The 230,686-nt window shown below is 62.9% G+C and carries 178 protein-coding genes, 2 tRNA genes and 1 riboswitch (1 of these 181 cut by a window edge); of the genes, 150 read left to right on the top strand and 30 right to left on the bottom strand.

The window, feature by feature from the left end; genetic code table 11:
- Positions 1-500, top strand: partial view of an endonuclease/exonuclease/phosphatase family protein gene (locus ACTQZK_RS02855; protein WP_441898365.1) — the end only. 568 nt of this gene lie to the left of the window's left edge; 500 of the gene's 1,068 nt are visible here — the last part of the coding sequence; its start codon lies beyond the left edge, outside the window; its stop codon occupies positions 498-500.
- Positions 501-861: 361 nt separating this feature from the next.
- Here ACTQZK_RS02855 and ACTQZK_RS02850 read toward each other — a convergent pair whose 3' ends face one another.
- Positions 862-1,944: an alcohol dehydrogenase gene (locus ACTQZK_RS02850; protein WP_441898363.1), complete on the bottom strand. Its 1,083-nt coding sequence runs from the start codon at positions 1,942-1,944 to the stop codon at positions 862-864.
- 38 nt (positions 1,945-1,982) lie between these two features.
- Positions 1,983-2,801 (bottom strand): MBL fold metallo-hydrolase, encoded by an 819-nt coding sequence (locus ACTQZK_RS02845; protein ID WP_441898361.1) that lies wholly within the window; start codon positions 2,799-2,801, stop codon positions 1,983-1,985.
- A gap of 583 nt (positions 2,802-3,384) precedes the next feature.
- On the opposite strand from ACTQZK_RS02845, the gene ACTQZK_RS02840 reads away from it, so the two are divergent.
- The 9 genes from ACTQZK_RS02840 (at position 3,385) to ACTQZK_RS02800 (ending at position 15,080) form a co-directional block, all read left to right on the top strand.
- Positions 3,385-6,291, top strand: a complete 2,907-nt coding sequence (locus ACTQZK_RS02840) for a molybdopterin-dependent oxidoreductase (RefSeq protein WP_428421661.1) — start codon at positions 3,385-3,387, stop codon at positions 6,289-6,291.
- 28 nt (positions 6,292-6,319) lie between these two features.
- Complete coding sequence (locus tag ACTQZK_RS02835; RefSeq protein ID WP_225748744.1) at positions 6,320-6,898, top strand: 4Fe-4S dicluster domain-containing protein; 579 nt, start codon at positions 6,320-6,322, stop codon at positions 6,896-6,898.
- On the top strand, positions 6,898-7,878 hold the full coding sequence (gene nrfD, locus ACTQZK_RS02830) for an NrfD/PsrC family molybdoenzyme membrane anchor subunit (RefSeq protein WP_428421658.1): 981 nt from the start codon (positions 6,898-6,900) through the stop codon (positions 7,876-7,878). The genes ACTQZK_RS02835 and nrfD (ACTQZK_RS02830) overlap by 1 nt, the downstream gene beginning before the upstream one ends.
- A 77-nt stretch (positions 7,879-7,955) precedes the next feature.
- Positions 7,956-8,975, top strand: coding sequence for a heterodisulfide reductase-related iron-sulfur binding cluster (locus tag ACTQZK_RS02825; RefSeq protein WP_428421656.1), 1,020 nt, complete (start codon positions 7,956-7,958; stop codon positions 8,973-8,975).
- Positions 8,972-11,233, top strand: a complete 2,262-nt coding sequence (locus ACTQZK_RS02820; RefSeq protein WP_428421654.1) for a molybdopterin-containing oxidoreductase family protein — start codon at positions 8,972-8,974, stop codon at positions 11,231-11,233. Before ACTQZK_RS02825 ends, ACTQZK_RS02820 begins: the two co-directional genes overlap by 4 nt.
- Before the next feature lie 63 nt (positions 11,234-11,296).
- Complete coding sequence (locus ACTQZK_RS02815; protein ID WP_114567029.1) at positions 11,297-12,160, top strand: TIGR04282 family arsenosugar biosynthesis glycosyltransferase; 864 nt, start codon at positions 11,297-11,299, stop codon at positions 12,158-12,160.
- Positions 12,161-12,169: 9 nt separating this feature from the next.
- Positions 12,170-13,516 (top strand): radical SAM protein, encoded by a 1,347-nt coding sequence (locus ACTQZK_RS02810; RefSeq protein WP_441898357.1) that lies wholly within the window; start codon positions 12,170-12,172, stop codon positions 13,514-13,516.
- A gap of 65 nt (positions 13,517-13,581) precedes the next feature.
- A complete protein-coding gene (locus tag ACTQZK_RS02805; RefSeq protein WP_441898355.1) occupies positions 13,582-14,562 on the top strand; it encodes a DUF169 domain-containing protein in 981 nt (326 codons plus the stop codon).
- Between the two features lie 80 nt (positions 14,563-14,642).
- The gene (locus ACTQZK_RS02800; RefSeq protein WP_441898353.1) at positions 14,643-15,080 is read left to right on the top strand and encodes a GNAT family N-acetyltransferase; all 438 of its coding nucleotides are present in this window, start codon (positions 14,643-14,645) and stop codon (positions 15,078-15,080) included.
- A gap of 33 nt (positions 15,081-15,113) precedes the next feature.
- On the opposite strand, the gene ACTQZK_RS02795 is transcribed toward ACTQZK_RS02800, so the two are convergent.
- A complete protein-coding gene (locus tag ACTQZK_RS02795; RefSeq protein ID WP_114567025.1) occupies positions 15,114-15,545 on the bottom strand; it encodes a PadR family transcriptional regulator in 432 nt (143 codons plus the stop codon).
- Between the two features lie 280 nt (positions 15,546-15,825).
- Between ACTQZK_RS02795 and ACTQZK_RS02790 the strand changes: the two genes are divergently transcribed.
- The 7 genes from ACTQZK_RS02790 (at position 15,826) to ACTQZK_RS02760 (ending at position 23,786) form a co-directional block, all read left to right on the top strand.
- Positions 15,826-16,614: a trimeric intracellular cation channel family protein gene (locus ACTQZK_RS02790; protein ID WP_114567024.1), complete on the top strand. Its 789-nt coding sequence runs from the start codon at positions 15,826-15,828 to the stop codon at positions 16,612-16,614.
- A 611-nt stretch (positions 16,615-17,225) separates the two neighbouring features.
- Positions 17,226-17,975 (top strand): 23S rRNA (guanosine(2251)-2'-O)-methyltransferase RlmB, encoded by a 750-nt coding sequence (gene rlmB, locus ACTQZK_RS02785; protein ID WP_114567023.1) that lies wholly within the window; start codon positions 17,226-17,228, stop codon positions 17,973-17,975.
- A 19-nt stretch (positions 17,976-17,994) separates the two neighbouring features.
- Entirely contained in the window at positions 17,995-18,549 is a 555-nt protein-coding gene (locus tag ACTQZK_RS02780; protein ID WP_225748750.1) for an NYN domain-containing protein, read from the top strand.
- Positions 18,539-18,841, top strand: coding sequence for a hypothetical protein (locus ACTQZK_RS02775; RefSeq protein ID WP_216528962.1), 303 nt, complete (start codon positions 18,539-18,541; stop codon positions 18,839-18,841). Before ACTQZK_RS02780 ends, ACTQZK_RS02775 begins: the two co-directional genes overlap by 11 nt.
- Positions 18,841-19,623, top strand: a complete 783-nt coding sequence (locus tag ACTQZK_RS02770; RefSeq protein ID WP_225748984.1) for a tyrosine-protein phosphatase — start codon at positions 18,841-18,843, stop codon at positions 19,621-19,623. The genes ACTQZK_RS02775 and ACTQZK_RS02770 overlap by 1 nt, the downstream gene beginning before the upstream one ends.
- Positions 19,624-19,731: 108 nt before the next feature.
- Positions 19,732-21,930: an efflux RND transporter permease subunit gene (locus ACTQZK_RS02765; protein ID WP_441898349.1), complete on the top strand. Its 2,199-nt coding sequence runs from the start codon at positions 19,732-19,734 to the stop codon at positions 21,928-21,930.
- A complete protein-coding gene (locus ACTQZK_RS02760) occupies positions 21,927-23,786 on the top strand; it encodes a hypothetical protein (protein WP_428421295.1) in 1,860 nt (619 codons plus the stop codon). Before ACTQZK_RS02765 ends, ACTQZK_RS02760 begins: the two co-directional genes overlap by 4 nt.
- A 362-nt stretch (positions 23,787-24,148) precedes the next feature.
- Here ACTQZK_RS02760 and ACTQZK_RS02755 read toward each other — a convergent pair whose 3' ends face one another.
- On the bottom strand, positions 24,149-25,045 hold the full coding sequence (locus ACTQZK_RS02755) for an arylamine N-acetyltransferase family protein (protein WP_428421297.1): 897 nt from the start codon (positions 25,043-25,045) through the stop codon (positions 24,149-24,151).
- A 563-nt stretch (positions 25,046-25,608) separates the two neighbouring features.
- On the opposite strand from ACTQZK_RS02755, the gene nrfD (ACTQZK_RS02750) reads away from it, so the two are divergent.
- The 7 genes from nrfD (ACTQZK_RS02750) (at position 25,609) to ACTQZK_RS02720 (ending at position 33,660) form a co-directional block, all read left to right on the top strand.
- Positions 25,609-26,583 carry an NrfD/PsrC family molybdoenzyme membrane anchor subunit gene (gene nrfD / locus ACTQZK_RS02750; protein WP_216528959.1) on the top strand — a complete coding sequence of 325 codons (975 nt, stop codon included), beginning with the start codon at positions 25,609-25,611 and terminating at the stop codon, positions 26,581-26,583.
- 21 nt (positions 26,584-26,604) lie between these two features.
- A complete protein-coding gene (locus ACTQZK_RS02745; protein WP_114567008.1) occupies positions 26,605-27,093 on the top strand; it encodes a GntR family transcriptional regulator in 489 nt (162 codons plus the stop codon).
- Positions 27,090-28,130, top strand: a complete 1,041-nt coding sequence (locus ACTQZK_RS02740; RefSeq protein ID WP_418831292.1) for a slipin family protein — start codon at positions 27,090-27,092, stop codon at positions 28,128-28,130. Before ACTQZK_RS02745 ends, ACTQZK_RS02740 begins: the two co-directional genes overlap by 4 nt.
- A gap of 530 nt (positions 28,131-28,660) precedes the next feature.
- Positions 28,661-31,075, top strand: coding sequence for a molybdopterin-dependent oxidoreductase (locus tag ACTQZK_RS02735; protein WP_114567006.1), 2,415 nt, complete (start codon positions 28,661-28,663; stop codon positions 31,073-31,075).
- Between the two features lie 8 nt (positions 31,076-31,083).
- A complete protein-coding gene (locus tag ACTQZK_RS02730; RefSeq protein ID WP_114567005.1) occupies positions 31,084-31,701 on the top strand; it encodes a 4Fe-4S dicluster domain-containing protein in 618 nt (205 codons plus the stop codon).
- Between the two features lie 16 nt (positions 31,702-31,717).
- Positions 31,718-32,944 (top strand): NrfD/PsrC family molybdoenzyme membrane anchor subunit, encoded by a 1,227-nt coding sequence (gene nrfD, locus ACTQZK_RS02725; protein WP_114567004.1) that lies wholly within the window; start codon positions 31,718-31,720, stop codon positions 32,942-32,944.
- A 68-nt stretch (positions 32,945-33,012) separates the two neighbouring features.
- A complete protein-coding gene (locus tag ACTQZK_RS02720; RefSeq protein ID WP_114567003.1) occupies positions 33,013-33,660 on the top strand; it encodes a TorD/DmsD family molecular chaperone in 648 nt (215 codons plus the stop codon).
- A 93-nt stretch (positions 33,661-33,753) separates the two neighbouring features.
- On the opposite strand, the gene ACTQZK_RS02715 is transcribed toward ACTQZK_RS02720, so the two are convergent.
- Positions 33,754-35,415 carry a hypothetical protein gene (locus ACTQZK_RS02715; RefSeq protein ID WP_441898345.1) on the bottom strand — a complete coding sequence of 554 codons (1,662 nt, stop codon included), beginning with the start codon at positions 35,413-35,415 and terminating at the stop codon, positions 33,754-33,756.
- An 868-nt stretch (positions 35,416-36,283) separates the two neighbouring features.
- On the opposite strand from ACTQZK_RS02715, the gene rpoB reads away from it, so the two are divergent.
- The 4 genes from rpoB (at position 36,284) to glmM (ending at position 46,312) form a co-directional block, all read left to right on the top strand.
- Positions 36,284-39,820, top strand: coding sequence for a DNA-directed RNA polymerase subunit beta (gene rpoB / locus ACTQZK_RS02710; protein WP_114567895.1), 3,537 nt, complete (start codon positions 36,284-36,286; stop codon positions 39,818-39,820).
- Positions 39,821-44,227, top strand: a complete 4,407-nt coding sequence (locus ACTQZK_RS02705; RefSeq protein ID WP_441898342.1) for a DNA-directed RNA polymerase subunit beta' — start codon at positions 39,821-39,823, stop codon at positions 44,225-44,227.
- 141 nt (positions 44,228-44,368) lie between these two features.
- Positions 44,369-44,869: a phosphoribosyl-ATP pyrophosphatase gene (locus tag ACTQZK_RS02700; RefSeq protein WP_441898341.1), complete on the top strand. Its 501-nt coding sequence runs from the start codon at positions 44,369-44,371 to the stop codon at positions 44,867-44,869.
- 108 nt (positions 44,870-44,977) lie between these two features.
- Positions 44,978-46,312, top strand: coding sequence for a phosphoglucosamine mutase (glmM, locus tag ACTQZK_RS02695; RefSeq protein ID WP_441898339.1), 1,335 nt, complete (start codon positions 44,978-44,980; stop codon positions 46,310-46,312).
- A 119-nt stretch (positions 46,313-46,431) separates the two neighbouring features.
- Here glmM and ppk1 read toward each other — a convergent pair whose 3' ends face one another.
- Positions 46,432-49,056, bottom strand: coding sequence for a polyphosphate kinase 1 (gene ppk1 / locus ACTQZK_RS02690; protein ID WP_441898517.1), 2,625 nt, complete (start codon positions 49,054-49,056; stop codon positions 46,432-46,434).
- 201 nt (positions 49,057-49,257) lie between these two features.
- The gene (locus ACTQZK_RS02685) at positions 49,258-50,181 is read right to left on the bottom strand and encodes a Ppx/GppA phosphatase family protein (RefSeq protein WP_441898337.1); all 924 of its coding nucleotides are present in this window, start codon (positions 50,179-50,181) and stop codon (positions 49,258-49,260) included.
- Positions 50,182-50,409: 228 nt separating this feature from the next.
- Between ACTQZK_RS02685 and ACTQZK_RS02680 the strand changes: the two genes are divergently transcribed.
- The 18 genes from ACTQZK_RS02680 (at position 50,410) to lysS (ending at position 73,266) form a co-directional block, all read left to right on the top strand.
- Positions 50,410-52,152 carry a polyphosphate--AMP phosphotransferase gene (locus ACTQZK_RS02680; protein ID WP_114567901.1) on the top strand — a complete coding sequence of 581 codons (1,743 nt, stop codon included), beginning with the start codon at positions 50,410-50,412 and terminating at the stop codon, positions 52,150-52,152.
- A 357-nt stretch (positions 52,153-52,509) separates the two neighbouring features.
- A complete protein-coding gene (gene srtB / locus ACTQZK_RS02675) occupies positions 52,510-53,760 on the top strand; it encodes a class B sortase (protein ID WP_441898334.1) in 1,251 nt (416 codons plus the stop codon).
- Positions 53,757-55,244 (top strand): amidophosphoribosyltransferase, encoded by a 1,488-nt coding sequence (purF, locus tag ACTQZK_RS02670; RefSeq protein WP_114567903.1) that lies wholly within the window; start codon positions 53,757-53,759, stop codon positions 55,242-55,244. The genes srtB and purF overlap by 4 nt, the downstream gene beginning before the upstream one ends.
- 23 nt (positions 55,245-55,267) lie before the next feature.
- Positions 55,268-56,416: a phosphoribosylformylglycinamidine cyclo-ligase gene (gene purM, locus ACTQZK_RS02665; RefSeq protein ID WP_114567904.1), complete on the top strand. Its 1,149-nt coding sequence runs from the start codon at positions 55,268-55,270 to the stop codon at positions 56,414-56,416.
- 10 nt (positions 56,417-56,426) lie between these two features.
- A complete protein-coding gene (gene purN, locus ACTQZK_RS02660) occupies positions 56,427-57,038 on the top strand; it encodes a phosphoribosylglycinamide formyltransferase (protein WP_441898332.1) in 612 nt (203 codons plus the stop codon).
- Complete coding sequence (locus ACTQZK_RS02655) at positions 57,035-58,024, top strand: XdhC family protein (RefSeq protein WP_225748766.1); 990 nt, start codon at positions 57,035-57,037, stop codon at positions 58,022-58,024. The genes purN and ACTQZK_RS02655 overlap by 4 nt, the downstream gene beginning before the upstream one ends.
- A 107-nt stretch (positions 58,025-58,131) precedes the next feature.
- A complete protein-coding gene (purH, locus tag ACTQZK_RS02650; RefSeq protein WP_216528945.1) occupies positions 58,132-59,700 on the top strand; it encodes a bifunctional phosphoribosylaminoimidazolecarboxamide formyltransferase/IMP cyclohydrolase in 1,569 nt (522 codons plus the stop codon).
- 244 nt (positions 59,701-59,944) lie between these two features.
- A complete protein-coding gene (locus tag ACTQZK_RS02645; protein ID WP_114567916.1) occupies positions 59,945-60,772 on the top strand; it encodes a J domain-containing protein in 828 nt (275 codons plus the stop codon).
- 123 nt (positions 60,773-60,895) lie between these two features.
- On the top strand, positions 60,896-62,044 hold the full coding sequence (locus tag ACTQZK_RS02640) for an ATP-grasp domain-containing protein (protein WP_225748767.1): 1,149 nt from the start codon (positions 60,896-60,898) through the stop codon (positions 62,042-62,044).
- A 29-nt stretch (positions 62,045-62,073) separates the two neighbouring features.
- Positions 62,074-63,276: a lysylphosphatidylglycerol synthase transmembrane domain-containing protein gene (locus ACTQZK_RS02635; RefSeq protein WP_225748768.1), complete on the top strand. Its 1,203-nt coding sequence runs from the start codon at positions 62,074-62,076 to the stop codon at positions 63,274-63,276.
- Positions 63,277-63,417: 141 nt separating this feature from the next.
- On the top strand, positions 63,418-64,896 hold the full coding sequence (locus ACTQZK_RS02630) for an extracellular solute-binding protein (RefSeq protein ID WP_225748769.1): 1,479 nt from the start codon (positions 63,418-63,420) through the stop codon (positions 64,894-64,896).
- Positions 64,897-64,937: 41 nt separating this feature from the next.
- Positions 64,938-68,003 (top strand): EAL domain-containing protein, encoded by a 3,066-nt coding sequence (locus tag ACTQZK_RS02625; RefSeq protein WP_441898328.1) that lies wholly within the window; start codon positions 64,938-64,940, stop codon positions 68,001-68,003.
- A 108-nt stretch (positions 68,004-68,111) separates the two neighbouring features.
- The gene (locus tag ACTQZK_RS02620) at positions 68,112-68,537 is read left to right on the top strand and encodes a PaaI family thioesterase (protein ID WP_114567910.1); all 426 of its coding nucleotides are present in this window, start codon (positions 68,112-68,114) and stop codon (positions 68,535-68,537) included.
- Between the two features lie 208 nt (positions 68,538-68,745).
- Positions 68,746-68,822 (top strand) — tRNA-Pro (locus tag ACTQZK_RS02615).
- 814 nt (positions 68,823-69,636) lie between these two features.
- Positions 69,637-70,479: a CpsD/CapB family tyrosine-protein kinase gene (locus ACTQZK_RS02610; protein ID WP_418830495.1), complete on the top strand. Its 843-nt coding sequence runs from the start codon at positions 69,637-69,639 to the stop codon at positions 70,477-70,479.
- A gap of 365 nt (positions 70,480-70,844) precedes the next feature.
- The gene (tatA, locus tag ACTQZK_RS02605) at positions 70,845-71,108 is read left to right on the top strand and encodes a twin-arginine translocase TatA/TatE family subunit (RefSeq protein WP_114567912.1); all 264 of its coding nucleotides are present in this window, start codon (positions 70,845-70,847) and stop codon (positions 71,106-71,108) included.
- Between the two features lie 174 nt (positions 71,109-71,282).
- Positions 71,283-71,753, top strand: coding sequence for a transcription elongation factor GreA (gene greA / locus ACTQZK_RS02600; protein ID WP_114567913.1), 471 nt, complete (start codon positions 71,283-71,285; stop codon positions 71,751-71,753).
- Between the two features lie 16 nt (positions 71,754-71,769).
- Positions 71,770-73,266 carry a lysine--tRNA ligase gene (gene lysS, locus ACTQZK_RS02595; RefSeq protein ID WP_216528940.1) on the top strand — a complete coding sequence of 499 codons (1,497 nt, stop codon included), beginning with the start codon at positions 71,770-71,772 and terminating at the stop codon, positions 73,264-73,266.
- Between the two features lie 464 nt (positions 73,267-73,730).
- Here lysS and ACTQZK_RS02590 read toward each other — a convergent pair whose 3' ends face one another.
- Positions 73,731-74,444 carry a hypothetical protein gene (locus ACTQZK_RS02590; RefSeq protein WP_231088198.1) on the bottom strand — a complete coding sequence of 238 codons (714 nt, stop codon included), beginning with the start codon at positions 74,442-74,444 and terminating at the stop codon, positions 73,731-73,733.
- A 1,092-nt stretch (positions 74,445-75,536) separates the two neighbouring features.
- Here ACTQZK_RS02590 and ACTQZK_RS02585 point away from each other — a divergent pair.
- The 12 genes from ACTQZK_RS02585 (at position 75,537) to ACTQZK_RS02530 (ending at position 89,059) form a co-directional block, all read left to right on the top strand.
- Complete coding sequence (locus ACTQZK_RS02585) at positions 75,537-78,101, top strand: ATP-dependent Clp protease ATP-binding subunit (RefSeq protein ID WP_441898324.1); 2,565 nt, start codon at positions 75,537-75,539, stop codon at positions 78,099-78,101.
- A gap of 69 nt (positions 78,102-78,170) precedes the next feature.
- Positions 78,171-79,013: a 2-C-methyl-D-erythritol 4-phosphate cytidylyltransferase gene (ispD, locus tag ACTQZK_RS02580; RefSeq protein ID WP_114567809.1), complete on the top strand. Its 843-nt coding sequence runs from the start codon at positions 78,171-78,173 to the stop codon at positions 79,011-79,013.
- A gap of 40 nt (positions 79,014-79,053) precedes the next feature.
- Positions 79,054-79,560 carry a 2-C-methyl-D-erythritol 2,4-cyclodiphosphate synthase gene (ispF, locus tag ACTQZK_RS02575; protein ID WP_225748985.1) on the top strand — a complete coding sequence of 169 codons (507 nt, stop codon included), beginning with the start codon at positions 79,054-79,056 and terminating at the stop codon, positions 79,558-79,560.
- A gap of 72 nt (positions 79,561-79,632) precedes the next feature.
- Positions 79,633-80,304 (top strand): serine O-acetyltransferase, encoded by a 672-nt coding sequence (gene cysE, locus ACTQZK_RS02570; RefSeq protein ID WP_225748773.1) that lies wholly within the window; start codon positions 79,633-79,635, stop codon positions 80,302-80,304.
- Entirely contained in the window at positions 80,301-81,803 is a 1,503-nt protein-coding gene (gene cysS / locus ACTQZK_RS02565) for a cysteine--tRNA ligase (RefSeq protein ID WP_216528937.1), read from the top strand. Before cysE ends, cysS begins: the two co-directional genes overlap by 4 nt.
- 173 nt (positions 81,804-81,976) lie before the next feature.
- Positions 81,977-83,221, top strand: a complete 1,245-nt coding sequence (locus ACTQZK_RS02560; RefSeq protein ID WP_225748774.1) for a peptidase U32 family protein — start codon at positions 81,977-81,979, stop codon at positions 83,219-83,221.
- Positions 83,222-83,339: 118 nt separating this feature from the next.
- Positions 83,340-84,173 (top strand): TspO/MBR family protein, encoded by an 834-nt coding sequence (locus ACTQZK_RS02555; protein WP_441898321.1) that lies wholly within the window; start codon positions 83,340-83,342, stop codon positions 84,171-84,173.
- Positions 84,174-84,276: 103 nt separating this feature from the next.
- Positions 84,277-84,576, top strand: coding sequence for a CDP-alcohol phosphatidyltransferase (locus ACTQZK_RS02550; RefSeq protein ID WP_114567804.1), 300 nt, complete (start codon positions 84,277-84,279; stop codon positions 84,574-84,576).
- Positions 84,577-84,755: 179 nt separating this feature from the next.
- A tRNA-Ala gene (locus ACTQZK_RS02545) sits at positions 84,756-84,831 on the top strand.
- Positions 84,832-85,874: 1,043 nt separating this feature from the next.
- Positions 85,875-86,870: a helix-turn-helix transcriptional regulator gene (locus ACTQZK_RS02540; RefSeq protein WP_441898319.1), complete on the top strand. Its 996-nt coding sequence runs from the start codon at positions 85,875-85,877 to the stop codon at positions 86,868-86,870.
- A gap of 120 nt (positions 86,871-86,990) precedes the next feature.
- Positions 86,991-87,725 (top strand): ABC transporter ATP-binding protein, encoded by a 735-nt coding sequence (locus ACTQZK_RS02535; RefSeq protein WP_441898317.1) that lies wholly within the window; start codon positions 86,991-86,993, stop codon positions 87,723-87,725.
- On the top strand, positions 87,722-89,059 hold the full coding sequence (locus tag ACTQZK_RS02530) for an FtsX-like permease family protein (protein WP_441898315.1): 1,338 nt from the start codon (positions 87,722-87,724) through the stop codon (positions 89,057-89,059). Before ACTQZK_RS02535 ends, ACTQZK_RS02530 begins: the two co-directional genes overlap by 4 nt.
- Before the next feature lie 588 nt (positions 89,060-89,647).
- Here the strand turns inward: ACTQZK_RS02530 and ACTQZK_RS02525 are convergent.
- Complete coding sequence (locus tag ACTQZK_RS02525) at positions 89,648-90,493, bottom strand: Mrp/NBP35 family ATP-binding protein (RefSeq protein ID WP_114567800.1); 846 nt, start codon at positions 90,491-90,493, stop codon at positions 89,648-89,650.
- 142 nt (positions 90,494-90,635) lie between these two features.
- Here ACTQZK_RS02525 and ACTQZK_RS02520 point away from each other — a divergent pair, with 142 nt between their 5' ends.
- The 4 genes from ACTQZK_RS02520 to modD all read left to right on the top strand — a co-directional run bounded on the left by ACTQZK_RS02520 (position 90,636) and on the right by modD (position 95,688).
- Positions 90,636-91,937 carry an amidohydrolase gene (locus tag ACTQZK_RS02520; protein WP_114567799.1) on the top strand — a complete coding sequence of 434 codons (1,302 nt, stop codon included), beginning with the start codon at positions 90,636-90,638 and terminating at the stop codon, positions 91,935-91,937.
- A 252-nt stretch (positions 91,938-92,189) separates the two neighbouring features.
- Positions 92,190-92,801: an RNA polymerase sigma factor gene (locus tag ACTQZK_RS02515; protein WP_114567798.1), complete on the top strand. Its 612-nt coding sequence runs from the start codon at positions 92,190-92,192 to the stop codon at positions 92,799-92,801.
- The gene (locus ACTQZK_RS02510) at positions 92,798-94,414 is read left to right on the top strand and encodes a DUF4179 domain-containing protein (RefSeq protein WP_441898312.1); all 1,617 of its coding nucleotides are present in this window, start codon (positions 92,798-92,800) and stop codon (positions 94,412-94,414) included. Before ACTQZK_RS02515 ends, ACTQZK_RS02510 begins: the two co-directional genes overlap by 4 nt.
- A gap of 431 nt (positions 94,415-94,845) precedes the next feature.
- Positions 94,846-95,688 carry a ModD protein gene (gene modD, locus ACTQZK_RS02505; protein ID WP_225748777.1) on the top strand — a complete coding sequence of 281 codons (843 nt, stop codon included), beginning with the start codon at positions 94,846-94,848 and terminating at the stop codon, positions 95,686-95,688.
- A gap of 43 nt (positions 95,689-95,731) precedes the next feature.
- On the opposite strand, the gene ACTQZK_RS02500 is transcribed toward modD, so the two are convergent.
- Entirely contained in the window at positions 95,732-96,073 is a 342-nt protein-coding gene (locus ACTQZK_RS02500) for a hypothetical protein (RefSeq protein ID WP_225748778.1), read from the bottom strand.
- A 317-nt stretch (positions 96,074-96,390) separates the two neighbouring features.
- Here ACTQZK_RS02500 and ACTQZK_RS02495 point away from each other — a divergent pair, with 317 nt between their 5' ends.
- On the top strand, positions 96,391-98,463 hold the full coding sequence (locus tag ACTQZK_RS02495; protein ID WP_418830522.1) for an elongation factor G: 2,073 nt from the start codon (positions 96,391-96,393) through the stop codon (positions 98,461-98,463).
- 149 nt (positions 98,464-98,612) lie between these two features.
- Here the strand turns inward: ACTQZK_RS02495 and ACTQZK_RS02490 are convergent, their stop codons facing one another.
- A complete protein-coding gene (locus ACTQZK_RS02490; protein WP_428420559.1) occupies positions 98,613-101,567 on the bottom strand; it encodes a SpaA isopeptide-forming pilin-related protein in 2,955 nt (984 codons plus the stop codon).
- Positions 101,568-102,041: 474 nt separating this feature from the next.
- Here ACTQZK_RS02490 and glmS point away from each other — a divergent pair, with 474 nt between their 5' ends.
- The 16 genes from glmS (at position 102,042) to ACTQZK_RS02410 (ending at position 120,865) form a co-directional block, all read left to right on the top strand.
- Complete coding sequence (glmS, locus tag ACTQZK_RS02485; protein WP_216528927.1) at positions 102,042-103,871, top strand: glutamine--fructose-6-phosphate transaminase (isomerizing); 1,830 nt, start codon at positions 102,042-102,044, stop codon at positions 103,869-103,871.
- Positions 103,872-103,884: 13 nt separating this feature from the next.
- Positions 103,885-104,442 carry a holo-ACP synthase gene (acpS, locus tag ACTQZK_RS02480; protein WP_231088199.1) on the top strand — a complete coding sequence of 186 codons (558 nt, stop codon included), beginning with the start codon at positions 103,885-103,887 and terminating at the stop codon, positions 104,440-104,442.
- A gap of 584 nt (positions 104,443-105,026) precedes the next feature.
- Positions 105,027-105,965: an NAD(P)H-hydrate dehydratase gene (locus ACTQZK_RS02475; RefSeq protein WP_225748782.1), complete on the top strand. Its 939-nt coding sequence runs from the start codon at positions 105,027-105,029 to the stop codon at positions 105,963-105,965.
- Between the two features lie 48 nt (positions 105,966-106,013).
- The gene (locus tag ACTQZK_RS02470; RefSeq protein WP_114567792.1) at positions 106,014-106,541 is read left to right on the top strand and encodes an HdeD family acid-resistance protein; all 528 of its coding nucleotides are present in this window, start codon (positions 106,014-106,016) and stop codon (positions 106,539-106,541) included.
- A 115-nt stretch (positions 106,542-106,656) separates the two neighbouring features.
- Positions 106,657-108,816 carry an NAD-dependent DNA ligase LigA gene (gene ligA / locus ACTQZK_RS02465; protein WP_418831435.1) on the top strand — a complete coding sequence of 720 codons (2,160 nt, stop codon included), beginning with the start codon at positions 106,657-106,659 and terminating at the stop codon, positions 108,814-108,816.
- A 179-nt stretch (positions 108,817-108,995) separates the two neighbouring features.
- Entirely contained in the window at positions 108,996-110,645 is a 1,650-nt protein-coding gene (locus ACTQZK_RS02460) for an ABC transporter substrate-binding protein (protein ID WP_441898308.1), read from the top strand.
- 16 nt (positions 110,646-110,661) lie between these two features.
- On the top strand, positions 110,662-111,654 hold the full coding sequence (locus ACTQZK_RS02455; protein WP_114567789.1) for an ABC transporter permease: 993 nt from the start codon (positions 110,662-110,664) through the stop codon (positions 111,652-111,654).
- The gene (locus ACTQZK_RS02450; RefSeq protein ID WP_441898305.1) at positions 111,647-112,531 is read left to right on the top strand and encodes an ABC transporter permease; all 885 of its coding nucleotides are present in this window, start codon (positions 111,647-111,649) and stop codon (positions 112,529-112,531) included. Before ACTQZK_RS02455 ends, ACTQZK_RS02450 begins: the two co-directional genes overlap by 8 nt.
- A 17-nt stretch (positions 112,532-112,548) precedes the next feature.
- Positions 112,549-113,442 (top strand): ATP-binding cassette domain-containing protein, encoded by an 894-nt coding sequence (locus ACTQZK_RS02445; RefSeq protein WP_441898303.1) that lies wholly within the window; start codon positions 112,549-112,551, stop codon positions 113,440-113,442.
- 127 nt (positions 113,443-113,569) lie between these two features.
- A complete protein-coding gene (locus ACTQZK_RS02440) occupies positions 113,570-114,175 on the top strand; it encodes an ABC transporter ATP-binding protein (protein ID WP_441898301.1) in 606 nt (201 codons plus the stop codon).
- Between the two features lie 257 nt (positions 114,176-114,432).
- On the top strand, positions 114,433-115,341 hold the full coding sequence (locus ACTQZK_RS02435; RefSeq protein ID WP_441898299.1) for a molybdate ABC transporter substrate-binding protein: 909 nt from the start codon (positions 114,433-114,435) through the stop codon (positions 115,339-115,341).
- Positions 115,342-115,461: 120 nt separating this feature from the next.
- Positions 115,462-116,838: a molybdate ABC transporter permease subunit gene (modB, locus tag ACTQZK_RS02430; RefSeq protein ID WP_441898297.1), complete on the top strand. Its 1,377-nt coding sequence runs from the start codon at positions 115,462-115,464 to the stop codon at positions 116,836-116,838.
- Positions 116,835-117,947, top strand: coding sequence for a sulfate/molybdate ABC transporter ATP-binding protein (locus tag ACTQZK_RS02425; RefSeq protein ID WP_225748789.1), 1,113 nt, complete (start codon positions 116,835-116,837; stop codon positions 117,945-117,947). The genes modB and ACTQZK_RS02425 overlap by 4 nt, the downstream gene beginning before the upstream one ends.
- Positions 117,948-118,122: 175 nt before the next feature.
- On the top strand, positions 118,123-119,124 hold the full coding sequence (gene moaA / locus ACTQZK_RS02420) for a GTP 3',8-cyclase MoaA (protein ID WP_441898295.1): 1,002 nt from the start codon (positions 118,123-118,125) through the stop codon (positions 119,122-119,124).
- 116 nt (positions 119,125-119,240) lie between these two features.
- Positions 119,241-119,738 (top strand): cyclic pyranopterin monophosphate synthase MoaC, encoded by a 498-nt coding sequence (gene moaC / locus ACTQZK_RS02415; RefSeq protein WP_114567782.1) that lies wholly within the window; start codon positions 119,241-119,243, stop codon positions 119,736-119,738.
- Positions 119,739-119,944: 206 nt separating this feature from the next.
- Positions 119,945-120,865 (top strand): diacylglycerol/lipid kinase family protein, encoded by a 921-nt coding sequence (locus ACTQZK_RS02410; protein ID WP_441898293.1) that lies wholly within the window; start codon positions 119,945-119,947, stop codon positions 120,863-120,865.
- Positions 120,866-120,976: 111 nt separating this feature from the next.
- Here the strand turns inward: ACTQZK_RS02410 and ACTQZK_RS02405 are convergent, their stop codons facing one another.
- Together ACTQZK_RS02405 and bfr are read right to left on the bottom strand one after the other, a co-directional pair.
- Positions 120,977-122,143: a phosphoglycerate dehydrogenase gene (locus ACTQZK_RS02405; RefSeq protein WP_441898291.1), complete on the bottom strand. Its 1,167-nt coding sequence runs from the start codon at positions 122,141-122,143 to the stop codon at positions 120,977-120,979.
- 281 nt (positions 122,144-122,424) lie between these two features.
- Positions 122,425-122,889, bottom strand: a complete 465-nt coding sequence (gene bfr, locus ACTQZK_RS02400; protein WP_114567779.1) for a bacterioferritin — start codon at positions 122,887-122,889, stop codon at positions 122,425-122,427.
- 236 nt (positions 122,890-123,125) lie between these two features.
- Here bfr and ACTQZK_RS02395 point away from each other — a divergent pair, with 236 nt between their 5' ends.
- The 6 genes from ACTQZK_RS02395 to ACTQZK_RS02370 all read left to right on the top strand — a co-directional run bounded on the left by ACTQZK_RS02395 (position 123,126) and on the right by ACTQZK_RS02370 (position 127,504).
- Positions 123,126-123,926: a YebC/PmpR family DNA-binding transcriptional regulator gene (locus ACTQZK_RS02395; RefSeq protein WP_114567778.1), complete on the top strand. Its 801-nt coding sequence runs from the start codon at positions 123,126-123,128 to the stop codon at positions 123,924-123,926.
- 266 nt (positions 123,927-124,192) lie between these two features.
- Positions 124,193-124,816, top strand: coding sequence for a crossover junction endodeoxyribonuclease RuvC (ruvC, locus tag ACTQZK_RS02390; protein WP_441898288.1), 624 nt, complete (start codon positions 124,193-124,195; stop codon positions 124,814-124,816).
- Entirely contained in the window at positions 124,813-125,403 is a 591-nt protein-coding gene (ruvA, locus tag ACTQZK_RS02385) for a Holliday junction branch migration protein RuvA (protein ID WP_216528916.1), read from the top strand. The genes ruvC and ruvA overlap by 4 nt, the downstream gene beginning before the upstream one ends.
- 39 nt (positions 125,404-125,442) lie before the next feature.
- Entirely contained in the window at positions 125,443-126,507 is a 1,065-nt protein-coding gene (ruvB, locus tag ACTQZK_RS02380) for a Holliday junction branch migration DNA helicase RuvB (RefSeq protein WP_216528915.1), read from the top strand.
- Between the two features lie 97 nt (positions 126,508-126,604).
- On the top strand, positions 126,605-127,105 hold the full coding sequence (locus ACTQZK_RS02375) for a hypothetical protein (RefSeq protein WP_441898286.1): 501 nt from the start codon (positions 126,605-126,607) through the stop codon (positions 127,103-127,105).
- A 195-nt stretch (positions 127,106-127,300) separates the two neighbouring features.
- The gene (locus ACTQZK_RS02370; RefSeq protein ID WP_102375198.1) at positions 127,301-127,504 is read left to right on the top strand and encodes a cold-shock protein; all 204 of its coding nucleotides are present in this window, start codon (positions 127,301-127,303) and stop codon (positions 127,502-127,504) included.
- A gap of 164 nt (positions 127,505-127,668) precedes the next feature.
- Here the strand turns inward: ACTQZK_RS02370 and queA are convergent, their stop codons facing one another.
- Both queA and ACTQZK_RS02360 read right to left on the bottom strand, forming a co-directional pair.
- Positions 127,669-128,754: a tRNA preQ1(34) S-adenosylmethionine ribosyltransferase-isomerase QueA gene (queA, locus tag ACTQZK_RS02365; RefSeq protein WP_441898284.1), complete on the bottom strand. Its 1,086-nt coding sequence runs from the start codon at positions 128,752-128,754 to the stop codon at positions 127,669-127,671.
- A 128-nt stretch (positions 128,755-128,882) separates the two neighbouring features.
- Entirely contained in the window at positions 128,883-129,686 is an 804-nt protein-coding gene (locus tag ACTQZK_RS02360; protein ID WP_441898282.1) for an epoxyqueuosine reductase QueH, read from the bottom strand.
- 82 nt (positions 129,687-129,768) lie between these two features.
- Between ACTQZK_RS02360 and ACTQZK_RS02355 the strand changes: the two genes are divergently transcribed.
- From ACTQZK_RS02355 to secD, 3 genes are all read left to right on the top strand, one after another.
- Positions 129,769-130,638, top strand: coding sequence for an HAD family hydrolase (locus tag ACTQZK_RS02355; RefSeq protein WP_441898280.1), 870 nt, complete (start codon positions 129,769-129,771; stop codon positions 130,636-130,638).
- Between the two features lie 2 nt (positions 130,639-130,640).
- Positions 130,641-131,786 (top strand): tRNA guanosine(34) transglycosylase Tgt, encoded by a 1,146-nt coding sequence (gene tgt / locus ACTQZK_RS02350; RefSeq protein ID WP_216528910.1) that lies wholly within the window; start codon positions 130,641-130,643, stop codon positions 131,784-131,786.
- Between the two features lie 647 nt (positions 131,787-132,433).
- Positions 132,434-135,109 carry a protein translocase subunit SecD gene (secD, locus tag ACTQZK_RS02345; protein ID WP_441898278.1) on the top strand — a complete coding sequence of 892 codons (2,676 nt, stop codon included), beginning with the start codon at positions 132,434-132,436 and terminating at the stop codon, positions 135,107-135,109.
- A gap of 41 nt (positions 135,110-135,150) precedes the next feature.
- Here secD and ACTQZK_RS02340 read toward each other — a convergent pair whose 3' ends face one another.
- On the bottom strand, positions 135,151-136,581 hold the full coding sequence (locus tag ACTQZK_RS02340; RefSeq protein ID WP_418830350.1) for a helix-turn-helix domain-containing protein: 1,431 nt from the start codon (positions 136,579-136,581) through the stop codon (positions 135,151-135,153).
- A 241-nt stretch (positions 136,582-136,822) separates the two neighbouring features.
- Here ACTQZK_RS02340 and ACTQZK_RS02335 point away from each other — a divergent pair, with 241 nt between their 5' ends.
- The 3 genes from ACTQZK_RS02335 to ACTQZK_RS02325 all read left to right on the top strand — a co-directional run bounded on the left by ACTQZK_RS02335 (position 136,823) and on the right by ACTQZK_RS02325 (position 139,548).
- On the top strand, positions 136,823-138,577 hold the full coding sequence (locus ACTQZK_RS02335; protein ID WP_418830352.1) for an FAD-dependent oxidoreductase: 1,755 nt from the start codon (positions 136,823-136,825) through the stop codon (positions 138,575-138,577).
- A gap of 18 nt (positions 138,578-138,595) precedes the next feature.
- Complete coding sequence (locus ACTQZK_RS02330; protein ID WP_418830355.1) at positions 138,596-139,021, top strand: cytochrome c3 family protein; 426 nt, start codon at positions 138,596-138,598, stop codon at positions 139,019-139,021.
- A gap of 203 nt (positions 139,022-139,224) precedes the next feature.
- Positions 139,225-139,548 carry a DUF1292 domain-containing protein gene (locus ACTQZK_RS02325; protein WP_114566763.1) on the top strand — a complete coding sequence of 108 codons (324 nt, stop codon included), beginning with the start codon at positions 139,225-139,227 and terminating at the stop codon, positions 139,546-139,548.
- A gap of 38 nt (positions 139,549-139,586) precedes the next feature.
- On the opposite strand, the gene ACTQZK_RS02320 is transcribed toward ACTQZK_RS02325, so the two are convergent.
- The 6 genes from ACTQZK_RS02320 to ACTQZK_RS02295 form a co-directional block, all read right to left on the bottom strand.
- Complete coding sequence (locus ACTQZK_RS02320) at positions 139,587-139,781, bottom strand: hypothetical protein (RefSeq protein WP_114566764.1); 195 nt, start codon at positions 139,779-139,781, stop codon at positions 139,587-139,589.
- A 274-nt stretch (positions 139,782-140,055) separates the two neighbouring features.
- Positions 140,056-140,469 (bottom strand): pyridoxamine 5'-phosphate oxidase family protein, encoded by a 414-nt coding sequence (locus tag ACTQZK_RS02315; protein ID WP_418830357.1) that lies wholly within the window; start codon positions 140,467-140,469, stop codon positions 140,056-140,058.
- 40 nt (positions 140,470-140,509) lie between these two features.
- A complete protein-coding gene (locus tag ACTQZK_RS02310; RefSeq protein ID WP_441898275.1) occupies positions 140,510-141,310 on the bottom strand; it encodes an energy-coupling factor transporter transmembrane component T family protein in 801 nt (266 codons plus the stop codon).
- Positions 141,303-142,268, bottom strand: coding sequence for an energy-coupling factor transporter ATPase (locus tag ACTQZK_RS02305; protein WP_441898274.1), 966 nt, complete (start codon positions 142,266-142,268; stop codon positions 141,303-141,305). The genes ACTQZK_RS02310 and ACTQZK_RS02305 overlap by 8 nt, the downstream gene beginning before the upstream one ends.
- Entirely contained in the window at positions 142,244-143,065 is an 822-nt protein-coding gene (locus ACTQZK_RS02300) for an energy-coupling factor transporter ATPase (protein WP_441898273.1), read from the bottom strand. Before ACTQZK_RS02300 ends, ACTQZK_RS02305 begins: the two co-directional genes overlap by 25 nt.
- A gap of 142 nt (positions 143,066-143,207) precedes the next feature.
- Positions 143,208-143,804 carry an ECF transporter S component gene (locus ACTQZK_RS02295; protein WP_418830365.1) on the bottom strand — a complete coding sequence of 199 codons (597 nt, stop codon included), beginning with the start codon at positions 143,802-143,804 and terminating at the stop codon, positions 143,208-143,210.
- 138 nt (positions 143,805-143,942) lie between these two features.
- A riboswitch (FMN riboswitch) is annotated at positions 143,943-144,108 on the bottom strand.
- Positions 144,109-144,455: 347 nt separating this feature from the next.
- Here ACTQZK_RS02295 and ACTQZK_RS02290 point away from each other — a divergent pair.
- The 3 genes from ACTQZK_RS02290 (at position 144,456) to ACTQZK_RS02280 (ending at position 148,261) form a co-directional block, all read left to right on the top strand.
- Positions 144,456-144,959 (top strand): L-2-amino-thiazoline-4-carboxylic acid hydrolase, encoded by a 504-nt coding sequence (locus ACTQZK_RS02290; RefSeq protein ID WP_428420262.1) that lies wholly within the window; start codon positions 144,456-144,458, stop codon positions 144,957-144,959.
- 164 nt (positions 144,960-145,123) lie between these two features.
- Positions 145,124-146,572, top strand: a complete 1,449-nt coding sequence (locus ACTQZK_RS02285) for an alanine/glycine:cation symporter family protein (RefSeq protein WP_418830369.1) — start codon at positions 145,124-145,126, stop codon at positions 146,570-146,572.
- Positions 146,573-146,845: 273 nt separating this feature from the next.
- Positions 146,846-148,261, top strand: a complete 1,416-nt coding sequence (locus tag ACTQZK_RS02280) for an alanine/glycine:cation symporter family protein (protein WP_216528898.1) — start codon at positions 146,846-146,848, stop codon at positions 148,259-148,261.
- Positions 148,262-148,378: 117 nt separating this feature from the next.
- Here ACTQZK_RS02280 and ACTQZK_RS02275 read toward each other — a convergent pair whose 3' ends face one another.
- A complete protein-coding gene (locus ACTQZK_RS02275; protein ID WP_441898270.1) occupies positions 148,379-151,183 on the bottom strand; it encodes a metallophosphoesterase in 2,805 nt (934 codons plus the stop codon).
- Positions 151,184-152,082: 899 nt separating this feature from the next.
- Here ACTQZK_RS02275 and ACTQZK_RS02270 point away from each other — a divergent pair.
- Both ACTQZK_RS02270 and ACTQZK_RS02265 read left to right on the top strand, forming a co-directional pair.
- A complete protein-coding gene (locus ACTQZK_RS02270; RefSeq protein ID WP_441898268.1) occupies positions 152,083-153,372 on the top strand; it encodes an aminoacetone oxidase family FAD-binding enzyme in 1,290 nt (429 codons plus the stop codon).
- Complete coding sequence (locus ACTQZK_RS02265) at positions 153,365-155,068, top strand: FAD-dependent protein (protein ID WP_441898266.1); 1,704 nt, start codon at positions 153,365-153,367, stop codon at positions 155,066-155,068. Before ACTQZK_RS02270 ends, ACTQZK_RS02265 begins: the two co-directional genes overlap by 8 nt.
- Positions 155,069-155,180: 112 nt before the next feature.
- On the opposite strand, the gene ACTQZK_RS02260 is transcribed toward ACTQZK_RS02265, so the two are convergent.
- Complete coding sequence (locus ACTQZK_RS02260) at positions 155,181-155,579, bottom strand: MGMT family protein (protein WP_441898264.1); 399 nt, start codon at positions 155,577-155,579, stop codon at positions 155,181-155,183.
- Between the two features lie 137 nt (positions 155,580-155,716).
- Between ACTQZK_RS02260 and ACTQZK_RS02255 the strand changes: the two genes are divergently transcribed.
- The 33 genes from ACTQZK_RS02255 to ACTQZK_RS02095 all read left to right on the top strand — a co-directional run bounded on the left by ACTQZK_RS02255 (position 155,717) and on the right by ACTQZK_RS02095 (position 194,151).
- Positions 155,717-157,225 carry an efflux RND transporter periplasmic adaptor subunit gene (locus tag ACTQZK_RS02255; RefSeq protein ID WP_216528894.1) on the top strand — a complete coding sequence of 503 codons (1,509 nt, stop codon included), beginning with the start codon at positions 155,717-155,719 and terminating at the stop codon, positions 157,223-157,225.
- 4 nt (positions 157,226-157,229) lie between these two features.
- A complete protein-coding gene (locus tag ACTQZK_RS02250; RefSeq protein WP_114566777.1) occupies positions 157,230-157,937 on the top strand; it encodes an ABC transporter ATP-binding protein in 708 nt (235 codons plus the stop codon).
- Entirely contained in the window at positions 157,934-159,124 is a 1,191-nt protein-coding gene (locus ACTQZK_RS02245; protein ID WP_114566778.1) for an ABC transporter permease, read from the top strand. The genes ACTQZK_RS02250 and ACTQZK_RS02245 overlap by 4 nt, the downstream gene beginning before the upstream one ends.
- 122 nt (positions 159,125-159,246) lie before the next feature.
- The gene (locus tag ACTQZK_RS02240; protein ID WP_114566779.1) at positions 159,247-160,389 is read left to right on the top strand and encodes an ABC transporter substrate-binding protein; all 1,143 of its coding nucleotides are present in this window, start codon (positions 159,247-159,249) and stop codon (positions 160,387-160,389) included.
- 83 nt (positions 160,390-160,472) lie between these two features.
- Complete coding sequence (locus ACTQZK_RS02235) at positions 160,473-161,483, top strand: FecCD family ABC transporter permease (RefSeq protein ID WP_216528892.1); 1,011 nt, start codon at positions 160,473-160,475, stop codon at positions 161,481-161,483.
- Entirely contained in the window at positions 161,476-162,258 is a 783-nt protein-coding gene (locus ACTQZK_RS02230; RefSeq protein ID WP_181792550.1) for an ABC transporter ATP-binding protein, read from the top strand. The genes ACTQZK_RS02235 and ACTQZK_RS02230 overlap by 8 nt, the downstream gene beginning before the upstream one ends.
- Entirely contained in the window at positions 162,255-163,622 is a 1,368-nt protein-coding gene (locus ACTQZK_RS02225) for a nitrogenase component 1 (protein WP_114566780.1), read from the top strand. Before ACTQZK_RS02230 ends, ACTQZK_RS02225 begins: the two co-directional genes overlap by 4 nt.
- Before the next feature lie 83 nt (positions 163,623-163,705).
- The gene (locus tag ACTQZK_RS02220; protein ID WP_441898259.1) at positions 163,706-164,929 is read left to right on the top strand and encodes a nitrogenase component 1; all 1,224 of its coding nucleotides are present in this window, start codon (positions 163,706-163,708) and stop codon (positions 164,927-164,929) included.
- Positions 164,926-165,675: a nucleotide-binding protein gene (locus tag ACTQZK_RS02215; protein ID WP_114566782.1), complete on the top strand. Its 750-nt coding sequence runs from the start codon at positions 164,926-164,928 to the stop codon at positions 165,673-165,675. Before ACTQZK_RS02220 ends, ACTQZK_RS02215 begins: the two co-directional genes overlap by 4 nt.
- 286 nt (positions 165,676-165,961) lie before the next feature.
- Positions 165,962-171,493 carry a DUF4430 domain-containing protein gene (locus tag ACTQZK_RS02210; protein ID WP_441898257.1) on the top strand — a complete coding sequence of 1,844 codons (5,532 nt, stop codon included), beginning with the start codon at positions 165,962-165,964 and terminating at the stop codon, positions 171,491-171,493.
- Complete coding sequence (locus ACTQZK_RS02205; protein ID WP_114566784.1) at positions 171,486-172,265, top strand: DUF4430 domain-containing protein; 780 nt, start codon at positions 171,486-171,488, stop codon at positions 172,263-172,265. Before ACTQZK_RS02210 ends, ACTQZK_RS02205 begins: the two co-directional genes overlap by 8 nt.
- Positions 172,266-172,491: 226 nt before the next feature.
- On the top strand, positions 172,492-173,388 hold the full coding sequence (locus ACTQZK_RS02200; RefSeq protein WP_441898255.1) for an energy-coupling factor transporter transmembrane component T: 897 nt from the start codon (positions 172,492-172,494) through the stop codon (positions 173,386-173,388).
- Positions 173,376-174,845, top strand: coding sequence for an ABC transporter ATP-binding protein (locus ACTQZK_RS02195; protein ID WP_441898253.1), 1,470 nt, complete (start codon positions 173,376-173,378; stop codon positions 174,843-174,845). The genes ACTQZK_RS02200 and ACTQZK_RS02195 overlap by 13 nt, the downstream gene beginning before the upstream one ends.
- Positions 174,842-175,576: an ECF transporter S component gene (locus ACTQZK_RS02190; protein ID WP_114566787.1), complete on the top strand. Its 735-nt coding sequence runs from the start codon at positions 174,842-174,844 to the stop codon at positions 175,574-175,576. Before ACTQZK_RS02195 ends, ACTQZK_RS02190 begins: the two co-directional genes overlap by 4 nt.
- Positions 175,577-175,633: 57 nt before the next feature.
- Complete coding sequence (locus tag ACTQZK_RS02185; protein WP_114566788.1) at positions 175,634-176,242, top strand: L-threonylcarbamoyladenylate synthase; 609 nt, start codon at positions 175,634-175,636, stop codon at positions 176,240-176,242.
- Positions 176,243-176,371: 129 nt separating this feature from the next.
- Positions 176,372-177,355 carry an alpha/beta hydrolase gene (locus ACTQZK_RS02180; protein ID WP_114566789.1) on the top strand — a complete coding sequence of 328 codons (984 nt, stop codon included), beginning with the start codon at positions 176,372-176,374 and terminating at the stop codon, positions 177,353-177,355.
- A complete protein-coding gene (glpK, locus tag ACTQZK_RS02175) occupies positions 177,334-178,830 on the top strand; it encodes a glycerol kinase GlpK (RefSeq protein WP_114566790.1) in 1,497 nt (498 codons plus the stop codon). The genes ACTQZK_RS02180 and glpK overlap by 22 nt, the downstream gene beginning before the upstream one ends.
- A 16-nt stretch (positions 178,831-178,846) precedes the next feature.
- The gene (gene rpiB / locus ACTQZK_RS02170) at positions 178,847-179,287 is read left to right on the top strand and encodes a ribose 5-phosphate isomerase B (protein ID WP_114566791.1); all 441 of its coding nucleotides are present in this window, start codon (positions 178,847-178,849) and stop codon (positions 179,285-179,287) included.
- Between the two features lie 68 nt (positions 179,288-179,355).
- Entirely contained in the window at positions 179,356-180,612 is a 1,257-nt protein-coding gene (gene glyA, locus ACTQZK_RS02165) for a serine hydroxymethyltransferase (RefSeq protein WP_441898249.1), read from the top strand.
- 12 nt (positions 180,613-180,624) lie between these two features.
- On the top strand, positions 180,625-181,269 hold the full coding sequence (gene upp / locus ACTQZK_RS02160; RefSeq protein ID WP_114566793.1) for a uracil phosphoribosyltransferase: 645 nt from the start codon (positions 180,625-180,627) through the stop codon (positions 181,267-181,269).
- Between the two features lie 178 nt (positions 181,270-181,447).
- The gene (locus ACTQZK_RS02155; RefSeq protein WP_114566794.1) at positions 181,448-181,909 is read left to right on the top strand and encodes a deoxycytidylate deaminase; all 462 of its coding nucleotides are present in this window, start codon (positions 181,448-181,450) and stop codon (positions 181,907-181,909) included.
- Between the two features lie 239 nt (positions 181,910-182,148).
- Positions 182,149-182,430: a hypothetical protein gene (locus tag ACTQZK_RS02150; RefSeq protein ID WP_114566795.1), complete on the top strand. Its 282-nt coding sequence runs from the start codon at positions 182,149-182,151 to the stop codon at positions 182,428-182,430.
- A gap of 18 nt (positions 182,431-182,448) precedes the next feature.
- Positions 182,449-183,219, top strand: a complete 771-nt coding sequence (atpB, locus tag ACTQZK_RS02145; protein WP_114566796.1) for a F0F1 ATP synthase subunit A — start codon at positions 182,449-182,451, stop codon at positions 183,217-183,219.
- Between the two features lie 123 nt (positions 183,220-183,342).
- Positions 183,343-183,561, top strand: coding sequence for an ATP synthase F0 subunit C (gene atpE, locus ACTQZK_RS02140; protein WP_114566797.1), 219 nt, complete (start codon positions 183,343-183,345; stop codon positions 183,559-183,561).
- Positions 183,562-183,677: 116 nt separating this feature from the next.
- Positions 183,678-184,235: a F0F1 ATP synthase subunit B gene (gene atpF / locus ACTQZK_RS02135; protein ID WP_253288144.1), complete on the top strand. Its 558-nt coding sequence runs from the start codon at positions 183,678-183,680 to the stop codon at positions 184,233-184,235.
- Positions 184,225-184,803, top strand: coding sequence for an ATP synthase F1 subunit delta (atpH, locus tag ACTQZK_RS02130; protein WP_114566799.1), 579 nt, complete (start codon positions 184,225-184,227; stop codon positions 184,801-184,803). The genes atpF and atpH overlap by 11 nt, the downstream gene beginning before the upstream one ends.
- The gene (atpA, locus tag ACTQZK_RS02125; RefSeq protein ID WP_181792552.1) at positions 184,797-186,371 is read left to right on the top strand and encodes a F0F1 ATP synthase subunit alpha; all 1,575 of its coding nucleotides are present in this window, start codon (positions 184,797-184,799) and stop codon (positions 186,369-186,371) included. Before atpH ends, atpA begins: the two co-directional genes overlap by 7 nt.
- A 12-nt stretch (positions 186,372-186,383) precedes the next feature.
- Complete coding sequence (gene atpG / locus ACTQZK_RS02120; RefSeq protein ID WP_114566801.1) at positions 186,384-187,289, top strand: ATP synthase F1 subunit gamma; 906 nt, start codon at positions 186,384-186,386, stop codon at positions 187,287-187,289.
- Positions 187,290-188,741, top strand: a complete 1,452-nt coding sequence (atpD, locus tag ACTQZK_RS02115) for a F0F1 ATP synthase subunit beta (protein WP_114566802.1) — start codon at positions 187,290-187,292, stop codon at positions 188,739-188,741. It abuts the gene before it with no gap.
- The gene (gene atpC / locus ACTQZK_RS02110; protein WP_114566803.1) at positions 188,742-189,146 is read left to right on the top strand and encodes an ATP synthase F1 subunit epsilon; all 405 of its coding nucleotides are present in this window, start codon (positions 188,742-188,744) and stop codon (positions 189,144-189,146) included.
- A gap of 269 nt (positions 189,147-189,415) precedes the next feature.
- The gene (gene dnaE / locus ACTQZK_RS02105) at positions 189,416-192,877 is read left to right on the top strand and encodes a DNA polymerase III subunit alpha (protein WP_114566804.1); all 3,462 of its coding nucleotides are present in this window, start codon (positions 189,416-189,418) and stop codon (positions 192,875-192,877) included.
- Positions 192,878-193,123: 246 nt separating this feature from the next.
- Positions 193,124-193,915 carry a tRNA pseudouridine(38-40) synthase TruA gene (truA, locus tag ACTQZK_RS02100; protein WP_441898244.1) on the top strand — a complete coding sequence of 264 codons (792 nt, stop codon included), beginning with the start codon at positions 193,124-193,126 and terminating at the stop codon, positions 193,913-193,915.
- 38 nt (positions 193,916-193,953) lie between these two features.
- A complete protein-coding gene (locus ACTQZK_RS02095; protein WP_216528880.1) occupies positions 193,954-194,151 on the top strand; it encodes a hypothetical protein in 198 nt (65 codons plus the stop codon).
- Positions 194,152-194,202: 51 nt separating this feature from the next.
- Here the strand turns inward: ACTQZK_RS02095 and asnB are convergent, their stop codons facing one another.
- Positions 194,203-196,158 (bottom strand): asparagine synthase (glutamine-hydrolyzing), encoded by a 1,956-nt coding sequence (gene asnB, locus ACTQZK_RS02090; RefSeq protein ID WP_216528879.1) that lies wholly within the window; start codon positions 196,156-196,158, stop codon positions 194,203-194,205.
- Between the two features lie 206 nt (positions 196,159-196,364).
- Between asnB and ACTQZK_RS02085 the strand changes: the two genes are divergently transcribed.
- The 15 genes from ACTQZK_RS02085 (at position 196,365) to ACTQZK_RS02015 (ending at position 218,714) form a co-directional block, all read left to right on the top strand.
- The gene (locus tag ACTQZK_RS02085) at positions 196,365-197,057 is read left to right on the top strand and encodes a TetR/AcrR family transcriptional regulator (protein ID WP_305072021.1); all 693 of its coding nucleotides are present in this window, start codon (positions 196,365-196,367) and stop codon (positions 197,055-197,057) included.
- A 460-nt stretch (positions 197,058-197,517) separates the two neighbouring features.
- Entirely contained in the window at positions 197,518-199,383 is a 1,866-nt protein-coding gene (locus tag ACTQZK_RS02080; RefSeq protein ID WP_114566808.1) for an ABC transporter ATP-binding protein, read from the top strand.
- Positions 199,367-201,139, top strand: coding sequence for an ABC transporter ATP-binding protein (locus tag ACTQZK_RS02075; RefSeq protein WP_216528878.1), 1,773 nt, complete (start codon positions 199,367-199,369; stop codon positions 201,137-201,139). Before ACTQZK_RS02080 ends, ACTQZK_RS02075 begins: the two co-directional genes overlap by 17 nt.
- 23 nt (positions 201,140-201,162) lie before the next feature.
- Positions 201,163-202,152, top strand: a complete 990-nt coding sequence (locus ACTQZK_RS02070) for a helix-turn-helix domain-containing protein (RefSeq protein WP_441898240.1) — start codon at positions 201,163-201,165, stop codon at positions 202,150-202,152.
- A gap of 129 nt (positions 202,153-202,281) precedes the next feature.
- Positions 202,282-202,893: an MptD family putative ECF transporter S component gene (locus ACTQZK_RS02065; RefSeq protein WP_114566811.1), complete on the top strand. Its 612-nt coding sequence runs from the start codon at positions 202,282-202,284 to the stop codon at positions 202,891-202,893.
- 49 nt (positions 202,894-202,942) lie between these two features.
- Positions 202,943-203,677, top strand: a complete 735-nt coding sequence (locus ACTQZK_RS02060) for an energy-coupling factor transporter transmembrane component T (RefSeq protein ID WP_441898238.1) — start codon at positions 202,943-202,945, stop codon at positions 203,675-203,677.
- The gene (locus ACTQZK_RS02055) at positions 203,674-205,263 is read left to right on the top strand and encodes an ABC transporter ATP-binding protein (RefSeq protein ID WP_441898236.1); all 1,590 of its coding nucleotides are present in this window, start codon (positions 203,674-203,676) and stop codon (positions 205,261-205,263) included. The genes ACTQZK_RS02060 and ACTQZK_RS02055 overlap by 4 nt, the downstream gene beginning before the upstream one ends.
- Positions 205,264-205,729: 466 nt before the next feature.
- Positions 205,730-206,389, top strand: a complete 660-nt coding sequence (locus ACTQZK_RS02050; protein WP_114566814.1) for a Crp/Fnr family transcriptional regulator — start codon at positions 205,730-205,732, stop codon at positions 206,387-206,389.
- Positions 206,390-206,775: 386 nt separating this feature from the next.
- A complete protein-coding gene (locus tag ACTQZK_RS02045; RefSeq protein ID WP_441898234.1) occupies positions 206,776-207,408 on the top strand; it encodes a twin-arginine translocation signal domain-containing protein in 633 nt (210 codons plus the stop codon).
- Positions 207,409-207,560: 152 nt separating this feature from the next.
- Complete coding sequence (locus ACTQZK_RS02040; protein WP_428420680.1) at positions 207,561-211,490, top strand: MBG domain-containing protein; 3,930 nt, start codon at positions 207,561-207,563, stop codon at positions 211,488-211,490.
- Positions 211,491-211,585: 95 nt separating this feature from the next.
- Positions 211,586-212,698, top strand: coding sequence for a Tat pathway signal sequence (locus ACTQZK_RS02035; protein WP_441898232.1), 1,113 nt, complete (start codon positions 211,586-211,588; stop codon positions 212,696-212,698).
- 3 nt (positions 212,699-212,701) lie between these two features.
- Positions 212,702-213,949, top strand: coding sequence for an ABC transporter permease (locus tag ACTQZK_RS02030; RefSeq protein WP_441898230.1), 1,248 nt, complete (start codon positions 212,702-212,704; stop codon positions 213,947-213,949).
- Complete coding sequence (locus tag ACTQZK_RS02025; protein WP_216528868.1) at positions 213,937-214,536, top strand: ATP-binding cassette domain-containing protein; 600 nt, start codon at positions 213,937-213,939, stop codon at positions 214,534-214,536. Before ACTQZK_RS02030 ends, ACTQZK_RS02025 begins: the two co-directional genes overlap by 13 nt.
- On the top strand, positions 214,533-214,742 hold the full coding sequence (locus ACTQZK_RS02020; protein WP_114566820.1) for a nitrate ABC transporter ATPase: 210 nt from the start codon (positions 214,533-214,535) through the stop codon (positions 214,740-214,742). Before ACTQZK_RS02025 ends, ACTQZK_RS02020 begins: the two co-directional genes overlap by 4 nt.
- A gap of 9 nt (positions 214,743-214,751) precedes the next feature.
- Positions 214,752-218,714, top strand: coding sequence for an acyl-CoA dehydratase activase (locus tag ACTQZK_RS02015; protein ID WP_428420675.1), 3,963 nt, complete (start codon positions 214,752-214,754; stop codon positions 218,712-218,714).
- An 86-nt stretch (positions 218,715-218,800) separates the two neighbouring features.
- Here ACTQZK_RS02015 and ACTQZK_RS02010 read toward each other — a convergent pair whose 3' ends face one another.
- Both ACTQZK_RS02010 and ACTQZK_RS02005 read right to left on the bottom strand, forming a co-directional pair.
- The gene (locus ACTQZK_RS02010) at positions 218,801-221,236 is read right to left on the bottom strand and encodes an ABC transporter permease (RefSeq protein ID WP_114566822.1); all 2,436 of its coding nucleotides are present in this window, start codon (positions 221,234-221,236) and stop codon (positions 218,801-218,803) included.
- Positions 221,237-221,243: 7 nt separating this feature from the next.
- Positions 221,244-222,053, bottom strand: a complete 810-nt coding sequence (locus tag ACTQZK_RS02005; RefSeq protein ID WP_371298121.1) for an ABC transporter ATP-binding protein — start codon at positions 222,051-222,053, stop codon at positions 221,244-221,246.
- Positions 222,054-222,430: 377 nt separating this feature from the next.
- On the opposite strand from ACTQZK_RS02005, the gene ACTQZK_RS02000 reads away from it, so the two are divergent.
- Positions 222,431-223,219 (top strand): rhomboid family intramembrane serine protease, encoded by a 789-nt coding sequence (locus ACTQZK_RS02000; protein ID WP_225748823.1) that lies wholly within the window; start codon positions 222,431-222,433, stop codon positions 223,217-223,219.
- Between the two features lie 87 nt (positions 223,220-223,306).
- On the opposite strand, the gene ACTQZK_RS01995 is transcribed toward ACTQZK_RS02000, so the two are convergent.
- The 3 genes from ACTQZK_RS01995 to ACTQZK_RS01985 are packed head-to-tail and all read right to left on the bottom strand — an operon-like array spanning position 223,307 to position 226,313.
- Positions 223,307-223,963 carry a DUF6320 domain-containing protein gene (locus ACTQZK_RS01995; protein ID WP_114566824.1) on the bottom strand — a complete coding sequence of 219 codons (657 nt, stop codon included), beginning with the start codon at positions 223,961-223,963 and terminating at the stop codon, positions 223,307-223,309.
- Positions 223,960-225,321, bottom strand: a complete 1,362-nt coding sequence (locus tag ACTQZK_RS01990; protein WP_114566825.1) for a phthiocerol/phthiodiolone dimycocerosyl transferase family protein — start codon at positions 225,319-225,321, stop codon at positions 223,960-223,962. Before ACTQZK_RS01990 ends, ACTQZK_RS01995 begins: the two co-directional genes overlap by 4 nt.
- Positions 225,294-226,313 (bottom strand): alpha/beta hydrolase, encoded by a 1,020-nt coding sequence (locus ACTQZK_RS01985; protein ID WP_114566871.1) that lies wholly within the window; start codon positions 226,311-226,313, stop codon positions 225,294-225,296. The genes ACTQZK_RS01990 and ACTQZK_RS01985 overlap by 28 nt, the downstream gene beginning before the upstream one ends.
- A gap of 419 nt (positions 226,314-226,732) precedes the next feature.
- Between ACTQZK_RS01985 and ACTQZK_RS01980 the strand changes: the two genes are divergently transcribed.
- From ACTQZK_RS01980 to ACTQZK_RS01960, 5 genes are all read left to right on the top strand, one after another.
- Entirely contained in the window at positions 226,733-227,155 is a 423-nt protein-coding gene (locus ACTQZK_RS01980) for a 6-pyruvoyl trahydropterin synthase family protein (protein ID WP_114566826.1), read from the top strand.
- 303 nt (positions 227,156-227,458) lie between these two features.
- Positions 227,459-227,854 carry a metal-dependent transcriptional regulator gene (locus ACTQZK_RS01975; protein ID WP_181792559.1) on the top strand — a complete coding sequence of 132 codons (396 nt, stop codon included), beginning with the start codon at positions 227,459-227,461 and terminating at the stop codon, positions 227,852-227,854.
- Between the two features lie 109 nt (positions 227,855-227,963).
- Positions 227,964-228,509, top strand: coding sequence for an FmdE family protein (locus tag ACTQZK_RS01970; RefSeq protein ID WP_114566828.1), 546 nt, complete (start codon positions 227,964-227,966; stop codon positions 228,507-228,509).
- Complete coding sequence (locus tag ACTQZK_RS01965; RefSeq protein ID WP_231088207.1) at positions 228,506-229,636, top strand: FecCD family ABC transporter permease; 1,131 nt, start codon at positions 228,506-228,508, stop codon at positions 229,634-229,636. The genes ACTQZK_RS01970 and ACTQZK_RS01965 overlap by 4 nt, the downstream gene beginning before the upstream one ends.
- Positions 229,633-230,508: an ABC transporter ATP-binding protein gene (locus tag ACTQZK_RS01960; protein WP_225748826.1), complete on the top strand. Its 876-nt coding sequence runs from the start codon at positions 229,633-229,635 to the stop codon at positions 230,506-230,508. The genes ACTQZK_RS01965 and ACTQZK_RS01960 overlap by 4 nt, the downstream gene beginning before the upstream one ends.
- Positions 230,509-230,686: the final 178 nt, after the last annotated feature.

Raw genomic sequence — 230,686 nt, 5'->3', positions numbered from 1 at the left:
ACGGCGGCGTCAACGTCCTCTACGCGCTTGCTCCTATGAGCGACGCGTCTTCGAGCATTCTGCCCATCACGGGGTCTTCCGTTCCTGCTGCCACGGTAACCGCCGGGTCGCATATGGTGCGCCTGGTCAGCACGCATCCTACGTCGCCCAAGTCGGGCGCGCGGGGCTTCTGGAACGAAAGCCTGCGCAACTTGAGCTCGCTTCGCCAGTACGACGACGAATACCTGATCATGGGCGACTTCAACTCCACATGGGATCATTCGCGCTATCGCAAGATGCTCGGCGACACGCTGGTGGACGCCTCGCAGCAAGCGGGGGAGGGCTTTCACATGACGTACCCGTCCGAGCCGGATTACGCCATGTTCCCGGTGCCTCCCATGATCGAGATCGACCACATCGTCTATTCCAAGAGCAGCGGCATGTCCGTGGGCTCCCTGCAAACCGTCAACGTGAGCGGCACCGATCATCTGGCCTTGCTGGGCACGTGGACCGTGTCGTAGCCAAGCGCGCTCGTCTGTCTTTCGGTCGTGGAAGCCCTCGGCGTACCGGAAGCTGGTTTGCCATGGAGGCCGACCCATCCGCGGTACAAAATCACGGGTCTGCGCTGCTGGATCTGCTCATCGCCTGCATTCGTTTTGCGCGCTTGCATCAACGAGCCAGCTCACCGAGATGCAGCGGATTCGACAGTTGTCGAAAGCCCTTGCCCAAGAGCGCAGACCGGTGATTTTGTACCTAAGCACCGACTTCTCCGTGCTAGACCAGCATTGACACGGCTCGGGTGAAGGCGCAGCGAAAACGCCCCAGTGGCGAACCGCGACGTCGGGCTCGCGGTTGTCGTCATCATGATCGCCAAACCGCTCCCTACTCCTCGTAGGGAGTCAGCACCACCTTCAGGCAACCGTCCTCGTGAGCCTCGAACGCGCGGTACGCCTCAAGCGCCTCGTTCAGCGGGAAGCGCTTCGAGATCAAAAGCCCGGTGTCCAACCGCCCCGCAGCGATCAGGTTCATTACGCGGTCCAAGCAATGCGCGTCCACGCCGCCGGTCTTGAACACCAGGTTCTTGCCGTACATGCGGGGAAGGGGCAGCACCTGGTCCTCCTCGTAAAGCGCCATGACCGACACCACGGCGTTGGGCCTGGCCACGCGCCAAGCAAGCTCGAACGTTCCCGATGCGCCGGCGCACTCGATGACGGCGTCCGCGCCGCGCCCTTCGGTCAACGCGCGCACGGCTTGCTCGGGGTCCGTTGCTGCGTCGGCGGGGTCGATCGCCGCATCCGCCAGCCCGCGCTCCATGGCTAGCGTCCTGCGTTCGGCATCCACTTCCAACGCGATCACCTGCGCGGCGCCGTAAAGCCGCGCGCACATCATGGCGCACAGCCCCACCGGTCCGGCGCCTATGACCGCCACCGTGTCGCCCGGCTCGATCTCGGCTATTTCGGCTCCGAAATAGCCCGTGGCCAAAATGTCTCCCAGAAACAGCGCGTCTTCGTCGGTCACGTTGTCGGGGATGGGCGTGCAGCCGTTGTCCGCGAACGGAACGCGCACGTACTCGGCCTGGCAGCCGTCGATGCGGCATCCCAGCTCCCAGCCGCCCCGTTCGCAATTGTTCACGTAGCCGCGCTTGCAGAAGAAGCACTCTCCGCAAAACGTCTCCACGTTCACGGCCACGCGGTCTCCGGGCTTCACGCGCGCAACGTTCGCGCCCACCGATTCCACTACGCCCACGAATTCGTGCCCCAGCACGGTGCCGGGCACGGCCCGCGGTACCGCATGGTGGAGTATGTGCAGGTCGCTCGTGCAAATGCTCGATCGCGTAACGCGTACCACGGCATCGGTGGCCGCCTCTACACGCGGTCGGGGCCGATCGGCCAGCTGTAGGTTCTCGCCGTCCCAAACGACGGCTTTCATAGTTTTCGCGGGGCGGGGAAGAGGTTGGTTCGTCATACGTGCTCCTTCGGGGCGGCGGTTTGAAAACAGCGGGGTCAGATCGAAAGCGACAGCCCGTCGGCGGCGGGCTTCACGCGACCGTCGTACTGCTCGAGGTAGTTCTCCAGCTCTTCAAGCGTGACGGGCTCGTCGTAGTGCATGGCCAAATGCGTGAGGTACAGCGTCTTGGCGCCAAGCCCCAACCCCTCTTCGATGCACTCCTGCACGCTGTGGTGGTCGTCGGGCGACCAGTTTCGCTTCCAGAACGTTGCGTCCATGGCCATGATGTCCATGCCTCTCACGCGCTCGGCCGTTTCAGGGGGAAGCTTGCCGGTGTCCGACGCGTAGAACAGGCGGGTCTCCTTGGTTTCGATAAGGTATCCGTACGTGCCGGGCGCGTGCGTCACCGGCAGGGCCGTGTAGCGTGCTCCGTCCAGCTCGATGCACTGGTAGGGCTGAATCTCGCGCATGTCCAGGCAGCCCGTCATGTAGTGGAATTCCCGGCCGATGCCTTCGAGCGTCGCGGCGCTGCCGTACGTGGGCAGCGCCGCCTTGCGCACAAGCTGCACAAGGTACTCCAGCTCGCCCAGACCGCCCATGTGGTCGAAGTGCGCGTGCGTGAACAGCAGTTCGTCCACGGTGCGCACGTCCTCTCGGATGAGTTGATGGCGCACGTCGGGCGGCGTGTCGATGAGCACGGTCCTGCCTGGCGAGCCGTCGGCGTTCGCGCCCCGCACCATGACGCCGCAATCGCCGCGCCGCGCGCGCGGGTTCCGACGAGCCTCGTTGCAGGCGGGGCAGTCGCAGAAGAAGGCCGGTATGCCGCACCCGGCGGCGGTGCCCATGAACGTGAACGTATGCGTCCCTTTTTCCATCGCTGCTCCTTGATTGTTCGTCGTGCCCACCGCTTCATGATATCGCTTTTGCGGCGGGCTTTCCTCGGGTCCCGCGACGAGCCGTACCCGATAGGGGCGGACTCATTGCATCGTTATCCTCTTTTTTTGGATCGTCGGGGGCGCAAAAATCCATTATCGGGGTAGCACATGCTTTTATGCATGGTTATAATCAATTAGCAGATCTAATCTACTACTTGTTGGCATCGAGCAACTAAAGAAGACGAGAAGCACGATGCCAATTGGCGGTTGAAGAAGACGAGCTGCTGCTGCGCCGGTTCGATCCAGGGGAACCGTGCCATGTCCCCGGGAGCGCGCGAAATGCCCAGGCGAGCGGTCGGCGCGGAAATCGAGGTCCGATCAACTAATACTAGCGGGCTTACTCGCTGGCGGAATTTAGAGCTTCCGGGGTGATGTGGATGGAACGGGCGTTTTATACACTGGCGTGGATGATCCGCGCGAGCGAGAGCATTCATGCCAAGCGGAGCTCCCGCGCATAATCATGCGAACGGTACGACAGGGTTAAACGGTGAGGAAAACGGACGAGAAGAAGAGGGGAAGGTAGATGACGGAGATTTCCAAGACGTCGAGCGGTCTCAAGGGCCTTGTGTGCCCGGATACCGAATCGACCGAGGTGGACATCCATCAAGAGGGTGTCACCATGGTCAAGTCGCTCTGCTATTTCTGCCATGCCAACTGCGGCGTGCTCGCTTACGTCAAAGACGGCGACGTAATCAAGATCGAAGGCGATCCCGATTACTCGAACCAAGGCGGATTGTGCTGTCGCGGCACCAGTGCGTTGCTGCACGTCAACCACCCCGCCCGCATCAACCATGCGTTGAAGCGCGTGGGCGGCAAGGGCGAGGGCAACTGGGAGAAGATCCCGTACGACCAGGCCATCCAAGAAGTTGCCGATCGGCTGAACCAGATAAAGAAGGAAAGCGGCGCCGAAGCGGTTGCTTCCGCGGGCGGCACCACGCGCACCGACGACTGGGCGCGCCGCCGCTTCCTGAATCAGTTCGGCACGCCGAACGGGTTCCACAACGCGCTGCTGTGCTGGATCCCCACGTTCATGGCCGAAACCTGCGTGGCGGGTTGGTCGCCGTTCGAAACCGACCTCATGGGCGCGAAGTGCCTCATCCTCTGGGGCATGAATCCGGGCGCCTCCACGCTAGGCGGCATGAACGGCTACACGGACCTGCAGAAAGCCGGCTTGAAGATCGTGGTCGTGGATCCTCGGTATTCCGAAACGGCCTCCAAAGCCGACCTGTGGCTGCCGCTGCGTCCCGGTTCCGATGCGGCGCTCGCGCTTGCCATGCTCCACACCATCATCTACGAGGGCCTTGTCGACTACGATTTCGTGGGCGAGTGGTGCGACGGCTTCGACGAGCTTCAAGAGCACGTCGCCGAGTACACGCCGGAATGGGCCGCCCCCATCACCTGGCTCGAGCCTGACAAGATCCGCGAGGCCGCGCGCCTGTACGCCATGAACACGCCGGGCTGCATCCAATGGGGTTGCACGTGGGACCAGATCGGTCGCGCTTCCACCACCGGCAGCCACGCTATCGCCCTTATGCGCGCGATCTGCGGAAACCTGGACGTTCCCGGCGGCGACGGCATGCCCGGCCCCGCTTTGAACTACCTTACCGACGAGGAGATGGAGCTTAACGAGTGCCTGCCCGAAGATCAGAAGGGCAAGCAGATCGGCTCCAACAAGTTCAAGCTCACCTCGTGGCCCGGCTACCAGCTTATCTCCGATAACGCGAAGCGCACGTGGGGCAAGACCCTGCCCACCGAGTGGTTCTGCGAGGCGCACGGCCCCAGCGTTTTCAAGGCCATCATCACGGGCGACCCGTACCAGGTGCGCGCGCTCATCGTGAACGCCAGCAACCCCGTCAACTCGTACGGCGACGCCAAGATGACGCTCGAAGCGCTGAAGAAGTGCGAGTTCCTGGTCACGGTGGACTACTGGATGACCCCCACGGCGCTGCTGTCCGACTACGTGTTCCCGGCGGCGGGCGCGCTTGAGCGGCCCACCATCGTCACCCACTACGGCGCAACCGACTCGATCATGGGCGGGAAGCGCGCGATGCAGCCCAAGTACGACCGCCACACCGACATGACGTTCTGGCGCAAGCTGGGACTTGCGTGCGGCCAGGATCCCGCCAACTGGCCTTGGGAGACCGAGGAAGAAGCCTACTTCCACATTCTCCAGCCTTTGGGCCTGCCCGGCGTGGAATGCTACGACGATTTCGTCGACTACTATCGCATGTACTATCCGCCGCTGCACCAGAACAAGTTCAAGACCAACGGCGGCTTCTGGACGCCTTCGGGCAAGGTCGAGTGCAACTCGTCCATCCTGCGCGAGCTTGGCTACGCGGGCATGCCCACCTACATCGGCTGCATCGAAAACGAGATCGACACCCCGGAGATCGCTGCGGAATACCCCATCGTGCTCACCACGGGCGGCGGCTTCATGCCGTACCACCATTCGGAGCACTTCCAGATGCAGGGCATTCGCTACCTGTATCCCGATCCGTACTTCTCCATCAACCCGGAACTGGCTGCGAAGCTCAACATCGAGTACGGGGAATGGTGCTGGATAGAAACGCGTCGCGGCCGCATCAAGATGCGCGCCAACGTGGAGGCGGAGGTCCATCCGAACGTGGTGTTCGCGCCGCGCGGCTGGTGGTTCCCCGAGCGCGACGGCTCCGCCGACCTGAACAATCCCTTCGGGTGCCTTGAGTCGAACGTCAACGTGCTGACCTCGGTCGATGACGAGCACTGCGATCCGATGGGCGGATCGTGGGCGAACCGCGGCTTGATGTGCAAGGTGTACAAGTGCGGCGATTTCGACAAGGAGTACAAGCCGGAGGATACCCAGTTCTCCATCCCCGGATCTTCGGCTAAGCCGGGCGTCACGGTCATGCCGAGCGACCAGAAGCTTGCACGCGAGCCTATTCCGTTCGAGAAGCCGCAGCCTCCCGAGGACGTTCCCGAGGGATACGAATGGGTGTGGCAGAACAACGCCCTGTACCAGAAGGACACGCATTTCCGTCTTGACGAATCGGGTTGGCTTGTCAACCCCCGCACGAAGGCGTACCACGACGCGTACACCGGCTGGCGCTACGACGCGGCGGGCGAGTGCCTTGTGGACGACGCGACCGGCAAGCTGTACACGATGGATCGCGAGGAGATCGTGGTCGTGGCGGGCGTCCGCTGCTATCCCGGTGCGGCGGCTGCCCCGTTCGAGGTTCCCGAGAACTTGACCTGGAACGCGGAGGCGGGCTGCGCCGTCCTTGGCGACCTTCCGTACGTCTACGATCCGAACAGCGGCTGGTTACTGGATCCTGAAAGCGGCGCGTTCCACGACGCGTACTACGGGTGGCTCTACGACGCGGCCACGGGAAATCTGATCGACGAGGCGACGGGCAAGCGCTACGACATGTCGTATGCCCCCGTCGAAGACTAGTTGCCGAGCGGGAAGAAAGGATAGATACATGACTCGTTACGTTATGGTCATCGACCAACGTCGCTGCATCGGTTGCCATTCCTGCACGGTTGCTTGCCGTACGTGGAACAAGCTTCCGCTTGACATCATTTACAACCCGGTGGTTACCGAGGGCGCGCAGGGCACCTGGCCCAACGTCCATAAGAGCTGGCAGCCGCTGCTGTGCATGCACTGCGAGAACCCCGAGTGCGTTCCCTGCTGCCCGTCGGGCGCAAGCCAGCAAGACGAAGACGGAACCGTGTGGGTCGACCCCAAAAAATGTCTGTCGTGCAAGGTGTGCGTGAACGCCTGCCCCTACGGCATGCGCGACGCCTCGCACCTGGAGGATCGCATGCACCGCTTCGTGCGCAAGTGCACGTTCTGCCGCGACAAGCGCCAGCTCGATCCCTCCGCGCAGCCGTACTGCGTGCTGACCTGCCATCAGAAGGCTCGCATTTTCGGCGATCTCGATGATCCGAACAGCGAAGTTTCCAAGCTTATCGGATCGGTGAAGACCGAGCGTCTCTTCGAAGAGCTGGGCACCGAGCCTCAGATCTACTACATTCCTGATTTGGGAGGTAAGGCATAATGAAGCATCATTACTGGGAGCCCCCCATCGCCCTCTACCTGTTCCTGGGCGGCTTGGCTGGCGGCGTTTTGTTCCTGGCTGCTATCTTCAACAGCTTCGTAGTTCCGGGTCATGCGGAAGTGTTCGCGCTTCCGGTGCTCGTGGCCCTGGGCTGCGTGGCCTTGGGCTGCGTGTTCCTGATCGTCGACCTTGGCCAGCCGGGCGTGTTCTGGAGGGTGTGGACAACGTCGAAGTCCATCATCAAATGGGGCGCGACGTTCCTGGTCATCGCCTCGGTGTTCGCGTTGGTGTTCTTCCTCGCCTTCGTCGGCGACGCGCTGCCCGTGCTTGCCGGCCTGTCCGATCTTCTGAAGCCCGCCGCCGACTTCTCCTTGCTGGTTGCCGGGTTCTTCGGGCTGTGCATCATGATGTACACGGGCATCATGCTGTCCACGCTGAAAGCCCATGCGTTTTGGGCGACCCCGGCGCTTCCCGTGCTGTTCACCATTTCGGCCATCTCGACGGGCTGCGCCGCCATCGTCTTGTCCATCGGCGGTTGGCCTGCGGCTTTTTCGCTGGAGTCGTTCGTCGTGTCCGAAGTTGTGCTGGAAATCCTGCACGTGGCCGACATCGTGCTGGTCATTGCCGAGCTCATCGTGCTGCTGACCATGGTCCTGTCGTTCGCGGGTGCTGGTAACGTGACCGCAAAGGCGGCGGCTCGTCGGTGGGTGCGCGGATCGTATGCGGGCCTGTTCTGGGTTGGCATGGTGGGTCTGGGCCTGGTGGTGCCGCTGCTTATGTACCTGGGCGGCGGCCATTCGCCGGCTGCTCAGGTTGTGGCTCCCATCCTGGTGCTGTGCGGCGGCTGCCTGCTGCGCTTCATGGTGGTCAACACCGATGATCGCGCCGAGATTCCGGGCGAGAACCGCTACTACAATCGCGTTGCCAAAAAGGACGCGGAGTTCATTTCCAAGTGGACGTACGGCGATAACCAATTCTAAATTCGCCCGCGCCGGGCTGCGGGCTTCCAAGGATGCCTGCGGCCCGGATGCGCGGTTTTGACCGGAGGGGATAGACGATGGAGAGGACGGGGGAGGGTTGCATGAGCGAGTACGTGTTCGAAGACGCCCTGGCGCGAAGCATTGTTTCGTGTGGGTTCCCGCAACTTGAGATCGCGGTTGAGCGCGTCCCGGGCGATCCGCGCCCGTGTTCTTCGGTGTTCTTCCCTGGCTGTTCGCTGATCAACTACGGATTGCCGCTGGTCAACGCTGTGTACGACACTCTTTCGGATGCGGGTTGCGTCGACGGCGTCTCGCTTTTGTGCTGCGGAAAGATACTGTCGTACGAACCTGGCGGAGACGCCGTGCGCGCTTCGTTCGAAGAGCAGCTGCGCGCAAGTTTGCGCTCTTCCGAAGTCGAGCGCATCGTGGCTGCGTGTCCCAATTGCGTGCAGGCCCTGCGCGCCGCGCTTGCGGCCGACGAGCGTACGGCCGGCATCCAGGTTGTCGCGCTGCCGGCGGTGCTGGCCAACCTGGGCTACCGTATCGACGAAGGCGTTGCTCGGCGCCTGCTGGCGCAAGAGACGGGAGTCGCGGCTTCCGAGGTGCGCGCGAGCGTGCACGACTCGTGCCCTGATCGGGATACCGGGGAATTCGCCGATGGCGTGCGCGCGCTCATGCCCGCCGACCTTATGGTTGAGCTGGCTCATATTCGCAAGCGCTCGTACTGCTGCGGGTCGTTGCTGCGGGCGGTTGGGAAGTTCGATCGCGCCGACGACGCCGCGCGCCGCCATGGCCAGGAAGCTCGCGCGGCCGGATCGAGCGCGTTCGTGGTGGCGTGCATGAGCTGCGCGCTGCAGTTGGAAATGTTTGCGGCGCCGATCTCGGCGTTTCACTACTTGGAGCTTTTGTACGATTGGCGCATCGATTGGAGTCGAGCCGATTCGTACATGAAACTCCGGTTTCTTTTCGACGACGCTCTTGATGCCGTGGAGGGCGCATCGAGTTCGCGGGCGTTCGCGTCTCTCGAGCCGCCCAAGGCTGCTTGCGCCGCCGGCGTTGGCCAGCGCGTCGAAACGAGTCCGGAGGTGATCTCGTGACCACGGAAATCAAGCCTACGAACTGCCATTACTGCGGATACTGCTGTGCGCTTCTCGCCACGGTCGAGGACGGGCGCGTGGTGAAGATCGACCCCGATCCTGCGCGCTATCCCTACGATGCTCGCGTTCTTGCGGGATGTCGCCGCTGGCGCATGAACCTGGACGCCCTCGACGGCGCCGATCGGGTGAACTACCCGTTGCGGCGCGCAGGGTCGCGCGGCAGCGGGAAGTGGGAGCGCGTGAGCTGGGACGATGCGCTCGACGATATTGCGGCGCGGTTGCAGGAGCTTGCTGCCGAGCACGGCCCGGAAACGCTTGCCAGCGCCATCGGCGGCCCGCACGCTTCGTTTTGGCCGCTGCATCGTTTCATGAACCTGTTCGGAAGCCCGAACAACATGGGCATCGGGCAGATCTGCTGGAACCCGCGCATCTGGATGGACGTTCTGACGTTCGGGTGGACGGTGGAGGCCGACATTGTTCCGGGTGTTACGGAATGCCTGTTTCTTTGGGGCACGAACCCGGCGGAATCCGACAACTCGGCATTCTGGCGCTCCGTGCTGCGGTTCGCGAAGTCCGACGCGCCGCTGGTGGTCGTCGATCCTCGGCGCACGCAAGCCGCGGCCGTCGCCGATCTGTGGCTGCCCGTTCGCCCGGGAACCGATTGCACGCTGGCCTTGGGCTTGCTGCAGGTGATCATTGCCGAGAGCCTGGTCGATCGCGCGTTCGTGGACGCTTGGTGCTTCGGCTACGACGAGTTGGCCGCATGCGTACGGCACTACACGCCCGAATACGTGGCCAGTGTGTGCGATGTGCCGGCTGACGACGTCGTGCGCGCCGCGCGCCTGTTCGCGCAGGCCGGAGCCGCCGCCCTCGTTTCGGGCCGCGGCATCGACCAGGCGGGCGCGAACGTCGCGCCGACGCACCGCGCGATCTGCTGCTTGCGCGCCGTCACGGGCAATGTGGACAAGCCGGGATCTTGCGTTCTGGCCGACGCCCCCGACTTCGTTTCCGAGATGGAGCTCGAGATGACCGACGCTCTGAAGCCGGAGCATCGCGCGCGCTGCTTGAACACGCCGCACACCCCGCTTCAGTGCTTCGACGGCTACGACTTGGTTCGCCCTCTTACGGAGCGGTTGGGACGCACGCTTCCGGAGCGCTACCTGACCTCGGCGCATCCGCATCTGGTGCTGCGCGCCATGGAGGTCGGCGACCCGTACCCGGTGCGCGCGCTTATCGTGAACGCCACGAACCCGCTTCTGACGTACGCCGACACGCATCGCGTCTTCGAGGCGTTCATGGGGCTGGACTTGCTGGTGGTTCTGGACTACTACATGACGCCCACCGCGAGCATCGCCGACTACGTGCTGCCGATCGCCGGCGCCATCGAGCGGCCCGTGCTGCAGGTGCACGGCGGCGTGGCGAACATGGGCTACGGCGGTCCCGCCGCGGTGCCTCCCTACTACGAACGACGGTGCGACTACGACGTGTTTCGGGAGTTGGGCTTGCGCTTGGGGCAAAAGGACGCGTGGCCCGAAGAGACGCTGGCCGACGCCTTCGCGGCGCAGCTTGCGCGCGCGGGCGTGAACTGGGATACGTTCTGCGATCTGGGCACGTACTGGCAGCAGCCCGCGTACGCCAAGCACGAGCTGCTCGGCCCCGATGGTCGTCCTCAGGGCTTCGCAACCACGACGGGCAAGGTGGAGCTGGCGAGCGAGCTGTTGCCGCGGCTGGGCGCCCCCCGCTTGCCCACGCCGGCCAGGCCGATCACCTTGTGCTCGCAGGAACTACTCGACGACGCCCGGGCGAAGGGGGCGGCGCACGTGGCGATGATAACCGGCTCGCGCAAGCAGCCCTACAACGCGTCGATGTACTTCAACAACGCATCGTTCAGGGAGAAGTCGCCGTACCCGGTGGCCGAGATGAGCGCGGCTACGGCCGAGCGCCTGAGGCTGTCTCCGGGCGATTGCGTGGAGGTTGCCACCGACAACGGCTCCGCTTGCTTCGTGCTGGCCGTCGCGCGCATGCGCGACGATCTTGTGAACGTCGACTACGGCTGGTGGCATCCCGAATGGGAGCCGGGCGCTCCTGCGTTCGGGGGCATCTGGGAGTCGAACGTGAACTGCCTCACATCGTGCAAGCCGGAAGAGCCGATGATCGGCACATGGTGCTACAACGCCGTCGACTGCGTAGTGCGAAAGGTCGACAGAGTTCTAAGCTGGGAGCGGCCGACGGGGGAAAGCGTCGGCAAGTCCGATTGATCGGACGGTCGTGAACAGCTGCTTTATAACGAAAAGAAACACGACGAGAAGGAGAATGTCCCCATGGCGGAGAAGAAGCAAGCATTGCTGTTGTTCAGCAAGCCTCCGGTGCCGGGTATGGTAAAGACGCGCTTGACCACCGAGCGAGGCGGGTTTCTCACCCCCGAGCAGGCTGCCGAGTTCTTCAAGCGCAGCCTGTACGACGTGAGCGAGCTTTCGATGCACGCGCTCATCGAGATGCAGCTTGAAAACGACGCTGCCGTCGAGGCCGACCCAAGCGTCGACAAGATCACCTACGACTTCTTCGTGTCCACGACGCCGGCGTCGAACGTGGAGCTTATGAAGGAGACGTACGACGCCATCGGTCCGTGGCCGATGGAGGTGCATTACCTCACGGACAAGGGCGCGACGTTCGACGACCATTTCGACGACGCGTTTCGCCAGCTTTTCGATCTGGGCTACGAGCACGTGGTGTCCGTGGGCGGCGACATTCCCACCTTGCCCAAATCCCACGTGATCCAGTCGTTTCAATGGCTCGACTATTTCCAGGCGCTCGGCAAGCCCGGTTTCGTGCAAGCGCCCTGCCAGGAGTGCGGAACGTCGCTGGTGGGGTACAGCCACAACACGCCCGTGAACCATCAAAGCGTCTATTACAACACCGACGGGGTTCCGGCGCTTGACGGCTACATGGCCAAGCTTCAGGACCGCGACGTGCCCTGCGCCTATTTGTCCCCCGTGTCCGACATCGACGAATCGACCGACCTTGCGCACGCCATCTCGTGCATACGCGCCATCAAGCAGTCGGCCGCGTACCAGCCCGGCTTGTTCGTGCCGCAGCGCGTGCTCGACTGGGTCGACTTCATGGGCATCCGGGTTGCCACGCCTCCGAACGACGAGCACGATCCCCGTCAGTACATCGACGAGTAAGAAGACCTGATGAGCGAGCAAAAAACAAGAGGAAGCGAGCATGTGCCGCTGCACAAGACCACGGCGCTGTGCCCGGACTGTTTGCGCGAGCTACCCGCGGACGTGTACGCCGACGCCGAGGGCGTCGTGTGGATGGAGCGCACCTGTCCCGATCACGGCAGGCTTGCTACGCGCATGTGGCCCGATGCCGCGCACTACGAATGGCTGCGCTCGCTCGCGTTTCCCAGGACGTCGCCGTGCGGTGCCATTCCCCCTTCAGGGCCGTGCCCGCTTGGCTGCGGCACGTGCTCTCGCCATGAGCGTCGCGCAACGCTCATGGAAATCGAGGTCACGCGCAACTGCAACCTGCATTGCCCCGTGTGCTTCATGAGCGCGGAAACGGGCGAGGGCGATCCTACGATGGACGAGATCGAGGCCATGTACGACGTGATCGTGAACGCGGTGGGCGCAGACGGTGCCGTGCAGATCACGGGCGGCGAGCCGACGTGCCGCAAGGATCTGCCCGAGATCATCCGCATGGGTCGCGAAAAGGGCTTCTGGGGCATCGAGGTCAACACCAACGGCCTGGTCATCGCCGCGCGCGACGGCTATTTGGAAGAACTGGTGCAGGCGGGGCTCACCGGGGTGTACCTGTCGTTCGACGGCTTGACGGGCAATGTGTACGAGGGGACGTGCGGCCGGGACATCCTCGACGTCAAGCTGAAGGTCATCGAGCGGTGCCGCCAGGTGGGCGTTCAGGTGGTGCTGTCGGTGGCCGTGGTTGCCGGCCTGAACGATGGGCAATTGGGGGACCTGCTGCGCTTCTGCCTGGACAACGCGGACGTGGTGGCGGGCTTGGCACTTCAACCGGCGTTCACCTCGGGGCGCTTCGACGCGGAGCGCGCCCTGCCCATGAGCTCGGGGGACGTGATATTCAAGCTGGCCGAGCAGTCGGAAGGGCTCATCGGCCCGCGCGACGTATGGCCGCTCGGATGCTCGAACCCGCTGTGCGACACCGGCGTGTTCTTCGTGCACGGCGAGCCTCCCCGGGGCGTGGCGCCGCATCCGTCGGGCTTCTACCCGGCTACCAGGGCGATGACGATGGAAGAGTACCGCAAAGGGTACTCGCCAGACAGCCCGCAGGGCTCGGTGTTCTTGGACATCCTGGCTCAGAAGGGCGTCGAGGTGACAAGTGGGCTTTCGGTGATCGTCATGAACTACATGGACGCGGTGTCCATGGACACGCAGCGGCTGCGCGAATGCTCCATGATGGTCGCGGTTCCCGATGGCCGCGCGATTCCGTTCTGCTCGTATCACTTGACGGACTCGTGCGGGCGAAGGGTGTATCCGCCTTGGTGCAAGGAATCGCTGCGGTAAGGTTGCGCGACGGGCTCGAAGGCCGGTTTTCGGTTTCGCGCGGAGGTTATGGAAGGGACGCTGATATGACGAATAGCAACGAGGTGGCTTACGCTATCCATGTTGACCAAAGGCTGTGCACGCAGTGCGGCTTGTGCAAGGCGTTTTGCCCGGTGAACGTGTTCGAGCTGGTGGAAGGCGTTCCTCAGGCGTTGCGCTTGGACGACTGCTGGGGCTGCGAGACGTGTGCGGGACAGTGCCCGGCGCACGCGATCCGCATCGAAGCCTCGGCCGCTGCGCGTGCGGCCCAGGCCGATCGGGAGATGGCGCCGCCTCTTGACGAGGCCGTGAAAGCCCAGTACAAGGAATGGGCCGATACGATGCGCGAGATCCTAGGATTGCGCTGGCATCCTGTGGCCATCTCCCTTATCAAGGCAGGGGAGCCGCTTCCCGACGTGCCGCTTCCCGAACAGCGTCTGCGCTATTGCCAGTCGCTCATGGCCGCTCGCCGCGGGGCGTCGATCATGATGCCCGCGAACCGCCATGCGTGCCCGGACGGAACGTCCATTCTGGGTCTTACGCCCATGCCGGAGAAGCTTGCGTCGGGGGAGCTGTACATCCTGTTCCATAAGCTGGATTCTGTAGAGGCGGCGAAGCGCATGGTTCACGAGCGCCCCTGCTTGGAGCCTCGCACGGTGGATGCGACGGTGGTGTGCCCCCTCGACGACGCGAAGTGCGCAGCCGACGTGGTGGCCGTGATCGCGAAGCCCGAGCAGATGATGTGGCTGTCTATGGCAACATCGTACTACACGGGACATCGCCATGATTTCCATGCAAGCGGCTATAATGCCCAGTGCGTTGAAACCACGCTGCTGCCTCTGACGTCGGGCGAGATCAACATATCGTTCGGGTGCTACGGGTGCCGCGCTTCGTCTGATGTGGACGATTCCATGATGATGATGGGCATTCCCGTGGACTTGATGCCCGACGTGGTGAAAGGGTTGAAAGAGCTGGGGAAGAAGGCCATTCCTCAGTCGCGGGATAAAATATACTTGCCGCCGTTCTAGGCGGGGCTTTTCCGGCAGGCGGAGCGTGCGGCGCGTTCGTTCGCCCCGCCTGCCGCGTACGTACGAACAAGGGGGTTGTCGTGGTCTGCGATTTGTTCTCTATCCGCGATGCGCGGCAAGAAGACAAGGCGGTGCTCGATTCGTACGCGAACGCCGAGGGGATGGATGCCATTCCCTCCATCGAGGGCGTGCGCGTGGCGGTGAACGAAGACGACGAGGTTGTGGGGTTCATTCGCGTTGTCACGTTCAAGGAGGGCGTGGCGTTCGTGAACCCGGTTGTCACGTACCGAACGTGGCAGGGCTTCGGCGTCGGGCGCGCCCTCATGGACGAAGCGCTTTCCCGACACGGCGAGCTCAGGCTTGTCTCGCGCGGTTCGAGTCGCGCGTTCTACGACGCTCTTGGCTACGAGTCCATCGGGTGGGATCTTATCGAAATGAGCTTGGTCGACGATTGCGACCACTGCACCATGCGCGACGAATGCGGGCCGCAACCTATGCGAAAGAGGCTGCGGCCCTAGCGTGGTTTTGCGGCGCGTTTTCGGAACTTGTTGCTAGTGGGAACAACGAGGGGCGTCGGGCAGGTCGATTCCAAGGGCCGACGCGGCCAGGCCGCGCAGCTCTTCGAGCGTGAGCTCGTAGCAGGCAAGGGCGTCGATCCAGCGGCGCAGGCAGCAGCGACCCTTGTCGGTCAGCGAGAACAGGCGCTTGGCGGATCCCTCTTCGGGTACGTCCCATTCCGACGTGACCAGCTCGGCTTCCTCCATGCGCTTGAGCGCGCGGTAGATGCCGGTGGCGTCGGGCTTCTTTCCGCCGAACATGGGCGAAGATGCTGCCTGTTGCACGATGACGTAGCCGTGCAACGGCTCGTCGGAGCATGCGAGCAGCGTAAGGATGGTGGGCTGCGACAAACGGTTGAGCGACTTGCCGAGCTCCGCGCACTCTCGCATGTCTTCGTCGGACTTAGGATGACAACTGCTCCACATGGGAAACCTCTTTTTCACTACGCGGTTTGCTTTGGGATTCGGCACGCCTTCGCATGTTCTCGGTCGTGCGCGCTTTCGGTAAAATTGCAAATGATATCATCTCATGAATATTTGCACTTAGCCAATAGTTTCTTCTCGTCTTTGCTATTTTGTTTCTTTCGGCCTTTGCGGCGCGCGGACGGGGGCGCGTGCGGGCGTGCATCGTGCTTTTTTGACCTCCTTCCTCTAGCGCGCCGCCGCTCGTTGTGGTTTCATAGGCGCATCGATCGATAAGGGGCTTATGGACACCTCCTTTTTTCAGCAAATGCTCTCCGACTCGCAGGTGCTCACCGTGCCGTGGAGCATCGATTATTTTTCCGTGGTCGTCGGCGTGCTGACGGGCGCGCTGTTCGCATGCGACCGCAAGCTCGACATCATCGGCACCGTTGTGCTGGGCCTGGTCACCGGGTACGGCGGCGGTATCATCCGCGATGTGCTCATGCAGGATCACGGCGTGTACTTCACCTCGCACCCCGACCTTATCGTCATCTGCATTGCCATCTGCGTGTTCGTGTTTTACTTCCGCGGATTGTTCCGGCATTTGGACGCCACGGTGTTCTTCGCGGACGCGCTGTCGGTGGGGCTGTTCGCGCTGGCCGGGGCCAGCAAGGCGTATGCGTGCGAGCAGGGCGTTGTGCTGTCGATCATCCTGGGCGCCATCACGGCGGTGGGTGGCGGCGCGGTGCGCGACATCTGCGTGGGGGAGACGCCCGGCATCTTCAAGCAGAGCAACTTCTACGCGGTGGCGGGCTTGGGCGGCTCGCTTGCGTTCGTCGTGCTGGCGTACGCGGGCGCTCCGTTGCCCATCGCGGGCGTTGCCTGCGTGTTCGCGGTCGTGTTTCTGCGTTACTGGAGCGTGTACTACGATTGGAAAACGCGCAGCGAGGCGGACCTTACGCCCCATGTTGCGCGCGGCGTCGGCAAGGTGAAGCGCGTGGTGTCGGGCGTGTTCCTGCACGGCGGCGACACGACGGCGGCGCAGAAGCGCAGTCTGCGTCGCGTGCTGCGGCGCCGTCGCGACGACGAGTAGCGGGCACGAGGCTGCCGGCGTCGGCTGCGCGGCGGGGGTGCAGGAACGTTTCGCTTGCGAGCGCTTTCGCCTGCGTGCTGTCTGCCAGCGCTACCTGAGGTAGCGTCTTGCGCACGAAAAACGGCTTCCGCTGGCAGGTTCTGACGGTTTGCGGTCGTTTGACGCCCGCTACAAGTCGGCCGTTTTCAACCCGGATTCGCCACGCGCTCCTGAACAGGCACGATGCAAAGCGCTTTCCAGCTGGAAGGGCGGCGAAAGCGAATCGACGACCCCCAACCGTCAAAACCTGCCAGCGGGAGCCGTTTTTCGCGCGCAAGCGGGGTGGGAACCCGTTCGCGCGGCCCGGGCGCTTCGCTCGCACGGCCCGCTGCATGCACCCTGCGCCCCGCCCCACCTCACCCCGCGCCCCGCACGCCCCGCCGCGCCCGCCTCGCCCCGCCGTGCGCCCCGCCTCGCACCTCGCCGCCTACATCCCGCGCCCTCCGCGTTCGCCCTGTGCGCTTTTCGTCCCCTCGTTTCCCGGCGCATGTGCGGCGTGGTACACTTTCGAGCGATCGAATTCTCCAGGATCGGCGCAGATGATCGCGCGATCCTCCACGAAAGGCAACCACATGGCTGACTACATAGAAGGCAAGCGCCCCATCATCGAGGCGCTGCGCACGGGCGTGCCCGTCAAGAGCATCCTCATGGCCGACAACGTCAAGCGCGACGGCCTCATCGAGGATATCTTGCGCAAGGCGAAGCGCGCTGGCGCAACGGTGGAGATGGTTCCGCGCAAGATCCTCGACGACAAGTCGGATCGTGGCAGCCATCAGGGCGTTATGGCCAAGACGAAGCCGTTTCCCTATGCGGGCATCGGTGATATCGTGGGCGCGGCTGAAGCCTCTGCGGCAAACAACGACGGCCGTGCGCTCGTGGTGATCCTCGATCACATCACCGACGCCGGCAACCTGGGCGCCATTTCGCGCAGCGCTGAAGCGGTGGGCGCGTGCGGCCTGATCATCCCCAACAAGCGCAGCGCGCACGTGGAAGCTTCAACGTACAAGAGCTCGGCCGGCGCCATCGCGCACGTGCCCGTGGCGCAGGTGTCGAACCTGGTCCAGGCCATCAACCGCCTCAAGGAAGAGGGCTTTTGGGTGGCTGCTGCCACCGAGCATGCCCAGGACCTTATCTGGGACACCAACCTCAAGGGCAAGATCGCGCTGGTGATGGGCAACGAGCACGAGGGCGTTTCTCGTCTGGTGCTGGAAAACTGCGACCTGTTCGCGAAGCTGCCGCTTGAGGGCGAGGTTGCTTCCCTTAACGTGGCGCAGGCGGCCACGGCGTGCATGTACGAGTGGCTTCGTCAGAACCGCGCTTGATTGCAGGCGATGCACCGCTATGGCACGGCAACGTAAAAAACTCCTGATCGTGGACGGGTACAACGTGTTGCGCTCGGGCAGCCGGTACCGTCAGGTCACCGACCCGGACTACACGGACGACACGTTCAACGTCGCGCGCGAAACGCTCATCAACGACGTGATCAACTACGCGGGGCGCGACTGGCGCGCCATCATCGTGTTCGATGGCGCGCGCAACGCGTTTTCCACCGGCGAGGCGGAAACCATCGGCGGCGTGCGCATCATGTTCAGTCCGGCCGGTCAGTCGGCCGACAAGGTGATCGAGAAGCTGGCGCACGATGCGCGCGAACGTCAGGTGGAAACGCTCGTGGTCACAAGCGATGCCACCATCCAGGACACCGTCTTCGGCTTCGGCGTGGATCGCATGAGCGCCGACGGTTTCAGCCGTGAGGTGGGCATGCATTACGAAGACGCCCGCTTGGACGAAACGCCGAAGGTGGCGCAGAAGAACACCGTTGCATCGCGCATCGATCCTGCCGTCCTGGCGAAGCTCAAGGCCATGCGCGACGGGGAGAGCGAACCTCATGGACGATAGCGCGCATGCCGAGGCCGGCCGTTCCGTCTACCATGTGGGCGATCCCGTCGTGTTCGAGGGCTACGTGGACGACTTCGCCGAAGGGGTGTCTGCGCTTGAGTTCTCGCTCGACAACGGTGAGACCTGGACGGCGTACGCGACGACGGGGGCGGTGGCCGAGCGCGGCGTGAACTGGCGCTTCGTGTACACGCCCGAGCGTCCGGGCTGCTATCTGCTCAAAGCCCGTGCTCGGGACGCGCACGGTCGCTCGTCTTCGTTGGTGTCGGGGTTCGCATTCGAGGTCCTGCCGTGATGGCTGTCGCAAGCCCGAACGGCTTGGGCGCGGATTCCGCGCACGCCGCGCCCGAAGCCTACGGAGCTTCGCGCATTCGGGCGATAGGCGGCGGGCCGCTTGCGGGCGCGCGCCTGTTTCGCTCGTGCGACCTGTCTTCCATCGACGCTCAGGAAGCCGACGTTATCGTTCGGTTACTGGGCGTTCGTTCCATATACGACATTCGCAACCAGAGCGAGGTGGCCGCGCGACCTGAGCCGTACCTGGTGGGCGCGAAAACCGTCGCACTGGCTCCTTCGGCGGAAACCAGGCGCAAGGATGCGGGGAAGCGCCTGGTGGCAGGCGTGATCGATGCATACGGCGCGCCGGGGGAGCGCATGGTGCGCAACTACCGCCGCTACGTGAGCGAGTATCCGCTCATCGGCACGGCGCTGCGATCGATTGCCGCGGAGGGCGTTCCTGCGCTGGTGCACTGCGTGAACGGCAAGGACCGCACCGGTGTGCTCTGCGCCGTGCTGCTGCGCGCATCGGGAGTCCATCCCGACGACGTCATGGCCGACTACCTGGCAACGAACCAGGTGAACGCCGCGTCCATGCGCGCGGAGGCCGCATCGCTCGGCGCGGGCATGACCGACGGGGAGCGGGCGATCCTCCAGTCGTTTCTCGAGGCGCGACCGGCGTACCTGGACGCGTTCTTCGCGGAAGTGGACAACGCGTTCGGCTCGTTCGACCGCTACGTGCGGGAAGGGTTGCGACTTCGTTTTGACCAGGTTGAACGGCTGGCTGCCCTGCTTGTGCGGTAGCTCGTCGGGGCGCGAGCGCATCGTCGCGCGCTTGTTGGTTGTTTCCCCACCTGGTGTTGGGTATTATTCGAAGTACGAAACGGCATCAAGGCGAACGGGATTCCCCTCATGACACGCACGAATTGTACGGACCGCATCATAGACGGCGTCATCGCGCGCCGAAAAGCGGTCGTGGCGGCGTTCGTGACCGTCGCCATCGTGTGTGCGGCCATGATTCCGTTCGTCGGCGTCAACTACGACATGGTCGACTATCTGCCGGACGAAGCCCAATCGACCACCGCCGTGGAAATCATGAGCACGGAATTCGCCCAGGCTGTTCCGAATGCGAACGTGCTGGTGCACGACGTGTCCGTGGCGCAGGCCCTCGAACTTAAGAGCAAGATCGCCGCTGTTGACGGTGTGGAGTCCGTTATGTGGCTCGACGACGTCATGGATGTGGCAACGCCGCTGGAAATGGCCGATCCGTCGCTGGTCGAAACGTACTACCGCAATGGCGCAGCCCTGTTCCAGGTAGCGGTTGCCGAAGGCTTCGAGGGTCGGGCCGTTCCCGCGCTGCGTGCGCTGGTGGACGAGGCGGGGCCGGTAAACGCGGTGTCGGGCGAAGCCTCCGATACGGCGCAGACCACGGCCAGTACGGGCGAGGAAACCGGAAAAGCCGCGCTGGTCCTGGTTCCCATCATCGTGCTGCTGCTGGTTCTTTCCACTCGGTCTTGGATCGAGCCGGTGCTGTTTCTTGCGGCCATCGGCGTGTCCATCATCATCAATATGGGCACGAACATCGTGTTCGGCCAGGTGTCGTTCATCACGTTTTCGGTGAGCCCCATCTTGCAGCTGGCGGTTTCGCTGGACTACGCCATTTTCCTGCTGCACGCTTTCGCGGCCGAGCGGGCTCTTCAGCCTACTCCCGAGCGTGCGATGGCCGTGGCTATGCGCACGTCGCTGTCCACGATCGCCGCAAGCGCCGTCACCACGCTTTTCGGATTTATGGCGCTGTCGTTCATGCAGTTCCAAATCGGCGCCGATCTGGGCATCAACCTGGTCAAGGGCATCGTGTTCAGCTTCTTCACGGTCATGGTGTTCCTGCCGGCCCTCACGCTTTCACTGTACAAGCTTATCGACAAGACGGCGCACCGGCCCTTGCTGCCCTCGTTTCGCAACGTGGGGCGCGTGCTGGCGAAGGTGCGCGTGCCGGCGCTCGTGTTGGTGCTTGCGCTGGTGGTGCCGGCGTATTTGGGCCAGGCCCATACCGTGTTCACCTACCAGAACAGCGAGCCTGATCCGAATTTGCGCGCAGGAGCCGACACGCTCATGATCCAAGACGAGTTCGGTCAGCAGAACGCGGTAGTGGTGCTGGTCCCGCGCGGCGACGTTGCCGCCGAAGCGGCGCTTTCGGCCGATTTGGCGAAGGTCGACAACGTGGCCAGCGTCATCTCGTACGCGGCAACCGTAGGGGCGACCATCCCGCAGGGTTTCGTGGGCGCGAGCGTGCTGGATCAGTTCTACTCGCAGAATTGGGCGCGCATCATCGCTTATACGGACACCGACGTGGAGAGCAGCGAGGCTTTCGCTACGGTTGAGGCCGTTCAGCGTACGGCGGCTGCGCATTACGACACGTACTACACGGCGGGGCAGTCGGCGAACTTGTACGACATGAAGAACATCGTGGCCGTTGACAACGTGGTGGTTGCTGCGGTGGCGTTCACGGCCATCCTGCTGGTGCTGCTGGTGACGTTCCGTTCGCTGCTGCTGCCGCTGGTGCTGCTGTTGGCCATAGAGTCGGGCATCTGGATCAACCTGTCCATCCCGTACTTCACGGGCGATTCGGTGAACTTCATCGGGTACCTGGTCATCAACACGGTGCAGCTGGGAGCGACCATTGACTACGCCATTCTGCTGACCACGCACTACCTGACCCATCGCAAGAATCTTCCTGCGCGCAAAGCGGCGTATCGGGCCTTGGGCGAGACGTTCCCGTCGCTTCTGGTTTCGGCGGGCATTCTGGCCACAGCCGGGTTCGCGCTGGCGTTCTCGTCCACCATGTCGGCGGTTGCCAGCCTGGGCATGCTGCTCGCGCGTGGTGCGTTGCTGTCGTTTGCGCTGGTCACGTGCTTCTTGCCGGCATTGCTCGTGCTGCTTGACGGCCCCATTCGCCGGACCACCTGGCGTGCGAACTTCGCGCCCAAAACGCAAGAGGGCGCGGCGGGCGACGCGTCTGCGGCATCGGAAGCTTGCTGTTCGAATCCCTCGGTCGCGCTTGGAGGCGCTTCCGTTTCCGTGCTCCATACAAGTGAAGGAGACGAATCATGAGGAATCATCCCTGCATGCGCACGGGCCTTGCGGCCCTGCTGACCGTTGCCTTGTCGGTGGCGTGCGTGCCCGGCGCGCTCGCGCTTGCCCAGGACGAATCGGCGAAAGAACCCGGGGCGAGCGGCGCATCGGCGCAGCCGGCTTCCACCGCAACGTATCGAAAGTCCGAAGTGGTGTACGCGAACCTGACGGCAAGCGGGAAGCCGGAAGCGGTGTACGTGGTCAATCGCTTCGACGTAACGGGTGCGGGATCGATCGCGGACTACGGCGATTACACGGCGGTGCAGAACCTGACCAACCAGGCGGATCTGAAGCGCCAGGGCAACGCCACCGTGTTCGAGGCGGGCGAGGGCGCGTTCTTCTACCAGGGCGATGCGGCGCGGACGGCGCTGCCCTGGCGCGTGTCGCTTGAATACAAGCTGGACGGCAAAACCGTGCCGGCCGATCAGCTGGCCGGCGCGTCAGGGGCCTTGTCCATCCGGGTGAGCACTGCGCGAAACGACGCGGTTCCCCCGGCGTTCTACGACAGCTTCATGATGCAGATCACGTTTACGCTGCCGGGGGCTGTGGCATCCGACGTGACGGCCGAGGGGGCCTCGGTGGCAAGCGCGGGCCAAGACACTACGGTAGCGTTCACCGTTCTGCCTGGCCATGATGGTGACTTCGAGTTGAAGGCCCAGGTGAAGGATTTCCGTATGGCGGGTGCGCAAATAGCCGCGCTGCCGTATTCCTCGGTTATTGAGATGCCGGACACGAGCGGCATGGCGGACGGCATGACCAGTTTGTCCGATGCCGTGAGCCAGCTTGCGGCGGGAGCGTCGTCTTTGGCTTCGGGCGCGAGCGCACTGTCGAGCGGCGTTCAAGGGCTTTCGTCGGGCGCGACGTCGTTCGGACAAGGTTTGGCGCAGCTCGACTCGTCTTCGGGTGCGCTTGTGGAAGCCTCGAGCCAGATCAAGACCGCGTTCGATGCCATGCCCGCGGCGTTGTCGAAGATCGATCCCGGCCAGCTTGAGCAGCTCAAGCAGCTTCCGGACGCGATCGACAAGATAGCGGACGGGCTCGAGGTGCTTGCTCGGCAAGCGCATGCGGTGCAGCAGGAGTATTCCCAGGCCATGACGGCGCTCGATGGGGCGATCGGGGGGCTGTTGGCGAATGCTCCGACGCAAGGCCAGATCGATTCGTTGAAGGAATACGTCAAGGGCGATTCCTCCCAAGCTGAAACCGTGCAGAAGCTTCTGTCGGTGTACGAGGCTGCTCAGGCGGTCAAAGCGGCGTACGTCGAAGGGAAGCCGGCGTTCGACGATGCCGACAATGCTCTGTCCGCCTCCGCGGTCGCGCTCGACCAGCAGGTAGCTGCGTTGCGCGCCGCTGCCAAGCTGCTGGATGCGGCCGTAGCCGACGGGCGCGTTGACCAGCTGGTGCAGGTGGTCGAGGGGTTGTCTCAGCTGCCTGCTTCGTACGGCCAGTTCCACGACGGCTTGGTGCAGTACACCTCTGGCGTGTCGGCTCTGGCTGCCAGCTATGGCGATCTCGAGTCCGGAACGTCGTCGCTTGCGGGTGGCGCACGCCAGCTTTCGGGAGGCGCGGGCTCGCTGAGCGGCGGGTTGGGCCAGCTCAATGCGACCACGATCACGCTGCCGGAAACCATGCGCAAGCAGATCGAGGAGATGACCGCGGAATTCGATTTCCCCGAATTCGACCCGGTGTCGTTCGTGTCGCCTGACAACAAGAACGTTGCTGCCGTGCAGTTCGTGATGTCCACGGCGGCCATCGAGAAGCCCGAGGCGCCGCAAGAAGAGGAGTCGAAGGCTGAGCCGACGCTGTGGGATCGCTTCCTGGCGTTGTTTCAGGGGTAGAGGGTTTGCGGACGGGGCAAGGGGCGGCTTGCCGCCCTCTCGGTCGGGTGGCGGCGGCTCTTTTGCCGGCCCGTCCGGCTTCGACCGTCTCGCCTTCCCCTCGCGCGGGCACGAAATCGCGGGTCTGCGCTCCCCGGATAGCTTCGTTGCCGCGCCGCCCGCGACTGCCTGCTCTCTGACCTGGGGTTCTCGTGCATGTGCGCGACACGGCGCGCCCCGCAGGTCGTTTCGTGCAGCGCAGACCCGCGATTTCGTGCCCGCTGGGGGCCGCATCGGGAATTGCGTGACTCCCGATGACGGCGCGGGCGCGCTCTGTTTCCCGAAGGGGCGACTCGATTCGCCGTTGCTCGCGAGGCGCTTTGCTAGCCAGGCAGCACGATGCCGAAGTGCTCTTCTAAAAGCGCCCGGAACATGTCTTCGGAATCGACGGCTTTCGTCTCCTTGCCCTCGGGCGTCACCTGGGTGAACGTGTTTGCGGTGATGGACACGTTCCCGTTTTCGGTCCGACGGTTGATCATCCTTTGCTGCGTGAACATGGAATCGGGATGCGTGGAGCAGTAATGGGAAAGCGGCACGAAATCGGTCAGGGCTATCGGTGCGTCAAGCAGGGCGAACGCAGGCGTTTCCGTTGCGTCGCCGCGCCGCCTTTTCGCTGCGCTCCCGCAGTATACGACGTGCCACCAGCACGAATCGTGCAGTTCGACGCGAAACGCCTGCCCGCACGATTCGACCTCCGCGCCATCGACAAGGGGGATGGCGCATGCCGGCGAAGGCCCGCCGTAGCCGACTTCCGCGATGTATCGCCGTCCTTCTACGCGTGCGATCGTGCCCCGGTGCAGGATGGGGTAGACGTAGCCCCGGTCTTTCAGGCTGCGTCCCAAGCAAGGCGACGTTTCAACGCCCATGTGCTTGAGCAACGCGTTGAACAGGGCGTTCAGTTCGAAGCAGTAGCCGCCGCGCCGTCCGACTACAACCTTGTCGAATATGTCGGGTATGCCCAATGAAACAGGGCGATGGTAGTCGCATGCGTCCAGGTTCTCGAAAGGGATGCGGCTTTGGTGCGCAAGGATCATGCGGTCCAAGTCGCTTTTCGACAGCGGCAGCTCGGGCTGCTCCATCTCCAGCCTTTCCCAGTACTTTTGAACATCGGGGATGTCTTCGTACAGCTCCTCGTACATTGCGGCTCCTATCGTGAGTGCGCCGAGCGCCGCCTGCTGCAGCGGGCAAGCAAGCACGCCTCGGTGCGATGGTTGTTCCATGGTCGCTCTTTCGGTCGTGGTCGCGCATCCCTCCCGAAGGATGAACCGGGCTCATTCGCTTGTGTTCGAAGGCTGATTTCTTTCATTGCTCGTGCGGGTTGGGGTGTCGTGGGGGGTCTTTCTCGTTAGGGTGGCCCCGCATCCTCGTGTGCGGGCATAAAATCGCGGGTCTGCGCTCCCCGGGCGACTCCGCCACCACGCCGCCCGCGACCCCCTGTTCCCTGGCCTGGTGTTTTCGTGCGAGCGCACGAAACGACGCCCTCCGTAGGGCGCTTCACGCAGCGCAGACCCGCCAGTTCGTGCCATCGCCTCCAAGCGCTGCGTCTTTCGTCGTCTCCGCCTCCCGCGGAGGCTTCCTCGATCAATCACCTCTGATGCCGAAGCGCCCTTCAGGAAACGCGCTGCGCTAGAGGTCTCAAGCTGCAACGAGGCGGTGCGGCAGGCCCTTCGTCACGCTCCGCTGCATACCTTCCCGAAATCGCGTACAATGTTCTCGATAATTGTCTTAGGATAATGTGCGGGCGTTTAGGAGCCGGCTTGCGGCCAGGGAGGGGGGCGGCGCGTTGTTCGGATCGCTGATCGTGTGCTACCTGTTCTTGGGCGGCGCGGGAGCCGGTGCTTGCCTGGTTTCGGCTGCGCTGAGCTTGCTGTCTCCTGCTTCTCTGACCGTGCAGCGCATGCCTGGTCGCACGGGTTCGCCTTGCAGGATCGTTCGCCTGCCTGAAGCGTATAGGCGACTGCTTGCTCCGGGGCTTGCCGCGGGATTGACGGCGCTTGGAGCTGGCATGGTCTGCTTGCTGGCGGACGTCGGGCGCATCGATCGCGTGGCGTCGCTGCTTCTGAACCCTTCATTGTCGTACGTTGCGGCGGGCGCCTGGGCTTTGGCCGCGTGCTTCTTGCTGGCGTGCTTCTTGCTGGTTGCATGGGTCGGCTTGGCCCGCCTCTCGGTTGCGGTGGTTCGCGTGGCCGAGGTTTTGCTGGCTTTGGCATCGGTCGTGACCATGGCGTATACGGGCTTACTGCTGCAGAGCATGCCCTCGGTGCCGCTCTGGTCGACGCCTTGGCTTCCGGTGCTGTTCGTCTTTTCGTCGCTTTCGTGCGGATGCGCTATGGTTCTGGCTGTCGGTCAGTTCTCAGGCGCAGCGCGAATGTTCGGGGGCGTGTTTCGGCGGCTGGCGGCTGTCGATGCCGTGGTCGTGGCGTGCGAGATTCTGGTTGCGGCAGCTTACGTAGCTGCGGTTTCGGGGCTGACCGCGCTGGGGGCTCCTGCGTTTTCCGGTTCGAGCGGCACCGGACAGGCGCTGGCCGTCTCGTCGCAGGTTTTGGTTGGCGGCCCGGACGCGTGGCTGTTTTGGGTTGTGTTCGCGGCGGGCGGACTTGCCTTTCCGCTTGCGGCTGATTTGGCGATCGTGCGGGTTGCGAAGCCTTTGCCGATGATGGCTTTAGCTGTGGCTGCGGGTGTTTTAGCCGGTGGGCTCGCTTTGCGGTATTGCCTGGTTGAAGTGGGAATGCAGCCTGTTTTGCAGATGGGATTGTGATAAGGATGGAGAGTGCGACCAATGGATAAGTCCACGTTTCCTTTCGAAGTTGATGCAACTACCGACGTGCCTTTGTGGGTACAGCTGCGCCAGCGGCTTATCTATTTGATCAATTCCGGTTATTTCAAGCCGGGCGATCGGTTGCCGACGGTGCGTGGGCTGGCGTCCGACATTTCCATCAACTACAACACGGTGAACAAGGCGTATCTCAGCCTTGTGTCCGATGGATATCTGGAATCGACGCGTGGGCGTGGCGTGTTCGTGCGCGACTTGGATGCGGAGATGGACGAAGGATTCGCAAAGGAGATCGATAGCCTTATGGACGATTGCATTGCGGCGTGTCGCGACCTGGGCTTGTCTCTTGACGACGTGCAGCGGTGCATGCTCCTTAAGATCAAGCAGGCAAAAATGGCCGAGGGGATTGAGGACGATACTTCAGTGGAGGGATCTGGCCGTATCGTGAAGGTGGACGTGATCGGTGCATCTGGCGGCAAAGTGCGCGGCGCATGATCAACTGGTATAAGAAGAGGGAAGAAACCGACATGAATCTTGAAAACAGCAGGAATGCTCGGCGCAGGCGGACGACTGAAGCCGAGTCGCGTTCGTTCGGAGGGCGTTCCTCGTGGAGGGTGCTTCCCGATGCGAATACGGAAGTGGCGGGCGAGCGCGCTTCGAGCGCGGGCGTGCTGCTGTTTACCGCGACGGTGTTTCTGGTGACGTTTTGCCTGATTATGGGCATCTCGATAGGGGCAACGGGTCGTATGGGGCTGGTTTCTCTTGCGCTTTCGCTGGTTATGGGGCTGCTGGCTGCCATGTCTACGCATATCGCGCAGCAGTGGGAAAAGGTGGTGGTGCTGCGTTTCGGCAAGTTCAATCGAGTCTCCGGGCCGGGGTTGTTCTGGACCATCCCTATTGTCGAGCAGAACACCATGCGCGTGGACAACCGCGTTCGCGTGACCACGTTCGGAGCCGAAGAAACCCTGACGGCCGACCTGGTGCCGCTCGATGTGAACGCGGTCCTGTTCTGGCACGTGTGGGATGCAAAGGCAGCGTGCATGGAGGTGGGGGACTTCACGCGCGCGGTGGAGCTTGCCGCTCAGACGGCTTTGCGCGACGCTATCGGTCGGGGAGGTGCGGCTGAGGTTGCCATTCGCCGCGAACAGCTGGACCGCGAACTCAAACGCGCGCTCGAAGAGAAGGTGGAGCCTTGGGGCATTACCATTCTGTCGGTGGAGATCCGCGACATCTTGCTGCCGAAGGAGTTGCAAGATGTTATGTCGCTTGAGGCTCAGGCCGAGCAGCGCAAGAAGGCTCGCATCATTCTTATGGAGGCTGAGCAGGACATCTGCGAAATGATGGACGATATGGGCGATACATACGCGCGAAACGATGCTGCGCTGCGGTTGCGCTCCATGCATCTTCTGTATGAGAGCGTTCGGGAAACCGGCGGCACGGTTGTGGTGCCAAGCAGTTTCAGCGAGGGCTTTGGGGACGTGCTCGGCGACGCTGCGAAAGACGTTCTTGGCGGGAAAGGCGGGAAAGCGTAAGGTCTTGTTGTCGCGTTTCCAAGTTGCGTGGCTGTTCTGTACACAATTCGTGCGTACGCAATAATTCTCGTCCGATTACCCTTGATTCGTGCCATAGGTCGAGCCGTGCGAGCCGAGCGCAAGGCGCAAGGCTACACGCAAACCGATCTTGCAGAATTGTGCGGCGTAAGCTTGTCGGACTTGATGCTGGTTGAATGCTTGTGCTTGTCGACTGCTCGGATGTGCGGGGTCGACGTTCCTGCTATTGATCTGCTGGATTTGAAGGTTCCCGCGCTTTGCATTGAACGGTACGAGCTGAAGCGACCGCTGACATTGTTTCTAAAATAGAATAATACTGCCGGTAAATTATCCTATGACAATCATTGATTGTCATAGGATAATTTCGTATAGTGCAGGCAAGGGAATTTGGCCAATTCTTGTCAGGAACGTATTGGGGGATATCCGATAGGATTGCGCTTGGGATTCGCGGCAATAGATTCGCGATCCATTTCGCAGGGGGATATCCTGACGAGATCTTTGGAGGAGGAGAAATGTCAGGAACAACCAGCTCGCAGAGCGGGCTCACGCGTAGGAGTTTCCTGAAAACAACCGGCGTTGCGGCTGGGGCGTTGGGCCTTGCGGGCGCCGTTGGCATGACTACGCCCGATGGTTGGCTTGCGCCCTCGGAGGCCCACGCCGAGCCTGAGGAGCGAGTGGGGTATACATTCCACTATCGACATTGTCAATGCAACTGCCACTTGAAGTGCACCGTTCGCGATGGTCGCATGGTTCTTGTCGAGCCGAATACTTGGCCGGATAAGAGAAACGAAACCGTATGCTTGAAGGGTATCTCTGAGATCCAGCATACATACAGCTCTGAGCGGCTGCAGGTTCCCCTAAAGCGCGTTGGCGAGAGGGGGTCGGGAGATTTTATCGAGATAACTTGGGAAGAGGCTCTTGACACCATTGCCGACAAGGTAAAGGAAACCCAAGAAAAGTACGGCGCAGGGGCCATTGCTTTCCAGACGGCAGTGGATTCCCTAACCACGTTCTTGCCAAAGCTTCTCAAAGGACAAGAAAAACCCCACCGCGGCATTGATATCGGTTTAGGGAATGGGTTTTCGCCGGCATTGGCTGAATCTGGTCAACAGGGAGCATCCTCGAATGAAGTTGCTGACTGGAAAAATGCTAAAACCATTCTCAACGTCGGTTGCAATATGCTCGAAACCTGCATGGTGACGGCTCCTTACTTCTTTGAGGCAAAGGAAGCGGGTGCAGAAATTATCACGCTGGATCCCAATTTTTGCACCACTGCTGCAAAAAGCTCTCGCTGGATACCTATGATCGCGGGTACTGATCCGGCATTGTATCTGGGGATGATTACAATCATTCTAGAGAATGAATGGTATAACGAGCCGTATCTTAAGGCTAATACCAGCATGCCTTTCTTGGTCAAGCGTTCCGATGGATCGCTTTTAAGGGAGCGCCCTGCCGTCGACGGCAAGCAAACAGGTGACGATAATCCGTTCATGGTTTGGGATGGGCGCACGGGCTCGCTTGCTGGATACCGCGCAGATGGCGTAGACCCAGTGCTTGATTTCGAAACGTCCATCAATGGCGAAGAGTTCGTCACTGTTTTTCGACTGCTAAAAGAAAGCCAGAAAAAATACCCTGCTTCATGGGCTGCGAGGACAACGGGCGTAGATGAAGATGTTCTTGTCGAAATAACCGACAAGTATGCAAACCACGGACCTTCGATTCTCTCGTTTGGATTCGGCGGTGGTGAGAAGTTCTATAACGCTGATGTTGCCGGGCATGCAGCCGTTTTGCTTGCGACCCTTGTGGGTTCGTTTGGAACTGACATTCCTGGTTGGGGCGCAGGCGCGTACGTCAATGCTTACCAAAAGATATTCGGCGCAGGAAAACTGGCTAGTTGGCCGCTTCCCGATGAATGCAAGACGGCACCGGCTCCCAAAGCGAGCGTTGACTACCGCGATGAAGAGAGCGGCATTCGTTTCATGTGGGTGCAAAACGGAGGCTTTCAGCAAATTGCGGGAAACCAGAATCGAACGAACGAATGGGCGAAAACGCTCGATTTCGTTGTCGTTCAGGACATTTGGCATACTCCTTCGGTTGATTGGGCTGACATTGTCCTTCCTGTTTGCTCTCATTTTGAAGTCGACGAAGAAGTGGGTTTCTTGCGCGCGCTGCGCGGCCATGTTCTTCTCCAGCAGAAAGTGCTCGATCCTTTGTTTGAAAGCAAAACCGATTTTTGGATCGATTGCGAAATGGCGAAGCGCTTGGGGTACGGAGATTTTCTGCCGAAAAGCCAGGAAGAACTCGCCCGCTTTCAGCTTGATTGTGCCACCGACAAAGCGATTGCTGGCATAACGCTTGACGAGGTTATTGCCAGCAACGGTGTGGTGGCGCTTAAGAATCAGCCTGAGATTGCGCGTAGCTATAGTGGCCAAACCTATAAAACCACATCGGGAAAGATAGATCTGTATTACGAGAATCTTGTAAAGCATGATCAAGCCTTGCCTCAATACGAAGCTCCTTGCGAGGCTTACGAAGAGAATCCCTTGCGAGAGAAATACCCTTTGGTTATGACCCAGCGTCGATCGAAGTACTTCATTCACCAGAACCTCATGGACGCTACGTGGATACGTCAGTATTACAAACCGACGCTAGAAATGAACCCGGGCGACGTATCTTCGCGTGGGTTGGCGTCCGGTGATATGGTCGAAGCGTTTAACGATCGCGGTTCCTTCAGTTGCGAATGCGTCGCCACTGAGGCGGTTCGTCCGGGCATGGCTGTTATTGTCGAGGGCATTTGGAGTCAGTACATGGGTTCTGGGGACTTGCAAAATGTCACCAATGATGCCGTCAACCCCAGGGGAAAAGCACTTGCCAAAGGTCGTGTTACTCCTTTCAACGACACGCTCATCGAAGTTAAGAAAGCATAGGTGATCGAATGACTAGGCTGGGAATAGCTATCAATTTGGATCGCTGCACTGGTTGCAATACGTGTGCAATGGCGTGCAAGATGCAGAACAATGTGCCCATGGGCATGACGTGGAACCGAGTGATTAATGAGGGATGCGAATCTGAGTTCGGAGTTCAAGGAACTTACCCTGATGTTACGCGCACGTATCTGCCTATTGCCTGCCAGCATTGCGAGAATCCGGCGTGCTTGCGCGTATGTCCGACGGGGGCTACGTACAAGGATGACAAGGGACGCGTGGAAATTGACTACGAAAAGTGCATCGGTTGCCGTATGTGCATGGCTGCTTGTCCGTACAATGCACGCGTGTTTAATTGGAGTGATCCGGTTCGCGATCCTGATTTCAATTATGGAGACAAAAGCGTACCGGTGCGCGGAAAGGGCGTTGCTGAAAAGTGCACGTTGTGCAAAGAGCGCACCGACCGCGACGAGCAGCCTATGTGCGTGAAATGCTGCCTATCAAAAGCTCGCACATTCGGTGATCTTGATGATCCCGAGAGCGAGATATCGAAGCTCGTCGTTGCTCGCAAGGCCGGCGTCCTCCTTGAGGAACAAGGTACCCGCCCGCAAGTCCATTACTTCAACTAGGGAGGAGGTGCAAACCATGCAAACCTCTACGAAAACTAAAGCTGCCATCGGGGTGCTGGGAATGCTGACGGTGGCGGGTGTTGCCGCTTGGATTTATCAGCTGATGGGTGGTCTTGGCGTGACGGGCATGAATAACGGCACGTCGTGGGGCCTTTACATCACGTGCTTCATGTTCTTTGTGGGCTTGTCGGCCGGCGGCCTCATCGTTGCATCGTCGGCTAGCGTGTTTCATGTGTCCGATTACAAGAAGGTGGCGTTGCCCGCGGTTATTCTATCCACGGTGTGCATCTGCTGCGCAGGAATGTTCGTGCTTATCGATCTTGGCGGCATTCAACGGGTGTGGCGCATTGTTACGGGACCGAACGTGATCTCCCCCTTGTTCTGGGATATTTGCGTTATCACGATGTATCTTGTCATCAACCTGGCGTACCTGTACTTTATGACGTCAAAAAAGCCGGGTGCCCAGGATAAGGTTGCTGTCGTTAGTCGCTTTGCCTTGCCCATCGCTATTCTGGTGCATTCAGTGACCGCGTGGATCTTCGGTCTGCAGATTGCGCGAGAGGGTTGGTATTCCGCCATCATGGCGCCGTTGTTTGTGGCTTCGGCTATGGATTCGGGCTTGGCGTTGCTGCTTCTGGTGTTGAACGGATTGAACAAGTCGGGTGTGTTCAAGACGGACAAGAGACTGTTGGCGAACTTGGCGGGACTTTTGGCTGTATGCGTTGCTGTCGACGCGTTCTTTATCGGCTGCGAGGTTCTGACCATGGCTTATCCAGGTGCTGCCGGAGCCGATACGTTAGCCATCATGACAACCGGAGCGACTGCGCCTTTCTTCTGGTTTGAAATTGTGGTTGGCTTGCTGATTCCGTTTTGCATTCTGGCGTTTGCGAAAAACCGTCAACGGCAAGGTTTGGTTGTTTTCTCCAGCGTGCTGGTGGTGGCTGGCGTGTTCTTCAAGCGCGTGTGGCTGCTGCTTACCTCGTTCTCCCATTTTAATGTGCCGGGTGCTCCGGGTGTGTCGTTGGGAACTGTTAATGCCCAGCAGGGAGGTACCGACATGTGGGCGCTGGCTGGTACCTACGTTCCTACTTGGGTTGAAGTCGTTGTAGTATTGGGCGTTGTGGCATTGGGGGCTTTGGCGTTCGTGGCGCTGACGCGTATGCTGATGCCGACGAATAGGACGAATACCTCTTCGGCAGATGCGCGTCGCGTGGTTGAGCCCGCGTCGGAATCTGTTCAGTAAGAGAAAGAATGCGCCGGACGCTTTTGTCAGGTTCGGCGCGTCGACTGATTTCAAGAAAGGACGACTCTATGGCCGGTATTCCTTGGAAGGCTTTGTCTGAGGCGTACGGATTCCTGGGCAATTCGCTGCTTGCTCCTATGACCATGACGGCGTCGGTTGGTCTTGACGGGCGCTTTTGGGAGGCGTTTCCTACGTTCGGAGATCAAGGTTTGACTGACGCCGTTGCTGCGTGCGTTTGCTGGACTCAGTCTGTTCGCTCACGCGCAGAGGAGAGCGGGGAAGACTCGGTCGAACGCTGCGCCGTGGAATATACCCGCCTGTTTATTGGTCCTCCGTCTCCTTTGGCACCGCCATGGGAAACGATGTATCGAGCTTCGAACGTTACGGTTGGCTTCGGTCAAGCTACTTTCGAAATGCGTCAATTGTTGCGCGAGGCCGGCCTTGAACTTCGAAACGACAATCGCCAGTATGAAGACCATATGGGCATCGAACTGCTATACCTTTCCGATCGATGTCGCTGGCTGTCGGGCGATCCTGTCGAGATCGTGGACGCTCGGCAGAAACTCGCTTCCTTTATCGACGATCACCCACTTGATTGGATTGGGTCCTTTAGAGATTGCGTGGAAGAGCAAAGCCCGGACGGTTATTTCTCCCGCATTCTATTGGTGACTCAGTGCTTGTTGAAGTGGCATCGGGCGGAATTGTCGGCTCTTTGATCGGGCTTAACCGTTCGCCTTCTCGATTTGCGTCCCCAAAAAAGACGAGCCCCGTTTCGGGGCTCGTCTCGACATGTGCGTTGATCTGCGCGGTTAACCTCTTCCCAGAAGCTTCCTCATGGCCAGCGCGGCGCCTGCCACAAGGGCGAGACACGCCGAAGCGAGTGCAACCACAAGGGGCGTGCTCGTGCTCTCGTCACCCGTTTGGGTCAGGTTCGAGGTTTTCGACTCCTTCGCAGCTGCGGGCAAGGGCTTGGCTTCGGTCTTGGATGTTCCGGAGGTTTCTGTCGTCAAGGTTGCACCGGGTTCTTCCAGCTTGCTCCCGGATTCCGAATCGGAGACTTCCTGCTTCGGGCCGTTTTCCGCTCCCTGGTCCTGGGCGTTCGACGAATTCCCCTCGTTCGATCCTCCGTTGCCCGACGCCGACTGGTCCCCGTTGCCCGTCGAGTTGTCGGGCGGGGCGGGTGCGTTCGGCTCTCCCGTGCCAGGTTTGCTTTCCTCTGGCGAGGGGTTCTCGTTGCTTGCCGGGGGAGCAGGCACGACGACATCTTCCGATCCCGGTCGATCGGCATTGCCCGGCGCGCCTTCGCCAGAGCCGCCGTTCTCGGGAGTGGAAGGCGTGGGCGGCTCAATAGGAGCCGTCGGTTCGTTGGGGGATGGGGCGGGTTCGACAGGCGTCGAAGGTTCGTTCGGAGCCGGCGTCTCGCCCGGAGCCGGGTTCGGGGTGGGCGTTGCCTCCGGCGCAGGATCGGGGTCGGGCGCCGGCGCCGGCTTGTTCGCTTCTGCATCTTGCTCGTGCTGGGTGATGAACGCCAGGCAGTCGTTCAGTTCGTTGCGGTAACGGTTTTCCCAGCCCTGGTGGTACTGGGGCTGGCCCTTGTAGAACACGCTCACGTTCTCCACCACGTAGTTGCACAGCTTGGTGACGAACTCGCGGTCGGTCATGTCGTTGGTGAGCCCGGCTCCCGGCCAGTCGTACCTTTCGCTAGGGTAGTGGTACGTGCCGTTCCAGTCGTATCCGTCCGAAACGCCGCCCACGAACTTCTTCCAGCCGGAAGATCCGAACAGGCTGCTCAAACCCCAGCACAAGCCCTTCACGGCATCGGAGCGATTCGAAATGTCGATGCCCCTGCTGGCCAGGTATTCCTGCGCAGGAATGTACGAGTTGTTGTACGCGTAGCTGTCCTGCAGGCCGGAGAACTCGGTCGGGTTGGCAGCGTATGCAAGGTGCCACGAATCTTCGAGCCTCTGGCCGACCTCGGTCAGCTTCCCGGCGCTTTCGTCGTACAAATCGCCCGAGATGTTCGTGGAGGAAACCCACTCGAACATGTGGTACGTTTCAGGATCGTACGCGTAGCATGCCTCCAGAAATCCCTTGAGGGTGTGGCGGTTGTCGAACTGGTAATACCCCATTGCATGGTATCCGTCGCCATAGGAAAGCCCCTGGTTGTAGTTCCTGCCGCTCTCGTATTTTGCGAAGTACTTCATCTCGCTGGAAACTGCAACCGGATCGAGCGACACCGCGTACGGCATTGCGATAGAACGAGCAAGCCTGGTTTTCGGCGAGTTGTCGGAGTAGAAGTCGTCCTTGTCGTAATCCGCGGGCTTCTGCATCGCGTTCGAAGCCGATGCGTCCGTCGAAGCAGCTTCGGAAGGAATGGGCTCGTCGGCAAGGGCTGCTGCTGGCATCATGCTGCATGCAAGGGAAAGCGATACGCCCAAGGCGAGCGCCTTCGGTGCGCTGGGTTGTCCCATGGGGACCTCCGTTCTGCGTGTATGGTGCGTTTCATCTGCGTTTGTGGTAGTGCGCGCCAAGGCGCGCATCCGCTGGGGCCGATCGGAGGAATCAGCACGAAGCGGAATAATAAGTTTCTCACGCGCGCGCGAGAGGAAGCCAGTTCGGCGGCGTCTTCTCCATGGCTTTACGACAAATTAAACAGAATTGCTGGGCAACCAGGTGCATCGGCGGCGCGTCGCGTCGCGTCGGCAGGATTGATCCGGTTGCGTCGTGTTGCCTGGCTCCACCTCGTTCAGCAGCGGAAGCGTCCCCTGTTGTCAAAACGGACGAGTTTTGCGGCGATTTTTGTGGCATCGGGGCGGTTCCGCGTGAGGCAGTTTTGCATCGTGCCAGGTCATAAGCTTGTCGTTCGTTATTATTCTGGCTTGAGGACCAGCAAAACTCGCTCGTTTTGACAGCAGGCGGCAGGCGGCAGGCGGCTGCGGGCAACGGCAGTCAGCGAACGGCGGGCAGCGAGCGGCGGCGAACGGCGGCCCCGCCGCGCGCAAGGCTGGAAGCCGCTTCGGATGCGTGCGCTCCGGCGGCGATCGCTCCAGGCGGGTTCCGGGGGAGGAGTCGCCCGAGCCCCCGCCGCGCGCGCAGCCCCTCGGCCCCCGCCTCCCGCCCCCGCCGCACGCGCAACTCCGCAGCCGCCTCTCGCCGCGCGAAAAATCGTCCTCCGCATCCAAAAATTCCAACGACATCCGCCCAGATGAACAGCCAAATCCACAATAAATTTCCACAGTTCGTAAAAATTTTTCTTGACATGGCTTGACGGGCGCACTATTTTTAGAACTTGCGACTTTTTCGCATTTTTGCGGGTGCACATGAAGGAGGAAAAGCCTCGTGGCTCAAGGAAAAACGACTGATCAGACCAGCCTTTATAGGGATCGGCGAAACTTCGCCAAGATTCCGGACGTCATGGACGTCCCCAACTTGATCGCTATCCAGACGGATAGTTTCGAGTTCTTCAAGGGCGAGGGCCTGGCGCAAGCGTTCCGTGACATCAGCCCCATCGAGAACAACACGAAAGATATGTGCGTGGAGTTCGGCAAGCACGAGTTTGGCGAGCCGAAGTACTCGGTTGACGAGTGCAAGGAGAAGGACGTCTCCTACCAGGCGCCGCTGTTCGTGGAGATCCGCTTCATCAACCGTGAAACGGGCGAAATCAAAGAGCAGGACGTGTTCATGGGCGACTTCCCGCTCATGACCCCGCGCGGTACGTTCATCATCAACGGCACCGAGCGCGTCGTCGTCAGCCAGCTGGTCCGCTCCCCGGGCGTGTACTTCGCCTCCGAGCGCGACAAGGCGTCTGACAAGATGCTCTACAACGCCAAGGTCATTCCCAGCCGCGGTGCGTGGCTCGAATTCGAAACCGACAAGCGCGACATCCTGTCCGTGCGCATCGACCGCAAGCGCAAGCAGCCGGCTACGCTGCTCGTGCGCGCCCTTGGCCTGGCCGAGACGCGCGAGGAGATCATCGAGCTTCTGGGCGCCGACGAAATGGTGCTGCGCACGCTCGACCGCGACCCCGCCACCACGAAGGAAGAGTCGCTCATCGAGCTGTACAAGCGCTTCCGTCCCGGCGAGCCTCCCACCATCGACTCCGCCCGCACGCTGCTCGAGGGCCTGTTCTTCAACCCGCAGCGCTACGACCTGGCGAAAGTCGGTCGCTACAAGATCAACAAGAAGCTGGGCTTCGATCCCGACTACGAGGCTTCCACGCTGACCGACGACGACATCGTGAAGACGATGCAGTACATCGTCGCACTGCATGCCGGCGTCGAAGGCGTGCAGACCGACGACATCGACCACTTCGGCAACCGCCGCATCCGCACCGTGGGCGAGCTGATCCAGAACCAGTTCCGCATCGGCCTGTCCCGCATGGAGCGCGTCGTCCGCGAGCGCATGAGCATGCAGGAGCCCGACGAGATCACGCCGCAGTCGCTCGTGAACATCCGCCCCATCGTGGCGGCCATCAAGGAGTTCTTCGGCTCCTCGCAGCTGTCCCAGTTCATGGACCAGACCAACCCCGCCGCCGGCATCACGCACAAGCGCCGTCTGTCGGCCCTCGGCCCGGGCGGCCTGTCCCGCGAGCGCGCCGGCTTCGAGGTGCGCGACGTGCACACCTCCCACTACGGCCGCATGTGCCCCATCGAGACGCCTGAAGGCCCGAACATCGGCCTCATCGGCTCGCTGGCCACGTACGCTCGCATCAACCCCTACGGCTTCATCGAGACGCCGTATCGCCGCATCGTCGACGGCAAGGTGACCGACGAGATCGACTACCTGACCGCCGACGAGGAGGAGAACTACACCATCGCCCAGGCGAACGAGACGTTCGACCTCGAAACGCGCGAGTTCGTCACGTACGCCGAGGACGGTTCGTTCACGGTCGACAAGAAGGTTCTCTGCCGCACGAAGGACGCCGCCGGCGTCTTCGGCGAGCCCGACGAGGTGCCGCCCGCGCAGATCGACTACATGGACGTGTCCCCGCGCCAGATGACGTCGGTCGCAACGTCGCTCATCCCGTTCCTCGAGCACGATGACGCGAACCGCGCCCTCATGGGCTCGAACATGCAGCGCCAGGCCGTGCCCTTGCTGCGTCCGAGCGCGCCGCTCGTGGGCACCGGCATCGAGCACCGCATCGCGGTCGACTCCGGCGAGATCCTGGTTGCCCAGAACCCGGGCGTCGTGGACTACGTCGACGGCCAGACCATCATCATCCTGAACAACGACGGCGAGTACGACGAGTACCTGGTGCCGAAGTTCCAGCGCTCCAACCAGAGCGGCTGCATCAACCACCGTCCCATCGTGCGCAAGGGCGACGAGGTCCAGGCCGGCGACGTGCTGGCTGACGGCCCGTCCTGCGACGGCGGCGAGCTGGCGCTGGGCCAGAACCTCATGGTGGCCTACATGCCGTGGGAAGGCTACAACTACGAGGACGCTATCATCGTGTCCGAGCGCGTGGTGGCCGAGGACCTGCTCACGTCCATCCACATCTCCGAGTACGAGGTGGATGCCCGCGACACGAAGCTGGGACCCGAGGAGATCACCCGCGAGATCCCGAACATCTCCGACGACATGATCGGCGACCTGGACGCCGACGGCATCATCCGCGTGGGCGCCGAGGTGTTCCCGGGCGACGTGCTGGTGGGCAAGGTCACGCCGAAGGGCGAAACCGAGCTCACGGCTGAGGAGCGCCTGCTGCGTGCCATCTTCGGCGAGAAAGCCCGCGAGGTCCGCGACACGTCGCTCAAGGTGCCTCACGGCTCCGGCGGCCGCGTCATCGGCATGAGCCGCTTCAGCCGCGACGCCGGCGACGAGTTGGCTCCGGGCGTGAACGAGCTCGTTCGCATCTACGTGGCTCAGAAGCGCAAGGTTCAGCAGGGCGACAAGCTGTCCGGCCGCCACGGCAACAAGGGCGTTATCTCCCGCGTGCTGCCGGTCGAGGACATGCCGTACCTCGCCGACGGCACCCCCATCGACGTCATCCTGAACCCCCTGGGCGTTCCGTCCCGAATGAACGTGGGCCAGCTGCTTGAGAACCACCTGGGCTGGGCCGCGAAGTGGGGCTGGTCCGACGAGGAGGAGACCGAGGAGGTCGTGGAGGGCCCGATGCACGTGGCCACGCCCGTCTTCGACGGCGCTACGGAGAAGGAGATCTCCGACGCCATCGAGAAGGCGAACCGCAACCTCATCAACTACAACCATTACAAGTACGGCGAGAAGGCCCGCGACGAGTTCGTGCCGCAGCTTTCCCGCACCGGCAAGACCTGGCTCTACGACGGCCGCACGGGCGAGAAGTTCCGCGAGCCCATCACGGTTGGCCAGAGCTACATCCTGAAGCTGGGCCACATGGTGGACGACAAGATCCACGCGCGTTCGACCGGCCCCTACAGCCTGATCACGCAGCAGCCTCTGGGCGGTAAGGCCCAGTTCGGCGGCCAGCGCTTTGGCGAGATGGAAGTGTGGGCGCTGTACGCGTACGGCGCTTCCAACGTGCTCCAGGAGATCTTGACCGTGAAGTCCGACGACACCGCCGGCCGCGTCAAGTCCTACGAGTCCATCGTCAAGGGCGAGAACATCCCGGCTGCCGAGGTGCCCGAGAGCTTCAAGGTTCTGGTCAAGGAAATGAAGTCGCTCTGCTTGAACGTGGAGCTTGAGGGTCACGACCACCAGACGATCGACGTCACCAAGGACATCGACCGCCAGGATGACGGCGACCGTGCGCTGTACGAGGCCATCGCGGCCGACGCGCGCAAGACGGAAGAGGACGACGCGGCGAACGCTCTCGACAGCATTGCCGCTGAGCTGGGAGAATTGATGGGCGAAAGCAACAACGACACGAACGACCTCATCGGTGAAGGAGAGGAGCGATAAATGACGACGGAATTCGACGTTAACAATTTCGACGCTTTGCGTATCTCTCTGGCCAATGCCGAGGACGTGCGCAGCTGGTCGCGCGGCGAGGTCAAGAAGCCCGAGACGATCAACTACCGCACGCTCAAGCCGGAGAAGGACGGCCTGTTCTGCGAGAAGATCTTCGGCCCCACGAAGGACTGGGAGTGCGCGTGCGGCAAGTACAAGCGCGTCCGCTTCAAGGGCATCGTCTGCGAGCGCTGCGGCGTGGAAGTCACGCGCAGCAAGGTTCGCCGCGAGCGCATGGGCCACATCGAGCTGGCCGCGCCCGTGAGCCATATCTGGTACTTCAAGGGCAGCCCGAGCCGTCTGGGCTACCTGCTGGACATCCCGCCGAAGGAGCTGGAGAAGGTTCTGTACTTCGCCTCCTCCATTATCACGTCGGTTGACAAGGAAGCTCGCGAGGAAGACGCCGACGAGCTGCGCGACGAGCTGGCCGCCGACCTCGAAGAGCTGGACGCCGAGCGCGATCGCCTCGTCGAGGCCACGCGCCGTCTGTCCGTGGACTACGTGCCCGAGGACGACGATTTCGTCGACGACATCGACGAGGACGAGCGCATGACCGCCGAGGAGGTCGACGAGGAGATCGCCGACATCTACGAGGAGTTCAACGAGCGCAAGTCGCTGCGTCAGGACGCCTTCGACGCCTTCATGAAGGTCGAGCCGAAGCAGCTCGTGCCGGACGAGGCCCTGTATCGCGAGATGCGCCTCAACTACCGCGACTACTTCACGGGCGGCATGGGCGCCGAGTCCGTGCGCGACCTGCTGGACGCCATGGACCTTGCGGCCGTGTCCGAAGAGCTGCGCGACACCATCGCCAACGGCAAGGGCCAGAAGCGCGCCAAGGCCATCAAGCGCCTCAAGGTGGTCGACGCGTTCCTCAAGTCCGAGAACAAGCCGTCCGACATGATCCTGGACGTCATCCCGGTCATCCCGCCCGACCTGCGCCCCATGGTGCAGCTCGACGGCGGCCGCTTCGCCACGTCGGACTTGAACGACCTGTACCGTCGCGTCATCAACCGCAACAACCGTCTCAAGCGCCTGTTGGACCTGGGCGCTCCCGAGATCATCGTCAACAACGAGAAGCGCATGCTGCAGGAGGCCGTCGACAGCCTGTTCGACAACGGCCGCCGCGGCCGCCCCGTCACGGGCCCGGGCAACCGCCCGCTGAAGTCGCTGTCCGACATGCTCAAGGGCAAGCAGGGCCGCTTCCGCCAGAACCTGCTGGGCAAGCGCGTCGACTACTCCGGCCGTTCGGTTATCGTCGTCGGCCCGCAGCTCAAGCTGCACCAGTGCGGCCTGCCGTCGCAGATGGCGCTCGAGCTGTTCAAGCCCTTCGTAATGAAGCGTCTGGTGGAGCTTGAGTACGCCGCCAACATCAAGGCTGCGAAGCGCGCTGTCGACCGTGGCGCCAGCTACGTGTGGGACGTGCTGGAAGAAGTCATCACCGAGCATCCGGTGCTGCTGAACCGCGCGCCAACCCTGCACCGTCTGGGCATCCAGGCGTTCGAGCCGGTGCTGGTCGAGGGCAAGGCCATCAAGCTGCACCCGCTGGTCTGCACCGCCTTCAACGCCGACTTCGACGGCGACCAGATGGCCGTGCACGTGCCCTTGGGCGCCGAGGCCCAGGCCGAGGCCCGCGTGCTCATGCTGTCCGCCAACAACATCAAATCCCCGGCTCACGGCCGTCCGCTGACCGTGCCGACGCAGGACATGATCATCGGCCTGTACTACCTCACGGCCGCTCGCGACGGCTTCGAGGGCGAGGGACGCGCGTTCATCGACTTCGCTGACGCGCTGAACGCCTACGACGCTCGCGCCGATCTTGACCTGCAGGCCAAGATCTGGGTGCGCCTGAGCAAGGACACCCAGGTGGCAACGGCTTTCGGCAAGTTCGAAGAGCACAAGGCCGGCGAGCGCATCGAAACCACCATCGGTCGTATCACGTTCAACAACGTACTGCCCGACAGCTACCCCTTCTTGAACTACGAAATGAACAAGAAGGAGATCAGCCGTCTGGTGGAGGACGTCTGCAGCCGCTACGAGCTGTCGAAGGTGCCCGCCATCCTCGACGGCCTGAAAGACGCAGGCTTCCACTATGCCACGCGCGCTGGCGTTACCGTTTCGGTGTACGACGCCACCGTGCCGCCGCAGAAGGGCGAGATCCTGGCTGCTGCCGACGCGAAGGTCGCGGCTATCGACGAGGACTACGAGATGGGTCTCATGAGCCCCGACGAGCGCCACAAGCAGGTCGTCGACATCTGGAACGAAGCCAACGAGGCGGTCGGCGACGCGATGGCCGAGAACTTCGACAAGTTCAACCCCATCTACATGATGGCGTTCTCCGGTGCACGAGGCAACATCAAGCAGATCCGCCAGCTGGCCGGTATGCGTGGCCTCATGTCCGACCCGAAGGGCGAGATCATCGACCGACCCATTAAGGCGAACTTCCGCGAGGGCCTGTCGGTGTTGGAGTACTTCATCTCGACGCACGGTGCTCGTAAGGGTCTGGCCGACACGGCTCTGCGTACCGCCGACTCGGGTTACCTGACCCGTCGTCTGGTGGACGTGGCGCAAGACGTCATCATCCGCGAGATCGACTGCGGCACCACCGACGGCGTGCCCTATCCGCTGCACAACGACAAGGGCGAGGTGGACGAGAACCTGATCGGCCGCTGCCTGCTCGAAGACGTGAAGGGCGCCGACGGCACCGTTATCCTTGCTGCGGGCGAGTACATGACCAGCATGGACCAGCTGCGCGCCATGGACGCTGCGGGTGTCGAGGAACTGATCATCCGCACGGTCATGACCTGCCATGCCGACCAGGGCGTATGCCAGAAGTGCTACGGTTGGGACCTTGCTACGGCGCGTCCGGTGAACATCGGCACGGCGGTGGGCATCATCGCCGCCCAGTCCATTGGCGAGCCGGGCACCCAGCTTACCATGCGTACGTTCCACACCGGCGGCGTCGCAGGCGAGGACATCACGCACGGTCTGCCTCGTGTTCAGGAGCTTTTCGAGGCGCGCAAGCCGAAGGGTCTTGCCGTGCTGGCCGAGATCTCCGGTACGTTGCAGATCTCGGGCGACAAGCAGTTCAAGACGCTGACCATTCATGACCAGCAGGGCAACTTCCGCGAGTACGTGGTAAGCGCCCGCGCCCAGATGCTTCCGGGCGTGAGCGACGGCTGCCAGGTCAAGGTGGGCCAGCAGCTGACGAAGGGTTCCGTGAACCCGCACGACCTGCTGCGCCTGACCGACCCGAACACCACGCTGCGCTACATCGTGAGCCAGGTCCAGGGCGTGTACGTGTCCCAGGGCGTTGACATCAACGACAAGCACATCGAGGTCATCGCGCGCCAGATGCTGCGCAAGGTGGCCGTGCTCGACGCGGGCGATTCCGAGCTTTTGCCGGGTCGCCAGGTCAACCGCTTCGAGTTCGAAGGCGTTGCCAACGCGCTTATCGCCGAAGGCAAGGAGCCGCCCGTGGGCCAGCCGCTGCTGCTGGGCATCACGAAGGCTTCGCTGGCCACGGATTCGTTCCTGTCCGCCGCATCGTTCCAGGAGACCACGAAGGTTCTCACGGACGCTGCCATCGAGGGCAAGATCGACCATTTGGCCGGCCTGAAGGAGAACGTCATCATCGGCAAGCCGATCCCGGCGGGCACGGGCCTGACGCGCTACCGCGAAGTGGGCCTTACCTACAAGGGCCGTCCGGTTTCCGGCGTGGCGGGCGAGACGCTTCCCGACTTCGCTCCGGATGCGTTGCGCGAGATCGAGGAGCTGCTGCCGCAGCCGCAGGATTGGTCGCTTGACGGCGACGGCTACCTCAACATGGGCTCGAATTACGGCAGCTACTACAGCGGCCTGTCGCTGGGCCATCGCGGTCCGCAGCTGTCCGACGAGGATGCGCGCCTGTACATCTACGACGACCTGGGCGTGTCCCAGCGCTGGGCCAACAAGTTCAGCGAGGCCGGCATCGAGACGGTGGCCGATTTGGTGGGCCACACCGAAGAGGACCTGCTGCGCATCGAGGGCATTGGCGTGAAGGCCATCGAAGAGCTGAAGGAGGGCTTGGAGGAGCGCGGTTTGACGCACGTGATCGAGGACGATCTGGCGGCTACGAGCGACGACATGTCCCAGCTGCTCGACATGGTGTTCAGCCCGGACGACACCGTCCTCATCGGCGGCGACGAGCCTGCCACCTTCAACACCGAAGGCGAGGACATGCTGGGCGAGGCTTTGCCGCCTCGTTCCTACCAGCGCAACCTGGAGGAATTGGATGCGCTGCTGGGTTCCGTGGGCTCGCTGGGCTTCGGCCTGACGGGCAAGGAGGAAGAGGAAGCCTCCAACGCGGACGACGTGGAGTAACAGCTGCAAGGGGCGCGCTCAGGCGCGCCCCTTTTGCATAGGCCCGTGCTCGGGTTGGGAGATGCAGCGTTTCGGCGCTGCAGCGCGTTGCGCATGCCCCGCGACCGAGCATGTCGGCGAATCGTCGAGAAAGGTTGCCCAGTGTCACATAAGACCTACATTCCGGCTGGCGAAACGCCGCCGGCTTCCCCTATAGGCGCAACGCTCGAGTCTTTGAGCGGCGCCATCGCCGCGCGGCGCGAGGCGGGGGAGGAAAGCTACACGCACCGCTTGCTTTCCGGTTCCGTCGACGACGTGCTGAAAAAGATCATGGAAGAGGCGGGCGAAGTTGCGCTCGCGGCCAAAGACGTGGAGTCTTGGGCATGCTCGTCGCTGGCTGCTGCGCTGGCATGCCAGGCGGATTCGGTGCAGGAAGAGGAGGCGACGTCGCTTGACGTGGACCTTCCGACGGAGTATTCCGACGCCGTCGACCATCTGCGCTACGAAGCGGCCGACGTGGTGTACCATCTGTTCGTTCTGCTTGAACGCTACGGCATCGACCTGGACGAATTTGCAGCCGAACTCAACAACCGCATGACGGACGAGGAGCGCCCGTGCGGCGGCGTTCGCCTGCACGAAGCGTTCGTGAAAAGGGGAAAGTAAGCGGTCCCGACGGCCTTGCGGCTATCGAAGCGGTCCGGCGGCGCGGGCTTCCGACCTCCGACCTTGCTGACCTTTGCTGAACCTGTTGGACTAGAGAGGGACATCATCATGGCACGACTATTCGGAACCGATGGCGTTCGCGGCATCGCCAATACGGAACTCACGTGCGACCTGGCTTTCAAGCTGGGGCAAGCCGCCGTGGCGTTTCAGGGGAAGACCATTTTGATCGGCAAGGACACCCGCTTGTCGGGCGACATGCTGGAGTCGTCCGTTGCTGCGGGCGTCATGTCGATGGGCGGCACGGCGCTGTTAGCGGGGATCATCCCCACGCCCGCCATCGCGCTGCTGGTGCGCGAGCTGCACTGCGACGGCGGCGTGGTCATTTCCGCTTCCCACAATCCGCCGGAGTACAACGGCATCAAGCTGTTCGACGCCCAGGGCTTCAAGCTGCCCGATGCGGTGGAGGACGACATCGAGGCGTTCGTGGTGCGCGGCGGCGCGGCGGCCGAGGAGCTGCCGGCGGGCGATGCCGTGGGCGTTTCGCTGCCGGTCGAGGATGCGTGCGAGCTCTACATCGCCCACGCCGTGTCCACGGTGACGCGCGACGGGATTGACCTGGCGGGCTTGAAGGTGGCCCTTGACGTGGGGCATGGGGCTTCGTGCATGACCAGCGCCGAGGCGCTGCGCCGTTTGGGCGCCGACGTGGTGGTCGTCAACGAGGACTTCGACGGAACCGACATCAACGTGCAGTGCGGATCGACGCATCTGGGTCCCGTGCGCGATCTGGTGGCCGAGATCGGAGCCGACGTGGGCATCGCGCATGACGGCGATGCCGACCGCGTCATGTTGGTGGACGCGCAGGGCAACGAGATCGACGGCGACGTGGTGGAAACGGTGTGCGCCATCGACCTGAAGCAGCGCGGCCTGCTGCCCGGCAACACGGCCGTGTCCACGGTCATGTGCAACCTGGGCCTCACGCATGCGCTGCGCGATGCGGGCATCGAGCTTATCCAGACGAAGGTGGGCGACCGCTACGTGCTGGAGGCCATGCGCGAAGGAGGGTTCGTCGTCGGCGGCGAGCAGAGCGGCCACATGATCTTCCTCGAGCACAACTCTACGGGCGACGGCTTGGTGACGGCGCTCCAGTTCTTGGCCGCCTGCAAGCGTGCCGGGAAATCCGTCGAAGAGGTCGCCTCCGTCATGACGCGCTTCCCGCAAACCCTCATCAACGTGAAGGTGCAAGACAAGCATGCCGTGGACGACAACGACGCCGTGCAGGCCGCCGTCCGCGCTGCCGAAGACGCCCTGGGCGATTCCGGGCGCGTGCTGCTGCGACCCTCCGGCACCGAGCCGGTGGTGCGCGTGATGGTGGAGGCTGCAAGCGCTGAAGACGCCGAACGTCATGCGGCGGCGATCGCCGCGGTGGTCGAGCGCGAGGTGTAGCGCTTTTTGTTGCTGCGAAAAGAAACCCGCCAGGCGGGTTTCTTTTTTAGCGCGCCGAGCATGACGCGCGTTTCCAGCGGGCGAACGTCCCTAGCGCCGCGCTTGGCGTCGGGAAGCGGCTACTTTCTCACGAACAGGCTGAGGAAGCGCACGAGCAGGCTCGGCTTCTTCTTGCCGGCCGCTGTTGCCGCTACGATCTCCTGATGGGAGGCCGACTCGTCGCCCTCGTTTGCGGGCGGCTCTATCGCATCCGCTTCGAGCGCTTCCGCCCGCTCCGCTTCTTCGGTCGCAGCCGCGGCTGCCTCGACCTGCTCCTCGGCCTTGACCGCTCGCACCGCCTCGGCGGCCTGGGCTGCAGCGCGCGCCGCCGCCTCGGCGGCGAGTTCGGCGGCCTTGTTCGCGGCAGCTGCGATGACCTCGGCCTCCCGGGCCGACGCCTGCGCGTCGGGCATGGTGGGGGCTGCGGGGTGCTCGTCGTCCTCCGCGGGCGCGGCGGCTTGGCGGTTGGGGGCCGCATCGGGCGCGGACTCGTCCCGCGCCGCCATCCTGCGACGGGTCGCGTCGCGCGCCGCTTCGTCCTCGGCCGCTTCCAATCGGCGCTTCTGCGCCTGCTTGATGAAGAACTCCTGCGACTCGAACAGCGCGGTCTCGCCGTTGTCGTCCTGTTTGGCAAGCGATCCGAGCGCCGTGTAGCTTTTATCGGGCAGCAGTTCGCGCAGCTTCGCCGTGTCCGCCATGCTGACGTCCAGATATCCCAGGATCTGCTCGCGCAGCTCTTCGTCGAGCACGGGCCATGCGATCTCGATGCGCTTGTCCATGTTGCGCGTCATGAGATCGGCGCTCGACAGGTACAGCTTCATGTTGTCGCGCGGGCCGAACCCGTAGATGCGGCTGTGCTCGAGCAGGCGCCCTACGATGGACACCACGCGCACGTTCTCGGTGAATCCCTCAAGTCCGGGCACGATGCACGAGATGCCGCGCACGAACAGGGTGACCGGAACGCCCGCCTGAGACGCCTCGACCACCTTCTCGATTACGTCTTTGTCGGTGACGGAGTTGGTCTTGAAGAACAGGCCGCACGGCTCGCCTGCGCGAGCGCGCTCCATTTCCCGGTCGATGCCGGCAAGGATCATCGGCTTGATCTGCAGCGGGGCAACCCACATGATGTCGTAGTTGTCCGACGTGTTCTCAAGCGCCATGTTGCGGAAGAACTCGGTGGCGTCGCGGCCGAACGTCTCGTCGGTGGTGATGAACGCCAGGTCGGTGTAGAGCTTCGCCGTCTTCTCGTTGTAGTTGCCGGTGCCCAGCTGGGTGATGTGCTGCAGGCCGTGCTCGGTTTGGCGGGTGATGCAGCAGATCTTCGAGTGCACCTTGAAGTCGCGGAACCCGTAGATCACCTTGCATCCGGCCTGCTCGAAGCGCTGCGACCACTCGATGTTGTTGCTCTCGTCGAACCGCGCGCGCAGTTCGAACAGCGCCGTCACCTCCTTGCCGTTCTCGGCTGCCGCGATGAGCGCTTCGGCCAGGTGGGATTGGCTTGCCAGGCGGTACAGCGTGATCTTGATGGAAATGACGCTTGGGTCGTTGGCGGCCTCGCGCAGAAGCTGCACGAACGCGTCCATCGTCTCGTACGGGTAGGACAGCAGCACTTCCTTCTCGGTTACCTGGTCGATGACCGGGCGGTTGCGGTCAAGGCATCCCGGCCACTGCGGCGTGAAGGGCACGTTCGTCATCTTGGCGCGTTCCTTCTCGGGCAGGCGGCTGCCCAGCCCCCAGGTGAAGCTCATGTCAAGCGGTACCGACGTGACGAATGCCTGGTGAGATTTCAGTCCCAAGCGCTTGAGCAGCAGCTTTTCCAGGGTTGACGAAAGGGGTCGCTCGCTTTCGAGGCGCACGGGAGCCAGGCGCGCGCGCTTCTTGAGGATGCGCTTCATGTGCTCGCGGTAGTCCTCGTCGCTTTCGTCGGTGCCTTCGGTGGCGTCAAGGTCGGCGTTGCGCGTCACGCAGATCACGTTGGTGTGCTTGACGGCGTACATGCTGAAAATCTCGGACGCCACCATCTCGATGGCGTGCTCCAGCAAGATGAACTGCAGCCCGTCGCCCGGCAGCTCGATGACGCGCGCGCATTGCTTCGGCATGGGCACCAGCCCCAGCGTCACGCCTTCGGCTCCAAGGTTTTTCGCCTTGTCGGGCTTGGCCGCCTTGTCCGCGCCCTTCGCCTTCGCGGTTTTCTTGCCCAGGTTGATCTCCTCGTTCAGGCGCACCACAACGTACAAGGCTCCGTTTTCAAGATGCGGAAACGGGTGACGCGTGTTGATGATCTGCGGAGACAGAAACGGCAGGACGTTTTGCTGAACGTGGCGCGACAGGAAGGCGCGCTGGTCGTCGGTGAGGTCTTCGGGGCGCAGGTGGCATACGCGGCGCTCGCGCAGCAGGCGGCGAACCTCCTCGAAGGTCCGTTCCTGGATGGGGTAGAGCTCGCGGCAGCGCGCGTAGATCGCGTCGAGCTGCTCGGCGGGCGTCATGTTCGACTTCGAGTCGATGATGTGCTTTTTCACCAGGGCCAGGTCGGTCAGGCTGCCCACGCGCACCATGAAGAACTCCTGCAGGTTGCTCCAGAAGATGGAGATGAAGTTCAGCCGCTCGAGCAGAGGCACCGTTTCATCGGCTCCTTGGTCGAGCACGCGCTCGTTGAACGTGAGCCACGACAGCTCGCGGTTCTGCAGGTAGGGCGCCGCCTGCATGCGCTCGTCCGCAACGCCGTCCGCGGCGGATGCATGGGCGGCTGGCTCCTGGTGGTCGGGAACGGCCGGGCTTGTCTTCGGATGGCCCGCACCCTGCTTGGGGGTGGTTTCGATCGACGGCTTCTTGCTTGCTTCCATGAGCTTCCCTTCCCGTACGTTCCGTCAACGTGCGCTGATGCGCGTGATGGCGAATCGGTTCCTTTAGAGCAGCATGCGTTCGATCAGGTATCCTTCGCGAACGCCGTATTTGCAGATTTCCAGGCGCTGCGCGCCGAAGGCGTCGAACAGCGCATGGAGAATGATGCAGCCCGGTACTAACGTATGCACGCGCTCGGCAGAGGCTTTGAGCGCGGCATGGGCAAATGCGTCGGGGTCGATACGGCACCACTTCAGTATCGCATGAATATCGTCGCGCGTCATGGTTTTGGGCCGGGTTGCCGAGCCTGTGGCTTGTTGCAGCATCTTGGCGGCGGCGCGCGTGCTGCCGCCGATGCCGTACAGGGTGTCCGCTCGGTACGCCTCAGGGTGCGGCAGCTTGTCCAGATGGTCGCGCAGCGCGCGTTCGATGGCGCGCATCTCGGGGTCTGCGGGCAGGATGGCGCGCACGTAGCGCGCGAACGACGAGAGCGACCCTTGCCCCAAGCTGACGTTGTCGAAGTCGCGGCCGTCCTCGATGCGCGTGAGCTCGGTCGATCCGCCGCCGATATCCACCAGGGTTCCGCGAGCGACCGCTCGATCGCAGGTGGCTCCGACGAATCCCAAGTGAGCTTCGTCTTGCGCGGAAAGCAGGGATATGGGCAGCCCGGTGCGCTCCTCGATCTCGGCTACGGCCTGGTTGCAGTTCGAGGCGTTGCGCAGCACGGCGGTGGCGAACACCTCGAGCTTTTTGCAATCGAAGTACCGCGAGCGCTTCGCGTGGCCCTTGAGCACGTTGACGGCCCGGTCGATGCCCGCCTGGGTGAACGCGCCGTCAACGACGTAGGCGGAAAGGCCGGCCATCACCTTGTCGTTGATGAGGCTTTTGAAATCCTTGTTCGTGTACGTTTCCCGGCGGTCGTCCTTCACTTCGTATATGACGAGGCGAATAGAGTTCGATCCGAGGTCAATTACTCCGTAGTTGGGCATGATGGCTTCTTCGTGGGTCGTTCGGCCGCTGCGGCAGGCGCCGCGTAAGCGACGTCGTGCGCCGCGCCGCGCTGGTTGGTCATTGATTCCATTGTAGGCAAACCGTGGCTGGCCGCAAAGCGCGCTCGCGAACCCGGCACCAAGATTTTACCTTGAGTTGATGCAGCGGAACGGCCCGATTTCCCGCTGTGCTATGATGGGGTGCACCCCCGGAGAAAGGATGCGCGCATGCTGGAGACCGTCGATTTCTCGCTGGAAGCCCTGCCGAAGGACGAGTACAAGCTGCGTCGCGACCAGCTCATGGACCGGCTTGTGGTGCTGCAGCAGCAAGCGCGCACGCAGGGCGTGGGCCTCGTGGTCTTGTTCGAGGGCTGGGACGGGGCGGGCAAGGGCAGTCGCATCTCCGATCTCCTCTATCATTTGGACGCACGCGCGACCAGCGTGCACGTTACGGAAAACCTCGACGTCAAGGCTGCGCGGACCTTTGCGGGCGCACCGTACGGCGTCACGGGATTCTACCCGATCATGCAGGAGTTCTGGCAATCGCTCGGCATGCGCGGCACCACCACGTTCTACGACCGCGGCTGGTACACCGCCGCAGTCCAGCACATGCTGTACGCCGAATACGGAAGCCTGACCATGGCCCAGGCTGAAAAGGCCACGGGCAAGCGCAAGGCCGTGGCTGCCGCCATGGCCGAGGCGCGCGACGAGCGTCACATCAGCGCGCTGCGCCGCCACCTTACGTCGGCGGCCGACTTCGAGCGCCAGCTGGTGGACGACGGCTATCTGGTGGTGAAGTTCTTCGTGCACGTGACCAAGGAGGCGCAGAAGAAGCGCCTGACGCGCTTGCACGACGATCCTGCCACGCGCTGGCGGGTGAGCGAGGAGAAGCTTGCGCGCATAGGAAACTACGAGGAGGCCTACCGCCTGTACGACAACCTGCTGGAAGGCAGCGACTTCGCGTACGCTCCCTGGCATCTGGTCAACGGGGAGGACAAGCGCCGCGCGAACCTGCAGATAGCCGAAACGCTGGCGGACGCGCTGTCCGGCGCGCTTGCCGCGCAGCCCAACGCCGAAGCTGCTGCGGCGGCAGCGAAGGCGCAAGCCAATTCGGCGGGCGCTTTGGAGGAGGCCCCTCTGTTCGGCCGCGCGCCGGAAGAGGAGGCCCGCATCTTGGCTGCCGCGCAGAAAGAGGCTGACGAGGCCCGCGCCCGCGCCCCTCGCGCCTCGCGGTTTCGCCAGGTGGACGACCCTCCCGCGCTCGATCGGGTCGACCATGGCCTCGCGCTGGATCCGATGGCCTACAAGGAGCAGCTCAAAGCCCAGCAAGATCGTTTGAACAGGCTGGAAATGGAGATGTACCAAAAGCGCATCCCGCTCATGCTCATGTACGAAGGATGGGATGCGGCGGGCAAGGGCGGCAACATCAAGCGCGTCGCCCAGGCGCTCGATGCGCGCGCCTACACCATTTTCCCCAGCCCGGCTCCCACGAAGCCCGAACTGCTGCACCCGCATCTGTGGCGGTACTGGACGCGTCTGCCGAAGGCGGGGCACGTGGGCATCTACGACCGCAGCTGGTACGGGCGCGTGCTGGTCGAGCGCGTGGAGGGATTCGCTTCGCCCGCCGAATGGACGCGCGCGTACGACGAGATCAACGAGTTCGAGCAGGAGCTCGTGCGCTGGGGCGCCATCCTGCTCAAGTTCTGGGTTGACGTGAGCCCGGAAGAGCAGCTGCGCCGCTTCCATGAAAGGCAGAACGATCCGGCCAAGCAATGGAAGATCACCGACGAAGATTGGCGCAACCGCGACAAGCATCCGCAGTACCAAGCTGCGGTCGAGGACATGTTCCGGCTGACTTCGACCCCCTTCGCTCCGTGGATCGTTCTGGAAAGCGACGACAAGCGTCATGCGCGCGTAAAGGCGCTCAAAATTATCAACGACGCTCTGGAAGCTCGCTTGCGCGAAGCCTGAGATCGCGTTACTATGGTCTGCAGCCATTAACGCCGATTGCGCGCTTTCGCGCGCTTGATTTAAGGGGAAGACATGACTCTGTTTGGAATGACCGTGCCCATGGAGGCCATCTGGGTCGTCGTTGCGATCATCGTGCTTATCATCGTCGTCTTCATTGCGAAGGGCTTTATCGACGAGATGAAGAAGTAGCTGACCGCGGGCGACGCCCGTAGTCGTGAAAATTGCGTTTTTGACTACATCGCGCCCTCGTTTCGGGGGCGTTTTGCTTATTATGGTAACGGTCTGGCAGCAGCGGGCGCGCCAAACGGTCGAGGACGATACAACGCCCGCGGTTCGACGTTCCTTCGAAAGGCGAACATGACCGACTATCGACAGTATCCCGATCCCGAGCCGCGCGGTCGTCACGCTCGTGCCCGGGTTCAGCAGGAAGCTGCGCATCAGCAGGCCGCAGGCCCCGGTGCCCGAAGGGCCCCGGCCCCCCAGCAACCTGGCCAGGGGCAGCCGGCGCCGCAGTACCGGGCGCCGCGTCAGCAGGCTCCCCGTCAGCAGGCGCCGCGTCCGGCGCAGCCCTACGCGCAGCCGACGCAGCAGCAGGCTGCGTATCGGCCCCAACCTCAACCTCATCAGCAGGCGTATCGCCCCGTGCAGCCCCAGGCGGGGCAGCAGGCGTACCGTCCGGCACCGGCTTCGTACGGATACGGCGGCGCCGGCAGGGGCCCGAACGGACCTGGGCCGAACGGCTCCGGGGCGAACGGGCGCAAGAAAAAGGGCGGGCCGTGGCGCGTGGTCTTCTGGATCGCGCTCGTGGTGTTCGTGGTGGCCCTGGCTGCCCTCGGCGCCATCGGTTTCAGCTATTGGCAGGGCCAGCAGACGTACAAGGAAGTGGCCCAAGACGGCTTCAATCCGCCTGCGGACGTCGAAGGGACGTCGCTTGCCGACTTCACGGTGGATTGGGACGCGCTGAAGGCCATCAACCCCGATACGGTGGGCTGGATCTACGTGCCGGGCACGAACATCAACTACCCGATCGTGCACACGACCGACAACGAGAAGTACCTGACGCATGACTTCAAGGGCTCGGAGGGCTGGATCGCCACGTTCGGCGCTATTTTCCTGGCAGCCGAGAACGCCGGCGACTTCTCCGATGCGAACAACATCGTGTACGGGCACCACCTCAACGACGGGTCCATGTTCGCGGCCATTGCCGGCATGGACGACCCGGCGGCGTTCAACGCCAGCCGCACCATCTACATCCTCACGCCGCAGGGCAACGTCAAGCTGACCACGTTCTCGCTCGTGCATTGCGCCGCCGACGACCCGCTTGCGCAAACCGCGTTCGCGTCCGAAGAGGAGCGCGTGGCCTACGTCCAGGACAAGATCGACCGTTCCGTGGTGAGCGTGTCCGACCTTCCCGCCGCTGCGGACATGAAGCAGACCTTCACGTTCGCCACGTGCGACAACCTGCCGACCGATGGTCGCTGGGTGCTGTTCGGCTACGTGGCCGACTCCACGATCGGGCCTGCGCCCGCCAACGCGGCCGAAGGCGGCTTGGCCGACCCCGACGCTGCGGCCGCCGTGGGCGACGCGTCGAAGGAGATCGCCTCATGAGCATGGCTGCGTTTCCGGGCGAGCGCCCCGATCGCCTTGAGGAGGAGTGCGCCGTATTCGGCGTGTTCGCTCCCGGCGAGGGCGAGGACGTTGCCCGTATGGCGTGCTTCGGCCTGCAGGCGCTTCAGCATCGCGGGCAGGAAAGCGCGGGCATTGCGGTGGGCGACGGCGAAACCGTTATGGTTGCCAAGGACTTGGGCCTGGTCACGCAGGTGTTCGACGAGGCGAGCCTGGCAGCGCTCGACGGGTTCGTAGCCGTGGGGCACGCCCGGTACTCCACAAGCGGCGCAGCGGCGTCGTGGGAGGCTGCGCAGCCGCATATCTCGGCCATCGACGAGGTGCTGATCGCGCTTGCGCACAACGGCACGCTCGTGAACACGAACGCGCTGCGCGCGCGCCTGGTGGGCGAGGGCGTGCAATTCCGCGCCGGTACCGACAGCGAAGTGGCTGCGAAGGCCATCGGGTGGGTCACGCAGGAAACGCACCATCTGCGCAACGGCATCCGCTACGCGATGGAGCATCTGGAGGGCGCGTACGCCATGGTGCTGGCCAGCCCCGACTCGCTGTACGCGTTTCGCGACCCGAACGGCATACGCCCCTTGTGCATCGGCCAGCTTCCCGACGGTCGCGGTTGGGCGGTGTCGAGCGAGACGTGCGGGCTGGACATCGTGGGCGCAACGTACCTGCGCGACGTGGAGCCGGGCGAGATCGTCCGCTTCAGCCGCGAGGGCATGCACTCCGAGCAGGGCGTACCCGCGGGCACGCGCGCATCCTGCATATTCGAGTACGTGTACTTCGCGCGCCCGGATAGCGTGATCGACGGGCAGAGCGTCTACCAGGCGCGTCGCGCCATGGGGCGCATCCTGGCGCAGGAGGCGCCCGTCGAGGCCGATCTGGTGCTGGGCGTGCCCGACTCGGGCGTGCCTTCCGCCATGGGGTTTTCGCAGCAAAGCGGCATCCCGTATTCGGACGGCATCGTGAAGAACCGCTACGTGGGCCGCACGTTCATCGAGCCGACTCAGGCCATGCGCCAGTTGGGCATTCGCCTGAAGCTGAACCCGCTGCCCTCGGTTATCCGCGGTCAGCGCCTGGTGGTCATCGACGACAGCATCGTGCGCGGCAACACGTCGAAGAAGCTGGTGGAGATGCTGCGCGAAGCGGGCGCTGCGGAAGTGCACCTGCGCATCGTGAGCCCCGAGGTTCTGTGGCCGTGCTTCTACGGCATCGACACCGACACGCGCGATCAGCTGATCGCCGCCAACATGACGCTTGACGAGATGCGCTCTTGGATCGGGGCCGACTCGCTGGCGTTCATATCGCTGCAGGGTTTGCGGAACGCGTTGCCCGACGTGCGCGAGCAGGGTTTCTGCGAAGCGTGCTTCTCGGGGGACTATCCTGTGGCCATTCCCGAATCATTGTTCAAAAAGAGCTTCATGACGAAGAAGGATTTCGCAGAAGCGTACGATAACGAGGCGTCCGTCTGAAGGGCGGCAAGAAGGAGCTTGAGATGACCGAGAGAATCACCGTGAACGCGAACCAGAACGAGGACGGCCCCCAGATGCCCAGCTGGATGGACGAGGATGCGGTCACGTACGCGCAGGCCGGCGTCGATACGGCGGAAGGCGCGCGCGCCGTGGAGGCTATCAAGGGCGTCGTACACGACACGTACCGTCCCGAGGTGGTGGGCGACATCGGCGGCTTCGGCGGCCTGTTCTCCATCGCGGCGGCCAAGGACATGGTCGATCCGCTGCTGGTGAGCGGTACCGACGGCGTGGGCACGAAGCTCAAGGTGGCCCAGCTGGCCGGCAAGCACGACACCGTGGGTATCGACCTGGTGGCCATGTGCGCCAATGACATTCTGGCCACGGGCGCCGAGCCGCTGTTCTTCCTGGACTACGTGGCTATCGGCAAGCTGAACGCCGAGAACATGGCCGAGATCGTGGCGGGCATCGGCGAAGGCTGCAAGCAGGCCGGCTGCGCGCTCATCGGCGGCGAGATGGCCGAGCACCCCGGCGTGATGGATCCGGACGACTACGACCTGTCCGGCTTCTGCGTGGGCGTGGTGGACCGCGTGAAGATGCTCGATCCGGCGGCCGTGCGCGAAGGCGACGTGCTGATCGGCCTGGCGTCGAGCGGCCTGCACTCCAACGGCTACTCGCTGGCGCGCAAGGTGTGCGTGGAGGGCAAGACCCACTACGAGCTGCGCATCGAGCGCGATGAGTTGGGCGGAGCCAGCCTGCAGGACGCGCTCTTGGCGCCGACGCGCATCTACGTGAAGCCGGTGCGCGCCGTGCTGGACGCCTGCCCGAACGCGGTGCGCGCGCTTGCGCACATCACGGGCGGCGGCATCACCGAGAACCTGAACCGCGCGCTGCCGGAGAACGTGGACGCGCAGGTCGACCTGGGCACGTGGCCGGTGCCTCCCATCGCGAAGTTCGTGTGCGAGGCGGCGCATCTGGACGAGTCCGAGGCGCTCAAGACCTTCAACATGGGCCTGGGCCTGGTGCTCATCGTGGACCCGGAGCGCGCCGACGAGGTGGAGGCCGCGCTGGCCGAAGCCGGCGAGCAAACCTATCGCGTGGGACGCGTCGTGTCCGGCGCGGCCGAGGTTCGCTACGCGAACGACGGCGCGCTGTACGGCTACGAAGCGGAATAGGAGAATTCGCATGACCACGCCGCTTACGATAGGCGTGCTGCTGAGCGGCAGCGGCACGAACCTGCAAGCTATCATCGATGCCGTGCGCGACGGGTTGCCGGTGAACGTCGCGTGCGTGGTGTCGTCGCGTCCCGACGCGTACGGCATCGAGCGCGCGAAGGCCGCGGGCATCCCGACCGTCGTGCTCAACCGCGACGTGTACGCCGATCCGCTGACTGCCGATGCGCGCATCGTGGACGAGCTGCGTGCGGCGGGCGCGGAATACGTGGTCATGGCCGGCTACATGCGCAAGGTTACGCCGGTCATGCTGGACGCGTTCCCGGACCGCGTGCTCAACCTGCATCCGGCGCTCCTGCCTGCGTTCAAGGGCGCGCACGCCATCCAGGACGCCTACGATGCGGGCGTGAAGGTGACGGGCGTGACCGTGCATTTCGCGAACGAGGACTACGACAAGGGACCCATCGTGGCGCAGCGCGCCGTCGAAGTGCGCGAAGGCGACGCGTTGGAGGATTTGGAGGCGCGCATCCATGAGGTGGAGCACGTCATCTACCCCGAGGTGCTGCGCCAGATCGCCGAGGACCGCGTGACGGTGGGCGAGGACAGGAAGGTGCATATCGCATGATGAGGGACGTGCTCGCCGCGGTGGCGGCTGATCTGCGGGCGGGCCGCACGCCCGTCCTGTCGGCTGACGACTTCCCGTGTTTTTCAGCGGAGGCCCTTGCGGGCAACCAGCATGTCGACCCGTCGTACGCGGACGTGATCGCGCGCAGCTTGGGCGAAGCCGACGCCGTCGTGTTCGAGCGCGCCGTGCGCGCCATCGACGAAGGCGACCTTGCCTGGATCGGCTTCAAGGTGGTCTACGATGCACAGCAGGCCCAGGCCAACACCGACAACGAGGTGACGAAGAAGTACGGCGACCAAGGTTCCGCCGACGGCGAGCCGCTCGTGTTCTTCTGCAACGATGCGAAGGAGATCGTGGCGGCGCGCCCGCATTCCGCACGCGATGCGTTTCAGATGAAGGACGTCACGCGCGGGCCTTCGATGCACAACGAGCAGTTCGAAGGCCTCACCTGGCTTTCCGTCCCGCTGTTCGAGCAGGTGCGCGTGTGGTTGCTGGGCGCGTCGGACGCGGCCAGCGAAGTCGCGGCGCTGGCCGCGCACGTGGGCTTTCGCGTGACGGTGGTCGACTACGACCCCGCGTACGTGAGCGAAGCCCGCTTCCCGGACGCCGAGCGCATCGTCCTTCCCGGCGGCAGCTTCGATGCGCTGGACCAGTTGTCCTGCACGTCGGCGGACTACGTGTGCGTGCTCACGCGCGGCCACATGTTCGACCCCGAGGCCTGCGTGTGGGCGGCCAAGCACGGCGCGCATTACGTGGGCATGATGGGGTGCGCTGGCAAGAACGATCGCGTGCACGAGCTGGTTTTGGCGGCGGGCGCCACCGAGGACGACTGGGCGCGCGTCAAGCGCCCCATCGGCTTGAAGTTCGGGGCGAAGACGCCCGCCGAATTGGCGATAGCGATCGTCGGCGAGCTGGTGGACGTACGCTACCGGCAACGGTACAGTGAAGAAGCCCGCGCCAAGCACGAAAGCAGCTTGGGCAGGTAGATAGAGCGCCGGAGGCAATGCCGGTGCAGGGCAATAGGGCCCGCAGCGTCGAGTTGTTTCGTCGTTCGCAAGGCGGCGGAACCCAAAAGGAAAGGATGTAAGACCATATGAGCAATCCGAAGGTCAAGCGCGTTTTGATGTCCGTTACGGACAAGGCGGGCGTCGTCGATTTCGCCCGCGTCCTCGTGGAGGAGTTCGGAGCGGAGGTCATCTCCACGGGCGGCACGGCCCGCGTCATCGCGGAGGCCGGCGTGCCGGTCACGCCGATCGATGACGTGACGCAGTTCCCGGAGATGATGGACGGACGCGTGAAGACGCTGCACCCGCGCGTGCACGGCGGTCTGCTGGCCAAGCGCGACAACGAGGCCCACATGGCCCAGGCGGCCGAGCACGGCATCCAGATGATCGATATGGTGGTCGTGAACCTGTACGCCTTCGAGAAGACGGTGGCCGGCGGCGCCGACTTCGCAACCTGCATCGAGAACATCGACATCGGCGGCCCGTCCATGCTGCGCTCCGCCGCCAAGAACTTCGAGAGCGTGGCCGTGGTCACGCGCCCGGAAACCTACGACGACATCTTGGCCGAGATGCGCGCCAACGACGGTGCCACCACGCGCGATACGCGCGCGAAGCTGGCGCTCGACGTGTTCCGCACGACGGCCGCCTACGACGGCGCCATCGCCGCCTGGATGGGCGAGCAGCTCGAAGGCGACCAGAAGTACCCGGCCGCCCGCGCCCTCAACCTGACCAAGGTGCAGGACCTGCGCTACGGCGAGAACCCGCATCAGTCCGCCGCGTTCTACCGTCGCGACAGCTACGCGGGTGCCGAGCACAGCCTGGCCCACGCCAAGCAGCACCAGGGCAAGGAGCTTTCGTACAACAACTACCTGGACCTGGACGCCGCCTGGACGGCCGTGCGCGAGTTCGACGAGCCCGCGTGCGTCATCGTGAAGCACCTTACGCCGTGCGGCGTGTGCCAGGACGCCGACCTGGTGGCCGCGTACCAACGCGCGCATGCGTGCGACCCGGTCAGCGCGTACGGCGGCGTCATGGCGTTCAACCGTCCGGTCACGTCCGACGTGGTGGTTGCCATCTTCGAGAACAAGCAGTTCGTCGAGGCCATCGTGGCGCCCGAGTTCGCGGGCGACGCGCTGGACATGTACAGTGCCAAGAAGAACGCGCGTCTCCTGTCCACGGGCGGCGTGAACAAGGCCGGCGGGGAAGTGGAGTACCGCTCCGTCGAGGGCGGCCTGCTCGTGCAGGATTCCGACGGCGTGCTGGAGGATCCGGCTGCGTTCACGGTTCCCACGAAGCGCCAGCCTACCGACGAGGAAATGGCCGAGCTGCTGTTCGCTTGGAACGTGTGCAAGTCGGTCAAGTCCAACGCCATCGCGCTTACCAAGAACCATGCCACGGTGGGCGTGGGCGGCGGCCAGCCCAACCGCGTGAACTCCGCGCGCATCGCCGTCGAGCAGGCGGGCGAGCAGGCGAAGGGCTCCGTGGCCGCGTCGGACGCGTTCTTCCCGTTCCGCGACGGCCTTGACGCTTTGGCCGAGGCCGGCGTGACGGCCATTATCGAGCCGGGCGGATCCATCCGCGACGACGAGGTGATCGCCGCCGCTGACGAGCACGGCATCGCGCTCGTGTTCACCGGCCATCGCCACTTCAGGCACTAAGCCGGCAGCTGGCGCGCGGCCGAAGCCCGCAGCGCCCCCCCCCAAGCACGCTTGATCGAAAAGCTGGATCCGCTTGTCGGGTCCAGCTTTTTTTGCAGGAAGGGCAACGGCCGCCTTTTCGCATCGATGCCGTAGCCGCGAACGTGTGAGCGTTTCGGGTATGGTTATGTTCCTTCCTTGTCGTAAAAGGAACATACTCGCACCGGGGGCGCAACGCGCAATGCGCTTCGGTATAGTGGGCGGCATGAAGAAATCTCAAGCGTTGAACATACTGAACCTGAGCGAGGGGGCTACTGACGACGAGGTCAAAGCCTCGCATCGCAAGCTGGTCATCGCCCATCACCCGGACAAATTTCCGCTTGATTCCGCCGAGCGCGCCGAAGCGGAAGAGCTGACCAAGCAAATCAACGAAGCGCGCGACGTGTTGCTCAACCGCTCGTGGACGCCGGAGTTCGACCCGCGTCGCGACCCGCGCCCCTATGCGGGCAACCCGTACGCGCATCCTACGGCGAACCCGTACGGATCGCCCCAGCAGGTCGAATGGGACCCGTTCGCGGATTGGCCGTTCGGGCAGGGTTCGTCGCAAGGGCAGGGCCGCACCACCTACGTATGGACCTCGTGGGACGGCGCCCGCTCCGCCGGCGAGGGCGCGCCCGGCGGCGTGCCGTTCGATCCGTTCGACCCGTTTGCGCCGTTCAGGGCATCGGCTCCTCAGAAAACGCCGGAACAGGTGCGCGATGAGACGCGCCAAAGCATCAAGAAGGAAGGCGCCGTCGTGGCGGCGAAAGCGGCGGCTTTGGCGGTGTTGAGCTTGGCGGGGTCTCCTGCCACCGGGCTGTTCGTGTACGTGGTGGCGTCGTTCGTCTACGGGCTGTGGAAGCGTTTGGGCAGCTGTTTGATCGGCTTTTTCGTTCCTATCGCGCTCGTGCTTGCGCCGTTCGTGTTCATGATCGCGCCGCGGCAAGGTGCGGTGACGATAGGGCTGGGCCTTGCGTTTGCGGTTGCGGTTCTTTTCGACATCACGAACGCGCGCGACCTTGTGCGCGTCTATCGTGCCGCCGGTCGGGAGTAGGGCTGCCGGGCGCGGGCGCGCCCATGCTATACTGTTTGTTTGTCGCCGCGCGGTGTTTGCGCCGGCGGATGCGCGAAGCGCTTCGCATGCTCGAAGCGCACCGATGAAGGAGGATTCGAAGCAATGATAGTGCTTGACGAGCCGTATGCATCAGAACCGCTGCTTGCGTGGATGGAGTCTTCGCAGCATCCCGTGCTCGACAACGAATTCGCGCGCACGACAGCCGCGGGCCGTGCGTTGAACCTGGTGTCGGCAGACGAAGCCGTGCGCCGTATCGATGCAGGCGAGCGCGTGTACACCAATTCCGAAAACGCCTTGGCGTGGATCGTCGAGAACGCGCATAACGAAAGCCTGTCGCGCGCTATCGGGCTGTTCAAGGACAAAGCCGCTATGCGGCAGGTTCTGGCTGCCCTCGACCCTGATCTGTTCTTCAAAACCTGCTCGGTTGACGAGCTGTTCAAGCTGGACTTCTCGAAGCTGGAAGCGCCGTTCGTGCTGAAGCCGTCCGTCGGATTCTGCAGCATGGGCGTGTACGCCATCCAAGATCGCGAAGACTGGGAGCGCGCGCTTGCCGACATTCAGCGCAACGCGTCCACCTGGCACGACATGTACCCCGAAAGCGTCATCGGGTCCGGATCGTTCATCTTGGAGGGCTACATCGAGGGGACCGAGTACGCGCTCGACGCGTACTTCGACGCCACCGGCGCGGCGCATATCCTCAACGTCTTGCGCCACGACTTCGTTTCAGCCGAGGATACGTCCGACCGCATGTACGTGACGAGCGCGCCTATCGTGCGCGAAACGTCCGCGCTGTTCACGCAATGGCTTGACCGCGTGAACGCGCTTGTGGGAGCGCGCAATTTCCCCGTGCATGTAGAGGTGCGCGTTCTCGACGGGCACGTGTGCCCCATCGAGTTCAACCCGCTTCGTTTCGCGGGTTTGGGCGGCACCGACGTCAGCTGGCACGGCTACGGGTATCGCACGTACGAGGCGTTCCTGGAAGATGAGCGCCCTGATTTCGATCGCGCGTTCGAGGGCAAGGGCGACAAAGTGTACACGATGTCGCTGCTCAATCCGCCGGCCGACGCTACAGGGGACGAGCGGTTCGACTACGATGCGTTCCTCAGCCGTTTCTCCCATGTGCTCGAGATGCGGCCGTTCGACGTTCGGCGCGTGGGCAATTACGGCTTCCTGTTCTTGGAAACGGATGCGGAATCGGCCAACGAGCTCGACTTCCTCGTGCACTCCGACCTCAAGGAATTCCTCCGCTAGGCGGAGGCGTTCGGGGCGCGAGCAAGGCTGTGAAGCTCAACATCAGAAACCTGCTCATCGGGCTTGTTATCGTCATCGTGCTTGCGGTGGTGCTTTTGCGCGGCGATCAGCTGGTCGAGCTGGTGGAAACCATCAAGAAGGGCGCGGCCATCCCGTTGATCGCTGCGCTGTGCACCCAGCTGGGAAAGTACTTCGCGCAGAGCTTCGCGTATTCGTATGCGTTCGAAGCGGTTGACGAGCGCATGGATCCGCGCTCGACGCTGCCTTTGGTGTTCGGGACGTTTTTCATGAACACGATCGCGCCGTCGCTCAACCTGGCCGGCACTACGCTGGTGGTGGACGATGCGCGCCAGCGCGGCATTGCCCCGGGCAAGGCAACCAGCGCGGCGCTGCTCATGCAGATCACCATCGATTCGGGATTCGCCACCATCATGCTGATAGGCTTCGCCATATTGGCCGCCACGGTGGGCTTGTCGCCCCTGTGGTTCCTGCTCGGGCTGCTTGTCATCGCGCTGGTGGGGGCCATGATCACCATCTTGGTACTGGGCCGCAAGCGTCCGGCGCTCGTGCTGCGCGTGCTGCGGCCCATCGAACGGTTGGTCAACCGCATTCTCGCCCGCTTCAAGAAAGGGCCGCTCGACCCGTGGGTGGAGCGTACGGTGTGCTCGTTTTCCGACGCAGCGGGCCTTATCGCGCACAATCCCAAGACCACGGCGAAATCCTTCGGGTGCTCCATTGCCGCAAGCGCGTGCGAGCTTGCCTGCTTCAGCTTGGTGGGCGTTGGGTTCGGCGTAACGGTTCCCGAAGCGCTCATCTGCGGCTATGTGGTGGCAACGCTGTTCGCTATGATCTCGATCACGCCGCAGGGCGTAGGCGTGGTGGAAGCTGCCGTGGTGGTGGCGTTCACGTCTTTCGGGGCGACTGCGGCGGCGGGGCTGTCCATTGCGCTCGTCTATCGCGGCATCGTGTTCTGGATGCCGTTCCTTATCGGCGCGATACTCATTCAAACAACCAAGACGTTCAAGCGCGATGCCAAGCAGATGCTCAACGATCCGGATGCTGCCGGCCGCTTGTCGGGAGTGTCGGCGGTGGCGCGGCACCTTGACGAGCAGCGGGCTCCTTTGGACGTCGATCAGCCGTTGTGCGACCGTGACCACGAGCAAGCGGCCGTTCCCCGTGCTTCGGCGGCTCCGCGCGATGCGAAGCCTCCGAAAGCGCCGCGGGACTCGTAAGGGCCTGCCGCCAACCCAAAGCTTCCTGCCGTCTCGGCGCGTTCGCAAGTTCGTCGGCCGCAGCTCCGCTTCATGACTTAGAATGTTCTGAAACGTACGCATAGGTGTGGGGTGGTTGTGCGCGATTCAGAGGGGGAGCGGATGAGTGCGAAAAAGACGCTGAGGCAGGCTGCTGCGCTTGCTCTTGCGGGAATGCTGACCTTGGCGGGTTGCTCGGGCCCGGGCGCGGCTGCGTCGGGCAAAGACGCTTCTTCGCTGCTCGATCCCGCCGACCCCGTGCAGATCGAGCTGTGGACGTACTACAACGGAACCCAGCAGCAGGCGTTCGAATCGCTTGTCGACGAGTTCAACGCGACCCAGGGCAAAAGCGTGGGCGTGGTGGTTACCAGTTCCAGCCAGGGCGGCGTAAACGATTTGGCCGCAGCGGTGACCGGGTCGGCGCAGGAGCTTGTCGGGTATGCCGATATGCCCGACGCGTTCCTTTCGTATCCCGATACGGCTTCGCTTGTCGATAGCTTCGGGCGCGTGGCCGATCTTTCCGGATACCTGACCGACGAGCAGAAGGATCGGTACGTCGAGGCGTTTTTGGCCGAAGGGGATCTGGACGGCACGGGTTCTCTGAAGGTGTTTCCCGTGGCGAAATCAACCGAGACGTTTCAGATGAATCTGACCGATTGGCGGGTGTTCGCCGATGCAACGGGCAGCACGCTCGACGAGCTTGCCACCGTCGAGGGGATCGTGACGGTGTCGCAGCGCTATTACGAATGGACCGATGCGCAAACCCCGGACGTGCCGAACGACGGACGTGCGTTCTTCGGCCGAGATGCTTTGACGAATTACCTGGTCACCGGTGCGAAGCAGTTGGGTCACGAAGTGCTTTCCGTTCGTGACGGACGCATCGAGCTCGATCTTGATCGCGCTACGATGAAGGCGTTGTGGGACAACTACTACGTGCCCATGGTGCAGGGTTGGTTCTCTTCCGAAGGCAAGTTCCGCTCAGACGCCGTCAAGACCGGCGACCTGCTCAGTTACGTGGGGTCGTCCTCGTCGGTCGTGTATTTTCCCCAGACCGTGACGGTTGATGATCAGACCAGCTATCCCATCGAGGTGATAGCCTTGCCTGCTCCCACGTTCGAAAGCGGCGTTCCGTGCGCCCCTCAGCAGGGTGCGGGCTTCGTGGTGACGAAGGCCGACGAGCGTACGGAGTGTGCGTGCGTCGAGTTTCTCACCTGGTTCACGGCCAAGGAGCAGAATGCCGGGTTCGCCGTGAAAGCGGGGTATCTGCCCGTGACCAAAGAGGCGATCGAGCCGGAGTTCTTGAAGGACGTCGCTCTGTCGCTGGGGGATTCTTCCCGCAACTACGCTGAGACCCTGCCCGCTGCGCTCGAGACCATGGACGCGGGGCTGTACCGGACGTTCCCGACTCCGAAGGGCAACGAAGCTCGTTCGGTGCTGGGCAAATCGCTGTTCGACCGGGCAGCGCAGGATCGGGCCGCCGTGCGCGCCCAGATCGAGGCGGGCGCCGATCCCGCCCAGGCCGTCGCCGCGTTTTTGGACGAATCGGTTTTCGACGCTTGGCTGGCTGATTTGAAGATGCAATTGGAAGCCGTCGTGGCATAGCGCCCGAGGGTGAGGATGTTGAAGGATAGAGCTACGAGGGCATGACGCTGGGCATGAAACAGGTGAAGGGTGCGCGGAAGGACTTGACGTTCAAGGCCCTTGTCGCGCTGCCTTTCTGCATCGTGCTTATTTTGCAGGGCGTCATGAGCGCTGCGATCCTGTCCGGGAGTCGCGTGTTCGTCCAGATGGACGACGCTGCGTACGATCTGTTCTCGGAGCGCGTGGCCAGTCGGGCAAGCTACCTCGAAGGCGACATGGTCCTTCGCTGGTCGGACTTCGGCTCGACGCCCGACGTTGTGGCCGATCGTGTTGACGAGGTGCTGGCTGAGCGCGGAGCTTCGGTGTCCGATATCGTTCCGGGTTCGGACGTGGCCTTGTCCATTATCGATGCGATGGCCGACGATCTGGTGTCTTTCATCCGGCACAACGAGGTGAGCGGCGCCTACTTCGTGCTGGCGAACGGCGGGGCGGAGGGAGAGGCCGCCGATGCTCGCACGGCGCTCTACATTCGCGATTCGAACCCGAAGGTCAACGCCGAAGGCGGATCGGACCTCATGGTTGCATCGTGTCCGATCAGCGTGGGGCGCACTATGGAGATAGCCCTGGACAGCCAGTGGTCGGCAACGTTTCCGCTGGCTGCCGAAGGCAATCAGCGCAGCGCCTTCTACTACGAGCCCCTCCGTGCCGCCCAAAAGCATCCCGATGCAGAGACAAGCGATCTGGGGTACTGGGGCCGACCGGTTGATCTTGGCTGGGCGGGCACGCCTTCGGTGACGTACAGCGTGCCGATTCGAACCGCTTCGGGGGAATTGTGCGGAGTGCTGGGCGTTGAGATACGCCTGGATCGCATCGAGTCGTTTTTTCCGTATCGCGACCTGAACGAGCGAGGCGACGGCTCGTACCTGCTCACAACCGTGCAAGCCGCCGACTCCGAGCGCAGCGCCGGCGTGGAACCCTTGTCGGACAAACCGCGCGCGTACGAAGTGCTGGCTACAAGCGGGGCGACGCAAAGCCTGTACGTCGAAAACGGCTCCATCGAGGCTTTTCTGGACAACCAGGCTCGCATGGTAGTCGATCCGGCTTTCGACTCGGCAGACCCGGACAAGCGCGCCGTGGCATCCGCGATGGAGCTGGCGCTGTACGACAGCACGTCTCCGTTCGCCTCCGATCGATGGGTGCTTGTGGGGATTGCTCCCGAAGAAGGGCTGTTCTCGGCTTCGCATGCGCTTTCCGAAAGCTTGTTCCGGTCGTTTCTCGTTGCCTTCGTCGTGGGCCTGATCGTGGCCGTGCTGGTGGCGTGGTTGTCGTCATCGCGTTTGCGCAACCTTATGAAAGAGGTTCGCGCGACCGGTCCTGAAGAGCCTATTTCGTTCACGCCTACCGGCATTGTCGAGGTGGACGAGCTTTCCGACGCGATCGAGTCGTTGGGAACCCAGGTTGCTTCGGCGTCTTCGCGCCTGTCCCAGATACTGCAGCTTTCCGATCGCAGCATCGGCGCGTTCGAGTACAACGCCATCCTGGAAACGGTCAGCTATACCGAGGGGTTGTTCTCTACGCTGTCCATCTTGGAGTGCCCCGAAGCGACGCGCTTCTGCGTGGGGCGCGCGGGCTCGGGCACCATGTCGGCGGATGATTTCGATCGGTTCATGGATTGGTACCGCGTGCGCGTCGAGCGCGAGGGGGACGATCGCTACCTGTTCTTCGACGAGCGCGGCATCACGTGGGTGCGCTTGGTCGTTTTGATGGACGAGGATCGCGGCGTGATGTACGGGCTGGTGGAAGACGTGACGCACGAGATTCGAACGCGTCGCCGCTTGGAGCATGAACGCGATCACGACATTCTGACCGGGCTGCTGAACCGCCGCGCGTTCGAGCAGCAGGTGACCGAGCTTTTGCGGGGCCGCAAGAGGCTCGGAGCCATGCTCATGCTCGACTTGGACAACCTCAAGTTCGTCAACGACACGTACGGGCACGATTGGGGCGACCAGTACATCAAGGCAGCTGCGCGCGCTGTGGAGTCGGTGTTCGGCAACAAGGGTCCTTGCTCGCGCGTGTCCGGCGACGAGTTCCTGGCGTTCGTCGACGTCTGTTCGGACCGAGCCGATGTCGAAGCGCTGTTCGCCGACCTGTGCCGTGCGTTCGACGAGAGCGTGCTGGTTGCTCCTGACGGGAAGGCGCTTAAAGTGCGCGCCTCCATGGGCGCTGCGTTCTGCCCCGATGACGCCACTGCCTACGCGCGCCTTCGCGAGTACGCCGACTTCGCCATGTACCTGGCGAAGAACAGCCGAAAAGGCGAGCTGTTCACGTTCGATCGCGCCAGCTACGACGAGAAGTCGTTCATCGTGAACACCGGCGAGGACTTGAACCGCCTGTTCGACGAGCAGCTTGTGGATTACCATTTCCAGCCGATCGTGGATGCTCGGGCCGGCGAGATCATTGCCTTCGAGGCGCTTATGCGCCCCCAGCTGGAGTCCATTTCCACGCCGGATCGCGTGTTGGCGCTGGCGCGTTCGCAGTCGAAGCTTCACCATGTCGAGCGCATGACGTTTCTGGGAGCTTTGGATGCGTTCTCGCAGCGCTACGTAGGTCAAGGGTCTTTGCTGTTCGTGAACAGCATCGCCACGCAGCGCCTGTCCTCTGAAGACGAGCTGTTCTTGATCGAGCGTTACGGCGGCATGCTCAGGCACCTGGTCATCGAAATCATCGAAAGCGATTACAGTCGCGAAATGGCCGTGTACAAAGAAGCGCTGGCGCGACGTTTGGGCGCCCGCCTTGCCGTGGACGATTTCGGCAGCGGATACAACGGGGAGACGTCCCTGCTGGACTACCACGTTGACTTCGTGAAGCTTGACGCATGCATCATTCGAGGAATCGACTGCCAGAAGGACCAGCAGGACATTGCCCGCAACCTGGTGGGATACGCTCATGACCGCGGCATTCGCGTGATTGCCGAAGGGGTGGAGACCGAAACGGAGCTGCGCGCCGTGCTCGATCTGGGCGTTGACTACCTGCAAGGGTACCTGATCGCGCGTCCCGAGCCGCATCCTCGTGACATTCCGGACGAGGTCAAGCGCTTCATCAGGTCGTGTTCCGAGGGCGCTCGGTAAGGCCGGACGGCTTCGCGGGACTGGCCGGGGATGCTTTGGCGTCGGACGGGTATACTAGGGCTCGAACATGGTGGATCCGCGCGGAGCGGATCAGTAAGGAGGAGCCTTATGGCCTTGACCGATACCCTGCATATCGAGGCGACCGATGTCTGCGAAACCCGCGTTGAAGCGGTAATGCCCATCACGCCGGACCTGTACCAGCCGCATGGCTACCTGCACGGCGGGGCGACCATCGCCTTGCTTGAAACGGTGGCGAGCATCGGAACCGAGCAGAACACCGATTTCGATAACGAGCGTCCTTTCGGCATCGACGTGCATGTGCGTCATCGCAAGAGCGGGAAGAACGGCGTGCTGCGCGGTGTGGCCGAGCTTGACCGTCAGGAGCCTTCGAGCGCGGGCGGAGTCAAGCAGTATTGGAACGTGGTCGCGTACGACGAGGACGGCGACGTGGTGTCCGACGGCGTGATCATGACGAAGATCGTGCCGCTTGCGCGTCTTGCTCAGAAGGAGCAGGAGCGCGCCGCCGCGCGCTGACGACGGGGTCTGCACCGCGATCGTGGGCTTTTCCCGTTGGGCGGCGCGCTGCCGTCGTTGTCCGAAGCGGCCGTGAGGCTGCGGGAGAGGCGGCTGAAAGCGAGTCCGAGAAACGGGCGGGAAAATTCTGACGGAAATTCGGGTCATTTTTCCTTTTGCTTTTCGATTCGTTGTGCTATCATATCCGTCGCTGCTTGAAGCAGTACTTCGGGTTGTGGCTCAGCTTGGTAGAGCGCTGCGTTCGGGACGCAGAGGCCGCAGGTTCAAATCCTGTCAACCCGACCAGAACTTGCAGGTCAGTCGTTCGCGGCTGACCTTTTTGCATTTGGGGAAATGCCAACTTGGGGGAGTTGGCGAATTCGGCACCGCAAGCCCCCCGCGCACGGGCGCGGCGTGCGCGGGGGGCTTGCGGTGCGGGGGGCGTGCGGTGCCGGGGGCGGCGCACGCGCGATGCGACGCGCGCGATCGAGCCGCGGGACGGACCCGGCCTTTCGCTGCGGCGTCGCGAAAGGCCGGGTTCCCATCGAGAGGCCGTATTCTGGTAGCGCTCTTGGTGTCCGCCAAGGCCTTGCGCACGAAAAACCGCCCTCGCTGGCAGGTTCTGACGGTTAGGGGTTGCCGAGCCGGCCGCCCTCTTCGCCGCTGCCGGACCCGTTTTGCGTTTCGCCTGGCCATGGCTCCTAGCTGCCGAGTTGCGTTTCCCCGGGCGCCCATCCTGCCGGGTCGAACGACCCCAAACCGTCAGAACCTGCCAGCGAGGGCGGTTTTTCGCGCGCGGCCGATGGGGGAATGGGGCGGATCGGCGGCCCGGGGGCTTCGACGGCGTAGAACTGGGGCTGCGGGCGCGTCCCGCAACTCGGAGCCGAGCTGCTGCCCGTCCGCAACGCGGGGCCGAGCCGCCGCCCGTCCGGGTCGCCGCCTCGTCGAGCGCGAGAGTCGGGGCTGCCGACGGTCGCAAAGATCTTCCGAGCGGTTTTCCTTTGACGTGAGCCGTCGAGGGGTCTATCTTCTACTCAAGTTAGAATAAGTGAACTTACGGTGCCCTGCTTGACGCGAGGAGCCGGGGCCAATGCAGCACGGCTGAACAAAGGAGCGACTTGTGGCCAGGAAAAAGAAATCCGCATCCAACGCGCTCGAAGTGCAGAACGCGGCGAAGACGCTCTTCGCGAACATTCGCTTCATGTCGCCCGACTCTCCGATACGGTCCATCGTGATTACCAGCTCGGTGCCGAACGAGGGCAAGTCGACGTGCTCGATCGAGCTTGCGCCCGCCATTGCCACATCGGGCAAGACCGTGCTGCTGGTGGAGGCCGACATGCGCCGGCGGGCCTTGGCCGACGCTCTTGGGGTGCGTCCTCCTGCAGGCGTGTACGCGGTGCTGACCGACGCCGTGCCGCTTTCGCGGGCCGTGGCCGCCACGCCCACGCCGAACCTGTACTTCCTGGACGTCGAGCCGAACATCCCGAACCCGGCCGACATCGTCTCGTCGAAACGCTATGCCAAGCTGGTGTCCCTTCTTGAGGAAAGCTACGATTACGTGGTGTTCGACACTCCGCCGGTGGGTACGTTCGTCGATGCAGCCATCCTGTCCACGTTGGCGGATGGCACGGTGATAGTGGTAAGGCCGAATCTGGCAACGCGTGCCGAACTGGTGGAAGCTTGCGAGCAGCTGCAAAAAGCCGATGCCAACATCCTGGGCATCTGCGCTACGTTCTGCGAAGGGACCGACTCCGAATACTATTACGCTTACTACACCAACGACGGCGAGCGCGTGAAGCGCGGCGATGATGCGGGCGCGACGCAGGGCCGTACTGCCGCCGATCGGCTGGAGCGCATCCAGGGGATTTCGCGATCTTCCGCAGAGGCCGAACGGCTGCGTGCGTCTTTGAACGGTGCTTCGCGGGCAGCTTCCTCGCGTTTTCGGAGTCGCGGCGATCGGTAGGGCGTTAAGGCGGCCACCTGCGAACCCTTTGCCGGGGCGCCTCTTCGTCAGTGCATACTATGGCGACTGCAAGGCAATTTCTCGCAAAATCGGGAAGCATGCTTCTCATGCTGGTGCATTTGCGGTAATATACCCAGAGTTGTCCGACGGTATCGCTTATACGAACCTCAGACGACGGCATGGCTTGGCTGCGAACCGCTTTGGGATGCGGGTCGCGATTCCAAGCCACGTCATCCCAGGTATGGAGCTTGGAAGGGATGTGCTTTTCTGCAACATCCCTTTTTTGCATAGGTACATCACCCTGACGAGCAGGGTGGGGCGGGGTCGTAAGGCGCGGCCTTTGCACGAGCAATTTGGAGGAACGTATGAAAATTTTGGGAATGGGGATGCCGGAGCTTCTCATCATCCTTGCGGTGATTTTGCTCATCTTCGGCCCGAAGAACCTTCCGAAGCTTGGCAGCGCGCTTGGCAAAACCGTCAAGAACCTTCGCGACGGCATGGGCAGCAAGTCCATCGAGGACGCCGACGATGAGGAAGAAATCATCGAAGAGGTAGTGGAAGAGCAGCCGGCCAAGAAGACGACGACGGCTCGGAAGACCACCACCGCCGCTAAGAAAAAGGCCGAATAGCTCAACAGTTTTGTTCGGTATGCGGTATGTGCAGGTCTGGCCTTGCACATACCGCTTTTTTCATATCAGTGCGGAAACACCGAAGCCGCGCATTTCATCACAGCGAAAAATATAAGGAAGCACGCTTGAAAGCACGAGCGTGCCTGTTTTTGTAATTGGGACAGGTGAGAAAACATGGCAGACGGAAACTTCATTCTTACACAAGAAGGCAAGGACAACCTCGAAAAAGAGCTGCACTACCTTGAGACCGAGAAGCGCGCCGAGATCGGCGAGCGCATCAAGGTTGCTCGCGAGTTCGGCGACATCTCCGAGAACTCCGAGTACGACGACGCGAAGAACGAGCAGGGCATGATGGAGGCGCGCATCGCCGAGATCAGCCGAATCCTCTCCGAGGCGACCGTGGTCAACACGCCGAAGCGCTCTTCGCGCGTGAACATCGGCTCGGTGGTGACGGTCACCATGGGCGGTCGCGAGCGCGTGTTCACGATCGTCGGCGGCGCGGAAAGCGATGCCGCCGCCGGCAAGATCAGCAACGAGTCTCCCGTGGGCGCCGCGCTGCTGGGCCGCAAGAAGGGCGATGTGGTGGAAACGACGGGCCCGACCGGCCGCCAGGTCACCATCACCATTGAGAAGATCGATCACTAAGATAAAGGAACCGCAGATGAGCGACACCACCGACCAGATCATCGAAGACGACCCCATTGAAGTGCGCCGCGCGAAGCGAGCGGCTCTCATCGCTGCGGGCAAGAACCCCTACGGCCACGCGTTCGAGTACACGCATCATTTGACCGATCTTGTCCAGCAGTACGCCGACCTTGAAGACGGCGCTTCCACCGAGGACGAGGTGGACGTGGCCGGTCGCGTCATGGCCAAGCGCGATCAGGGAAAGCTTGCGTTTTTGGAGCTGCGCGACTCGACGGGCGACATCCAGTTGTTCTGCCGCATCAACGTCTTGGGCGAGGATGCGTTCGCGGAGCTCAAGGATCTGGACGTGGGCGACTGGATCGGCGTGCATGGAACCATGATGCGCACCAAGCGCGGGCAGCTGTCCGTGGCCGTGCAGTCGTTCGAACTTTTGAGCAAGAGCCTGCGTCCGCTGCCGGAGAAGTTCCACGGTCTGGCCGACAAGGAGACGCGCTACCGTCAGCGTTACGTCGACCTGGTCATGAATCCCGAGGTCAAAGAGACGTTCGAGAAGCGCTTCAAGATCGTGGCGGCCATTCGCCGCTACATGGAGGACCAGGGCTTCTACGAGGTCGAGACCCCGTTTCTGCATCCCATTCTGGGCGGCGCGAACGCCAAGCCGTTCGTCACGCATTTCAACGCGCTCGATCGCGACTACTATCTGCGCATCGCTACCGAGCTGCCCCTCAAGCGTTTGCTGGTGGGCGGATTCGAGAAGGTGTTCGAGATCGGCCGTCAGTTCCGCAACGAGGGCATGGATCCGTTTCATAACCCCGAGTTCACCACGATGGAGGCCTATCAGGCGTTCTCCGACCTCAACGGCATGATGGAACTCACGCAGGGCTACATTCAGGCTGCTGCGATGGCCGCATGCGGCACCATGCAGGTGACGTACCAGGGCCAGGAGATCGACCTGTCGGGCGACTGGCCGCGCAGGTCCATGATCGAGCTTGCCACCGAAGGGGCGGGCGAGCCGGTGAACTTCGACCGCACGCTTGAAGAGCTGGTGGCTATTCTGGAGAAGAACGGCGGGCACGCCGATGCGGCTTGGGGCAAGGGCAAGCTGATCGCCGAGATCTTCGAGGCCGTGGCCGAAGAGAAGCTTATCCAGCCGACGTTCGTGATCGATCACCCGCTCGAGGTGTCTCCTTTGGCCAAGAAGAAGGCCGACGACGAGAACCTGACCGAGCGCTTCGAGCTGTTCATCTGCGGGCACGAGTACGCGAACGCCTTCGGCGAGCTGAACGACCCGGTTGATCAGGCCGAGCGTTTCAAGGCGCAGGTGGCTGCAAAGGATCTGGGCGACGACGAGGCCATGGGCTACGACGACGACTACGTGCGCGCCCTCGAGTACGGCATGCCGCCGGCGGGCGGCGTGGGCGTGGGCATCGACCGCTTGGTCATGCTGCTGTCCGACGCTCCGTCGATTCGCGACGTGCTGCTGTTCCCGCACATGAGGGACGAAGCGAAGTAGAACCTGCATGCGAGGGCGCTCCGAAAGGGCGCCCTCGCTGCTTGTGCGGGTTCAAAGGCGCTGGCGTGTTGGCGGCCCCTCGCTTGGACAGCCGGACGCGCGCCGGGCGATGGCGCTTTCGGGCCGACGAGGCGGCTATGCGGGACTTCGCCTGCGTTCGGGCCGTCAGCGCACGAAAAAACGCGATCGCTGGCAGGTTCTGACGGTTTGAGGTCGTCGTTTCGGCCCTTCGTTTCGCAAGCCGCAAACACTTCAGTATCGTGCCTGGTCAGAAGCCCGATCGAAAATGAAGTTGGGGAAGGGCAGCGTGAGGCGCGCGCTCGGCAACCTCAAACCGTCAAAACCTGCCAGCAAGGGCGGTTTTTCGCGCGCAACGTGCCAGCCGCAATCGCTTTGCTTGCGACGTTGCTCCGAGCTTCGTCGGCTGCGCTGCGTGAGTTGTACGGTCGGAAGCGTTTCTGGCGTTACGCGAAAAGCCCCTTTTGACTGAGCAACTGCCGACGAAGTTCAAGCTGCTTGAGCGAATAGTCGGAGCAAGCGGGTCGTATCCGCGCTCCTAAGTGGCCGGCCAGAATACGTGCGAAGCGGTTGTATTCTTGGTAGTTTGCCACCTGGCGCCAAGTGGCGGTCACCACGGTCAGGCCGAGTGCTTCGAGCGCGTTGCGTCGGGACGCATCCTCGGCGATGCGCTTCGCGCCGGTATGGCAGAGGGTGCTGTCGTATTCGACCGCCACGCCCCTGTCTCGCCAAAGCAGGTCGCATCGAAAAGAGGAGCGGCTGGTTGTCCAGTTGCTGTGCTGCGGAATCGCTACGGTAGCGTTCATGGCGGGATGCTCCAACTTGCTTCCCCCGTACAGATAGGGAAGCGTTAGCAGTTCGGCGAGGGTCGATTCGCGCGGAGAAGCCGATCCGCCCAAAACGTGAGGAAGTGCCCGGCGGGCTGCTTTCGTTCCATGCAGGTATCCTGCGTTGTCTAGGTACGAGGCCAGCTTTCTCGGATTGGTCAAAGGGGGCCTGTTCCTGATTCCGTAGGGGTGCTGCTTGTCGGGGGCGAACGTGCCGCAGAACTCGTACCCCAAATGGACTGCGAGGGGAAAGCCGATCGCCGACGCCATGTGCACGAAAGTCAGTTCGGGGCAGGTGACGAAAACCGGTTCGTCGAATCCAGGGAAGAACACGGCCCTTAACGATCTTTCCGGTAGGGATTGCGCACGGTGAACGATGAGGGCCGAACTGGCTTTCCTGTTTTCCCGAGCAAGAACGTGGACGGGCAGGGACAATGTGCCGCCGCGAACGAGCGCATGCGTTCGCATGTCGGAGCCGTGCGGAGCTTTCTCGGGCACGGTCGTGCTGCGGCATACGCTGCGCGCCGATCCGACGTCGCTGAGTTCGGATCGCCAGAATTCAAGGGCCGATGTATGGGTTAGGATGGTTTTCATGGTGTGAGTTTAGCACCACATAATACCAGGTCAATAGTTATTTTATGGTTTAGATTCCTGCTGGATTCGCGCTAAATTTCTGTTGGATTTCAGCTAGATCCGCGCTAGATCCGCGCTAGGTTTTTGCTAGATCCGTGTCAGACTCGCGCAACGTTTCCGCTAGATTCCTGCTGGATTTCGTTGCGAGCTGGAAGCTGCGCGCAAAAAAACGGCGACCGCTGGCAGGTTCTGACGGTTTGGGGTCGTCGTTTCGGCTCTTCGTTTTGCAAGCTGCGAGCGCTTCGGTATCGCGCCTGGTCAGAATCCCGGTCGAAAGTGGCGCCGGGGAAAGGCTGCCCATAGCGCGCGTTCGGCAACCTCAAACCGTCAGAACCTGCCAGCGAAGGCGGTTTTTCGTGCGCAACGTGCCGCCTGCAAGGGCAGCGGGGCTTCCTGCTCGTGGTGGCTTCGTTGCTGCGGCGCCTCGCACGCATGCCCGCACGCCCGCAGCGGCATCGGTGCCTGCTCGCATCGCCCGCCCGTCCGCGCCGCCGTCACCCGCCCGCCCGCCCACATTCGCGGCTCGCATCGCACGCCCGCCCGCACCCGCCACCCGCGGTTGTTCGCGCCCGCAACGCGCTGCGAGACGCCTTGGCAAATGCGGGCGTCTCGGGATAATCCGGCGGTTCGTGCACGTGGCGCGAAAGGTCGTGATACGATGGATCCCGTCGCCTCAACGGCTCGACTTGTGGAGCCGCCGTGTGCGGCGTCCAGGTGAATTGGCACTCGATCAGTGCGAGTGCTAACATGGACGAGTAACACTGAAGTATCGCCGCGAGAATCGAGGCTTACATGTCATTCGAGAAGTTCACGGACAAGGCGCGCAAGGTGCTCGTCCTGGCCCAGGACGAAGCGCGCTCGCTCCATCAGCCCTATGTGGGGACCGAGCACATCCTTCTTGGCCTTATCCAGGAGAAAGACGGCTTGGCTGCTCAGGCGCTCGATCGCCTGAACGTCAAGTACGACGCCGTGGTGCAGGCTATCCGCCAGGTGGTCGCCATCGACGAGGACACCGACGTGTCCGGGCACCTGTCCTTCACGCCGCGCGTGAAGCGCGTGCTGGAGAACTCCCTGCGCGAAGCCATGCAGATGGGGCAATCCTACATATCGACCGAGCACTTGCTGCTGGGCATCGTTCGCGAAGGCGACGGCACGGCGCTCGAAGTGCTCACGCGCCTGGGCGTGGCGGGCGACGACGTGCGCGCAGCCCTCAACGACCTGGTGGGGCAGAGCCCGGTGTACGCCGGTCGCAACCCCTTCGACCCGAACGGCGGCACGTCGGACAGCGTGCTCAAGGAGTTCGGCACCGACTTGACGCAGAAGGCGCGCGACGGCAAGCTCGACCCCGTCATCGGTCGCGCCGGCGAGATCGAGCGCGTGATGCAGGTGCTCAGCCGTCGCCAGAAGAACAACCCGTTGCTCATCGGCGAGCCGGGCGTGGGCAAGACCGCTGTGGTCGAGGGCTTGGCCCAGCTTATCGTGTCGAATCAAGTTCCCGATATCCTGCGCGGCAAGCGCCTGTTCACGCTGGACGTGTCCGCGCTCGTTGCCGGGTCCAAGTACCGCGGCGAGTTCGAGGAGCGCCTGAAGAAGTGCATCAAGGAAGTGATGGACGCGGGCGACATCATCCTGTTCATCGACGAGATGCACACGCTTATCGGCGCGGGTTCGGCCGAGGGCTCCATCGACGCCGCCGCCATCTTGAAGCCGCCGTTGTCGCGCGGCGAGATCCAGGTTGTCGGCGCCACCACCATCGACGAGTACCGCAAGCACCTGGAGAAGGACTCCGCTTTGGAGCGTCGCTTCCAGTCCATCACGGTGGGCGAGCCGAACGAGGAGCAGGCGCTGCGCATCATGGAGGGCCTGCGCGATCGCTACGAAGCGCACCATCAGGTCCACTTCACCGACGAAGCCCTGCAAGCTGCCGTCAGCTTGGCGGGCCGCTACATCCAGGATCGCTACCTGCCCGACAAGGCTATCGACGTGCTGGACGAGGCGGGCGCGCGCATGCGCATCCGCAACATGACCCTGCCCAAAGAGCTGCGCGATCTGGACGAAGAGCTGCGCAAGCTTCGCGGCGAAAAAGACGCGGCTATCGGCGCGCAGGATTTCGAGCGCGCGGCGCAGCTGCGCGACCAGGAATCCGACCTCAAGAAGAAGCGCGAAGAGGCCGAAAAGCAGTGGGAGGAAGACGCGCAGAAGTCCGTCCATCAGGTGACCGTCGAGGATATCGCCGATGTGGTCTCCATGACGACGGGCGTGCCCGTGTCGAACCTGACGGAGGCCGAGACCGAGAAGCTGCTGCGCATGGAAGGCGTGCTGCACGAGCGCGTCATCGGCCAGGAGGAAGCGGTCACGGCGCTGTCGAAGGCCATCCGCCGTTCGCGCAGCGGCCTCAAGGATCCGAAGCGTCCGGCCGGCTCGTTCATCTTCCTGGGCCCTTCGGGCGTGGGTAAAACGGAGCTTTCCAAGGCGCTCGCCGAGTTCCTGTTCAATTCCGAGGACGCGCTCCTGTCCTTCGACATGTCGGAGTACATGGAGAAGCACAGCGTGTCGCGCCTGGTGGGCAGCCCTCCGGGCTACGTCGGCTTCGACGAGGGCGGCCAGCTGACGAAGGCCGTGCGCCAGCGTCCCTACTCGGTGGTGCTGTTCGACGAGATCGAGAAGGCTCACCCCGACGTGTTCAACATCCTGCTTCAAATTCTGGAGGAAGGTCGCTTGACCGACGCGCAGGGCCGCACGGTGGACTTCCGCAACACGGTCATCATCATGACGTCGAACGTGGGCGCGCGCGAAATCGCGCAGCCTACCACGTTGGGCTTCTCCACCGAAGAGCAGGCGGGCCTGTCCGACAAGGAGATCAAGAGCCGCGTCATGGCCGAGATGAAGAAGCTGTTCAGGCCTGAATTCCTGAACCGCATCGACGAGATCATCGTGTTCAAGTCCTTGAACGACGAGCAGATCGCCGAAATCGTCAAGCTCATGGTGGCCGACCTGCGCGAGCGCTTGATCGACCAGAACATGTCCATCAACTTGAGCGACGCCGCATGCCGGCTCGTCGCGAAAGAGGGGACCGACGCGGCGTACGGCGCTCGTCCCTTGCGCCGCGCCATCCAGCGCTTGCTGGAAGACCCCCTGTCCGAGGAAATCCTCGAGGGCAAGTGGACCAGCGGTTCGGTCATCGACGTGGACGCGGTCGACGGCGAGCTGGTGTTCACGTCGGGTTCCGGGTCTATCCCCGCGCCTCGGAAACGTGATAGCATAGCAAGAGACGCAGAATTGCTGCTGACGAACTACGACTTGGGCCATGCCGGCGTGTCCGGCGGCGGGTCCCTGTCCGGCGGTGCAGCTGATTAACAAGATTCCGGCGGTCGAATGGCCGCCGGAACTGTATGATGCCACGAACGACCTACAAGAAGGAACGGTATGACCAAGACCATCGACCCCGTATTCTCCTCGGAGGTTCTGAAATCTCCGGAGCTTGCCTTCGACCACTTCGACTTCGATGCGATCTCGCAGGCGATGGGAGGGCTTAAAGGGGAGGTCGACAAGAACCCGCAAACCGCAGCCATCATACTGGCCGGCGGCACGGGCGACCGCTTTGGCAAAGAGGGCGGCAAGCAGCTGGTGGAGATTGCCGGCAAGCCCATTCTTACCTGGTCGGCCGAGGCGTTCGACGCGGTGGGCGACATCGGTCTCATCGTTATCGTGTGCCCGGAGGAACGTTGCAGCGAATACCTCAAGCGCGCCATCGACCCGTTCCCGTTCGTGACGCCCGTGGTAGTGGCCCCTGCGGGTCCCAGCCGCCAGGAGTCGGCGTTTTCGGGCTTGGAGTACGTGCCCGACGACTACGGCTACGTCATCCTGCATGACGGCGCGCGGCCCCTCATCACGCCGGAGCTCATCTCGCACACCATCAACACGCTCAAGGGGAACATCGAGTCGGACGGCGCCGTGGTGGCGCATCCGGCGGTCGACACGCTCAAGGTGGTCGAAAACGGCGTCATCATGGGAACGCCCGATCGCCGCGTGTTCTGGAACGCGCAGACGCCGCAGGTGTTCCGCGCGGGCATCTACCGGCGCGCCCACGCGTCGGCGCTGTCCGACGGGTTCATGGGCACGGACGATTCGTCGCTCATCGAGCGTCTGGGCGGCAAGGTGCTCGTGGTCGAAGGAAAGCGCGACAACATCAAGCTGACCGTGCCCGAGGACTACCTGATGCTGGTAGCGGCGGTACGGGCCATGTACATGAAGGGGATGGAAGAATAGTGGCGGGCGCGACGACTTTTCCGGAGGTCCGCTCATGAGCATGTCCTGCAGCGACAATCCGTTGTCGAACCTGCGCATCGGGCAGGGCTACGACGTGCATGCGTTCGCCGAGGGTCGCAAACTGATTTTGGGGGGCGTGGACATCCCGTATGATCGGGGGCTTTTGGGCCATTCGGATGCCGACGTGCTGGCGCATGCGATCTCTGACGCGCTTCTGGGCGGCGTGCGCGGCGGGGACATCGGAAAGCTGTTCCCCGATACCGATCCCGCTTTCAAGGACGCCGATTCCCTCAAGCTTTTGGAAGCCGTGGCGGCGTTCGTGCGCGATCGCGGCTACGAGATCCTTGACGTGGACAGCGTGATAGCGGCGCAGGCCCCGAAGCTTTCGCCGTATCGCGACCAAATGCGTCAGAACCTTGCGCAGGCTATGGGAGTTTCGGTCGACAGCGTGGGCGTGAAGGCCACCACGACTGAGCGTTTGGGTTTCGAAGGCCGTGAAGAGGGCATATCCGCTACCGCAGTCTGTTTGCTCTGTCGATGTCGTTAGGGGTCGGCTGCCCCGAATTGCAGCCGGCACGCTTCGCTATGCTACAATTCCACATCGACAGTTAGGGTATTCATGAACATATTCAAAACCATTGGCGAGGACATCCGAGCGGTCAAGGACCGCGACCCCGCAGCTCAGAACTCGTTCGTCATCTGGCTGACGTACCCGGGTCTTCATGCCCGCTGGTCTCATGTGGTCGAGCATTGGCTGTGGAACCACGGGCTGAAAAGCCTCGCTCGCATATCGTCGCAGTTCACGCGCTTCATGACCGGCGTGGAAATTCACCCTGCAGCCGTGATAGGCCGACGCTTCTTCATCGACCACGCCATGGGGGTCATCATCGGTGAAACCACGATCATCGGCGACGATTGCACGCTGTACCAGGGCGTCACGCTGGGCGGTACCGGTAAGGAAACCGGAAAGCGCCATCCTACGCTGGGAAACAACGTGCTGGTGGGCGTGGGTGCGGCGGTGCTCGGCAACATCACCATAGGCGACGGCTCGAAAGTGGGCGGCGGCGCCGTGGTGGTGAACGACGTGCCGCCGAACTCCACGGTGGTCGGCATTCCCGGTCGCGTGGTGGTGCGCGACGGGCATCGCGTTGAAAGCGAAGCGAAGGATGCGGCGCAGCACAAGGAGAATCTGCCCGATCCCATCGAGGAGCGGTGCGCGAACCAATGCGAGCGTATCGAGGCGCTCGAACGCAGGCTGAAGGAACTTGAGGAGCAGAAGGGGCGCTCATGATCAAACTCTACAACACCAAAGCGCGCGAAAAGGTGCCGTTCGAATCGCGCGAGCGCGGCAAAGTGGGCATGTACGTGTGCGGGCCCACGGTGTACAACTACATCCACATCGGCAACGCGCGTACGTTCATCAGCTTCGACGTCATCCGTCGTTACTTCATGTGGCGCGGCTTCGACGTGACGTTCGTGCAGAACGTCACCGACGTCGACGACAAGATCATCGCGAAGGCGAACGAGGAAGGGCGCGAGGCGTCTGCCGTGGCGGCCGAGTACACGGCTGCGTTCATCGAGGACATGCGCAAGGCGAACGTGCTCGATCCCGACATTCGGCCGAAGGCGACCGAAGAGATCCCGGCCATGATCGAGCTTATCCAGGAGCTGATCGACGGCGACCATGCGTACGAAGTGGACGGCGACGTGTACTTCGCCGTGCGGTCGTTCCCCGCGTACGGCCAGCTGTCGGGCCGCAACGTCGACGAGATGGAATGCGGCCACCGCGAGCTGCGCGCTGACGGCAAAGGCATCGAGGACCGCAAGCGCGATCCGCTCGACTTCGCGCTGTGGAAGGCGGCGAAGCCCGGCGAGCCTTCGTGGGAGTCGCCTTGGGGCCAGGGCCGTCCCGGTTGGCATATCGAATGCTCGGCCATGTCGCGCAGGTACCTAGGACTGCCGTTCGACATTCACGGCGGCGGCGCCGATCTGGTGTTTCCGCATCACGAGAACGAATGCGCGCAAAGCGAAGCGGCGTGCGGCTGCACGTTCGCGAACTACTGGATGCACGGCGGCATGCTGCAGATCAACGCCGAGAAGATGAGCAAGTCGCTGGGCAACTTCATGCTGCTGCGCGACGTGCTGGAAACGACGCGCCCCGAAGTGCTGCGCTTCCTTATGCTGCAGACGCATTACCGCAGCCCCTTGGATTTCTCCGACGAGCGCTTGGCCGAGGCCGAAGCGGCGCTCGGACGCATCGAGAACGCGGTTCGCAATCTGGATTGGCAGCTTGAGAACGTGGAGGACGTTCCGTCGCCGCTCGATACGCGCGAGCTGATGAAGCGCGCGAAAGAGGCCAAGATCTCGTTCATCTTGGCCATGGACGACGATTTCAATACGTGCCGCGCCCTGGGCGAGGTGTTCGACCTGGTGGCCGACGTGAACGCGCAGGTTACGGGCAAAACGCTCTCGCTTTCCGATGTGCCCATCGTGCGCGAGGTGCGCGATACCATCGTGGAACTGGTGGGCGTGTTCGGCATCGACGTGGCGGCGGCTGCCGACTGCGACGAGTCCGACGCGTATCCCGCCGAGGTTGTTCCCTTGGCGGCGGACGTGGCCGGTTACGTTGGCTCGGATGCGTCCGAGGCCGTGGAAGCGCTGCTGGCGGCTCGCACGGAGGCGCGTGCGGCCAAGGACTGGGGTCGTGCCGACGCCGTTCGAGACGGCCTGTGCGCCCTTGGGTTCGTTATCGAGGACACCCCGCAGGGGCCGCGGGTTTCTCTGGCTTAGGCTGTCTGTAGATTTGCCGGCTGACGAGGCCGGATGACGTTACGGGGTCGTGCAGCACGGTTCCGTCGCTTGATCGCCGCTTTCGCGCGCTTGCCGTGCGCTCGGCGATGCATCGCGGCGGTTTCGGACGCTGCACGGCCTTTTGCTCGCTTACGAACAACGAGGTTTCGACTATGCTTGGTCAAAATCGTACTCCCGAGCTGCTTGCCCCCGCTGGAGGGCGTGCGCAGCTGGAGGCTGCCGTGCGCTTCGGCGCGGACGCGGTGTACTTAGCTGCCGATCGGTTCGGGATGCGCCAGCGTGCCGAGAACTTCGCGCTATCCGATATCCCCGACGCGGTCGCGTTCGCGCACGCTGCGGGTTCTCGCGTGTTCGTGACCATGAACACGCTTATGCATGCAGACGATTTGGCGGCGCTGCCGGAATACCTCGAGGCGCTTGCCGCCGCGCAGGTGGACGCGTTCATCGTGAGCGACTTGGGGGCGTTTCGCCTTGCGCAGAGGCATGCGCCCAGCGTGGCGCTGCACGTGAGCACGCAGGCTTCCGTAGCCAATGCCGAAGCGGCGCGCGTTTGGCATGAGCTGGGGGCGTCGCGCGTGGTGTGCGCGCGGGAAATGAGCGTGGAGGACATTGCCCGCATGTGCGCCGATGCGCCGCGCGAGCTGGAGATCGAGGCGTTCGTACACGGGGCCATGTGCATGGCGGTGTCCGGTCGTTGCCTGATCAGCTCGGTCATGGCGGGGCGCTCGGGCAACAAGGGGCACTGCACGCAGCCGTGTCGCTGGAGCTACGCGTTGGTGGAGGAGAAGCGCCCGGGCGAGTACTATCCCATCGAGGAGGACGTGCGCGGCTCCTACGTCATGAACGCGCAGGACCTCAACATGCTGGTGCATCTGGACGACCTGGCTTCCGCGGGCGTGGATTCGTTCAAGATCGAGGGGCGCAACAAGCGGGCGTTCTACGTGGCCTCGGTGGTGCACGCGTACCGCTCGGTGCTCGACGGGGCCGATCCGGCCGAGGTCGCTTCGGAGCTGCTTGCCATTTCCCATCGCCCGTACGGCACGGGGTTCTACTACGGCGACGCCGAGCAGGCGCCCGACCGCGACGGCTACCTGAAGGAATGCCTGCACGCGGGCACGGTCGAGTCGTGCGAGCCCGCCGGGGAAGGGCTGTGGCGCGTGCGCGCGACCTGTCGGAACCGGTTCTGCGAAGGCGACCGCTTGGAGGTCCTCTCGCCTCGTCGGCCGGTGGGCTTCGTGTCGGCGCGAAACCTTGCGTGGGTTCCTCGGCCCGACGAGGACGATCCTTGCCCGGCGCCCGTGCCGGTGGCCGTTGCGAACCGCGCTGCCGAGTCTTATGCGTTCTTGGTCGAGGCCGAGCTTCGGCCGGGCGACTTCCTGCGCATCCGCATGAGCTGAGCGTACCGAAGCGATCCCTTATCGAGAGGGTCCCGTTACGCTTGTCGCGCCTGCTTGGGGCTATGCTGAGGTATCGATCCTCAGCAGCTTCAATGCTCCTAGAAAAGCGAGGTGCACCATGTCCGGTCGTGCGTATCGTGCTTCAACCGCATCCGTCGCCACGCGTCGTTCGTCCGCCGTCGAATCGGGCGGGCATCGCGGCCGCCTAACGCCCGAGACAGTGGTTATGTGGACTGCGTACGTGCTTACCGTTGCGGGAAACGTGGCCATAGAGGCCGGGCGGCTTGGGGGTGTTACGTCGGCGACGGTTGCGTACGGGGTGTTCGCCTGGTTCACACCGGCGGGCTACGTGTTTTCCATCTGGTCCTTGATCTATGTGGCGCTGATCGTGTGGCTGGTTTCCTACACCAAAGGCGCTTCTGCCCGACGTAGGCTCTTCACGCCGACGGCCGGCTTGTTCGTTGCGAGCAGCGTTTTGAACGTGCTCTGGCTGGTGCTGTGGCATTTCCAGATGATCGCTGCTTCCTTCGTCGTTATTTTGATCGACTGGTTTGTTCTGGCGGCGCTGTATTTGACCGTCAGGCGGGGGACCGATTCTCTTGCTGGCTGGGTTCCCGTTTCCATCTATACGGCATGGGTGACCGTTGCGACGTTGTCGAATCTGGCTATCGTGGTCACACGGGCGGTTGGAGGGGGCGTCCCGCTTTTGAACGGGTTGTCCGTCGTAGTGTTGACGGCGGGCGTTGTTTCCCTGGGTCTTTTCATGTGGGCGAAGTTTGACGATGCGACGTTTCAGCTGGTGTTTCTATGGGCTTTGGTGGGCGTTGGCGTGCATGTGCTCGAGGTGTCGTCGGTGACGGCTGTGGCCGTATGGGTCCTCTGCGCTCTTGGCGGGCTGTCAATGCTTGCGTCTTTCGCGAAGTCGCGCAGCGCGTCGCGCGGGCGAGCCTAGGCGTTTCTTCGATTCGCGGGCAGCTAATATTTGTTTTTCGACGAAACGCCCCGCGCTTCTTGCTATGATAAGCGCAAGGTAATCCCGGACGAAAGGGGTTGTTATGGGAACGAAAGCAGCGGAGGCGCTCGACGTATCCTTTGACGAGCTGCCGAACTACCTGCACGCGAAGCATTCCGTGTACATGGAGGTCGGCAGCGCAACGTACTACCTTACCGACGTGAACGACCGGTACTGGCGCGCTCAGGCTACCGATCGGCTCAACGACAAGGGACACTACGTCGACGCGAGCGACCTGGTGCCTACGGTGAGCGAGTTCTTGACGCTTCCTTTTGCGGACGGGAAATCGATCGCCGACTTGTTTGACGAAGCGACGTTCTACGCGTCCGAGAAAACCGAATAGCAAAGCCGAAAGGCGGTCGATCGAACGGCCGCTTTTCTTTTTTGCGCGCGAGGCACAGTGCGGCTGCTCGAGGGTGCTCGAGAGTGCTCGAGGGTGCTTGTGCTCATGCTCAAAAATTTTTTCAAAAAACCGCTTGACCCTCGATCTGATTCGGGTATACTAGTCCTCGCACTTTTGAAGGGGCCTTAGCTCAGCTGGGAGAGCGCATGGCTGGCAGCCATGAGGTCAGGGGTTCGATCCCCCTAGGCTCCACCATTAATTACGCAGGTCAGGCAGTGATTGTCTGGCCTGCTTTTTTATGTTTGGGGAAATGTCACAAATGTGCCCCCCCCCCCATGAATTTTCACCGTACGTTCTCGTGAGCGGCGCGATGCGCACGGGACACGGGGTGCAGCACGATATACGGCGATCGGCCTGTGGGGCACGCCGCGTCGCGCATGCGTATGGACTGCGAAATGGAACCGAGTTTTTTCGCGGTGCCGCGAAAGCTCGACCTTCTGTCAAAACGAGCGAGTTTTGCTGGTGAATTAACGTCTACAAGGAACTTGCGCACGAAAAACCGCCCTCGCTGGCAGGTTTTGACGGTTAGGGGTTGCCGAGCCGGCCGCCCTCTTCGCCGCCGTCGGACCCGTTTTGCGTTTTGCCTGGTCATGGATCCTAGCTGCTGAATTGCATTTTCCCGGGCGCCCGTCCCGCCGGATCAAACGACCTCAAACCGTCAGAACCTGCCAGCGAAGGCGGTTTTTCGCGCGCAGCCGATGGGAATGGGGCGGATCGGCGGCCCGGAGGGCGGCAGCAGCGTGGGTCGGCGACTCGGGAGCGACTGCCACGCGGAACGGCGGCCCGGAGGGAGCGGCCACAACGCGGAACGGCGGCCCGGAGGGCGGCTGCAGCGCGGATCGACAGCCCGGGAGCGGCTGCGGCACGTCGGCGGCTCGGGAACGTCTGCGGCGCAGACGAAACCGGTGCATGTTGAAGCTGGCTTATGGGAGGTGCAGCTGTTGGCTTGCGCAAGCCGAATTGCCGTTTGAGCGGAGTCGAACGCTGGGGGTCTGCGGCATCAGGCTGGATCCATGGATTCGTACGCGCAGTCGGTGCTTTACGCTGCTCCCTGCAGCCGTTTACCTTGTTCGATCTTGCTTATCGTTTTTGATCGTTGCTTGTACATTATGCTGTTGACCTGCGATTTGATACCAAAAGTTGTCATGTTATCAAGAAAAACGCAGCCGCAAGTTGGTTGATTGCCCGTCTTGGCATCGCCATTATGGCAAGCGTTGATTCATATGCGAAGAATCCTTTTGTTCGATGATTCGATTTCAGGTAAAGGATGGGATATGGGCTTTCGCGCTAACATGCAGCACCTACGCGCAACGCGCAACATGACGCAAGAACAACTTGCCATGCTGTTAGGGGTAAGCCGCCAGTCTGTGTCGAAATGGGAAGCGGAGCGTGCGTATCCCGAGATGGACAAGCTTCTCAGGATGTGCGATTTGTTTGAATGCACGCTTGATGAGCTGGTCTCGGGGGATCTGACAGGAAGACCGGGAAAGGCCGTCGCCGCCGTACCTCGCGTGGAGGCATTGCAGGATGTGACGGGGTACGATCAGGCGATGCGTGCGTTTGCCTGGAAAACCCCTTTAGGTTTGTCTGCATCCATGATGGGAATTGCCCTTGCTGTTCTTTTTTCGGGGTTCATGCCCGTGCAAGGAGCGATCAACCAAAGCTATGCGAGCGTATTGGCGTTTTTGGGGATTGCTGTCGGATGTGCATTCGCTTTACCGGCGATATTCGATCGTCGTGAATTTCGTAAGGCTCACCCCTTCGTGGAAGATTTTTATACTGCCGATCAAAAAAGCCAGTCCCGTGCGGCTATGGCGATCGGGCTTGTTGCGGGCATCGGGTTGATTTTGGCTGGCTTAGCGGGTGCTGTCGTGCTGTGGGCCGACGTATGGACGGCCACCGCGACCGGGTTGGCGTTCTTTTCGGTCGGCGTGTTCGTGATGGTGCGTGGGCGGTTGCTGTCGTTGCGCTGCGATTTGCCCAAATACAATTGGACCTCGCTGCGTAGCATGACCGAGCTCCAGATCGAGGCTTTGGATGACCAGGATCTTGCTTCTCGGGCTCGGCGGGCAAGACGGGAACGGAACTTGCTCGTGGTCATCATGAGCGCTGCTACCGTGGCGGGGTTGATCATGATATTCATCCCAGCGTTGAACAGGCTCTTTCTTCTTTCGTGGCCTATTGGCGGCTTGGTGTACGTTGCGATTAAGGCATTGTGCTCTATGCGGAATTAAGGGCGGAAAGCCATATTCGCTCGTTTTATTTCAATGGATCTTTTCAATCGCGTTCTTTTTTGGATGGAGGTATCCGCTCTAGGGTTCTGCTGTCTCGTTCACCTGTTCTAAGGAGGGCTCATGGGTGCTGCAATCGTCGCGCGCAATGTGTGGAAATCGTTTGGTGCGGGCCGAAAAAACAATCGTCGGACAGTTGATGTGCTGAAGGGCGTCAGCCTTACTGTCGATGCTGGCGAGATGGTGAGCATTGTCGGTCCGAGCGGGTCGGGTAAATCGACCTTGCTGTATTGCTTGTCCGGGCTGGAGTCGGTCGGGTCGGGTTTTGTCGAAGTGATGGGAAAGCGAATCACGAAAGCGAGCCGGCGTTCTCTTTTCAAGATCCAAAAAGATCATCTGGGATTCGTTTTTCAGTCGTACAACCTGATACCCTCGCTGAATGCGGGCGAAAACGTATGGCTACCTGCGCGGTTTGCGGATCGATCGACAACGAAGGAGCACGTGCGCGCCTTGCTCGACGATATGGGACTTGCGGGTCGGTGGAACAGCTATCCGTCCGAGTTGTCCGGAGGCGAGCAGCAGCGCGTAGCTATAGCTCGCGCGCTTGCGAGCGATGCGGACGTGGTGTTCGCCGATGAACCGACGGGTGCACTCGATTCCAAGAGCGGCCGTGATGTCTTGGGCATGTTGCGCAGCGTTAGCAACGACGGGCGACGGTCGGTAGTGATGGTGACTCATGATCTGGAAGCTGCTTCTTTGGCCGATCGCGTTCTCGTGCTTAAGGACGGTCTCATCGTGCGAGAGATGGGACGGTCTACTGCGGCTGAGATACTTGAGGCTATGGAGGTGTCAAGATGATCAAGCTCGCATTCGCCGATCTTCGCGATCATATCCTTGTATGGGTCGGGGCGTTTGCTGTCGCGTTGGCATGCGGCTATGTTGGGGGATGGGTCGCCTCGCTTGCCGCATCCGCGAGCACCTGCGAAAGCCTTCGAGATCTCGGTTGGGTTGTGCTCGTGTTCTCGGCTATTGCGGCGATGGCGGTTATCGTGTCGGTTGCGAACTTGACGGTCGCGGCGCAGCGTCGCTCCTACGCCTTGTGGCGACTCGCCAACGTCGACCCGCGCTTGGTGAGTTTGGTGGTCCTTGTTCAGCTGGCTGCGGTCGCGGTGCTTGGTGCTGCATGCGGTACGTTGATTGAATCGGTTACGTTTGTTCCGCTGTTTCCCTGGGTGTTCGATTCTCCTAATTACCGTTCGATCGATCAGGCGGCGCTCGACGTAGGCGTGTCTTTGATGCCGTTGGTTTGGCTTGCGGTTGTGGGGGCGTTTCTTGTAGGAGGGTCCAAAGGGGCCCGTCTTGCGGGAAAAACGGAGCCTATCGTGATCTTGCGTGAGCGGGAAGCGAAGGGTAGGGGAATGACGTGGGTGCGAGGAGCGCTGTTCGTGGGAGTGCTCGTGGGTATTTGCCGGCTTTCCGCTTTCATGGCCGAAGCGGATCCGGGTGCCGTGGTGTCCAGCTCGCTGTATCCCCCTATTCTTATAATGACGTTGCTGGCGGTTGCCGCTCCTCTTATGCTTCCGGCGTTGATGAGAGCGTGGACCGCGATCGTGCCGCAGCGGTGCGGAGGCGTTTGGCAGCTGGCGCGTCGTTTCGCTTGTTACGGCCTTGCTGCGAGCGTTTCGATCGAAACGCCCATCATGGTGGGATTTGGCTTTGCTGCAAGTATATTTTCCCTTTCGGGGCTGCTGGGAATATACGCGCAGCAGCAAGATATGGCTGATCTGAGCACGAGTCTGGATTGGACGTCGTCCGTTTTGCTTCTTGGCGGTCCCGTGCTGTTGTGTTCGGTTGGCGCGGCAGCCGGCGTGGTGATGTCTTCCAGGTCGCGCGCTCGCGATGTCGCCGTTCTTTCTGTAAGTGGCGTCGGATCAGCCGCTTTGTTGGCTGCTGCTGCGTGGGAGGCGTTTATTCATGCGGTTAACGCCACTTTGCTGGGCATGCTCGCTGTATTGGCATCGGAGGCTATTGTGGCGAACGCCGCCGGCTTGTCCCTTTTCGACGGCTTGGCTTTCACTGAAGGTCTTGTTGTCTCGGTGGTGGGATTTGGCCTGGTTCTTGTTTCGACGCTGGTTCCTACCTGCATTGCTCTTCGAAGAAGGACATTCTCGGCTTTTCGGACGCATGGATGATCGTCGCGGCTGCGCCGCGAAGGGCCGGGCTCCCTCGGGAGGCCGGTTTCGGTCAGCGCATTGCCGTCCGTCGAGGCATTGCGCACGAAAAAACGCCTTCGCTGGCAGGTTTTGACGGTTAGGGGTTGCCGAGCTGGTCGCCCTCTTCGCTGTCGCCGGACCCGTTTTGCGTTTTGCCTGATCATGGCTCCTAGCTGCTGAGTTGCATTTTCCCGGGCGCCCGTCCCGCCGGATCAAACGACCTCAAACCGTCAGAACCTGCCAGCGAGGGCGGTTTTTCGTGCGCAGCCGATGGGAATGAGGCGGAACGGCGGCTCGGAGGGCGGTTGCGGCGCGGATCGACAGCCCGGGGAGCCGCAGCGCGGGTCGGCGACTCGGGAGCGACTGCAGCACGTCCGCGGCTCAGGGGCGACTACGGCGCGTCCGCGACCCGGGGGCGGCTGCGGCGCAGGGCTGGGTCGCTCCTGCCCAATGGGCCCGCGCTTCTCCCTCAAAACCAAGAAGGCCTCCCCGAACGCTTGCAGCAACGTCCGAGGAGGTCTTCGTCGAGGTTGGGGAGGGGTGTCTAGCGATGCCTTGCCGGGGTCTCTATTCCGCGGCGCAGGCCTGCTCGATTTGGGCGATGATGGGGTCGAGCGCTCCGTCCACGTCGTAATCCTCCACGCGGCCGGCATCGCACAGGCGCGCGAACGCCGGATCGATGGGCAGGGTGGCGTAGGCGGGGATGTTGTAGCGCTCTGCCACGACGGAGCCCTGGGGCTCGCCGAAGATATGATGCTCCTTGTCGCAGTTGTCGCACTTGAAGTAGGCCATGTTCTCCACCAGGCCCAGCAGCTCGACGTTCATGTCGTGAGCCAGGTTCACGGCCTTGCCCACGATCATGGCCACAAGCTCCTGCGGGGCCGACACGGTGACGATACCGTCAACCGGCAGCGACTGGAACACGGTGAGCAGCACGTCGGAGGTTCCCGGAGGCATGTCGACGAACAGGTAGTCGATCTCGCCCCAGTTCGTTTCGCTGTAGAACTGGCGGATGGCGTTGCTGACCACGGGCCCGCGCCATGCTACCGGCACATCGTCTTTCGGAAGCATGAGGTTGGTGGACATGACCTTGATGCCGCTTTGCGTCTGCGACGGCAGGATGCCGTCGGCGTCGGCTGCCAGGGGGTTGGTGATGCCGAACGTCTTGGGAATGGAAGGACCGGTGACGTCTGCGTCCAGAATGCCCACGTTGAATCCGCGCTTCTGCATTTGGCTGGCCAGCAGGCTGGTCACGAGCGACTTGCCCACGCCGCCTTTGCCGGATACGACGCCGATGACGTGCTTGATGTTGCTGCGGGAGTTGGTTTCGATGGTGGAGGGACCTTGGGCCGTGCGATCGCCGCAACCGGACACGCCGCAGCTGCCGCACTCATGCGAACATTCTTCTGCCATGACTTCCTTCTTTCTGGGTTTTCAACGCCCGTCTGCGGCGGGCGCGTCTCTCGTCGTACCGCGCATGATAGCATAAGCTGAAGCAACGAAACGGATAGAAAGCGGGCTACGCACGATGCGGTCCGCGAAAGAAAGGGCGCGCATGCTGTTTGCAAATATCAATCTACTCGACGATAACCTGGACTTTCGCGAAAATCAATGGGTGGGTGTTGCGGACGGGCGCATTACCTACTTGGGCGACACGCCGCCCGAGTCCGTCGCCGCGCAAGCGTTCGGCGAAGTGTACGACGGCCGCGAAAAGCTCTTGCTTCCCGCGCTGTACAACGCGCATGCGCACGCGCCCATGACGCTGCTGCGCGGCTACGCGGAGAACCTTCCCTTGCAGGCGTGGCTCAACGACGCGGTGTTTCCGTTCGAGGCCAAGATCACCCCGCAAGATTGCTACTGGGGCACGCTGTTGGCATGCGCCGAAATGGTGCGCTACGGCGTGGTGAGCTTTTCGGACATGTACTACCACATGCAGGAGGGCGCTCGCGCCGCCATCGATGCGGGTATCAAGATGAACCTGAGCGACTCGCTGATCGCGTTCGGCGACGTGGGGCTGGACGATTTGCCGCTGCGGTCGCAGCTCATCGACCTGATCGCGAATTTCCAAGGCGCGGCCGACGGGCGCATTGTGGTGGATTGCAACATCCACGCCGAGTATACGTCGAACCCGCGGGCGGTCTCCGACATGGCCGAGTTCGCGCGCGAGCATGGGCTTCGCTTGCAGGTGCATGTGTCGGAAACGCAGCTGGAGCACGAGGAGTGCAAGCAGCGCCACGGCGGCCTGACGCCCGTGCGCTACTTCGAGAGCCTGGGTGTGCTGGACGGCCCGGTGACCGCGGCCCACTGCGTGTGGGTGGACGATGGGGACATCGACGTGCTGGCGGCCAAGGGCGTGCACGTGGCCGCCAATCCCGCGTCCAACATGAAGCTGGGCAGCGGCTTCGCCCCCGTCCCCAAGATGCTCGAGCGCGGGGTGAGCGTGTGCCTGGGCACCGACGGCATGGCCTCGAACAACAACCACGACATGTTCCAGGACCTGTACCTGCTGGCCCTGCTGTACAAGGGGTCGACGCAGGACCCGGCGGCGGTCTCGCCCAAGCAGGCGCTCGCCGCCGCCACGCGCGCGGGCGCGCTCTCGCAGGGGCGCGAGGACTGCGGCCTGGTGGCCGAAGGGGCGCGGGCCGACCTGTGCGTGCTCGACGCGTCGGGCCCGTCCTGGGCGCCCATGACCGACCCGCTCTCGAACGCGGTGTACGCGGGCCATGGCGCCGACGTGTGCCTGACCATGTGCGACGGGCGCGTGGTGTACCGCGACGGCGCGTGGCCCACGATCGACGTCGAGCGCGCCAAGGCCGAGGTGTCCGCGTGCACGAAGCGCATCATCGGGGAGTTGTAGAAAAGGTTCTGATCAGGTATTTCTATTTCTTGCGCTTTAAGGGGTTCCGGCTGCTGGCCGGACGGTTCGGCGCCGAAATCCATAGGGGAGGGCTTTCATGCGAAGGCCCTCCTTTTCATTGCGGGCCGGTTCCGAGCGCGCCGCATTCTTCGCGTATTCGCCCTTTTTCGAGAAACCGGGCAAAAGCGCGTAACGTTTTTGCCGGCCGGGCCGTCTAATGATGAAACGGCCGAAGATGAGGAGGACGCGCTTTTGGAAGATTTGATGCAACGAGCCCGAAAAGGCGACAGCGAGGCGTTCGTCGCGCTGTTCGAGCGAAGCAGGCCTGTGCTATGGCGAGCGGTCTTGGCGGTGCTTGGGAATGAGTGCGATGCGGCCGATGCGCTGCAAGAGGTGGCCGTCAAATCCTGGCAGGCCATCCCTCGATTCGAAGGGCGCAGCAACGTGGAAACCTGGTTCATGCGCATCGCGTTGAGGGTTTCCTTCGATATGCGCGACAAGCGAAGCCGCGAAGCCCCTTACGCTCCCGAGGCGTTTCAGACCGATGCGCCCTCAAGCCGCGACGACCGCGAGAGGGGCGGGGCCGATACGGTTCCTCTTGACGACTTTCGCGTGATCGCCGGGGGAAAGCACCGAGCCGACCGGGACGAAGCGATGGACGTGCGCCGCGCGATCGCCCAGCTTCCCCCTGACGATCGCCTGGTGCTCACGCTGTTCTACCTCGACGATTTTCCCACGCAGCAGATTGCGACCATGTTGAACGTGTCGGTTGGCGCAGTGCGCGCGCGGCTGGCGCGTGCACGCTCTCGATTCAAGGACGCGTACTGCGGAAACGACAACCAGAAAGCGGAGGTGGCCCGATGACGCACCCTATGAACAACGATGATGAACTGCGTCGCCTGCTGGCGCGCGGCATGAACGACCCGATGCCCCCCGAGGCCCGCGCCAAGCTTGAGCGCACGTACGCCTCGCTCGATTCCATCCCCCAGATGCCGGCGGTATCCGGGACGGCTGCGGGTTCGAATGCGTCGGCAAGCGAGGACGAGGCCGTGCATCCGGTTACGGGAAAGCGTCTGACCAGGCGCGGCTTTGTGGTGGCTGCGGCCGCTGTTGCGGCGGCGGCCATGCTGGGCGGCGCGGCGTATGCGGGATCCCGCTTGCTGCAGATGCAGCCGGGCGACGCCTTGTTTTTCCAGGGCGGCAAGAACCTGCCCGTGTACAGCAGCTTGCAGAAGGGGGTTTCCAGCTTGCAGGCCGATGTGGGGCAGACGGCGGAAGTGGAAGGCGTGCGCGTGACGCTGGACTCCGTGTCGTGCGATCGCAGCATCGTGAACCTGTTCTTCACGCTTGAAAAAGACGGCGGCTTCGACTTGTCGGAGTTGTCGAACTACCAGGGTTCTCAGGAAAACGACTGGTCGAAGCTGCAGAACTTGGCTCCACGTTTTGGATACGAGCTGACAAGCAACGGCGAAACTTTGGGCACCGGCTCCGTTAACCAGCTTGACGCGTACATGGAGGACGGCAAGGTGAAGGTCATGCAGCGCATCGTGCCGGAGTCTACGCTGCCCGACCAGGTGGACGTCGTGCTGAAAAGCTGGGCTCCTTGGAGCGCGGATGCCGAAAGCGGTACGGCGAACTTCTCGATGGACGCCGGCTTGGATTTGAGCACGGTCGACCAGCCGCGCGAGCTGGGGTCGCAGGATTTGACGTTCTCCACGAGCGCAGGCGAGAAGACCATGGGCATCAAGCGCTTCACGTCGTCCGAGCTGGGCACGGTGATGGTGGTTCGCAACGACGAGGTGGAAACTACCGAGGAGAGCGGTCGGCCCCTGTACCGCGTGCCGGATAGCGCGCTGGCGCCCGGCATGCTCAAGGTTGCCGATGACCGGGGCAACGTATTGGTGCCGGTAGGAGCGGGCGATGGAGGGGGCATCGATCCGGCGGGGGACTACGTGGTGGAGTACGCGAACCTTTCCCCCGATGCGAAGAGCGTCACGTTCACGCCTATGTTGAACGCGGTGGATTGGGAGTCCCTCTCCGTTGGCGAGCGCAAGGCGCTCGACGACGGGAACTCGCAGCAGATCGACGTTTCGCAGATAGGCGCGAAGTTGCCCACGAGCGAATACGGCGGCTACGAGCTGGCCGGCTGGGACGTGAAGGATAGGACGGTGAGCATCACGCTCAAGCCTTACGGCTGGCAGGCCATGGGCGGCTATATGGAGCTTATTCCCGAAGAAGATGCAACGCCCCTGGTGAGCACGTGGACGAATCCTGAAACCGGCGAGACAGGGCAAGGCTACCACTCGGCCATCGTGTGGAGGAAGCGCGATTACTTGACGGGCGAACTGGTGCAGATGACGTCGTATTATGCGGCGAGCGACGAAGAGCTGCGCGGGTTGACGAGCTACGGCTATCGCAGCGCGTTCGGTGAATACCGCGAGGAGTCGGATGCGGCGCAGACCGTGTCGTTCGCTTAAAGGTTCGCCGGTTGGCAACGCTTGCTTCGAGGTTGCCGAGCGCAGCGCATGGTCGCTGCGCTCGGCGGTTCCGGGCGTAGCCGCGTCGACTCTTGCTTGGCGGCCTGCGCTCAGGAGGTGGGCGCGAATCGACACGTGGCTCCGGTTACGCTCGAAACCGTCACGGGTCTTCATTCGCGCCCGCATTTCGCGTGCCTGCTTTACGCCTCGCATCCATGCTGGTTTGTCGGCAAGCGCGGGCGAGCCCCCGCGGCGCTGCGGAAAGTTCAGCTAGGCGAACGGGCGGAAAAGCACTATTCTGGATTGGTGATAATTCTGCAGCGGTCAAGCCGCCTGCCGTCTGCCGCGCGTCGCTCGTCGTCTGCTGCGCGGGCGTTGTGCGGCTTGGTTTGCGCTGGTGATCGAACATGTCGATGGAGGGAGCCGGTTCTATGCTGAGGATGCCCGATGCGCGAATCGATGGGTTCATTGCCGAGGACGTGCCGTACGTCGATTTGACGTGCGCCGTGCTGGGCATTGGCGACGAGTCGGGGGAGATGGACTACTTCACGCGCGAGGATTGCGTGCTGGCCGGCGTCGGAGTGGTGACGCGCATTATGGCGAAGCTGGGCTGCCAGGTGGTTTCGGCTGCGGCCGACGGGGATCGCGTGGCGGCTGGCGAGACGTTCATGACCGTGCGCGGTCGTTCGGCGGACTTGCACGCGGCATGGAAGGTGTGCCTCAACGTGTTCGACCATCTGTCGGCCGTGGCCACGAAGACGCGCGCCATGGTGGATGCCGCGCATGCGGGAAACCCTCGCTGCGAGGTGCTGACCACGCGCAAGAGCATGCCGGGTGCGAAGGATCTGTTGACCGAGGCCGTCATGGCGGGCGGCGCGTTCCCTCACCGGTTGGGGCTGTCCGAAACGGTGCTCGTGTTCGAGCATCACCTTACGTTCTTCGGCGGATTCGACGCGTTCGTCGAGCAGCTGCCGACCATCAAAGCCCGCTGCATCGAGAAAAAGCTGTTCGTAGAGGCGAATGCCGAGCAAGCGCGCATGTTGGCGCGCGCCGGGGTGGACGGCCTGCAGCTGGACAAGATCCCGACGGACGAGTTGGCCTTGCTGGTTCAAGAGCTGCGTCGGATCGACCCGCGCTGCACACTCGTCGCGGCGGGGGGCGTGAATCCCCGCAACGCCGGCGCGTATGCTGCGACGGGCGTTGATGGGTTGGCTACGACCGCGCCGTTTTCGGCGAAGCCGCTCGATATGAGCGTGCGCATGCGTGCGGTGTGAGAGCGTCCGGTCTCGCCGTCGGGGCGTCCGGTTGCGTGCGGGGCTATTTGCCCAGGATCTTCTTGATGCCCTTCCCGGCGATGACGGCTCCGCCTCCTATGGCGACCAAGCCGGGGCCGGGCAAAACGAGCATGGGGACTCCCAGCAGCATGATCGCGCCGCCGACGACCGTTTGCACCGCGCCTCCTATGGGGTTGGGCTTGCTGGCGGCGGTCCCGTCTGCGCCTATGACCGTTGCCGAAGCGGCAGGGGCTGCGGGCTTCTTCGCCGCCTGCTTTCCGAACGACGGTGCCACGAAGCGATCGTGGCTGGAAGGCGTCTGACCTGCGTTGTCGCGTGCGCTGGCAACGGGGCTGACGTCGATGATGGGTGCGTGCTTGCTCATACGTCCTCGCTTGCGGTCGGCGGGCTGAACCCGCGGTGTGGTTTCCTCGATTATACGGGGCGCGTTTTCGCTCGGCATCCGATATTGCTTCTCTTCGCGGCATTGTCATCGTTCGGTAACGAATTCTTTGCGACTTCTTCAAAGGTCTGCGGTCATTATCTGCTCGCGACCGGCGCTTGCATGCGATACACTGATGGCAGCGGTTTTCGCGCATCGAGCGCGAGAGTGAAGTAGGCATGTAAGGCTCGACTGTGGTTCGCGCCTGGGAATTCATGGCGAAGGCGCAGGATCACGCAACACGAAAGTTGGTGGTCAACATGGCAGCTCCTGCTACCGAACACGTGCGCAACATTGTGCTGGTGGGCCAAGACGGCGCCGGCAAGACGTCGCTCGCCGAAGCGATGCTGCACGTCAGCGGTCGTACGCCCCGCATGGGCACGACGCACGACGGGAAATCCTACCTCGATTACGACGATGAGGAGATCCGGCGCAAATTCACCATCGGCACGTCCATCGCTCCCGTTCCGTACAAGGATTACAAGATCAACCTGCTGGACACTTCGGGGCACCCGGATTTCATCGGCGATACGCTGGCTACCATGCAAGCCGCTGAGATGGCCTTGTTCGTGGTGGATGCCGTGGCGGGACCGCAGGTCATGACCACCAAACTGTGGCGCGAGGCCGAGGACATGCGTCTTTCCCGCGCCGTGTTCATCAATCATATCGATCGCGAGAACGCCGACTTCGACACCGCTATGGCACTTCTGCATGCGCGCTTCGGGTCGCGTTTGGGCCCGGTGACCATCCCCATTGGCGTCGATGCGGACTTCAAGGGCGTCATCGATGTCATTCGCATGAAGGCGCGCTATTTCGACGAGGGCAGCGACGCGGAGCGCGTCGAGGACATTCCCGCCGATTACGCCGATGCGGCCCAGGCGGCGCGCGACAAGCTGTGCGACCTGGTGGCAGAGGCTGACGACGAGCTGATGATGAAGTACCTGGACGGCGAAGAGCAGCTTACGCAGGCGGAGCTGGAGCAGCTGCTGGACAAGGCTATCGCGCAAGAGCTGTTCATTCCCGTGTTCGTGGGGTCCACCATCATCAAGCAGGGCATACAGGGCGTCATGGAAGACATCGCCACCTACTTCCCCCATCCGCGCCATCATGGCCGCTTCCGCTTGGCCAACGGCGAGGAAACGTTCGTGGACGAGACGGGCGAGCCTGCCGGATTCGTGTTCAAGACGGTATCGGATCCGTTCGTCGGTCGCTTGAGCTTCTTCAAGGTCATATCCGGCGTGCTTGAGCCGGGCATGGAGCTGGTGAACGCCCGCACGGGGAAGAAGGATCGGCTGGGTCACCTGTACGTCATGATGGGCAAGGAAGCCACGGACGTGAAGAGCGCGAAGGCGGGCGACATCATCGTGGTCCCGAAGCTGACGGACACGCGCGCCGGAGACACGCTGTCGAAGTCGGGCTCCGTGGCTATCGATCCCTTGCCGCTTCCCATTCCGCAGTATCCGGTTGCCATCGAGGCCGTCAACAAGAAGGACGAGGACAAGCTGGGCACGTTCCTGACGCGCGCCGTTGAGAACGACCCCACGCTGCGCGTGAGCCGCAACGAGGAGACGCATCAGACCGTCGTGACCGCTATGGGCGATGCCCAGGTGGACACGTTGCTGGCCCGACTCAAGGAGCAGACGGGCGTCGAGGCGAAGCTGGTGCCCGTCCGCATTCCGTATCGCGAGACCATCTGCAAGGTTGCCGAAGCGCAGGGCCGTCACAAGAAGCAAACGGGCGGTGCCGGTCAGTTCGGCGATTGCTGGCTGCGCTTGGAGCCGAATCCCGGCGGCGGCTACGAGTTCTCGGACGAGATCGTGGGCGGCAAGATTCCGCGCGGGTTCATCCCGGCGGTCGACAAGGGCGTGCAAGACGCGATGACCGAGGGCTTCTTAGCCGGGTATCCTATGGTCGATGTCAAGTGCGCTGTGTTCGACGGCTCCTACCATGCGGTCGACTCCAATGAAATGGCTTTCAAGACCGCAGCGCGCATAGGCTTCCGCGCGGCATGCGAGAAAGCCTCTCCCATTCTGCTCGAGCCGATGGCCACGCTTGACGTGACCGTGACGGAGGAGTACGCCGGCCCCGTCATGGGCGATATCTCCACGCGCCGCGGGCGCATCGTGGGCACCGACTCCAACGATGCGGGAGAGACGGTCATCATGGTGCGCGTGCCGTACGCCGAGGTGGTTACGTACACGAAGGATCTGCGCTCGATCACGCGCGGATCGGGGTCGTACTCCATCGAGCTGGAAGGATACGAGCCCGCGCCCGCCGAAGTGACGAAGAAGCTGGTCGAAGCGTATCAGGAAGCAAGGGCCGCAGGGAACTAGCATCGTTTGCGAGGTGCGTTTGCAAGGTTTGAGGCGCGCCCCCCGTTCGTTCGGGCGGCGCGCTTTTTCATGTGTTGAACCCGCGCTGCGCCAAGGTTTGCTCGACGTTGGGCTTGGCAGCTTCCGGGGCGCGTGCGGCGGCTGCGGGATCAGGCGCATCGGGTTCCCGCTCGGACGGAAGGTCCTGCAGCTTTTTTGAACGATGCGACTGCCAGGAAGGCCGCGGCGGCTATGATGCCCGTGATCGAGAGCGCTGCGGATTGCGCACCGTCTCCGGTTTCGGCGATAGCGGGTTCGGGCTGATCGTCAGGCAGGGGACTGTCGGCAAGGTCTAAGCGCGCTTCCACCAGGGGCGTCTCTTGATCTTGGTACGCAAGCTCCACGGGGTGCTTGGCCTCGTCAATCTGGTAGCCCTTCGGGGCTCGGATTTCGACCGCTTCGTAGCGGCCGAGCGGCAAGGGCGCGGTGGTTGCCGCTCCCGAATCGTCGGTGAGCAGCGTGGCCGCTACGTCTTCGGCTCGCAAAAGCACCGACCCGTCGGCGGCGACGATGTCGTGCGCTGCGCGAATCTCGTACAGCGCTTCGGCAAGCGGCTCTTTGCTGACGGCATCGGTTTTCGCGATGGTTATGCAGCCTTGGGCCGACTGGTTCGGGAACTGGACTTCTGCATGGACGCACGGCTGCGACGGGTCGCCGTAGGCAAGCTCGACCCGCAGGGGCTCGGTTGCGCGGACGTAGCCTTGCGGCGCCTGCGTTTCGATGATCTCGTACGCGCTCAGATGAAGCCCTGTTGCGCATGCCGAACCACTGTCGTCCGAGATCAGCGTTGCAACCGTTTCTCCTTGGGATACACGCGTGGTTCCGTCGGCGCTGACCACGTCTTGAGCGGCGCGCACTTCCCAGCTGATGCCGGGTCGGGCTAGGGGCAGCCCTGTTGCGGCATCGGTCTTGCGAAGGGTCAGGCAAGCCGTTTGGGGCTTGTTCTCGATCGCGACGACCAGGGGGTCTTTCGGATCGTGCCCGTTTCCGGCAGCGAGAGAGAACGGCACGGGATTTGCGTCCAGCACGTAGCCGTACGGCGGTGTGATTTCCTGCACCCAGTACGTTTCTCCGCCGTTGAGCTTTCCGGGCAGCAGGCAGCTGCCCGATTCGTCGGTGGCGAACTCGGTTTCGGCCTTCGCGTCGCCATCGCTATCGGCATTGAAGGGCACTGCATTGCCGAAGCGGTCCAGGATTCGAAACACGGTGCGTCCGGCTATCGTTCGGCCCGTATCCGCATCGCGTTTCACCACCTTCAGAAACGTCCCGGTATCGTTTTCGACCGTGTAGGAGTAGGTGCGCCCGTGATCCGCCACGGTGACGGGGAACGCGGGGGCGGCCTGGTATCCGGCGGGTGTGGTGGCAGGGTCTTCCTGCACAAGGTACGTGCCGAAGGGCAGCGCCCCCGCCTGTTCGGGGTCTTTCGCGTGCGCGGTGGCGGCGAGGCCTTGGTCGTCGGTGACGATGCGCGCTGCAACTTGCCCGCTTGCCTTGTGCACGATATCGAACGCCACGCCTTTGAGCGGGCGCTTCTCGGCCTTGTCTCCTGTGGTTCCTTCGCCGGCGCCTACCTTGAGGATGGCGATGTCTCCGCGAATTACCCGATCGGGTACTTCGGCGGCGTGAAACAGCGCGTCGAGCGGCTTGTCGCCCGATGCCGTGATCGGGCAGGCGAAGGCCGGCGATTCGGAAAGCAGGTACCCTTGCGGTGCCGAGACCTCGCGAACCACGAGGGTTCCCAGCGGCAGCCCCGATCCGGCGCCGTTCGACGGAAGCAAAGCGGGGTCGATACGCGCAACGCCTTGCTCGTCGGCGACGGCCGTGAGGGTGAGCGTGGGCGAGAGCCCCGATGCGGCGGCTTCTTCCGGCGTTGCGAACACGCCGGCAAAATGCTCAACTTGGAAAACCGCTCCGGCAAGGGTCGCATCGCCCTGTGCCTGCGAGGTCCCCGATTCCGCATCGATCTTTAGTGCGACGGGCTCGACAAGGGCAAGCTGCGGTTCGTCGACGACCCTTGCAAGGGGAGCCTTGCCGTCGAGGCAGCTTTTCACGCTTAGCGCAACGGGATAGCTTTGCGCATTCAGGGCGTAGCCTTTCGGTGCCGAAACCTCTTTGATCCAATATGATCCGGGCCATAGGGTTGCTTCGCTTTGCCCGAAACCGTTTGCGTCCGTTACGATGGTCTGCACCTGGTTGGTGCAAGCGGGGTCATCGTATACGCCGTACACGGCGCCGGAAAGGGCGTAGCAGGGGTTTTCGTTCGTTACCGCGGGTGCTGACGACGTCTTTTGCAGGCCGATGGATCCGGTCAAAGGAGGCTCCCAGCTGTTTGCGTAAGAGGTTTTGCCCCCTTCGACAACGATGGTCTGATCCGATTCGTCCAGGGCGTAGCCGGGCGATGCCGCGGTTTCCACCAGCCGGTATCGACCGAGGGGAACGTCGGCTGCCGTCGCTTTTCCCTTGGCATCGGTGGTCAGGGAGGCGCATGCCGAGCCGTCGGCGGCAACTAATTGGTACCGGGCTCCTTCGACGGACGCCTCGGGCACCGCGTTTTCGTACGCCGGGTTTCCGTGCTTTTGAAGTTCGACCGATCCGTGCAGGTAGATAGTGAATTCTCCGACGTTCTGCGCGCCTAGGGGCGAGTAGTGGTTCGGGTACATGCCCGCGTCCGAGCAGTCGATGGCGATCGCATAGCCGCCGTTGCCAAGGCGCGTTCCCGTGAACGGGTAGTGCCCCGGAAGCGGGGTTCCGTACATCGGGCCCGACGTGCAGTGCCCCGTGGCTTCGATTCCGTATTGCGGGAAGCGCACGACGAACGTGTTGCCTCCCATCGGCCCGTCGATTTCGGGGTTCGTGCATTCGACGTAGCAGGTGCCGTTGATGGTCGAGGGCGCGGCGTGCGCCGGTTGCGGCGCGCAGCAGGGAAGGCTTACGATCAGGGCTATGCCTAGTGCTGCGAGAAACCAAATGAGCGCTCCTCGGTCGGATGCTTCGGAGCGAAAGGGCTTCAGCTGTTCGAAGCCCTTTCCGCTTTCCGCACGGTTGTTTGCGCGACGCCGATCCATGGCCGTTCCCTTTCTCGCCGATGGCGGCACCAGCGCGATGCCGTGGCTCCATCATAGCGAGGCGTTCTAGCAGGTTCATGACGTGCGTCTAGCGAAAAACCACGCGGTTGTGCGCTGCCTCCAGCGCGCATGCAGTACGGTTCTTGCGCGGGGCCTGCGCGTATCTAGCGCGTTTCCGCCCCGATCCTTCCGCCGTTCTAGCAGAATTCTAGCGCGGATCAAGCGCGCGCTTCTCATCAGGTGAAACGACCTTGCAAAGCGGCCGGACGGAACGCGCGAAGCGGCGGTGGAGACGTGTCGCGCGCTTCGGGAAAGATGCGTTTATTGAGCAAATTCGCAACAACGCCGGACGCTCGCAGCTTTGGGCCGACCCCTTGAATTACAATAGCGCACGTCAAAAACGTCTTCGAGCCGCGCTCGAATCCCGATCGCGCGGCGTTTTCCGAATGACCCGCGTGCGTTAGGAGCATCGTCATGTGCGGAATCGTTGGATATACGGGGCGTCGTCCCGTTCAGGACATTCTCATCGAGGGGCTTTCGCGGCTCGAGTACCGCGGCTACGATTCGGCCGGCGTGGCCATCGAGCAAGACGGCAAGCTCGAAGTCGTTCATCGCAAGGGCAAGGTAAGCAGTTTGGCCCACACGCTCGGGCATTTCGATTTCACCGGCACCTGCGGTATCGGGCACACGCGTTGGGCTACGCACGGACGTCCGAGCGAAGCGAACGCGCATCCGCACACGTCGTGCAATGGTCGCATCGCGGTGGTGCACAACGGTATTATCGAGAACTTCGCCGAGTTGCGCGAAGAGCTGGAGGGGTTGGGCCACGTTTTCACCAGTCAGACCGATACCGAGGTCATTCCGCATTTAGTGGAGGAGGCGTATCGCGAAAGCCACGACCTCATGCAGGCCGTGCGCGAGGCTGCAGAGCGCCTGATCGGCGCGTACGCTATCGCGGTGGTCAGCTCCGACGAGCCGGGAACGCTCGTGGTGTCGCGCAAAGACTCGCCGCTGGTGGTGGGGCTTGCCGGCGACGGCGCGTACGTGGCCAGCGACATCATCGCCGTGATCGACGCGACGCGCGACGTGGCGGTGCTTTCGGACGGCGACATCGCCAAGCTGACGCCGGAATCCTCCGAGTTCTTCAACGTTCGCGGCGAGCGATTCCAGCCTGAGATCACGCATGTGGACTGGGACGTCGACGTGGCGGAAAAGGGCGGCTATCCCGACTTCATGCTCAAGGAAATCCACGAGCAGCCGCGCGTCATCCGCGACACGTTGGCGGGCCGCCTGGTCAACGGCGCGCTGGCTATCGACGAGCTTGATCTGTCCGTTGAAGAACTCAACTTGATCGACCGCGTGTACGTCATTGCGTGCGGCACGTCGTACCATGCCGGGCTGATCGCGAAGAACCTGATCGAGGGCTGGGCGCGCATCCCGACGGAGGTCGAGGTTGCCAGCGAGTTCCGCTATCGCAACCCCATCATCACGCCGACTACGCTGGTGGTTGCCGTGTCGCAGTCGGGCGAGACGGCCGACACGCTGGCCGCCATTCGCGACGCCCGCGTGAAGGGCGCGCGTGTGTTCGGCATTACCAACGTGGTGGGTTCGCCCGTTGCCCGCGAAAGCGACGGCGTGATCTACACGAAGGCGAACAAGGAGATCGCGGTGGCGTCCACGAAGTCCTTCTTGGGGCAGGTGGTGTCGCTGACGCTTCTGGCAATGCTGTTGGCCCAGGTGAAGGGCAAGCTCAAGATGAACCAAGTGCGTCTTCTGTTCCGCGAGCTAGCCGACACCGCCGATCAGGTCGAGCGCATCTTGGCCGACACGTCCGCTATCGACGAGGCGGCGCGCGCGTGCAAGGACGCGGCCAGCGCGCTGTTCGTGGGACGCGGCATGGGCGCCGCCATCAGCTACGAAGGCGCGCTCAAGCTCAAGGAGATCAGCTACCTGCACGCCGAGGCGTATCCGGCGGGCGAGATGAAACACGGCCCCATCGCGCTTCTCGACGAGGGCTTTCCCGTTATTGCCGTAGCTACGAAAAGCCCGGTCTACGACAAGCTGATCTCCAACTTGCAGGAAAGCAAGGCGCGCGGGGCCATGGTGGTGGCCATCGCCACCGAGGGCGACCAGGAGATCAAGCAACACGCCGATCATGTCATCTACATCCCGAAGGTGCGCGATGCGTTTTCCGCCATCACCGCCAGCGTGCCGCTGCAGCTGTTCGCGCGCGCCATCGCCGTCGAGCGAGGATGCGATGTGGACCAGCCGCGCAACTTGGCGAAGAGCGTGACCGTTGAATAGGGAAGGGGAGTTCGTGGAGCAGGGAAAACGCGTGGATTCGTCCGATGCCGCCGGCATGTTCGATGCCGTGGAGGGCGCGGTCGGTTTGGGCATGGACATTGTGGAGATCGCTCGAATGCGGACGATCCTGCAGCGCACTCCCAGCTTCCGTACGCGCGTGTTCTCTGAGGACGAGCGCGCCTATTGCGACGCGACGGCTGCGCCCGAGGTGCATTACGCCACGCGCTTCGCGGCCAAGGAGGCCGTGGTGAAGGCGCTTGGCACGGGGTTCTCCCAGGGCATCGGCGTGCGCGACATCGAGGTGCGGCGCAACGCGAAGGGCCGTCCCTACGTGGTGCTGTCGGGTCGTGCGAAGGAGGTGGCGCGCGAGCAGGGCGTTCGCGAGCTTCCGTTGTCGCTGTCCTACACGCATACCGACGCGGTAGCTTGCGCGATGGCCATCACCGAGGATTCCGTGCGCGCGCAAGAGGAGCGCGTGAACCCCATGGAAGAGCTGGCGAAGCAGTTCAAGGAAGCGCGCAGCATGCTCGACGAGCTGGACGCGCCGAAGAAGGCCGACCCCGCCTCGTAGACGGGCTGCTTGGGGTGCGGATGCGGGCGTGGGCGCGGTCGCATGCGGCTTGACCGGGCGCTTCTGGCCTTGCTTGAAGATGTGCGGCAACCGGGTTCGCGCGCGGCGGCCGACGTTGGGCGCCGCGCGCGCCGTCGGACTCGATTTCGCGTCCAGCGAGCGCTGCCGAGGTCGATCTTGGGTCCAGCGAGCGTCGCTGGGATCGATCTGCGCCCAACGAGCGCTGCGGGGATCGATCTGCGCACGAAAAACCGCCCTCGCTGGCAGGTTTTTGCGTTTAGAAGTCGTTGAGTCGGGCCTCGCTTTCGTTGGCGTTCGCCGCGTTTCTCATTTTCCCTGGTCATAGCGTTGGGCTGCTGTGCTGCGTCTTCGCGGGCGTTCGTCCGGTCGGATCAAACGACCTCAAACCGTCAAAACCTGCCAGCGAAGGCGGTTTTTCGTGCGCGGGGGTGCGGCTCGCGCTTGTGCGCGCGGGCATGGAGCGCCACTTGTGCGCAGAGGCGTCGCTCGCGCTTGCACGTGCGGGACGTCGTTTCCGCTTGGAGTATACTGGCGGCATGAAACGTCTTGGAAAGGCGGTCGCTATGGACGATGTGCGTACCTATACCCCGGAAGAGCTGGCCGCGCTGCTCCCGTTGCCGGCCGATGACGCGAACAAGTACTCGCGCGGCAAGCTGGTGGCCGTGGTGGGAAGCGCGCGCTATCCCGGTGCGGCATGTTTGGCGTCGTGCGCGTCCGAGCGCATGGGCGCCGGTTACACCGAAACGTTCACCGACGAGTCGGCTGCGAACCTGGTGCGCGCCGCTAGCTACTCGCTTGTCGTGCGCTCGCGCGCGGCGTTGCAGTCGGGAGCCTTGGCGTCGTCTCGTCCGGGGAAGCCGTGCGCGTACGCAGTGGGCAGCGGGTTCGATGTGCAGGACACGGAATCGACGCGCTTGGTTCACCTGTTGCTCAAGCACGCGGAGGCGCCCGTGCTGGTGGACGGCGGCGGGCTTGACGCGCTTTCGTCTGCGAAGGGTCGCCGGCTGCTCAAGCGGCGCTTCGTTCGGGGGCTTCCCACCGTGGTCACGCCGCATGCGGGAGAGGCCGCGCGCTTGGCCGCGCCGCTCGACCTGCCCGCGGACGATCCGTGCGCGCTGGCGCGCTTGATCGCGCTTTCGTACGGCGTGATCGCCTTGGTGAAAGGCCCGATCACCTATATTTCAGACGGCGATCGGGTGGCGTGCATGCGCGAAGGCACGCCTGCTTTGGCGAAAGCGGGAACGGGCGATGTGCTGGCAGGCATGGCGGGCGCGCTTCTGGCGCAGGGGTTGGACGCGTTCGACGCAAGCGTGCTGGCCGCGTCGCTGCATGCCCGCGCCGCCCGGATTGCCGAGGCACGTTTGACGTCGGTGTGCGTTGTTGCGCAGGACGTTGTCGCGGCCATTCCGCAGGCTGTCGCGTCGCTCGCCGAATCAGGCGCGCAACAGTGCGAAAACGGTCTTCTGACAGCGACTCCGCTGCATGCGAGTGCGCTACAATGAATCGAGCGATGCCGTTGGGGCGTCGGAACGCTTGTGAAGGAGCCATCCATGGATACGACGAAAAAGCATGATTGGGGCCTGGTTGTCGCAGGTATCATGCTCATAGCATGTGCGTTCTTTTTCCTGCTTGCACCGGGTTTGACGCTTGTGACCATCACGGCCATCGCGGGTGCGGCGTTTCTCGTGTCCGGCGTGTTCGACATCATCAGCTACATCAGGTTCCATAAGGCCATGAACTTGTCGGGGTGGGTGATTGCCTATGCCGTGCTGGACATCTTGATCGGTTTGATGTTCTTGCTGCATCCGCTGGCCTTCGCCTCGGTCATCCCGTGGATCATGGGCGCGTTTTTCCTGGCATTCGGCGTGTTCGAGGTTGTCGGCGCGTTCAAGATCCGCAAAAGCGGCGTTCCCCTGTGGGGCTGGATGGCGTTCTCCGGCCTGGTGAGCGTGCTGTGCGGCTTGACGTTTTTCTTCTCGCCGGCTTCGTTCAGCGTGTTCTTGTCCGTGTTCGTCCTGATGCGCGGCGTGTCGATGATCTTCTACGGATGGAATGCTGGCAAGGCTATGATGGCATAAGGTTGCCGGCGTTCGCTGCGGGCGCGCATGGTAGAATCTCATATCGATACCAACGAAGGCCCCGAACTCATCGGGGCCTTCTTCCCGAATAGCGGCGAAGGCGGGAGAAGCGACCATGGCAGACGAACAGCAAACCCTGCTCGACGAGCGTGCGCTCGCGGAAGCGACCAGCGATCCGGCGGCGCGCGTGGAGGCGCTGCGGCGCGAAATCGAGCATCATACTTATTTATACTACGCCAACGATGCGCCCGAGATATCCGATGCGGCGTTCGACTCGCTCATGCGCGAACTGCGCGAGCTGGAGGCGGCGCATCCTGACTTGATCGACCCCGCAAGCCCCACGCAGCGCGTGGGCGGCTACGTGGGCGACCAGTTCGCTCCCGTGCGCCATGCGCGCAGGATGTACTCGCTCGACAACGCCATGGACTTGGAAGAGTTGGACGCGTGGCTCGACCGCGTGGTCGAGGCGTTCGGCCGCATGGTGCCGGTGTGCTGCGAGCTCAAGATCGACGGATCGTCCATAGCCCTTACGTACGAAGGCGCGCGTCTGGTGCGCGCGGCGACGCGCGGCGACGGCACGACGGGCGAGGACGTGACCGCCAACATGCGCACGGTCAAGGACGTGCCGCTGCGCTTGCGCGAGCAGGGCATGGCGGGCTTGGTCGATCCGGACGGCTCCGTCGAGCTGCGCGGAGAGGTGTACATGCCGAAGTCGAGTTTCCAGTCCCTGAACGCGGCGGCCGAGGCTAACGGCAAGCAGGCGTTCGCCAATCCCCGCAACGCCGCTGCCGGCAGCTTGCGCCAAAAAGACCCCTCCATCACGGCTCATCGCGATCTGTCGACGTTCGTCTACGCGGTTGCCGACGAGCGCGGACTGCACGCCGCAGGGCAATGGGAGCTGCTGCAGTGGCTGCGCGAAGCCGGCTTCCACGTCAATCCCGACGTCGAGCTGTGCCAGACGGCTCAGGCGGTGCATGCGTTCTGCGAACGCGCGCTCGAACGGCGCGAGGAGCTGCCGTACGAGATCGACGGCGTGGTGGTCAAGGTGAACTCCTTCTCGCAGCAGGAATCGATGGGCTACACGGCGCGCGCGCCGCGGTGGGCTATCGCGTTCAAGTTCCCGCCCGAGGAAAAGACCACGCTTTTGCGTGACATCACCGTGCAGGTGGGGCGTACCGGCAAGCTTACGCCGGTGGCCGAGCTGGACCCGGTGGTCGTGGCCGGATCGACCGTTGCCCGAGCCACGCTCCATAACGAAGACGAGGTTCAGCGCAAGGACGTGCGCGTGGGCGATACCGTTATCATCCGCAAGGCGGGCGACGTCATTCCCGAGGTTCTAGGTCCCGTGCTGTCCCTCCGCCCGACCGACGCTGCGCCGTGGTGCATGCCGACCTCGTGCCCGAGTTGCGCAAGCCCTGTCATTCGCGAAGAGGGCGAGGTGGATTTCCGCTGCATTTCCATCGATTGCCCGGCGCAGGCTTTGGAGCGCCTGCTCCATTGGGCGAGCCGCGGGGCTATGGACATCGACGGCATGGGCGAGGAGATCGTGTCGCGCCTGGTGGAGAGCGGGCGCTTGACCGACGTTGCCGATTACTACACGCTGGACGAGGTGGAGCTTTCGCTTTTGGACATGGGTCGCGTCAATAAAGACGGCGATCCCATTCGGCTGGGATCGACCGTGGCGAAGAAGCTGGTGGCCGCTATCGACGAAAGTCGGACGCGCCCCTTCGCGCGCGCGTTGTTCGGCTTGGGCATCCGCCACGTGGGCAAGACCATCGCCGAGCTGCTGGCTGCTGCGTATCCGAGCGCCGATGCGCTTATGAAGGCCACCGAAGAGGACCTGGCCGCCATCGACGGCGTGGGCCCGAAGATCGCGCGGAGCGCGTACCTGTTTTTGCGCACGCCCGACAACGTGGCCGTGATCGAGCGTTTGCGCAAGCATGGCGTGGCGCTGAAGGACGAAGCCGCTGCTGCTGGCGATCAGCTGCCCCAAACGCTTGCGGGCTTGACGTTCGTGCTGACGGGGTCGCTTGTGGAAAGCGGGATGACGCGCGACGAGGCGGGCGGCGCTCTGAAAGCGCGCGGCGCCAAGGTGTCGAGCAGCGTGTCGAAGAAGACCAGCTTCGTGGTGGCTGGCGAGGCGGCTGGCAGCAAGTACGACAAGGCGGTTTCCCTGGGCGTTCCCATCTTGGACGAAGCGGCGCTGCTGCGCATTCTGGAAACGGGGGAGGCGCCCGCCGCTGCGATCGGCGCAACCGACGCGATCGACGCGTAGGGTCCTGCGGGTCGCCTTGCCGTTCGCGGCGGGAAGCGCGCGCCTACCGAGGAAGTTACGATATGAAAGTCCGTAACACCCGGTACCCGTTTTGCATGCTATAGTGTGTTACGCAAATAGAAACCGTAACACTACAAGTGTGCGGGAAGCTACGCGCTTTGTTCGCATGGGAGGTTTTCATGAACGGTATTACCCGAAGGGATTTCGCGAAGGCATCGGCGGCTGGCGTTGCCGCGCTTTCGCTGGGCGGCCTGCTTGCTTCGTGTGCATCCGACAACAACGCGGCGTCCAAGCCCGAAGCCGGCGCCGACGGCGCAACGGCTCCGAAGAACCAGGTGGTGGTGTCCATGACCACGGGATCGGAGCCGGCGGCGGGATTCGATCCGCTGGTGTCCTGGGGCTGCGGCGAGCATGTGCACGAGCCGCTGATCCAATCCACGCTCATCACCACGAACGCCGATCTGGAGTTCGTGAACGACGTAGCCACGTCGTACGAATGCGCTCAGGATGGCATGACGTGGACGTTCAAGATTCGCGACGACATCAAATTCACCGACGGCACGCCGCTCAAGGCGTCCGATGTCGCCTTCACCATCAACGGCATCTTGAACTCCGATGCGTCGGAATGCGACTTGTCCATGGTGAAGGCCGCCGAAGCGCCCGATGACACCACCGTGGTGATCAACATGGCCAAGCCGTTCAATGCGCTGCTGTACACGCTGGCGGTGGTCGGCATTGTGCCCGAGCACGCGTACGGTAAAGAGTACGGAGCCAACCCTATTGGCAGCGGCCGCTACATGCTGGAGCAGTGGGACAAGGGCCAGCAGGTCATTCTCAAGGCGAACCCCGACTACTACGGGGAGGCTCCGCGCATGGAGCGCGTGGTGGCGGTGTTCATGGAAGAGGATGCGTCGCTTGCCGCTGCCAAGTCCGGCCAGGTGGACGTGGCGTACACCTCTGCGACGTTCGCGGCGAACCAGCCGAGCGGCTACGATTTGCTGAACTGCAAGTCCGTCGATTCCCGTGGCATCTCGCTTCCCGTAACGGCTCCGGGCGGCACGAAGAAGGACGAGAAGGGCGAGTACGCCGTGGGCAACGCGGTCACGAGCGATCTGGCCGTGCGTCGGGCCATCAACTACGGCGTCGACCGCGACAAGATGATCGATGCCGTGCTCGGAGGCTTCGGCACGGTGGCGTACAGCGTCGGCGACGGCATGCCGTGGTCGTCGCCCGATATGAAGTGCGCGACCGATCGGGACAAGGCCAAGAAGTTGCTCGACGATGCCGGCTGGGCCGCCGGTTCTGACGGCATACGCGCGAAGGACGGTACGCGCGCGGCGTTCGATCTGTACTACTCGGCCAGCGACACGGTGCGCCAGGCGATCGCGTCAGAGTTTGCCAACCAGATGAAGGAGCTGGGCATCGAGGTGTCTGTCAAGGGCGTGAGCTGGGACGATTTGTACCCGCATCAGTTCAGCGACCCCGTGGTGTGGGGATGGGGCACGAACGCACCCACCGAGATCTACAACCTGTTCTATTCCAAGGGCACGGGGAACTACGCCTGCTACCAGAGCGCTACGATCGACCGTTATCTGGATGAAGCGCTTGCTCAGCCGCGCGTCGAAGACTCCTACGAATTCTGGAAGAAAGCCCAATGGGACGGCAGCGAAGGCTTCGCGCCGCAGGGCGAGGCTCCGTGGGTGTGGTTCGCCAACATCGACCACTTGTATTTCGCGAAGGACAACCTCAAAGTGGCCGAGCAGAAGCCGCATCCGCACGGTCATGGATGGTCGCTCGTGAACAACGTCGACCAGTGGGCGTGGATGTAGCGTATAGTATTCGTTCATGCCCCGGTTCATCTTTCGGAACATAGCGAAGTTCGTCTTGCTCATGATTGCGGTGAGCCTGGTAACGTTCGTCCTGGTAAGCGTATCGCCGGTTGATCCGGTGCAGGCGAACGTGGGCCAGGCCGCCTATATCAACATGAGCGAGGCGAAGCGTGCGCAGTTGGCGGAGTACTGGGGCGTGAACACGCCTTTGTGGGAGCGGTACGCGAACTGGGCGTCCGACTTCCTGCGCGGCGATATGGGCACGTCCCTGCGCTACAACGCGCCGGTGGCCGACGTCATCGGCACGCGCGCGCTGAATTCGCTCGCGCTCATGGCAACTGCTTGGGCGGTCAGCGGGGTGCTGGGGTTCGCCTTGGGCATTTTGGCGGGCGTGAACCGCGGCAAGCTGGTCGACCGGGTGGTGAAGGGGTACTGCTTTTTGCTGGCGTCCGTGCCGACGTTCTGGCTCGGCCTGGTGTTTCTTATCGTGTTTTCCGTGTGGCTGGGGTGGTTCCCGTTCGGCTTCTCGGTTCCCATCGGCGTGTCTGCGGCGGACGTGACCTTTGCCGACGCGCTTCATCATCTGGCGCTTCCCGCTCTCACGCTGTCGGTGGTGGGCGTGGCCAACATCGCGCTGCACACGCGCGAGAAGACCATCGACGTTTTGGAAAGCGACTACGTGCGCTTCGCCCGAGCGCGCGGCCTTTCCACGTGGGGCGCCGTTCGCCGGCATGGCTTGCGCAACCTGGCGCTTCCCGCCCTGACCTTGCAGTTCGCGTCGATTTCCGAGATATTCGGCGGGTCGGTGCTGGTGGAGCAGGTGTTCTCTTATCCGGGGCTGGGCCAGGCGGCTGTGACGGCCGGCCTGGGCGGCGACGTGGCCCTGCTGGCCGGGATCGCGCTTTTCTCGGCGGCGTTCGTGTTCGGCGGCAATCTGATTGCCAACGTCTTGTACGGCGTGGTCGATCCGCGCATGCGGCGTTCGGAGAAAAGGGGGTCCCGTGTCTGATCTGGCTCGCATGGCCGGTGAAGCGCCAGCGCCCGTGCTCTATCGGCCTCGCAAGACGCGCGTGGGCAATCGGAGGCTGACGCTGGCGGCGTTCGCGGTGGCCGTGGCTGCGCTTGCGGCCATCGTGGCGGCGGGCCTTGCGGTGACCGGCTCCGCCATGGACACCGATTTCGCGCTCAAGAACCTTGCGCCTAGCTGGGAGCATCCGTTCGGCACCGATTGGATGGGCCGCGACATGCTGCTGCGCACGTTGGCGGGCCTGTCGACCAGCGTGCTCGTGGGCTTGCTGGCCGCGGGCGTCTCGTCGGTGATCGCGCTGGTTCTGGGCGCGGCCGCCGCGCTGGGCGGCAAGAAGGTGGACGCTGTCGTTACCTGGCTTATCGACCTGATGATGGGCGTGCCGCACATCGTGCTGCTCATCTTGATATCGTTTGCGCTCGGCAAGGGCTTTTGGGGCGTGACCATCGGCGTCGCGATCACGCACTGGCCGAGTTTGGCTCGCGTCGTGCGCGCGGAGATCCTGCAATGCAAGGAATCGACGTTCGTGGCCGCAGCGCGCAAGCTGGGGCAAAGCCCTGCGCGCATCGCCGTGAAGCACATGCTTCCCTACGTGCTGCCGCAGTTCTTGGTGGGGCTTATCCTTTTGTTTCCCCATGCCATCCTGCATGAGGCGGCCATTACGTTTCTCGGATTCGGACTGCCGCCCGAGCAGCCTGCCATCGGCGTGATCCTCAGCGAATCGATGGGCTACCTTTCGGCCGGCATGTGGTGGCTGGCGGTGTTTCCGGGCTTGGCGCTGATCGCGACCGTGCTGCTGTTCGACGTGGCGGGCTCGAACCTGCGCAAGCTGGTCGACCCGCACAGTTCGCAGGAATAGGGGGGCGACGAGCGACTATGGAGCACGAGCTGACGCAGCATGCCGATGCGCAGATCCACCATCATCACGCGCATGCGGAAGCGTCCCGGCACGATCACGGGCATCACCTGCTGCAAGTGGAAGACCTGAGCATCGGGTTTCGGATGTACGAAGAGGACGTTTCGTTCTTTCGAGCGAAGCAGCGCGAGGTCGAGGTCATTCGAAGCCTGAGCATTTCGGTGCACGTGGGGGAGATCGTGGCCGTGGTGGGCGCGTCGGGGTCGGGCAAGACGCTCTTGGCCGATGCGGTGTTGGGGCTGTTCGAGCCGAACGCCACCGTGCGCGGTCGCATTTGGTTCGACGGCCAGCTGCAAAGCGCGTCCGCGCTCGCGCATGTGCGCGGGCGCGGGATTTCCCTGGTTCCCCAAAGCGTGAATTACCTGGATCCGCTTATGAAGGTGGGCAAGCAGGTGGAAGGGTTTGCCCGGACGGGCGCAGCGCGGCCCGAGCGCCGCCGCAGGCGCGAAGAGCTGTTCGAGCGGTACGGCCTTTCCGCGGAGGTTGCGAACCTGTATCCCTTCGAGCTGTCCGGGGGCATGGCGCGCCGCGTGCTTCTGTGCTGCGCGCTCATGGACGATCCGCGCGTCATCATCGCCGACGAACCGACGCCTGGTCTTGATTTGGACCTAGCCGTTCGCGCGCTCGACGATTTCCGCGCTTTCGCCGATGCGGGCGGCGGCGTCATGCTCATCACGCACGACATCGAGCTGGCTTTGCGCGTGGCCGACCGCGTGGCGGTGTTTCGCGACGGGACGGTGGTGGAGGAGACGGCGGTTGCGAACTTCGCTTCGCCCGACTTGCTGCAGCACGAGTTCAGCCGTGCGCTTTGGCGCGCGCTGCCGGAACACGGTTTTGAAGAGGGTGAGGTTTGATGCTGGCGATTCGCTCGAATGCGGACCGGAGCCGGTGCCGATACGGGAAGGCCGAGGACGCGGCGGGGCTTCGCTCCGTCATTTGCACGACGGCATGCGCGACGCTTGCGATGGACGGAGGCGCGCCATGCTAGAGGCCTGCGGCATTTCCTATGCGTATCCCGGGACCGCCCGATTGCTGTACGAGGGGTTCGACTTGGCGGTTGCGCCTGATGAGCGCGTAGCCTTGTCGGCTCCTTCCGGATTCGGGAAGACGACGCTGTGCCGGTTGCTGGCCGGGTTCGAGCAACCGCAGGCTGGCCGGATCTTGGTGGACGGCAACCCGTTGCCCGATCGCGGGGCCAGCCCCGTGCAGATGATCTGGCAGCACCCGGAAACGGCTGTGGACCCGCGCATGCGCATGCGGAAAACACTTGAAGAAGCGGGTCCCGTATCCGAAGATCTCCTTGACGACCTGGGCATCCAGCGTCGTTGGCTTTCCCGGTTTCCTCATGAGCTTTCGGGCGGGGAGCTGCAGCGGTTCTGCATTGCCCGTGCGTTGGCGGTGCGTCCGCGTTACCTGATCGCCGACGAGGTGTCCACTATGCTCGATGCCGTGACGCAGGCTCAGATCTGGCGCTTTTTGGTGAACGAGACGAAGCGCCGGGGGATAGGCCTGGTGTTCGTATCCCATTCGCCGGCGCTTACCGACCGCATTGCTACGCGCGTGGTGGATTTGACCGGGCGAAGTTGATGGGTCGGGCAAAGCTCTGTCGGCCGAAAGTCCGGGGGCTTGGCCGCTATGCAGCCTGGTGACCTGCTTGGTTTTCCTATCGTTTCCTCTGATCTTTTTAGAGAACATTTCCAATTGACTATATCTTCTTTTAAGAATAATATAAGGAACAGTCTCGGGTCTGCGACTGATTCCGTACGGTAGCTGCGGCTGCCGCTTGCTTGGCAGGCGCGGTGGATCCGGGGGATAGTCAAGAGAAGGCGCGAGAAAGGGATTTCATGAAGAAGCATACCCGCATCATGCTTGCAGCGGCGTGCGCGTTCGCCATGGTGGGCGGATTCGCCCTCTTCGGCTGTTCGTCCGAGCCGAAGGCCGAAGAGCCTCAGAACGCGGAAAACCAGTCCAACGCAGAATCGCACGAGGCCGTTGAGCTGCAGATATTTGCGGCGAACTCGCTGTCGAAGGCCATGGAAGAGGTTCAGGCCCTGTACAAGCAGGACCACGGCTGGGTTTCTTTCGCCGACACTCAGTACGAGGCTTCCGGTACGCTGAACGAAATGCTGGGAGCCGGTTCGTATGCCGACGTGTTGATTACGGCGTCGAAGGCCACCATGGATACGGCCGTGAATTCCAACTACGTTGACGCGGCGACCCGTTTCGACATGTTCACTAACGAGTTGGTGCTGGTTACGGGCGAGAACAATGCCGCCGTCTCCGACATCAAGCTGGAAGATCTTTCGGCCGGGACCTACACGCTGGCCGTAGGCGACGCCAACGTTCCGGCGGGCAACTATGCCAAGCAGGCGCTGTCCACCACCGAACCGCCTTGCTGGATCAGCGCCGATGGCGCCGTCGGCAAGGAATCTTCCGGCAAGGAGGGCACCTTCGAGGGCACGCCGCTTGCAGGCAAGGTCACCGAGGGGTCCTCGGTGGGCAACGTGTGCTCGTACGCCAATTCCGGCGACGTGGATCTGGCTATGGTGTACAGCTCGGACGTATACCGCTTCGGCGGCGTGAAGATCGTGGGCACGGTTCCTGCGGATACGCACAAGAAGATCCTGTACCCTGCGGCGATCTGCGCCGATTCCAAGAATCCTGCAGCTGCTCAGGAGTTCTTGGACTGGGCCTTCACCAACGAGGGCGCCATCAAGATATGGCAGGAATGGGGCTTCGAGCTGGCAGCCTAGCGGACTCGCCAAGCTGGGGGCGCATGCAACTTTACAAGAAGGATGGGAGGGCCGGGTCTTCCCATCCTTCTTCTTTGTGGTACGATCGCGAAATCCGTGCGACGTGAAAGTGGGATCAAGATGGGAAAACGCATAGGCGCCTTCTTGCTGGCGGCGGCTTTGGCCTTCGGCGTTGCAGGCCCTTCCGTCGCGTTTTGCGACGAGCCTGCGGATGGCGGTTCGTCGGTCGAAACGTCGTCGGATACTGGAGGCGTGGTCGTTTCGGCTGAAGGCGAGTCCGCTCTGATCGAGGGCGCGACGTTCGCCGTCGACCAGTTTTCCCGCGCTCAGAAGGGCTCGAACCGCGAATTGGACGGACGCTACCTGGGCTACAGCTACTATCAGGGAAGCTCTGCGGATTACGCGGTCGCCGTAGCCTCCGAGGAATACGTCGTGGTGTACGTCCCGCCGTCTGCGCACGGGCTGTGCGACGTTGCCGACCCTGCGTCCCAAAGTCAGCTGCGGGAGTACTTTCTTGCGCTTGACAAGGCCGCCCTCAACGGCGGCGTTGTGATGAGCGCCGACGTTCCCTGGCATTTCACGGACAAGCCCAGCTTCACGGTGGGCGGCATCGTGTACAGCTTCGCCGTCGAGGTCGGCACGGGAAAGTACTACGTCACGGCTATCGGCGAGGACGGTTCCGACGTGGTGTCGACGGCGGTGGACGGGCTGGTTCGCCCGACGCACGTCGACTTTCTCAAGATCGTCGAACCCGGTGCCGTCGACATAGCTCCGCCCGCAACGGGCGTGGCGTCGCTCGTCGAGTTTCTGCGCGGCATAGACCTGTCGCCGCTGTGGGTCACGCTCAAGACCACCGGCACGGCTATCGTGTTCATCTTCGTGCTGGGGCTTGCCGCAGCGTACTTCAGCCTGCGCATCCCGAAGCGCGCGCAGGACATCGCCGACGCCGTGTTCACCATTCCCATGGTGCTGCCGCCTACGGTGTGCGGCTTTCTCCTGCTGCTGGCGCTTGGAAAGAACACGGCGCTGGGACAGTGGTTCATCGACATAGGGTTCCCGCTTATCTTCAGCTGGCCGGCAACGGTCATCGCGGCGGTCGTGGTGGCGTTTCCCCTGATGTACCGCAGCGCTCGCGGTGCCTTCGAAAGCCTTGATCGAAACATGCTGGATGCCGCGCGCACGCTCGGCTGGTCCAATCGCAAGATATTCTTCAAGCTCATGATGCCGCTTTCATGGTCGTCCATCGCGGCGGGGACGGTGCTCTCGTTCGCCCGCGCTTTGGGCGAGTTCGGCGCCACGTTGTTCTTGGCCGGCAATTACGTTGGCGTTACGCGCACGGTGCCCATCGCCATCTACTTCGAGTGGATGAGCGGCAACGTGGACGTGGCGCTGTTCTGGACGTGCGTCATTTTGGTATTCAGCTTCGTGGTCATCCTGTTCATCAACTTGTGGGGACGGCGCACGACGAAGTATCGGCGAGGAGTTGATGCGCTATGAGCCTTGAGGTTGCTATCAAGAAGAAGTTCTCGTCGTTTCAGCTGGACGTGGCGTTCGAGGCGGGCGACGAGACGTTGGGCTTTCTGGGGGCGTCGGGATGCGGGAAGAGCCTGACCATGCGCTGCATTGCGGGCATCGAAACTCCTGATGAGGGACGTATCGTGGTGAACGGGCAAGTGTTCTTCGATTCCGAGCGCAACATCAATTTGAAGCCTCAGGCGCGCAAAACGGCCCTGCTGTTCCAGAACTACATGCTGTTTCCCAATCTGACCGTGGCGGGCAACGTGGGCGCGGGCATCGGGCGGGACGTGCCGAAGGCCGATCGGGCGGCGCGCGTTGCCTCGGAGCTCAAGCGCTTCGGGCTGGAAGGGTTCGAGACCCGCTATCCTGCGCAGTTGTCCGGCGGCCAGCAGCAGCGCGTGGCGTTGGCCCGCATGCTGGCCGCGCGACCGGGCATTCTCATGCTGGACGAGCCGTTTTCCGCCTTGGACGCGCACCTGAAGAGCGTGCTCGAGCAGAACCTGGTCAGCCTGTTCGACGCGTTCCACGGAACCGTGCTGTACGTGAGCCACGACATCGACGAGGCGCTGCGCTTCTGCGACCGCATCGCTGTGGTGGAGTCGGGGTGCATCGTGGAGATGGGGACGGGCGACGACCTGGTCAATCGTCCGCAATCGACGGCGGGCATCAAGCTTTCCGGCTGCAAGAACGCCACGCCGGCGGAGCGCGCGGGTTCGCATCGGGTATGGCTGCCCAAGTGGGGCATCGAGGTCGATACGCAAGACGAGGTGCCGCAAAACGTGGAGACGCTTGGCGTGCGCGCGTTCTTCCTCGAGCGGGCGGAGGGGCCGGGTCCCAATGCGTACCGGGTGCGGGTCGACCGGGTGAGCGATTCGCGCTTCGAGCGAACGGCGCTGCTGGGATTTCTCGATCGAGACGATCGGGCCGTGCCTACGGTGAAGCGTACCGACGATGAGATGAAGTACCTGCACCAGCACCTGTTCTGGCGCGTGGACAAACTGACCGTTGCCGCGGACAAGCTGCCGCGCGAAGGCGACGAGCTCTGGATGCGCATTCCGTCCGACAGGGTGTACCTGGTGGAGAAGTAGGACGACGGAGCCTCCCGAAGCGGGAGGTTTCGTTTTCTCGGACGCGCGATCGGTTGCGATCGGCCGCGATTGGTTGCGATCGGGCTTCTGTGGTGCGATTGCGAAAGAAGTTCGACTCATAATGCTGGATCATGTCCTATACTATATCCTCAGACGAGAAGGGAGCGTGGTCTCCATGAAGGATACCCATGGTCGTACCATCGATTACTTGAGGATATCGCTGACGGATCGCTGTAATTTCCGTTGCATTTACTGCATGCCTGAAAAGGGCGTTCAGTCGCTTGCCCACGAGGACATCCTGCGCATCGAGGAGATAGAGCAGGCGGTGCGCGTGGCGGCCGGAATGGGCATCAGGAGCATCCGCTTGACCGGCGGAGAGCCGCTTGTTCGTCTGGGCGTGGCTGATTTGATTCGCGCTATTTCCGATACGCCCGGCATTGAGAACGTGTCCATGACCACGAACGGCGTCTTGCTGCCCAAGATGGCGGACGAGCTGAAGAATGCGGGCTTGTCGCGCGTGAACATTTCCCTGGACACGCTCGATCCCGACCAGTTCCGCCAGGTCACGCGCCGAGGCGAGCTCCAGCAGACGCTCGACGGCATCGATGCGGCTTTGGAGGCTGGGTTCAATCCCGTCAAGATCAACGCGGTGGCCGTGCGCAGCTTGGACCAGGACTACCTGGCTTTCGCGAAGCTTTCGATCGATCGGCCGCTGCACGTTCGCTTTATCGAGTACATGCCCGTCGGCGAAAGCTCTGGCGGCCACGGGTGCGGTTGGGGCAAAGAGGACGTGGTTCCAAGCGAAGAGCTGTTCGACATCATCAACGAGCGCGCTCGTGCTGCGGGCATGGACGAATTGGTTCCTGCCGGCACCGATCGCCCGCTTGGATGGGGTCCCGCGCGCTACTTCGAGTTTCCGAACGCGCGTGGAACGGTGGGCTTCATCAGCCCCTTGTCGCGCCACTTCTGCAGCGAGTGCAACCGCCTGCGCCTGACGGCTGACGGCAAGCTTCGTCCGTGTCTGTTCTCGGACGACGAGTACGATTTGCGCACCGCGCTGCGCGAGGGCGGCGAAGCCGAGCAGCGCGCCGTGTTCGCGCGCGCGTTGGGGGCGAAGCCCGACGAGCACCACGACAAGGTGGGCACCGAAAGGGGCATGAGCCAAATTGGCGGGTAGCGGCTTTCGGCGATCCGCGGATTGCCGAGCCGTGTTTTCCGTTCGCCCTTCTTGCAGGCTTGCGAGTGCCAGCCTGCGGTTTTCAACCTGTGAGTTCACGAACCAAGGAGCACCTTATGACCGATCAGCACCTCACCCATATTGACGAGAACGGCGCCGTGCGCATGGTTGACGTGTCGCAGAAAGCCGACACCGAGCGCGTTGCCGTGGCGGAGGGGTTCATCGCCATGCAGCCCGAAACGCTTGCGCTCATCGTCGAGGGCAAGGCTGCGAAGGGCGACGTGCTGGCGTGTGCGCGCGTGGCCGGCGTGATGGCCTCGAAGCGCACGAGCGACCTTATTCCCATGTGCCATCCGCTCAACATCACGAAGGCGAAGGTTGAATGCGCCCCCGTAGCCGAAGGGGAGCGCGCGGACGGGCTTGTGGGCGTTCACGTGACGACCACCTGCGGCGTTACCGGAAAGACAGGGATCGAGATGGAGGCGCTGACCGCGGCCAGCGTGGCGTGCCTTACGATCTACGACATGTGCAAGGCCGTCGATCGCGGCATGGAGATCATGGACGTGCGCCTGCTCAAGAAAGACGGCGGCAAAACCGGTCTGTGGGAGCGCTGAGGTTTCGCGCGGACCGCATAGGGCGCGCAGGGCTTGCCAGGTGCGTGGAGGCGGGGTCGAGCATTGCTGCTCGGCTCCGATTGTCGGCCGGGTTCGAGATTGAACGCATCTGCCCGGCGGCTTCTTTGCCGAGGGATCCCTTTCGCCTATAATGCGAAACCTATCGGGGCGCTATGCCCCTGCTTTTCGGGAATGGAAGGATCTTCATGTCGCCATCCGAGGGAACAATTCTGCTGATCGCGAATCCTGCGGCGCAAAACGGCAACGGAGCGGCGGCTGCCGACCGGGCGGCTGCCGCCCTGCGTGCGCAGCTGGGCGAGGATCGGGTGGTTCTTGCTCGCACGGCGGGTCCGCGACATGCGTCCGAGATCGCCGAGCGTGCCGAGGGTTGTTCGACCGTGGTCGCATTGGGCGGAGACGGCGTTATCCACGAAGTGGCCGGCGGGCTGCTTCGAAGGCCGCTCGATCGTCGCCCTGCGCTGGGGGTTGTTCCTGTGGGGTCGGGCAACGACTACGCGCGCACGTTGGGCATGTCGCACAAGGTTGACGAGGCGTGCGCGCAGGTGCTGGCGGCGCAGGCTCGTCCGGTGGACGTGGGGCGCGTGAACGACGATTGGTTCCTTGAAACGCTTTCGTTCGGATTGGATGCCGCTATCGCTCACGATACGGTGGAACGTCGCGTGCGCACGGGGCGGACGGGCGCGCTCCTCTATATGGAAAGCGGCGTCGACCAGCTGCTGCACCATCTTGATCTATACCGGTATCGCGCTTCTTTCGACGGAGGCAAGGCTGTCGACTCGCAATCCATCATGTTCGCCGTGCAGATCGGTCCGTATTACGGTAGCGGATTCAAGATTTGCCCGGATGCGCTTGTCGACGACGGGTTCTTGGACGTTTGCATTGCGCATCCTCCCGTGAGCGTTGCGCGCGCTCTGTACATCTTCATGCGCGCCAAGGATGGCAAGCATGTGGGGTTCAAGCAGGTCGAGCTGCGGCGCTGTCGCACGTTGCGCGTGGAATTCGACCAGGCGCCGCCCGCTCAGGTGGACGGCGAGCGCCTGAGCGGGTGCACGTTCGACATCTCCGTGGACCGAGGCGCCTTGCATGTGCTGATGCCCATGGCGTGAAGCCGGGCGGTCCGCGCCCGCAGCATCAGATCGGCCGGTCCCGCAAGGTTCGCGGAGCCGGCCGATGGCGCTTTGGCGAGTTCTTTGATGCGACGGCGAATAGGCGAGGCGCTACTTCACCACGCGGACGCGACGGACGCCCTCGATGGCGGCCAGCTTCTCGACGGCGGCGTCGGGAGCGGCGGCGTTCAGGTCGAGCAGGGTGTAGGCGGCTTCGCCTCGCGCTTTGTTCGTCAGGTTGTCGATGTTGACGCCGGCATCGCCGAACACGTTCGTGATCTGGCTGATCATGTTCGGCACGTTCGCGTGCAGCACGGCCACGCGGCCGCCCTCGGCCGGGCAGGGGCCCATGTCGCAGGCCGGGTAGTTCACCGAGTTCACGATGTTGCCGTTTTCCAGGTAGTCCATCGTTTGGCGCACGGCCATGACGGCGCAGTTGTCCTCGGCTTCGGCGGTCGAGGCGCCCAGGTGCGGCAGCACGATAGCGCGCTCCATCTTCATGACGGCGGGGTTGGCGAAGTCGGTGACGTAGGTGCCCACCTTGCCTGCGGCGAGCGCGGCGGCCATGGCCTCGTCGTTCACCAGCGTGTCGCGCGAGAAGTTCAGGAACACCGCGCCGTCTTTCATGAGCGAGCAGGCGCGTTCGTCGATCATGCCGATGGTGCCTTCCATGGCGGGCACGTGGATGGTGATGTAGTCGCACTCGCGCAGCAGGTCGTCCAGGTTCGTTACGTGGCGCACCGAGCTGGACAGACGCCAAGCTGCGCCTACCGATACGTACGGGTCGTATCCGTACACGTCCATTCCCAGGTCGATGGCTGCGTTCGCCACCAGAGCGCCGATGGCTCCCAAGCCGATGACGCCCAGCTTCTTGCCCTGGATCTCGCGTCCGGCGAACGCCTTCTTCGCCTTTTCGGCGGCTTTGCCGATATTGGGATCGTCCGCATTGTCGCGGCACCAGGCGATGCCGTCCACAATGCCGCGGCTGCCCAGCAGCATGCCGCACAGCACCAGCTCCTTTACGGCGTTCGCATTGGCGCCGGGGGTGTTGAACACCACGATGCCCTCTTCGGCGCAGCGGTCGAGCGGGATGTTGTTGACGCCGGCTCCCGCGCGGGCGATGGCCAGCAACTCTTGCGGGAACTCCATGTCGTGCATGGCCGCGCTGCGAACCAGGACGCCTGCGGCCTGGGACAGGTCGTCGGTCAGGGCGTAGTCGTCGGTCAAAAGGTCGGTTCCGTAGGCGGAAATGTTGTTCAGGCAGTGGATGTGGCGCATGGCGTCTCCTTCGAAAGGTGAAGCGCGGCGGCTTCATCGCCCGACCGCCGCAGTTTTGGCACAATGGTTTCATACTGCGTTCGGCGTTTGCCGTTGTCAACAAAAACCATGCGTACGTCACTTTAGGCCGGTGGAGTGGTTGCTGGGAAGCCAGCGCGGCTCGGATTGCGGGGCGCTCGAACCCCATGCAGCAAGGCGGGAACGCTGCGCTCGCGCGAGCAGCCGCCGACCCCGCGAGGGATGGGCGGCTGCTCGCACTGCTTGGCGGTTTGCCCGCGGCTCTAGTTTTGCGTGGAAAGGAAGATCTGCAAGGACATCTGCTCTATCTGGTCTTGAAGGTCTTCAAGTTCGTCAACGTGGCTGTCTTCGTCCTGCAGAATGGACATCAGCATGTCGCGCGTGGCGTAGTCGAGCACCTGCCCGGCAAGCACGATGGCTTCGTTGTAGTCCCGCACCGTGTCGATTTCCGCTGCATGGTCGTTGTCGATTTGCTGGGGGACGGTTGCGCCGATCTTGATCTCGTTGAGGTTGGACACGATGGGCGTCCCTTCAAGGAACAGGATGCGTCCGATGAGCATTTCCGCATGCTTCATTTCCGCGATGGCTCGTTTCTCGAAACGTGCGTGCAGCTTTTCGTAGCCCCAGTCCTCGCACATTTCGGCATGGACCATGTACTGGTTGACTGCGGTCAGCTCTCCGGCGAGCAAGTCATTCAACGCTTGGATGAGTTCTTGGTTTCCCTTCACGGCGGTGCTCCTTCCGTTGATGTTGCCGGGGGTCGTCGAAAACCCTCGTCTTTAACGATTGTATGGACTCGGCTAGCGTCTGCGGGCATGCGTTCGGTATCGTAGGCGTGCTGTGGCCATCTTGATACCGATCGATATTTTCAACCGCGTTTTTGAAAACCCTGCAAATGCGAACAGGGGATAAGGCGTGTGTGCTAGAATAAGCGGCTGGTATTGCAACATCGGAAGGGACGCATATGTCAGGGCATTCTAAATGGGCAACTACAAAGCATCGCAAGGCTGCGCAGGACGCTAAGCGCTCGGCCTTGTTCTCCAAGCTGTCGCGCAACATCACGGTGGCGGCCAAGGAGGGTGGCGACCCGAACCCCGACAACAACGCGTCGCTTGCTGCCGCCATTGAAAAGGCCAAAGGCTACTCTTTGCCGAAGGACAAGATCAAGGTTGCTATCGACAAGGCCTTCGGTTCGGGCAAAGATTCCGCCAACTACGAGACGGTCGTCTACGAGGGCTACGGCCCGTGCGGCGTGGCCGTCTACTGCGAAGCGCTGACCGACAACCGCAACCGTACGGCTGCCGATGTGCGCGCGGCGTTCAGCCATTCCGGCGGCAACCTGGGTACCTCGGGCTCGGTGGCGTTCATGTTCGAGCGCAAGGGCCAGATCATGGTGGCGAAAGAGGTCGAGACCGGCGATAAGAAGAATCCCGTGAGGCCCAACGGCGCTGCAGCCGACGAGGAAGAGTTCATGTTGGCCGTGGCCGAGGCCGGTGGCGACGACTACGAGGATGCCGAGGACGAGTGGATCGTCTACACGGGTCCGACCGATCTCATGGCCGTGAAGAAGGCTCTGGAAGAGGCTGGCGTCGTCACGAAGGGCGCCGAGCTGACCATGGAGCCCACCACGCCTGCGGCGGTGAGCGTGTCCGACGCGAAGAAGGTCATGCGCTTGGTGGACAAGCTGGAAGAGCTCGAGGATCTTCAGAACGTCTACCATGCTATGGACATCACCGAAGAGATTGCCGCCGCGCTCGACGAATAGCGCATGCAGCATACGATCAAAGCCGCCGCGATCAGAGTATCTGCGGCGGCTTTTTTGTTTTCCAGGTCGAGGTTCGACCGCGCGGAAACGCTGCTGCGTCTTGGATGCGACGACGTTCGACGGGTTGTGCGCTTTGTCGAGTCAAGCTTGATATTTTCCCTCGGTTCGTTTCGTTTTGTGATAGGATGGGAACGAACATACGTTTGTACTATATAACGATGCGCTTGCGGCCGCGTAGCTGCGCAAGCGTGGTGGGAAAGGGTCAAATGACGCAGGTGCAGCGAACGATTCTCGGTATCGATCCCGGTTTGGCCAACACCGGCTGGGGAATCGTGTCTCAGTGCGGGGCGCGTCTTTCCTGCGTCGCGTACGGCTGCATCTCCACTTCGAAGGATATGCCGCTGGCGCATCGCCTCATGAAGATACATCGCCAGATGGGCGCGGTTATCGCCCGTTTCGAGCCAACGTGCGCAGGCGTGGAAACGGTATGGTTCGGCTCGAACACCCAAAGCGCGTTCGCCACGGGTCAGGCGCGCGGGGCTGCATTGGTTGCATGCGCCGAGCGAGATCTTCAGGTGGGGGAGTTTTCTCCCAGCCAGATAAAGCTTGCCGTCGTGGGAACGGGCTCTGCTGACAAAGACCAGGTGCAGTACATGGTGCGTCAGCTTTTGGCGCTTGAGGCCGTGCCTCGTCCCGACCACGCAGCCGATGCGCTGGCTGCTGCGATCTGCTTTACCACTCATGAGGGTTTTGCGGCTCGCGCGCGATCCGCGCAGGCGGCGGGTCGCATCGCTTCGCTTCGGCAGGATCGCGAAAGCTGCCCGACGCGTGCAGCGGATGTTGCCCCGGCACGGTTTTCCGTGCCATCTTCCGGAAAGGAGACGGCATGATCGCATTTTTGAAGGGCACGCTTGCCGGAAAGACTACGACGACGGCGTATATCGAGGTGAGCGGCGTTGGATACGCCGTGGGAATGTCCCAGGCAAGCTTGTCGAAGCTGCCGGAAGCGGGGTCTGCGGTTGAGGTGCATACGTACCTGCAGGTTCGCGACGACGGGCTTTCGCTGTTCGGATTCCTCTCCCTTGAGGAGAAGGCGCTGTTCGAGCGCTTGATCAGCGTGAGCGGCGTGGGACCGAAGGTCGCCTTGGCGGCTCTTTCGTCGTTCACGCCGTCCGGGTTGGTTTCCGCCATTTCGGCACAGGACGTAGCGGCGGTTCAGCGGATTCCCGGCGTGGGGAAGAAGACGGCTTCCCGCATCATCCTCGAACTCAAGGGATCTCTCGATCAGGGATTGGCGGGGCTTTTCGACGAAAACGAGGCTGCGCCGGTTCAGGCCGAGAGCCTGAAGGGCGCGCACGAGGCGCTTCTGTCCATGGGCTTTACGGCGGCGGAAGCTGATCTTGCGTTGAAGGGATCGCCCGAAGGTGCCGACGAGGGCAGGCTGTTACAATACGCATTGAAGCGTTTGGGCGCGTAAAGAAGCGCGCGACTACCGGTGCAAGGCGGAATGGACGGCATGACACGCGAAGACATCGAAATAGAGGGCCTGGTGTTCTCGGCCGAAGACGCGACCGCGCACGGTGCGCCGCGCACGGTCGCGCCTGATCTGACGGAAGACGATCTGGCGCTCGATCGTAGCCTGAGGCCGAAGCGCTTGGGTGATTACCTGGGGCAAACGAAGGTCAAAGAATCTCTTGCCATTTTGATCGAAGCGGCGCAGGCGCGCGGTGACGTGGTCGACCACATCCTGTTCTCGGGGCCTCCGGGCTTGGGGAAAACGACGTTGGCGACGGTGGTCGCCAACGAGTTGGGCGCGAATATCAAGACGACGAGCGGTCCCGCCATCGAACGTACGGGCGATCTGGCGGCCATACTGACGAACCTCGAAGAGGGTGACGTCCTGTTCATCGACGAGATACACCGCCTGAACCGCATGGTCGAAGAAGTTCTGTACCCTGCTTTGGAGGACTTCGCGCTCGACATCGTGGTGGGGAAGGGTCCCGCCGCGCGTTCGATTCGCCTGGATCTTCCTCGATTCACGCTGGTGGGCGCTACCACGCGTACCGGGCTGCTGACCGGTCCTTTGCGGGATCGTTTCGGCATCGTGTTCCGGCTTCAGTATTACACGCCCGCAGAACTGGGTTCCATCGTGCAGCGTTCCGCGTCTATTTTGGGGGTCGACATCGCGCAAGACGGTGCGCTGGAAATCGCTCGTCGCAGCCGAGGGACCCCACGTTTGGCGAACCGCCTGCTCAAGCGCGTACGCGATTGGGCGCAGGTTCGCGGCGACGGCATGATCGACGAGGACGTCGCTGCGCAGGCTTTGAGCTTTTTCGAGGTGGATGCCTTGGGCTTGGATGCGGTGGACAACCGTATTCTGGAGTTACTCGCGGTGCAGTTCGGAGGTCGTCCCGTGGGACTCACCACGCTGGCCTCGGCGTTGTCGGAAGACCCCGATACGCTTGAAGACGTGTACGAGCCGTTTCTTATGCAGCAAGGCCTTATGATCCGCACGCCGAAAGGCCGTCAGGCTACGGAGCGAGCGTATCATCATATTGGAGTGCCCGCTCCGACTGCTTGACGGATGCGGATTGGAGCGCGAAGCCGGTTTGCAACCGACGGGGCCGCCGACGCGACCTGCCGGGTGCGCCGCCCCTTTGCTTTGAAAGGATGCCGCCATGCTTGAGCAAGACTATCTGATGCGCATTATCCTGCAGTTCGCAGAGATCGTCCGTCGCAGCTGGACGAAGGCGAAAGACGAGCACGACCCCAAGCGAGCTGCTGATATGTTGGAGGATGCCGTAGGCCAAGCCACCGATATGGACGGGGCGGCTTTGCTCTCGCTCGCTCCCGAGTCCATTGCGTCGGTGATGCAGATATCGGGAGTCGACCCGCGGGTCACCGAGTACATCGCCCGCAGCTTGCTTCTGGCTTCGGGCTATCTGCGCGAAGCCGGCGAGTTCGAGCTTGCCGCCGTGCGCGAGGCGCAGGCGCGCGCCATAGCCGCCGAATACGGCTTCGAGCTGCCAGCCAGCCCCGAGGATCTGGCGTTGCTCATGGACGAGGTCGATGCCGAGTTGGCGCAGGCTGCGGAGCCGTCTTTGGCCACCATGGGGTTCGAGGGTCCTGCCGAGCTGGCGGATCCGCTTGTCGAGAAGGCGAACGGGCAGCGGGAATAATTCGAATGGGACGCTTGTATTTGCTCGTTTGATCAACGAAACGGTAAAAAAGGCGCTAAAAGAAGATTCCCAGACCTTTTCACTGTTCCATAGCGTATAGTAGACACGTGCCCTCGAGGTGAGGGCGAGTGTTGCGGCCATGCAGCACACAGTGTTACCTTCTCGAGGGATCGGGAAGAGGAAAGAGGATTTAAAATGGCGGAAGGTACTGTTAAGTGGTTCAACCCCGAAAAAGGCTATGGCTTCATCTCCCAGAATGATGGCGAAGACCTCTTCGTGCATTTCTCTGAGATCAAGATGGACGGCTTCAAGACCCTTGACGAAGGTGCTGCAGTGCAGTTCGACGTCACGACCGGTCAGAACGGCAAGCTCCAGGCCAGCAACGTGACGAAGGCATAAGCAGACTAACTTATAGAATGCTGAAATGGCCCCGCAAGATGCGGGGCCATTTTTTTGCGTTTGATCGGACTGGGCGACGTTTGCAGACTGGCGTGCGGCGCCCGAACCGCCAATGGAGGACGGACCGCGTCGCTGGAGCGTGCGGTCCGTCGAACTCGTACTTGTTATTGGATGAACATAGCGTCGCCGAATGAAAGCAAGCGATAGCGCTCGGCGATGGCGTGTTCGTATGCCGCCATGACGTTTTCGCGCGAAGAGAAGGCGGATACCAACATCATGAGCGTGGATTTCGGTACGTGAAAATTCGTGACCAGGGCGTCTACCACGTGGAACTCGGATCCCGGCAGCAGGTAGAGCGAGGTCGCCTCTCGCTCGCGCGGCGTAACGGTACCGGCCTGCGGGTTCCAGGCGCTTTCCAAGCTGCGGACGCTGGTGGTTCCCACGGCTACGACGCGCCCGCCTTGGCGACGCGTTTCGGCGATAGCCTCTACCGTGCGCTCGGGGACCGTGTAGAATTCGGTATGGATGACGTGTTGCGCGGGGTCGTCCTCGTCGACGGTGCGAAACGTGTCCAGCCCTACTTCGAGTTCGACGGTTTCCCAGCGAACGCCCTGCTCTTTCAAGCGTTTGATGAGCTCCGGCGTGAAATGCAGGCCGGCGGTAGGGGCGGCTGCCGAGCTCTCGCGGCGGGAGTAGACGGTCTGGTACAGCTCTTCGTCTCCGGCGTAGTTCTTGATGTAAGGAGGCAGGGGCGTGTGCCCTACGGCATGCAGCGCCTCGTCAAGGGAAGGCAACGTCGTGGTCAGGCGGGCGAGGCGCTCGCCTTTCTGAGCGCCTTCGGCCCAGTCGACGATTTCTGCGGAAAGCGCGACGTTGCCATCCGGATCAAGGAAGTCGACCACGGCGCCCGTGCCCGGTTTCAAACGCTTTCCCGGTCGCACCAGGACCTCCCAAAGCGCGCTCGCGTTCGTGCGCGGTTCGCGTCCCGTTATCTCGCGCAAAAGGAACACCTCGGCGGCGCCTCCGGTTCCGCGCTTGGCGCCCAGCAGGCGGGCGGGCATGACGCGCGTTTCGTTCGCCACGAGCAAATCGCCCGGTCGCAAGTATTCGGCGATGTCGCGGAAGATGCGGTCTTCCAACGCCCCGGTTGCGCGATCCATGACGAGCATGCGGCATCCGTCGCGTTCGACGGCGGGTTCTTGAGCGATCAGCTCGGGAGGCAGATTGTAGTCGAAATCGGAAGTTTTCATGCGTGCGGTTCCTTCGCGGCGTTCGTGTAGGCGTCGATGCGTGGTTCAGAGCATCTTATTATAGGCGTTGTTCCGGCTTGGCAGTCGGCTTTCGCCAAGGGTTCATGCGGTGCGCTTTTGCGCGCAAGCTACTGCGAGGCGTCCTTTTCCTGCGTGCGCAGCGCCTTCAGGACGGCTCGTTTCCGAGCTTGCTTTTCATCGTAGGCCAGCCGTTCCGCTCGTTTTGCCGTTCGCTCGGCTTCAGCAGCCTCCCGTTCTGCCGCATGCGCTGCGCGATCGGCTTCCCGGGCGGCTTCGCGTGCGGCTTTCCGTTCGGATCGTTCGGCCTCCGCTTCGGCTGCTGAGAAACGACAGCCGCAGTAGTTTTGGCGATACATGCCCGCCTCGCGGCTTCTGCGCGTGGCTTCGTCGTAATAGGGACGGAAGTCGCGAAACACCGCGCTTACGCCGAAGCGCGCGGCGGCGCGCGAAAGCTCTTCGTGAATGATCTCGGTGTACTGGTACGGGCTTACGGAAAGCGTCGTGCCGATGCCGTCGAATCCGTGCGCTGCGGCAACGAGCGCGGTTTCCTCGAAACGCAAGCGGTAGCATGCGCGGCAGCGCTCCATGCGGCGGGCGGGGTCGATGGCAAGGGGAAGGGGCCTGGCTCCGTCCGACGAAGCGGCAAGGCGCTCGCGTGCTACCGAGAGAGCTTCTTCGCCGATCCGTCCAGCCGATGCTTCCCATGCGCACGGCGCGCGAAGACCCTTCATGACCGCGACGTCCTCTTCTTTGGCCCATGCGAGCAGCGCGTCCAAGCGCCGGCTGTATTCTGCATCCGGCGCTATGTTCGAGTTCGCGTAATATATGGTAAGGTCGTGTCCTGCTTCGTGCAGCAAGCGAACGGGCTCGAGCGAACACGGGCCGCAGCAGGCGTGAAGTAGTAGTTTCATCGGGTTTCAGAGCTCCTTCGCAAACGTGGCTTATACTACCACGCTAGGCATTCATCCATCATTTGAGCAAAGGAATTTCGCAATGGCGAACCGTTTTTACCGTGCGATCTGCTTCGATCTTGACGGAACCCTGCTCCCTATGGAGCTTGACGGGTTCATGCAGGCGTACTTTCAGTCGCTCGGCGCGTACGTGGCGCGCTTCGGCGTGGCTCCCCAGGATTTTTCCGCCGGCATGAAGGCCGGTATCAAGGCCATGGCCGCTCATGACGATGCTCGCCCCAACGCCGATGCGTTTTGGGAAGGGTTCCTTGCTTGCGTCGATCGAGGCGCGGCGGATTGGGAAGGGGAGCTGGCGGCGTATTACGATCGCGAGTTCGGTGCGATCGGCAACGGCGTGATTCCCAGCCCTGCAGCGGCGCGCGCGGTGAACGCGCTTGCGGCCAAGGGCTACCCGCTGGCTTTGACCACCATGCCCATGTTTCCCCGCCGCGCGGTGGAATGGCGGTTGGAATGGGCCGGCGTGGATCCCGCCTTGTTCTCGCGCATCACCTCGTTCGAGAACTCGACGTCCGTGAAGCCGAAGCTGGCGTACTACGCCGAGAACCTGGCCGCTCTTGGGGTGTCTGGAAACGATGTGCTCATGGTGGGCAACAACACGAAAGAGGATTTGGCGTTCATGGGCTTGGGGGCCGATGCGTTCTTGGTGACCGATCTGCTGCTCGACCCGATCGGATTCGACGTGAGCTCCGTTCGAAACGGAACGCTCGAGGCGTTCGCCGATTGGGCGGAGTCCTTGCCCGTTTGCGCCGATCCTGCAACGGGGATAGAAGCGGGGCTTGTTTCGATGGCTGCGCGGGATGAAGCGCTTGCCTCGAACGGTTGCCCCGATGCGCTTGCGGCCGACGCGGCCGTTTCTGCGGCGGGCTTTTCGATCAACGGAGTGGAGGGATAGTCGTGTCGCTGTTCGATTGCACGTGCGAAGCGACGAGCGGCCACGCTCGCGCGCTTACGTACGAAACGGCCCATGGATCGTTTCAGACCCCCATGTTCATGCCCGTGGGTACGAGCGCTACGGTGAAGGGTGTCACCGTTGGCCAGCTGAACGATCTGAAATCCCAGGTGGTGCTGGCCAACACGTACCATTTGTCCTTGCGTCCCGGTGCGGACGTGGTGGAAGAGGCTGGCGGCGTGCACGGGTTCTCGCACTACGACGGCCCGATGCTCACCGATTCGGGCGGGTTCCAGGTGTTCAGCTTGGCCGACACGGTGAAGCTTGACGACGACGGCTTGACGTTTCGCTCCATCTACGACGGGTCGAAGGTGCGATGGACGCCCGAGACGAACATGGCCATCCAAGAGCAGCTTGGCGCCGACATCGCGATGCAGCTTGACCAGTGCGCACCGTATCCGGCCGAGAAGGCCTTTGTAGCGAAGGCAGTGGACCTGTCGGCCAAGTGGGCGCGTCGCTGCCTGGCGGCGCACCAGCGCGCTGACCAGACGCTGTTCGGCATCGTGCAGGGCGGGATGCACTTGGATTTGCGTTTGGACTCCATTCGTCTGCTGCGCGAGATCGAGGACGAAAGCCTGGCGGCTGGCGGCCGTCGCTTCGGGGGCTTCGGGATAGGCGGTTACTCGGTGGGCGAGGACCACGAAGTCATGTTCGAGACGCTAGGCGACGTCGCGCGAGCGTGTCCTGAAGATCGACCGCGGTACCTTATGGGCGTGGGGAATCCCACCACGCTCGTGCGCGCCGTGCGCGAAGGCGTGGACATGTTCGATTGCGTGCTGCCCACGCGCACCGCGCGCATGGGCACGGCGTTCTCCAGCACGGGCCGCATGAACATGCGCAATGCGAAGTTCACGCGCGATTTCGGCCCGCTCGATCCCACGTGCACGTGTCCGACCTGCCAGAACCATAGCCGTTCGTATATACGTCATCTGGTCAAGCAGAACGAGATGCTGGGCGGTATCCTGCTGTCCATCCACAACCTGCATTACTTGCTGGATCTCATGCGCCGCGCGCGCGAGGCGGTGCTGGCCGATTCCTACGAGGAATTCTACGGGGAGTGGATGGCAAGCCCGGCGGCGAAAGACTACTGAGTTTCGGCATCGGTCGTTTCCGTTGTTTTGTGCGACGCTTGTGCGCTGGCGTTGAACCAGCTGCGCGGTTTGCGTATAATAGGGTCGAGCCGCAGGGAGCTGCTAACTCCCCACGGCTCTCGAATCGCTTCGGCGGTTTGGCTTTTTGTTTAGGGCTCCCTATCCTTTCGGACTGGGAGCTTCTCTATTATTACCGCGACGAGCGCGATAACGCTGGAGATCAGCTCGACGGCCGCCGTAATCAAAGCCAAATCGGTCATGGCGTCCACCTCCTCCCGTTTTTCCCTTCGTCGGGGGCATGGGTGGAAAGGGGCGTGGAGCCTCGCCGCCTGGTGATCCGTCCTTCCATGATAGCGGCTCGGCCTAGCGCGCAGATGGCGTGCGTCCAGCGCGGAGCTCGCGCGCTTCTTCGCGGATCTAGCGCGGATCTAGCACGTTTCCGAAGCGGTTCTATTCGGATTCCGCTCGATTTTTCGACCGACTCTATCGTGGTTCTTCACGTTGCGTTTTCTCGGTTTAACCTTTATCAGGAATAAAAGGCCTCCGGTATCGCTTGCCCTGGTTTTGTGGCACAATAGGGCAGTTATCGTGCGGGGCGATCGAGCCTCGTTCCAGCGTATCTGAGATTACGAACTAGGGAGCGTCACATGGCGGCAGCGCAGAAGGCGAAAAAGAAGCAATCCGGGTCGGTGAACCGGCGCAACGTTTGGTTGCTGGTCGTTACCACGTTGCTGGTTGTCGGCTCGATCTTTATGTTCACGCCGCCCCAGGAAAAAATCAACCAAGGCCTGGACATTCAAGGCGGCCTGTCCGTGGTTCTTACCGCGAAGGGCGCCGACGGCGCTCAAGTAACCGCCGACGAAATGGAGAAGTCGCGCGCCATCATCGAAAGCCGCGTGAACGCTCTCGGCGCGTCCGAGTCGGTGGTGCAGGTACAGGGAACCGACCAGATCCTCGTTCAGATTCCGGGTCTCACGAACACCGAGGATGCGCTCAACACCATCGGCAAGACCGGCAAGTTGGAGTTCGCGCGCCTCGATTCCTTTACGGATGCCGACGTCAAATCGAAAATCGAAAGCGGGCAGTACGGCTCTGAAGGAACTGTGACCGACGCTTTGGGAAACTCCTTCCCCTCGGGTAAAACCGAGCACCTTAAGGTGGCCGAAGGGACGTACACGCCGCTCGTGACCGGCGCCGACATTACGAACGTTTCCGTCGGCAAGCCTTCGGACACGGCAACCGATTACGCGGTCAACATCACGCTTAACTCCCAGGGGGCCCAGGCGTTCGCCGCTGCGACGAAGGAGCTTGCGGCAACGAAGGGCAAGATCGTCATCATCCTTGACGGCGAGGTGCAATCCGCCCCTGCCGTGCAAAGCGAGATTCCCGACGGCAACGTGCAGATCACGGGCGGCTACACCCTTGAGGAAGCCAAATCGATGCAGACCGTGCTCGAAAGCGGCTCCTTGCCGGTGAGCTTCGAATACGCGCAGAGCCAGGTAGTCGGCCCGACGCTCGGGCAGGATGCGCTCCATTCCGGCGTGCTGGTCGCGCTGATCGGCTTGGCCGTGGTCATGCTGTACCTGTTGTTCTTCTATCGGGGCCTGGGATTCATCACGGCGGGTGCCATGGTGGTGTTCGCGGTGCTGTACCTGGGCATTTTGGCAACGCTTTCCCATTTCGGCCTGTTCAGCCTGTCGCTTGCCGGCATTGCGGGCATCGTGCTGACCATCGGCATGGCCGCCGACTCGTCCATTCTTACCATGGAGCGCTTCCGCGAGGAGATTCGCATGGGTCGCAGCGTGCGCGCTGCGTCCATCACCGGCGTGAAGCACGCCATCGTCACGTCCATCGATGCCGACCTGGTTACGCTGGTGTCGGCTCTCTCGCTGTTCTTCCTGGCCAGCGCTTCGGTCAAGGGCTTCGGCTTGACGCTTGCCCTGGGCATCGCGTGCGACATTCTCATGATGCTGCTGTTCAAGGCGCCGCTTATCCGCGTGCTTGCGCCGCGCGTTATCGCGAAGCATCCTGGTTTCTGGGGCATCAAGGACAGCCAGCAGGCGGCGAGCGATTACGCTGCGCTGGCGTCTGCGGAGGGGACGACCGTGGCCGAGGCCGAGATTGGCGAGGCCATCGATCCGGCTGCTTCCGAGAAGGCGGCGGAGCGCGCTGCTGGAGAAGCGGGCGAGGCGGCGGCTGCGAAGGCGCGCAAGCCGCGCGACAAGTTCATCAAGCATGACGTCAACTTCCTAGGCCACCGCAAGGTGTTCCTTACGGTGGCTGCCGTGCTGGTGTGCGCGTCGCTTGCCGTGGTGGGCGTGAAGGGCCTCAACTTCGGTATCGAGTTCGTGGGCGGCACGTCGGTTTCATTCCATAATACCGGACAGGTGTCTATCGACCAGATGCGCGGCGCCTTCAACGATGCGGGCGAGCCCGATGCCGTTATCCAGACCACCAACGCCGACGGGGACGAAGGCTTCCTGGTGCGCACTACCACCACGAGCGCCGAAGAAGCCACGTCGCGCGCGAATCAGGTTGCCGATAAGCTGGGGCTTTCCACCGACAGCTTCGAGGTGACCACCATCGGGCCGGACTGGGGCGCGAGCGTCATCCAGTCTTCGCTCATCGCGTTCCTCGTTTCCATCGTGCTCATCATCATCTACATCGCCATTCGCTTCGAGTACAAGATGGGCGTGACGGCCATTGTGGCCCTTTTGCATGACCTGGTGCTGGTCATGGGCATTTACGCGCTGGTCGGGCGCGAGGTCAACCCGAACACCATCGCCGCGCTCCTTACCATTCTGGGCTATTCGCTCTACGATACGGTGGTCGTGTTCCACCGCATCAATGACAACATGAAGTCCGACGACGTCAAGTGCACGTTCATGACGATGGCGAACCATTCCATCAACCAGGTGCTCGTGCGTACCGTCAACACGACGCTGACCTCGCTTATTCCGGTGCTGGCCATGCTCTTCTTCGGCGGCGAGACGTTGAAGGACTTCGCATTCGCCATGTCCATCGGCTTGATCTGCGGGTCGTACTCCTCGATTGCCGTGGCGGCCCCGCTGTACGCCATGTGGAAGACGCGTGAGCCGCGCTACGCCAAGCTGGTGAAGAAGTTCGGTCCCGAGGTCGGTCGATACGAGTTCGGCAACCCGAACGCCATGGCGGAAGGCGCTTCGCCCAAGAAGGCTGCGAAGGCTGCTGGCGCCGCTTCCGCTTCGACGGCGAAGACCGGTTCGAATCACGGCTCGAATGCTGGCAAGACGCAGCACAAGCCGCCCAAGGCGCAGCGCAAGAAGCGTCCCGACAAGAAGTAACGTAAACGGCCCCGGACACCGGGGCCGTTTCCTTGCGGGGCCTAAAGTCCCATCAGTTCGAAGAGCTCTTCTCGGCTATGCACTCCAAGCTTTTTGTATACGTGCCTGATGTGGGATTTCGCAGTTCCGTTTGCGATAGTCATTTCGGTGGCTATTTCGTTGGCGGTCTTTTGCTTCAGGAGCAGTTCGAGCACCTCGTGTTCGCGAGCGCCCAAATTGCATTGGGCGGAAATCTGCGTGATGCGTGCAACCTGCTCGCTTGGCAGATCCCCTTCGTTCCTTGTCCGATCGGGGTCGAACAAGGCGATCAGCTGTTTGGGTATGAATCCGTTTCGAATGCACAGAAGCATGGCTGAAAGGACGGCTAGCACCGAGGATAGCACCACGACGTCGTGCGAAAGCGCAGAGCCGAACATCGCCCACGCGGAAACGGCTCTGCCAAGAATGCACCCGCCGAAGTATCCGATCATGAGAAGGGAGAACGTTTGGTATGCGCGGGAATCAAACTTCTCAGTGATGGCGCATAGGAGCACGACTGCGTATGCGAGAAACAGCAGTATGCCAACGAGCGCAAGATCGAATGTAACTACTGGATTGAGATCCAGGAACGAAGCCGACAGGGTTGCGGTCACGATGATGGGCACGGCGATGTTGAGCAACGATAAGGTGGTGAGCCGCTTGAAGGAGAGCATCAATACGCCTACTAGCAAAAAGGGTATCAATATGGCGATTGCGGAAAACGCGAGGGAAAAGTGTTCGAGTCCGGCGAAGGAGAGCGACACCATGAACGCGTAACTGAACAAAAGCGTGGAGATGGTGATATGGATGGGTGCGTGACCCTGCGACTCCTTCACGAGCTGATCGGGTGGCGCTTTTCGCAAGAGGGCCATGCGCTTTGTAAGTGTGAAAGCGGCTATTCCAAGCAGCGCCACCAGGCTGCATGCAACTCGTGGCGTGTCCATGCCGACGATGAACCACAGGATGATCGATCCGGCGAAGGCGGAGAACATGATGTTCCAAATGACGGTAGCCGCGCTGTTGTGCGCGTATACCCATAGCCAGCACACGGCCATGACGGAAAGGTAAATTCCGAACAGGCCTCCTCCTATTACGGTAACCAGCAAAGGCGATACGCGTACCATTGTTGGAAACAGAGCGAACGCGAGAATGCTGACTAGCACGCATGCGCTCGAGATCCAAATGACGGAAGGCTTTGCAAAGACGGGTCGATCGCTTTTGGAGAGGGCGAGCAGTATGAAGGAAGTAATTGCGCCCAGAAGGCAGGTGACGTCTGAGAACGATAACTCTTCGGGGGAAACGTGCGCGAGCGCGGGGGTGTAGTGCGTGTACGACACCAGGGCGATCATGCACGACGTTCCAACGAACAGCCCGTCCGCGCTCGCTTTCTTTCGCGTGGTCGCTACGGCGCTCCGCACTTTCGCGAAGACGTCTAGGCGTCTTTCGTTTCCCATATGCGTTCCCCTCCCAAAGCTCCCCATCACGACAGTATCCCATAACGCACGATCGCGGTAGAGATAAATCGCTAACCCCTTCAAGGGTTAGCGAGGGTTAGCGGTTCAGGTTAGCAAAATGCCCGCAGTGCTGTGAAGTTACCGATTTCTTAACCTCTCCTTGAACACGTAGGATCGGTTGCGAGCCGATCGCTCGATACAAGGGGTCGGTTAAAGGGATGGATCAAGGAAAGGGGACGTCATGTTGAACAGGGAAAGCATGCGTGGTCAAGGAATGTCTCGTCGCGGATTTCTAACCGGAGCTGCGATGGTCGGAGCTGGGGCAGCATTCGGGCTTGCCGGCTGCAGCGGTGGGGCGTCGGAGTCCGAATCGAAGGCTCCCGCCGATGATGCGAATGCGGCTGCGGCTCCTGAGGCCGGGCAGCCTGCATTCCTCACGCCACCTGACCCCATTGCCGAAAGCGAGATAGCCGAGACGATCGATTGCGATATCGTTATCTGCGGTGCGGGCATCTGCGGGTTGCCTGCCGCTATGCTTGCGGCCGAGAGCGGCGCGAACGTGCATGTGGTGGAAAAAGGAAGCACGTACGGCTTGTTCCGCTTGTGCACTGCCGGCTTCAACTCCGATGTGCAGACGAAGTTGGGGTTGACCACCGATCGCAAGGAGTTCGTCACTTCGACATGGGCCATCACCAATGGAGTGCAGGGCCGGACGTCGGCTTACGGTCTGTGGTTCGATAACTCCGGTCCCTACATCAACTGGCTCGAGAAGATCTTCAACGAGAAGGGCTACCAGCTGATTCCCGCCGCATCGCTCGACTACAAGATCACGAACGACGGCATTGGCATGCCGGGCGCAAGCCCCCTGTGGCAGGCGTTCGCCCAGATGATTTTCTTCGCGCAGAAAGACGGCGGATTCTTCGCTACGGGTGATCCTGTGGACTGGACGGGCGTTATGGAGGCATACGCTTCCGAAAAGGGAGCAACTTTCCATTACAACACTCCTGCCGTTCAGCTTGTCCGAGACAGCGACGGACGGTGCACGGGCGTTATCGCCGAGAACGAGTCGGGCGAGTACGTGAAGTACAACGCTTCGAAGGGCGTGCTGCTGGCTACGGGCGATATGGCGGCTGACCGGGAAATGATGGCGCATTACAACGTGTCGCTGAAAAAGATCGTTCGCTACAACATCAATACCAACGACACGGGCGACGGCCAGAAGATGGGCATGTGGATCGGGGCGGACATGGACGAGTTCGCTTGCGGCGATCTGTGGCCGTTTGCAGCTGTCATGATGGACGGGACGCTGCCCACTACGTTCGACGGCACCCATTTCTATGCAGGCGTTGCCAACTTGCCTGTGCTCATGGTCGATGGAGCCGGCCGACGCCTCATGGCTGAGAATCTGCCGTTCCAGTCGCCCTCCATTCCCAAGCTGACGTGTACGCCGGATGGCTGCGCGTGGAGCATTTGGGATAGCGCTTGGAAAGAGAAGTTTCCTGAGGGTGGCTACATGGTGGAGGACTATACCGCCTCGAACACCCAAGAAGAAGTGGATAAGAACGTTGCGAACGGCATTACGTTCAAGTTCGACACCATCGAAGAGTTGGCCGAGCATTGCGGATTCGACAAGGACATCTTCATGGCCACGTTCGCGCGCTACAACGAGCTGTGCGCAGCTGGCGAAGATCTTGACTTTTACAAGGATCCGCTGTGGATGAACCCCATTGACACGCCGCCGTACTACGCCTCGAAGCACTGTTCGTCGATGACTTCGACGCGTGGCGGACTCAAGAACGACGAGCGGCAGCGCGTTCTCGACAAGAAGGGCATGCCTATTCCGGGTTTGTACGTTGCCGGCAACACCGCCGGATCGTTCTACGGCAACGTGTATCCTCCCAACGTGATGGGCTCTGGCATCGGACATGGCCAGTGCTTTGCGTGGCTGGCCGTCAAGGATATTCTGGGCCTCGATTACATTCATGCAAACATCTAGGAAGAGAAGGTGCTGAACGTGAAAAAAGGGAAGCTGCTGAAGGTTTTGGCGCCCGTGATGCTTGCTGCTTCTCTGGCGGTGGCATTAGGGGGATGTGCGCCGAAGGCAGGCGACGATCAGGGCGCTGCGGAGGCGACGTATCCGACGGGTTCATTGAAAGCCGTGCATGTGGAAGGCCAGCTGGACGGAGTCGAATCGTTCGACAACAAGGTGTGCTTGAGCTGCCATACGCGCGACACCATCAACGCGGCGAACGAGAACTACCAGGGTATCGAAGGGTTCAATCCTCATAAAGCGCACTTGGCTGCCGGGGATTGCGTCACATGTCATTCGGTGGACGGCACGTCGACGATGACCTGCAACGAATGCCATGATGCTCCGTTGCCCGAAGGATGGCAAAGCGCCGAGCGCGGGTCAGGCCCGTTGCATAGCTTGACGAAGTAACAACCCCTTGTTGCACGGACGTCCCCTTCCCTCCCTGGGCGTTCGATGCAAAGGAAGGTCCCCTGGCAGGGGACCTTCCTTTGCGGTGTGCCGCCCGTCCAGCCGTCTGGCGCTTGTCTGTCGTTGCCGGCTCGAACGCGCGCGGTGCAAGGTGCTTGTGGTACCCTAGCGCCAATGAACATGCGAGGAGCAAGGAGTCCGCGATGCGTGAAGGAAGCGCCCCTAACTTTTGTCCGCCGGTGGAGGAGGGCATCGCCATCGTGCTCGAAGACGAGACTGGCGAGCAGACGGAGCTGGAGTTTCTGGGTCTGATTCTGCACGAAGGCCGAAGCTACGGGTTCTTTTTCCCGATCAGCGAGGACGAGCCGGCCGGCTCGTCGGGCGAGGTTGTTTTACTGGAAGTGACGGAACTCGACGAAGAAGGCCAGCCCGCGGCTTTCGAGCTTGTCGAGGACGAGGCGGTAGCCTCCGAGGTATACGAGGACTTCAGGGCGGCGACGAAGGACCTGTACGATTTTGCAGATTAAAGTAAAAACGGCGCGGGGAGCAATCCCCGTGCCGTCGTTTAGCGTCCGAGCAGATCCCATCCTTGCGGTGGCTTGATGCGGTCGGATTGCGCGATGGCCGCAAGATACATCACTTCGTGGTGGATGGCTTTTTCAAGACGGCAGACTTCCTCTTCCGTGTTTGCAAGCTCGAAGATCTTCGAAGCGCTGCCCTTGATGGCTTCCATGAGCGCATCGTAGTCGTTTACATCCATAGTTCTCAACCTCTTGCTCTAACGGGGGAGCGGGGCTTTTTATACTCTGACCTCGCAACACTCAATTCTATTGACGGGTCGTGAACTACAGTGTACGACTTTCGTTTCACCCAGCGCTAGCCTTCCTTCGGCGTACGGAATACTTCACTAAAAACGCAAGGAGGGCCACAGCTTCGGCATATTCACGTAGCAAGCGCGAAAGCGGCGCAGCGTGGCGGGTGGACTTCCGGTCGTCGCCGCGCGTGCTGCACCGCTTTCGATTGCGTTGCCGAACTTAGAACTCGACGGGATTCCAGCTGCCGTCGATGTCGCACACCCATGCTTCGGGGTTCGTCACGGTGAAGAACGTGAGCGTCTCGTCTTCGGGTCCATCGTAGCTTTCGCCGAGTCCGGTCATGTGCTCGAACCCGGCACGGCGCACCTCGCTGTTCGCGCGGTCTTCCAAATCGGCTTGCCCGCGCATGATGACCCAGCCGCTTCCCGGCTTCCAGGCGCTTAGCTCGAACTTCGGATTGGCCTTCAGTTCTCGGTACACGTCTTTGGTGGTTGCGGTGCAGAACCAAATGCGGCCGTCCTGGATGGCGGCGAAGCTGAAGGGCCGCACGTGCGGCTGGTCGCCGTCGCACGTGGCCAGATACCAGGCGGGCACGCTCGTTAGGTAGTCGACGATGGTTTCGTTTCCGTTCATGGGGCGTTCCTCTCTTCAGTGGGGGCTGTTGCCAGTTCGGCTAGTTCGGTATGAAATTGGTTGCAATGACGCACGCCAGCATGAGCAGGATTACCCCCGTGCCTCGTGCGTCAAGCTGCGAGTACGCAAGCGGATGCAGGCGCGTCCGCCCGGTCCCCCCGTGGTAGCAGCGCGCGTCCATGCCCGAGGAAAGCGTTTCCGCATGGCGAAACGCGCTGGTGAGCAGGGGAACCATAAGGGAGGCCAGCATGCGCACCTTCCCCTTGGAAAACGTTGCCCCGCGGCTGATCTGCGCGCGGTAGACGGTTTGCAGCTCAAAAGTGAACTGCGGCAGGAATCGAAGCGCAATGCCCATCATCATGGAAAGCTCGTGGGCCGGTACTCCGATGCGTGCGAAAGGGTGCAGCAGGTACTCGAAAGCGTCGGTGATATCGAGCGTGGTCGTGGTCAGCGTAAGAAGGCTCATGCCCAGCAGCAGCAAGAGGAGCCGGCACGCGATGAACGCAGCCTGCCAGATACCTGCCTCGCTGATGCGGAAGATCCACCACTCGAACAGCACCTGCCCGCCCTGCACGAAGAACACGTTCAGCAGCGCGGTGATGACCACGATGAACGCCAGCGGCGCGATGGACTTGAACGCCGATCGAAGCGGGATGCCCGCCAACGCGAAGAATCCGAACACGAACGCGGCGCATACGGCAAGCCCCCAGAAGTTTCCCACGTTCGCAACGAAGACCACCGCCATGAGCGCAAGCGAAAGCAGCAGCTTGGCGCGCGGATCCATGCGGTGAACAGGGCTTGTTCCCGGCCAGTAGCGTCCGATGACCGCGATGTCAGGCATGGCGAGCCTCCGCTTCGTACAGCGCCCTCAGGTCGTCGGCAAGCGATTCCACGTTGTACAACTGGCGGGGCAGGTCAAGGCCCAGCGAGCGCAGCTCGGCTGCAAGCTTGTGCGGGGCCGGCGCGTCCAGCCCGATGGCGCGCAGCTCGTCGCCTTGCGCGAACACCTCGGCCGGCGTGCCTAGCGCGAACTGCCCGCCTTCGTTCAGCACGAGGATTCGATCGGAGAAACGGGCCAGGTCGTCCATGTTGTGCGACACCATCACAACGGTGAGCCCTCCGGCGTGCAATTCGCTTATGAGGGCGAGGAACTCCTCGCGCGCCACGGGATCGAGCCCCGCGACCGGCTCATCGAGCACCAGCACCTGCGGCTCCATGGCCAAAACCCCGGCGAACGCCACGCGCCGCTGCTGTCCTCCGGAAAGCTCGAAGGGGCTTCTGTCTCCCACGACGTCCGGGTCCAAGCGCACGCTCTCCAGGGCGGCGCGCACGCGCGTCTGCACCTCTTCGTCGGGCACGCCCAGGTTTCGCGGCCCGAACGCCACGTCCTCGTTGACGGTGGCGGCGAACAGCTGATGCTCGGGGTACTGGAACACCAGGCCCACCTTGCCGCGGCACGCCTGTGCCTCCCGCTTGTTGGCCAGGTCTTTCCCGTCAAGGAGCACGCGTCCGCGCGTGGGACTCACCAGCCCGTTCATGTGCTGGATGAGCGTGCTCTTCCCGCTTCCGGTGTGGCCGGCCACGCCAAGGAATTCCCCGTCTTCCAGGGAGAAGTTGATGTCGCGAAGCGCCCATACGGCATTGGGATCCGTTCCCCAGGCGGCTTTGCCGTGGGTTTCAAGCGAGGGCGCCTCTTCTGTCACGCCGGCTTCCCGTCGCTTCTTCAGGCGGCGCTTGCGCTTTTCTTGACGGTCGGGGTCGGAATACGAGTAGCTTACGCCTTCGAAAGCAATGCGCATAGCTCCTCCTTCAAGGCTTCGGTTTCAACATGCATGCCTACGGGCACGCCGCGCTGCTTGAGCGCAAACGAAAGCGCGGCGGCGAACGGTACGTCGAGGTTCAGGCTTTCCAGCAGCTCTGCTCGTACAAGTACTTCTTGAGGGGTTCCGTCGCAGGCGACGCGGCCGTTCTCCAGCACGATGACGCGATCTGCCTGAGCCGCTTCCTCCATGAAATGCGTGATCATGACGATGGTCATACCGCGATCGTGCAGTTCGTGGCACACACGCATAAGGCCCTTGCGCCCGCGCGGATCAAGCATGGCCGTCGCCTCGTCGAGCACCAGGATGTCCGGCTCCATGGCCAAGACGCCCGCGATGGCTACGCGCTGCTTCTGCCCGCCCGACAGCGCCGCGGTCTCGCGCTTGTCGTAGCCCTGCAGACCCACGTCCGCCAGCGCGTCCGCTACGCGCTGGCGCAGCTCCTCGGTGGGCACGCCCAGGTTTTCCGGCCCGAACGCCACGTCGTTTTCGATGAGGCTGGCAACCAGCTGGTCGTCGGGGTTCTGAAACACCATGCCTGCGTTGCTTCGGATGAAATACGTTGCATGTTCGTCGCGCGTGTCGCGGCCAAGCACGGTGACGCCGCCCTCGTCGGGGGTTAGAAGCGCGTTCACGTGCTTGGCTAGCGTCGATTTGCCCGACCCGTTTCCGCCGAGAACGCACACGAACTCGCCTTGCTGAATGCGCGCGTCCACGCCGTCGAGCACGAACGCCTCTCCGTCGTATGTGAATCCCACCTTGGAGAACTCGATCATAAGCAGCGGTCCTTCTTTCCTTTTGTCGCGAATGCGGTTGCCGGGCGGTGCCCTTTTCCGTGCTTCGGCTTGAACTCGTCGGCGGTCGAAACTTGCGGCCGCCGACAGCTGGTCTGCTGAAAAGCCCTGGGAAAAGAAGGGTTTAACGCCCCTTGACCTGCTTTTTCTTCGGGGTGATCAGGTTGGAGATGCTTTTGTATACGATCAAGGTCAAAACGGCGTTCAGCGCGCCCTTCACCAAGTTGAACGGGGTAAGGACGGGGATAATCATGGCGATCACCGCATCAAGCGGAACGCCCAGCCACGCCGGCGTGATGATCAGGTTGCCCACGATGGCCATGAGCGTTGCAGCAAGGACGGACAGGACAAGGCCCAGCACGCCGCCCTTGAACGACCGCGTTTTGCGGTATACGATGGCTGCGGGCAAGATGAAACCGGTGACTACCAGGATGTTCATGAGCGCACCCGAGAAGTCGGCGAACAAGATGCCGTGGATCACGGCACCCACGATGCCGACCGACAATCCGGCTGCGGGGCCGAACGCGAATCCGCATACCATGGCCGGCATGGCGGAGGCATCGTATTTCAGCCAGGTCACGCCGGGTAGCAGCGGAAATTCGACGAACGAAAGCAGTACGCCGATCGCGCACAGCAGCGCCATCGTGACCAATTGGCGGGTTTCCCATTTGTTCGTGTTGGTGAATGCGGGCGCGTGAGCGTCTTTGTTGTTGGCTGCCATGGCAACCCCTTTCTTTCCAGGCCGATTGCGTGCGGGTCAGGTTTTCCGGCCAAAAAAGAAAACAAGCCCGTATGAATTCCTTCCATACAGGCTTGTTGGGTCCGCCGATGCAAAGCGCGCGTGCGCTGCGTTCGCGGATCTCTGCCTCTTCCATCCGGACTATACCGTTGGTCCCGGGATCTCACCGGAATCAGCCTGCACAGCATGGCGCCACGCAGGGTCGCGGACTCTCGGCTTGCTGCAGCGCGAAGCTGCGGGCCGAATTACCGCCAGTGAGGAATTGCACCTCGCCCTGAAACAGAATCCATGGCGCACATTGTAACCACCTCGCTGATCTGTGGCAAGCGTTTCTCACGGAATGCGGACAGGATCGAATTTTTGTGGCGTTGCGGCGCCCGGCGTTGCGACGTTGGGTGCTGGACGCTGGGCGTCGCAACGTTGGACGTCCAACGGGATCGAAAGCGCTTCCGTGAACGCATTGTCGCCCGAAACGTACGGTTTCTCGGCGAAAACCGTAGGTTTCGGGCGACAATGCGCGGCGGGGCGGGTTGGCCTGCTGCCGGGCCGTTCTTTTGCCTGCTGGCGGATCGCTCCCGTATAATGCCGGTACGCGAAAGCATGGCGCACGCCATGGGGAACGAAGGGGGAGCAATGGGGCAGAGCAGGGTCGTGAACGAGCCGCGGATCAAAAACCCGCTGGTGAAGGCTATTCGGGAGTTGCTGGAGCACCGCGCGCTTTGGCTGTACCTGCTTACGGACGAGGCCGCGAAGGCAGGCGCCGATCCGGCGACGTTCGCGCCGGCAGCGGTCAAGCGCTGCGGCTTGTTTCAGGGGGCGGAGCTGGTTGCAAAGGGCGGCGGCACGCATAGTTTGAAGAGCCTCAAGAAGGGGCTGTTCGGCAAGCCGGCCCAGATGGTGTTCGAGATGGACGTCAAAGACGTGCAGGACGATCGGTTCGAGCTGGAATTTCATTACTGCCCGCTGGTGAAGGCGTGGCAGAAGCAGGGTTGCACCGACGAGGAGATTTCCAACCTGTGCGATTGGGCCATGTGCGGCGATCGCGGCATCGGCGAGGCGTACGGCTGCGAGCTGGACCTGCCCAAGACCATCGCGCGCGGCGACGATGTGTGCCACCTGATCTACCATCGGCGGTAGGCTCGTACCCGACGAGCTGGGGCGATTCGGCAGATCGCCGGTTTCGTGAACCTAGCGTGCGAAGCGCGGCATCGATGCGACGTTTCGCACGCTAGGTTACAGTTTGTGTATACCCGACGGGAATTTTCCTTCGCCGGTTCGTGCGGGGGTACAATAGCGAAATTATGTTTGAGATTCTCAACACCATCGACAGCTTTGTATGGGGCCCGGCCATGATCGCGCTCCTTTTGGGCTCGCATCTGTTCTTCACGGTGAAGACGGGCTTCATCCAGCGCAAGCTGCCCCAGGCCATCAAGCTCTCGCTTACCTCGGATCCCGAGGGCAAAGGCGACATCAGCCACTTCGGCGCGCTCGCAACGGCGCTGGCGGCCACCATCGGCACGGGCTCCATCGTGGGCGTGGCCACGGCCATTCTGGCGGGCGGTCCAGGTGCCGTGTTCTGGATGTGGATCACGGGCGTGTTCGGCATCGCCACCAAGTACGCGGAAGTGTACGCGGCGGTGAAGTACCGCGTGAAGGACCATAACGGCGCCATGCTGGGCGGCGCCATGTACATTTGGGAGCGCGCGTTTCGTCGCAATGACAAGGGCGAACTGGATCCCGGCCCCGGCGGGCGCACTCCCTGGTGGGCGAAGCTGGGCGCGGTCGCGTTCGCGGCGTTCGCGGCCATTGCCGCCATCGGCACCGGATCGGCCGTGCAGGCGTCGGCTATGGCCGGCATCATCACCTCGAACGTTGCGGTTCCCGCATGGGCTGTGGGCGTGGTGATCGTGATCCTGGTTTCGGTGGTCATCTTCGGCGGCGTGGAATCCATATCCAAAGTCTGCGAGAAGCTGGTTCCTTTCATGGCCGTGGCGTATGCCGGCGGATGCATCGTCATCCTCGTGCTCAACGGTCCGCTTCTGGGTCAGGCGCTCGGTCTTATCCTCGAATGCGCGTTTACCCCGAAGGCCGCGTTCGGCGGCGCCGTGGGCAGCGGCATCATGGTTGCCTTGCAGTTCGGCTGCGCGCGCGGCCTGTTCTCCAACGAATCCGGCCTGGGCTCCGCGCCCATCGTGGCGGCAGCGGCTTCCACGCGCAACCCTGCTCAGCAGGCGCTTGTTGCCATGACCGGCACGTTTTGGTCCACTGTCGTGATCTGCGCGCTGACCGGCATCGTGCTGGTGTCCACCATGCTCGCGCATCCCGACATCGCCTCCGATATCTTGGAGAATCCCACGTTGTACTCGGGCGCCCAGCTGGCAAGCGAGGCGTTCTCGAAGATTCCCTACATCGGAACGCCTATTCTGGTGCTGGGCATGGTGGCGTTCAGCTACACCACCATCCTGGGTTGGTCGTACTACGGCAGCCGCTGCATCACGTACCTGTTCGGGCGCTACGCTATTCGTCCGTATCAGGTGGTGTACGTGGCCGTGGCGTTTTTGGGAGCTATCGGCGTAGGCGACGTCGTCTGGTTGATCAGCGATATTGGCAACGCGCTCATGGCCATTCCCAATATCGTGGTGGTTCTCATGCTGTCCGGCATGGTCGCTCGGGAGACGCGGCACTACATTTACGACGGCAATCTCGACGAAGCCGACGACACGCCTATCCCGCAGCTGGAAGGGAAGTAGGGCTCGCCCGCTCGTCCGCGGATGCGCGTTTTCGCTCGTCCCCCCTGCCCGCGGCGCCGTTCGCTGACAATTTCGCATTTGGTATCAAGCTGCAACGTGCTGCCTCGTTATAATCCGGGTACTTTAGCGTGCGAAAGTGCCCATACCGAAACGGCTTCCATCGTTCTGGCCATGCGCCGATGATGCCCAGCGCTTTGCCGGGGCGGTGCAACCTGCTTCGGTATAGACTCTTCGCCTGCTTTCGTACACAAGGAAAGAGAGAGGGGTTGGGGTATGGACATCGTTCAGCTTATCAGCGACATCGATGCGTTCGTGTGGGGCCCGCCGATGATCATTCTGCTGCTGGGTTCTCACCTGTTCCTGACGTTTCGCACGGGATTCATCCAGCGCAAGCTGCCGACGGCCATCAAGCTGTCGGTAACGAAGGATCCGGACGCACCGGGGGATATCAGCCAGTTCGGTGCGCTGACCACGGCGCTTTCGGCCACCATCGGCACGGGCAACATCGTGGGCGTGGGCACCGCCATCCTGGCGGGCGGTCCGGGCGCGGTGCTGTGGATGTGGCTTACGGGCGTGTTCGGCATGGCTACCAAGTATTCCGAGACGTACGCAGCCGTGAAGTACCGCGTGAAGGACCATAACGGCAACATGCTGGGCGGAGCGATGTACGCGTGGCGCCGTGCGTTCGAGAAGGACGGGAAGACGCCCTGGTACGGCGTGCTGGGGGCGGGCGCCTTCGCCCTGTTCGCCGCTGTGGCTTCGTTCGGCATTGGATCCGCGGTCCAGTCCAGCGCGATGACGGGCATCATCACCTCGAACGCTCCCGGCGTTCCCGCGTGGGGCATCGGGTTGGCTATCGTCATCATGGTGTCGCTCGTCATCTTCGGCGGCATCAAGATCATCTCCAAGGTATGCGAGAAGCTGGTTCCGTTCATGGCTATCGCGTACGCATGGGGCTGTATCGTGATCATTGGAATGAACTGGGAATACGTGTGGCCCGCCATCTGCTTGATCTTCGAATGCGCCTTCACGCCGAAGGCTGCGTTCGGCGGCGCCGTGGGCAGCGGCCTTATGATGGCGCTGCAGTTCGGTTGCGCGCGCGGCCTGTTCTCCAACGAGTCCGGCCTGGGCTCCGCGCCCATCGTGGCCTCGGCCGCGTCCACGCGCAACCCGGCACGCCAGGCGCTCGTGTCCATGACCGGTACGTTCTGGGATACGGTGGTCATCTGCGCTTTGACGGGCATCGTGCTGGTTTCCACGATGATCGCGAACCCCGGCATCATGGAGAGCGGTCAGGTTTCCGCTGGCGCCGACCTGACAAGCGCGGCGTTCGCGTCGATTCCCTACATCGGCACGCCTATCCTGGTGATCGGCATGATTCTGTTCGCATACACCACCATCCTGGGTTGGTCGTACTACGGCAACCGCTGCGTCACGTACCTGTTCGGCAAGCACGCCATCCGCCCGTACCAGGTGCTCTACGTAGCTGTGGCGTTCTTGGGCGCCATCGGCATCGGCGATTTGGTGTGGACCATCTCGGACATCACCAACGCGCTCATGGCCGTTCCGAACATCATCGTCGTGCTGCTGCTTTCGGGGCTGATCGCTCGCGAGACCAAGCATTACGTGTGGGAGAAAAACCTCGACGAGGCGGACGATACCGAGATTCCCGTGCTCGAGAGCAAGTAGCTTGCAGCTTGCACGGTGCTCGTCTCGACAACGCACCGAACAGCCCGGCGCCGTATTGACGCCGGGCTGCTCTTTTTTACGGGGTCGCGAGTTTGCCTTGTGCGGGAAGCGCGCCGGCTAGTTTTCTTCGCTTTCGCCTTTCTTGAGCTTTGCCGCCGCGCCGCCGAGCGCGCCGAGGGCCGCGATGGCCGCCGCTCCCGCGACTGCGCCCCAGGACGCGTCGCCGGTTCGGACGGTTTTCGCCGGGTTGCCGATCGTTGTGCTGCTGCCGCTGCCGGTGCCGCCCGATCCGCCGGTGCCGCCCTGGCCGCTTCCGCCGCTGCCGGATCCTCCTCCCGGCTCGGAGTCGTTGCCCGGCTTTTCGGGGGCGAACGCCGCGGTTAAGGTTGTCGTTGCCGAGGCGTAGCCGGCTGCGTAGGCTAGCGTGTACGTCCCTGCCGCAGCGGGCGTGAACTGCCAGGTCGGCGCCGAGCCTTCGGTGCTGCCGGTCGCTTTTTGCGCTTCGACGTTTTCAAGGGCGACGGGGTTGCCGTCGGGATCGGTCACGAAGGGCGTTGCCTGCATCGTCGATCCGTTGACGTCCTCGAACGATACGGAGGGTATGGCGTACGGTTCTCCTACCGTGGCTTTCCCCAGATCAGATGCGGTTGGGGCTTGTATCGGGGAAGCGGGGACGGCGGAGGCTGCGTACAGCGTTGCGACATGGTCCTCGGTTGCAACGCCGGGGCTTAGGCGCGCGAACGCCACGCGTCCGACCATCGCATGCTCGGGTTCGCCTTGCGCGTTCGTGTCGGCGCCCAAAAACCAGCGCAACGGCGCGCCGCCGCTTACGCTGGGCGGGGGCAGGGTTCCCGGATTGGCGAACTGCGAAGCAAGCGTTCCGTTCGCGTACAGCTTCATCTCGACGCCGTCGTACGTTGCCACGACATGCGTCCAGGCAAGCGTGTCGACATAGGCGCTGGTCGATTTCCACCCGCCGCCTTCGGGCGATGTGTAGTAATGCAGGCTGGGACGGCTGCCGTTGGGGTCGGAGCTGCTCGACGGGTAGTACTCCAGATTCTGGCCGCGGGATTGCCCCGATGAGAACAGCTCGAAGTAGCTGGAGGGCTCTTCGTCGAACCGGAACAGCACTTCCAGGGTGCATCCGGTGCCGATACGCGCGTAGTCCTCGCTCGTGAACGCGTACGCCGCCGCGGCGGCGCCTCCGAATACGCCGACCTGCTTGTTGAACAGGGGGTCGGAAGTTAGCTCCAATGCTCCGAACTCCTTGAGCGCATGGGGCACGGCAGAGAGGTCGTCGGCCGATCCTTGCGCGAAATTCACGGACAAGAGCGGGTCCTCAAGGGGCGTCACCTCGCGCTCCTTCGTCCTGAACTCGGTCTGGCCGATAAGCGCTTCCTTGCCGTATGCATTGCGGGCGTAGGCCTTGAGCGTGTACGCGGTGTTCTCTGCCAGGGCCGCGCCGATAAGCGGGCGAACGAACTCGTCTGCGCGGTTTTGGCTTGCTTTGTAGTACTCGGACATGAACCGTGCATCGTACAGGGGCGTGTCGGAATCCGCCTCGAAAACCTCGACGCGGTAACACAGGACGATATCGTTGTCCAAGCCGGTCGCGTCCGCGTGCACCTTGTTCGCGGTGATGGCGAAGGACGCTCCCGACGAGGTCAGAGTGTCGTCGCTCGGCACCCTGACGGCGGCGTCGGCCTCCACCGTAGGGGAAAGGCTGCGCGCTTCCATGGCGGTAGACGTATAGACCTTGGTGCTTTGGTCGTTCGGGCTGAACGACCACGGCTCGCCAAGGCATGCGCCTTCGCGGAAATCCATGCGGTAGACGGTCACGACATGGGTTGCCGGATCGATGTCTACCAGCTCGCACTGGTTGGCGTCGTCTCCGTCGGCGGGGTGCCCGTACAAAAGGCTTCCCCCGCTGTAGTCGCCGTTGTTGTACCCTTCGTCCTGGCCTCCCTTCGTCCAGAAGTTGTTGGCGAACGTGGCAGTTTGAATAAGGGTGCAGCCGTCGTCTTGGTAGATCGACCGCGGGTCGGCCATGGGGATGTGCGTGTGCCCTGAAAAGTGAACGATCTGGGGATACGCCGCTGCAATTTCATGGTAAAAGGCCATGTCGTTGCCCGTTCGGTCGGACTTGTTGGTGCCGAACTGGCCGTTCCAGCTGCCGCCCGTGCTGTACCAGACCGTGTTGCCGAAGGGATGATGGGTCAACATGAAGATGGGCTTGTTCGCGTCTTCCGCCTGCGCGGCGGCCAGGCGTTCGCGAATCCAGTCCTGCCGGTCGCCGTACCAGCTGTTGTCGTAGCCGCCCGGATGGGACGAGAGCGCCAGCACGTGGTAGCCGCCGCTTCCGCCCACGATGAAATCGCAGTCGGTTTGGCCCTCGTTCGCGCCTCCCGGAATCTGGAACGATCCCGCTACGGCCAGCTTGGAGGAGAGGAACTCCTTGAACGCAGCCTGGGCGTTCTCCTTGTTTCCTTGCCAGCTGTAGTATTCGTGGTTGCCCATTACGATCCCGACGGGCTTGCGCGCGTTCGCGTTGAGGAGCGAGGCCAGCTCATCGTACTGCGCGGGCGTGCCGGTGTCCGCCGAATCGCCCACGAAGAAGTGGGCTGTCACATCGGGCGCGGCGGCGTAGATTCCGGAAAACGCAGCGGGGATCTTCTGCGCGTAGGAGTTGCGGGCCTCGGCGCCTACGTGCGTGTCGCTGTGCACGGTGAAGCGCACGTGCCCGTCCTGCAGCGCGGGCCAAGCTTGGCCGGGGGCCGGGCTGAACGCTGCGTCGGCGCGCTGATCGGGGAACACGAGCATGCCTCCCGCAAGGGACACGCCGGCTACGGCTGCTAGCTTGAGGAACGATCGACGCGACACGCCGATCGTGCTCGTTTCGAAAAAGGATGACGCGTGTTCCATGGAAAGCCCTTCTGCTCGAATGGTTGGTTGGCGCTTGCCCGGTTGGGCCGCGGCGGCGGGGCGCAGGTGCGCTCGGCGTGGAAAAGGTTGCCGAGCGGAAGTATAGGAGCGCCGCGAAAAGAGCGGGTACGGTGCAGGTAAGGACCGGGTACGCATGCGGTAAGGTTTGCGTAAGAGGCGAAACGCCCAGATGGCGAAGCTGCAAGGCGCTCGAGTTCCCAGGAGGCGAACCTCCCGCATGCCCGCGCGCTCGGGATCTGAAGCCGTGATCCGGTCGAGCTTCCAGGCCCGAAACAACCCCTTCGCGTTCCGGGGTCGCCGCGTTCCTCCTCGCGCACCTGCTCCCATTTCCCGCGCTCCCGGTTTTGCAGGGGGCTCTATGTTGAACCGGAATCGGTACATGCTGACGTACGTTGTCTTTTCGAGCGGTCGGACTGCGATCGGTTGTGATGGGCCCCGGTGGTCGGGCGGCGCCGCTGGTTCGCCGTCAGGATTTTCTCAGCGCCGCCAGCGCCCTCCAGCGCCCCTAGCTGCCCGATTTTTACAGCAATGTTGCGCACCGTCTCGCATCTTCAAAAGCCCCGTCCTTGTGAACTGGGATAATGGAATACGGCTCTTGGAGGGAAGGCGATGAAGAGGGCTTGCGCCTCGAAAAGCGCAACATTGCGTGCAAAATCGAGCAGAAAGCGCATCGCCGTCCTCAACGCAGGCGGGCGCATGTCGATGGCGGTTCGGCGGCGGGCGTCTTTCTTGACCGTTGCCGCCGCGCCGCCGCGCTGCCGAGCGCGCTGGGGGCTGCGCCGACCGCTGTCCCCGCGTCGTTTACCTGCTGCGAGGATCCTGCGATAAGCGGTTGCGCTGCGGCGGGGCTCGCCTCGCCTTGCGGTATCATGGCCGGTATGAAGAAACTTGCCATCATAGGAGGCGGCGCGGCAGGGCTCGCGGCCGCTGTTGAAAGCGTCCGCGCTTTGCGCGCTCGAGGCGTTGCCCCCGGATCCGTGGAGACGACGGTGTACGAAGCCAGCGACCGCGTCGGTCGATCCATTCTGGCAACCGGCAATGGCCGCTGCAACTTCTCGAATGCTTGCATCGACGTTGCCGCATACCGCAATCCGACGTTCGTCTCGCAGGCTTTGGCCGAGCTTGAGGCCGATCCCGAACCTGAATTAGAATCGCATGAGGACCCCGTTCACAACCTGTTCGCCGACTTGGGCCTGCTCTGGCGCGAAGAGGGCGAGGGGCGTCTGTATCCTTTGGCGAACAAGGCGACCAGCGTGCTGGACGTGCTGCGCTCGGCTGCGCAGGATGCGGGGGTGCATCTGGCGTGCGATTGCGTTGCCAAACGCGTCGAGGCGCCGCAGCGCGCGGGCGATCGGTTCCATATTCGGTTTGCGGACGGCGCGGTGCAGCATGCCGATGCCGTGATCGTGGCCGTTGGCGGCAGGGCGATCGAGGAGATCGAGCTGCCGGAAGGGCTGTCATGCGCGAGCGGCCGTCCCGTGCTGGGCCCGCTGCGCACGGATACCGCCCTGGTGAAGCCGCTCAACAACGTTCGCGTCCGCTGCTGCGTTTCGCTGGTGGGCGCGGACGGCGCCGAGAAGGCTCGCGAATCTGGCGAGGTGCTGTTCCGTGATTACGGCGTGTCGGGCATCGCCGTGTTCAACCTGTCGCGCTTCGCCCGTCCGGGCGACAAGCTGCGCATCGACCTGCTTCCCCAAATCGCGCCCGAAAAGGCGGAGGGCCTTCTGCTCGATCGCGCTGCCCGCTTGCGTTCGGCCGGCCGCTCGTGCTCGGCCGATGCGCTTGTGCGGGGCATGCTGCTGCCCGCGGTGGCCCATGCCGTGTTGAAGGAGGCGGGACTGCGCCCTGAAGACCCGTTCGCCAAGAAGGATGCGTCGAAGCTGGCGCGCGTTCTCAAGGGGTTGCCCCTGGTGGTGCGCGGTATTGGCGATGCTCGCCAGTGCCAAGTGACGCGCGGGGGGCTTGCCGTCGACGCGTTCGATCCGCGCACGATGGGAGCGCGCCGCATACCGGGCTTCTTCGCGGTGGGAGAGGCGCTGGACGTGGATGCGCCCTGCGGCGGGTACAACTTGCATTGGGCGTGGGCGAGCGGCATGCTGGCAGCCCGCGCGGCAGCCAACGAACTGGCGGTCGACGCCGGTCGAGCGAAGGGAGCAGGCCGTGCTTGAGGTTTCGAACGTGAGGCTTCCGCTTGATGCGGGTGTCGCCGGGTCGAAGGGCGACGCGCTCGTTCGCGTTGCCGCGGCGGATGCGCTGGGCGTGCGGGAGGGGGACGTGGATTCGGTTCGCGTCCTCAAGCGCAGTGTGGATGCGCGCAAGAAGCGGGATGTGCACTTCGTGGCGACGCTTGGCGTGGAGCTTTCCGATCCTTCGATGGAGCAGCGCGTCCTTGCGCAAGCCTGCTCGCGGGCGGGCGCGGGAGCTTCCTCCGGCACTCATGTGAAGCGTCACGAGTCTTATGCGCCGCTTGCCGTTCCGGAACTCGGGCCGACGTTCGAGGCGAGCGGCGAGCCGCGCCCCGTGGTGGTAGGCGCGGGTCCGGCGGGCCTGTTCTGCGCGCTGTACCTGGCACGGGCCGGTTTGCGGCCCCTTCTGCTTGAGCGCGGGGGAGACGTGGACGAGCGGCTTTCGACGATCGCGGCGTTCGACGCGGGAGCGGATTTGGACCCGCAGACGAACATCCAGTTCGGAGAGGGCGGCGCGGGTACGTTTTCCGATGGGAAGCTGACTACGAACATCAAGAACCCCCTGGCGCGCCACGTGCTTCGCTGGTTTGCGGACGCCGGCGCGCCCGAGGAAATCCTGTGGCAGGCCAAACCCCATATTGGTACCGATCTGCTGGTGGACGTGGTGCGCGAGCTGCGCAGCCAGATCGTCGCGGCGGGCGGCGAGGTGCGCTTCCACGCGCAGCTGACGGGCTTGCATTTCCAGGACGGGGCCCTTGCGGCGGTGGACGTGCTCGAATCGGGAAGGAGCGCGCGCGTGCCTGCGCGGCGCGTGGTGCTGGCGTGCGGGCATTCGGCGCGCGACACCTTCGAGGTCGTGCATGCTGCGGGCGTGAAGATGGAGCAGAAGCCCTTTTCGGTGGGCGTGCGCATCGAGCATCCTCAAGTGGCGGTGGATCGCGCTCAGTACGGTGATGCCGCAACTCATCCGGCACTCGGCCCGGCGGACTACAAGCTGGCCGTTCATCTGCCCGATGGACGGAGCGTCTACACGTTCTGCATGTGCCCGGGCGGCCAGGTGGTATGCGCGGCAAGCGAGCCGGACAGCGTGGTGGTGAACGGCATGAGCCGGTTCGCGCGCGACGGGGAGAATGCGAACAGCGCGCTGCTGGTGGGCGTGGGCCCGCAGGACTTCGAAGGGGATCATCCCCTTGCGGGCGTGAAGCTGCAGCGGGATATGGAGCGCGCGGCGTATCGGGCGGCGTGCGCCGCGGGCGGCGATCCGTATCAGGCGCCCGCTCAAACCGTAGGGGATTTCCTTGCGGGCCGCTCGGCGGGTCCCGGTTCGTCGGTGCGCCCCACGTACGCGCGCGGCGTGGCGTGGTGCGAGTTGCGGGAGTGCCTGCCGGAGTTCGTTGCAGATGCGATTGCGTCCGCGCTGCCGGTGCTGGACCGCAAGCTCGCGGGATTCGCAGATCGGGATGCCGTTATGACCGGCGTGGAAACGCGCAGTTCAAGCCCGGTTCGCATCGTGCGCGGCGAAGGTTGCGAGGCGCTTCTAGCCGAAGAACCCCCCATGGACGGCGGGACGGGCCTCTATCCGTGCGGAGAGGGCGCGGGTTATGCGGGCGGCATCATGAGCGCTGCATGCGACGGTTTGCGAGTTGCCCAGTTCGTGGCTCGGGCGTTCGCCCGTTGACGCTACTGCAGGTGCCCATTCGCGCCCAGACGTTCGGAGGCCGCTGCATTCCGCTCGCTCGAAGCGAGCGTCCAAGTCGGGTCGACGCTTGCTCGGCATCGAAGCGCGGCTTCTATTCTCCCAGCTCGGCTTTCCAATCGAAATCGGCGGGAGGGCGGGTGGGCTCTACGTCGGCGCCGGCATCTTGCATGCGGCCGTCCCATTGGCAGGCTTTCATGTTCACGCGCCCGTCGTCTTCGAATTCGACGCCTTCGGCTGCCAGCATGCTTCGCTGCTCGTCGGGGCCTCCGAAAACGAAGCCCTTGCACAGGCTTCCGTCTTTGAACACCACGCGATGGCGGGGAATGCACGCGGGATCGGCCCCGGGCTCGGGGTTCGCCCGCAAGGCGTAACCTACGTAGCGAGCCGATCGCGGGGCTCCGATCAGCTGACCCACTTGGCCGTACGAGGCAACCTTGCCGCGCGGGATGTGGCGCACCGTGTCGAACACTTTGTTGGAGAAATCTCCCATGAAACCACTTTCTTTTTGCCCAAGACGCCGTTTCGCGCTTCTTTTTTCCGCGGTGATCGCGTATTCTGTATCAAATTATACTGTAGCGAGAAGGTATTGCGCGAAGACGTCTTGCTTCGCGCGTAGGGAGGTTCGCGATGAAACACGGCAATCGCCAAGATGGGAACAGTGCTTTCGTTCCCGCGGGTTCGTTCGGCGCAGACGATACTGCGGCGTTCGTTCCCGCTTCGCCTCAGACCACGGCCGTGCTGCCGCCGCTGCCCGATGCTCTCGTCGACGCCGACGCGCTTTCCGACATGCAGGCGTTCAATGACCTCAAGGCTAAGCGCAAGAAGCAGCGCAAGCGGAAGATCATCATCGGCGTGTCGGTGGCCGTGCTTGCGGTCGTAGTTTTGATGGGCGCGCTTGCTTGGTACGTTGCCGATCAAACGGCCAAGGCGCTTGAGAGCATGGCCCCTCAAACCGTCCCGATCGAGCAGGGGACGTTCGTCGATACCGTTACCGCTTCAGGAAGCCTGCAGCCCATTTCGTCTGTGAGCGCTACGCCTGAGGTGGACGGTATCGTAGGAGAGGTGTTCGTTTCCGAAGGCGATCGCGTTGAAGCCGGCCAAACGCTGTTCACGGTAGTGAACGCCGAACTGGACAAGGCGGTTTCCCAAGCTGCGCGCGGCATCGAGGAAGCGCGCAACGGCGTGGCGCAAGCGCAAAACGCCGTGAACGAAGCGTACCGCGCGAAAGCGGCCGGGCAGCAGGCGGTGGCCGATGCGCGCGCACAGGCTCAGGCGCTCGCCGATGCCCAGGCCAGCGCGGCGCCGGGCGCGACCGCTCCGTCTTCTCCGCAGGCTCCGGCCGCGGCTCCCACGTTCGACGAAGGCGGAGCGGACTCCGCCATCAGGCAGGCCGAGATTGCGCTCAACAGCGCGAACCTTGCGTTGCAGAGCGCTCAAACCACCTATGACGAAGCCGTCGCGCGCGCCGACAAGCGCACCGTTACCTCGTCGATCGCCGGAAGCGTGGTAGCCGTGAACATCGAGCCCGGCAAGGCGCTGGGATCCACTTCGGCGGCGAACCCCGTGTCTCCCGTGCAGATAGCCGATCTGTCGCAGATGACCGTTTCCATCAACGTCAACGAGATAGACATCCTCAAGGTGAGCGCCGACCAGACGGCGCAGGTCACGTTCACGGCGGCACCCGACCTCACCTTGCCTGCAACCGTGGTGAAGATCGCTACCACCTCGGCGGGCGCGGGCGACGCGTCGGCTGGCGCCTCGTACGGAGGCGGCGGGGCCGTCACCTACGCGGTCAAGCTGCTGATCGCGCAGCCCGATCCTCGCTTGAAGCCGGGCATGACCGCGAAGGCCACCATCACCACCACGACGATCGAGGATGCCCTCAAGGTTCCCATTTCGGCCGTGCAGTCGGACAGCTCGGGCAAGAGCTTCGTGATGGTGGTCACCGATCCCGAAACGCAGGCCGTCGAGCAGCGCTCGGTGGAAGTGGTCGCGTCCGACGGGTTGACGTCGGTGGTGAAAGGTCGGGTCAAAGCTGGGGAAAACGTGGTCATCGGATCCTTGGCGCCTGCGGGCGATCAAGGGGCTTCGAGCGCGGCGCCCGGCGTTTCCGCCGACGCCGTGGCGATAGGATAGCGCCATGAGCTTCGTGGTAGAGGCCGTTGACCTGCATCGCATATACGAGAGCGCTTCGGGTCTCACCCATGCCCTGCGCGGCGTGTCGCTCTCGGTCGAGAAAGGCGAGTTCCTTGCCATCATGGGACCTTCGGGCTCGGGCAAGTCGACGCTCATGAACCTGCTCGGCTGTCTGGACACGCCCACGCGCGGGCGCTATCTGCTGGAAGGCGTCGACGTGGCGGCGTATCGCGAGGACGAGCTGGCCGAGATTCGGGCGACGCGTTTGGGCTTCGTGTTCCAGTCGTTCAACCTGCTGCCGCGCGCTACGGTCATGCGCAACGTCATGCTGCCGCTTGTGTACACGGCCTGCCCGCGCAAGGAGCGCGCCGCCCGCGCGCATGCGGCGCTGCGCAGCGTTTCGCTTGATCAAAGGCTGTACGACCATCGCAGCAACGAGCTGTCCGGCGGCCAGATGCAGCGCGTGGCCATCGCGCGCGCCCTGGTGAACGACCCGGCGCTCATCTTAGCCGACGAACCTACCGGCAACCTGGACACTGCAACGGGGGACATGGTGCTCGAGACGTTCAAGAGCCTGCGCGACCAGGGGAAGACCATCGTCCTCATCACGCACGAACCCGACGTGGCCGCGCATGCGGACCGCGTGGTTCACATCAGGGACGGCAAGCTCTACGACGGCCCGCATGTCAGCTTGGCGGGAGGTGCACGATGAAGATCGGGGATTTGTTCTACGAAACCTGGCATGCCCTGTCGGCCAACAAGGGGCGCTCGTTCCTTACCATCTTGGGCATCGTGATCGGCATCGCCGCGGTCATCGCCATGACCTCGCTCATAGCGGGGGTCCAGAACATGCTCATGGGCGAGCTTGGGTTCAGCCAGGCCCGGCAGGTTTCCATCGGCGCCTATGCGCCTCAGGGCGTGACCTTCGACGATCTGGACAAGCTTGCTTCCGGCATGCCGGAATACGAAACCATTACGGGCGCATCTTACTCGTCTACCGAAGTTGCGAAATCGGACGGCAAGAAGACTCCCGCGAACATCGTGGGCGTGCGGCCCGACTACTTCGAGGTGACCGGCTCGAAGCTCAAGGAGGGACGCTTCTTCACTGCGAGCGAAGAGGCGGGCGCAGCGCGCCTTGTGGTGATCGACAGCAGCTCCATCAGGGATCTTTTCGGCAGCGCCGACGTGCAGGCCGTGGGCAAGTCCGTTCGGCTGGGAAACGATGACTACACGGTGGTGGGCGTGCTCGACACCACGTCGTTCATGTCGGGCGGCATGACCATGTACCTGCCGTACACCACGGCGCAGACGCGTATCGGCGCGGGCGGCGGGGTATCGCAGATTATCGGAGCCGCTCGGGAAGGCACCGACATGGACCGGCTTGTCGAGACTACCCAAGATTACGTTGCACGGTACTTCAATTTGCAGAAAAGCGACGTGTACGTGACCTCGCTCGATTCCATCATCAAGCAGATGGAAACCATGATGTCGGCGTTTTCGCTGCTCATGGGGTCGGTTGCTTCGATATCGCTGTTTGTGGGAGGCATCGGCATCATGAACATGATGCTGACGAACGTGACCGAGCGCATACGCGAGATCGGGCTGCGCAAATCGTTGGGCGCGCGTCGCCACGACGTCACGATGCAGTTCTTGCTGGAAGCCGTTGCGCTGTGCGTTACGGGCGGCTTGTTCGGCATCGTGTTCGGGTTTTTGGCGGCGTGGGGCCTGGGAAGCGTGATCGGCGTGGTTCAGCCCGGCATGGCCGTTGCACCCGTGCTGGCGCCTCAGGTGGTTTTGGGCGCGGTGGGCGTGTGCGTGCTCATAGGCGTGGTGTTCGGCTACTACCCGGCTCGGCGCGCCGCAAAGCTCGATCCCGTGGAGTCGCTGCGGTACCAGTAACGCAGGGCGTTGCGGGTCGAATCGACGCACTTTCCCAGAATTGACTAGCGCATCTGGACAACGACCGGACATTAGGATAATCTCAAGAAGTTAACTATAACTAACTTTTAGGAGGTTGTCGTATGCCCAAGCGCATAGTGCAGCTGTCTCTTCTGGCTGCTGCGGTAGGCTTGTTCGCTACGGGGTGCTCTGCGCCCCAGGATCCAGCTGCTGAAAACAGCGGCGAAAAAGAGCCGATAGTCGTCGTTGACCAAAACGGGGAAGAGCAGCAACTGCCCGGATCTATCGATCGTTTCGTTACCACGGCGTTGCCGCTTCCCAGCGTGTACGCCGTTACGGGCGAGCCGCTTGACAAGCTGGTCGGAATGCACCCCGGTTCAGCGAGCGCCATCAAAGATTCCGTGATGGCCGCTATGTACCCCGACCTGCTTGACGTTCCCAGCAGCTTCGTTCAGGGCGACGAGATCAACGTCGAAGAGCTGCTTGCCCTCAAGCCCGATGCCGTGATGTATTGGGCCGAGTACGGCAACCAGCGCGACGCCATGAAAGCCGCAGGGATTCCCATCGTTGGCGTGAAGACCCAAGGCGACGGAGACGCCCTGGTGACCTTCGATTCATGGGTCGAGATCATGGGCCGCATGTTCGGGAGCACGGGCAAGACGGATGCCGTTGTCGACTACGGCAAGCGCGTGAAGGAGGAGGTCGCGCAGAAGACGGCCTCTATCGACGAGAAGGACAAGCCCCGGACGCTTTTCCTGTTCAATCACGATGACAAGAAGATCACCACATCTGCCCAAGGCCACTACGGGCAGGGGTGGATCGACGCAGCCGGAGGCGTGAACGTTGCCTCGGAGCTGTCGGGCACGCCTGCTATCAGCATGGAGCAGATTTACGAATGGAACCCCGACGTTATCATCATCACCACGTTTTCCCAAACCATGCCCGAGGATCTATACAACAACACGGTTCCCGGGCAGGATTGGAGCAACGTGAAGGCAGTGCGCGAGGGCCGCGTGTACAAAGAGCCTATCGGAGTCTATCGCTGGTTCCCTCCTTCGGGTGACGCTCCGCTCATGTTGAAGTGGATGTCCGAAACGCTGTACCCGGATCTGTTCGACTACGACATGGAAGCCGAGATCAAGGCGTACTACAACGAGTTCTATTCTTACGATATATCTGACGACCAGGTAAAAGGCGTTCTTTCCTCCAATCCGGAAGCCGCTCGCGGTGCTGATTGGCAGTACAAGAGCAGCAACACCAAATAGCTGACCATGCGATTCGGGATGCCCGCTGATGCTTCCGGCAGATGCAGGGCATCCCTTTTTGCGCAACGTTTGCAAGGAGTTCAATGAAGTTCAAATCTATTCGCTACCAGCGATTGATGCAAGGGGCCCTGATCGGCGTTTTGCTTGCGTCGGCAGCGCTGGCCTTGTGCCTCGGGCGCTATGGCATTCCGCTTGACGAGCTGCTCTCCGTTTTGGCGGGCCAACCCGTGGCGAACGAGACGACCTACACCGTGCTGTTCTCTATCAGGATCCCGCGGCTTTTTATGGCCATGATCGTTGGAGCGGGGCTGTCGGTTGCCGGATTGTCGTTACAGGCGATGTTCGGGAACCCTTTGGTTAGCTCCGATATTTTGGGCGTATCGGCTGCCGCCGGCTTCGGTGCCGCTCTGGGCATCTTGCTGGTTGGCGATTCGCTTGCGGTCCAGGTGATGGCCATCCTGTTTGGATTTGCGGGCATAACCTGCACGTACGGCATGAGCCGCAGAAGAGGCAGGAGCACCGTTCTCACGCTGGTGCTGTCGGGCGTTATCGTGGGCGCGGTGTTCCAGGCGCTCGTTTCGTTGGTCAAGTTTGTGGCCGATCCGCAAAACACGCTGCCGGCGATCACGTATTGGCTGATGGGAAGTCTTGCGGGAACGTCTGTTACCGACGTGATTACCGTTGGGCCCGCCATCATCGCCGGCATCGGCGTTCTGTGGTGCCTTCGGTGGAAACTCAACGTGCTCTCTTTGCCTGAAGACGAAGCCGTGTCTTTGGGGGTGAACGTGAAGCGTTTGCGCCTTGTCGTCATTTCGGCGGCTACGGTCATCGCCGCTCTTACCGTTTCGATATGCGGCATAGTGACGTTCGTGGGGCTGGCCGTTCCTCACTTTGCTCGCATGCTGACCGGGAACGACCATAAGTTTCTTTTGCCCGCATGCGTTCTGGTCGGCGCGGTTTTCATGGTCCTCATCGACACGGGCGCGCGTGCGGCAACGCCAGCCGAGATACCGCTGTCTATTCTGACGGCTATCGTGGGAGCGCCGTTCTTCGCGGTCCTCTTGCGGCGAACCGGGGGTGCTTGGAGTGATTAGGGCTAAATCGGTGGCGTTTTGCTATGCGGGCGGAAGCCCTTTGTTCCAGGATGTTTCGTTCGAAGTTCCGGCTGGCAGCGTTTTGGCGGTCTTGGGTTCGAACGGCGTGGGGAAGACGACGCTTTTGCGTTGCCTTATGCGGTTTCTCTCTCCTACGGAAGGGGAGTTCTTTCTTGGCGATCGGCCGGTACGCGACGTGTCTGCGGCTGATTTTTGGAAGGAAATCAGCTACGTCCCGCAAGCTCGCAGCATGGTGTTCAGCCATACCGTGCTCGATCTTGTGGTCATGGGGCGCTCGTCGTACGTTGCTTTCGGAAGAACGCCTTCGAAGAACGACTACCTTCGTGCGGAAGGTTTGCTCGAGAGCATGGGCATCGCCTCGCTTGCGCGGCGCTCGTGCCATCAGCTTTCGGGCGGGCAGCTGCAGATGGTCCTTATTGCTCGGGCGTTGGTGAAGGAGCCTTCTGTGCTGATCATGGACGAGCCTGAATCGAACTTGGACATGCGCAATCAGATCCACGTTCTTGACCTGGTAGAGCGCTTGGCGTCAAAGGACGGCCTTTCCATCGTCATGAATACCCACTATCCGGCGCATGCCCTGCGCGTTGCCGACCAGGCTTTGCTGATCGGACGCGAGGGACATGCTTGCGGGCCGGTCAAAGACATGCTGAACCGCCGGAGCATTTCCCAGTATTACGGCGTCGACGCGCAGTTGCTCTCCTGCGTTGAGGACGGGCGCGCGTACGATGCCGTTATTCCCTTGAGGAGGACATGATGAAAGCCCCTTGCCTCGATGCGCAGTCGCTGCCCCCGAAGGGTATTCCTATTACGGAGATCAAGGTTGATTCCGAAGGGAAGCCTCTCTTGCTCAACAAAGGATCCGATCTGTGCTTTTACTCGCCTGCGACGGGAGGATACGGCATTCCTCGCGTTGCATGCCTGGTGCCCGGAAGCCATGTTCTGTTCGTTGCCCCTCAGGGCTGCGGCCGGCACGGGTTGGTGGCGGCGTATCTTCACGGGCGCGATCGCGCGAGGATCCATGCCTTGCATGTTCAAGATGAGGCGGTGTCGCTTGGATCGCATCTGGACCAAGTGGCGAATGCCGCGCGCTTCATCGTGGATCGATATGCGCCCAGTGCCCTTACCATTGTGTACAGCTGCATCGACGATCTGCTGGGTTCGGATTTCGATCTGATCGCTTCGGACGTGCAGGATGCTTGCGGGCTGCCGGTGCAGGTTTCGGCTATGAACCCCATCAGAAGCGAAGGATCCCTGCCGCCGTTGCCTCGGGCGTTGCGCACGGTTTACAGCTTTTTGGAACCTTCGAAGCAGGGCAACGTTTCCTCGTCTTCTTCGGGGGCGGGCGGCCAGCCTGCGATTCTGAACTTGTGCGGCATCTTCTCGAACGTGCATCCGTCTTCGGAGGCCCATGCTGTGCTTGCTCGGGCGGGCTATAGATTGGCGAACGTGGCCGATTGCGCAACCTACGAGGAGTTCCAGGCGCTTTCGGCGTCCCGCTTGAACTTGGTAGCGCATGACGCGGCGACGATCGCGTGCGATTCTTTGCACGATCGTCTGGGCATGGAGAGCCTTCGCTTTCCTCTTCATGTGCTGCCCTCCTTGGTGGCTCGAAGCTACGAACGCCTTGAGAAGAAGCTGGAGGTCGCGCTTTCCTGGCAGCAAGCGCGCGACCAGGCCATGGCGGAGATCGGGTTGCTTGCTTCCCGCTTGAAGGGTCTGCGCGTTTCCGTGGGCTCGTCCCACTTGGCAAGCCCTTTTGAGCTGGCTCGGTTTTTGACGGAGTGCGGGATGAGGGTCGAGTCGGTGTATGCGAATGCTCTTTCGCGCACGTGCATGGAGCAGCTTTCGTGGTTGCAGCAAAAGGCCCCTCAGATCGTCGTGCTGCCGCCCGAGTCGAGACGCGCTCTGTTCATGCACGAAACGGCTCCTGAAGTGGATGTGGCGGTGGGACTGGATGCTGCGTACTACTCGAATTGCACGCAGTACGCCGATATAGGATTCGAATTGCCGCTGTTCGGCTTTCAGGGCGGTGTCGAGCTGTTGCGCATGCTGGTGCGCCCTTGCGAGGTATCCGATGGGTTCGAGGCTGCTCTGACCAGCAGCAGCCTTGTGGTGTAGGAGCGTCGAGCATGCTTGTCGCATTGTGCGAAAGCGTGCGCGGCGACGTTTGTTCCAGGGCGGGCGCCCAAGAAGGAGAGCACATGGACGGGCTTCATTATTTCGACGTTCTGCCGGCCTTTGCCCCCGACTATTCGGGAGCGGTGTCGGTTCTGTACGATTTGCAGGGAACCATTGTGGTGAACGGAGCAAGCGGGTGTCTTGCCAATTGCGCTGGCTACGATGAGCCGCGCTACTTCGAAAAAACCTCGCTCGTGCTTTCGAGCGGGCTGCGGGATGTTCGGGCCATATTCGGGGATGAGGAGTTCCTGGAGGAAACGCTTCCCCTCATAGAGGGGCTGCAAGGTTCTCGATACCTTGCCTTGCTCGCCAGCCCGGCAGCGGCGATTATCGGCACGGATCATAAAGCGGTTGCTGCGGCTTTGGAGGATCGGCTGTCTTTGCCTTGCTTCGCGTTCGAAACCACGGGCATGACCGCCTACGATCGCGGTGCGAGCATGGTGATGATGGAGCTGTGCAGGCGCTACGCGAAGCCGGCTCCTCGAAGCGTCGGCCCCTCTGCGAATATCTTAGGGGCGATACCGCTTGATCTTTGGGGGCCCGATCAGCTTGCCGTTTTACGTGAAGACGTGGAGAGGGAGGGCTACCGAGTGATCTGCACGCTTGGCATGGACTATTCGCTCGAAGACGTCGAGCGTCTTGCGGAGGCGCACGTCAACGTGGTTGTTTCGGTGGCTGCCCTTGCGTCGGCCCGCTGGCTTGAGCAAACGTTCGGCACGCCTTGGACGTGCGCCTTGCCCGTGGGGCCTTGCCGTGCGGGATGGATGGCTCCCGATGGCTTTCAGGCGTCTTCCGATTCTTGGAAAGCGCAGTTCTCGGCAAAGCCTTTGGGCGGCGTCGGGAATCCGTGCGAACCGGCATGCGGCGTGAAGGTGTTGATTGTCGGCCAGCAAGTATGGGCCAACGCCTTTCGCGCCGGCCTGATGCGAGAGGTTTCGGGCGCTGACTGCACGGTGGCCAGCTTCTTCGGTATGGACGACGAGCTGATGCTCGAGGGCGACCGGTCGTTTTCAAGCGAAGGTGAATTTTGCGAGCACGTTGTTGATCGTGGGTACGACGTGGTGATCGGCGATCCATTGTTTCAGGAGGCCATTCCTTGCGAGGTGGCGTACGTGGGCGTTCCCCACGTTGCGGTTTCCAGCCGCTTGTATTGGACGAATCCGGCGCCCGCCGTGGGACCGGACGCCCTTTCTGCGGCGCTCGCGACGATAGAGCATACTATGGTGCGGAAGAAGGCGAGTCGGTGAAGAAGATAGCATTTTACGGCAAAGGCGGTATAGGGAAGTCGACCACGACGTCGAACGTTTCCGCCGCCCTTGCAGAGCAGGGCTTCACGGTCATGCAGATAGGGTGCGACCCCAAGTCGGATTCGACGAAGAACCTGACGGCGGGCGTTCGCATCCTTACGGTTTTGGATGCCATCAAGGAAAAAGGCGGGCACGTGAAGCTGGAGGATATCGTGGTGCGCAGCGATACGGGGGTGCTGTGCGTTGAGGCGGGCGGTCCTCCTCCGGGTATCGGGTGCGCGGGCCGGGGCATCATCGCGGCGTTCGAGCGCCTTGACGAGCTGAAGGCGTTTCAGACCTACGAGCCTGATTTCGTGCTGTACGACGTGTTGGGCGACGTGGTGTGCGGAGGGTTCGCCATGCCCATACGCGGCGGTTATGCCGAAGACGTGTACATCGTGACATCGGGGGAGATGATGGCTTTGTATGCTGCGGACAACATAAACCGAGCCGTAGCGGCGTACCGGAACAAGGGCTACGCTCGGGTGCGCGGCGTTATCCTGAACGAGCGAAACGTGAAGGACGAGCGCGCTACGGTGGAGGCTGCCTGTGCGGAGATGGGCACTTCCCTGGTTGCTTCTTTGCCTCGAAGTCCGGAGGTTCAGCAAGCTGAAGAGCTTCGCAAGACCGTTGTGGCGGCGCTTCCTGACTCGGCAATGGCCGAGCGCTATCGCAGCCTTGCTCGGATGCTTTTGGAAAGCTGCTAGCTTGCGCGTTCGCGAAGGAATGCCGACGAATCCTTCTGCCCCTTCTCCTGTCGCCTGCGTGGTAGAATACCGCGAAGCATATATTGGCAAAGATGGTTGCGCCAAGCGCGGCGCGAGCGAACGTGCGGATCATGTTCGTTTGGGGAAATGCGGGTGAGAATCCTGCGCTATACCAGTAACCGTAAACGTTGATGGCCGGACGACATGCAGGCATGCGTTCGAGCCAGATGAGGCGAAGTCGGAACACCCATCCATCGCAGCAAGCCCTGGAAGAGAGGTGCCGACGATGATCGGTCTTCAGTTGGCGCGCGTGGGTACGCGCTCCGTTCGAGAGAGGTCGAACACGCCTTTGTCAGCCGTTTCGGTTGCAAGCGTTTCGGAGAGATTTCTAGCTGTACTTCTGGCCGTGGCCCTGGTCGTGTCCCTGGTTCCCGGCATCGCCTGGGCGCAGCCGGGCGGTGCACACGTTTCGGTTGCTGAAGAGCGCGCTCTTGCCGGGTCTGGCGAATCGAGCGAGGGCGGTTCGACTGGGCCGATGGATTCGCTGGGCTCGGCGGACCGCACCGAGACCCTTTCGAATGCCGAAGCGGGCGAGCCTTTCGAGATCGGAGGAGGATCGACGGTCGATCGCGGGCTGGCTGGCGACGCGGTTCCCTCCGAGAACGCGTTGTCGAACGAGGATGGAAGCATCCAGCCCAGTGCTCTGGACTCTTTGGAGGAAACCGCATCGTCGGACTCTTCCGAACCCTCTTCCTCCCGGGCTGTTTCAAACGTCGACGGCGTACGCGTCAAAACCACATCGGGTATGAACCTCCCCTCCAAGTTGGGCGCGGGTTTGGAGATCAAGGCATGGGCGTTCGTCGAAGAAGAGGATCCTTGGGGTTGGGGTACGGAAGAGGTTGAAGTCAGCGATTACGCTGGTATTTCGTTTCAGTGGTATCGGGGCGGTACGCAGGTTTCGTATGCACCAAACGCTTTAAGCTACAAGAATTACGCTCCGATTGATGGGGCAAATGCTCGGACGTACCTTTTGGCCGACGCCGACGCCGGCTCGTTCCTCGCCGTCAAGGTCACCTTGGCCAACGGCGTCGAAAAGTGGTCTTCTTCGTCAACTCCCAAGGTCACAGACGGCAAGGCAGACCTTGCATCGGTCGAGATCGAAGGTACGGCCAAGCAAGGTAACGCCCTTACGGCCATTGCGCATGATGCCGCGAGCGGAACTGCCGTGGAATCGGGCGTCGCGTATCGTTGGTTGGTCGGGGATGCGGTTGACGGCGAGTTCCACGAGCTTCCCGGAGCGCGGGGATCTTCGCTCGAGCTCACGTCGTCCGAAGTCGGCAAGTACGTCAAGGTGGAGGCGTCGTCTCGCAACGAGGTCGTTTCTCCAGCGGTCGGTGCGGTGGTCGCCGCCGGTTCTGCGGAGAACGAGGCTCGCGTGGCCGCTGCGATCACGGCTCTCGAAAAAGATGGCTTGCGCGGGTACTATCCGAATCCGAAGTACGGTACGGACTCCAATCTCAACCGCATGATCGAATCGCGCCTGTCCGAACTCGGGTTCGACGGCGTGTCGACGCGCGTTTCGGCTGCGGCGTTCTCGGGAGTCGACCCGAAGCAGCAAGGCTCCGTCGATGTTTCCGAAGGTTCGGATAACGGCGCGATCACGTATTTCTTCCTGGCCCCCGATGCGAAGACGGTTTCGTTCGATTATTCGGTGCTGCGGCAGTTCAAACCTACCTATGCATTGACGTTTGGCGATGCGACGGGGTTCTATACGCCTTCGCGTGCGTCGTCTTTGGCATGGGACGATGCTCGGGTTCTTGCGTATCTGGAAGGCCAAGCTGCTAACGTCTCCCTTGACGAGGGCATCAAGACGGGCTCGATACCCGCGTCGGCCCTCAAGGTAGGTCTTCCTACGGAGGTGCGCGCCGGATCCGCCAAGACGGCGACGATTGGCTGGTCGTCGTCCGATTCGGCGGTCGCGAAGATCGCGAACGGTTTTGACAGCGATTACAACCAGACTGCGACGGCGGTATTCTCGCATACGGCGGTTCCTCGGTCGGTTACGTTGACGGCGACGTACGAGTTGCAGGTTCCCGGTTACGGAAGCGGTCCCGGTGTCTCGTATCGAACGACTTTCGACATGGTGGTCGAGCAAAAATCGGGCGCTGAAGTCGATGATATCAAGAAGCAGCTTGCGAACGTGCTGAAACGGGCGAAGGTTGTCGATGCAGCATCGGGCGGCAGCGTTCAGACGAGTGCGGTTGACGGCGATGTGAAGTTTTCGACACCGCGTTCGCTGGGCGTGGACGGCAAGGTGTACAAGCTATCCTACGTTTCAAGCGACGAGGATTTCTTGAAGGTCAACGGATACCGAGGCGTCGTGACGCGCTCCCTTGAAGGGGAGCCTATCCGTACGGTTGAGGTTTCAGCGAGTTTGACCTACGATGGCGTGACCGTCTCGAGGGAGCTGGGGGCCTATACGCTCAAGCCCGTGTCTTCTGACGAGCTGGAACAGGCCGTCAGATTCATGAACGACGCCGCAGCGGCGTACGGCCAGGCGCTTTTGGGGCAGAATGCTTCTGCTGACCAGGTGACGGTCGACCTCGATGCGTTCATGGAGGTTAGCCGTGCAGCCGACGGCTCTCTTGCATGGGCTCGTTCTGTCGACCAGATGACGGACCAGGGCGTTGTCCCGGACGATATTCCCGGATACGACCCGATGGGCAGCCAGAAGTGGCGTACGTTCAGGTCGTCGGACGCCGGCGTGCTTGAAGATGAGATTCTGCGCGTCAACCGTCCTGACTACGATCGCCGCGTTGCGGTCGATTCGGTGCTCACCTACAAGGCGTACGAATCCCTGGCGGCTGCGCATCCGGAGAATCGTGACCTGCAGTCGCTTGTGAAGCGACCTGTTCAGGCGGAGTTCACGGTGGCGGGAACGAAGGGCCAGACGGATCCCTTCGTCACGGCGACGTGCTCCATCATAGGCGTGGACAAGCACGGCAATCGTCAGACGTGGGCGGCAGCTGAGCCGTTCACGCTGGACAACGGCTCGAAGGCGTCCGGCTTGACCGAGGCGTTGCTGGCTAAGACGGGGATCTCCGCCAACATCGATAGAAAATGGGGTTGGTACCTCGAATCCGTCACGTCTCCTTACGATGCGGGCCAGACGCTCGGTTGGGATGAGGCAACCGGAAGGTTCTGGCAGCTGTTCGTCAACGGGTCGCCCGTCACGATCGGCGCCAACGACTGGACGCTGCAGCCCGGCGATAGGGTGGCTTGGTGCTATTCGGCCTCCGGTGAGGAAGCGCCGTCCGATCGCCTGTCGGCGACGTGCTCGGTCATCGGCATCGATGCCGACGGCGCCGTCCAAACGTGGGTTGCCGACGTCGCGTATGCGATGCCGGAAGGTTCGACGGCGTCCAACCTGTCCGATCGATTGTTCGCCGATGCGGGGCTGAAGGTCAAGGTAGACGCTTCGCACGGCTGGTATCTGAGCGAAATCTCCTCGCCCTACGATGGCAGGGCCCTCGGTTGGGACGAAGCAACCGGAAGGTTCTGGCAGCTGTTCGTCAACGGGTCGCCCGCTACGGTGGGCGCCGGCGGGTACGAGTTGCATGCGGGCGATCAGGTTGCATGGTTCTATTCTGCCGATCGGGACGTGCTGCCTGGGCGCGTGGCTGCCGCATGCGAGGTCGTCGGTATGGATATTGCCGGGAATCCCCAGGTGTGGGCGTCGTCCACGCGCTACGCCATGGTCGAGGGCGCCACGGCGGCTGATTTGACCGACCAGCTGTTTGCCAGGACGGGGTTGAAGGCCACGGTCGATACCGAACGTGGCTGGTACCTGAAGGATCTGACCTCGCCATTCGACGGACGTGCCCTCGGATGGGATCAAGGTACGGGGAAGTATTGGCAGTTGTTCGTCAACGGCAGAGCCGCTTTGGTGGGAGCGAACGGTCTCAAGATCGATCCCGATGACAAGATCGTGTGGTACTACTCGGCTCGGGGATCGTCCTTGCCTGCTCCCGGGGATGTGGTCGTCAATCCCGATGCGCCTCGACCTGGCTACGATTCGTCCTGGCCTCAATTCGGAAGCGGGTCGGCGATCGTCAACGTTGCCACGCCTGCTGAATCGGCCGATTTGCTCTGGTCGTTTGACTACAAGGCTGCGACCTCGTCCGAGGGGGTGTCGGATCCCCTTATCGTGAACGGCCTCATGTACGTGGTGTCGGGCGGTTCTCTTATGAAGATCGACGTTGCCACGGGGAAGGTGACGGCATCTGCGAGCGTCGGAGGCGCGAATCGCTATTTCTGCCGTCCTGCTTATGCGGGCGGCGTGATCATCGTCCCGACCGACGATGGTCGCTTGGCTGCGTTCACCGCCGATGCGTTGACGTGCGTGTGGAGGACCGAAGCATTGGATACGAAGGGCGGGAAGATAAGCTACCAAGCTCTTTCCACGCTCACGGTGAACGGGGACTACGCGTACGCCGGGTTTACGCAGCCGGGCGGCGCGAATTCCACGGGCACGGCTGGCGCCCTTGCGTGCGTTCGCATCAGCGACGGTCGAGTGATGTGGGTAAACGAAGGCGATTCGTCGAACAGCGGAAAGCCCGAGGGCTACTATTGGGCGGGTGCTGCTGCATCCGGATCGGATATCGTGATCGGCGACGAATCGGGGGCGGTCGTTTTGATCGAGGGGGATACGGGCAAGGTGAAGTCTTCGGTCTCGCTTGGCGCCCCGTGTCGCTCGACCATTGTATCGGCTGGCGACGGGAGAACGTTGCTGGCCGTGACGAGCGACGGCGTGCTGCATAAGATCGTTCGCGAGGGCGATGCGCTCTCGGTTGCGGGCCGCGTTTCGTTTGCTCGATCCTCCACGTCGACGCCCATCGTGTCGAACGGCACGGTGTTCGTGTGCGGTGCGGATGCCGACGGCTACGGGACGCTGTCCTTGATCGATCTGGCCGGCATGCGCGTCGATCGCACGGTGGTCGGCGGCCTTGGCGCGGCGCAGGGTTCCCCGCTGGTGTCGGTCCAGGGCGACGGCACGTACGCGTACTTCACGTGCAACGGGTTGCCGGGCGGCGTGTACGCGTACCGGGTGGGCGATGCCGCCGCGTACGCTTTGTACACGCCTGCGGGGCCGCAGCAGAACTACTGCACGGCATCCGTCATTGCGGACGAAGAAGGCAATCTGTACTACACCAACGATGCCGGCGTCCTGTTCGCGCTCAAGGGTCGGGCTGGCTTTCGGGTGACATTCGATTCCACGGGCGGGTCTTTCGTGCCTTCCGCCATGGCGGTCGAGGACAAGCCCATCGTGCAGCCGGCTGATCCGTCGCGCGACGGGTACTCGTTCGGCGGATGGTTCGTCGATTCGGCGTGCACGCGAGCTTGGGATTTCGAAACGCCGGTCGATGGCGATATGACGTTGTACGCCCGATGGGTCGCGAACGCTCGCCCGGGCGGTGTTGGCGAATCGGGGAGCGGGCCGAATGGGACGTCGGGTTCCTTCCGGGCATCTTTTGGGGCGCCGGGTGCGGCTCATGCTCCGCTTATGCGGCAAGCATCTGGCAAAGCTGACGGGCAGGCCGGCAAGGTTGCCGAAGGGACCTCGTCCCTGAACGGGGCGTCCGGTTCAGGGAGCGCTCGGGTAGCGGAACCGAACGGCGAGGACGCTGCGGGCGCGGCTCGCAACGGCGTGAACCCTTGGGCTGCAGGAGGCCTTATGCTTGGCATGGTCGGTCTTGTAGGAGCTGTGGCTTACGGTGCCGTCGCGCGCCGCCGCACGAAGGGCGACGGCAATGCTTGACCAAGATAAGCTTTGCGACGAGGACGCGCGACGTGCGACAACTGCGGCTCGTACGGACGACAGCCAGGAGACGCGTTTTCAAGCGTCCGTTGCTCCTAGTCGAGCTGCCCTTTCTGTTCGGCAAAAGACCATCGCGGGCATCGTCGGCATTCTGTCGGTGCTTCTCATCGGATGCTCGGCGGTGTTTTTGTACGCATCTCCCGTCGATTCGTCCGCGCCTTCCTCCGATCCTGTATCGAGAGAGCAGAATGCAGGGCTTGTCGGTGATGCTGGTTCGGAGGGTTCCGCGCGCCAGAGCGAGGGATCGGGGGAAGGCCAGGGCGACGCTGCTTCTCCGGGTGAAACCTCCGAGGCCCCTGCTGCTCGAGAACCTGCTCTTGCAGAGGGGGCAGGGGCTTCGGCGGGAGGTTCGGATCTCTCGGGATCTTTCAAGGAAGAAGCTTCTGGAGGTGGTTCCAGCCAATCGGTCGTCACCGTTTCGGTATATGTGGATTCGTCGGTTGTGGGCAGCCCGGTATCGGGCGGTACCACGGCGACCTTTGCCCAAGGGGCAACGGTGTACGATGCGCTCATGGCATGCGGCTTTTCCGTCAATGCGTCGACGTCTCCGTTCGGCATATACGTGAGCGCCGTCGGCGGTCTGGCCGAGAAGGAGCATGGAGGAGGAAGCGGCTGGAAGTACTCGGTCAACGGCGAGGTTCTCATGATGGCGTGCGACAAGTACGCGCTGAACGACGGGGATGCCGTTTCGTGGTTCTACGTGACGGGTTGAGTTGATGGGTTTCAACCGGACGCCTTTCCTTCTTCGTTGAAGGGGCGTCCGGTTTCGTGTGCTATCCTAGCTGCTTCGGATGAGGGCGGCTCGGCGATCGAAAGGCGAGGTGGGGCATTGTTCAGTCGGAAGGTTTCGATCATTCTTGCGATCATCGCATTGGCTTCTGCGGTGCTTCTGGTCATCTCGCTGTTCTTCACGGTGGGCAAGTAAGGGTGCGAGCCTGGTGAAAAGAACGGCGTTCGACCTGTTCCATCCCGTGGTCGCGTTGGCGTACTTCGCTATCCTGCTCGTCATGAGCATGGCCGCGATGCAGCCCGTGTACCTTCTGGTGTCGCTTGCGGCCGCGCTCGCTCTTGGCGCGTCGCTGCGCGGCTCTCGTGCCGTCGCTCGCTCCCTTGCATGGCAGCTTCCTCTTGTCGTGGTCGTCGCGCTGGCGAACCCGTTGTTCTCGGCTTCCGGGTCCACCGAGCTGTTTCGCATCGGAGCGCGGGCGTTCTACCTGGAAAGCTTCGTGTACGGTGCGTGCATGGGCGTGATGCTGGCAAGCGTGCTGCTCACGTTCTCGAATGCTTCGCGCGTGTTGACGTCCGACAAGATCATGGCTTTGTTCGGCGGCGTCGTGCCCACGGTCGGGCTCATGCTGTCCATGACGGCGCGCCTGGTGCCCCAGTTCGTTCGCCGCGGAGGTGATATCGAAGGCGTTGCGCGCGCATGCACGGTCGCCCGTCCGATTGCGGCGACATCGCCCGATTCGACGAAAGGCGCGAGCCGCCGCCTTCGTTTTCGCGAGCACATGCGCTTGACTTCGGTTCTTATGGGGTGGAGCATGGAGGACTCGCTTGAAACCGCCGATGCCATGAAAGCGCGCGGTTGGGGCGCCGCCCCGAAGCGCACCACCTACGCGCGCTTTCGCTTCCGGCGCCTTGACGCATGCGCGCTCGCGTTCCTCGCGGTGGTTGGCGCAAGCGCCGCCGTTGCCGCCTGGGCGGCATGCGCTCAATTCAGGTTCTACCCGTCCATCGTCGGCTTCGCCTCGTGGTGGAGCTACGCACCTTACGTACTGTTCGCGGCTTTGCCGCTGGCCATGGAAGCAAGGGAGCGGATTGTATGGAGATCGTAACCGATCAGCCCGCCGTCGAGGCGCGCGGGTTCTCCTTTTCGTATCCCGATGCCGCGGCATCGATCGGACCGCTTGATTGGCGGGTGTCCGAAGGGGCGTTCCAGCTGCTGGTCGGGGTGACCGGCAGCGGAAAGACCACGCTTTTGCGCTGCTTGAAGCAGGCTATCTCTCCTGTTGGGACGAAGGGCGGGGCGCTCAAAACGTTTGACATCCCCGTCGAGGACATGGACGCGTTCGCGGCGGCTTCGCGCGTGGGCTACGTTGCCCAAAGCCCCGAGAACCAGATCGTGTGCGACGCCGTGTGGCACGAGCTTGCCTTCGGGCTGGAAAACTTGGGCGTTTCGCAGGACCAGATGCGCCGTCGCGTGGCCGAGGTCGCGCATTTCTTCGGCATCGAGCCGTGGTTCCGGCGTCAGGTGTCCGAGCTTTCGGGAGGCCAGAAGCAGATGCTCACGCTGGCCAGCGTCCTTGCCATGCAGCCCCGGCTGCTGCTGCTCGACGAGCCGACGGCCCAGCTTGACCCGGTGGCGGAGAAGAACTTCCTGCACGCGCTTTTCCGCGTGAACCGCGAGTTGGGAATCACGGTGGTGGTTGCCACGCATGCGCCTGAATCCATGGCCTCGTACGCCACCGATGCCGTGGAGCTGCGCGACGGCCGGATCGAGGAGGTTTCGCTCGATCGTTTCGCGGCGCGGCCGCTTCGCCTTCCGGATGCTGGACGCGCCGTCGAAGCGGGGCGCCCGGCGCGCGCGGCCGATTCTGCCGTGGCGCTGAACGACGTGCGCTGCCGTTACGGGCGCGACGCCGATTGGGTGCTGCGCGGCATGGACTTGAACGTGCGTCCGGGGCGCGTGCATGCGCTGGTGGGAGGGAACGGCAGCGGGAAGTCGACGCTGCTGCGCCTGGTCGCCGGCGTGCTGAAGCCCGAACGGGGCAGCGTGATCAACCGCCTGTCATCCCGTCAGGCGCTTCTTCCGCAGGATCCGAAATCCCTGTTCGCGTGCGACAGCGTGGACGAAGAGCTGCGGGAGTGGCAAGGTTCGTGCGGATTCTCCGACGGCGACGTGTCCGCCGCGCTCGAGCGGTTCGGGCTGACGTCCTGCGCGGCAAGCCATCCGTACGACCTGTCGGGCGGGCAGCAGCAAAAGCTTGCGCTGGCCAAGCTTTTGCTGCCCGATCCCGACTTGCTGCTGCTCGACGAGCCCACGAAAGGCCTTGACGCGCCGTCGAAGGCCGCGGTGGCTGAAGCGGTGCTCGATCGGGTTCGGGCGGGCGCGACGGTGCTTATGGCCACGCACGATTTGACCTTTGCGGCCCTTGTTGCCGACGAGGTCACCATGCTGTTCGACGGCGAGGATGCCTGTACGGAGCCTGCCGGTTCGTTTTTCGAGGGGAACTTGTTCTACCGACCTTCCGAGGACGCGTTCGCGCGCCTGTACGAAGGAGGGTCGCGATGAGCGCTTCGAAAGGGAAGGCGCATCGGGTGTTGGCGGCGCTCGAGGTTCCGGCCCTGGTCGCCGTTCCCTGCGCGCTCGCCGCGTGCGCATATTTCGGCATCGAGCAGGGGGCGCTTTTGACGGTTGCGGTCGCCTGCGTTGCGGTCGCGGTGTTCTTCGCGGGGTTCGAGACGTCTCGTCCGCCGCTTCGCCAGGTCATGCCCACGGTAGTGCTGGCTGCGCTGGCGGCTGCGGGCCGCATCCTGTTCGCGCCCGTCCCCGACTTCAAGCCGGTTTCGGCCATTTGCATCCTTGCAGGGGCCGTGTTCGGTCGGCGCAGCGGCTTTCTGGTAGGCGCGCTGGCTGCGCTCGTGTCCAACTTCTTCTTCGGGCAAGGACCGTGGACGCCGTGGCAGATGTACGCGTGGGGCCTGGTCGGGTACGTGGCCGGCGTGCTGGCCGATCGGGGCTGGCTCGATCGGACGGCCGTGCTGTGCGCCTACGGGTTCGTTTCCTCTTTGGCGTACGGGCTCATCCTCAACAGCTGGTACGTTGTGGGCTTCGTCCATCCCGTGACGCTTCCCGCCGTGGCGGTCGCTTTCGCCGCTGCGCTTCCCTTCGACGTCACGCACGGCGTTGCCACGGTTGTGTTTCTGCTGGCGCTCTATGCGCCCTGGCGCAAGAAGCTTGAGCGCATCAAGCGCAAATACGCCCTGGTGGACGCTGGTTTCAGCACGTCTCGTCCATCGTGATACAATGCAAGCTTCCCTAAGCGGCGGCTTCACCCTGAACAGCAAGGAAGTGTTTCCATGGCTCGAGGAACTGGCTCTTTCGACGATGCGGTTGCAGCGTTGCGGCGCGCAGACGCGATCGTCTTTCCCACGGACACGGTGTACGGGCTGGGCGTTGCCGTTGATGCGGCGCGCACGCCGGAGGTGCTCTACCGTTTGAAGGAGCGCGATCGCGGCAAGCCCATCGCGTGGCTGGTCGGCGGTGCGGACGATCTCGACCGGTACGGCGAAGGCGTTCCCGATCTAGCCCGTACGCTCGCGCGAATGTACTGGCCGGGCCCGCTCACCCTGATCGTGAAGGCGGCCGAGTGCGTCCCCGAAGCGTTCCGATCCGCCGAGGGGACCATCGGCTTGCGCATGCCCGACAACTCGGTTGCGCTCGAACTCATCGCTCAGGTCGGATGCCCTCTTGCCACTACGTCCGCGAATCTGTCGGGTTGCGCGTCGCCGTGCTCGTACGAAGCTATCGACCCTGCCTTGGCCGCGCGCGTGCGCGTGATCGTGGCGGACGAGAGCGACGCCGACAAAAGCGGCCTTGCCTCGACCGTCCTCGACTGCACGCGCGATCTGCCCGTCGTGGTGCGCGAAGGGGCCGTCACCGCCAAGGACGTTCGGAGCCTTCTTTAATCCGGGCATGTCTGCAACCTTGCGCCTCGTGCGCTTCGGTCCTCGTTTCCGCCCGCGCGAAACCCGGTCTTCACCCTTCTTGTTGCAGGATGGGTATAATGGAGGAAACTCCTGGGGAGGGGATACAGCATGGGAATCGAAACGACCGTCACGCCCGTGGGCTTTCTTTCGAACGACGAAACGTCCACCATCAAGGGCCTGGTCTGGAAAGCTTCCGAAACAAGGGGAAGCGCGCGCGTCGTCTCCTCTCCGCGCGGCATCGTGCAGATCGTGCACGGCATGGCCGAGCACGTGGAGCGCTACGACGAGTTCGCGCGCTACCTGGTAAGCCGCGGCTACGTGGTGTGCGCCGCCGACCACATCGGGCACGGCAAAAGCGCTCCCGATGCGGAAAGCCTGGGGCACATGCCCGTTGACGGCAAGGAAATCCTGATCGAGGACGTGCACGAGCTGCGCAAAACCGTCACCGCGCGCTACTCCCGTCAAACGCCCTACATCCTGTTCGGGCATTCCATGGGCAGCTTCATCGCCCGCGCCTACCTGGCGCGCCATGGCGAAGGCGTGGCGGCCGCCGTGCTGTGCGGCACCGGCCAGCAGCCGTACCTTCTCTCGAAAGCCGGCAACGCTTTGGCCCGGCTGATCGCGCGGTCGAAGGGGCCGCAGTATCGCAGCGCGTTTCTCGACGGCATGGGGGCGGGCGGCTTCGCCAAGAAGATCCGCAACCCCCGCACGCCTTACGACTGGCTGTCCACCGATCCCGCCGTCGTCGACGCCTTCTTGGCGGACGAGCTGTGCGGCGCCATGTTCTCGGTCGGCGCCTACGCCACGCTCACCGACCTCACGGGCGAGGTGGTCACCATGGCCTGCGCGTCGAAGGTTCCGAAAGATCTGCCCGTGCTGTTCGTCGCTGGCGCGCAGGACCCGGTGGGCGCGTGCGGCAAGGGCGTGCAGGCGGCCGCCGACCTGCTGCGCCGCGCGGGCGTCGAGGACGTGACGGCGACGTTGTACGAGGGCATGCGCCACGAGATACTGAACGAGCCCGGTCGGGCGCAGGTTTATGCCGAAGTAGCCGATTGGATGGAGGAGCACGCATGCGATCAACCTACGTCGTAGCGCTCGATCAGGGAACCACCTCGTCGCGCGCTATGCTCATCGACGGGCAGGGCGCCGTCGTCGATGCGGTGCAGAACTCGTTTCCCCAGTTGTACCCGCAGCCCGGTTGGGTGGAGCACGATCCGCGGGACATTCTGTCGTCGCAGCTGGGGGCGTTCACCGAACTGCTCGTGTCGAACAACTTGGGTCCAGGCGACATCGCCTGCATCGGGATCACGAACCAGCGTGAAACCACGGTGGTGTGGAATCGCGAAACGGGAGAGCCGGTGTTCAACGCCATTGTGTGGCAATGCCGCCGCACAGCCCCCATCATCGACGAGCTGTGCGCCGACGCCGAGGTTGCGCGCGAGATCACGCGCAAGACCGGCCTGGTTCCCGATGCGTACTTCTCTGCAAGCAAGGTGAAATGGATCTTGGACAACGTGCCCGGCGCCCGCGAGGACGCCCGGGCCGGCAAGCTTGCTTTCGGCACGGTGGACAGCTGGCTTATCTGGGTGCTGACGCAGGGGCGGGTTCACGCCACCGACGTGACGAACGCCAGCCGCACCATGCTCTTCGACATCCACGAGATGCGCTGGGATCCCTGGCTGCTCGACCTGTTCGACGTGCCGGCCTCGATGCTTCCCGAGGTTCGTCCCTCTTCGGGCGACTTCGGCCGCACGGCCAACGCCGGCATTGCTCCGGGCATCCCCATCTGCGGCGTAGCGGGCGACCAGCAGGCGGCGCTCTTCGGCCAGTGCTGCTTCGAGCCCGGCCAGGCGAAGAACACGTACGGCACCGGGTGCTTTCTGCTCATGCACACGGGCGGCGAAGCGTGCGCGTCCTCGCACAACCTGATCACCACGGTTGCAGCGTCCGCGCCCGGCGCGCCGGGCCCCGAGTACGCGCTCGAAGGCAGCGTGTTCATGGCGGGCGCGCTCATGCAGTGGTTGCGCGACGAGCTGGGGCTGATCGAGAACGTGGGGGAGACCGCAGCTTTGGCGCGCAGCGTCGACAGCACGGGCGGCGTCTACATCGTGCCCGCCTTCACCGGGCTGGGCGCCCCGTACTGGGACGCCGATGCGCGCGGGGCCGTGTACGGGCTTACGCGCGGAACCACGCGGGCCCATTTCGTGCGTGCCGCGCTCGAATCCCTGGCCTATCAGGTGCACGATCTTGCGGTGGCCATGGAGGCCGACGCGGGCGTGCCCCTTTCCGTGCTCAACGTGGACGGCGGGGCCTCTGCGAACGATTTTCTCATGCAATTCCAGTCCGATGTGTTGCGCACGCCGCTGCGTCGACCGCAGAATGCGGAGACGACGGCGTTGGGCGCGGCTTACCTGGCCGGCTTGGCCGTCGGATTCTGGAGCGGAACTGAAGAGCTGCGCGGCTTGCGCGCGTCCGACAAGCGCTACGAGCCGTGCATCGAGGATGCGCGCCATGCGGTTTTGCTGGAGGGCTGGGCCAAGGCCGTCCGCCGCACGATGATGGATTAACGAAAGGGCTTACTACATGAAGATCAGCATCGCAAGCGATCACGCGGGATTCGAGCAGAAGCAGCAGCTCGTGGACTACCTGGCCTCGCAGGGCCATGACGTCGTCGACCGCGGCCCCGACACCGACGACCGCGTCGACTATCCCGATTATGCGGCGCTCGTCGCGCATGACGTCGTCGACGGCTTGGCCGAGCGCGGCGTGCTCGTATGCGGAACCGGCATCGGCATGGCCGTCGCCGCGAACAAGGTGGCGGGCGTCCGAGCTGCCAACATCGTGTCCCCCGAATTCGCCGCGCTGTGCCGCGAGCACAACGATGCGAACGTCATCACGCTGTCCGGTCGCTTCGTCGAGCCGGGCGTCAACCAGGCGATCCTCGACGCGTTCCTGTCCACCGCGTTCGGCGGCGGGCGCCATGCGGGTCGCGTGGAAAAGATCGCCGCTCTCGAGATCGGCTAGCTTGGCTGGATCTTACGCACGCCCGTTGTGCTAGCATAGCCCCGAAACAGCCCAGCGAAAGGAATACCATGGCTCTTTCCTACGTATCCCAAACCGATCCCGTCGTTGCGGACGCGCTCCGTCAAGAGCTTGCCCGCGAACGCGATTCCGTGGAGCTCATTGCGTCGGAGAACTTCACGTCTCCTGCCGTTATGGAGGCCGTGGGCAGCGTGCTCACGAACAAGTACGCCGAAGGCTACCCGCGCAAGCGCTACTACGGCGGCTGCGAGAAGGTCGACATCGTCGAGGACCTGGCGCGCGACCGCGCCTGCGAGTTGTTCGGCTGCCGGTTCGCCAACGTCCAGCCCCATTCCGGCGCGAACGCGAACCTTGCCGCGTACTTCTCCATCATCAAGCCGGGCGACACCATTCTGGGCATGAGCTTGGACCAGGGCGGCCACCTTACGCACGGCAGCCCGGTGAACTTCTCGGGTCGCCTGTACCACGTGGAAGCGTACGGCGTCGATTCCGAAACCGAGACCATCGACTACGACGCCCTTGAGGCCAAGGCCAAGGAGTGCCGTCCCCAGGTGATCGTCGGCGGCGCGAGCGCCTATCCGCGCATCATCGATTTCGAGCGCATGGCCGCCATCGCCCACGAGGTGGGGGCGTACTTCATGGTGGACATGGCCCACATCGCCGGCCTGGTTGCCACGGGCGCGCATCCCAGCCCCGTGCCTCATGCCGACATCGTGACCTCCACCAGCCACAAGACGCTGCGCGGCCCGCGCGGCGGCTTCATCCTCACCAACGACGAAGAGCTGTACAAAAAGATCAACAGCGCCGTGTTTCCCGGTGCGCAGGGCGGCCCGCTCATGCACGTGATCGCCGGCAAGGCCGTGGCCTTCGGCGAGGCGCTGGCCCCTTCGTTCGCCGCGTACATCGACCAGGTGGTGGAGAACGCGCGCGTGCTCGGCCAGGGCATGATGGACGGCGGCTTGCGCCTGGTGTCCGGCGGCACCGACAACCATCTGTGCCTGGTCGATCTGACCGCGGCCGACGTCACGGGCAAGGACGCCGAGAAGCTGCTCGAAGGCGTGGGCTTGACGGTGAACAAGAACTCCATCCCCAACGAGCCGCGCAGCCCCTTCGTCACGAGCGGCATCCGCGTGGGCAGCGCTGCGGCCACCACGCGCGGCTTCACCGCCGACGATTTCTATCAGGTGGGCCAGCTTATCGCCGCAACCGTGTTCAACGCGGGCGACGAGGGCAAGCTCGCCGACATTCGCACGAAGGTGGAGGCCATGCTGGCCGCCCACCCGCTGTACCCGGAACTTACCTACTAGGAGCACGTACCCATGGCGAAAGAATACGAACGCGTCACTATCGTGGACCATCCGATGGTGCAGCATAAGCTGTCCATCCTGCGCGACAAGGAAACGTCGTCCAAGCAGTTCCGCGAACTGGTCAAGGAGCTGGCCCTGTTCGAGGGGTACGAAGCTACGCGCGACCTCCCGCTTTCAGAGGTGGAGGTGGAGACGCCCATCTGCACGGCCACCTGCCATGCTATCAGCGGCAAGAAGCTTGCGATCGTGCCCATCCTGCGCGCCGGCCTTGGCATGGTTGACGGCGTGCTCGATCTGGTGCCCGCCGCTCGCGTGGGCCATTTGGGCATGTACCGCAACGAGGAGACCCACAAGCCGGTGGCGTACTACGCCAAGCTGCCGGAGGATATCGCCGAGCGCAACGTCATCGTGGTGGATCCCATGCTGGCCACGGGCGGGTCGGCCGCGGCGGCGGTGGAGTACCTGCGCTCCATCGGCGTGACCGGCACCATCAAGGTCATGGTCATCGTGGCCGCGCCGGTCGGCATCGAGTGCCTGCTTGCAGCCGACGACGACGTGCACGTGTTCACGTGCGCCGTCGACGCCGAGCTCAACGAGGCGGCGTACATCGTTCCGGGTCTTGGAGACGCGGGCGACCGCATCTTCGGCACCAAGTAACGTTCCGCCGTCCTGCCGGACGGCGGAACTGCTCGACGCTGCGAAGCGCCGATGCGCCCGACCTCGCCCCTTTTTCGCTTACCCTCACGTGCAAAAGCACGCTCGGCCGCAAAACGGGGCGATCTCGGACACCTCGACGCTTCTCGCTGACTTTGCTGGACCAGGAAGGATGAAAACCATGACCGAGCCGCTCGATCATCGTCCCAGCTGGGACGAGTACTTCATGAAGCTTGCCAACGAGGTGGCAACCCGCACCACGTGCCTGCGTCGCGGGGTGGGGGCCGTCATCGTGAAGGATCGCCGCATCCTGGCCACGGGATACAACGGGGTCCCCACCGGCATGCGCCATTGCGCGGAAACCGGATGCCTGCGCCAGCAGCTCGGCGTTCCCAGCGGGCAGCGCCACGAGATCTGCCGCGGCCTGCATGCCGAGCAGAACGCCATCATCCAGGCTGCTCGCTACGGCATCAACATCACGGGCGCATCCATCTACATCACCACGCAGCCGTGCGTGGTGTGCGCGAAAATGCTCATCAACGCGGGCATCGAAGAGATCGTGTACCAGAATCCGTATCCCGACGAGCTGGCCATGTCCATGCTCGAAGAGGCGGGCATGCAGCTTCGCATTTTCGAAGGCTAAAAGATCCCCGGCGGCTTGAGCTGTCGGGGATCCTCCTCATCTGCGTCTGAAGAATATTCAGTTTCGCCTACCGCTGACGCTTGATTTATGCATTTTTTTAGCCGGTTTATGCTTCCGCCCACCAAAAAATTGTAGGTTTCTGTTACCTTATCGTAAGAGGAGCAGGAAATTCCGTTATCATGCATAGCGGTTTTAATTGGTAGGATGCGCAAGCGTGCGCGTGAGTGGGAAAGCGGGTTATGGTAGGAGCGATTGTTCTGGGGGCGTTGTCGGGAATCGCGGGCTTTTTGCCTTTGATCTTCGGACTTCGTATGACAAAGCGGGTCACCAAAACCAGTAATTTGGGGCACATGGGCATTCTGCTGCTCAGTGTATTCGCTTCGTTCCTCATCTTGTTCGCCACCGTCATGGCCTGCATCGTATTCGCTCGCGAGCTTGTGCTTTCGTTTGCTTTGGCCGAGGTGCTGGCGCTGAGCGTCGCAGCTATCGGCTTCGGTGTGGTGAAGTTGGTCCGGAAGTAGAACGGAAAGGTTAGTTACGTGAATCCACTTGAAATCCTTGCGCAGGATGCTGTCCACCTTCAGCACTCGTTCGACTCGACGTTCGTGTTCGGGGGAGTGACGCAGTACACCCTGTACATGATCCTGTGCTTCATCATCACCCTGGTGGTGGTGCTGACGGTGGGAAGGCGTCTCACGCTGGTTCCCAAGAGCAAGTTCGCCAACATGGTCGAGTACGGCTACGAGTTCGTGAAGAAGGATATGGGCGAGGGCGCTATCGGTCATGGCTACAAGAAGCACCTGCCGTTCCTGGCTACGATGTTCTTCTTCATCTTGATCTGCAACTTCGTGGGCCTTATCCCGGGATCGAAGGCCGCTACCGGATCGATCAGCATCACGTGGGCGCTGGCCGCCATTTCGTTCGTGTACTTCAACTACTGGGGCATCAAGGCTCATGGCGGCTGGGGCTACATCAAGTCCATCGCGCCGTCCGGTCTGCCGAAGGTCATGGTCCCGGTCATCTGGTTCTTCGAGTTCATCTCCCTCGTGCTGCGCGTGCTCACGCTGGCTGTGCGACTCTACGGCAACATGTTCGCCGGTCACATGGTTCTGGGCATCTTCGCGCTGGCTACGAGCGTGTTCATCAGCGCCGGCTTGCAGGGCGACTTCCTGTTCTTCTTGCCGCCGGTCGGCTGGATGGCGCTGCTCATCGCCATGTACGCGCTCGAGGTTCTGGTTGCGTTTCTGCAGGCGTACGTGTTCACCACGCTGTCGGCCGTGTACATCAGCCTGGCAACGAGCGAGCACTAGGCCCGCAAGCCGCCCGTTCGCGCGGCGTTCTCATTCGGTTACTTGGTCGGCCCGGATGGCCGGCTAGGGAATAAAGCAGGAGGTTTCGGGGAGGTCTCGAAACCGTGTAAAAGGAGGAACCAAGTGGAAATCGCTCTCGTACTCTCGGCTCTTAAAGTCGTCGGCTACGGCCTTGGCGCCATCGGCCCTGGCATCGGTATCGGCATCGCCTGCTACGGCTGCTGCGTTGCGACCGCTCGCCAGCCCGAACTGCAGGGTCGTATGTTTACGAACTTCATCATCGGTGCAGCTCTCGCCGAGGCTCTTGCCCTCATCGGCCTTGTTGTCGCCTTCATCATGTAACCAGGCCTTATTCGGAACCAATAGCCGGATACGGGCTCAAAGGAGGTTACGTAGTGAAAGTTAGAGCGAAAAAAGCAACGGCCCTTTCGGGTTCTGCCGTGCTCGCCGCGGGCAGCATGACGTTTGCTTTCCCTGCGCTCGCGTTCGCCAGCGAAGGGGAGAGCGCTGCGGGTATCAGCGCGATTCTGCCGAACATGGTGGAATTCGTCCCGATGCTCATCGCCTTCCTGGTGCTGTGGTTCGTGCTTGCCAAGTTCGGCTGGCCGAAGTTCAACGACATGCTCGAGAAGCGCGAGCAGACCATCAAGGAGTCCCTTGAGAAGTCTGAGCAGGCGCGCATCGAGAGCGAACGCGTGCTGGAAGAGTACAAGTCCCAGCTGGAAGATGCGAAGAGCCAGGCTGCTCAGATCGTTGCCGACGCGAAGAAGACCGGCGAGGCTGTGAAGGCGGACATCACCGCCAAGGCGCAGTCCGAGGCCACCGTCATGATCGAGAAGGCGCATGCCGCCATCGAGGCTGACAAGAAGGCCGCTATCTCCGAGCTTCAGGGTTCGGTCGCCGATCTGTCCGTTGCCGTTGCGTCCCGCCTGATCGGCGAGGATCTGGGCGACGACGAGCATCGTAAGATCATCGAGCGCTACGTGAACGAGGCGGGCAGTTTCAATGCCAACTAACCGCCATGTTCAAAGGGAAAAGGTCGCGACGTATGCGTCGGTCCTCTTGGAGGGCGCGTACGTTGCAGGCGGCCAAGACGCCGTCCTGGAAGTTCGCGACCAAGCTGAGCGCATTGTTCGTATCGTGCGTTCGAACATGGATCTCTCCGATGCCTTGGAGGACAGCTCCTATACGCCCGAGCAGAGGAATGAGCTTGCGCGCAGGGTGTTTGCGCAGGCGAATCCCGTCCTCGTCGATGTTCTGGCCGTTATGGCAGAGCGCGGGGACTTCGCGTTGCTGTCGCGCGTATGGGTTAGCTATGGAGAGGCGCTCGAACGCAAGTTGAACGTCTCCGTCGTCGACGTCACGACCGTCGTCGAACTGGACGATCATCTGCGCGAAGTCATTGTAAAGAAAACGCAAGCCGACCTGGGGACGAACGTGGTGCTGCGAGAGCACATCGACCCGTCTCTGCTCGGCGGCATATTGATGAGTGCAAACGGCAAGCGAATCGACGCCAGCGTCAAGTCGCAGTTGGAAAGCGCTCGCAACGTGCTCAAACTATCAACAGATGGAGGTGAATGCTAGTGACTGAAATCACCGCACAGTCTATTGACGATGCACTGCGCAAGCAGCTTGATGCGTTGAACACGAGCGTCGAATCTCGCGAGGTGGGTACCGTCATCCAGGTGGGCGACGGCATCGCGCGCGTCGACGGCCTGAAAGACGCCATGGCGGGCGAGCTCCTCGAATTCGTGGGTTCCAATGGCCAGACCGTGTACGGTATGGCTCAGAACCTCGAAGAGGACGAAGTCGGCGCCGTGCTGCTTGGTGACGTCACCGCAATCAAGGAAAACGACCAGGTCAAGACCACCGGTCGTATCGTGGAGATCCCGTCGGGCAAGGGTATGCTCGGCCGCGTGGTGAACCCGCTCGGCATGCCTATCGACGGCAAGGGCCCCATCAAGGCCGACGGCATGCGCCCGGTCGAGTTCAAGGCCCCCGGCGTTATTCAGCGCCAGCCCGTTGAGGAGCCGATGCAGACCGGTATCCTGGCTATCGACTCGATGATCCCCGTTGGCCGCGGCCAGCGCGAGCTGATCATCGGCGACCGCCAGACCGGCAAGACGGCCATTGCGGTTGATGCCATCATCAACCAAAAGGGCAAGGACATGATCTGCATCTACGTCGCTATCGGCCAGAAGGCGTCCACGGTCGCCGGCCTGGTGGAGACGCTGGAACGCCACGGCGCCATGGAGTACACGATCATCGTGAACGCCTCGGCTTCCGACTCCGCTCCGCTGCAGTACATCGCCCCCATGGCGGGTGCCGCCATCGGCGAGTACTTCATGTACAACGGCGAGGACGGCAAGCCGGCTTCCGCCGACAACCCGGGCCGTCACGTGCTGTGCATCTACGACGACCTGTCCAAGCAGGCTGTGGCTTATCGTCAGATGTCGCTGACGCTGCGCCGCCCGCCGGGACGCGAGGCGTACCCGGGCGACATCTTCTACCTGCACTCTCGCTTGCTCGAGCGCGCGGTCAAGATGTCCGACGAGTACGGCGCGGGCTCCCTCACGGCTCTGCCCGTGATCGAGACGCAGGCTGGCGACGTGTCCGCCTACATCCCGACCAACGTCATCTCCATCACCGACGGTCAGATCTTCCTGTCCACCGACCTGTTCTTCCAGGGCCAGCGCCCCGCTGTCAACGTCGGCATTTCCGTGTCGCGCGTTGGTGGTTCCGCGCAGGTCAAGGCTATGAAGCAGGTTGCCGGTACGCTGCGTCTCGACCTGGCCGCCTATCGCGAGCTTCAGGCGTTCACGCAGTTCGGCAGCGACCTGGACAAGGCCACGCTGGACCAGCTGAACCGCGGTGCTCACATGACCGAGCTCTTGAAGCAGGGTCGTTACGTGCCGATGCCCGTCATGGACCAGGCCATCGCCATCTACTCGGGTGCGCGCGGCTACCTTGACGACATCCCGGTGTGCGACGTCGTCCGCTTCCGCGGCGAGCTGCTCGACTACATCCACGCCTCCAAGGCGGAGATCGTCGCGGCTCTCGAGAAGGAGCAGAAGTTCACCGATGCCATCGAAACCGACCTGAACGCTGCGATCGAGGCTTTCAAGCTGCAGTTCGCACCCACGGCTTCCTAAGGCAGGTAGACTATGCCCAACCTTCACGACATAGAACGGCGTATCAGCTCCGTCTCCTCGACGAAGCAGATCACGCGCACCATGGAGATGGTGGCGGCTGCGAAGATCCGTCGCGCCGGAGAGCGCGTCGCGGCTTCCACGCCTTACGCTGACTCCATGGTCGAAATGTTGGCCAACGTTGCCAAGCGTGTAGGTGGCTCTGAAAACGCGCTGCTGCGCAAGCACGACGAGGTCAAGAACGTGCTCGTCGTGGTCGTCGTGTCCGACCGCGGTCTGGCCGGCGGCTTCAACAGCAATGTGCTGCGGCACGTCGATCGCCTCATGAAGGACAAGCAGGCGGCGGGCGCGACCGTCGAGGTCGTCGCCTGCGGCAAGAAGGCCGTCGGGTACTACACCTACCGCAAGGTGCAGCCGGTGCTTTCGTTCGCGGATCTGTCCGCCGATCCTACGGTGGAAGAGGCTGCTTCGGTTGCCACTTTCGCCATCGACGGCTACGTGAACGGTGACATCGACGAGGTTATCGTCGTGTACAACCACGCGAAGAACGCTGCCGAGCAGCAGCTTCGCCAGGAGCTCGTGCTGCCCGTCGACACGGAGAAGCTCAAGGCCGAACTGGCTGACGACGGCGTAGCGGCCGACAGTGAAGCGAAGCCCGAGGGCGACGTGATCTTCGAGCCGAGCGCCGAGGCCGTTCTCGACCAGCTTCTGCCGGCTTACGTGCGCACGACGCTCTACCATGCGCTTATCGACTCGGCTGCTGCCGAGCAGGGCGCGCGTCGCAACGCCATGATGTCGGCGACGGAAAACGCTACCGAAATGGTCGAAACGTTGACCAGACTGTATAACCGCGTACGCCAGGGCGCTATCACGACCGAGATTTCGGAAATCGTCGGTGGCGCAGCGGCTTTGGAGGATTAAATGGCTGAACACATGTTTACTAAGGAGGAGATCGAAGCCAGCAAAGGCGCTACCGGACGCATCGTGCGTATCGTCGGCCCTGTTGTTGACGTCGAATTTCCTCCCGATCAGCTGCCGGCGATTTACAACGCGCTGACGGTTGATGCGAAGACCCCGGCGGGCGAGATCCATCTCGTTCTCGAGGTCGAAACCCACCTGCCGGGCAACCTTGTCCGTTCGGTGGCTATGAGCTCGACGGACGGTCTTGTCCGCGGCGTCGAGGTGACCGATACGGGCCATCCGATCATGATGCCCGTCGGCCCCGAAACGCTTGGTCGCATTTGGAACGTCATGGGCGAGCCCGTCGACGAGAAGCCGATGCCCGAGGTGTCCGGCTACATGCCGATTCACCGTCCGGCTCCGGACTACGACGAGCTTTCCACGACGACCGAGATCTTCGAGACCGGCATCAAGGCCATCGACCTGGTCGAGCCCTTCGTCAAGGGCGGCAAGACGGGTCTGTTCGGCGGCGCTGGCGTCGGCAAGACCGTTATCATCCAGGAGCTCATCAACAACCTGGCCCAGGAGCACGGCGGCACGTCGGTCTTCACGGGCGTAGGCGAGCGTACTCGCGAGGGTACCGACCTGTACCTCGAGATGAGCGACTCGGGCGTTATCAACAAGACCTGCCTGGTGTACGGTCAGATGAACGAGCCCCCGGGAGCGCGTCTGCGCGTCGGTCTGGCCGGCCTGACCGAGGCCGAGTACTTCCGCGACCAGGGTCAGGACGTTCTGCTGTTCGTGGACAACATCTTCCGCTTCACGCAGGCCGGTTCCGAAGTGTCCGCACTTCTGGGCCGCATGCCGTCCGCCGTTGGTTACCAGCCCACGCTGGCTACCGAGATGGGCGACCTGCAGGAGCGCATCACGTCCACGTCCACCGGCTCCATCACGTCGGTGCAGGCCGTGTACGTGCCCGCTGACGACTTGACCGACCCCGCGCCGGCCACGACGTTCACGCACCTCGATGCCAAGACGGTTCTGTCCCGTTCGATCTCCGAGCTGGGCATCTACCCGGCTGTCGACCCGCTGGAGTCCACCTCCCGCGCGCTCGACCCGCAGATCGTCGGCGACGAGCACTACCGCGTAGCCGTCGGCATCCAGGAGCTGCTGCAGAACTACAAGGACCTGCAGGACATCATCGCCATCCTTGGTATGGACGAGCTGTCCGAGGACCAGAAGAAGATCGTGAACCGCGCTCGTAAGGCGCAGCAGTTCTTCGGCCAGTGCTTCCACGTGGCCGAGCAGTTCACGGGCCTGCCGGGCAAGTACGTCAAGCTTGAGGACACCATCCGCTCCTTCGCCGCCATTCTCGACGGCGAATGCGACGAGATTCCCGAGCAGTGCTTCCGCATGAAGGGCTCCATCGAGGACGTGTACGCTGCGTACGAAGCGATGAAGAAGGACGCGTAAATGGCTGGATTCATGTGCGACATCGTGACGCCGGTGGCGAAGCTGGTCTCTGAAGAGGCCGAGTTCGTCGTCGTGCCCGGCGTCGAAGGCGAGATGGGCTTTCTGCGCGGACATGCGCCGCTCGTGTCGGTGCTCGCCGACGGCGTGGCGCGCGTGACGGGAGCCTCTGACAAAGAGGTTAGGCACTACGCGCTGCAGGGCGGCTACGTGGAGGTTACGGACGATAAGGTTATCGTCTTGGCCGACCGTGCGCTTCCTGTTGCCGAGATCGATGCCGCGCAGGTGCGCGAGCAGCTGGCAGCCATCGAGGCCGAGCTTGCGGGCTTGGCCGAAGGGGATGCCGCCAAAACGACGCTTCATGCCGACAAGGCGTGGTGCGACGTGCAGCTGAAAGCTGTCAGCTAGGTCGCTCAAGGCGAACCTGCGACGTGCGGCTTGAGGTCGCTTGGCAACGCAACGGCTGAAAGCCGCCATCGAAGCAAGACGCAAGCCCCCGATCCGTTAGGGTCGGGGGCTTTTGCATGCGGGGTGGGCCGCGCCCGTGCGATGCGAGGGTCCTCTTCGGCTTGCCCCTTGCGAAAATCCATGGTTTGTTCGAACATCTTTTCGCGCAATGCTGGTATCATGGCTACCAATAAATCCAGCGCATCCCTATCTGATTTGAGGCATAAGCTATGGCATTCGTCCACTTGCACAACCACACCGAATACTCGCTGCTTGACGGCGCGACGCATGTGAAGGACATGGTCAAACGCGCAGCTGAGCTGGGTATGCCTGCCGTGGCGATCTCCGACCACGGCGTGATGTCCGGCGTGCCCGAGCTGTGCGACGCGTGCGACGCGGTCGAGAAGGAAACGGGCATCCGCGTCAAGCCCATCTACGGCTGCGAGGTGTACTTCACAACCGACGAAGAGCTGCGCAAAGACGTCAAGCCGAAGCTCTACCACCTGCTGCTGCTGTCCAAGACCAACGAGGGCTACCACAACCTGCTTCGTCTGGTCAGCGAGTCGCACGTCGACAACTTCTACTACAAGCCGCGCACGACCTTCAGCATGTTGCAGAAGTACGGCAAGGGCATCATCGGCTCGTCCGCCTGTATCGCGGGCATCATCCCCAAGCTGCTCGACAACAACCAGTTCGACGAGGCGCTGGAGTGGGCGCACAAGCTGGCCAGCTGCTTCGATCCGGGCGACTTCTACATCGAGCTGCAGAACCAGGGCATCATGACCGACGCCGGCCTTACGCAGACGCAGCTCAACCATCAGCTGACGAAGCTGGCTCAGGCCGCGGGCCTCAAGACCATCGCCACGAACGACTTCCACTACTTGACGCGCGAGGACGCCCGCGCGCAGGACATCATGCTGTGCATCGGTACGGGCAGCGCCATGAACGATGCGAACCGCATGCGCTTCGAGAACGATCAGTTCTACATGAAGACCGAAGAGGAAATGCGCGAAGCGCTCAAGGACTTCCCCGAGGCGTGCGACAACACGGTGGAGCTGGCGGCCAAGTGCGACGTGGTGCTCGAGCGCGATTCGGTTCTGCCGCGCTTCCCGCTGCCCGAAGGGGAAACCGAGGACAGCTGGTTTCGCACGCGCGTCCAGGAAGGCCTGATCAAGCGCTACGGGGATCCGGTGCCGCAGGAGGCGCAAGAGCGCGCCGACTACGAGATGGGCATCATCATCCAGCAGGGATTCCCGGCGTACTTCCTGATCGTGCAGGAGTACATCGAGTGGGCTCGTAGCCAGGGCATCGGCGTTGGCCCGGGCCGTGGATCGGCCGCAGGCGCCATCGTGGCGTATGCCATGGGCATCACCGACTTGGACCCGCTTTCCAACGGCCTGCTGTTCGAGCGATTCCTTTCGCCCGAACGCGTGGAGATGCCCGATATCGACGTCGACTTCGAGGATGAACGTCGCCAAGAGGTCATCGAGCACATCAAGGAAGTGTACGGTGAGGATCACGTAGCCGGCGTTATCACCTTCGGCAAGCTGCAGGCGAAAAACGCCGTGCGCGACGCCGCGCGCGTGCTGGACTACCCGTACAGCACGGGCGACAAGATCACGAAGATGATCGGCGACGAGCTGGGCATCACCATCGACAAGGCGCTCGAGACGAACCCCGACCTCAAGAAGGCGTACGAGACTGAAGAGGACGTGAAGGCCGTTATCGACGCGGCCAAGTCCATCGAAGGCCACGTGCGCGGCGAGGGCGTGCACGCGTGCGCCACCATCATCTGCCGCGACCCCATGAGCGAGCACGTGCCCATGAAGCGCGATACCAAGGGCGGCGGCATCATCACGCAGTACGACGGCCATTACACGCCTGACCTGGGCTTGCTGAAGATGGACTTCTTGGGCCTGCGCACCCTGGGCGTGCTGTCGCGCGCGTGCCGCAACATCGAGGCGCGCTTCGGGACCAAGGTGATCCCCGAGGAGATTCCCATCGACGACGAGCGCGCGTTCGTGCTCATGCAGTCGGGCAACATGGACGGCTTGTTCCAGGTGGAGGGCGCGCTGTACGTGGGCTTGTTCGCGCGGCTCCCACCGAAGCGCTTCTCGGACATCGTCGCCTCGATCGCGCTCAACCGTCCGGGCCCGTTGGAATCCGGCATGGTGGACGACTACGTGAAGGTGGCAAGCGGCAAGACGCAGATTCACTACTACGACGAGCGTTTGCGCCCCATCTTGGAGGAAACGTACGGCACCATGGTCTACCAAGAGCAGATCATGCAGATCTCCATGGCCATGAGCGGCTTTTCCGCCGGTAAAGCCGACAAGCTGCGCAAGGCAATGGGCAAGAAGAAGCTCGACGTCATGCGCGGGTTGCAGGAAGACTGGAACAACGGCGCGGTGGAGAACGGCTACTCGCTTGAGATCGCCAAGCAGATCTGGGAAGACGCCGAGAAGTTCGCTAAGTACGCGTTCAACAAATCGCACTCGGCCGCATACGCTATCTTGGTTATGCGCACCGCGTATTTGAAGGCGCACTATCCGAACGACTTCATGGCGGCCGTTCTGTCCAGCTACATGGGCAACACCGATCGCTTGATTCGCTATATCTCCAGCTGCAACCACAACGGCACGCCGGTGCTGCCTCCCGACATCAACTCGTCGAACGCCGAGTTCACGCCGGTTGAAGAGGGCATTCGCTTCGGCCTGGTCGGCGTGCGCGGCGTGGGGCGCAACGTTGCCGACGAGATCATCGCCGAGCGCGAGGCGAACGGCCCGTACACGTCGCTGCACGACTTCGTGAACCGTTTGGACGCGAAGTGCTACAACCGAAAGACGCTCGAAGCGCTCATCAAGGGCGGGGCGTTCGATTCGACGGGCTACACGCGCAAGCAGCTCATGTACTTCGTGGACGAGACGCCGCTTCTGGAAAGCGCGTCGAAGCGTCAGAAGGACCGCGAGCGCGGGCAGGTGTCGATGTTCGACCTGTTCGGCGACGACCCCGATTCGGGCTTCGAGGAAGAGGTTCCCGCTCCGGACGGAGTGGAGTGGCCGAAGCGCCAGCTGTTGACGTTCGAGAAGGAGATCATGAAGATCTACGTCTCGGACCATCCGCTGCGTCCGTACGAGAACTACATCGCCCGCATGACGAAGTTCCAACTGGGCGATCTGGCCGAGCGCACGAAGGAGATCAAGTCGGCCGTGTTCATCGGCATGATCTCGTCCGTGGTGACGAAGCTGACGAAGCGCGGAACGAAGATGGCCACGTTCTCGTTGGAGGATACGACGGGCCATGTGGAGTGCATCTGCTTCAAGTACGACGAGAACGCCGAGGCGATTCAGGAAGACGCTATCGTCAAGGTAAAAGGCAAGTTCGAGCACAGCGACCGCGGCAACCAGATCATGGCGTTCGAGGTGGAGGCGCTGGAACTGAGCGAGGACGACGCACGTCCCTCGCACCTGGAACTGCGCGTGCCGATGGCCGACTTCGACCAGTCGAAGTCCTTGCGGTTGAACCGCATTTTGAAGTCGTATCCCGGTCGCGACGGCGTGGTGCTGTTCGTTCAGCAAAACGACGGGCACAAGTTCCGTGCCGAACTGCCCATAACCGTGGACTCGAACAGCCCCATCATGAAATCGGAGCTGCAAGAGCTGTTCGGCGCGCAGGTGTGGAGGGCGTCGTAAGGCCGCAGAGCGCGTTGCCCGGTCGCTCGGCGGCCCTGGGCTCGCACGGACAGCCCGCTGGGTCGTCCGGCTCGTGCGGAACTCGCTTGACGTGCAGCGTGCCCTGTGGGCCGACTGCTCGGCGGTGATTGACGATTTGGCAAGGGAGGGCGGTTGCGCTTGGTCGCGCGGCCGCCTTCGTTTATGATGGGTGCTATGAATACGACTACTTCTTTCCAACAATCTTGTTCTTCAGAGACCTGCGGTGTGCCCGGTGCGTTCGTGAAGCCCCAGCTCGACCATACGCTGGCGCTGACGCTGTCGTACAACGGCGCGCCGTTTTGCGGGTTTGCCCGCCAGCCGGGCAAGCTGACGGTGCAGGGCAATCTGGAGGAGGCGTTGTGCCTGCTGTTCAGGCGCGACGTGGAAACCACCTGTGCGGGGCGCACCGACTCGGGCGTGCACGCGCTGGGCCAGGTGGTGAGCTTCGACGTGAGCGACGAGGATTTGAACGGGCGGTCGCTCTTCTCGCTGCGCCGGTCGCTGAACGCGCTTACGCACGACGGCATCACCGTGCGCGAGGTAGAGCCCAAAAAGCCTGGGTTCTCGGCTCGCTTCGACGCGCGAGCGCGCGAGTACCATTACCATCTGTGCGTGGACAGCACGGCCCCCATCTTCATGAAGGATTTCTCGTGGTTCGTGCCCGGCGGGTTGGACATGTCCGCCATGGAGGCGGGCGCTCGTCATTTGCTGGGGGAGCACGACTTCAAGAGCTTCTGCATGGCGGCTTCCGCGGTGGACAAGCAGACGCATCGCAATGTTCGCGAAATCTCGTTTCATCCCGAAACGTTCATGGGCGAGAACATCATCACCATCAAGGTGGTGGGAAACGCGTTCCTCCATTCCATGGTGCGCACGATCGTGGGCACGCTGGTAACCGTGGGGCGCGGCCAGCGCGATGCCGATTGGGTGGGCGAGGTTCTAGCGGCGTGCGATCGGCGTGCGGCGGGGGAGAACGCCCCTGCTCAGGGCCTCGTGTTCTGGCGCGTTATCTACTAAGGAAGTACGGGAACCTTTCAGTCGCAAGGCGGTGCAGCATGTTCGAGAACAAGAAGCCCTCGCCCGCGGCGCGCGCTGCCGACGAGGGAAAGGCGCACCGGGCGGTCGATCCCGCTGCGCGGCACGATGCGTTCGCGCGGTTTCGCCGTCTGTACGAAAGCCGCGATGGCGGCCTGTGCGTGTTCGAGGACGAGCACGGCCATCTGGTGGCCGTCGATGCGTCCAAGCTGGTGTAAAACGTAAGGCCCGCCGGCTGTGCTCGGCGGGTCTTACGTTTTTTCGACTCGCTAGGCGGCGGGCTTGTCCGGGATGCTCCGATCCACGAAGTAGATCTTGTACCACATGAGGAACATGTAGACGATCCAGATCTTGCGGGAGCGGTCGGCTCCGGCCTTGTGCTCGTCGAGCAGCTTCACCAGTTCGTCGGTGTTGAAGAACGTGCTTGCAAGCTCGCCGGTGAACCATTCCTTGATCTGGTTGTAGTAGCGCTCCTGGCGCAGCCAGTTCACCACGGGCACGGGAAAGCCCAGCTTCTCCTTCTGCGCCCAGTCCTTCGGGATGGCGCGCTCGGACGCTTCGCGCAGCGTGAGCTTCGTTTGCTCGCCGTTTGCTTTCAGGCGCGTGGGAATGGTGCGCGATACGTCGAACACCTGCGTGTCCAGGAAGGGCACGCGGCTTTCCAGCGAATGCGCCATCGACATCTTGTCCGTTTTCAGCAAGATGTCGCCTACCAGCCAAAAGTGCAGGTCAACGTATTGCATACGCGTAGTCTCGTCAAGGTTTTCGACCTCGGCGTACACCGGGGCGGTCAGCTTCTGCGGCGAGCACGCTTGCACGGGCCGGCGCAGAAGGCGCTCGCGCTCCTCGGGGCTGAAGGCCACACCGTTCGCGTTGGTGTAGTACCAGTCCTCGACGGTCTCGCTTGCGCGCTCCAGGTAGTTCGCGCCGCGGACGCCCAGCGCCCGTGCAGCTTTCGACGCGCCGCGCAGCAGGCCCTTCGGCGCCCAGGACAGCTTCGCGTTGGCGAACGGGGTCTGGTAGATGCGGTACCCGCCGAAGAACTCGTCGGCTCCTTCGCCCGACAGCACGGCCTTCACCTTTTTAGCGGCCTCTTGATCGACGAAGTAGAGCGCCACGGCGCTCGGATCGGCCGAAGGCTCGTCCATGTGCCATTGCACGCGCGGAAGGCTTGCCCAGTATTCCTCCTCGGAGATGTGCTTCGAGTTGTTCTCGATCTTGAGCTCGTCGGCCAGCTCGCGAGCCCAGGTGATCTCGTCGCGCTCGCCCTCGTATTCGGCGAAGCCCACGGTGAACGTTTTGATGTCCGGGTTTTCCTTGGCCAGGCACGCGGCCATGTAGCTGGAATCGATGCCGGAGGACAGAAACGATCCCACCTCCACGTCCGCCACGTTGTGGTAGCGCACCGACTCGCGCATGGCGGCGTCGATGGCGTCCACGGTGTCCTGGCGGCTGCGGTTCTCGTCGAATTCGTAGGTGGGCCGCCAGTAGCGGCGCATGGCGATGGAGCCGTCCGCGCGCACGGTCATGCAGTGCGCGGGCGGAAGCTTGAAGATTCCCTTGAAGAACGTCTCGTCCAGAGCCGAGAACTGGAAGCACAGGTACTGCTCAAGCGCCTCCTCGTTGAGCTCGCGCTGGTAAGCGGGATGCTCGAGGATACATTTGATCTCGGACGCGAAGACGAACCGGCCTTCTTGTACGGTGTAGTAAAGCGGCTTGATGCCGAAGAAATCGCGCGCGCAGAACAGCTCGCGCGTCGTGCGGTTCCAAATGGCGAACGCGAACATGCCGCGCAGGCGGTCGAGTACGCTTTCGCCCCAGGCGAGGTAGCCGGTGAGCAGCACCTCGGTGTCGGAGTTCGTCTTGAACGTCCAGCCTTCGGATTCCAGCTCGGCGCGCAGGTCGCGGTAGTTGTAGATCTCGCCGTTGAACACGATGGCGAAGTCGCCCTTCGCCGCGGCGGCTTCGGGCCCGGCGATGGGGGATCCGTCGCTTGCAAGGGCGGGGGACGTGACGGCGGCGTCATGCTCGGCGGTGGCGCGCACCATGGGCTGGTTGCCTCCCGCAAGGTCGATGAGGGACAAGCGCCGATGCCCGAGCGCGATGCCCTGGTCGAGGTACTGGCCCTCGCCGTCGGGACCGCGATGCGCCATGACGTTGCACATGGCTTTCAGGATGGGCGCGTCAGCCTCGTTCGCCCCGGTGAACCCGCAGATTCCGCACATAGTGAATGCTCCTTCGTTTCGGTACCCGACCATGATAGAGGAAAGCCGGCGTTGTCCCAAGCGCCAGGCGTCCATCACGCCAAAACCGCAGATTTGCCGCGGTGTTCGGGCGCGCCCGGCAAGCAGGCGCTGGCTTGGGAGCGCCGTGGACGGCAGCCGGCTCCGGTCGGGTGCGTTCGGTTCGGATGCGCTATCATGGTGGCCACGTGAAAAGATGGGACGGGCTGCCGATGGTGACGATGGATGGACGGGCAACGGCGAAGGCGACGGAGCATGCCGCACCGCCTGCTCGCGCGCGTATTCTGAACTGCGCGGTGAGGGAGTTTTTGGACAAAGGGTTCGCCGAGGCGTCGCTTCGCTCGATCGCTGCTGCGGCGAGCGTGACCACGGGCGCCATCTACGGGCACTTTTCCAGCAAAGAGGCGTTGTTCGACGCGCTGGTTGGACCTGCGGGAAACGAGCTGTATCGGCGCTACGCAACCATGCAGGAGCAGTTTTACACCTTGCCCGAAGACCGCCAGACCCTTCAAGGCATGCAGGGGTTCGAGCAGGTCCTGATCCATGACATGCTGGACTACGTGTACGATCATCAAGATGAGTTCGTGCTGATTCTGACAAAAGCGGCGGGTACGGCATGGGAGGGATATCTTGACAGGTTCGTCGAGCTTGAGCGGGAGAGCACCCATCGCTACGTTCGCATGATGCGCGCACGTGGGAAGACCATCGCGGACATCGAGCCTGCTACGGCGCGCATTCTGGCAAGCATGTTCTTCCGGGGCTATTTCGAACCGCTTGTCGGCGGCATGAAGCGCGACGAAGCGCATGCCTTCATCGCGTCGCTCGAGCGGTTTTTCCACGCGGGCTACGTCGAGCTCATTGCGACGCGCGAACTTGGGTAGAGGGTTGGCTCCAGATCCAGAAAAGACGAAAGCCCGCAAGAGGGGGGACCTTGCGGGCTTCGCTGCGATGGCTGGCCAGACGAGAGAAAACCACCATCGCTCGGTAAAGCAAAGAGGAGAAGTCGTCAAAGGGAGCGTCGATGCTTTTTCGGGAATCAGGAAAGGCATCACCTTCATTTGACATTTGTTAGTTTAGGCTAACTTTTAGGAAAAGTCGAGCGGCGGCTTTCAATAGGCGAGGGATTCACCGTTTCTTCACAAGTGCGCTGCGCGCGAAAGGAAGCGGGGATGGACGGCGGGCTTTCTGCTGCGGCGTGCATGCTGGCCGGGGCGCCCGCAAAACGAGCGAGGGTCGAAGATCGGACGGAACGAAGAGGCTCAAATTCTAGTAGCGTTGCCATATAACAGTGTTATACTCCTGAAAGTAAACCATAGATAACTTTTAGGAAAGGGGCTGTGTATGGACGTTGGGAACGAGGCCGCAGCGGGCGGTGCGGTTTCGACCGAGCATCATGCCTCGAAGGCGTCGAGCGAGCGCAAGGGCGGCCTGCAGGGGTCGAACCCGATTTCCCTGCTGCTTGACTGGGCTGGCGGCGTGAATCGAGCGCGCTTTGCGCTATCGGTGGTGTTGGCGGTAGTGGGCGTGGCCGGTAGCATCGTGCCGTACTACGCTGCCGGCCAGATGATCGTGGGCGTGCTGGGCGGCGTGCGCGAGTTCGGCTTCTACCTTGGCTGGTGCGGCGTGGCCGCCGCGGGCTATGCGCTGCATATCGTGTTCCACTACGCCTCGACCACGGTGTCGCACGTTTCGGCGTTCTCTACCATCTCGATGATTCGTCGTCGGATAGCCGATAAGCTGACGCGCGTGCCGTTGGGCTACGTGTTGGACACTCCTTCGGGCAAGCTCAAGAACATCATGGTGGAGAAAACCGACAGCATAGAGCCCACGCTTGCCCATCTTGTCCCGGAGATGACGTCGAACCTGCTTGTTCCGTTGGCGGTGGTCGTGTTCATGTTCGTGCTCGATTGGCGCATGGCGCTTGTGGCGCTGATTACGCTGCCGGTCGGGCTTGTGGGATACCTGGGCATGATGAAGGATTATGCCGTGTGGTACAACAAAACGGTCAAGGCGGGGGAGGATATGAACTCGGCATCGGTCGAGTACGTTAACGGCATCGAGGTGATCAAGGCTTTCGGGCAATCGGCCAGCTCGTACGAGAAGTTCTCCCAGGCGGTGGACCGCTACTCTCGCTCGTTCATCGATTGGATGAGCCACGTGCAGGTATTCCAAGACCTGGGCCTTTCCATTTGGCCGGCCACGCTGGTGACGGTTCTGCCGGTGGGTTGCCTGTTCGTTATGCAGGGCACGCTCGATCCGGCGACGTTCGTCGTGCTGGCGGTGCTGTCGCTGTCCATTTTCCCGCCTTTGTACGCGGCCATGAACTTCATCGATACGCTTGCGCAAATCGGCACCGTGGTCGAACAGATTTCCTCGGTTGTCTACCAGCCCGAACAGCGTCGTCGCGACACGCCCGCACGTGTGGAGGGCTCCCGTATCGAGCTTGACGACGTGCGGTTCTCCTACGGTCGCGAAGAGGTGATACGCGGAGCGAGCCTGGTTATCGAACCGGCGCAGGTGACGGCGCTCGTTGGGCCGTCGGGTTCGGGGAAGTCGACGCTCGCGCGCCTGATTGCGGGCTTTTGGGATGCGGGCGAAGGACGGGTTGCAATAGGCGGCGCGCGGATCAACGACATGACGGCTTCCCAGTTGAGCGGGTGCGTTTCGTTTGTCGAGCAGGACAGCTACCTGTTCGACGATACGGTCATGAACAACATTCGCAGGGGACGGCCGGGCGCGACCGATGCGGACGTGGTGGCCGTGGCGAAAGCGAGCGGATGCCACGAGTTCATCGAAGGCCTTGAGAACGGCTACGAAACCGTGGTCGGCGGTGCGGGCGGTCACTTGTCGGGCGGCGAACGCCAGCGCATCGCCATTGCGCGTGCGATGCTCAAGGATGCGCCGGTGGTCATTCTCGATGAAGCGACGGCGTATACAGATCCCGAAAACGAAGCCGTCATCGAGCAAGCGGTAGGCCAGCTTGTGGCGGGCAAGACTCTCGTTGTTGTGGCGCACCGGCTTTCGACTATCGTCGACGCCGACAAAATCGTGGTGGTAAACGATGGGCGCATCGAGGCCGAGGGAACGCATGCCCAGCTCATGGAATCATGTGCGCTGTACGCCGGCATGTACAACGCGCATATCGACGCCAAAGACGCAACGCTTGCCGAGTCGGACAAGGGAGATCAGCATGTTGTCAACGTTTAAGAAGTACTTCGCCTTCGGGGGCAGCTACGTTGCCTACCTGAAGCGCGGAATGGTGTGGTCGGTGCTCAACTCGTTCTTCGAAGCATGGCAGATGATGGCGCTTGCCGTGGTGCTGCTCGCGTTGGCGGACGGAGCCGTGACGGAGTCCACGCTGTGGACGTCGCTGCTCATCATGCTGGGGAGCATCGTCGGATGCTTCGTCACGATGCATTTCAAGAGCAGGAATTTCTGCAAGGGGAACTTCTCCATGACGGGCGAGAAGCGTACGCAGATCGGCGATCGCATGCGCTACCTTCCCATGGGCTACTTCAACGAGAACAGCCTGGGCGACATCGCGTCGACCATGACCAACACGCTCGACGACGTGCAGAACGCGGGCGGCCAGGTGTACATGAACGTCATTTCGGGATTTGTGTTCTCGGCGATCGTCGCGGTGATGCTGGTGTTCTTCGATTGGCGCCTTGGGCTGGTGGTCGTGGCCACGATTGCTGTTTTTCTGCTGGTCAACGCCTGGATGCAGCGCGCGGCGCGCAACGTGTCCGGCCGACGCGTGGCGGCTCAGAGCGCTATCGTGGGCGCTGTTTTGGAATACGTTCAGGGAATGAGCGTGGTGCGCGCGTTTTCGCTGACGGGGGACGCGGAGCGGCGCCTTGACGCGGCTATCTCCGAATGCGAGCGCATGAACGTGGCGATAGAGCTGCGCTTCATGGGGTTCGCCATTTTGCAGGCGCTGGTAACGAAGACGTCAAGCGTGGCGATGTGCCTGGCATCCGCGTGGTTCTGGATTCAGGGGACCATGGATGCAGGCGTGTGCCTGGTGGCCATCGTCGCGTCGTTCATGGTGTACGGGAAGCTGGAAGCCTCGGGCTTGTTCGCCAGCCTGCTGCGCCAGATCGACATTTGCATGGACAAGGTGAACGACATGATAGCCACGCCGGCCATGAGCGAAGGCGCGGGCGTCTCGTGCGCGCGCAACCTTGACATCGAGGTGCAGGACGTTTCGTTCGGGTACGGCGATCGTACGGTGATCGACCGGGTCTCCCTGGCCATTCCTCAGAACACCACGTGCGCCATCGTGGGGCCGTCGGGGTCGGGCAAGACCACGCTCACCCAGTTGATCGCACGATTCTGGGATGTTGACCAGGGGCGCATCACGCTTGGCGGCACCGATGTGCGCGATTGGAAGGTGGACGACCTGCTTGCCAATTTCTCGATGGTGTTTCAGGGCGTGTACCTGTTCGACGATACCGTCGAGAACAATATCAGGTTCGGTCGCCCGAACGCTTCGCGCGCGGAGGTCGAGGAGGCTGCTCGGAAAGCATGCTGCCACGAGTTCATCGAGAGGCTGCCCCAGGGGTACGAGACGCGTTTGGGGGAGGGCGGCGCTACCGTGTCGGGCGGCGAGCGGCAGCGCATCTCCATTGCGCGCGCCATCTTGAAGGACGCTCCCATTGTCATCTTGGACGAGGCTACGGCCAACGTGGACCCGGAGAACGAGCGCGACTTGCAACGGGCGGTGGAAGCGCTCACGCGCAACAGGACCGTTATCATGATCGCCCACCGGTTGAAGACCGTTCGCAATGCCGATCAAATCATCGTGCTTGACCGGGGACGTGTTGCGCAGCGCGGTACGCACGACGAGCTGATTCGCCAGCGGGGCATCTACGCCGACTTCGTGGGCATGCGCGAGAAGGCGATCGGCTGGAAGCTGGGCGGCGCGTCGAGCGGCGTGCCTGCGACTGCTTCGGGCTCGTAGCGCACGGCAGGAGGCGGTCGGCCGTGCTCGCTACCGAATACGGGCTTGTGCGCGAAGACGGCGCAGCGGACGCCCGCGCGAAGACGCTGTCTTCGCAATTTGCTCGAAGCGCGGTGGACGTTGTCGTGCCTTTAGCCCCCGACCTAGGGTCGGGTTACTATCGGCGTCTATCCCCGTGCTCGGGGATAAACGTGTACGTGGGCGATGTGACGTTTCGCGAAGACGTCGCCTTGGTTGAGCGCGCAGTGCGCGAGACGTTCTCGCTCACCTTCTGTCTTTCGGGCGAGCTCGAGTGGCGGAAGGTGGGCGAGCGCGGCGGGGTGCGACTCGAGCGCGGCGATTGCTGCGTGTACCGCAACGGCGCATTCGCGTTCGAGAACCGCTACGAGGCGAGCAGGCGTTCGTTCGGCATGGGGATAGACCTGCATCCCGGTCGATTCGGGTCGGTGATGCGCCGCCTTGCGGACAGAGGCTTCGTCGCCGATTGTCGAGAACCGTCTTCTTGCGTGAAGAAGGTTCGGCCTTCGCGTTCGATCGAGCCTCTCGTGCACGATCTTCTGAGCTGTTCGTACTCCCATGATCTGAAGGCGCTGTATCTTGAGGGGAAGGTGCTCGAGATCGTTTCGGCGCTTCTGAGCGAGGTTGTGCCCGAATCAGGATCGGACGGCGGTGCGTGCAGGCCGGCGTTGGCCGAGGTCGACGCTTTGGAGCGCGTGCGCCGCGCGTTGGACGAGCGGTGCTTCGAGCATGTTTCCGTTGCCGAGTTGGCCAAGCTGTCGCTCATGAGCGAATCACGGCTTCGCAGCGAGTTCAAGTTGCGTTACGGGACGTCCGTCCATCAGTACCTGCTGGACCGGCGCATGGTTCGAGCGTGCGAACTGCTTGAACGCGGTTACCGGGTCAAGGACTCCGCCGCGATGGCGGGATACAGCAACATCAGCCACTTCGGCGACCAGTTCAAGCGAAGGTGCGGCATGACACCGGGCGAGTACGCTCGGCGCTTCCGGGAATAACCTGTCGTTTCAAGCGTTTCGGAGTACGGAAAAAGCGTTTTCGGGGAGAAACGAGGAGGCCCTTTCGTTATTGTTAGTTTTAGTTAACTAACAAGCGGCACGTCCGCGTATCGACGATAGGAGAATGCGATGGAGAGCGCGACGCAGGAAAAGAAAAAACTTGGAATCAAGGACTTCGCCCTCATGGGCATTTTCGGGGCGGTCATGTTCGCCCTGGCCATGGTTCTTATGATGGTGACCGGCGTGACCCCTGTCGTGTACTTGTTCTACCCGGCCGTGTTCGCGTTCGCAAGCGGCCCGCTTTTCATGCTTGTCGCGGTGAAGGTGCGCACGTTCGGGGCGTTTCTCGTTCCGTCGGCGGTCATGGGGGTTCTCCTGGGACTCATGGGGGCTCAGACGCTGCTGATTACCGTGATCGTATTCGGCCTGATTGCCGAGGCCATAGCCAATTCCGGCTCGTATCGCGACTTCAAGCGCATAGCGATTGCGTACGTCGTGCTCATGCTGGGATTCTACGCAGGGGACATCGCTCCTATCTACGTATTCACCGATTGGTACATCCAGCAGGCGACCGGCGGAGCTGCCGGCGTTGACATGACGTACCTCAACGAACTGATCGGTACCGCGAAAAGCTGGTTGGGAATCGCGTCGGTCATCGCTTGCGTCGTTGGCGCTGCGGCGGGAGTGGTTGTCGGGCGCAAGATACTGAGGAAGCACTTCGTAAAGGCCGGCTTGGTGTAGCCGCTCGTCCAAAAGGGCGATTGCGGAATCCTGAAGATAGGAGCGTTTGGTGGATCAGTCTTTCGTCTTGGCGAGCCCCGCCTGCATCAGGTACATCGATCCGCGCGTGAAGCTCGTGCACGTTGCGATTGCCGGTGTTTTGCTGTTCGTGGTGCGGTCTACCGGGGGAATCTTGCTCAGCGATGCGTTCATGGTCGTCGCGCTGCTGTTCTTCGGATTGTACGGCTGCGCCGCGAGGCTGATTGCCGTTACGGGCGCGTTGCTGACGGCTTCGCTTCTGCTTGCGAGCGTTCCCGGTGCGGTTGCGGCTGCGGCGGGCATGTCCGTTTTCATATTCTTCAAGTTCACGCCCCTTGCCGGCGTGTACTTCATGATGACGAAAAGCGTCAGCCCGAGCGAATTGGCGAACGCGCTCGAACGGCTCAGGCTGCCGCGCGCCCTTACCATCACGCTTGCCGTGACGCTTCGCTTCCTTCCCACGATCGGGCAGGAAGTGGGGGCCATGCGCGACTCCATGAGGATACGCAACATTCCCTTGACGGTTCTCAACGTGCTCAAAGCTCCCTTGACCATGATGGAGTTCGTTATGGTTCCTCTTATGATGCGGTTCGTCAAGGTGGCCGAGGAGCTTGCTGCCGCGGCTTGCGTACGCGGTATCGAACGTCCGGGCGTCAGGGGATCCCTGCTTGAGATGCGGCTGCGTTTCAGGGATTTCGCGTACCTTGGTGCGGTGGTGGGTTGCGCTGCGTTTCTAGCATGCTTCGAAAGCAGGATGATTTCATGAACATCGTTGAAATGGAGCACGTGAGCTTTTCCTATCAAGGTGCGCAGGGCGCAGCCTTGCACGATGTTGCCCTATCGGTTCGCGAAGGCGAGTTCGTGCTGGCCACCGGACGCAGCGGATGCGGAAAAACCACGCTTACGCGGCTGATGAACGGCTTGATCCCTCATTTCTTCCCGGGCAACCTGTCGGGCAAGGTGTTGGTGGGGGGAAGGGACGTACGCCAGCTTGCCACGTACGAATTGGCCGCCACGGTAGGGTCGGTGTTCCAGGATCCTCGATCGCAGTTCTTTACGACGAACACGGTGTCCGAGGTGGCGTTTGGCTGCGAGAACCTGGGCTTACCTTCCGACAGGATCGCATCGCAGGTCGAGGGTGCCTTCGCCGATTTCGCCATCGAGCATTTGAGGAACCGGAGCATCTTCGATCTTTCAAGCGGCGAGAAGCAGAAGGTGGCGCTTGCGTCTACGTACGCAATGGAGCCCAACCTGTTCGTCCTTGACGAGCCGTCCGCCAATCTTGACGTTCGGGCTACGCTCATGTTGGCCGACGTTTTGGCGGAACTGAAGAGGCGCGGGCGCACCGTCGTGGTGTCTGAGCATCGCCTGTACTACCTTATGGAGCTTGCCGATCGAGTGGTGTTCATGGAGGATGGGAGGATCGTGGACCAATGGACGCCCTCCCGGGCTCGTTCCCTTTCGCGGGACGAGCTGATGCGTCGTGGGCTTCGATTGTTCGATCTTGACGATGTGGCGCCTGCGCGCGCTGATTCGGCAGCGGCGGACGGCAGAGCGGGGCGTGCGGCGGGCGATGACGGCGCCGCGCCTGCATCTGCGGATCGACGGGTGCAGGCGGATGTGCCCGTGTCGCCGCTTTTGCACGTGCGCGACGTGCGGCTGTCTTTTGGCGAGCGCGCTGTGTTGTGCGGCGTGGAATTCGATGCAGGAGGGCATGCGGGCGCCCGCTGCGCGCAGCGGGCGGAGGTTATCGGCATAACCGGGCCCAACGGGGCGGGAAAGACCGCGCTCGCGCGTTGCCTTTGCGGTCTTTCGCGCCGCTGCCGCGGAACTGTAGAGCTTGACGGGCGCATGCTTCGTCGCCGGGCGCGCTCCCGCTCGATGTACTTCGTCATGCAAGATGCGGATTACCAATTGTTCACCGAAAGCGTCGAGGACGAGTTGCGCCTTGGCAACGAGGACGACGGGACCCTTGACGAACGGGTGCGCGACGTGCTTGAGCGGTTGGGGATGGCGTCGCTGCGAGGCGTTCATCCGATGGCGCTTTCGGGCGGGCAGAAGCAGCGCGTGACCATTGCATCCGCCGCTGTGAGCCCCGCGCGCGTTCTGCTTTTCGACGAACCGACAAGCGGGCTTGACGGCCACAGCATGCGCAGCGTGTGCGATATCGTGCGCGACCTTGCTTCTCGGGGGCGGCTCGTGTTCGTAATCTCCCATGATCTCGAGTTTTTGGCGGGAGCGTGCGATCGGATCATCCACGTGCGCGACGGGGAAGTGACCGACGACTTTCTTCTGGTTGGACAAAACGTCGCTCGGCTTCGGTCGTTGCTGTTTCGCGGCGCCTCTGCTTGATCGGGCGCGGAAGATTCGGCGCGTCGTGCGACGAGCACCGAGTTTTGCTGCGGCCGATAGTGATAGAGATGACTTGCGCGCAAAAACCTGCCCTCGCTGGCAGGTTTTTGCGTTTAGGGGTCGTTGAGTCGGGCGTTGTTTCGGGCGTCGCTTCGCTTGCTTTTCGTTTTGCCTGGTCACGAAGCTGGGCTGCTGCGCCGTGCGTTTGCGAGTGCTCGCTCGGTTGGATCAAACGACCCCAAACCGTCAAAACCTGCCAGCGAGGGCGAGTTTTCGCGCGCAAGTCCCCTTTGCGGGCGGGAAGGTGCGCTCGCTGGCATCCTGGAACCCCTTGTTGCTCGGCTGCGATTCGGCATGTTTCGAAAATAGTAACCTTTAGCTAACAATTGAGGTATGATGGAGCATGGACATGATGAACGGATGGGGGGGCGAGGCAAGCTGAACGTGTGGTGAAGGAGGGCGAAAGATGGCGGATCCGATTGACGTGCGACCTTTGAGCGAGTCTCCCGTGTTTGCCGGCATACCGATGGAAGAGCGTGCGTCTTTGATTGCGGATGCGAAGGGCATGCTGCGCCGGTATCCTGGCGGCAGTTTGGTGCGCCGAGCGGGCGACGGGCTTGATTTCTACCCGGTGGTCGTGTCCGGCCGCGTGCAAGCTTCTTTGCCGCAGGGCGGGCTGGACCGCATCGTGTCCCTATTCGGCCCAGGCGATTCGTTTGCCGAGGCCGTCGCTTCGTCTTTGCGGCGCTGTCCCGTTGACATTCGCGCGCTTGAGGACACGGTGCTGCTGTGCATTCCCGCTGCCGGGCTTCGCGCCTGTTCCCATGCGTGGGCATCGACTTTGCATGGAAACCTCATGAGCGAGATGTCGAAGAAGGTGCTGGTCCTCAGTCGCAGCCTTGCGGTCTTGAGCGAGCCGCGCCTGTCCGATCGCGTTCTGGCGTATCTGGACACGCTGCCGCGCAATGCGGACGGGAGCGTGACCGTTCCGTTCGGACGCAGGGAATGGGCGGCGTGCCTGCGCGTGGCGGACAAGTCGCTGATCCGCGAGCTCAAGGTCATGCAGGATGACGGCGTCATCGAGGTGGACGGTCGCACGGTTCGCGTGCTGCGGCAAGCTCGCTAGAGGGGGTGGCGGCCCCAGCTCGTCGGCTGCAAATCGCCTTGCCCATTCTTGGCGGGCATGCCTTCTCAAAAAAAGTTATACAAAGGTAACATAGATCACTGACAAGGGGATTTCGCACTGCGTATACTGCGCTCATGCGGATTGCCGAATGCCTGCCAACAACAGGTGGGCGAGGGTTGACGTGCTGCGCCGAGGGATGGTTCCGGTCGGGCGGTGCGATGGAGCTGCAGGGCGAGAACTTGCAGCTTTTAAAATACCCTGAAGTTAGCCTTGGCTAATTAAATACGGCAACCGCGCATGAAGGTCCCCCGTGGAGCGGGCGGAGCGCATGCCGCCCGCTTGCGAACGCGAAGCGATAGAGCCAGTTCAGTGAAAGGATAGGCAACATGACCGAGATACGCGAGGGCATGCAGGATGCGTCCTTGTCACGCCGCGACTTCCTCAAGGCGGCAGCAGGCGCCGCCGTTGTCGCAGCGGCGGCGGGCGTGGCGCTGCCGGACATCAACGCGAGCAAGGCGTTTGCGGCAAGCGCGGCGCCGCTGTCGGGCGCTTATGCGGCACCGGGCACTTACACGGTGACGGCGAACTTGTACGTGGACAAGCGCGATTCGCCTATCGGCAAGAACGCGTACGTCACGAATCCGGGAAACCCGCCCTTCAACAAGCCCACTTCGCCCGTTGCGAACAATGCGACGCTCGTGGTGGCCGAGGGCGGTGCGAAGCTCTTGACCGTACCCATTGTGAACAGCTCGTTCGGCGTATTGGAGATCGCCTCGGCCTCGCAAGACGGTCTGGTGCGCATCACCGAGAAGAAGATGGGGAAGTGGGTCATGCCGAACTTCCTGTGGTCTTCTCCTTACGACGAGCGTGTTGTCTCGCTGACGTTCGACGTGACGAACTTCGCCGGCGGCTCGGCGGTCGCGACGTTCGGCCCTTCGGCCGAGTACGCATCGTTTCCCCTGTACAAGGGATGCAAGACTTGGGATCTGCATCTTGTTGCCGATTTGGGCGCTGCGTAACGTTCCCTATGCGCTGAAGCCGGCTGCTGCATCTGCGGCAGCCGGCTTTTCGAGGTTCCGTGACAGGTGCGCTTGGCGCTGGAGGCGCTGCGCGAACGGCCTGCATCGCGGTTGATCGCACGTTGCATGAAACAGAAACGAGGAATGAAACCATGAAGAACAAGGTGAACAGAGCAAGCGATTCGCTTGCGGGCGCCGTTCTTGCCGTGCTCTTGGTCGCTGCGTTGGTTCTGTCGCAGACGCCGGCCGGTTTTGCGTACGCATCTGCGCTCGGGCTGGCGGACGCGCCGACGCATGCGCAAGGCGCAGAGGCTGCCGACGCTGCCGAAGGCGGCGCCCCTGGCGGCGAGGGCGAAGACGCGGCTGCGGCGCCGCTTGCGGAGCGCAGCGGGGAAGCGGACGATGCGGCGCGCAGGTCGCTCGACCGGGTTGACTCGCCGGACGGGAACGCATCTGCGAAGGAGGCTGCGTCTTCCTCCGCAGAGCGCGCGCCGGACGCCGTCGAAAAGCCGGCATCGACAAGCGCGGAAGGCGAATCCCGTGAAGGGGGTGCGAGCCTTGCCGTCGTCGGAGGCAGTGCTTTCGGCGAGCAGGCGGGGCCGCAAGGCGAAGGCTCCGAACCGTCGCGGGCCGCGCTCGGCAGCGCGCAAGGCGAAGGCTACGTTGCCCCTCAGGGCGCGAGCAGCGCCGAGCTTGCCGCAGGAACCTATACGGTTTCCGCCAACGTGTCCATGATGACGCCGATGGGCATTCGCGGGTATGCGACCAATCCCGCGAACCCTGAAGGAATCGGCGGCCAGATGGGCGTTCCTGCTGCGGCCGTGACGAACGGCAGCACGTTGGTCGTGGCGGCCGACGGAACCAGAACGCTCACGTTTACGCTGATCAACCCCGTGTTCACGGTGCAAGCCGCAGGGTCTTCCCCTAGTGCTTCCGTGGTGGAGGCCACGCGGGTTCCCATCGAGCTGAAAAGCGACGACAGCCAGTACAACGACGATCTGGCCAGCGCCGGCATCACGTCGCGCATTTCCACGGTTACGGTGGAGCTGAAGGACTGGAGCGGAACGTATACGCTCCAGGGCTGCACGGAGTACGCCACCACGTTGAGAAAGTCGTTCAACATCGACCTGGACTTGACGGTTGATCTTGCCAATGCCGTGCGCGTTGTCGAGGGAGATTTCTCGAAGACGTTCGTCGACGACGAGGCGCGCGTGTCGGTGACGGTGAGCGTGGAGGAGGGTTCGTCGGCGTTCGAATCGATCCAATCCGCCGAGCTTTCGGCGCAGCTCGTCGAAGACGAAGGACGCCGCTCGGCGGTGAAGCCCGCGCTCGGTCGGCAGTATCAGAAGGCTCCCGACTTCAGCTTGCTGGACGTGCGCCTGATTTCGGGCGGCGCGGATATTGCGGTTGACGACAAGGTGAAGTTCTCCGTTTCGCTGCCGGGCGAAAGCGGTTCCGAAGTGTTCTTGCACAAGGGCGCATCCCTGACTGCTCTTCCGGCTGCGCAGGCGGACGGCTCCCTGACGTTCGACAGCGCGCGGCTGGGATCGTTCGTGGTGACTTCGGCTCCGGGAGAGGCGAACGTTCGGTGGCTTCGGTCGTACACGTACGCCGACGGTGCTTCGGGCACGTCGGCAACGTGGGTGACCAACGGCTACAACGAAGCCGTGAACAACGACGCGTTGGATATGGACAAAGAAGAAGTCTTGTCGAATTTGTACGAAAGGTTGTACTTGCCCTTCGTGGGCGCCGTGGGCGCTCGCGCGCATGACGGAGCCGCGGTCGATCAGGCGTTGGAGCTGGTGAAAGAGTCGTCCGGCTTCAGCGATCCCGCCATCGAGGGTCTGTACGCGATGGGACTCCATGTCGACATGACCTCTTTGGGAAGCAACCGAGTGCCCCTGGCGGCCGGGTTCGTGTCGACGATCGGCAACGGCAACTGCGCCTTGAGCGGCACGCTTCCGGTAAGCGGCAAGAACGTGGCGATCTATCTGGTGGAAGGAACGGCGGACAAGCTGACCAGCGCGACCAAGGTCGACGCGGCTATCGGCGGCGGCACGGCGTTCTTCGACATCCTTCCCGTTGACGGCAACGCCGTTGCGAACCTTGACGGGCTGGACGGCAGGCTGCTCAACGGCGCGTACCTCCTGAACGGGCACAAGGACTGGATGAACTCGGAAAACGTGGCGTACTACGTGGCGGTGGCCGAGGCTCCTGCGAAGATCGAGAAGCCGACCCCTGCCCAGGGCCTGGTGTACAACGGGCAGGAGCAAACAGGCGTCGCTCCGGGCGAAGGCTATCGCGTTTCCCTGACGGGTTCGGCCGTTGATGCCGGCTCCTATACCGCGCTGGTCACGCTCGAGGACGGCTATACGTGGGCGGACGGGTCGAAGGGCGCTGCGACGCTTGCATGGACCATCGGGAAAGCGCAGCTGACCGCCGCGTACCGCAGCGAAACGGTCGCTGCGAACGAGGCTCCGCGACTGTCCGTGGACGTGTCCGGGTTCGTGAACGGGGAGACGGCGGCCTCGGCGAAGGGCTTCGCCGCGCCGACGGTTTCCGCCCCGACGTCTTTGGAGGCGGGTGCAGCGTACAGCCTGACGCCTGTGGGCGGCGCGGCTGCGAACTACGCGTTTTCCTACCGCAGCGGCGTGCTGACGGTTGCCGAAGCGCAGGCTCCGGCGCTTGCGCCCGGCACGTACGCGGTGACGGCGAACCTGTTCGTCCCCTCGTCTGAAAACGACATTTTGCATCTGACGGCCTACATGACCAATCCCAAGAATCCAATGGAGCCCGAGGGAAGCCCGAACTTCGGGATTCCCACCGACCCGATGTCCGACAACGCGAAGCTCGTGGTCAAGGAGGACGGTACGAAGCTGCTCGAACTGGAGCTGCCGAATCCGGCGTTCACCCTGATCGATTTCGGAACGCCGGCGAGCGGCGCGCAGGTGCTCGGCATCGAGCGCGACGGCAAGCCGTACGGCGCCAACGCACAGGGCCGCATCGTCAAAGCCGCTGTCAAGCTGGACGGCAACGATCCCGTCTTGACGTTTCCCGGGAGCCACGTGTATGCAGCTCCCTTGCGTCTGGATAAAACGTGGGGCCTGTCGCTGGCCGTGGACTACGCCAGCGCCGTGAAGCTGTCCGACAGCACCGACCTGGCCGTTCCGGGCGACAACGGAGGCTCTGCAGGAGGCGGTTCCGGCGGGGCGGGCTCTGGCGGGGAATCCTCTGGCAATGGCGGCGGATCCGCAAGCGCGGGCGGCTCCGGCAGCGCGAGCAGCGGCTCGGGCAACGCCGCCAGCGGCGAGGACGTTCGGCGCGGCACGCTGGCCGCCGGCACCTACACGGTGTCCGCCAATATCTGGCTGAGCAGGCAAGACACGGGGCTTCCGTTGAATCCGCATCTGACCAGCGGGGATTTCCCGCCCATGAACCCGGTGGCGCGCAACGCCGTCCTGACCGTCGATGCTGCCGGGCGCGCTGCGGTGCAGGTTCCCATCGTCATTCAGTCGAGGATCATGACGGTGAACGCCATCAACGGCTTGCGTATCGTGGACTCCAGCTCGAATGGTGGCGGCCTGTCTTCGATCACGGTCGACCTGGGCGTGCTGGAAGACGCCGCTTCGGTGGTCTCGCGATCGTGCACGGTGGACGTTACCATCGGGGATATGGCCATGGCTATCGGCGGGTCCATCTTCGGCGGCGAGCGCAACCATACGTATCCGGCTACGTTCCAAATGAACCTCTCCGGCGTGCCCGCTTCGGGCGGCGGCTCGATTCCCGCTGCGGCCCTGGCCGTGATGAACGGCTCGGCGTCGGGCGATGCGGCGGCCAATGCCGAAAAGGCTACCGCCGAAGCTCTGGCTGCGGCCGAGGACAAGGCTGCGCGCGCCAAGGCCAAGGGCGTTGCGACGAAGTCGAACCCGGCGCAAGCCGAATCCGACAGCGCTTCGACCGGCGATCCGGCTCTTGTGATCGGTTTGGGCGCGCTGGCCACGTTGGCCGTGGCCGGAGCGGCGGCGGGCACGTTCGCCTACCGCAGGAAGCGCGTGCCTTCGAAGGCTAAGGCCCGCTTCTAGCGTGCACGACTGAATGCGAGCCCGTCCGCCAGTCGCGTCGTGCGGACGGGCTCGCAGCTCTTTATTTGAAGGAACGACCCGGAAACGAGGTAGGCATGAATCTGACAAGGCGCGCGTTCTGCGCGTTTGCGAGCACGGCCGTAGCAACGGCGGCCGTGGGTTTGGCGGGCTGCTCGTCGAGCGGCCCCGATCAAGGCGATACGGCGCTCGGCACGGTCGACCTGGTTGCGCAGCCCGAAAGCCGCGAGCTCATGGGCAGCCCCGATGCGTGCACTGCGCGCGTCGGCTTGATCATGGGCCCGCCATCCATGGGCCTTTCGCAGTTCATCGTGGCGGCGCGAGCCGGCAAGACGTTCAACGACTTCCAGTTCGAGCTGAGCGGCGTGGACTACGTGGGCCTCTCCGCCGCGTTCAACCAGGGCAGCTACGATATGTGCACGCTGCCGTCCAATATCGGCCCCATCCTGTACAACAACAAGGAGCTGAAGAACGACTACCAGGTGATAAGCGTCAACAACCTGGGCGTGCTCTACGGCATCACCACCGATCCGTCGGTGGCTGCCGTGGACGACCTTGCGGGTCGCACGGTGTACAGCTACGGCGAAGGCGGCACGCCCGAGTACACGATCGAGGCGTTGCTGGGCAAGATGGGCAAGGCGGGGTCGTTCAACCTTGAGTTCAAGTCGTCGCCGTTCGAAGTGCTGAATCTTTTGCAGGACGAACCGAACTGCGCGGCCATCCTTCCGCAGCCGTTCGTGTCGCTTTCGAAGCTCATGGTGGACCCCCTGTACGCGCCTATCGACATCACCAAGGAATGGGATGCGGCGTTTGCCGACACGGGGAGCCAGGCCGTTACCACGACCACGATCGTGAACCGGAAGTTTCTCGAAGAGCACGAGCAAGCCGTGATCGAGTACCTGCGGATGGCGGGACAATCGGTGGCGTGGTCGCTCGAGAACATGTCGGCCGCGGCTGCCCTGCAAGAGGAGCTGGGGACGTTTCTGAACAACGCCGTGGCGCTGGACGCTATGCCCCAGATCAGCATGGTGAGCTTGACGGGAACCGACATGCGCACGGCGCTTTCGGGCTTTCTCGAGGAGCTGTACCGCTCGAACCCCGACTCGATTGGCGGCAAGGTTCCGGACGACGGGTTCTACTACCTGCCTCCCGTGGGCCAGCTTGACGATGCGGGCAGCGCGGGCGCGTAGGCCATGGGCGAACGGCGAGCGAAAGAGCTGCTGAGGCGGCTGGGCGTGCGCATCGGGCGGGCGCGCGAAATGCGTGATACGGGCGAGGCCCCGCGCATGCAGGTGGCTCAGATAGCGCAGAAGCTGGGTATGCCCGAGGACAAGGTTGCGCAGGTTGTGCAGATGGTCAGGGAAAACGGCATGGACGACTCCCAGATGGGCTTCATGATGAGAACGGCCGTGTCCCGCGGCGTCGGCAGAGATCAGATCATGCAGATGATGACCTCCATGGGCGTTTCTTACCGGCAGGTGGTGCGCGTCATGCAGGCGCAAAGCCTCATGGACGACGAGGAAGCGCAGCTTGTTTTGGAGGAGGAACGCGCCGGGCGGGAGCGCGTCGTTGCCGCCCGAGGCGCGTCGAGGCGCATCGCAGGGGCGAAAAAGGCGCTGATCGTGCTGTTCTGGCTGGTTGTATGGGAAGTGCTCGATCGGGTGGTGGACAACCGCCTGGTTCTGGCCGGTCCTGTTCGGGTGCTGGAGGCGTTGGCGGAGCAGGTGGCGAAGCCCGACTTCTGGCTGATCTGCGGCGCTTCCACGGCGCGTATCGCCGCGGGGTTTCTCCTGTCGTTTTCCGTAGGGCTGCTGTTGGCTTTATTGGCGTACCGTGTGGCCGTCGTACGCGACTTCATCGATCCCGTGATGTCGCTTCTGCGCACTATTCCCGTTATCTCGTTCATCATCATGCTGCTTATCTGGGTGGGCAACCAGGCGTTGACCGTGTACCTGGCGTTCTTGATCGTGCTGCCGCTGGCCTACACGTCCACGCTTGCCGGATTCGAGAGCGTGGACCGGCACCTGCTGGAGATGGCGCGGGTGTTCAAGCTGTCCAGATGGCGCACGTTCATGTACGTGTACCGCCCTGCGTTCATGCCGTTTCTGGTGGCAAGTTCCCGCATATCGCTGGGAATGAGCTGGAAAAGCGGCATCATGGCCGAAGTTCTGGCCGTGCCCAAGCCCTCTATCGGCAAGGAGATGAGCCTGGCGCGCACGTACCTGGACACGCCCGATCTGTTCGCGTGGACGGTGATGGTCATGGTGCTGAGCTTGGCGTTCGAGAAGGCGTTCATGGCGCTGTTGAAACGCGCCGGACGTCCGCTGGGCGGCTTTCTGGGCGTGCGCGACGACGAGCGCGAAGGGCGCGCCCGACGCGGGCGGCGCGACGAGGGCGGCGCGAGCGACGCGGGAAAGGGCGATGCCGCATGGACATCGTGATGGAGCGCGTGGACAAGTCGTTCGGAGACGCGCGCGTGCTGGCGGGCGTGACGTGCACGCTTTCCGAAGGCGGCGTGTACTGCCTGATGGGGCCTTCGGGCGCGGGCAAGACCACCTTGCTGCGCGTGCTTCTGGGCCTTGAGCGCGCCGACGCGGGGCGCATCGAGGGCGCGCCTTCCGGCGCGGTTTCGGCGATGTTTCAGGAGGATCGCCTGTGCGAGACGCTGACGGCCGTGGAGAACGTGGCGTTGGTGCTGCCCGCGCGGGCCAGCCGACGCCAGATCCGCTGCATGCTGGAGAAGATCCTTCCCGCGGATTGCCTGAAGCGCCCGGTGATGCAGCTTTCGGGCGGCATGCGCCGACGCGTTTCGCTGGCAAGGGCGGTTGCCTATCCCGGCAGCGCGATCGTGCTGGACGAGCCGTTCACCGGGCTTGATGGGCAAACCAAGCGCGCGGTCATCGAGTTCTTGCTGGCCGAGCGACGCGGACGCACGCTTTTGGCGTCAACGCACAGCGACGAGGACGTGGCGCTTCTGGGCGCCCGAAAAATCATGTTAGCCGATATAACGAAGGGGGCTGCGCGATGATAGACGCGACGAAGACCATGAAGCAGACGGTGTTGGACGAGCCTTTGTTCGGGGAGTTCCTGGTGTCGAAGGGGTTTCCGTTTTCGCTGGACAACCCTATAGCCGACCTGGTGACGTTTGCCGACGTGGTGCAGGTGCGCCAGCTGGACGAGCGCGCGTTTCTAGCCGAGTACGAGCGGTATCGCGTGCGCGCGAAGGGGGAATAGGGGGCGGGCATGTACACCGTTGGCATCGATATCGGCGCATCGTCGGTGAAACTCGTGGCGCTTACGGACGCCGAGGAGCTTGCGTGGCGCGAAAGCCGCCTGCATCGCGGGGCCGCGCTCGCGTGCCTGCGCGATATGCTGGCCGTTTTGGCGTCCAAGCTGCCGGAGGGCGAGTGCGCGGGCTGGGCCGCCGCCGGATCGGGGGCGGCGGCGCTGCGGGGCATCGATCCCGCTTGCCTTATGCTGGAAGAAGTGCCGGCGGTGTGCCAAGGAGCGCAGCTTCTGGCGCCCGAGGCGCGCTCGGTCATCGAGATAGGCGGGCAGTCGGCGCTGTTCGTTACGGGCGTCGGGTCGGGGCAGGTGCCTCAGTTCGCCATGAACGAAAGCTGCGCGGCGGGCACGGGGTCGTTTTTCGAGGACCAGATGGAGCGATTGGGGCTTGCCCTGGAGGAGTACTCGGATCTGGTGGAGGGCGCGGTTTCGGTGCCGCGCATCTCCGGGCGCTGCGCGGTGTTCGCAAAAACCGACATCATCCATCACCAGCAGGAGGGCGCGTCGGTTCAGGACATTCTGCTGGGTCTGTGCTTCGCCATGGTGAAAAGCTACAAGGCCACCATCGTGCGCGGGCTGCCCGTGGCGCGCCCGGTGGCGCTTTCCGGCGGCGTTTTGGCGAACCGCGGGGTGGTTCGGGCGGTGCGCGAGGTGTTCGAGCTTGGAGAAGGCGAGCTTTTGCACGCGCCCGACCATCTGTTTTTCCAAGCGGCGGGCGCGGCGCGCGAGGCCCGGGCGCAAGGCGGGCGCACGCTTTCCGGCAAAGACGGCTGCCGCCCCCTTGCGATAGGCGACCTTGCCGTGCGGTTGGCTGAGCATACGGTCGTCGACGACCTGCCCCGGCTGCGCGCGCTGCCGTCCGTGCCGGTCGAGGCGAGGCCCGGGTTTCGGCTGCGCCCGCGGCCCTGGTCGGCTTCGACGGGCGAGCCGGTGGACTGCGCGCTGGGAATCGACGTGGGGTCCACGTCGACGAACCTGGTGCTGCTGGACGCACGGGGCGCGTTGCTGGACGCGCAATACCTGCGCACGCGCGGCGACGCGCGACGGGCGGTGCGCGAGGGCTTGGACTCGCTTGCGAAGCGCCTGGGCTCCGCCGTTCGCGTGACGGCCGTGGGCGTGACGGGTTCGGGGCGCAGCATGATCGGGAAGATGGTTGGCGCCGATGCGGTACGCGACGAGATCACTGCGCAAGCGCGCGCCGCCGTGGCTGCCGACGCGCGGGTCGACACCGTGTTCGAGATAGGGGGCCAGGACTCCAAGTACGTCAGCTTGAAGGACGGGCGGGTGGCCGATTTCCAAATGAACAAGATATGCGCGGCGGGCACCGGGTCGTTCGTCGAGGAGCAGGCTGCGCGCCTGGGCATCGAGCTTGCCGACTACGGGCCGCTGGCGCTGTCCTCGAAGGCACCTATTGACCTGGGGGAACGCTGTACGGTGTTCGTGGAAACAGCCATCAACGCGGCTTTGGCGAAAGGCGCGTCGACGGCCGATGTGGCGGCGGGCCTGTGCTTGTCGGTGGTGCGCAACTACCTGCATCGCGTGGTGGGAACCAAGCCGGTGGGCGCCCATGTGGTGCTGCAGGGCGGCGTGGCCTACAACCCCGGCATCGTGGCCGCGTTCAAGGCGCACCTGGGCGACGCCCTTTCGGTGTCGCCGTGGTTTGCCGTGTCGGGCGCGGTGGGCGCGGCCTTGCTCGCGCAGGAGGCCGGGGCGGAGGCCACGGCGTTTCGCGGGTTCGACCTGACGCGCGCGCAGCAGGCTTCGAGGGCCGTCGACCGCGCGTCCGTCGAGGAGAATCGTCGGTTCTTTCGCAAGGTCGACGAGTTGTTCTTGGAGGGGTACGACGCCCGCATCGATCCGTCCAAGCAAACGGTGGGCATTCCGCGCTGCCTTATGCTGCACAAGCTGTTTCCCCTGGCAAACGCGTTCTTCAAGCAGTTGGGCTACAACGTGCTGCTGTCCGATGCGACCGACGAGGAAACGGTGCGCCTCTCCCAGCAGACGGCTCAAGGTGAGACATGCTATCCCGTGAAGCTCGTCCACGGTCATCTGGAGCAGTTGGCGCGGCGCGGCGTGGACTACGTGTTCATGCCGGCGGTGCGCACGATTCGCCACGTCTCTTCCAAGGTCGCGCACAACTACGCGTGCCCCTACATGCAGTCGGCGCCGATGCTGGCGGCCAAGGAGCTTGACTTCGAGGGCCGCGGCATTCGCCTTTTGAGCCCGGTACTGGACATGGATTTCGGGCAGCAGGCCGTTGCCGAAGCGCTGCTGGGCGTGGGCGCGCAGCTGGGAAAGGAGCCGCGTGAAACCGCCCGCGCCATGCTGGCGGGCGGTTTCGCGGTGCAGGAGTTCACGCGTAAGACCGAAGAGCTGGGAGAGCAGCTGCTGGGTTCGCTCGGCCCCGACGAGCGCGTGCTCGTGCTGATCACCCGCAACTACGGCATTGTCGATCCGGCGCTCAACATGGGCATTCCCGATGCGCTCCTGGACCGTGGCCGGAAGGTGATCACGGTGAGCCATCTGCATGCGCATGACGTGGACGTGTCGCAGGATCATCCGGGGCTGTACTGGCCGTTCGGGCAGCATATCGTGTCGGGCGCGAAGCTGGTGCGCCGCGATCCGCGCCTGTTCGCGGTGTACCTGACCAATCACGGGTGCGGCCCGGACACCATGGTGAGCCACCTGTTTCGCGAGGAGATGGGCGACAAGCCCTACCTGCATATCGAGACCGACGAGCATTCTTCGCAGGTGGGGGTCGTGACGCGCATCGAGGCGTTTTTGAACGCGATCGACCACTACGAGCCGCGCGACGAGCGCGCGCTGCCCCTGGCGGGCCGTCCGTACGAGGCGCCGCACGCGACGCTCGATGCGCGGCGGGTTGTGGCGCTGCCGTCGTTCGGGGCGTGGGGGCCCTTGGTGGGCGGCTGGCTGGAGGGGCGCGGCCTGCGCGTGGAATTGCTGGAACCCGACGACGCGGCTGTGGCCGCCGGACGTGCGCGCAGCGCTTCGAAGGAGTACCTGTCGTTCACGGCGCTGCTGGGAATGTCGTTGCGGGCGGCTGCGAAAGCCTCGGCGGAACGTGCCGGTGCGAGCGGCTTGCAGCTGCTGCTGCCTTCGACGGAAGGCGCCGAGGCCGACGGGCAGTACGACCGCGTGATCCGCGCCGTCTTGGACGAGGAAGGGGCGGCCGACGCGAAGCTGGTTGCGCCGATCCTCGATCAGCTGCCTTGGTCGATGCCCGATCCCGAGGGCTTCTTCCTGCATCTTTTGGCCGGCGACGTAGCCTACGCGGCCGACCAGGACGATCGTCAAGAGGTGCTGGACGGGTTCCTGCGCGATGGCGTGACGTTCGAGCGCGTATGCGCCGCGGCCCGCCGAGCGGGGGATGCGGCCGAAGGGGGTTCGCGCCGCGCCCGCAAGACGCTTGCGCTGGTGGGCGAGTGGCCTTTGGTGTACGCCGACCAGCTGACGGGCGGACGCTGGGAGGGCCTTGAGCGCGCAGGGTACCGCCTGGTGCGCATGCCGCTGTCCGAGTACCTGTGGTTTCTGTGGCGCGATGCGCGTCAGCCCGACGAGCTGCTGGCGGCCTTCGCCGCGCAGATGGCCGAAGTGCACCGTTCGTTAGGCTGCGCCTCGCCGTTTTGCGCCAGCTTGGACGACCTGCGGATTGCGGCTGACGAGGCGCTGGGGGGCTATCGGGGCGCGAACGGAAGGTACCGAGCGGCTAAGGCGCGCTTGGCGGCGCGCGAGGCGGACGGCGTGATAGCGGTGTCGTCGATGTACGAGAACACCGGCATCGTGCTCAAGCTGCTCGACGATGCCGACGACCTTGCGGCTCCCGTGCTGCACGTGTCGTTCGACGGCGCGCTCGACCAGGGCATCGACGAGCGCTTGCGGTCGTTTCTCTACTACGTGTGAGGAGCGGCTGCGAAACGCGCGGCTTCCCGGGCTGACCGCAGTCCTGCGACCGGCGGCGGGATCCAGGCCCCGCCGCCGGTCGGGGCTTACTCCTGCGCTTTGAGCGCCAGGGCAAGCGGGACGCGCTTGATGCGCCTGGTGTGCAGAAACGCCACGACGGCGTACGTGGCAACGCCGATTGCCGCGATAAGCGCCAGGCGGTCGGCGGGCGCGTACGCCTCCATGTTGCCCCCGTATCCCGCGAGGGCAGCTCTGATCAGCGTCGATATACCCAGGACAACCAGGGGCAGGGATGCAAGGAGCGAGGCGATCACCACGGTTGTGATGGAATGCAGGTACAGCTTGTTGATCTCGCGGTTTCGGTAGCCGAACACCTTCATGTACGAAATGCTGCGCGCGCTTCGATCCAGTACCGTTTTCGTGAGCAGGTACATGAGCACCAGGTAGACAAGCGTGGCCGCTGCCGTCATCATGTCCATCACATGGCCCATCGAGTCTTGCATCTGGGCGCTGATCTTGTCCATGTCGGCAGGGGCAAGATCGCTTGCCAGATAGCGTTCGTCCAGGTTGAGGCTTTCGTTCGACACGTATCCGTTGAAATAGCCGGCATCGTTGCCGAACAGCTCGTTGAAGTCCTCGATGCTCAAGAACACCGCCATGCACGAGGAGCTGCCCCAAAGCGAGCTGGGGGTCAGCTCGTAGGCTGCGCCGTCGAACTTGTTCGAGAACGTTTGCGGCTCTCCGGGTTTCAGCCCGCATTTCTGCGCCAATCCGCGTCCTACGGCCACCTTTCCCTCGCCGACGTCGACGTCGTTCCAGTAGCGGGATCCTTCCGCGATGCCGTACACGACGACCTCTTCGTTCCCCTGTGCCAAGCGGGCGGTTTCCAGGCGCCCTGCGGCGAACTTCTCGGCCTGCTCGATGACGCTGCGGTCGTTCGGCTTCACGTTGACGGGGTGGGCTCCTTCCTGCACCGTCGAAGCTTTTTGCGCGAGCGCGGCAAGCTCGATCGGGTCCATGGCTTCAAGTTGGGACTGCTCGGTTGCGGCCAGCGCGGTCGCGGCTGCGAACGCCTCGCGCTCGTCGTCGGTCGCGTCGATTTCGAGCGGCGCCTTGAGCAGGTACTGGTGCTCGGCCACCAGATCGTTGCGCAGGGAATCGGCGTAGTGCTCGATGGTGGGCATCATGCACAGCCCGAACAACAGCAGCATGCTGGCGAACGCGATCCCCACGAACAGCGTGGCGAAGTGCGAAAGGTTGCGCAGGAACACGCGCAGCCTGAACCGCGCCGAAAAGCCAAGGCGCTCGGGAAGCTTCAGGGTTGCGCGCATGCCGGCCTTCGCCGTTTCGCGCCGTAGGAACATGAGCGGCGTGCAGCGCATCTTGCGCGCCAGCCCGACGGACGTGATTGCCATGAGCAGGAAAAACGGGATGACGGTGGTCAATCCGAAGGCGCGCCAGCTCCAGGCGGCAACGTAGGGCGGCAGGCTGTAGCTGTTGTAGTACAGGCCTTTCATGGGGTCGACCATGACGGTGTATCCCAGTACGTTGCCCGCCACGGCCGCCGCCAGGCCTACCAAGCAAGGCAGCGCCAGGTAATGCGCGATCAGCTCGCGTTTGCGGTATCCCGAAGCCAGAAGCGTGCCGATGACGGCGCTCTCTTCGTCGATGGCGGCCGAGGTCAGCACCACGAACACGAACGCCATGATGACGATGAGCAGAAACAGCATGGTCTCCCAGGTGACCTGATCGCCCGCCACGTCTTCGGCGGCGTAGGTGATCCCTTGGTTCGACGCGGCGTCCACCAGATCGGTCAGCAAGGCTCCGTGGCTGGCCAGCGCATCGGCGATGTCCTGCTCGGCGTCGATGCGCTCGGGCAGGGGCAAGGCGCGGTCGTCGAACAGGAAGGAGTAGACGTGGGAGACGCTCGCGCCTTCGAAGGACGCGAACGCGGCTCGGTCCACAACGGCGGTGCCGAACGTGAGCGTGTTCATGACGAAATCGGAGTTCTTTTCGAAAAGAGCCGCATAGTCGGGAAGCGTCATGATGCCCGACACGGTCAGATCCCGCCCGCCCACGCGCACCGTATCGCCCGTTTCGATGCGGGCATGCTCCGCGAAGGTCCGATCGAGCGCGATCTCGTCGGCTCCCTGCGGGGCTTCGCCCTGCGCGTAAGCGGCCTCGTTGAAGCCGTTGCGGTTGAGGTGCACGCGCACCGTGGCGCCCGGTGCGTCGTCGCGCTCGAGCGGCAGGTCGTAGCTGAAGTTCTCGTGCACGGACGCGCCCAGGTCCTCGACGGCCGCAAGCGCTTCGGCGGGCGCTTTCCGGCTTGTCGTGAAGCGCCCGTCCTCGACGGCGTAGGCGTCGCGCATGCCGTCGGTGATGCGCTCGATGCTGCTGGCTGCTGCAAGGAAGCCGGACACGAGCGTGATGGAGATGGTCATGAGCAGGAAGATGCCCAGATACCTGCCGAAGTTGTGCCTGAGCTCGCGCGGAAGGCGGCGGACAAGAGGGGTTGCCATGGCGCGCCTACCATTCCAGATCGCGCGCAGCGAGCACCTGCTGGTTGCGCGCGTCTTCGGCCAGGACCCCGTCGCGCAGCCGTAGGACGCGATGGGCCATGTGCCTGATGGCGTCGTTGTGCGTGACGATGACGATGGTGCAGCCGTAGTCGCGGTTGACCCGTTCCATCAACTCAAGTATCTCTTTCGAGGTTTGATAGTCCAACGCGCCCGTCGGCTCGTCGCACAGCAGCAGGCGAGGGTTTTTCACGAGCGCGCGCCCGATCGCGCAACGCTGCTGCTGCCCGCCCGATATTTGGCGCGGGAACTTTCCGCGATGGTCCCATAGCCCCAGCGAATGCAGCAGGTCGTCAAGGGGAAGCGGGTTTGCGCTGAGATGGCGGCACACCTCGATGTTCTCGCGCACGGTCAGGTCGGGGATCAGATTGTAGAACTGGAACACGAATCCCAGCTCGCGTCGGCGGTACTCGCCAAGCTCCTTGTCGGAAAGGCCGGTCAGCTCAACGCCTCCCACGCGGATGGAGCCCGAGTCGGCCGGCTCCAGCCCGCCTACCAGGTTGAGGAACGTGGACTTTCCCGAGCCCGAAGGCCCGAGCAGCGCGCATACGGCGCCCTGTTCGATGGTCGTGGCAATGTCCGAGAGCACGGTGGCGCGCGCTTCGCCTTCTCCGTAGTGCTTGCAAAGGCCGTCGACCGACAGGAAGACGGGGTCGATCGCCGGGCGTTCGCGGCGTTCGTCGGAGTCGGCGTCTTGCGCCTTGCGGTTTTCGTGGGGGTCGTGCTTCTTCGGGGGGAAGAAGGCTGCTTGGTTGGACATGGGTTCTCGTTTCCCCGCGTGAGCGGCTTATAAGTTTACTAAGGCTAACATTTACCACAACGGAGAGGGAAACACAACGACAAGGGGGAATACGGGCGCGCGCAGCGCCTTGCTCGGCCGAGGAGGGCTCTGCGGCGCGGTGGAGGTCGGCGAGGATCGGGCGGGTTGCGGGCCGCGCGCTCGGAAGGCGGTGCGATCGAGCGGGCTTCGTCGCGTGCCGGGGAGGCGGCGCGGGTCGGGCGGGGACCGCGTGCGGCGCGCAGCGGTGAAACCGTGTTTTTGCCTCAACGGAAACGCGAAGGCTGCGTTGTCGCGCAAGCGACGTGGTAGGATTTCCCCTGAACCATGATCGAATTGCCGCATGCGAGGAGCAGCCAGTGCCGGAAAACCAGAACAACGTGCCGAACCCGACCAAAACCGTGATCGACGACGAGCAGTTGAAGCGGATGCTCAATCAAAGCGAGCCGTCCTTTTTCGAGCGAAACCGGTTTCGCATGGTCACGCTTATCCTGATCGCCCTCAACGTGATCGTGTTCGCGGTGGAGGCGGTGCTTTCGGGGTTCCGCGTGAACGTGTCGACGTCGGTGCTCGTGCAGATGGGCGCCATGTACGCGCCGTGGATGCAGTCGGCGGCCGACCTGTACCGGTTCGTGACGCCGATGTTCTTGCACATGGACCTCATGCACCTGGGGTTCAACATGGTTGCGCTCTACAGCGTGGGCGAAGTGCTCGAACGCGTGCTGGGCAAAGGGAACTTCCTGGCGCTGTACTTCATCGGCGGCATCACGGGCAACGCGGTGTCCTACGCCGCCGACGTGTTCCTAGGCGGTGGCTCGACAGTGAGCGCCGGCGCTTCCACCAGCGTGTTCGGCCTGTTCGTGGCCGTAGCCCTGCTGGGTTTGCTGCACAAGGGGAATCGCTCGATGTTCGCGCAGTACAGCAAGGGCATGTTGGGCATCATCGCGGTGAACGTCGCGTACACGTTCTTGGTGCCGGGAATCTCCGTGAGCGGACACTTGGGCGGCGCGCTGGGCGGCCTGGTGGCCATGTTCATGGTGCCGGCGAAAAGCCTGCGCGTGCCCACCGTCGCGCGGGTGGCCGTGGGGGTTCTGTGGGTGGCTTCGCTGGTTTGGCTGCTGGCATCGCAGGGGCTGCTTTCCCTGTAGGGCGCGCACTGGCTTTCGGGAGGGTTTGCCCGACGTTCGCCGGGCGCCGATGTTCGCCGACGCCCGGAAGCGCGGCTTGTCGCCGCGCTATGCCAGGAACAGCTTGCGAACCTCGTCCATCAGCTGCTTTCGCATGAACACGAGCAGTCCCAGCAAGAACACGCTTGCTGCGAGTGCGCTCGAAAGCGCGGGGATCTCCCAGGTGGTAAGCCCCAGCGCGATGAGCGCAAGGGGAACCAGCCCCAGCACCACGTCGAAGAGCAGGTACTTCGCGTACCCGGCCACGAACGTGTCTTTGAACACGGCCACGAGCACCGTGTCGAACACCAGCGCCACCAGGCATATTCCCGGTATGACGAACGTGGTGACCAGCGTGTTTCCCGTGACCAGAAACCATGCTGCCGCAATGCCCAGCAAAATGAGGAAGTAGCGTACCACCACGCGCAAAAAGTCCGGCGAATGCGCAAGGATGTTGCGTACGAACAGGTAGTTCACCACCAACGCCACGCACACCGAAACCACGATGTCGCCCGGAAGCGACAGCATTCGTCCCAGAAACGCCATCACCAAAAGGCATGCTCCGCTCACGAAGGCCAAGACGCCAAGGGCCATGGCTCCCGACTTGCGCACTTCGTTTCGCGGAAACGCCGACGGCGTTGCCGTTCCGGCAAGCTCGGCTTGGCACAAGGGACAGCGATCGAGGTCGCCGGTGAATTCGACGCGGCACTTCTCGCAACGTCTCACGGTCGTTCCCTTTCTCCTTCGGGTGCGCCGTCGTCGGCGCCTTCTTCATGTGCGGGAACCTGGCCGCCCCATCGTTTGACCGAAGTCTCCAGTTTGGTTTCCAGGCGGTCCTCGGCTACTTCTTCGCTTGTTTTGTTGATGTTGACGTACCCTTCGATGCCCTGGTCCGAGAAGTACCGGCAGAAGTTCTTGATCACGTCGGGGTTCGAGTACGTGGTGGATATGCCGATGCTCAGATCGTCTCCGAACGAGCACACCATGAAGTTGAGCCCGACGGTGGAGGTCAGCACGTTGACGTTGCGGATGAACGGGGCCAGGCGCTCGTCGACGCCGATAGCTCCCAGGCTTGATACGGTCGTCGTGGTTTCGCGCTCAACCATGCGGTCTGCCAGTTCGAGCGCGATGTCCTTCACGAACAGCGGGGCGAAGCGCAGGGCCGGGTGCTTTTCGAGCGCGATCATGCGGTTCATCCGCGGTTTGAGGTTTTCTGCCTCGGTCGCCACCTTCAGCTGGTCCTGCACGCGGGCGGCTACGACTTCCACGGGTTCGTCCTGATCGCCGGGCGTGTAGGACACGAAAGCCAAGCCGAAGAAGTTCTTGGTGGTGGCCGATTCGAAGATTCTCCGAAGGTCCACGGGCACGTCGATGCGAATGGCGCGATGGCGGTCGCGACGCGGCATCTCCGCGCGAATGGCGCACATCACCGCTGCGATCACAAGCGACGTCAGGCTCACTCCGTGCGAGCGCGCCAGGTCGAGCACGCGCTGCATGGGCAGGTGGTATTCCATGAACGTGGGGTCGGCCTTGTCGCGCCAGCCGGACAGCCGGTAGATCTTCGGCGCGCGCGTGCCCGCGGCCTTGTCCCGCTCAAAGTACTTGTCGAAGCTGTCCTCGTGCTTTTGGTGGTCAGATCCGTCGTATTCGAACGGCACCCCCTCCACGCCGTAGCGCTTTTGAATGTAGACGTGCAGCAGCATCTTGAAGAAGCTCAAGGAGCCGCGCCCGTCGGAGACGATGTGGGAAACCTCCAAGTTGATGCGGTTTCGATAATAGCTGACGCGGAACAGGACGCTTTTCGCGTCGACGTGCAGGCCGAAGCAAATCGGAAGGTTCTCGCGGCTGATTTCGGGCGGCTTCGGCGCTTGCTCCAGGTAGTGCCAAAACATGCCGCTGCGCAGGCACACGTTGAACCCGGGGAACGTGTCGACCGTCTTGTCGAGCGCGCGCTGCAGCGCCTGCGGGTCGACGTCGTCGACCAGCTCGGCTGCGTAGCGGAACACCGTTTGCGCGGAGCTGCCGGCTTGGGATGAGTAGAACTTGCCTACGTTGTCTAGTCGGTACCAAGTATTCCGAGCCACGCCGGTTTGTCCTCTCGCTTCAGGTCGGTGCCGTCAAGGAAGTGCCCGATGATCCGGTAGGTGTCTCTGACCGCGCCGACCACCGAAGGATACAGCAGGTACCCGTGCACGGCGTCGAGCACGCGGTAGCACTGCACGCTGCCGCCCTCCAGCTCCAAGCGCGCCGCGTATGCCTCGCCCTCGTCGCGCAGCGGGCAGTACTCGGCTGTGACCACCAGGGTGCGCGGCTGGTCCGAAAGGTCGGGATCGAGCAGCGGCGCGAAGTAGGGGTTGGCGTAATCGGTCGGCGACGAACGGTACAGCTCCATGTACCCGCGTATGTCGCGCCAGGTGAGCAGGTAGTCCTCGCCGTTTTCGCGCACCGAGTCGAACCATGAGGTTCGCGGGTCGTGATCGTCGTAGGTGACGGGGTAGAGCAGCACCTGCGTAGGCGGGCGAAACGCGCCGCGGTCGCGCGCCATGAGCGATACGACGGCGGCTAGATTTCCCCCTGCGCTGTCGCCGAGCAGCACGATGCGACGGGGATCGACGTCGGGCAGCAGCTTTCCCGCGAACAGCTGGCGCGTCACTTCGTAGCAGTCCTCGGAGGCCTGCGGGAATCGGTGCTCGGGCGCGCGCCGGTAGTCCACCGACACCACGCGCCGCTCGAGTTTGAGCGCCATGGTGGAGCAAGCGTCGGCGTAGAAGTCCACGTCGCCGTTGACCCAGCCGCCTCCATGGAAGAACAGGATGGTGCCGCGCCAGTCTTCGGACACCTTGAAGCCCGAAGCAAGCGAGAAGTCGATGTCGAGCGGCGTGAAGATGCGCAGGGGCACGCGGTAGCCGTCCGGCATGACGGCGAAGGCGTCGTCGACGCGGCAGCGGGGATTGGGTATGGCCAGCTTGGCGCTGAGGTCCTCGGCGGCGCGCTGCGCCTTGTAGAACTCTTTGATGTCGGGCCTGATCCGCGTGGCGGCTCGATAGGCTGCCAGGATGGCCTTGTTCATGGGCATGGTTCGTCGTCCTTTCGCGGAGACGGTGCCGCCCGGCGCGGTTGGCGCGGATCGGGCGGCGCGGCGGCGCGCCGCGTCGGTTCGTCTGAGCATCGTAGCACAAGCTTCGCGCGCGGGGCCTTTCGGAGCGAAGCCGACACATCGCTGCGGCGCATCGTCGCCCGGAATGCACCCGCCAGCCTTCGCCTTCGCCCGCGCTTGCCCGGCCGAATCCGCACGGGCGGCCGGGTGCGGGCGCGGGCGACGGCGGGCGAGGGGGCGGTTGCGCGGACCGCTCGAAACCTGTACGTTTCGAGCGGCGATGACGTACTTGCGCGCCGCGGGGGCCGATTCGCCGCGCGCTTTGCTATGATGGCGAAAAACGATGATTCGCCGCGCCCGATCGAAGGGCGACGGCTGCATGAGACGAGGAGCGTGCTATGTACGGACTCAAAACGGAGGCGAGTTTCGATTCCGCCCATTTCCTGACCGATTACTATGGCAAGTGCGAGAACCTGCACGGCCATCGGTGGCGCACGGTGGTCTACCTGGAAACCGGCGAGCTCCAAACCGAAGGGACCATGCGCGACATGGTGCTGGACTTCGGCGTGTTCAAACGCGCGGTGCGCGATCTGGCGGAAGAGCTCGACCACACCTTCCTCGTGGAGGAGGGCTCGCTTGGCGAGGCCACGTTGGCCGCGCTCGCCGCAGAGGGCTTCAGCTTGACTGTGCTGCCGTTTCGCACTACGGCCGAGAACCTGGCGCGCTACGTTTGCGAACGCTTGACTGAGCAGGGCCTGCCCGTTTCGCAGGTGGACATGTACGAGACTCCGAACAACTGCGCCGTGTACCGCGCGCGCTGATGCGACCGCGAACGGCAACGCGCGAACCTTCCCGAAGAGCCTCCGAATCCAGATGTGAAGAAATTGTATACCTAGGTTAACTCCCCTTGTCGGCACGTATAAGTTCACCTAAGATAACTCACATCGAACGAGGCGCTGCCTTATCGATTGTGAATCCGCTGACCCGGCGGCAGAGGCTCCTCTCGTCTGGCCGACTGCCGCATCATGCAAGCGGAGGGAAGATCCCCCCTTCTTCCCTCCGCTTTTCTTGTTTCGACTGGATTCGGGCATAGGGGGAGGGGAAGGAGGCGGGTCGTGGAGCGAATGTCCATGTCCGGCGAAGATTACCTGGAGGCTATCGTCGAGCTGAGCGGTCCCGAGCGGGCCGTCGTGCGCTCGGTTGACCTAGCCGACGCGCTATCGGTTTCCAAAGCGTCGGTGAGCAAGGCGGTGATCGTGCTCAAACGTGAAGGCTATGTCGACCAGCAGCCTTACGGCGGCATCACCCTGACCGAGAAGGGGATGGCGTACGGCACCTCCGTGCTCGACCGCCATAAGCTTCTTCTGGCGTTCTTGACAAAGGTCATCGGCATCGATGAGGACGTCGCAGACGAGGAAGCCTGCAAGATGGAGCATGCCATTAGCGACGAGTCCTTCGAGCGTTGGGTCGCCTACGCTGACAGCATTGGCCTGAAGTGCTCCGAAAGGCCGCATTCGTAGCAGCACGGGTCCGCTTCTCTACCGTCCGCAGATTGAGAGTGTTACGAAATTGAATTCCGTGTTACGATGCGCGACGAAACGGTTGCACATCGTACGGAAGGAATATGCCATGCTGGACGAAACGTGGTGGACGCGGGCGGCGTCGTTTCATGGGCACACGTGCCCGGGGCTCGCTATAGGATTCAAAGCGTGCGAAGGGGCCATTGCGGAGCTGGGGCTCGATGCGGCGAAGCTTCCCGCCGTTGACGAGGAGATCGTGTGCGTGACCGAGAACGATGCGTGCGGCGTGGATGCCGTGCAGGTTGTTCTGGGCTGCACGTACGGCAAGTCGAACCTGATTCCGCGATTGCGCGGCAAGATGGCGTTCTCGTTCTTCGTGCGCGGCACCGACCGCGCCGTGCGCCTTGTGTTCACGGCCCGATCCGGCGAGAGAAGCCGCGACGAATTTCAATCGTACATCCTGAGCACGCCGTACGACCAGCTGTTCGACGTGGGGCTGCCCTCGTACGGTCTTCCGGAGCCTGCGCGGCTGTTCGCGTCGCAGGAGTGCGCGGTGTGCGGCGAATCGACGGCCGAGTACGGCCTGCGCGTGCAGCAGGGCGCTTTGGTGTGCCGCGATTGCTACGACGCGTACGCGCGGGAGGGAATCTGGTGATTCGGTCCCTGATGGCTGCCGAAGGCGATGCGGGCGTTTCGGCTTCGGCTTCGGCAGCTTCGGCTTCGGCGGCCTCGGCGCGCGGTTCGGGAAGGGCGGCGCATGCTCAGGCGCGCATCGAGCGACGGAACTGGCTGGTTGTCGCCGTGCTCGTTGCCGTGTGCGTCGCGGTTTCTCTGTGCGCGCTCGCAAGCGGCGCTTCCGACATGAACCCGCTTGCCAGCGCGCAGGCGCTGTTGGGGATCGGGTCTGCGCAGGACGTCATGACCGTGCGATCCATTCGTCTGCCGCGCGTGCTGTGCGCTATCGTTTCCGGCGCCGGCCTGGCGCTGGCAGGAGCCGTGCTGCAAAGCGTTCTGGAGAATCCGCTCGCATCCGCATCGACCGTGGGGATTTCCCAGGGAGCTGCCTTCGGCGCCACGTTGGCCCTTCTTGTGGTGGCTCCTGTTGTGGCGGGCGCTTCCACGGGGATCGGCATGGGTGCCGTCGCCCTGTTCGCGTTCGCTGGCGCCTTGGCGTCGAGCGCGGTGGTGCTGCTGTTCTCGCGGCTGGGGTCTTCCAGCCCGGAGAGCATCGTGCTGGTGGGTGTTGCGCTTTCGGCTTTGTGGGCGGGCGCGTCGACCATCATCCAGTATTTTTCGGACGATCTTGCCCTGACGAAAGTGATCTTTTGGCAGTTCGGCGATCTGGGCCGTGCAACGTGGTCTCAAATCGGCTTCATGGCCCTGGTGGGTGCTGCGTGCGCGCTGTACTTTTTCGCGAATCGCTGGAACTACAATGCGTTGCAAAACGGCGGCCAGGTTGCGGGCGGCTTGGGCGTGAACGTGGTGCGTTGCCGCGTGCTGGGCGTTGTGGCGTCTACGGTCATGGCGGCGGCGATGGTGTCGTTCGTGGGGCTTGTCAACTTCATCGGGCTCATTGCCCCTCATATTGCTCGCCGTCTTGTGGGCAACGACTACCGCTTCCTGCTGCCGGCATCGCTTGTCCTGGGGTCGATCATCATGCTGGCCAGCGACCTTGCGGCGCGCATGGTCATATCGCCCGTGGTGCTCCCCATTGGCGCCATCACGTCGTTTCTGGGCGCGCCGCTGTTTTTGTACCTGCTGTACAAGGGGTGCAAGCGATGAGGTGCGAGCAGTTGGGGAAGGGCGATCCTGCCGTGAGCGTCGAGGAGGCGCGGGCACTGCTCCAGGAGGTGTTCGACGCTCCTGCGGCCGATTCGCGAATCCCCGAGCGCCCCGTGCTGTCCGCCGAGGCGGTGGCGTATGCGTACCCCGCTGCCGAAAAGCCGGTGTTTCGCGGCATCGACGTGCAGGCGACCGCGGGGTCGATGCTGGCCATCCTGGGAAACAACGGAGCAGGGAAGTCTACGCTGCTCAACGTTTTGGCGGGCATCGTTCGCCCGAGCGAGGGGTCGGTGAAGGTCGATGGTCGCGACGTCGCGTCGCTCGGCCGCCGCGACGTCGCCCGCCGCATTGCCTTGGTTGCGCAGCAGCAGCGTATCCCTCACTTGAGCGTGTACGACCAGGTGCTGTTGGGGCGAAAGCCGCATGTTTCGTGGTCGTTGTCCGATCGCGATCGCCGGGTGGTGTCCGCTATGATCGAGCGTCTGGGGCTTGAGCGATTCGCCGCGCGCTATCTTGACGAGCTGTCCGGAGGCGAGCGTCAGAAGGTGTTCATCGCCCGTGCGCTTGCGCAGGAGCCGAAGGTTTTGCTGCTCGACGAGCCCACGAGCGCGCTCGATCCGAAGAACCAGCTGGAGGTTTTGGGCATCGTGCGCGACGTGACCGCTTCGGAGTCCATCGCTTCGGTGCTGGTGATCCACGACATCAACCTGGCATTGCGATTCTGCGATCGTTTTTTACTGGTGCGCGATGGCTGCGTGGTGGCGTACGGCGACCGCGAGGCGGTGACCGACGAGGCTCTGTCGGCCACGTACGACGTGGGCTTCAAGGTGGACGCGGTGGGCGACGTTCCGGTAGCCGTGCCGCTTGGCTGACGGCGCGGCGCAACGGGTGCTCGCTATCGTTCGCGGTCGCAAGGCGCGCCCGCTTTCATTGTCGATCCAAAAAAACCGTTTTGGGGGGCCATACCTGTTTTTTGTTTGTCAAATAACCGAGCAGCCCCCCCCACAGCCCCGTGCCCGGTTGCGCCCGGCCCGATGGGCGGGGGGGCAC

This window comes from Paraeggerthella sp. LCP19S3_G8 (genome assembly GCF_052119225.1).
GTDB lineage: Bacteria > Actinomycetota > Coriobacteriia > Coriobacteriales > Eggerthellaceae > Paraeggerthella > Paraeggerthella hominis.
The sequence above is the reverse complement of the archived record's forward strand: the minus strand, read 5'-3'. Positions and strand labels throughout refer to the sequence as shown.

Coding starts and splice junctions, on each gene's coding strand:
- ACTQZK_RS02850 (WP_441898363.1), bottom strand. CDS start 1,944: ATGACGAACCAACCTCTTCCCCGCCCCGCGAAAACTATGAAAGCCGTC.
- ACTQZK_RS02845 (WP_441898361.1), bottom strand. CDS start 2,801: ATGGAAAAAGGGACGCATACGTTCACGTTCATGGGCACCGCCGCCGGG.
- ACTQZK_RS02840 (WP_428421661.1), top strand. CDS start 3,385: ATGACGGAGATTTCCAAGACGTCGAGCGGTCTCAAGGGCCTTGTGTGC.
- ACTQZK_RS02835 (WP_225748744.1), top strand. CDS start 6,320: ATGACTCGTTACGTTATGGTCATCGACCAACGTCGCTGCATCGGTTGC.
- nrfD (WP_428421658.1), top strand. CDS start 6,898: ATGAAGCATCATTACTGGGAGCCCCCCATCGCCCTCTACCTGTTCCTG.
- ACTQZK_RS02825 (WP_428421656.1), top strand. CDS start 7,956: ATGGAGAGGACGGGGGAGGGTTGCATGAGCGAGTACGTGTTCGAAGAC.
- ACTQZK_RS02815 (WP_114567029.1), top strand. CDS start 11,297: ATGGCGGAGAAGAAGCAAGCATTGCTGTTGTTCAGCAAGCCTCCGGTG.
- ACTQZK_RS02810 (WP_441898357.1), top strand. CDS start 12,170: ATGAGCGAGCAAAAAACAAGAGGAAGCGAGCATGTGCCGCTGCACAAG.
- ACTQZK_RS02805 (WP_441898355.1), top strand. CDS start 13,582: ATGACGAATAGCAACGAGGTGGCTTACGCTATCCATGTTGACCAAAGG.
- ACTQZK_RS02795 (WP_114567025.1), bottom strand. CDS start 15,545: ATGTGGAGCAGTTGTCATCCTAAGTCCGACGAAGACATGCGAGAGTGC.
- ACTQZK_RS02790 (WP_114567024.1), top strand. CDS start 15,826: ATGGACACCTCCTTTTTTCAGCAAATGCTCTCCGACTCGCAGGTGCTC.
- rlmB (WP_114567023.1), top strand. CDS start 17,226: ATGGCTGACTACATAGAAGGCAAGCGCCCCATCATCGAGGCGCTGCGC.
- ACTQZK_RS02780 (WP_225748750.1), top strand. CDS start 17,995: ATGGCACGGCAACGTAAAAAACTCCTGATCGTGGACGGGTACAACGTG.
- ACTQZK_RS02775 (WP_216528962.1), top strand. CDS start 18,539: ATGGACGATAGCGCGCATGCCGAGGCCGGCCGTTCCGTCTACCATGTG.
- ACTQZK_RS02770 (WP_225748984.1), top strand. CDS start 18,841: ATGGCTGTCGCAAGCCCGAACGGCTTGGGCGCGGATTCCGCGCACGCC.
- ACTQZK_RS02765 (WP_441898349.1), top strand. CDS start 19,732: ATGACACGCACGAATTGTACGGACCGCATCATAGACGGCGTCATCGCG.
- ACTQZK_RS02760 (WP_428421295.1), top strand. CDS start 21,927: ATGAGGAATCATCCCTGCATGCGCACGGGCCTTGCGGCCCTGCTGACC.
- ACTQZK_RS02755 (WP_428421297.1), bottom strand. CDS start 25,045: ATGGAACAACCATCGCACCGAGGCGTGCTTGCTTGCCCGCTGCAGCAG.
- ACTQZK_RS02745 (WP_114567008.1), top strand. CDS start 26,605: ATGGATAAGTCCACGTTTCCTTTCGAAGTTGATGCAACTACCGACGTG.
- ACTQZK_RS02740 (WP_418831292.1), top strand. CDS start 27,090: ATGATCAACTGGTATAAGAAGAGGGAAGAAACCGACATGAATCTTGAA.
- ACTQZK_RS02735 (WP_114567006.1), top strand. CDS start 28,661: ATGTCAGGAACAACCAGCTCGCAGAGCGGGCTCACGCGTAGGAGTTTC.
- ACTQZK_RS02730 (WP_114567005.1), top strand. CDS start 31,084: ATGACTAGGCTGGGAATAGCTATCAATTTGGATCGCTGCACTGGTTGC.
- nrfD (WP_114567004.1), top strand. CDS start 31,718: ATGCAAACCTCTACGAAAACTAAAGCTGCCATCGGGGTGCTGGGAATG.
- ACTQZK_RS02720 (WP_114567003.1), top strand. CDS start 33,013: ATGGCCGGTATTCCTTGGAAGGCTTTGTCTGAGGCGTACGGATTCCTG.
- ACTQZK_RS02715 (WP_441898345.1), bottom strand. CDS start 35,415: ATGGGACAACCCAGCGCACCGAAGGCGCTCGCCTTGGGCGTATCGCTT.
- ACTQZK_RS02705 (WP_441898342.1), top strand. CDS start 39,821: ATGACGACGGAATTCGACGTTAACAATTTCGACGCTTTGCGTATCTCT.
- glmM (WP_441898339.1), top strand. CDS start 44,978: ATGGCACGACTATTCGGAACCGATGGCGTTCGCGGCATCGCCAATACG.
- ppk1 (WP_441898517.1), bottom strand. CDS start 49,056: ATGCAGGCGGCGCCCTACCTGCAGAACCGCGAGCTGTCGTGGCTCACG.
- ACTQZK_RS02685 (WP_441898337.1), bottom strand. CDS start 50,181: ATGCCCAACTACGGAGTAATTGACCTCGGATCGAACTCTATTCGCCTC.
- ACTQZK_RS02680 (WP_114567901.1), top strand. CDS start 50,410: ATGCTGGAGACCGTCGATTTCTCGCTGGAAGCCCTGCCGAAGGACGAG.
- srtB (WP_441898334.1), top strand. CDS start 52,510: ATGACCGACTATCGACAGTATCCCGATCCCGAGCCGCGCGGTCGTCAC.
- purF (WP_114567903.1), top strand. CDS start 53,757: ATGAGCATGGCTGCGTTTCCGGGCGAGCGCCCCGATCGCCTTGAGGAG.
- purM (WP_114567904.1), top strand. CDS start 55,268: ATGACCGAGAGAATCACCGTGAACGCGAACCAGAACGAGGACGGCCCC.
- purN (WP_441898332.1), top strand. CDS start 56,427: ATGACCACGCCGCTTACGATAGGCGTGCTGCTGAGCGGCAGCGGCACG.
- ACTQZK_RS02655 (WP_225748766.1), top strand. CDS start 57,035: ATGATGAGGGACGTGCTCGCCGCGGTGGCGGCTGATCTGCGGGCGGGC.
- purH (WP_216528945.1), top strand. CDS start 58,132: ATGAGCAATCCGAAGGTCAAGCGCGTTTTGATGTCCGTTACGGACAAG.
- ACTQZK_RS02645 (WP_114567916.1), top strand. CDS start 59,945: ATGAAGAAATCTCAAGCGTTGAACATACTGAACCTGAGCGAGGGGGCT.
- ACTQZK_RS02640 (WP_225748767.1), top strand. CDS start 60,896: ATGATAGTGCTTGACGAGCCGTATGCATCAGAACCGCTGCTTGCGTGG.
- ACTQZK_RS02630 (WP_225748769.1), top strand. CDS start 63,418: ATGAGTGCGAAAAAGACGCTGAGGCAGGCTGCTGCGCTTGCTCTTGCG.
- ACTQZK_RS02625 (WP_441898328.1), top strand. CDS start 64,938: ATGACGCTGGGCATGAAACAGGTGAAGGGTGCGCGGAAGGACTTGACG.
- ACTQZK_RS02620 (WP_114567910.1), top strand. CDS start 68,112: ATGGCCTTGACCGATACCCTGCATATCGAGGCGACCGATGTCTGCGAA.
- tatA (WP_114567912.1), top strand. CDS start 70,845: ATGAAAATTTTGGGAATGGGGATGCCGGAGCTTCTCATCATCCTTGCG.
- greA (WP_114567913.1), top strand. CDS start 71,283: ATGGCAGACGGAAACTTCATTCTTACACAAGAAGGCAAGGACAACCTC.
- lysS (WP_216528940.1), top strand. CDS start 71,770: ATGAGCGACACCACCGACCAGATCATCGAAGACGACCCCATTGAAGTG.
- ACTQZK_RS02585 (WP_441898324.1), top strand. CDS start 75,537: ATGTCATTCGAGAAGTTCACGGACAAGGCGCGCAAGGTGCTCGTCCTG.
- ispD (WP_114567809.1), top strand. CDS start 78,171: ATGACCAAGACCATCGACCCCGTATTCTCCTCGGAGGTTCTGAAATCT.
- ispF (WP_225748985.1), top strand. CDS start 79,054: ATGTCCTGCAGCGACAATCCGTTGTCGAACCTGCGCATCGGGCAGGGC.
- cysE (WP_225748773.1), top strand. CDS start 79,633: ATGAACATATTCAAAACCATTGGCGAGGACATCCGAGCGGTCAAGGAC.
- cysS (WP_216528937.1), top strand. CDS start 80,301: ATGATCAAACTCTACAACACCAAAGCGCGCGAAAAGGTGCCGTTCGAA.
- ACTQZK_RS02560 (WP_225748774.1), top strand. CDS start 81,977: ATGCTTGGTCAAAATCGTACTCCCGAGCTGCTTGCCCCCGCTGGAGGG.
- ACTQZK_RS02555 (WP_441898321.1), top strand. CDS start 83,340: ATGTCCGGTCGTGCGTATCGTGCTTCAACCGCATCCGTCGCCACGCGT.
- ACTQZK_RS02550 (WP_114567804.1), top strand. CDS start 84,277: ATGGGAACGAAAGCAGCGGAGGCGCTCGACGTATCCTTTGACGAGCTG.
- ACTQZK_RS02535 (WP_441898317.1), top strand. CDS start 86,991: ATGGGTGCTGCAATCGTCGCGCGCAATGTGTGGAAATCGTTTGGTGCG.
- ACTQZK_RS02530 (WP_441898315.1), top strand. CDS start 87,722: ATGATCAAGCTCGCATTCGCCGATCTTCGCGATCATATCCTTGTATGG.
- ACTQZK_RS02525 (WP_114567800.1), bottom strand. CDS start 90,493: ATGGCAGAAGAATGTTCGCATGAGTGCGGCAGCTGCGGCGTGTCCGGT.
- ACTQZK_RS02520 (WP_114567799.1), top strand. CDS start 90,636: ATGCTGTTTGCAAATATCAATCTACTCGACGATAACCTGGACTTTCGC.
- ACTQZK_RS02510 (WP_441898312.1), top strand. CDS start 92,798: ATGACGCACCCTATGAACAACGATGATGAACTGCGTCGCCTGCTGGCG.
- modD (WP_225748777.1), top strand. CDS start 94,846: ATGCTGAGGATGCCCGATGCGCGAATCGATGGGTTCATTGCCGAGGAC.
- ACTQZK_RS02500 (WP_225748778.1), bottom strand. CDS start 96,073: ATGAGCAAGCACGCACCCATCATCGACGTCAGCCCCGTTGCCAGCGCA.
- ACTQZK_RS02495 (WP_418830522.1), top strand. CDS start 96,391: ATGGCAGCTCCTGCTACCGAACACGTGCGCAACATTGTGCTGGTGGGC.
- ACTQZK_RS02490 (WP_428420559.1), bottom strand. CDS start 101,567: ATGGATCGGCGTCGCGCAAACAACCGTGCGGAAAGCGGAAAGGGCTTC.
- glmS (WP_216528927.1), top strand. CDS start 102,042: ATGTGCGGAATCGTTGGATATACGGGGCGTCGTCCCGTTCAGGACATT.
- ACTQZK_RS02475 (WP_225748782.1), top strand. CDS start 105,027: ATGGACGATGTGCGTACCTATACCCCGGAAGAGCTGGCCGCGCTGCTC.
- ACTQZK_RS02470 (WP_114567792.1), top strand. CDS start 106,014: ATGGATACGACGAAAAAGCATGATTGGGGCCTGGTTGTCGCAGGTATC.
- ligA (WP_418831435.1), top strand. CDS start 106,657: ATGGCAGACGAACAGCAAACCCTGCTCGACGAGCGTGCGCTCGCGGAA.
- ACTQZK_RS02460 (WP_441898308.1), top strand. CDS start 108,996: ATGAACGGTATTACCCGAAGGGATTTCGCGAAGGCATCGGCGGCTGGC.
- ACTQZK_RS02455 (WP_114567789.1), top strand. CDS start 110,662: ATGCCCCGGTTCATCTTTCGGAACATAGCGAAGTTCGTCTTGCTCATG.
- ACTQZK_RS02445 (WP_441898303.1), top strand. CDS start 112,549: ATGGAGCACGAGCTGACGCAGCATGCCGATGCGCAGATCCACCATCAT.
- ACTQZK_RS02440 (WP_441898301.1), top strand. CDS start 113,570: ATGCTAGAGGCCTGCGGCATTTCCTATGCGTATCCCGGGACCGCCCGA.
- ACTQZK_RS02435 (WP_441898299.1), top strand. CDS start 114,433: ATGAAGAAGCATACCCGCATCATGCTTGCAGCGGCGTGCGCGTTCGCC.
- modB (WP_441898297.1), top strand. CDS start 115,462: ATGGGAAAACGCATAGGCGCCTTCTTGCTGGCGGCGGCTTTGGCCTTC.
- ACTQZK_RS02425 (WP_225748789.1), top strand. CDS start 116,835: ATGAGCCTTGAGGTTGCTATCAAGAAGAAGTTCTCGTCGTTTCAGCTG.
- moaA (WP_441898295.1), top strand. CDS start 118,123: ATGAAGGATACCCATGGTCGTACCATCGATTACTTGAGGATATCGCTG.
- moaC (WP_114567782.1), top strand. CDS start 119,241: ATGACCGATCAGCACCTCACCCATATTGACGAGAACGGCGCCGTGCGC.
- ACTQZK_RS02410 (WP_441898293.1), top strand. CDS start 119,945: ATGTCGCCATCCGAGGGAACAATTCTGCTGATCGCGAATCCTGCGGCG.
- ACTQZK_RS02405 (WP_441898291.1), bottom strand. CDS start 122,143: ATGCGCCACATCCACTGCCTGAACAACATTTCCGCCTACGGAACCGAC.
- ACTQZK_RS02395 (WP_114567778.1), top strand. CDS start 123,126: ATGTCAGGGCATTCTAAATGGGCAACTACAAAGCATCGCAAGGCTGCG.
- ruvC (WP_441898288.1), top strand. CDS start 124,193: ATGACGCAGGTGCAGCGAACGATTCTCGGTATCGATCCCGGTTTGGCC.
- ruvA (WP_216528916.1), top strand. CDS start 124,813: ATGATCGCATTTTTGAAGGGCACGCTTGCCGGAAAGACTACGACGACG.
- ruvB (WP_216528915.1), top strand. CDS start 125,443: ATGACACGCGAAGACATCGAAATAGAGGGCCTGGTGTTCTCGGCCGAA.
- ACTQZK_RS02375 (WP_441898286.1), top strand. CDS start 126,605: ATGCTTGAGCAAGACTATCTGATGCGCATTATCCTGCAGTTCGCAGAG.
- ACTQZK_RS02370 (WP_102375198.1), top strand. CDS start 127,301: ATGGCGGAAGGTACTGTTAAGTGGTTCAACCCCGAAAAAGGCTATGGC.
- queA (WP_441898284.1), bottom strand. CDS start 128,754: ATGAAAACTTCCGATTTCGACTACAATCTGCCTCCCGAGCTGATCGCT.
- ACTQZK_RS02360 (WP_441898282.1), bottom strand. CDS start 129,686: ATGAAACTACTACTTCACGCCTGCTGCGGCCCGTGTTCGCTCGAGCCC.
- ACTQZK_RS02355 (WP_441898280.1), top strand. CDS start 129,769: ATGGCGAACCGTTTTTACCGTGCGATCTGCTTCGATCTTGACGGAACC.
- secD (WP_441898278.1), top strand. CDS start 132,434: ATGGCGGCAGCGCAGAAGGCGAAAAAGAAGCAATCCGGGTCGGTGAAC.
- ACTQZK_RS02340 (WP_418830350.1), bottom strand. CDS start 136,581: ATGGGAAACGAAAGACGCCTAGACGTCTTCGCGAAAGTGCGGAGCGCC.
- ACTQZK_RS02335 (WP_418830352.1), top strand. CDS start 136,823: ATGTTGAACAGGGAAAGCATGCGTGGTCAAGGAATGTCTCGTCGCGGA.
- ACTQZK_RS02325 (WP_114566763.1), top strand. CDS start 139,225: ATGCGTGAAGGAAGCGCCCCTAACTTTTGTCCGCCGGTGGAGGAGGGC.
- ACTQZK_RS02320 (WP_114566764.1), bottom strand. CDS start 139,781: ATGGATGTAAACGACTACGATGCGCTCATGGAAGCCATCAAGGGCAGC.
- ACTQZK_RS02315 (WP_418830357.1), bottom strand. CDS start 140,469: ATGAACGGAAACGAAACCATCGTCGACTACCTAACGAGCGTGCCCGCC.
- ACTQZK_RS02310 (WP_441898275.1), bottom strand. CDS start 141,310: ATGCCTGACATCGCGGTCATCGGACGCTACTGGCCGGGAACAAGCCCT.
- ACTQZK_RS02305 (WP_441898274.1), bottom strand. CDS start 142,268: ATGCGCATTGCTTTCGAAGGCGTAAGCTACTCGTATTCCGACCCCGAC.
- ACTQZK_RS02300 (WP_441898273.1), bottom strand. CDS start 143,065: ATGATCGAGTTCTCCAAGGTGGGATTCACATACGACGGAGAGGCGTTC.
- ACTQZK_RS02295 (WP_418830365.1), bottom strand. CDS start 143,804: ATGGCAGCCAACAACAAAGACGCTCACGCGCCCGCATTCACCAACACG.
- ACTQZK_RS02290 (WP_428420262.1), top strand. CDS start 144,456: ATGGGGCAGAGCAGGGTCGTGAACGAGCCGCGGATCAAAAACCCGCTG.
- ACTQZK_RS02285 (WP_418830369.1), top strand. CDS start 145,124: ATGTTTGAGATTCTCAACACCATCGACAGCTTTGTATGGGGCCCGGCC.
- ACTQZK_RS02280 (WP_216528898.1), top strand. CDS start 146,846: ATGGACATCGTTCAGCTTATCAGCGACATCGATGCGTTCGTGTGGGGC.
- ACTQZK_RS02275 (WP_441898270.1), bottom strand. CDS start 151,183: ATGGAACACGCGTCATCCTTTTTCGAAACGAGCACGATCGGCGTGTCG.
- ACTQZK_RS02270 (WP_441898268.1), top strand. CDS start 152,083: ATGAAGAAACTTGCCATCATAGGAGGCGGCGCGGCAGGGCTCGCGGCC.
- ACTQZK_RS02260 (WP_441898264.1), bottom strand. CDS start 155,579: ATGGGAGATTTCTCCAACAAAGTGTTCGACACGGTGCGCCACATCCCG.
- ACTQZK_RS02255 (WP_216528894.1), top strand. CDS start 155,717: ATGAAACACGGCAATCGCCAAGATGGGAACAGTGCTTTCGTTCCCGCG.
- ACTQZK_RS02250 (WP_114566777.1), top strand. CDS start 157,230: ATGAGCTTCGTGGTAGAGGCCGTTGACCTGCATCGCATATACGAGAGC.
- ACTQZK_RS02245 (WP_114566778.1), top strand. CDS start 157,934: ATGAAGATCGGGGATTTGTTCTACGAAACCTGGCATGCCCTGTCGGCC.
- ACTQZK_RS02240 (WP_114566779.1), top strand. CDS start 159,247: ATGCCCAAGCGCATAGTGCAGCTGTCTCTTCTGGCTGCTGCGGTAGGC.
- ACTQZK_RS02235 (WP_216528892.1), top strand. CDS start 160,473: ATGAAGTTCAAATCTATTCGCTACCAGCGATTGATGCAAGGGGCCCTG.
- ACTQZK_RS02225 (WP_114566780.1), top strand. CDS start 162,255: ATGATGAAAGCCCCTTGCCTCGATGCGCAGTCGCTGCCCCCGAAGGGT.
- ACTQZK_RS02220 (WP_441898259.1), top strand. CDS start 163,706: ATGGACGGGCTTCATTATTTCGACGTTCTGCCGGCCTTTGCCCCCGAC.
- ACTQZK_RS02210 (WP_441898257.1), top strand. CDS start 165,962: ATGATCGGTCTTCAGTTGGCGCGCGTGGGTACGCGCTCCGTTCGAGAG.
- ACTQZK_RS02205 (WP_114566784.1), top strand. CDS start 171,486: ATGCTTGACCAAGATAAGCTTTGCGACGAGGACGCGCGACGTGCGACA.
- ACTQZK_RS02195 (WP_441898253.1), top strand. CDS start 173,376: ATGGAGATCGTAACCGATCAGCCCGCCGTCGAGGCGCGCGGGTTCTCC.
- ACTQZK_RS02190 (WP_114566787.1), top strand. CDS start 174,842: ATGAGCGCTTCGAAAGGGAAGGCGCATCGGGTGTTGGCGGCGCTCGAG.
- ACTQZK_RS02185 (WP_114566788.1), top strand. CDS start 175,634: ATGGCTCGAGGAACTGGCTCTTTCGACGATGCGGTTGCAGCGTTGCGG.
- ACTQZK_RS02180 (WP_114566789.1), top strand. CDS start 176,372: ATGGGAATCGAAACGACCGTCACGCCCGTGGGCTTTCTTTCGAACGAC.
- glpK (WP_114566790.1), top strand. CDS start 177,334: ATGCGATCAACCTACGTCGTAGCGCTCGATCAGGGAACCACCTCGTCG.
- rpiB (WP_114566791.1), top strand. CDS start 178,847: ATGAAGATCAGCATCGCAAGCGATCACGCGGGATTCGAGCAGAAGCAG.
- glyA (WP_441898249.1), top strand. CDS start 179,356: ATGGCTCTTTCCTACGTATCCCAAACCGATCCCGTCGTTGCGGACGCG.
- upp (WP_114566793.1), top strand. CDS start 180,625: ATGGCGAAAGAATACGAACGCGTCACTATCGTGGACCATCCGATGGTG.
- ACTQZK_RS02155 (WP_114566794.1), top strand. CDS start 181,448: ATGACCGAGCCGCTCGATCATCGTCCCAGCTGGGACGAGTACTTCATG.
- ACTQZK_RS02150 (WP_114566795.1), top strand. CDS start 182,149: ATGGTAGGAGCGATTGTTCTGGGGGCGTTGTCGGGAATCGCGGGCTTT.
- atpF (WP_253288144.1), top strand. CDS start 183,678: ATGACGTTTGCTTTCCCTGCGCTCGCGTTCGCCAGCGAAGGGGAGAGC.
- atpH (WP_114566799.1), top strand. CDS start 184,225: ATGCCAACTAACCGCCATGTTCAAAGGGAAAAGGTCGCGACGTATGCG.
- atpA (WP_181792552.1), top strand. CDS start 184,797: ATGCTAGTGACTGAAATCACCGCACAGTCTATTGACGATGCACTGCGC.
- atpG (WP_114566801.1), top strand. CDS start 186,384: ATGCCCAACCTTCACGACATAGAACGGCGTATCAGCTCCGTCTCCTCG.
- atpD (WP_114566802.1), top strand. CDS start 187,290: ATGGCTGAACACATGTTTACTAAGGAGGAGATCGAAGCCAGCAAAGGC.
- atpC (WP_114566803.1), top strand. CDS start 188,742: ATGGCTGGATTCATGTGCGACATCGTGACGCCGGTGGCGAAGCTGGTC.
- dnaE (WP_114566804.1), top strand. CDS start 189,416: ATGGCATTCGTCCACTTGCACAACCACACCGAATACTCGCTGCTTGAC.
- ACTQZK_RS02095 (WP_216528880.1), top strand. CDS start 193,954: ATGTTCGAGAACAAGAAGCCCTCGCCCGCGGCGCGCGCTGCCGACGAG.
- asnB (WP_216528879.1), bottom strand. CDS start 196,158: ATGTGCGGAATCTGCGGGTTCACCGGGGCGAACGAGGCTGACGCGCCC.
- ACTQZK_RS02080 (WP_114566808.1), top strand. CDS start 197,518: ATGGACGTTGGGAACGAGGCCGCAGCGGGCGGTGCGGTTTCGACCGAG.
- ACTQZK_RS02075 (WP_216528878.1), top strand. CDS start 199,367: ATGTTGTCAACGTTTAAGAAGTACTTCGCCTTCGGGGGCAGCTACGTT.
- ACTQZK_RS02065 (WP_114566811.1), top strand. CDS start 202,282: ATGGAGAGCGCGACGCAGGAAAAGAAAAAACTTGGAATCAAGGACTTC.
- ACTQZK_RS02055 (WP_441898236.1), top strand. CDS start 203,674: ATGAACATCGTTGAAATGGAGCACGTGAGCTTTTCCTATCAAGGTGCG.
- ACTQZK_RS02050 (WP_114566814.1), top strand. CDS start 205,730: ATGGCGGATCCGATTGACGTGCGACCTTTGAGCGAGTCTCCCGTGTTT.
- ACTQZK_RS02045 (WP_441898234.1), top strand. CDS start 206,776: ATGACCGAGATACGCGAGGGCATGCAGGATGCGTCCTTGTCACGCCGC.
- ACTQZK_RS02040 (WP_428420680.1), top strand. CDS start 207,561: ATGAAGAACAAGGTGAACAGAGCAAGCGATTCGCTTGCGGGCGCCGTT.
- ACTQZK_RS02035 (WP_441898232.1), top strand. CDS start 211,586: ATGAATCTGACAAGGCGCGCGTTCTGCGCGTTTGCGAGCACGGCCGTA.
- ACTQZK_RS02030 (WP_441898230.1), top strand. CDS start 212,702: ATGGGCGAACGGCGAGCGAAAGAGCTGCTGAGGCGGCTGGGCGTGCGC.
- ACTQZK_RS02025 (WP_216528868.1), top strand. CDS start 213,937: ATGGACATCGTGATGGAGCGCGTGGACAAGTCGTTCGGAGACGCGCGC.
- ACTQZK_RS02020 (WP_114566820.1), top strand. CDS start 214,533: ATGATAGACGCGACGAAGACCATGAAGCAGACGGTGTTGGACGAGCCT.
- ACTQZK_RS02015 (WP_428420675.1), top strand. CDS start 214,752: ATGTACACCGTTGGCATCGATATCGGCGCATCGTCGGTGAAACTCGTG.
- ACTQZK_RS02010 (WP_114566822.1), bottom strand. CDS start 221,236: ATGGCAACCCCTCTTGTCCGCCGCCTTCCGCGCGAGCTCAGGCACAAC.
- ACTQZK_RS02005 (WP_371298121.1), bottom strand. CDS start 222,053: ATGTCCAACCAAGCAGCCTTCTTCCCCCCGAAGAAGCACGACCCCCAC.
- ACTQZK_RS01985 (WP_114566871.1), bottom strand. CDS start 226,313: ATGCCCATGAACAAGGCCATCCTGGCAGCCTATCGAGCCGCCACGCGG.
- ACTQZK_RS01980 (WP_114566826.1), top strand. CDS start 226,733: ATGTACGGACTCAAAACGGAGGCGAGTTTCGATTCCGCCCATTTCCTG.
- ACTQZK_RS01975 (WP_181792559.1), top strand. CDS start 227,459: ATGTCCATGTCCGGCGAAGATTACCTGGAGGCTATCGTCGAGCTGAGC.
- ACTQZK_RS01970 (WP_114566828.1), top strand. CDS start 227,964: ATGCTGGACGAAACGTGGTGGACGCGGGCGGCGTCGTTTCATGGGCAC.
- ACTQZK_RS01960 (WP_225748826.1), top strand. CDS start 229,633: ATGAGGTGCGAGCAGTTGGGGAAGGGCGATCCTGCCGTGAGCGTCGAG.